The sequence below is a fragment of the Cereibacter sp. Soil_C_27 genome, from assembly GCF_057657095.1.
In genome coordinates this window covers 53,154-233,392 of sequence record NZ_JBDGJD010000006.1, presented here as the reverse complement: position 1 = coordinate 233,392, position 180,239 = coordinate 53,154, and the positions used below count along the sequence as shown (strand labels likewise).

Annotated in this window: 194 protein-coding genes, 1 tRNA gene and 1 pseudogene; 137 read left to right on the top strand and 59 right to left on the bottom strand. The window is 68.0% G+C overall.

The window, feature by feature from the left end; all coding sequences use genetic code 11:
• The 39 genes from AC3A5Z_RS20785 to AC3A5Z_RS20595 all read left to right on the top strand — a co-directional run.
• Positions 1–456, top strand: a 456-nt coding sequence (locus AC3A5Z_RS20785; RefSeq protein ID WP_487521176.1) for an EF-Tu C-terminal domain-related protein, incomplete at its 5' end; no start/stop codon positions are given.
• Positions 457–525: 69 nt separating this feature from the next.
• A complete protein-coding gene (gene rpsJ, locus AC3A5Z_RS20780) occupies positions 526–831 on the top strand; it encodes a 30S ribosomal protein S10 (RefSeq protein WP_107664261.1) in 306 nt (101 codons plus the stop codon).
• Between the two features lie 14 nt (positions 832–845).
• Positions 846–1,682 (top strand): 50S ribosomal protein L3, encoded by an 837-nt coding sequence (rplC, locus tag AC3A5Z_RS20775; RefSeq protein WP_487521175.1) that lies wholly within the window; start codon positions 846–848, stop codon positions 1,680–1,682.
• Complete coding sequence (gene rplD, locus AC3A5Z_RS20770) at positions 1,672–2,292, top strand: 50S ribosomal protein L4 (RefSeq protein ID WP_487521174.1); 621 nt, start codon at positions 1,672–1,674, stop codon at positions 2,290–2,292. Before rplC ends, rplD begins: the two co-directional genes overlap by 11 nt.
• Entirely contained in the window at positions 2,289–2,585 is a 297-nt protein-coding gene (locus AC3A5Z_RS20765) for a 50S ribosomal protein L23 (RefSeq protein WP_107664258.1), read from the top strand. The genes rplD and AC3A5Z_RS20765 overlap by 4 nt, the downstream gene beginning before the upstream one ends.
• A gap of 120 nt (positions 2,586–2,705) precedes the next feature.
• Entirely contained in the window at positions 2,706–3,545 is an 840-nt protein-coding gene (gene rplB / locus AC3A5Z_RS20760) for a 50S ribosomal protein L2 (RefSeq protein WP_487521173.1), read from the top strand.
• Between the two features lie 3 nt (positions 3,546–3,548).
• Positions 3,549–3,827 (top strand): 30S ribosomal protein S19, encoded by a 279-nt coding sequence (rpsS, locus tag AC3A5Z_RS20755; protein ID WP_107664256.1) that lies wholly within the window; start codon positions 3,549–3,551, stop codon positions 3,825–3,827.
• A 3-nt stretch (positions 3,828–3,830) separates the two neighbouring features.
• Complete coding sequence (rplV, locus tag AC3A5Z_RS20750) at positions 3,831–4,211, top strand: 50S ribosomal protein L22 (RefSeq protein WP_107664255.1); 381 nt, start codon at positions 3,831–3,833, stop codon at positions 4,209–4,211.
• Positions 4,211–4,921 (top strand): 30S ribosomal protein S3, encoded by a 711-nt coding sequence (rpsC, locus tag AC3A5Z_RS20745; RefSeq protein WP_487521172.1) that lies wholly within the window; start codon positions 4,211–4,213, stop codon positions 4,919–4,921. Before rplV ends, rpsC begins: the two co-directional genes overlap by 1 nt.
• A gap of 12 nt (positions 4,922–4,933) precedes the next feature.
• Positions 4,934–5,347 (top strand): 50S ribosomal protein L16, encoded by a 414-nt coding sequence (rplP, locus tag AC3A5Z_RS20740; protein ID WP_107664253.1) that lies wholly within the window; start codon positions 4,934–4,936, stop codon positions 5,345–5,347.
• A gap of 250 nt (positions 5,348–5,597) precedes the next feature.
• Positions 5,598–5,801 carry a 50S ribosomal protein L29 gene (gene rpmC, locus AC3A5Z_RS20735; RefSeq protein WP_107664252.1) on the top strand — a complete coding sequence of 68 codons (204 nt, stop codon included), beginning with the start codon at positions 5,598–5,600 and terminating at the stop codon, positions 5,799–5,801.
• An 11-nt stretch (positions 5,802–5,812) separates the two neighbouring features.
• A complete protein-coding gene (gene rpsQ / locus AC3A5Z_RS20730) occupies positions 5,813–6,052 on the top strand; it encodes a 30S ribosomal protein S17 (protein ID WP_107664251.1) in 240 nt (79 codons plus the stop codon).
• Positions 6,053–6,125: 73 nt separating this feature from the next.
• Entirely contained in the window at positions 6,126–6,494 is a 369-nt protein-coding gene (gene rplN / locus AC3A5Z_RS20725) for a 50S ribosomal protein L14 (protein WP_002722508.1), read from the top strand.
• A complete protein-coding gene (rplX, locus tag AC3A5Z_RS20720; RefSeq protein WP_107664250.1) occupies positions 6,494–6,799 on the top strand; it encodes a 50S ribosomal protein L24 in 306 nt (101 codons plus the stop codon). The genes rplN and rplX overlap by 1 nt, the downstream gene beginning before the upstream one ends.
• Positions 6,799–7,359, top strand: coding sequence for a 50S ribosomal protein L5 (rplE, locus tag AC3A5Z_RS20715; protein WP_107664249.1), 561 nt, complete (start codon positions 6,799–6,801; stop codon positions 7,357–7,359). The genes rplX and rplE overlap by 1 nt, the downstream gene beginning before the upstream one ends.
• Positions 7,360–7,378: 19 nt before the next feature.
• Positions 7,379–7,684, top strand: coding sequence for a 30S ribosomal protein S14 (gene rpsN, locus AC3A5Z_RS20710; RefSeq protein WP_107664248.1), 306 nt, complete (start codon positions 7,379–7,381; stop codon positions 7,682–7,684).
• Between the two features lie 12 nt (positions 7,685–7,696).
• The gene (rpsH, locus tag AC3A5Z_RS20705) at positions 7,697–8,095 is read left to right on the top strand and encodes a 30S ribosomal protein S8 (RefSeq protein WP_487521171.1); all 399 of its coding nucleotides are present in this window, start codon (positions 7,697–7,699) and stop codon (positions 8,093–8,095) included.
• 10 nt (positions 8,096–8,105) lie between these two features.
• Positions 8,106–8,639: a 50S ribosomal protein L6 gene (gene rplF / locus AC3A5Z_RS20700; RefSeq protein ID WP_487521170.1), complete on the top strand. Its 534-nt coding sequence runs from the start codon at positions 8,106–8,108 to the stop codon at positions 8,637–8,639.
• An 11-nt stretch (positions 8,640–8,650) separates the two neighbouring features.
• The gene (gene rplR / locus AC3A5Z_RS20695; protein WP_107664245.1) at positions 8,651–9,010 is read left to right on the top strand and encodes a 50S ribosomal protein L18; all 360 of its coding nucleotides are present in this window, start codon (positions 8,651–8,653) and stop codon (positions 9,008–9,010) included.
• A gap of 10 nt (positions 9,011–9,020) precedes the next feature.
• Positions 9,021–9,584, top strand: a complete 564-nt coding sequence (gene rpsE / locus AC3A5Z_RS20690) for a 30S ribosomal protein S5 (RefSeq protein WP_487521169.1) — start codon at positions 9,021–9,023, stop codon at positions 9,582–9,584.
• Positions 9,585–9,586: 2 nt separating this feature from the next.
• A complete protein-coding gene (gene rpmD / locus AC3A5Z_RS20685) occupies positions 9,587–9,781 on the top strand; it encodes a 50S ribosomal protein L30 (protein WP_107664243.1) in 195 nt (64 codons plus the stop codon).
• A gap of 188 nt (positions 9,782–9,969) precedes the next feature.
• Positions 9,970–10,455, top strand: coding sequence for a 50S ribosomal protein L15 (gene rplO / locus AC3A5Z_RS20680; RefSeq protein ID WP_487521168.1), 486 nt, complete (start codon positions 9,970–9,972; stop codon positions 10,453–10,455).
• A 119-nt stretch (positions 10,456–10,574) separates the two neighbouring features.
• Complete coding sequence (gene secY / locus AC3A5Z_RS20675; RefSeq protein ID WP_487521167.1) at positions 10,575–11,933, top strand: preprotein translocase subunit SecY; 1,359 nt, start codon at positions 10,575–10,577, stop codon at positions 11,931–11,933.
• Positions 11,934–11,943: 10 nt separating this feature from the next.
• The gene (locus AC3A5Z_RS20670) at positions 11,944–12,597 is read left to right on the top strand and encodes an adenylate kinase (RefSeq protein ID WP_487521166.1); all 654 of its coding nucleotides are present in this window, start codon (positions 11,944–11,946) and stop codon (positions 12,595–12,597) included.
• 177 nt (positions 12,598–12,774) lie between these two features.
• A complete protein-coding gene (gene rpsM, locus AC3A5Z_RS20665) occupies positions 12,775–13,143 on the top strand; it encodes a 30S ribosomal protein S13 (RefSeq protein WP_107664239.1) in 369 nt (122 codons plus the stop codon).
• 13 nt (positions 13,144–13,156) lie between these two features.
• Positions 13,157–13,546 (top strand): 30S ribosomal protein S11, encoded by a 390-nt coding sequence (gene rpsK, locus AC3A5Z_RS20660; protein WP_107664238.1) that lies wholly within the window; start codon positions 13,157–13,159, stop codon positions 13,544–13,546.
• 116 nt (positions 13,547–13,662) lie between these two features.
• Positions 13,663–14,679, top strand: coding sequence for a DNA-directed RNA polymerase subunit alpha (locus tag AC3A5Z_RS20655; protein WP_487521165.1), 1,017 nt, complete (start codon positions 13,663–13,665; stop codon positions 14,677–14,679).
• Between the two features lie 132 nt (positions 14,680–14,811).
• Complete coding sequence (rplQ, locus tag AC3A5Z_RS20650) at positions 14,812–15,231, top strand: 50S ribosomal protein L17 (RefSeq protein WP_107664236.1); 420 nt, start codon at positions 14,812–14,814, stop codon at positions 15,229–15,231.
• Between the two features lie 231 nt (positions 15,232–15,462).
• On the top strand, positions 15,463–16,074 hold the full coding sequence (locus tag AC3A5Z_RS20645; RefSeq protein ID WP_487521164.1) for an autoinducer binding domain-containing protein: 612 nt from the start codon (positions 15,463–15,465) through the stop codon (positions 16,072–16,074).
• Positions 16,075–16,143: 69 nt separating this feature from the next.
• Positions 16,144–17,532, top strand: coding sequence for a Do family serine endopeptidase (locus AC3A5Z_RS20640; RefSeq protein ID WP_487521163.1), 1,389 nt, complete (start codon positions 16,144–16,146; stop codon positions 17,530–17,532).
• A gap of 39 nt (positions 17,533–17,571) precedes the next feature.
• Complete coding sequence (locus AC3A5Z_RS20635) at positions 17,572–18,882, top strand: replication-associated recombination protein A (RefSeq protein WP_487521162.1); 1,311 nt, start codon at positions 17,572–17,574, stop codon at positions 18,880–18,882.
• A 46-nt stretch (positions 18,883–18,928) separates the two neighbouring features.
• Positions 18,929–19,303, top strand: a complete 375-nt coding sequence (crcB, locus tag AC3A5Z_RS20630) for a fluoride efflux transporter CrcB (RefSeq protein WP_487521161.1) — start codon at positions 18,929–18,931, stop codon at positions 19,301–19,303.
• A complete protein-coding gene (locus AC3A5Z_RS20625) occupies positions 19,300–20,337 on the top strand; it encodes an RluA family pseudouridine synthase (RefSeq protein WP_487521160.1) in 1,038 nt (345 codons plus the stop codon). Before crcB ends, AC3A5Z_RS20625 begins: the two co-directional genes overlap by 4 nt.
• The gene (locus tag AC3A5Z_RS20620) at positions 20,337–21,044 is read left to right on the top strand and encodes an ATP12 family chaperone protein (RefSeq protein WP_487521159.1); all 708 of its coding nucleotides are present in this window, start codon (positions 20,337–20,339) and stop codon (positions 21,042–21,044) included. The genes AC3A5Z_RS20625 and AC3A5Z_RS20620 overlap by 1 nt, the downstream gene beginning before the upstream one ends.
• Positions 21,045–21,278: 234 nt before the next feature.
• The gene (locus tag AC3A5Z_RS20615) at positions 21,279–22,295 is read left to right on the top strand and encodes an amino acid ABC transporter substrate-binding protein (RefSeq protein ID WP_487521158.1); all 1,017 of its coding nucleotides are present in this window, start codon (positions 21,279–21,281) and stop codon (positions 22,293–22,295) included.
• Positions 22,296–22,480: 185 nt separating this feature from the next.
• A complete protein-coding gene (locus AC3A5Z_RS20610) occupies positions 22,481–23,743 on the top strand; it encodes an amino acid ABC transporter permease (RefSeq protein WP_487521157.1) in 1,263 nt (420 codons plus the stop codon).
• A gap of 1 nt (position 23,744) precedes the next feature.
• Positions 23,745–25,067: an amino acid ABC transporter permease gene (locus AC3A5Z_RS20605; protein ID WP_487521156.1), complete on the top strand. Its 1,323-nt coding sequence runs from the start codon at positions 23,745–23,747 to the stop codon at positions 25,065–25,067.
• An 11-nt stretch (positions 25,068–25,078) separates the two neighbouring features.
• On the top strand, positions 25,079–25,867 hold the full coding sequence (locus AC3A5Z_RS20600) for an amino acid ABC transporter ATP-binding protein (RefSeq protein WP_136790781.1): 789 nt from the start codon (positions 25,079–25,081) through the stop codon (positions 25,865–25,867).
• A gap of 231 nt (positions 25,868–26,098) precedes the next feature.
• Positions 26,099–26,467, top strand: a complete 369-nt coding sequence (locus AC3A5Z_RS20595) for a 2Fe-2S iron-sulfur cluster-binding protein (protein WP_136790782.1) — start codon at positions 26,099–26,101, stop codon at positions 26,465–26,467.
• A gap of 81 nt (positions 26,468–26,548) precedes the next feature.
• Here the strand turns inward: AC3A5Z_RS20595 and AC3A5Z_RS20590 are convergent, their stop codons facing one another.
• Genes AC3A5Z_RS20590 through argB form a run of 3 tightly spaced genes read right to left on the bottom strand, consistent with a single transcriptional unit; the run spans position 26,549 to position 28,595 of the window.
• Entirely contained in the window at positions 26,549–27,055 is a 507-nt protein-coding gene (locus AC3A5Z_RS20590; RefSeq protein ID WP_487521155.1) for a SixA phosphatase family protein, read from the bottom strand.
• A complete protein-coding gene (locus tag AC3A5Z_RS20585; protein WP_487521154.1) occupies positions 27,052–27,696 on the bottom strand; it encodes a ferredoxin in 645 nt (214 codons plus the stop codon). Before AC3A5Z_RS20585 ends, AC3A5Z_RS20590 begins: the two co-directional genes overlap by 4 nt.
• The gene (gene argB / locus AC3A5Z_RS20580) at positions 27,696–28,595 is read right to left on the bottom strand and encodes an acetylglutamate kinase (RefSeq protein ID WP_136790785.1); all 900 of its coding nucleotides are present in this window, start codon (positions 28,593–28,595) and stop codon (positions 27,696–27,698) included. The genes AC3A5Z_RS20585 and argB overlap by 1 nt, the downstream gene beginning before the upstream one ends.
• Positions 28,596–28,710: 115 nt before the next feature.
• Here argB and AC3A5Z_RS20575 point away from each other — a divergent pair, with 115 nt between their 5' ends.
• The gene (locus AC3A5Z_RS20575; protein ID WP_487521153.1) at positions 28,711–29,442 is read left to right on the top strand and encodes an SDR family oxidoreductase; all 732 of its coding nucleotides are present in this window, start codon (positions 28,711–28,713) and stop codon (positions 29,440–29,442) included.
• Between the two features lie 54 nt (positions 29,443–29,496).
• Here AC3A5Z_RS20575 and yihA read toward each other — a convergent pair whose 3' ends face one another.
• From yihA to rpmH, 8 genes are all read right to left on the bottom strand, one after another.
• Positions 29,497–30,150 carry a ribosome biogenesis GTP-binding protein YihA/YsxC gene (yihA, locus tag AC3A5Z_RS20570; protein ID WP_487521152.1) on the bottom strand — a complete coding sequence of 218 codons (654 nt, stop codon included), beginning with the start codon at positions 30,148–30,150 and terminating at the stop codon, positions 29,497–29,499.
• Positions 30,147–30,890: an MOSC domain-containing protein gene (locus AC3A5Z_RS20565; protein ID WP_487521151.1), complete on the bottom strand. Its 744-nt coding sequence runs from the start codon at positions 30,888–30,890 to the stop codon at positions 30,147–30,149. The genes yihA and AC3A5Z_RS20565 overlap by 4 nt, the downstream gene beginning before the upstream one ends.
• Positions 30,887–32,782, bottom strand: coding sequence for a membrane protein insertase YidC (yidC, locus tag AC3A5Z_RS20560; protein ID WP_487521150.1), 1,896 nt, complete (start codon positions 32,780–32,782; stop codon positions 30,887–30,889). The genes AC3A5Z_RS20565 and yidC overlap by 4 nt, the downstream gene beginning before the upstream one ends.
• Positions 32,783–32,942: 160 nt before the next feature.
• Positions 32,943–34,475 (bottom strand): putative bifunctional diguanylate cyclase/phosphodiesterase, encoded by a 1,533-nt coding sequence (locus AC3A5Z_RS20555; protein ID WP_487521149.1) that lies wholly within the window; start codon positions 34,473–34,475, stop codon positions 32,943–32,945.
• 68 nt (positions 34,476–34,543) lie between these two features.
• A complete protein-coding gene (ttcA, locus tag AC3A5Z_RS20550) occupies positions 34,544–35,404 on the bottom strand; it encodes a tRNA 2-thiocytidine(32) synthetase TtcA (RefSeq protein ID WP_487521148.1) in 861 nt (286 codons plus the stop codon).
• Positions 35,405–35,460: 56 nt separating this feature from the next.
• Positions 35,461–35,709 carry a membrane protein insertion efficiency factor YidD gene (gene yidD, locus AC3A5Z_RS20545; RefSeq protein ID WP_136790792.1) on the bottom strand — a complete coding sequence of 83 codons (249 nt, stop codon included), beginning with the start codon at positions 35,707–35,709 and terminating at the stop codon, positions 35,461–35,463.
• Complete coding sequence (rnpA, locus tag AC3A5Z_RS20540) at positions 35,706–36,107, bottom strand: ribonuclease P protein component (protein ID WP_487521147.1); 402 nt, start codon at positions 36,105–36,107, stop codon at positions 35,706–35,708. The genes yidD and rnpA overlap by 4 nt, the downstream gene beginning before the upstream one ends.
• A 26-nt stretch (positions 36,108–36,133) precedes the next feature.
• Entirely contained in the window at positions 36,134–36,268 is a 135-nt protein-coding gene (gene rpmH / locus AC3A5Z_RS20535; RefSeq protein WP_008032609.1) for a 50S ribosomal protein L34, read from the bottom strand.
• A gap of 267 nt (positions 36,269–36,535) precedes the next feature.
• Between rpmH and AC3A5Z_RS20530 the strand changes: the two genes are divergently transcribed.
• From AC3A5Z_RS20530 to AC3A5Z_RS20515, 4 genes are all read left to right on the top strand, one after another.
• Positions 36,536–37,258, top strand: coding sequence for a TVP38/TMEM64 family protein (locus tag AC3A5Z_RS20530; RefSeq protein WP_487521186.1), 723 nt, complete (start codon positions 36,536–36,538; stop codon positions 37,256–37,258).
• A gap of 3 nt (positions 37,259–37,261) precedes the next feature.
• Positions 37,262–38,668 carry a dihydrolipoyl dehydrogenase family protein gene (locus AC3A5Z_RS20525; RefSeq protein ID WP_487521146.1) on the top strand — a complete coding sequence of 469 codons (1,407 nt, stop codon included), beginning with the start codon at positions 37,262–37,264 and terminating at the stop codon, positions 38,666–38,668.
• Between the two features lie 110 nt (positions 38,669–38,778).
• Positions 38,779–40,143: a sensor histidine kinase gene (locus tag AC3A5Z_RS20520; RefSeq protein ID WP_487521185.1), complete on the top strand. Its 1,365-nt coding sequence runs from the start codon at positions 38,779–38,781 to the stop codon at positions 40,141–40,143.
• A 57-nt stretch (positions 40,144–40,200) separates the two neighbouring features.
• Positions 40,201–40,277: transfer RNA gene (locus AC3A5Z_RS20515), tRNA-Arg, on the top strand.
• Between the two features lie 57 nt (positions 40,278–40,334).
• Here AC3A5Z_RS20515 and AC3A5Z_RS20510 read toward each other — a convergent pair.
• On the bottom strand, positions 40,335–41,204 hold the full coding sequence (locus AC3A5Z_RS20510; protein WP_487521145.1) for a LysR family transcriptional regulator: 870 nt from the start codon (positions 41,202–41,204) through the stop codon (positions 40,335–40,337).
• Positions 41,205–41,307: 103 nt separating this feature from the next.
• On the opposite strand from AC3A5Z_RS20510, the gene bla reads away from it, so the two are divergent.
• On the top strand, positions 41,308–42,162 hold the full coding sequence (bla, locus tag AC3A5Z_RS20505) for a class A beta-lactamase (RefSeq protein ID WP_487521184.1): 855 nt from the start codon (positions 41,308–41,310) through the stop codon (positions 42,160–42,162).
• A gap of 30 nt (positions 42,163–42,192) precedes the next feature.
• On the opposite strand, the gene AC3A5Z_RS20500 is transcribed toward bla, so the two are convergent.
• Positions 42,193–42,561, bottom strand: coding sequence for a diacylglycerol kinase (locus AC3A5Z_RS20500; protein WP_487521144.1), 369 nt, complete (start codon positions 42,559–42,561; stop codon positions 42,193–42,195).
• Positions 42,558–44,201 carry a phosphoethanolamine transferase gene (locus AC3A5Z_RS20495; protein ID WP_487521143.1) on the bottom strand — a complete coding sequence of 548 codons (1,644 nt, stop codon included), beginning with the start codon at positions 44,199–44,201 and terminating at the stop codon, positions 42,558–42,560. The genes AC3A5Z_RS20500 and AC3A5Z_RS20495 overlap by 4 nt, the downstream gene beginning before the upstream one ends.
• A 150-nt stretch (positions 44,202–44,351) precedes the next feature.
• Between AC3A5Z_RS20495 and AC3A5Z_RS20490 the strand changes: the two genes are divergently transcribed.
• On the top strand, positions 44,352–45,011 hold the full coding sequence (locus AC3A5Z_RS20490; protein WP_487521142.1) for a response regulator: 660 nt from the start codon (positions 44,352–44,354) through the stop codon (positions 45,009–45,011).
• Positions 45,008–46,309: an ATP-binding protein gene (locus AC3A5Z_RS20485; protein WP_487521141.1), complete on the top strand. Its 1,302-nt coding sequence runs from the start codon at positions 45,008–45,010 to the stop codon at positions 46,307–46,309. Before AC3A5Z_RS20490 ends, AC3A5Z_RS20485 begins: the two co-directional genes overlap by 4 nt.
• Here AC3A5Z_RS20485 and AC3A5Z_RS20480 read toward each other — a convergent pair.
• A complete protein-coding gene (locus AC3A5Z_RS20480; protein WP_487521140.1) occupies positions 46,273–47,196 on the bottom strand; it encodes a LysR family transcriptional regulator in 924 nt (307 codons plus the stop codon). The two genes, AC3A5Z_RS20485 and AC3A5Z_RS20480, sit on opposite strands and share 37 nt — an antisense overlap.
• Positions 47,197–47,430: 234 nt before the next feature.
• Here AC3A5Z_RS20480 and AC3A5Z_RS20475 point away from each other — a divergent pair, with 234 nt between their 5' ends.
• From AC3A5Z_RS20475 to AC3A5Z_RS20410, 14 genes are all read left to right on the top strand, one after another.
• A complete protein-coding gene (locus AC3A5Z_RS20475; protein WP_487521139.1) occupies positions 47,431–47,943 on the top strand; it encodes a hypothetical protein in 513 nt (170 codons plus the stop codon).
• A 237-nt stretch (positions 47,944–48,180) separates the two neighbouring features.
• A complete protein-coding gene (gene ffh / locus AC3A5Z_RS20470) occupies positions 48,181–49,692 on the top strand; it encodes a signal recognition particle protein (protein WP_107662107.1) in 1,512 nt (503 codons plus the stop codon).
• Positions 49,689–50,306, top strand: coding sequence for a GNAT family N-acetyltransferase (locus tag AC3A5Z_RS20465; RefSeq protein WP_487521138.1), 618 nt, complete (start codon positions 49,689–49,691; stop codon positions 50,304–50,306). The genes ffh and AC3A5Z_RS20465 overlap by 4 nt, the downstream gene beginning before the upstream one ends.
• On the top strand, positions 50,303–50,833 hold the full coding sequence (locus AC3A5Z_RS20460) for a GNAT family N-acetyltransferase (protein WP_487521137.1): 531 nt from the start codon (positions 50,303–50,305) through the stop codon (positions 50,831–50,833). The genes AC3A5Z_RS20465 and AC3A5Z_RS20460 overlap by 4 nt, the downstream gene beginning before the upstream one ends.
• On the top strand, positions 50,833–51,393 hold the full coding sequence (locus AC3A5Z_RS20455) for a GNAT family N-acetyltransferase (RefSeq protein ID WP_487521183.1): 561 nt from the start codon (positions 50,833–50,835) through the stop codon (positions 51,391–51,393). Before AC3A5Z_RS20460 ends, AC3A5Z_RS20455 begins: the two co-directional genes overlap by 1 nt.
• A gap of 82 nt (positions 51,394–51,475) precedes the next feature.
• Positions 51,476–51,772: a chorismate mutase gene (locus tag AC3A5Z_RS20450; protein ID WP_487521136.1), complete on the top strand. Its 297-nt coding sequence runs from the start codon at positions 51,476–51,478 to the stop codon at positions 51,770–51,772.
• A 40-nt stretch (positions 51,773–51,812) separates the two neighbouring features.
• Entirely contained in the window at positions 51,813–52,166 is a 354-nt protein-coding gene (gene rpsP, locus AC3A5Z_RS20445; RefSeq protein ID WP_107662112.1) for a 30S ribosomal protein S16, read from the top strand.
• 70 nt (positions 52,167–52,236) lie between these two features.
• Positions 52,237–52,746 carry a ribosome maturation factor RimM gene (rimM, locus tag AC3A5Z_RS20440; RefSeq protein ID WP_487521135.1) on the top strand — a complete coding sequence of 170 codons (510 nt, stop codon included), beginning with the start codon at positions 52,237–52,239 and terminating at the stop codon, positions 52,744–52,746.
• Positions 52,747–52,833: 87 nt separating this feature from the next.
• A complete protein-coding gene (locus AC3A5Z_RS20435; RefSeq protein ID WP_487521134.1) occupies positions 52,834–53,409 on the top strand; it encodes a hypothetical protein in 576 nt (191 codons plus the stop codon).
• 40 nt (positions 53,410–53,449) lie between these two features.
• Positions 53,450–54,283 carry a tRNA (guanosine(37)-N1)-methyltransferase TrmD gene (gene trmD, locus AC3A5Z_RS20430; RefSeq protein WP_487521133.1) on the top strand — a complete coding sequence of 278 codons (834 nt, stop codon included), beginning with the start codon at positions 53,450–53,452 and terminating at the stop codon, positions 54,281–54,283.
• A 48-nt stretch (positions 54,284–54,331) separates the two neighbouring features.
• Positions 54,332–54,715, top strand: coding sequence for a 50S ribosomal protein L19 (rplS, locus tag AC3A5Z_RS20425; RefSeq protein WP_136790829.1), 384 nt, complete (start codon positions 54,332–54,334; stop codon positions 54,713–54,715).
• 11 nt (positions 54,716–54,726) lie between these two features.
• Positions 54,727–54,948 (top strand): 50S ribosomal protein L31, encoded by a 222-nt coding sequence (gene rpmE, locus AC3A5Z_RS20420; protein WP_487521132.1) that lies wholly within the window; start codon positions 54,727–54,729, stop codon positions 54,946–54,948.
• A 147-nt stretch (positions 54,949–55,095) separates the two neighbouring features.
• Positions 55,096–55,902: a division plane positioning ATPase MipZ gene (locus AC3A5Z_RS20415; protein WP_487521131.1), complete on the top strand. Its 807-nt coding sequence runs from the start codon at positions 55,096–55,098 to the stop codon at positions 55,900–55,902.
• Positions 55,903–55,983: 81 nt separating this feature from the next.
• Positions 55,984–57,492 carry a malonate--CoA ligase gene (locus AC3A5Z_RS20410; RefSeq protein WP_487521130.1) on the top strand — a complete coding sequence of 503 codons (1,509 nt, stop codon included), beginning with the start codon at positions 55,984–55,986 and terminating at the stop codon, positions 57,490–57,492.
• A 7-nt stretch (positions 57,493–57,499) separates the two neighbouring features.
• On the opposite strand, the gene AC3A5Z_RS20405 is transcribed toward AC3A5Z_RS20410, so the two are convergent.
• The 3 genes and pseudogenes from AC3A5Z_RS20405 to AC3A5Z_RS20395 form a co-directional block, all read right to left on the bottom strand.
• Positions 57,500–59,077, bottom strand: coding sequence for a gamma-glutamyltransferase family protein (locus AC3A5Z_RS20405; RefSeq protein ID WP_487521182.1), 1,578 nt, complete (start codon positions 59,075–59,077; stop codon positions 57,500–57,502).
• Between the two features lie 234 nt (positions 59,078–59,311).
• Positions 59,312–59,719: pseudogene (locus tag AC3A5Z_RS20400) on the bottom strand (ATP-binding protein); the annotation flags it as partial.
• The gene (locus AC3A5Z_RS20395) at positions 59,709–60,041 is read right to left on the bottom strand and encodes an STAS domain-containing protein (RefSeq protein WP_487521129.1); all 333 of its coding nucleotides are present in this window, start codon (positions 60,039–60,041) and stop codon (positions 59,709–59,711) included. The gene AC3A5Z_RS20395 and the pseudogene AC3A5Z_RS20400, both read right to left, overlap by 11 nt.
• A gap of 123 nt (positions 60,042–60,164) precedes the next feature.
• Between AC3A5Z_RS20395 and AC3A5Z_RS20390 the strand changes: the two genes are divergently transcribed.
• Both AC3A5Z_RS20390 and AC3A5Z_RS20385 read left to right on the top strand, forming a co-directional pair.
• A complete protein-coding gene (locus AC3A5Z_RS20390) occupies positions 60,165–60,617 on the top strand; it encodes a GAF domain-containing protein (protein ID WP_487521128.1) in 453 nt (150 codons plus the stop codon).
• Positions 60,617–61,381 carry a GFA family protein gene (locus AC3A5Z_RS20385; protein WP_487521127.1) on the top strand — a complete coding sequence of 255 codons (765 nt, stop codon included), beginning with the start codon at positions 60,617–60,619 and terminating at the stop codon, positions 61,379–61,381. Before AC3A5Z_RS20390 ends, AC3A5Z_RS20385 begins: the two co-directional genes overlap by 1 nt.
• On the opposite strand, the gene AC3A5Z_RS20380 is transcribed toward AC3A5Z_RS20385, so the two are convergent.
• Entirely contained in the window at positions 61,378–61,641 is a 264-nt protein-coding gene (locus AC3A5Z_RS20380; RefSeq protein WP_487521126.1) for a hypothetical protein, read from the bottom strand. The two genes, AC3A5Z_RS20385 and AC3A5Z_RS20380, sit on opposite strands and share 4 nt — an antisense overlap.
• A gap of 115 nt (positions 61,642–61,756) precedes the next feature.
• Here AC3A5Z_RS20380 and AC3A5Z_RS20375 point away from each other — a divergent pair, with 115 nt between their 5' ends.
• Positions 61,757–62,650 (top strand): homocysteine S-methyltransferase family protein, encoded by an 894-nt coding sequence (locus AC3A5Z_RS20375; protein WP_487521125.1) that lies wholly within the window; start codon positions 61,757–61,759, stop codon positions 62,648–62,650.
• Entirely contained in the window at positions 62,650–63,309 is a 660-nt protein-coding gene (locus AC3A5Z_RS20370; RefSeq protein ID WP_487521124.1) for an RluA family pseudouridine synthase, read from the top strand. Before AC3A5Z_RS20375 ends, AC3A5Z_RS20370 begins: the two co-directional genes overlap by 1 nt.
• 394 nt (positions 63,310–63,703) lie before the next feature.
• Here AC3A5Z_RS20370 and AC3A5Z_RS20365 read toward each other — a convergent pair whose 3' ends face one another.
• Positions 63,704–65,161 carry an aldehyde dehydrogenase family protein gene (locus AC3A5Z_RS20365; RefSeq protein ID WP_487521123.1) on the bottom strand — a complete coding sequence of 486 codons (1,458 nt, stop codon included), beginning with the start codon at positions 65,159–65,161 and terminating at the stop codon, positions 63,704–63,706.
• A 230-nt stretch (positions 65,162–65,391) separates the two neighbouring features.
• On the opposite strand from AC3A5Z_RS20365, the gene AC3A5Z_RS20360 reads away from it, so the two are divergent.
• The 3 genes from AC3A5Z_RS20360 to AC3A5Z_RS20350 all read left to right on the top strand — a co-directional run bounded on the left by AC3A5Z_RS20360 (position 65,392) and on the right by AC3A5Z_RS20350 (position 68,121).
• Positions 65,392–66,051 carry a peroxiredoxin gene (locus AC3A5Z_RS20360; protein WP_487521122.1) on the top strand — a complete coding sequence of 220 codons (660 nt, stop codon included), beginning with the start codon at positions 65,392–65,394 and terminating at the stop codon, positions 66,049–66,051.
• A 71-nt stretch (positions 66,052–66,122) separates the two neighbouring features.
• Complete coding sequence (locus tag AC3A5Z_RS20355) at positions 66,123–67,022, top strand: glycosyltransferase family 8 protein (RefSeq protein ID WP_487521121.1); 900 nt, start codon at positions 66,123–66,125, stop codon at positions 67,020–67,022.
• Between the two features lie 73 nt (positions 67,023–67,095).
• Complete coding sequence (locus AC3A5Z_RS20350; RefSeq protein WP_487521120.1) at positions 67,096–68,121, top strand: polysaccharide pyruvyl transferase family protein; 1,026 nt, start codon at positions 67,096–67,098, stop codon at positions 68,119–68,121.
• A gap of 64 nt (positions 68,122–68,185) precedes the next feature.
• Here the strand turns inward: AC3A5Z_RS20350 and pnp are convergent, their stop codons facing one another.
• Positions 68,186–70,327: a polyribonucleotide nucleotidyltransferase gene (gene pnp / locus AC3A5Z_RS20345; protein ID WP_487521119.1), complete on the bottom strand. Its 2,142-nt coding sequence runs from the start codon at positions 70,325–70,327 to the stop codon at positions 68,186–68,188.
• 178 nt (positions 70,328–70,505) lie between these two features.
• On the bottom strand, positions 70,506–70,775 hold the full coding sequence (rpsO, locus tag AC3A5Z_RS20340; protein WP_136793005.1) for a 30S ribosomal protein S15: 270 nt from the start codon (positions 70,773–70,775) through the stop codon (positions 70,506–70,508).
• 293 nt (positions 70,776–71,068) lie between these two features.
• Here rpsO and AC3A5Z_RS20335 point away from each other — a divergent pair, with 293 nt between their 5' ends.
• Positions 71,069–72,163 carry a calcium-binding protein gene (locus AC3A5Z_RS20335; RefSeq protein ID WP_487521118.1) on the top strand — a complete coding sequence of 365 codons (1,095 nt, stop codon included), beginning with the start codon at positions 71,069–71,071 and terminating at the stop codon, positions 72,161–72,163.
• Here AC3A5Z_RS20335 and AC3A5Z_RS20330 read toward each other — a convergent pair.
• The 4 genes from AC3A5Z_RS20330 to AC3A5Z_RS20315 form a co-directional block, all read right to left on the bottom strand.
• Positions 72,160–72,675 (bottom strand): DUF1643 domain-containing protein, encoded by a 516-nt coding sequence (locus AC3A5Z_RS20330; protein ID WP_487521117.1) that lies wholly within the window; start codon positions 72,673–72,675, stop codon positions 72,160–72,162. The genes AC3A5Z_RS20335 and AC3A5Z_RS20330 overlap by 4 nt on opposite strands.
• A gap of 278 nt (positions 72,676–72,953) precedes the next feature.
• On the bottom strand, positions 72,954–73,526 hold the full coding sequence (locus AC3A5Z_RS20325) for a DUF1190 domain-containing protein (RefSeq protein ID WP_107662130.1): 573 nt from the start codon (positions 73,524–73,526) through the stop codon (positions 72,954–72,956).
• An 11-nt stretch (positions 73,527–73,537) separates the two neighbouring features.
• On the bottom strand, positions 73,538–74,761 hold the full coding sequence (locus tag AC3A5Z_RS20320) for a glutathionylspermidine synthase family protein (protein WP_487521116.1): 1,224 nt from the start codon (positions 74,759–74,761) through the stop codon (positions 73,538–73,540).
• 59 nt (positions 74,762–74,820) lie between these two features.
• Positions 74,821–75,897: a PLP-dependent cysteine synthase family protein gene (locus AC3A5Z_RS20315; protein ID WP_487521115.1), complete on the bottom strand. Its 1,077-nt coding sequence runs from the start codon at positions 75,895–75,897 to the stop codon at positions 74,821–74,823.
• 201 nt (positions 75,898–76,098) lie between these two features.
• On the opposite strand from AC3A5Z_RS20315, the gene AC3A5Z_RS20310 reads away from it, so the two are divergent.
• Positions 76,099–76,278: a hypothetical protein gene (locus AC3A5Z_RS20310; RefSeq protein WP_107662133.1), complete on the top strand. Its 180-nt coding sequence runs from the start codon at positions 76,099–76,101 to the stop codon at positions 76,276–76,278.
• A complete protein-coding gene (locus tag AC3A5Z_RS20305; RefSeq protein WP_487521114.1) occupies positions 76,275–76,562 on the top strand; it encodes a type II toxin-antitoxin system RelE/ParE family toxin in 288 nt (95 codons plus the stop codon). The genes AC3A5Z_RS20310 and AC3A5Z_RS20305 overlap by 4 nt, the downstream gene beginning before the upstream one ends.
• A 90-nt stretch (positions 76,563–76,652) precedes the next feature.
• Here the strand turns inward: AC3A5Z_RS20305 and truB are convergent, their stop codons facing one another.
• From truB to rbfA, 3 genes are all read right to left on the bottom strand, one after another.
• The gene (gene truB / locus AC3A5Z_RS20300) at positions 76,653–77,558 is read right to left on the bottom strand and encodes a tRNA pseudouridine(55) synthase TruB (protein WP_487521113.1); all 906 of its coding nucleotides are present in this window, start codon (positions 77,556–77,558) and stop codon (positions 76,653–76,655) included.
• 65 nt (positions 77,559–77,623) lie between these two features.
• Positions 77,624–78,355: a phosphodiester glycosidase family protein gene (locus AC3A5Z_RS20295; protein WP_444667411.1), complete on the bottom strand. Its 732-nt coding sequence runs from the start codon at positions 78,353–78,355 to the stop codon at positions 77,624–77,626.
• Positions 78,345–78,785, bottom strand: coding sequence for a 30S ribosome-binding factor RbfA (gene rbfA / locus AC3A5Z_RS20290; RefSeq protein ID WP_136793572.1), 441 nt, complete (start codon positions 78,783–78,785; stop codon positions 78,345–78,347). The genes AC3A5Z_RS20295 and rbfA overlap by 11 nt, the downstream gene beginning before the upstream one ends.
• Positions 78,786–78,881: 96 nt before the next feature.
• On the opposite strand from rbfA, the gene dapB reads away from it, so the two are divergent.
• The gene (gene dapB / locus AC3A5Z_RS20285; RefSeq protein ID WP_487521112.1) at positions 78,882–79,691 is read left to right on the top strand and encodes a 4-hydroxy-tetrahydrodipicolinate reductase; all 810 of its coding nucleotides are present in this window, start codon (positions 78,882–78,884) and stop codon (positions 79,689–79,691) included.
• Positions 79,692–79,743: 52 nt separating this feature from the next.
• The gene (locus tag AC3A5Z_RS20280) at positions 79,744–80,091 is read left to right on the top strand and encodes a dihydrodipicolinate reductase (protein ID WP_487521111.1); all 348 of its coding nucleotides are present in this window, start codon (positions 79,744–79,746) and stop codon (positions 80,089–80,091) included.
• Between the two features lie 2 nt (positions 80,092–80,093).
• Here the strand turns inward: AC3A5Z_RS20280 and AC3A5Z_RS20275 are convergent, their stop codons facing one another.
• Positions 80,094–80,285 carry a DUF1674 domain-containing protein gene (locus AC3A5Z_RS20275; RefSeq protein ID WP_487521110.1) on the bottom strand — a complete coding sequence of 64 codons (192 nt, stop codon included), beginning with the start codon at positions 80,283–80,285 and terminating at the stop codon, positions 80,094–80,096.
• A gap of 69 nt (positions 80,286–80,354) precedes the next feature.
• Here AC3A5Z_RS20275 and AC3A5Z_RS20270 point away from each other — a divergent pair, with 69 nt between their 5' ends.
• The 10 genes from AC3A5Z_RS20270 to AC3A5Z_RS20225 all read left to right on the top strand — a co-directional run bounded on the left by AC3A5Z_RS20270 (position 80,355) and on the right by AC3A5Z_RS20225 (position 92,560).
• Entirely contained in the window at positions 80,355–81,596 is a 1,242-nt protein-coding gene (locus AC3A5Z_RS20270; protein ID WP_487521109.1) for an RsmB/NOP family class I SAM-dependent RNA methyltransferase, read from the top strand.
• Between the two features lie 191 nt (positions 81,597–81,787).
• Positions 81,788–83,518, top strand: coding sequence for a heparinase II/III family protein (locus AC3A5Z_RS20265; protein ID WP_487521108.1), 1,731 nt, complete (start codon positions 81,788–81,790; stop codon positions 83,516–83,518).
• 14 nt (positions 83,519–83,532) lie between these two features.
• Positions 83,533–85,122, top strand: coding sequence for a bifunctional phosphoribosylaminoimidazolecarboxamide formyltransferase/IMP cyclohydrolase (purH, locus tag AC3A5Z_RS20260; RefSeq protein WP_487521107.1), 1,590 nt, complete (start codon positions 83,533–83,535; stop codon positions 85,120–85,122).
• Position 85,123: 1 nt separating this feature from the next.
• Positions 85,124–85,642 (top strand): signal peptidase II, encoded by a 519-nt coding sequence (gene lspA / locus AC3A5Z_RS20255; protein ID WP_487521106.1) that lies wholly within the window; start codon positions 85,124–85,126, stop codon positions 85,640–85,642.
• Between the two features lie 53 nt (positions 85,643–85,695).
• On the top strand, positions 85,696–86,220 hold the full coding sequence (locus AC3A5Z_RS20250; protein ID WP_487521105.1) for a DUF3035 domain-containing protein: 525 nt from the start codon (positions 85,696–85,698) through the stop codon (positions 86,218–86,220).
• A gap of 103 nt (positions 86,221–86,323) precedes the next feature.
• The gene (locus AC3A5Z_RS20245) at positions 86,324–87,721 is read left to right on the top strand and encodes a M16 family metallopeptidase (protein WP_487521104.1); all 1,398 of its coding nucleotides are present in this window, start codon (positions 86,324–86,326) and stop codon (positions 87,719–87,721) included.
• Entirely contained in the window at positions 87,718–89,025 is a 1,308-nt protein-coding gene (locus AC3A5Z_RS20240) for a M16 family metallopeptidase (RefSeq protein WP_487521103.1), read from the top strand. Before AC3A5Z_RS20245 ends, AC3A5Z_RS20240 begins: the two co-directional genes overlap by 4 nt.
• 42 nt (positions 89,026–89,067) lie before the next feature.
• Complete coding sequence (gene mutL, locus AC3A5Z_RS20235; RefSeq protein WP_487521102.1) at positions 89,068–90,915, top strand: DNA mismatch repair endonuclease MutL; 1,848 nt, start codon at positions 89,068–89,070, stop codon at positions 90,913–90,915.
• Positions 90,912–92,045, top strand: a complete 1,134-nt coding sequence (locus AC3A5Z_RS20230) for a DNA recombination protein RmuC (protein ID WP_487521101.1) — start codon at positions 90,912–90,914, stop codon at positions 92,043–92,045. The genes mutL and AC3A5Z_RS20230 overlap by 4 nt, the downstream gene beginning before the upstream one ends.
• The gene (locus AC3A5Z_RS20225) at positions 92,042–92,560 is read left to right on the top strand and encodes a HutD/Ves family protein (RefSeq protein ID WP_487521100.1); all 519 of its coding nucleotides are present in this window, start codon (positions 92,042–92,044) and stop codon (positions 92,558–92,560) included. Before AC3A5Z_RS20230 ends, AC3A5Z_RS20225 begins: the two co-directional genes overlap by 4 nt.
• A 308-nt stretch (positions 92,561–92,868) precedes the next feature.
• On the opposite strand, the gene AC3A5Z_RS20220 is transcribed toward AC3A5Z_RS20225, so the two are convergent.
• Both AC3A5Z_RS20220 and AC3A5Z_RS20215 read right to left on the bottom strand, forming a co-directional pair.
• The gene (locus tag AC3A5Z_RS20220) at positions 92,869–93,507 is read right to left on the bottom strand and encodes a ChrR family anti-sigma-E factor (protein ID WP_487521099.1); all 639 of its coding nucleotides are present in this window, start codon (positions 93,505–93,507) and stop codon (positions 92,869–92,871) included.
• An 11-nt stretch (positions 93,508–93,518) separates the two neighbouring features.
• Positions 93,519–94,064: a sigma-70 family RNA polymerase sigma factor gene (locus AC3A5Z_RS20215; RefSeq protein WP_487521098.1), complete on the bottom strand. Its 546-nt coding sequence runs from the start codon at positions 94,062–94,064 to the stop codon at positions 93,519–93,521.
• A 219-nt stretch (positions 94,065–94,283) separates the two neighbouring features.
• Here AC3A5Z_RS20215 and AC3A5Z_RS20210 point away from each other — a divergent pair, with 219 nt between their 5' ends.
• Genes AC3A5Z_RS20210 through AC3A5Z_RS20190 form a run of 5 tightly spaced genes read left to right on the top strand, consistent with a single transcriptional unit; the run spans position 94,284 to position 98,825 of the window.
• Positions 94,284–95,576, top strand: coding sequence for an NAD(P)/FAD-dependent oxidoreductase (locus AC3A5Z_RS20210; RefSeq protein ID WP_487521097.1), 1,293 nt, complete (start codon positions 94,284–94,286; stop codon positions 95,574–95,576).
• Complete coding sequence (locus AC3A5Z_RS20205) at positions 95,573–96,325, top strand: DUF1365 domain-containing protein (protein WP_487521096.1); 753 nt, start codon at positions 95,573–95,575, stop codon at positions 96,323–96,325. Before AC3A5Z_RS20210 ends, AC3A5Z_RS20205 begins: the two co-directional genes overlap by 4 nt.
• On the top strand, positions 96,322–97,542 hold the full coding sequence (locus AC3A5Z_RS20200) for an MFS transporter (RefSeq protein ID WP_487521095.1): 1,221 nt from the start codon (positions 96,322–96,324) through the stop codon (positions 97,540–97,542). Before AC3A5Z_RS20205 ends, AC3A5Z_RS20200 begins: the two co-directional genes overlap by 4 nt.
• 3 nt (positions 97,543–97,545) lie before the next feature.
• Positions 97,546–98,097: a DUF3833 family protein gene (locus tag AC3A5Z_RS20195; protein ID WP_487521094.1), complete on the top strand. Its 552-nt coding sequence runs from the start codon at positions 97,546–97,548 to the stop codon at positions 98,095–98,097.
• On the top strand, positions 98,094–98,825 hold the full coding sequence (locus tag AC3A5Z_RS20190) for an SDR family NAD(P)-dependent oxidoreductase (RefSeq protein ID WP_487521093.1): 732 nt from the start codon (positions 98,094–98,096) through the stop codon (positions 98,823–98,825). Before AC3A5Z_RS20195 ends, AC3A5Z_RS20190 begins: the two co-directional genes overlap by 4 nt.
• Here AC3A5Z_RS20190 and AC3A5Z_RS20185 read toward each other — a convergent pair.
• Entirely contained in the window at positions 98,822–99,868 is a 1,047-nt protein-coding gene (locus tag AC3A5Z_RS20185) for a saccharopine dehydrogenase (RefSeq protein ID WP_487521092.1), read from the bottom strand. The genes AC3A5Z_RS20190 and AC3A5Z_RS20185 overlap by 4 nt on opposite strands.
• On the bottom strand, positions 99,865–100,110 hold the full coding sequence (locus AC3A5Z_RS20180; RefSeq protein ID WP_487521091.1) for a WGR domain-containing protein: 246 nt from the start codon (positions 100,108–100,110) through the stop codon (positions 99,865–99,867). The genes AC3A5Z_RS20185 and AC3A5Z_RS20180 overlap by 4 nt, the downstream gene beginning before the upstream one ends.
• A 101-nt stretch (positions 100,111–100,211) precedes the next feature.
• Here AC3A5Z_RS20180 and AC3A5Z_RS20175 point away from each other — a divergent pair, with 101 nt between their 5' ends.
• Positions 100,212–102,698 carry a hypothetical protein gene (locus tag AC3A5Z_RS20175; protein ID WP_487521090.1) on the top strand — a complete coding sequence of 829 codons (2,487 nt, stop codon included), beginning with the start codon at positions 100,212–100,214 and terminating at the stop codon, positions 102,696–102,698.
• The gene (locus AC3A5Z_RS20170) at positions 102,683–103,507 is read left to right on the top strand and encodes a glycosyltransferase family 2 protein (RefSeq protein WP_487521181.1); all 825 of its coding nucleotides are present in this window, start codon (positions 102,683–102,685) and stop codon (positions 103,505–103,507) included. Before AC3A5Z_RS20175 ends, AC3A5Z_RS20170 begins: the two co-directional genes overlap by 16 nt.
• Position 103,508: 1 nt before the next feature.
• Here the strand turns inward: AC3A5Z_RS20170 and AC3A5Z_RS20165 are convergent, their stop codons facing one another.
• A complete protein-coding gene (locus AC3A5Z_RS20165) occupies positions 103,509–103,709 on the bottom strand; it encodes a hypothetical protein (RefSeq protein ID WP_487521089.1) in 201 nt (66 codons plus the stop codon).
• Between the two features lie 379 nt (positions 103,710–104,088).
• On the opposite strand from AC3A5Z_RS20165, the gene AC3A5Z_RS20160 reads away from it, so the two are divergent.
• Positions 104,089–104,283 (top strand): hypothetical protein, encoded by a 195-nt coding sequence (locus AC3A5Z_RS20160; RefSeq protein ID WP_487521088.1) that lies wholly within the window; start codon positions 104,089–104,091, stop codon positions 104,281–104,283.
• A 119-nt stretch (positions 104,284–104,402) separates the two neighbouring features.
• Positions 104,403–105,107 (top strand): winged helix-turn-helix domain-containing protein, encoded by a 705-nt coding sequence (locus tag AC3A5Z_RS20155; protein ID WP_487521087.1) that lies wholly within the window; start codon positions 104,403–104,405, stop codon positions 105,105–105,107.
• Here the strand turns inward: AC3A5Z_RS20155 and AC3A5Z_RS20150 are convergent.
• Both AC3A5Z_RS20150 and AC3A5Z_RS20145 read right to left on the bottom strand, forming a co-directional pair.
• Positions 105,089–105,880, bottom strand: coding sequence for a hypothetical protein (locus tag AC3A5Z_RS20150; RefSeq protein ID WP_487521086.1), 792 nt, complete (start codon positions 105,878–105,880; stop codon positions 105,089–105,091). The two genes, AC3A5Z_RS20155 and AC3A5Z_RS20150, sit on opposite strands and share 19 nt — an antisense overlap.
• Complete coding sequence (locus AC3A5Z_RS20145) at positions 105,877–107,070, bottom strand: glycosyltransferase (protein WP_487521085.1); 1,194 nt, start codon at positions 107,068–107,070, stop codon at positions 105,877–105,879. The genes AC3A5Z_RS20150 and AC3A5Z_RS20145 overlap by 4 nt, the downstream gene beginning before the upstream one ends.
• A 123-nt stretch (positions 107,071–107,193) precedes the next feature.
• Here AC3A5Z_RS20145 and AC3A5Z_RS20140 point away from each other — a divergent pair, with 123 nt between their 5' ends.
• The 3 genes from AC3A5Z_RS20140 to AC3A5Z_RS20130 all read left to right on the top strand — a co-directional run bounded on the left by AC3A5Z_RS20140 (position 107,194) and on the right by AC3A5Z_RS20130 (position 110,142).
• Positions 107,194–108,546 carry an oligosaccharide flippase family protein gene (locus AC3A5Z_RS20140; RefSeq protein WP_487521084.1) on the top strand — a complete coding sequence of 451 codons (1,353 nt, stop codon included), beginning with the start codon at positions 107,194–107,196 and terminating at the stop codon, positions 108,544–108,546.
• Between the two features lie 202 nt (positions 108,547–108,748).
• A complete protein-coding gene (locus AC3A5Z_RS20135; RefSeq protein WP_487521083.1) occupies positions 108,749–108,958 on the top strand; it encodes a hypothetical protein in 210 nt (69 codons plus the stop codon).
• A 470-nt stretch (positions 108,959–109,428) separates the two neighbouring features.
• Complete coding sequence (locus AC3A5Z_RS20130; protein ID WP_487521082.1) at positions 109,429–110,142, top strand: sugar transferase; 714 nt, start codon at positions 109,429–109,431, stop codon at positions 110,140–110,142.
• A gap of 57 nt (positions 110,143–110,199) precedes the next feature.
• On the opposite strand, the gene AC3A5Z_RS20125 is transcribed toward AC3A5Z_RS20130, so the two are convergent.
• Together AC3A5Z_RS20125 and AC3A5Z_RS20120 are read right to left on the bottom strand one after the other, a co-directional pair.
• Entirely contained in the window at positions 110,200–111,498 is a 1,299-nt protein-coding gene (locus tag AC3A5Z_RS20125) for a Wzz/FepE/Etk N-terminal domain-containing protein (protein WP_487521081.1), read from the bottom strand.
• Positions 111,499–111,553: 55 nt separating this feature from the next.
• Positions 111,554–112,480, bottom strand: a complete 927-nt coding sequence (locus tag AC3A5Z_RS20120) for a CpsD/CapB family tyrosine-protein kinase (RefSeq protein WP_487521080.1) — start codon at positions 112,478–112,480, stop codon at positions 111,554–111,556.
• 291 nt (positions 112,481–112,771) lie between these two features.
• Here AC3A5Z_RS20120 and AC3A5Z_RS20115 point away from each other — a divergent pair, with 291 nt between their 5' ends.
• A complete protein-coding gene (locus tag AC3A5Z_RS20115; RefSeq protein ID WP_487521079.1) occupies positions 112,772–113,755 on the top strand; it encodes a glycosyltransferase family 2 protein in 984 nt (327 codons plus the stop codon).
• On the opposite strand, the gene AC3A5Z_RS20110 is transcribed toward AC3A5Z_RS20115, so the two are convergent.
• Positions 113,738–114,487, bottom strand: coding sequence for a WecB/TagA/CpsF family glycosyltransferase (locus AC3A5Z_RS20110; protein ID WP_487521078.1), 750 nt, complete (start codon positions 114,485–114,487; stop codon positions 113,738–113,740). The two genes, AC3A5Z_RS20115 and AC3A5Z_RS20110, sit on opposite strands and share 18 nt — an antisense overlap.
• Before the next feature lie 177 nt (positions 114,488–114,664).
• On the opposite strand from AC3A5Z_RS20110, the gene AC3A5Z_RS20105 reads away from it, so the two are divergent.
• The 7 genes from AC3A5Z_RS20105 to AC3A5Z_RS20075 all read left to right on the top strand — a co-directional run bounded on the left by AC3A5Z_RS20105 (position 114,665) and on the right by AC3A5Z_RS20075 (position 130,567).
• Positions 114,665–115,549, top strand: coding sequence for an acyltransferase family protein (locus AC3A5Z_RS20105; protein ID WP_487521077.1), 885 nt, complete (start codon positions 114,665–114,667; stop codon positions 115,547–115,549).
• 12 nt (positions 115,550–115,561) lie between these two features.
• Positions 115,562–116,962, top strand: coding sequence for a hypothetical protein (locus AC3A5Z_RS20100; protein WP_487521076.1), 1,401 nt, complete (start codon positions 115,562–115,564; stop codon positions 116,960–116,962).
• A complete protein-coding gene (locus AC3A5Z_RS20095) occupies positions 116,959–117,960 on the top strand; it encodes a glycosyltransferase family 2 protein (RefSeq protein WP_487521075.1) in 1,002 nt (333 codons plus the stop codon). Before AC3A5Z_RS20100 ends, AC3A5Z_RS20095 begins: the two co-directional genes overlap by 4 nt.
• 184 nt (positions 117,961–118,144) lie before the next feature.
• Entirely contained in the window at positions 118,145–124,486 is a 6,342-nt protein-coding gene (locus tag AC3A5Z_RS20090) for a type I polyketide synthase (protein WP_487521074.1), read from the top strand.
• The gene (locus tag AC3A5Z_RS20085) at positions 124,483–125,445 is read left to right on the top strand and encodes a glycosyltransferase family 2 protein (RefSeq protein ID WP_487521073.1); all 963 of its coding nucleotides are present in this window, start codon (positions 124,483–124,485) and stop codon (positions 125,443–125,445) included. The genes AC3A5Z_RS20090 and AC3A5Z_RS20085 overlap by 4 nt, the downstream gene beginning before the upstream one ends.
• Before the next feature lie 15 nt (positions 125,446–125,460).
• Positions 125,461–129,951 carry a MupA/Atu3671 family FMN-dependent luciferase-like monooxygenase gene (locus tag AC3A5Z_RS20080; protein ID WP_487521072.1) on the top strand — a complete coding sequence of 1,497 codons (4,491 nt, stop codon included), beginning with the start codon at positions 125,461–125,463 and terminating at the stop codon, positions 129,949–129,951.
• The gene (locus tag AC3A5Z_RS20075) at positions 129,944–130,567 is read left to right on the top strand and encodes a 4'-phosphopantetheinyl transferase family protein (protein WP_487521071.1); all 624 of its coding nucleotides are present in this window, start codon (positions 129,944–129,946) and stop codon (positions 130,565–130,567) included. The genes AC3A5Z_RS20080 and AC3A5Z_RS20075 overlap by 8 nt, the downstream gene beginning before the upstream one ends.
• Here the strand turns inward: AC3A5Z_RS20075 and AC3A5Z_RS20070 are convergent.
• The 6 genes from AC3A5Z_RS20070 to AC3A5Z_RS20045 all read right to left on the bottom strand — a co-directional run bounded on the left by AC3A5Z_RS20070 (position 130,564) and on the right by AC3A5Z_RS20045 (position 137,441).
• Complete coding sequence (locus tag AC3A5Z_RS20070) at positions 130,564–130,785, bottom strand: formate dehydrogenase subunit delta (RefSeq protein WP_444667380.1); 222 nt, start codon at positions 130,783–130,785, stop codon at positions 130,564–130,566. The genes AC3A5Z_RS20075 and AC3A5Z_RS20070 overlap by 4 nt on opposite strands.
• On the bottom strand, positions 130,775–131,593 hold the full coding sequence (gene fdhD, locus AC3A5Z_RS20065) for a formate dehydrogenase accessory sulfurtransferase FdhD (RefSeq protein WP_487521070.1): 819 nt from the start codon (positions 131,591–131,593) through the stop codon (positions 130,775–130,777). Before fdhD ends, AC3A5Z_RS20070 begins: the two co-directional genes overlap by 11 nt.
• Entirely contained in the window at positions 131,590–134,469 is a 2,880-nt protein-coding gene (gene fdhF / locus AC3A5Z_RS20060) for a formate dehydrogenase subunit alpha (protein WP_487521069.1), read from the bottom strand. Before fdhF ends, fdhD begins: the two co-directional genes overlap by 4 nt.
• Positions 134,466–135,995 (bottom strand): formate dehydrogenase beta subunit, encoded by a 1,530-nt coding sequence (locus tag AC3A5Z_RS20055; RefSeq protein WP_487521068.1) that lies wholly within the window; start codon positions 135,993–135,995, stop codon positions 134,466–134,468. The genes fdhF and AC3A5Z_RS20055 overlap by 4 nt, the downstream gene beginning before the upstream one ends.
• Positions 135,992–136,465 carry a formate dehydrogenase subunit gamma gene (locus AC3A5Z_RS20050; RefSeq protein ID WP_107662167.1) on the bottom strand — a complete coding sequence of 158 codons (474 nt, stop codon included), beginning with the start codon at positions 136,463–136,465 and terminating at the stop codon, positions 135,992–135,994. Before AC3A5Z_RS20050 ends, AC3A5Z_RS20055 begins: the two co-directional genes overlap by 4 nt.
• A gap of 88 nt (positions 136,466–136,553) precedes the next feature.
• A complete protein-coding gene (locus tag AC3A5Z_RS20045) occupies positions 136,554–137,441 on the bottom strand; it encodes a LysR family transcriptional regulator (RefSeq protein ID WP_107662168.1) in 888 nt (295 codons plus the stop codon).
• A gap of 97 nt (positions 137,442–137,538) precedes the next feature.
• Here AC3A5Z_RS20045 and AC3A5Z_RS20040 point away from each other — a divergent pair, with 97 nt between their 5' ends.
• From AC3A5Z_RS20040 to AC3A5Z_RS19995, 10 genes are all read left to right on the top strand, one after another.
• Positions 137,539–138,336, top strand: a complete 798-nt coding sequence (locus tag AC3A5Z_RS20040) for a S49 family peptidase (protein WP_136791954.1) — start codon at positions 137,539–137,541, stop codon at positions 138,334–138,336.
• 1 nt (position 138,337) lies between these two features.
• Positions 138,338–138,523: a hypothetical protein gene (locus AC3A5Z_RS20035; protein ID WP_444667374.1), complete on the top strand. Its 186-nt coding sequence runs from the start codon at positions 138,338–138,340 to the stop codon at positions 138,521–138,523.
• Positions 138,524–138,526: 3 nt separating this feature from the next.
• The gene (locus AC3A5Z_RS20030) at positions 138,527–139,309 is read left to right on the top strand and encodes an SDR family oxidoreductase (RefSeq protein ID WP_487521067.1); all 783 of its coding nucleotides are present in this window, start codon (positions 138,527–138,529) and stop codon (positions 139,307–139,309) included.
• 289 nt (positions 139,310–139,598) lie between these two features.
• Complete coding sequence (uvrC, locus tag AC3A5Z_RS20025; protein ID WP_487521066.1) at positions 139,599–141,494, top strand: excinuclease ABC subunit UvrC; 1,896 nt, start codon at positions 139,599–139,601, stop codon at positions 141,492–141,494.
• A gap of 573 nt (positions 141,495–142,067) precedes the next feature.
• Positions 142,068–142,532 (top strand): L-alanine exporter AlaE, encoded by a 465-nt coding sequence (alaE, locus tag AC3A5Z_RS20020; protein WP_487521065.1) that lies wholly within the window; start codon positions 142,068–142,070, stop codon positions 142,530–142,532.
• Positions 142,533–142,768: 236 nt separating this feature from the next.
• Positions 142,769–143,437 carry a CDP-diacylglycerol--glycerol-3-phosphate 3-phosphatidyltransferase gene (pgsA, locus tag AC3A5Z_RS20015; RefSeq protein ID WP_487521064.1) on the top strand — a complete coding sequence of 223 codons (669 nt, stop codon included), beginning with the start codon at positions 142,769–142,771 and terminating at the stop codon, positions 143,435–143,437.
• Complete coding sequence (gene moaD, locus AC3A5Z_RS20010) at positions 143,434–143,682, top strand: molybdopterin converting factor subunit 1 (protein ID WP_136791960.1); 249 nt, start codon at positions 143,434–143,436, stop codon at positions 143,680–143,682. The genes pgsA and moaD overlap by 4 nt, the downstream gene beginning before the upstream one ends.
• Position 143,683: 1 nt before the next feature.
• The gene (locus tag AC3A5Z_RS20005) at positions 143,684–144,124 is read left to right on the top strand and encodes a molybdenum cofactor biosynthesis protein MoaE (protein WP_487521063.1); all 441 of its coding nucleotides are present in this window, start codon (positions 143,684–143,686) and stop codon (positions 144,122–144,124) included.
• A 157-nt stretch (positions 144,125–144,281) separates the two neighbouring features.
• On the top strand, positions 144,282–145,493 hold the full coding sequence (locus AC3A5Z_RS20000) for a M24 family metallopeptidase (protein WP_487521062.1): 1,212 nt from the start codon (positions 144,282–144,284) through the stop codon (positions 145,491–145,493).
• A gap of 141 nt (positions 145,494–145,634) precedes the next feature.
• The gene (locus AC3A5Z_RS19995; protein ID WP_487521061.1) at positions 145,635–146,378 is read left to right on the top strand and encodes a L,D-transpeptidase; all 744 of its coding nucleotides are present in this window, start codon (positions 145,635–145,637) and stop codon (positions 146,376–146,378) included.
• An 87-nt stretch (positions 146,379–146,465) separates the two neighbouring features.
• On the opposite strand, the gene AC3A5Z_RS19990 is transcribed toward AC3A5Z_RS19995, so the two are convergent.
• Positions 146,466–146,807: a cupin domain-containing protein gene (locus AC3A5Z_RS19990; protein ID WP_487521060.1), complete on the bottom strand. Its 342-nt coding sequence runs from the start codon at positions 146,805–146,807 to the stop codon at positions 146,466–146,468.
• Between the two features lie 162 nt (positions 146,808–146,969).
• On the opposite strand from AC3A5Z_RS19990, the gene panB reads away from it, so the two are divergent.
• Together panB and panC are read left to right on the top strand one after the other, a co-directional pair.
• Complete coding sequence (gene panB / locus AC3A5Z_RS19985; RefSeq protein ID WP_487521059.1) at positions 146,970–147,800, top strand: 3-methyl-2-oxobutanoate hydroxymethyltransferase; 831 nt, start codon at positions 146,970–146,972, stop codon at positions 147,798–147,800.
• Positions 147,797–148,639, top strand: coding sequence for a pantoate--beta-alanine ligase (gene panC / locus AC3A5Z_RS19980; protein WP_487521058.1), 843 nt, complete (start codon positions 147,797–147,799; stop codon positions 148,637–148,639). The genes panB and panC overlap by 4 nt, the downstream gene beginning before the upstream one ends.
• A gap of 115 nt (positions 148,640–148,754) precedes the next feature.
• Here panC and AC3A5Z_RS19975 read toward each other — a convergent pair whose 3' ends face one another.
• Positions 148,755–149,708: an L-malyl-CoA/beta-methylmalyl-CoA lyase gene (locus AC3A5Z_RS19975; RefSeq protein WP_487521057.1), complete on the bottom strand. Its 954-nt coding sequence runs from the start codon at positions 149,706–149,708 to the stop codon at positions 148,755–148,757.
• A gap of 281 nt (positions 149,709–149,989) precedes the next feature.
• Between AC3A5Z_RS19975 and dgcN the strand changes: the two genes are divergently transcribed.
• The 3 genes from dgcN to AC3A5Z_RS19960 all read left to right on the top strand — a co-directional run bounded on the left by dgcN (position 149,990) and on the right by AC3A5Z_RS19960 (position 152,892).
• A complete protein-coding gene (gene dgcN, locus AC3A5Z_RS19970; protein WP_487521056.1) occupies positions 149,990–150,991 on the top strand; it encodes an N-acetyltransferase DgcN in 1,002 nt (333 codons plus the stop codon).
• A 72-nt stretch (positions 150,992–151,063) separates the two neighbouring features.
• Entirely contained in the window at positions 151,064–152,026 is a 963-nt protein-coding gene (gene dgcA / locus AC3A5Z_RS19965) for an N-acetyl-D-Glu racemase DgcA (protein WP_487521055.1), read from the top strand.
• 2 nt (positions 152,027–152,028) lie between these two features.
• Entirely contained in the window at positions 152,029–152,892 is an 864-nt protein-coding gene (locus AC3A5Z_RS19960) for a D-amino-acid transaminase (RefSeq protein WP_487521054.1), read from the top strand.
• Positions 152,893–152,910: 18 nt separating this feature from the next.
• Here AC3A5Z_RS19960 and AC3A5Z_RS19955 read toward each other — a convergent pair whose 3' ends face one another.
• Both AC3A5Z_RS19955 and AC3A5Z_RS19950 read right to left on the bottom strand, forming a co-directional pair.
• Positions 152,911–153,222, bottom strand: coding sequence for a DUF1244 domain-containing protein (locus AC3A5Z_RS19955; RefSeq protein WP_487521053.1), 312 nt, complete (start codon positions 153,220–153,222; stop codon positions 152,911–152,913).
• Between the two features lie 9 nt (positions 153,223–153,231).
• Positions 153,232–153,969, bottom strand: coding sequence for an N-formylglutamate amidohydrolase (locus tag AC3A5Z_RS19950; protein ID WP_487521052.1), 738 nt, complete (start codon positions 153,967–153,969; stop codon positions 153,232–153,234).
• A gap of 139 nt (positions 153,970–154,108) precedes the next feature.
• Between AC3A5Z_RS19950 and pyk the strand changes: the two genes are divergently transcribed.
• From pyk to AC3A5Z_RS19915, 7 genes are all read left to right on the top strand, one after another.
• Complete coding sequence (gene pyk, locus AC3A5Z_RS19945; protein WP_487521051.1) at positions 154,109–155,554, top strand: pyruvate kinase; 1,446 nt, start codon at positions 154,109–154,111, stop codon at positions 155,552–155,554.
• Positions 155,555–155,601: 47 nt separating this feature from the next.
• Entirely contained in the window at positions 155,602–155,826 is a 225-nt protein-coding gene (locus AC3A5Z_RS19940) for a hypothetical protein (RefSeq protein WP_487521050.1), read from the top strand.
• A gap of 112 nt (positions 155,827–155,938) precedes the next feature.
• Positions 155,939–156,139, top strand: a complete 201-nt coding sequence (gene rpmI, locus AC3A5Z_RS19935; protein ID WP_107662607.1) for a 50S ribosomal protein L35 — start codon at positions 155,939–155,941, stop codon at positions 156,137–156,139.
• 12 nt (positions 156,140–156,151) lie between these two features.
• Entirely contained in the window at positions 156,152–156,514 is a 363-nt protein-coding gene (rplT, locus tag AC3A5Z_RS19930) for a 50S ribosomal protein L20 (protein ID WP_107662606.1), read from the top strand.
• 289 nt (positions 156,515–156,803) lie between these two features.
• Positions 156,804–158,225, top strand: coding sequence for an alanine/glycine:cation symporter family protein (locus tag AC3A5Z_RS19925; protein ID WP_487521049.1), 1,422 nt, complete (start codon positions 156,804–156,806; stop codon positions 158,223–158,225).
• Between the two features lie 71 nt (positions 158,226–158,296).
• Positions 158,297–159,370 (top strand): phenylalanine--tRNA ligase subunit alpha, encoded by a 1,074-nt coding sequence (pheS, locus tag AC3A5Z_RS19920; protein ID WP_487521180.1) that lies wholly within the window; start codon positions 158,297–158,299, stop codon positions 159,368–159,370.
• Between the two features lie 33 nt (positions 159,371–159,403).
• Complete coding sequence (locus tag AC3A5Z_RS19915; RefSeq protein WP_487521048.1) at positions 159,404–160,039, top strand: hypothetical protein; 636 nt, start codon at positions 159,404–159,406, stop codon at positions 160,037–160,039.
• Positions 160,040–160,111: 72 nt separating this feature from the next.
• Here the strand turns inward: AC3A5Z_RS19915 and AC3A5Z_RS19910 are convergent, their stop codons facing one another.
• Entirely contained in the window at positions 160,112–160,255 is a 144-nt protein-coding gene (locus tag AC3A5Z_RS19910; protein ID WP_487521047.1) for a hypothetical protein, read from the bottom strand.
• A gap of 144 nt (positions 160,256–160,399) precedes the next feature.
• On the opposite strand from AC3A5Z_RS19910, the gene pheT reads away from it, so the two are divergent.
• Positions 160,400–162,817, top strand: a complete 2,418-nt coding sequence (gene pheT / locus AC3A5Z_RS19905; protein WP_487521046.1) for a phenylalanine--tRNA ligase subunit beta — start codon at positions 160,400–160,402, stop codon at positions 162,815–162,817.
• A gap of 56 nt (positions 162,818–162,873) precedes the next feature.
• Here pheT and AC3A5Z_RS19900 read toward each other — a convergent pair whose 3' ends face one another.
• Positions 162,874–163,539 carry a DUF1523 family protein gene (locus AC3A5Z_RS19900; protein ID WP_487521045.1) on the bottom strand — a complete coding sequence of 222 codons (666 nt, stop codon included), beginning with the start codon at positions 163,537–163,539 and terminating at the stop codon, positions 162,874–162,876.
• A 7-nt stretch (positions 163,540–163,546) separates the two neighbouring features.
• A complete protein-coding gene (locus AC3A5Z_RS19895; protein ID WP_487521044.1) occupies positions 163,547–163,816 on the bottom strand; it encodes a hypothetical protein in 270 nt (89 codons plus the stop codon).
• Between the two features lie 120 nt (positions 163,817–163,936).
• Between AC3A5Z_RS19895 and AC3A5Z_RS19890 the strand changes: the two genes are divergently transcribed.
• The 4 genes from AC3A5Z_RS19890 (at position 163,937) to AC3A5Z_RS19875 (ending at position 168,283) form a co-directional block, all read left to right on the top strand.
• Entirely contained in the window at positions 163,937–165,235 is a 1,299-nt protein-coding gene (locus AC3A5Z_RS19890) for an acetylornithine deacetylase/succinyl-diaminopimelate desuccinylase family protein (RefSeq protein ID WP_487521043.1), read from the top strand.
• Positions 165,236–165,304: 69 nt separating this feature from the next.
• Positions 165,305–166,264: an acetyl-CoA carboxylase carboxyltransferase subunit alpha gene (locus AC3A5Z_RS19885; protein ID WP_487521042.1), complete on the top strand. Its 960-nt coding sequence runs from the start codon at positions 165,305–165,307 to the stop codon at positions 166,262–166,264.
• A 106-nt stretch (positions 166,265–166,370) separates the two neighbouring features.
• The gene (locus AC3A5Z_RS19880; protein WP_487521041.1) at positions 166,371–167,018 is read left to right on the top strand and encodes a Hint domain-containing protein; all 648 of its coding nucleotides are present in this window, start codon (positions 166,371–166,373) and stop codon (positions 167,016–167,018) included.
• A 71-nt stretch (positions 167,019–167,089) separates the two neighbouring features.
• Entirely contained in the window at positions 167,090–168,283 is a 1,194-nt protein-coding gene (locus AC3A5Z_RS19875) for a PQQ-dependent sugar dehydrogenase (protein WP_487521040.1), read from the top strand.
• A gap of 3 nt (positions 168,284–168,286) precedes the next feature.
• On the opposite strand, the gene AC3A5Z_RS19870 is transcribed toward AC3A5Z_RS19875, so the two are convergent.
• Together AC3A5Z_RS19870 and greA are read right to left on the bottom strand one after the other, a co-directional pair.
• Positions 168,287–169,291, bottom strand: coding sequence for a hypothetical protein (locus AC3A5Z_RS19870; protein WP_487521039.1), 1,005 nt, complete (start codon positions 169,289–169,291; stop codon positions 168,287–168,289).
• Between the two features lie 18 nt (positions 169,292–169,309).
• On the bottom strand, positions 169,310–169,780 hold the full coding sequence (gene greA, locus AC3A5Z_RS19865) for a transcription elongation factor GreA (RefSeq protein ID WP_487521038.1): 471 nt from the start codon (positions 169,778–169,780) through the stop codon (positions 169,310–169,312).
• Positions 169,781–170,042: 262 nt separating this feature from the next.
• On the opposite strand from greA, the gene AC3A5Z_RS19860 reads away from it, so the two are divergent.
• The 4 genes from AC3A5Z_RS19860 (at position 170,043) to AC3A5Z_RS19845 (ending at position 174,919) form a co-directional block, all read left to right on the top strand.
• Complete coding sequence (locus tag AC3A5Z_RS19860) at positions 170,043–171,698, top strand: electron transfer flavoprotein-ubiquinone oxidoreductase (protein WP_487521037.1); 1,656 nt, start codon at positions 170,043–170,045, stop codon at positions 171,696–171,698.
• Between the two features lie 120 nt (positions 171,699–171,818).
• Positions 171,819–173,537, top strand: a complete 1,719-nt coding sequence (locus AC3A5Z_RS19855) for a tetratricopeptide repeat protein (protein ID WP_487521036.1) — start codon at positions 171,819–171,821, stop codon at positions 173,535–173,537.
• On the top strand, positions 173,527–174,369 hold the full coding sequence (locus tag AC3A5Z_RS19850; RefSeq protein WP_487521035.1) for a 4-(cytidine 5'-diphospho)-2-C-methyl-D-erythritol kinase: 843 nt from the start codon (positions 173,527–173,529) through the stop codon (positions 174,367–174,369). Before AC3A5Z_RS19855 ends, AC3A5Z_RS19850 begins: the two co-directional genes overlap by 11 nt.
• A gap of 58 nt (positions 174,370–174,427) precedes the next feature.
• Positions 174,428–174,919: a hypothetical protein gene (locus AC3A5Z_RS19845; RefSeq protein ID WP_487521034.1), complete on the top strand. Its 492-nt coding sequence runs from the start codon at positions 174,428–174,430 to the stop codon at positions 174,917–174,919.
• On the opposite strand, the gene AC3A5Z_RS19840 is transcribed toward AC3A5Z_RS19845, so the two are convergent.
• Positions 174,916–175,917 carry a polyprenyl synthetase family protein gene (locus AC3A5Z_RS19840; protein WP_487521033.1) on the bottom strand — a complete coding sequence of 334 codons (1,002 nt, stop codon included), beginning with the start codon at positions 175,915–175,917 and terminating at the stop codon, positions 174,916–174,918. The genes AC3A5Z_RS19845 and AC3A5Z_RS19840 overlap by 4 nt on opposite strands.
• Positions 175,918–175,971: 54 nt before the next feature.
• Between AC3A5Z_RS19840 and AC3A5Z_RS19835 the strand changes: the two genes are divergently transcribed.
• From AC3A5Z_RS19835 to AC3A5Z_RS19825, 3 genes are all read left to right on the top strand, one after another.
• Positions 175,972–176,187 carry a putative signal transducing protein gene (locus AC3A5Z_RS19835; RefSeq protein ID WP_487521032.1) on the top strand — a complete coding sequence of 72 codons (216 nt, stop codon included), beginning with the start codon at positions 175,972–175,974 and terminating at the stop codon, positions 176,185–176,187.
• 2 nt (positions 176,188–176,189) lie between these two features.
• Positions 176,190–176,951, top strand: coding sequence for a tRNA1(Val) (adenine(37)-N6)-methyltransferase (locus AC3A5Z_RS19830; RefSeq protein WP_487521031.1), 762 nt, complete (start codon positions 176,190–176,192; stop codon positions 176,949–176,951).
• 99 nt (positions 176,952–177,050) lie between these two features.
• A complete protein-coding gene (locus tag AC3A5Z_RS19825) occupies positions 177,051–177,218 on the top strand; it encodes a YdcH family protein (RefSeq protein ID WP_487521030.1) in 168 nt (55 codons plus the stop codon).
• Between the two features lie 3 nt (positions 177,219–177,221).
• Here the strand turns inward: AC3A5Z_RS19825 and yddG are convergent, their stop codons facing one another.
• From yddG to AC3A5Z_RS19810, 3 genes are all read right to left on the bottom strand, one after another.
• The gene (gene yddG, locus AC3A5Z_RS19820) at positions 177,222–178,079 is read right to left on the bottom strand and encodes an aromatic amino acid exporter YddG (protein WP_487521029.1); all 858 of its coding nucleotides are present in this window, start codon (positions 178,077–178,079) and stop codon (positions 177,222–177,224) included.
• A gap of 105 nt (positions 178,080–178,184) precedes the next feature.
• Entirely contained in the window at positions 178,185–178,910 is a 726-nt protein-coding gene (gene phbB / locus AC3A5Z_RS19815) for an acetoacetyl-CoA reductase (RefSeq protein WP_487521028.1), read from the bottom strand.
• A gap of 96 nt (positions 178,911–179,006) precedes the next feature.
• Positions 179,007–180,182: an acetyl-CoA C-acetyltransferase gene (locus AC3A5Z_RS19810; protein WP_487521027.1), complete on the bottom strand. Its 1,176-nt coding sequence runs from the start codon at positions 180,180–180,182 to the stop codon at positions 179,007–179,009.
• Positions 180,183–180,239: the final 57 nt, after the last annotated feature.

Genomic DNA, 180,239 nt, shown 5'->3' with positions numbered 1-180,239 from the left:
GAGATCGTCGGCATCCGCCCGAACAAGAAGACCGTCTGCACCGGCGTCGAGATGTTCCGCAAGCTGCTCGACCAGGGCGAAGCCGGCGACAACGTCGGCCTCCTGCTGCGCGGTATCGACCGTGAGGGCATCGAGCGCGGCCAGGTGCTGTGCAAGCCGTCTTCGGTCAAGCCGCACACGAAGTTCGAGGCCGAAGCCTACATCCTCACCAAGGAAGAAGGCGGCCGTCACACCCCGTTCTTCGCGAACTACCGTCCTCAGTTCTACTTCCGCACGACCGACGTCACCGGCACCGTGCAGCTGCCGGAAGGCACCGAAATGGTGATGCCGGGCGACAACCTGAAGTTCAACGTCGAACTGATCGCCCCGATCGCCATGGAAGAAAAACTCCGCTTCGCCATCCGCGAAGGCGGCCGCACCGTCGGCGCGGGCGTCGTCTCGAAAATCATCGCTTAATTGCAATTGGAAGAGGGGCGGGCTCGGCACGCTGCCGGTCCCGCTTCCCGCCAAGCCCGAGGGCACCACATGACTCAGACTATCCGCATCAGGCTCAAAGCCTTCGATTACCGCGTTCTGGATGCCAGCACGCTGGAAATCGTCAACACGGCCAAGCGGACCGGCGCGCAAGTGCGCGGCCCGATCCCGCTGCCGAACAAGATCGAGAAGTTCACGGTTCTCCGTGGTCCGCACATCGACAAGAAGTCGCGCGACCAGTGGGAAATCCGGACGCACAAGCGTCTTCTCGATATCGTCGATCCGACCCCGCAGACCGTGGACGCGCTGATGAAGCTCGACCTCGCTGCCGGCGTTGACATCCAGATCAAAGTTTGAGGGAGCACCTGAACATGCGCTCTGGAGTTATCGCAAAGAAGCTGGGCATGACCCGGCTGTTCCTCGAAGACGGCAAGCAGGTTCCTGTGACCGTTCTTCAGCTCGACGCCCTGCAAGTCGTGGCGCAGCGTACGGCCGACCGGGATGGCTACACCGCCGTCCAGCTCGGCGCGGGCGTGGCCAAGGCCAAGCGGACCACCGCGGGCATGCGCGGCCACTTCGCCAAGGCGAATGTCGAGCCGAAGCGCAAGATCGCGGAATTCCGGGTCACTCCGGATTGCCTGATCGGCGTGGGCGAGGAAATCACCGCTGACCACTACTTCGCGGGTCAGTTCGTCGACGTCGCCGGCACCTCGATCGGTAAGGGCTTCCAGGGGGCGATGAAGCGTCACAACTTCGGCGGCCTCCGGGCGTCGCATGGTGTGTCGGTCTCGCACCGCTCGCACGGCTCCACCGGCCAGTGCCAGGATCCGGGCAAGGTCTTCAAGGGCAAGAAGATGGCTGGCCACATGGGCGCCGTCCGCGTCACCACGCAGAACCTGCAGGTTGTGCGCACCGACAGCGACCGTGGCCTTATCATGATCAAGGGCGCCGTCCCCGGATCGAAAGGTGGCTGGGTCACGATCAAGGATGCGGTGAAGAAGCCGGTTCCGGACAACGTGATCATCCCCGCCGCGCTGCGCTCGGCTGCTGCCGCTGCGCATGCCGCTGCTGAAGCCGCTGCCGCCGCTGCCGCCGCCGAGGAAGCCGAACGCGCTGCAGCACTCGCTGCCGAGCAGGCGGCTACCGAAGAAGCGGCACTGACCGCTGCCGACCAACCCTCCACCGGAGGCGAGACCAATGAAAACTGATGTGATCAAGCTGGACGCCAGCAAGGTCGGCTCGATCGATCTCGACGACGCCATCTTCGGGCTGGACCCGCGCGCCGACATCCTGCACCGCGTCGTGCGCTGGCAGCGGGCGAAAGCCCAGGCCGGTACCCACTCGACGCTCGGCAAGTCGGACGTGAGCTACTCGACCAAGAAGATCTATCGCCAGAAGGGCACCGGCGGCGCACGCCACGGTTCCAAGAAGGCGCCGATCTTCCGTCACGGTGGTGTCTACAAGGGCCCGACGCCGCGTAGCCACGCGCATGACCTGACGAAGAAGTTCCGGGCCCTCGGCCTGAAGCATGCTCTGTCGGCGAAGGCGCAGGCTGGCAGCCTGATCGTGCTCGAAGACATCGTCATGGGCGAGGGCAAGACCGCTCTCTTGGCCAAGGCGGTCAAGGAGCTGGGCTGGAAGCGCGTGCTCATCATCGACGGCGCCGAAGTGAACGAAAACTTCGCAATGGCCGCCCGCAACCTCGAGGGCGTCGATGTGCTGCCGTCGATGGGCGCGAACGTGTATGATATCCTCAAGCGTGACACGCTCGTGATCACCAAGGCGGGTATCGAAGCTCTGGAGGCACGTCTGAAATGACCGTGAAACCCGAACATTACGACGTGATCCGCAAGCCGATCATCACCGAGAAAGCGACGATGGCTTCCGAAGCCAACGCCGTTGTCTTCCAGGTGGCGATGGATGCGACCAAGCCCGCGATCAAGGAAGCCGTCGAGGCGATCTTTGGCGTGAAGGTGAAGGCGGTCAACACCACCATCACCAAGGGCAAGGTCAAGAAGTTCAAGGGCCGCCTCGGCGTCCGCTCGGACAAGAAGAAGGCCTATGTGACGCTCGAAGAGGGAAATACCATCGACGTCAGCACCGGCCTTTGATAGAAGGCCACGAATCTCACGGCCCCGGTCCTCCGGGGCCGTGGATTTTTTCAAGACGGGGATCCTCGGAGCCCTAAACCGGACCAGCAATGGTCCTCGAGCTAACGGAAGACAGAGAGCATGGCACTCAAGTCGTATAAGCCGACGACGCCTGGCCAACGCGGGTTGGTTCTGATCGACCGTTCGGAGCTTTGGAAAGGCCGCCCGGTCAAGACCCTCACTGAAGGTCTGACCAAGACGGGTGGACGGAACAATACCGGACGCGTCACGATGTGGCACAAGGGCGGTGGGGCGAAGCGCCTTTACCGCATCGTCGATTTCCGGCGGAACAAACTCGACATGGCGGCAGTCGTCGAGCGGATCGAATATGACCCGAACCGGACCGCCTTCATTGCGCTGGTGAAATACGAGGACGGCGAACTCGCCTATATCCTCGCGCCGCAGCGCCTCGCCGTGGGTGACTCCGTCATCGCCGGCGCCAAGACCGACGTGAAGCCGGGCAACGCGATGCCGTTCTCCGGCATGCCGATCGGCACGATCGTCCACAACGTCGAGCTGAAGCCCGGCAAGGGCGGCCAGATCGCACGCGCTGCGGGCACCTACGCCCAGTTCGTCGGCCGCGACGGCGGTTATGCCCAGATCCGCCTCTCCTCGGGCGAGCTGCGCATGGTGCGCCAGGAGTGCATGGCAACGGTTGGCGCGGTGTCGAACCCCGACAACTCGAACCAGAACTTCGGTAAAGCCGGCCGGATGCGTCACAAGGGCGTTCGCCCGACCGTTCGCGGTGTGGCCATGAACCCGATCGACCACCCGCACGGCGGCGGTGAAGGCCGCACCTCGGGCGGCCGTCACCCGGTCACCCCGTGGGGCAAAGGCACCAAGGGCAACCGCACCCGCAAGAGCAAGGCTTCGGACAACCTCATTGTCCGCTCGCGTCACGCGAAGAAGAAAGGGCGCTAATCCATGTCTCGTTCCGTTTGGAAAGGCCCCTTCGTTGACGGCTACGTCCTGAAAAAGGCCGAAAAGTCGCGCGAGTCGGGCAAGAACGAAGTGATCAAGATCTGGTCGCGTCGCTCCACCATCCTGCCGCAGTTCGTCGGTCTGACGTTCGGCGTCTACAATGGCAAGAAGCACATCCCGGTCGCCGTGACCGAGGAGATGATCGGCCAGAAGTTCGGTGAATATTCGCCGACGCGGACCTACTACGGTCACGCCGCCGACAAGAAAGCGAAGAGGAAGTAATCCATGGGCAAGGAAAAGAACCCGCGCCGCGTGGCCGAAAACGAAGCGATGGCGAAAGCCAAGATGCTTCGCACCTCGCCGCAGAAGCTGAACCTCGTTGCCGGCCTGATCCGCGGCAAGAAGGTGGACAAGGCGATTGCCGACCTCACCTTCTCGAAGAAGCGCATCAGCCAGGACGTGCTGAAGTGCCTGCAGTCGGCCATCGCCAACGCCGAGAACAACCACGGTCTTGACGTGGACGAGCTCGTCGTCGCCGAAGCCTTCTGCGGCAAGAACCTCGTGATGAAGCGCGGCCGTCCGCGGGCGCGTGGTCGTTTCGGCAAGATCATGAAGCCGTTCAGCGAGATCACGATCAAGGTCAAGCAAGTCGGGGAGACTGCGTAATGGGTCAGAAGGTCAATCCGATCGGCATGCGCCTTCAGGTCAACCGGACCTGGGACAGCCGCTGGTTCGCCGAGTCGAAAGACTACGGCAACCTGCTGCTCGAAGATCTCAAGATGCGCGAATTCATCCACGCCTACGCCAAGCAGGCCGGCGTGTCGAAGGTGATCATCGAGCGTCCGCACAAGAAGTGCCGCGTGACGATCCACACGGCGCGTCCGGGCGTGATCATCGGCAAGAAGGGCGCGGACATCGAGACGCTTCGCAAGAAGCTCGCGGCGTTCACCAAGTCCGAACTGCACCTGAACATCGTCGAGATCCGAAAGCCGGAACTGGACGCCCAACTGGTGGCCGAGTCGATCGCCCAGCAGATGGAGCGTCGCGTGTCCTTCCGTCGCGCCATGAAGCGTGGCGTGCAGAACGCGATGCGGATCGGTGCTCTCGGCATCCGCGTGAACGTCGGTGGCCGTCTCGGCGGCGCCGAGATCGCGCGGACCGAATGGTACCGCGAAGGCCGTGTGCCGCTGCACACGCTGCGCGCCGACATCGACTATGCGACCTGCGAGGCCGTGACCCCCTACGGGATCATTGGCGTCAAGGTGTGGATCTTCAAGGGCGAAATCCTTGAGCATGATCCGCAGGCGCATGATCGTCGTCACTCCGAAGCCCAGGAAGGCGCTGCACCGCGCCAGCCGCGCCGCGAACGCGCGTAAGGGAGCAAGAAGATGCTGCAACCGAAACGGACCAAGTTCCGCAAACAGCACAAGGGCCGCATTCACGGCGAAGCCAAGGGCGGCTTCCTGCTGAACTTCGGCACCTTTGGACTGAAAGCCACCGAACCCGAGCGCGTCACCGCGCGGCAGATCGAGGCGGCCCGCCGCGCGATCACCCGCCACATGAAGCGCCAGGGCCGTGTCTGGATCCGGATTTTCCCGGATGTCCCGGTCTCGTCGAAACCCACCGAGGTGCGGATGGGTAAAGGCAAGGGCTCCGTCGACTACTGGGCGGCCAAGGTGAAGCCGGGCCGGATCATGTTCGAGATCGACGGCGTGGCGGAAACCGTCGCGCGTGAGGCCCTGCGCCTCGGCGCGATGAAGCTGCCGGTGCTGACCCGCGTCGTCGTCCGCGAAGACTGGTAAGAACACCGGGGGCAACCCCGGGACAGAAGGCCCCGCCCCTGACGGCGGGGCCTTTTTTCATTGGCCGCAGGCGGGTGGCGAAAGCGCCGAGGAGGGAATCTTTTCCTTGCCCTTCTGGCACCGCTCCGCTAAACGACCGCATCCAGCGACTTCCGGCTCCGGGATTCGCAGGTTCATCATTGATCCACCGGGTTCAGTGTAACCCTGCAGTACGGGCAGGGGCGCTCTGGTGATTGAGAAGGGAATGGCGATGAACGCCTCGGAACTGAAATCGAAGACGCCCGACCAGCTGCGTGATCAGCTCGTCGCGCTGAAGAAGGAGGCGTTCAACCTGCGCTTCCAACAGGCCACCGGCCAGCTTGAGAACACCGCCCGCGTGCGTGCCGTCCGTCGTGACGTTGCCCGCATCAAGACGGTCCTGAACCAGAAAGCCGCTGAAGCGGCGGCGAACTGAGGAGCACGCACATGCCCAAACGCATCCTGCAAGGCACCGTGACGAGCGACAAGAACGAGCAGACCATCACGGTTCTGGTCGAGCGCCGCTTCAAGCATCCGCTGCTGCACAAGACCGTCCGCAAGTCCAAGAAGTACCGGGCCCACGACGAGAACAACACCTACAAGACCGGCGATCAGGTCCGCATCGAAGAGTGCGCCCCGATCTCGAAAACGAAACGCTGGACGGTGGTCACTGAAGCTTCGGCTTGAGTCCGCTTTCCGGTTCTGACGAAACCCTGGGGCTCGGTAATCCGGTCAGTCCCCAAAGGTCGGGAGAAACCAAATGATCCAGATGCAGACCAATCTGGATGTAGCTGACAACTCCGGCGCTCGCCGGGTTCAGTGCATCAAGGTTCTGGGTGGTTCCCACCGCCGCTACGCCAGCGTCGGCGACATCATCGTGGTGTCGGTCAAGGAAGCCATCCCGCGCGGTCGCGTGAAGAAAGGTGACGTCCGCAAGGCCGTCGTCGTGCGCACCGCCAAAGAAGTCCGTCGTGAAGACGGCACCACCATCCGCTTCGACCGCAATGCCGCCGTCATCCTGAACAACCAGGGCGAACCCGTCGGCACCCGTATCTTCGGGCCGGTCGTGCGCGAGCTGCGTGCGAAGAACTTCATGAAAATCATCTCGCTGGCGCCGGAGGTGCTCTGATGGCTGCGAAGCTGAAAAAGGGCGACAAGGTCGTCGTGCTGGCCGGTAAGGACAAGGGCAAGCAGGGGGAAATCACCTCTGTCGCGCCCAAGGACAACAAGGCCATCGTCGAAGGCGTCAACATCGCCATCCGTCACACCAAGCAGAGCCAGGCTTCGCAGGGCGGCCGCATCGCGAAAGCGATGCCGATCGACCTGTCCAACCTCGCGCTGCTGGATGCCAACGGCAAAGCCACCCGCGTCGGTTTCCGCATGGACGGCGACAAGAAGGTGCGTTTCGCCAAGACCACGGGAGATGCAATCTGATGCTCGACCAGGCAACCTATACCCCGCGCCTCAAGTCTTCCTACAAGGAGCGCGTCCGCGCCGCCCTGAAGGAAGAGTTCGGCTACAAGAACGACATGCAGATCCCGCGTCTGGACAAGATCGTGATCAACATGGGCGTCGGCGAAGCTGTCAAGGACACCAAGAAGGTGAAAGCCGCGGCTGAAGAGCTGTCGCTGATCGCCGGCCAGAAGGCTGTCGTCACCCACGCGAAAAAGTCGATCGCCGGCTTCCGCGTGCGTGAAGAGATGCCGCTCGGCTGCAAGGTGACCCTGCGCGGCGACCGGATGTACGAATTCCTCGACCGTCTGATCACCATCGCGCTGCCCCGCGTCCGCGACTTCCGCGGCGTGAAAGGCACCTCGTTCGACGGCCGTGGCAACTATGCCATGGGCCTGAAGGAACAGATCGTCTTCCCGGAAATCGAATTCGACAAAGTCGATGAAGTGCTCGGCATGGACATCATCATCTGCACCACCGCGAAGACCGACGCGGAAGCGAAGGCACTGTTGAAGCAATTCAACATGCCTTTCATCAGCTGATCGCGGGAGGAAAGAGATAATGGCGAAGAAATCCATGATCGAACGCGAAGTGAAGCGCGCCAAGCTGGTGAAGCAGTATGCTTCCAAGCGGCTCGCGCTGAAAGAGATCGCGAAGAACACCGAACTGCCGATGGAGCAGCGCTTCAAGGCGCAGCTCAAACTGGCAAGCCTGCCCCGCAACTCGTCCGCCACGCGGCTGCACAACCGGTGCCAGCTGACGGGCCGTCCGCATGCGTATTATCGCAAGCTCAAACTCTCGCGCATCATGCTGCGGGAACTGGCCTCGTTCGGTCAGATCCCCGGTATGGTCAAGTCGAGCTGGTAAGGAGGTTCAACCATGATGATGAACGATCCTCTCGGCGATATGCTTACCCGTATCCGCAACGCGCAGATGCGTGGCAAGTCCACCGTCAAGACCCCGGCCTCGAAGCTGCGCGCCTGGGTGCTGGATGTGCTGGCCGACGAAGGCTACATCCGGGGCTATGAGAAGGCAGACTCTGACAACGGTCAGGGCGAGCTGACGATCAGCCTGAAGTATTTCGAAGGTGCTCCGGTTATCAAGGAACTGAAGCGCGTCTCGAAGCCCGGTCGTCGGGTCTACATGGCCACCAAGGACCTTCCGAGCGTCCGCAATGGCCTTGGCGTCTCGATCATCTCCACGCCGAAAGGCGTCATGTCCGATGCCGCAGCACGCTCCGCCAACGTTGGCGGCGAAGTGCTCTGCACCGTGTTCTGAGGAGGGTATAATGTCTCGTATCGGCAAGAAGCCCGTTCCGCTGCCCAAGGGCGTGTCGGCCTCGATCTCGGGTCAGTCCGTCGAAGTGAAGGGGCCGAAAGGCACCCGTTCCTTCCGCGCGACCGACGACGTGACGCTGGCCATGGAAGAGAACTCGGTGAAGGTCACGCCGCGCGGCACGTCCAAGCGGGCGCGCCAGCAGTGGGGTATGGTCCGGTCGCAGGTGGAAAACCTGGTGACCGGCGTGACCACCGGCTTCAAGAAAGAGCTGGAAATCCAGGGCGTGGGTTACCGCGCCGCGATGGCCGGCAATGTGCTGAAGCTCTCGCTGGGCTACAGCCACGATGTGAACTTCGACGTTCCGGCAGGCGTGACCGTCACGACTCCGAAGCAGACCGAAATCGTTGTGGAAGGCATCGACCAGCAGCTCGTTGGTCAGGTTGCAGCGAACATCCGCGAGTGGCGCAAGCCTGAGCCCTACAAGGGCAAAGGCATCCGCTACAAAGGCGAGTTCATCTTCCGCAAGGAAGGCAAGAAGAAGTAAGGGGCGCAACAATGGCGAACACGAAAAGAGATCTGTTCCTCAAGCGCCGCCTGCGCGTTCGGAACAAAATCAAGGCGATGGCAAACGGGCGCGCGCGCCTGTCGGTGCATCGCTCGAACAAGAACATCAGCGTGCAACTGATCGACGACCTCAATGGCGTGACGCTTGCTGCGGCCTCGACCCTCGAAAAGGATCTGGGCTTCGTCGGCAAGAACAACGTCGAGGCTTCGGCGGCGGTCGGCAAGGCAATTGCCGAGCGCGCGAAGCAGGCCGGGATCGAAGAGTGCTACTTCGACCGCGGTGGTTTCCTCTTTCACGGCAAGATCAAGGCTTTGGCCGAGGCAGCCCGTGAAGGCGGCCTGAAGTTCTAAGGAGACGATGATGGCAGAGAGAGAGAACCGCCGGGATCGCAGCGACCGTGCGCCGCGCGAGGAAACCCCGGAATTCGCCGATCGTCTCGTGGCGATCAACCGCGTGTCGAAAACCGTGAAAGGCGGCAAGCGCTTCGGCTTTGCTGCTCTCGTGGTGGTCGGCGACCAGCGCGGCCGCGTCGGCTTCGGCAAGGGCAAGGCGAAAGAAGTGCCCGAGGCGATCCGCAAGGCGACCGAGCAGGCCAAGCGGCAGATGATCCGCGTCGCCCTGCGCGACGGCCGGACGCTGCACCACGACATGGAAGGCCGTCATGGCGCCGGCAAGGTGGTCATGCGGACCGCCGTTGCGGGTACCGGCATCATCGCAGGTGGTCCGATGCGCGCAGTGTTCGAGATGCTCGGCATCCAGGACGTCGTCGCCAAGTCGATGGGCTCGCAGAACCCCTACAACATGATCCGCGCCACGATGGACGGTCTGAAGCAGGAATCGAGCCCGCGTCAGGTTGCCCAGCGTCGCGGCAAGAAGGTTGCCGAGATCCTGCGGAAGCCCGAAGCCGAAGTGGTGGAGGCATAATCATGGCCGACAAGAAAACCATCGTCGTGAAGCAGGTGGCCTCGGCCGCCCGCCGTCCCGCGATCCAGACCGCGACCCTCAAGGGTCTCGGCCTGAACAAGATGAACCGCACCCGCGAGCTGGAAGACACGCCTTCCGTCCGCGGCATGGTCAACAAGATCTCGCATCTTGTGAAGATCATCGAAGAGCGCGGCTGAGCCACGCAGGGCGCGCCTCGGCGCGCCCTCGGACATGAGGGCGCGCGGGCTTGATCTGCGCGTCCTTTCCTATTATCAGGCGCGGGTGGAGAGCTCCGGCGAGCCGGTCGCGCCACGAGAATCAACAAGAAATGCCGTGTTTGCCCTGTCCGTCGCAGGTGGGGCAGTTCCGGCCAGGAGAATGCGACATGAAACTTCATGAACTTCACGACAACGAAGGCGCAACCCGCAAGAAGAAGCGTGTTGCGCGTGGTCCGGGTTCGGGCAAGGGCAAGACTGCCGGCCGCGGTATCAAGGGTCAGAAGTCCCGTTCGGGCGTCGCCATCGGCGGCTACGAAGGCGGCCAGATGCCGCTCTACCGGCGTCTGCCGAAGCGCGGCTTCACCAAGCCGAACCGCCGCGACTATGCCGTGATCAACCTCGGCCTGATCCAGAAGTTCGTCGACGCCGGCAAGCTCGATGCGAGCCAGCCGATCGACGAGGCGATGCTGGTTGCCGTGGGCGTCACCGGCCACAAGCGTGACGGTATCCGCATCCTCGCCAAGGGCGAGATCACCTCGGCGCTGACCCTCAACGTGTCGGGCGCTTCGGCTCCGGCAATCGAGGCGATCGAGAAGGCGGGCGGGTCGATCACGGTCCGCGCTCCGAAGGAAGAGGCGGCCAGCGCAGAATAAGGTTGTGAGCGCGTTGCATCGCGCTTACATCACCTGACAAGTTTTCCCGCGCCGCCGAACCGGAGAACGGATCGGCGGCGCTGTCGTGAAAGAGACTTGGTCTCGGAAAGAGTCTGGGCATGGCATCTGCTGCAGAGCAAATGGCGGCGAACCTGAGCTGGGGCGCCTTGGGCAAGGCGACCGACCTTCGCCAGCGAATCTTCTTCACCATCGGCCTGCTGATGGTCTACCGCCTCGGCACCTATATCCCGGTTCCGGGCATCGACGGCTCTGCCCTGCGGCAGTTCATGGACGATGCGGGGGCAGGGATCGGCGGCATCCTGAACATGTTCACCGGCGGCGCGATCAGCCGCATGGGGATCTTCGCGCTCGGAATTATGCCCTATATCTCGGCCTCGATCATCGTGCAGCTCATGTCTTCCATGGTGCCGAAGCTCGAGCAGCTGAAGAAAGAGGGCGAGCAGGGCCGCAAGAAGATCAACCAGTACACCCGCTACGGCACGGTCCTGCTGGCCACCTTCCAGGCCTGGGGCATCGCCGTCAGTCTCGAGGCGGGCGATCTCGCCACCGATCCGGGCCTGTTCTTCCGCCTCGCCTGTCTGGTGACGCTGGTCGGCGGCACGATGTTCCTGATGTGGCTGGGCGAACAGATCACTGCCCGCGGCATCGGCAACGGCATCTCGCTCATCATCTTCGTCGGCATCCTCGCCGAGGTTCCGGCGCATCTGGCGCAGTTCTTCAGCCAGGGCCGGTCGGGCGCGATCAGCCCTGCGGTAATCGTCGGCGTGTTGCTGATGGTGGTGGGGGTGATTGCCTTCGTCGTTTTCATGGAACGCGCGCTGCGCAAGATCCACATCCAGTATCCCCGCCGTCAGGTGGGCATGAAGGTCTATGACGGCGGCTCCAGCCACCTGCCGATCAAGGTGAACCCGGCAGGCGTCATCCCGGCGATCTTCGCTTCGTCTCTGCTTCTGCTGCCGGTAACGATCTCGACCTTCTCCGGCGCACAGACCGGGCCGGTGATGTCGACCATCCTCGCCTATTTCGGGCCGGGCCAGCCTCTTTACCTGCTGTTCTTCACCGCGATGATCGTGTTCTTCGCCTATTTCTACACCGCGAACGTTTCGTTCAAGGTGGATGACGTGGCCGAGAACCTGAAGAACCAGAACGGCTTCGTGCCGGGGATCCGTCCGGGCAAGAAGACCGAGGAATATCTCGAGTATGTGGTGAACCGCATCCTCGTGCTCGGCTCGGCCTATCTCGCAGCGGTCTGCCTTCTGCCCGAGATCCTGCGCGGCCAGCTGGGCATCCCGTTCTACTTCGGCGGGACGTCGGTGCTGATCGTGGTCTCGGTGACGATGGACACGATCAATCAGGTGCAGTCGCATCTTCTGGCGCACCAGTATGAAGGGCTGATCGAAAAATCGCAGCTCCGGGGAAGGAAGCGGACAGGGGCCAAGGCTCCGACCCGCCGCTGAGGGATCTTGTATGGTAAACGTCATTCTTCTGGGGCCGCCCGGCGCCGGCAAAGGCACGCAGGCCAAGCGGCTCGTGGATGAACGCGGCATGGTGCAGCTGTCGACCGGCGACATGCTGCGCGAGGCCAAGACCAGCGGCTCGGAGATGGGCCGCAAGGCCGCCGAGGTGATGGACCGGGGCGAGCTGGTGACCGACGAGATCGTCATCGGCCTGATCCGCGAGAAGCTTTCCACCCCGTCGGCGGGCGGCTTCATCTTCGACGGCTTTCCGCGGACCCTGCCGCAGGCCGATGCCCTGTCCGATCTGCTGGCACAGGTCGGCCAGCAGCTCGACGGCGTGATCGAGATGCAGGTGGATGACGCGGCGCTGGTCGCGCGCATCACCGGGCGCTACACCTGCGGTAACTGCGGCGCGGTTTACCACGACCAGACCCGCCCGACCTCGACCCCCGGCGTCTGCGACGCCTGCGGCTCGACCGACCTGCGCCGCCGGGCCGACGATACCGAAGAGGCGCTGTCGAAGCGGCTCATGGAATACTACAAGAAGACCTCTCCGCTGATCGGCTACTACTACGCCAAGGGGCAGCTCTCGTCTGTCGACGGGCTGGCCGACATGGAGACGGTTTCGGCAGAAGTCGCCAAAGTGCTTGACAGCGGCAAATAAGCCGCCTGCGGCCTTGACGCACAGGTGAAAACCCCATAAGTCACGGCGTCCCGCAAGGGAATCGTCGCGGCTGCGGGGTTTCCGCAATCAGACGACTGACCGGCAAGGCAGAGCCTGCGCCGGAGTTGTGAAAAAAGGTCCTGGCACTACGGGGCCGCAACCAAAAGGAAAACACGTTTGGCACGTATTGCTGGCGTCAACATCCCGACTTCCAAGCGGGTTCCCATCGCCCTGACCTACATCACCGGCATCGGTCCGCACATCGCGGAGCAGATCTGTGAGGCCGTGGGCATCGACCGCGCCCGTCGCGTGAACGAACTCTCCGACGCCGAAGTGCTGGCGATCCGCGAGCACATCGACGCCAACTTCACCGTGGAAGGCGACCTGCGTCGCGAAACCTCGATGAACGTGAAGCGCCTGATGGACCTCGGCTGCTACCGTGGCCTGCGCCACCGTCGCAACCTGCCGGTCCGCGGTCAGCGTACCCATACCAACGCGCGCACGCGCAAGGGCCCGGCGAAAGCTATCGCTGGCAAGAAGAAATAAGGGGCGCTGAGATATGGCACGTGATAAAACCCGTATGAAGCGTAAAGAGCGCAAGAACATCGCCGCCGGCGTTGCTCATGTGAACTCCTCCTTCAACAACACCAAGATCCTGATCTCCGACGTGCAGGGCAACGCGATCTCCTGGTCGTCCGCCGGCACCATGGGCTTCAAGGGCTCGCGGAAATCCACGCCCTACGCCGCCCAGATGGCGGCCGAGGATGCGGCCCGCAAGGCTCAGGAACACGGCATGAAGACCATCGAGGTAGAAGTGCAGGGTCCGGGTTCGGGCCGCGAATCGGCGCTCCGCGCGCTGGCTGCGGTAGGTCTCAACATCACCTCGATCCGTGATGTGACCCCGATGGCGCACAACGGCTGCCGTCCGCCGAAGCGCCGCCGCGTCTGAGGTAAATTCAATAGGGTCGGGCCGTGCCTCGGGCGCGGCCCGATTACGTCATTTCTGATCCTCGGGCGTCACCTGCTTAAGGACATGGGCAGGAGACAGGTATGGAGGTTACACGCATGATCCACAAGAATTGGGCCGAACTGATTAAGCCGACGCAGCTGGTGGTGAAGCCGGGTGCGGATCCGGCGCGCATCGCCACCGTCATCGCGGAACCGCTGGAGCGCGGCTTCGGCCTGACGCTGGGCAACGCGCTGCGTCGCGTGCTGATGTCCTCGCTGCAGGGTGCGGCCATCACCTCCGTGCAGATCGACAACGTCCTGCACGAGTTCTCCAGCGTTGCCGGCGTCCGCGAGGACGTGACCGACATCGTGCTGAACCTCAAGGGCGTCGCGATCAAGATGGAAGTCGAGGGGCCGAAGCGCCTGTCGATCTCCGCCAAGGGCCCGGGCGTCGTCACCGCCGGTGACATCTCCGAGACCAACGGCATCGAGATCCTGAACAAGGATCACGTGATCTGCCACCTCGACGACGGCGCCGACGTCTTCATGGAGCTGACCGTCAGCACCGGCAAGGGCTACGTTGCCGCAGACAAGAACCGCCCCGAAGATGCGCCGATCGGTCTGATCCCGATCGATGCGATCTACTCGCCGGTCAAGAAGGTCAGCTACGAAGTGCAGCCGACGCGCGAAGGTCAGGTGCTTGACTACGACAAGCTGACCATGAAGGTCGAGACCGACGGCGGCCTGACCCCGGATGACGCCGTGGCCTATGCTGCGCGGATCCTGCAGGACCAGCTGTCGATCTTCGTGAACTTCGACGAGCCGGAATCGGCGATGCGCCACGACGTGGAAGACGGGCTGGAGTTCAACCCGCTGCTGCTGAAGAAGGTCGACGAGCTCGAGCTTTCGGTGCGTTCGGCCAACTGCCTGAAGAACGACAACATCGTCTACATCGGCGATCTGATCCAGAAGACCGAAGCCGAGATGCTGCGCACCCCGAACTTCGGCCGCAAGTCGCTGAACGAGATCAAGGAAGTGCTCTCGGGCATGGGCCTGCATCTCGGGATGGACGTCGAGGACTGGCCGCCGGAAAACATCGAGGATCTGGCCAAGCGTTTCGAAGACCAGTTCTGAGAAAGCAGGGTGGGGTGAAACCCCACCCTACGCAAATGCCCCGCTGGACGGGGGAACTCCGGGCATGATGCCCCAAGGTGAGCCGCCCATGCGAGGGCGAGCCGGACAAAGCAAAACTGAAGGAGAAGACCCATGCGTCACGCCCGCGGATACCGCCGCCTGAACCGCACCCACGAACACCGCAAGGCGCTGTTCGCCAACATGGCCGGCTCGCTGATCGAGCACGAGCAGATCAAGACGACCCTGCCGAAGGCCAAGGAACTGCGTCCGATCATCGAGAAGCTGATCACGCTTGCCAAGCGCGGCGACCTGCACGCCCGCCGTCAGGCCGCCTCGCAGCTGAAGCAGGACCAGTATGTCGAGCGTCTGTTCGCCATCCTCGGCCCGCGCTACGCCAACCGTCAGGGTGGTTATGTCCGTGTTCTGAAAGCCGGTTTCCGCTATGGTGACATGGCGCCGATGGCGATCATCGAATTCGTGGATCGCGATCCGGCTGCGAAAGGCGCTGCCGACAAGGCCCGCACCAATTCGGAAGAATTCGTCGACGTTTGAGACGCGGTAAAAATCCAGATCGGAAAAGGCCCGCTATTTTGGCGGGCTTTTTTTATTTAATTGGCTTGTTTCGCATGTTTCCATTTTGCGGACAGTCTGGGCGGACAAGCATTAGCTATTGATTTGTTTTTGCAATTCACCATTACTCGCCGTGAATGATCCGCATTATGCGTTGCGCTAATTGTGAAATGGCCGACGACAGGCCGACAAGCAGAGTTGTCGAGAATACCTATGTCAGTAAAATCGATCCTCGACTTCGAGCTGTCCCAGCTCGTCTATCTTGCGCCTGCGGGCTATCATCTGGGGCTGCATATCCGCTTCACCACCCCGTTGATGGTACGGCAGGCCTACGACAACGACTGGGTCGAACGGTATACGGAGCGCGGCTTTGTCCTCCTCGATCCCACGACGATCTGGGCCTTCGCCCATACTGGCTGGATCCGGTGGAGCGATCCGCAGCTCGTCGATCCGGTGGGGGTGCTGGCCGAGGCGCGGGAATTCGGGCTCGGCTTCGGCATCACCTGCTCCTATGGCCCGGCCCGGTCGCGCAGTCTGGCGAGCTTTGCCCGCAACGACCGCGAGTTCAGCGATGAAGAAGCCGAGAAGCTTTTCGCCATTGCCTGCCGTCTGCATGAGTTGACCGCCCCCGCCGGCGATCTGACCGAGGCTCAGGTCGATGCGCTGCGCTGCATTGCCAATGGCGACCGCCATACCGCGGCGGCTGAAAGGCTCGGCATTTCCGAAAGCGCCTTAAAAGCCCGCATTTCCGGCGCGCGCGTTAAACTCGGCGCCCGCACCACGGCCGAGGCGATCCAGCGCGCCAAGGATTTCCGCCTGCTCTGACACGCAAGCGTGGGTTGCGGCGGCGCCCTGGCTGATTACATATGCCGCGTCGTCGCCTGGAGTCTGCCGATGCGCCTTGTCCCGATCGTCACTGCCTTCTGTCTCGCGGTTCTCCCCCTCAGCCTGCAGGCCGAAACTGCGGTGCCGACCTCCCAAGCCGAGATCAGCCTCGGCTTCGCGCCGGTGGTGCGCAAGGCGGCGCCTGCGGTGGTGAACATCTACGCCAGCCGTGTGGTGCAGCAGCGCGTCAGCCCCTTTGCCGCCGATCCCTTCTTCGACCAGTTCTTCCGCGACTTCGGCGCGCGCCAACCCCGGCTGCAGAATTCGCTCGGCTCCGGTGTGATCGTCTCTGCCGATGGCATCGTGGTGTCGAACTACCACGTTGTCGGGCAGGCGACCGAGATCAAGGTGGTGCTGAACGACCGGCGCGAGTATCGGGCCGAGGTGCTGCTGTCGGATCAGGAAAGCGATCTGGCGATCCTGAAGCTGGAGGATGCGAGCGAACTGCCCGCGCTGCCCCTGCGCGATTCCGACGGGGTGGAGGTGGGCGAGCTGGTGCTGGCGATCGGCAACCCCTTCGGTGTTGGCCAGACGGTTTCCTCCGGCATCGTCTCGGGGCTGGCGCGCTCCGGCTTGTCGGTGGATGGCGGGCGCGGTTATTTCATCCAGACCGATGCGGCGATCAACCCGGGCAACTCCGGCGGGGCGCTGATCGATGTGGCGGGGCGGCTCGTCGGCATCAACACGGCGATCCTGACCCAGTCCGGCGGCTCCAACGGCATCGGCTTCGCCATCCCGGCCAATCTGGTGCAGAGCTTCATCACCCAGGCCAAGGCGGGCGAGACCAGCTTCCAGCGGCCTTGGGCGGGGGTGACCGGGCAGGCCGTCGATGCCGCGCTGGCAGAGGCCATGGGCCTGCCGCGTCCCGAGGGCGTGGTGCTGACCGACCTGCATCCCGCCAGCCCGTTCCGCGAGGCGGGGCTTCTGCCCGGTGACGTGGTGCTGACACTGGACGGCCTGCGCACCGACAGCCCGCAGGAGGTGATCTTCCGCATGTCCTCCATGGGCATCGGTGAGACGCTTCCGGTGATTTACCTGCGCGACGGCGAGGAGCGCGAGGCGGAGCTTGCCCTGATCGCCCCGCCCGACACCCCGGATCGCGAGGCGCGGACGCTGGGCGACGACACGGTGCTCTCCGGCCTCTCCGTCGCGCGGATCAACCCGGCCGTTATCGCCGAGCTGGATCTGCCCTTCGTCGGCGAGGGCGTCGTGGTGACCGCCTCTGAGGGGTTGGCGGCCCGGGCCGGGCTTGCCCCGGGCGACATCCTGCTGGCGATCAACGGGGCTCCCATAGAGCGCACCGCGGATGTGGAGCGTGCCGCCCGCGAGCGCGTCCGCCGCTGGGCCATCGACGTGCAGCGGCAGGGCCAGCCGCTGCGCCTGCGCTTCCGGCTCTGATCCCTTCCCACGGCAGCTCCGGCGGCATAGGCTCCCATCATGTCCGATCTCTTCGACACGCCCCATGCTGCGCCTCCCGAAGCGCCCCGCCCGCTGGCCGACCGGCTGCGGCCGAAGTCGCTCGACGAGGTGATCGGGCAGGAGAAGGTGCTGTCGCGCGAGGGGCCGCTGGGGGCGATGCTGACGGCGCACAGCCTCTCGTCGCTGATCCTCTGGGGGCCGCCGGGGGTGGGTAAGACCACCATCGCCCGGCTGCTGGCCAAGGAGACCGATCTGGCCTTCGTGCAGATCTCGGCGATCTTCACCGGGGTGCCCGACCTGCGCAAGGTGTTCGAATCCGCCAAGCTGCGCCGCGGCAACGGGCAGGGCACGCTGCTCTTCGTCGACGAGATCCACCGCTTCAACAAGGCGCAGCAGGACGGCTTCCTGCCCTACATGGAGGATGGGACCATCCTTCTGGTCGGGGCCACCACCGAGAACCCCAGCTTCGAGCTGAACGCCGCGCTGATGTCGCGGGCGCAGGTCATCGTGCTGGAGCGGCTGACGCTGACCGATCTGGAGCTGCTGGCCCAGCGGGCCGAGCAGGAGCTGCACCGCGCGCTGCCGCTGAAGGGCGAGGCGCGCGAGGCGCTGCTGGAGATGGCCGATGGCGACGGTCGCGCGCTGCTGAACCTGATCGAGCAGGTCATGGCCTGGAAGATCGACGCCGCAATGGACCGCGACCAGCTCGCCAAGCGGCTGATGCGGCGCGCCGCGAAATACGACAAGTCGGGCGAGGAGCATTACAACCTCATCTCCGCCCTGCACAAGTCGGTGCGCGGCTCAGACCCCGACGCGGCGCTCTACTGGTTCGCCCGGATGCTGGAAGGCGGCGAGGACCCGCGCTTCCTCGCCCGCCGCATCACCCGGATGGCGGTGGAGGATATCGGGCTGGCGGATCCGCAGGCGCAGGGCATCTGCCTCGAAAGCTGGAACACCTACGAACGGCTCGGCTCGCCCGAGGGTGAGTTGGCTCTGGCGCAGGCGCTGGTCTACCTCGCGCTCGCGCCGAAATCGAACGCGGTCTACACCGCCTACAAGCAGGCCCGCGCCTCGGCTAGGACCACCGGGTCGGAGCCGCCGCCGAAGCACATCCTGAACGCGCCGACCAAGATGATGAAGGAGATCGGCTACGGCTCGGGCTATCAGTATGACCACGATGCCGAGGACGGGTTCTCGGGGCAGGACTACTTCCCCGAGACGATGAAGCGCCCGGTCTGGTATCTTCCCGAGGAGCGGGGCTTCGAGCGCGAGTTGAAGAAGCGGTCGGAGTATTTCGCCAAGCTCAGGATCAAGCGGCAGGGCGGCTGAGCCTGCACTGGTTGACATTCGGGGGGCGAGGCCACAGAGAAGCGCGATGATCACGATCCTCCCCCAAGTGGCGCTCGGCGGTGCCATCGGCGCCTCGCTGCGCTGTCTGGCCAGTGTCGGCGCCACCCGCGCCTTCGGGCCGGGTTTTCCGGTGGCCACCGTCTTCGTCAACATTCTCGGCTCGTTCCTGATGGGCGTGCTCGTGGTGGTGCTGGCGGAAAAGGGCGGCACGCGCTTTGCCCCCTTCCTGATGACCGGGCTTCTGGGCGGCTTCACCACCTTCTCGGCCTTCTCTCTGGATGCGGTGACGCTCTACGAGCGCGGCCAGACGCTTCTGGCCGGGGGCTATGTGATCGGTTCGGTCGTGCTGTCGCTCGCCGCCTTGGTCGCGGGCATGGCCGTCACACGGGGGATGCTATGAGCGTGCAACTGCTGACCGTTTCCGCGGAAGAGGGCGAACAGCGCCTCGACCGCTGGTTCAAGCGCCGCTTCGCGCATGTGACCCAGGGCGCCGTCGAGAAGATGTGCCGCACCGGCCAGATCCGGGTCGATGGCGCGCGCGCCAAGGCCTCGGACCGCGTGGCGCCGGGGATGGAGATCCGCGTGCCGCCGCTGCCCGACGCCGAAGCGCCGCGTCCGCGCGAATCCCGCGTGTCGAAATCCGACGAGCAGATGATCCAGGACTGCGTGATCTTCCGCGACGAGCACATGATCGTGCTGAACAAGCCCGCCGGCCTGCCCTCGCAGGGCGGTTCGGGGCAGGGCGACCGGCATGTCGACGGTTTGGCCGAGGCGCTGAAGTTCGGCTACAAGGAAAAACCGAAGCTGGTGCACCGGCTCGACAAGGACACCTCGGGTGTACTGATGCTGGCCCGCACCGACCGTGTGGCCCGCGCGCTGTCCGAGGCGCTGCGCCACCGCAACACCCGCAAGATCTACTGGGCCGCCGTCGCCGGGGTGCCGAACCCGCGGCAGGGCTCGATCAAATACGGGCTGATGAAGGCGCCGGGCCACGGACGCGGCGGCGAGGGCGAGAAGATGCTCTGCGTCCATCCCGCCAAGATGGCCGACTACCCCGATGCCAAGCGCGCCCAGACCGATTTCTTCACTCTCTGGTTCCTCGGCAGCCGGCTGTCCTGGATGGCGCTCTCGCCGATCACAGGGCGCACCCACCAGCTGCGCGCCCATATGGCCGAGCTGGGGCATCCGATCATCGGTGACGGCAAGTACGGCGGGTCGGGTCAGGAGAACCTCGGCGACGGCTGGGGCGCGACCCTGGGCGGAGAACTGAGCCGCAAGCTGCACCTGCACGCCCGCAGCCTGACGGTGGAGCATCCGATCACCAAGGCGATCACCACCTTCACTGCCCCGCTGCCGCCGCACATGGCCAAGACCTGGGCGCAGTTCGACTGGAAAGAGGGCGACGTGCCCGAAAACCCCTTCAGGGATCTCTGATGGCTGCCTGGGCTGCGAAGCGTTTCTGGAAACAGGCGACGGTCACCCCCTGTGACGGCGGCTTCACCGTGCTGCTTGACGGGCGTGCGGTGAAGACCCCGGCCAAGACGCCGCTGGTCGTGCCGACCGATGCGCTGGCCCTTGCCATCGCCGCCGAATGGGACGCGCAGACTGGCGTGGTGAACCCGGATTCGATGCCGACCACCCGCATGGCCAATTCGGCGTTGGACAAGGTGGCGCCGCAATTCGCCGAAGTGGCCGAGATGCTGGCCTCCTATGGCGGCACCGACCTGCTCTGCTACCGCGCCGAGGCCCCGCGCGAGCTGGTGGCGCGGCAGGCGGCGGCTTGGGACCCGCTGCTCGACTGGCTGGCCGAGACGCAGGGTGCCCCGCTGCAGGCGACCGCAGGCGTCATGTTCATCCCCCAGCCCGAGCCGAGCCTCGCCCGGCTCTCCGCCCGCGTCCATGCCCTGACCTTCTTCGAACTTGCGGCCTTCCACGACCTCGTCGCCATCTCCGGCTCGCTGGTCCTGGCACTGGCGCTGATCGACGGGCGGCTCGATCCCGAGACCGCCTGGAGCCTGTCGCGGCTCGACGAAGCATGGCAGATCGAGCAGTGGGGCGAGGACGAGTCCGCCGCCGAATCCGAGGCCGCGCGGCACGACGCTTTTGCCCATGCAGCCCGATTCTTCGGATTGTGCCGGTAACAATCCTGGCGGAAATCCACGGGGGTGGAGCAAGCCAATGCCCGATCCGTGCGCAAAGGGATGATAACGCTCAAAAAATCGGCAGCTTTGTCGTTTGTCTTGACGTTTCAAACCGCTTCGGAGGAGACTGGCTTCCACTGAGGGGATGGTTTCCTCCACAAGTGGCGTCTCCACCCTTCTGGGGACACAAAAAGAATCCGCCTGAAATCGGGCGGCAATCAGGAAGAGGTACGCATGAAAAAATCCGCTTTTCTTGGCACGCTGACGCTGGCGGGCCTCGCTGCCGGCATGGTCTCGGCCGCGACGCTCGACGACGTCAAGGCGCGTGGCGAGCTGAACTGTGGTGTCTCCACCGGTCTGACCGGCTTCTCGCTGCCCGACGCGAACGGCGTCTGGTCGGGCTTTGACGTGGCGGTCTGCCGCGCCGTCGCCGCCGCCGTGCTGGGCGATGCGACCAAGGTCAAGTTCGTGCCGACCACCGGCCAGACCCGCTTCACCGCCCTCGCTTCGGGCGAAGTCGACATGCTCGCGCGCAACTCCACCTGGACCTTCTCGCGCGACACCGACCTCAAGCTCGATTTCGTCGGCGTGAACTACTACGACGGTCAGGGCTTCATGGTCCGCAAGGATCTGGGCGTGACCTCGGCCAAGGAGCTGGAAGGGGCGACGATCTGCATCCAGACCGGCACCACGACCGAGCTCAACCTCGCCGACTGGTTCAAGACCAACAACCTGTCCTACACCCCGGTCGCGATCGAGACCAACGCCGAGGGTGAGCAGCAGTATGCCGCCGGCGCCTGCGACGCATACACCACCGACGCCTCGGGCCTCGCCTCGACCCGTGCGTCCTTCGCCGACCCGGAAAACCACATCATCCTGCCCGAGATCATCTCCAAAGAGCCGCTCGGGCCGGCCGTGCGCCATGGCGACAACCAGTGGGCCGATATCGTCCGCTGGACGCTGAACGCGCTGATCGCCGCCGAAGAATACGGCGTGACCTCGGCCAACATGGAAGAGCTTGCCGCCAACTCTCCGAACCCGGAAGTGAAGCGCCTGCTCGGGGCCGAAGGTGATCTCGGCGTGATGACCGGGCTCGACAAGGACTGGGCCAAGCGCGCCATCGGCGTCGCCGGCAACTACGGCGAAATCTTCGCCGCCACCATCGGTGAAGCCACCCCGATCGGCCTCGCCCGTGGCCTGAACGCTCAGTGGACCCAGGGCGGCCTGCTCTACGCTCCGCCGTTCCGGTAATCCGACCATGCAGGGGGCGCGCCGCAAGCCGCGCCCCCTCGCACGATGCCCCCGGGGCATCGACCACAAGACGATGCCGCAGGGCATCGACGACGCAGGGTAACAATTCGGACGCTCGGGGCGCAACGACGCCATAACCACCGGCATGAAGCCGGTCCGGCAGGTCCGTATGATGGGGATACCGCATGGCAAACGTCGCGGACGTGCCGAAGCCCAGCTTTCGGCTCAGCATGTTGCTTTACGATACGCGCTACCGATCGCTGACGATCCAGATCGTCGTCTTCCTCCTCGTGATGGCAGGCGCGGCATGGCTGGTCGACAACACGATCCGCAACCTTCAGGCGCTCGGCAAGGATTTCAACTTCAGCTTCCTCGGGGCGCGCGCCGGGTATGACATCAGCCAGCGGCTGGTCGAATACACCAACGACAGCACCCACGGCCGGGCGCTGCTGATCGGGCTTCTGAACACGCTTTTGGTGGCCTTCCTCGGCTGCATCGCGGCGACGGTCATCGGGGTTCTGGTCGGCGTCCTGCGGCTGTCGAAGAACTGGCTCATCGCCCGGCTGATGACGGTCTACGTCGAGATCTTCCGCAACATCCCGCTGCTCTTGTGGATCCTGCTGATCTACGCCGTCTTCACCGAGGCCGCCCCGGCACCCAACGCCTTCCGCGTCAATGCCGAGACGGGCGAGGCCGCCTCCTCGATGTTCCTCGACGCGGTGGCGGTGACAAACCGCTACACCGCCATTCCGAACCCGGTCTTCGGCCGCGATCTTGGCTGGCTGAACATCGGGCTGTTCTACGTCAGCATCGACTTCCTGCTGCTGGTTGCGGCGATCGTCGTCGGCTTCCTGCTGAACCGGATGGCGCTGCGCCGCGCCACCCGCATCCAGGAAGCCACCGGCGACCGCCCGACGACCTGGTGGCAGTCGCTGCTGCTGCTGGTCGGCATCCCGGTCGCGGCGCTGCTGGCGATGGGTTTCCACTTCGAGTTCCCCGAGCTGAAGGGCTTCAACTTCACCGGCGGGCTGAACGTGTCGAACTCCTTCATGGCGCTCTGGCTCGCGCTCTCGCTCTACACCGGCGCCTTCATCGCCGAGATCGTCCGGGCCGGCGTGCTTGCCATCTCCAAGGGCCAGACCGAAGCCTCCTTCGCTCTCGGCCTGCGTCCGGCGCGCACCATGAACCTGGTGATCCTGCCGCAGGCGCTGCGGGTCATCATCCCGCCGTTGATCTCGCAATACCTCAACCTCACCAAGAACTCCTCGCTCGCCATCGCGGTCGGCTATCTCGACCTGCGCGGCACGCTGGGCGGCATCACGCTGAACCAGACCGGACGCGAGTTGGAATGCGTGCTGTTGATGATGCTGATCTATCTGACGATCAGCCTGATCATCTCGGGGCTGATGAATGTCTACAACTCCTCCGTCAAACTGAAGGAGCGGTGAGATGAGCGATACCCACGCACAGACCGTTCCCTTCGTCCGCGACACCATGCTGCCGCAGGCCAACCCGCCCACCACCGAGGCCGGCGCGGTGCGCTGGCTTCGCGAGAACCTGCTGTCGGGACCGCTCAACGTGATCCTGACCCTGCTCGGCATCGGTGCGATCTACTGGGTGGTGCAGGGCATGCTGCCCTGGCTGCTCGCCTCGGTCTGGAACGCCGGAAGCATCGCCGAGTGCCGCCAGATCATTGCCGACGCCGGTCGCGAAAGCGGCGCCTGCTGGGCGGTGATCCGCGAGCGCTGGCCGCAGTTCCTGTTCGGCTTCTACCCGAACCACCTCTACTGGCGGCCGGTGGCGGCGCTGCTGCTGCTCTTCGTGGCGCTTGCCCCGGTGCTCTTCTCCAAGGCGCCGCGGCAGCTCCTGTGGTTCAGCGCGATCTATCCCGGCCTCGCCTTCTGGCTGCTCTGGGGCGGATCGGTCTTCGTGCCGGTGGTGGCGCTGCTCGGCCTCGTCATCGGCTGGGCTGCCTTCCACTTCGGCCAGCGGATCAGCCCGCTCGCCGGCCTCGTTGCGGCGATCCTGCTGCCGGTGCTCTGGTGGCTGTTCCTCGCCGGCCCTGTCTCGGGTGATCTGGCTCGGCTCCTGCCGCGCAGCCTGCCGTGGTGGATGGAAGAGGTCCGCTCCGACAAGTTCGGCGGCTTCGTCCTTGCCCTCACCATCGGCGTCTCGGGCATCGCCCTGTCGCTGCCGCTGGGCATCGTGCTGGCGCTCGGCCGGCAATCGGACATGTTCCTGATCAAGAGCCTGTCGGTCTGCTTCATCGAGTTCATCCGCGGCGTGCCCTTGATCACGCTGCTCTTCACCGCCTCGCTGCTTTTGAACTACTTCCTGCCGCCGGGCACCACCTTCGACATCATCCTGCGCGTCATCATCATGGTCACGCTGTTCGCCGCGGCCTATATCGCCGAGGTGATCCGGGGCGGTCTCGCCGCCCTGCCGCGCGGCCAGTACGAGGCGGCGGATGCGCTGGGGCTCGACTACTTCCGCGCCCAGCGGCTGATCATCCTGCCGCAGGCGCTGAAGATCTCGATCCCGGGCATCGTCTCGACCTTCATCGGCATGTTCAAGGACACGACGCTGGTGGTCTTCGTCGGCCTGCTCGATCCGTTGAAGGGCATCACCGACGCCGTGCGCGCCTCTCCGGACTGGAAGGGCATCTACTGGGAGCCCTACATCTTCGTCGGCGCCATCTTCTTCATCTTCAACTTCAGCATGTCGCGCTACTCGATGTATCTCGAGCGCAAGCTGAAAACCGACCATCGCTGAGGAGCTGTGACATGACCGAAACCATCGCACGGGCCATCGACCGCAGCCACATGCAGGTCAGCGACGAGGTGGCGATCCAGATCGTCCAGATGAACAAGTGGTACGGCACCTTCCATGTACTGCGCGACATCAACATGACGGTGAACCGGGGCGAGCGCATCGTGATCTGCGGCCCTTCCGGCTCGGGCAAGTCGACCCTGATCCGCTGCATCAACCGGCTGGAGGAACATCAGTCCGGCCAGATCGTGGTGGACGGGACCGAGCTGACCTCCGACCTCAAGAACATCGACAAGGTGCGCTCCGAGGTCGGCATGGTGTTCCAGCACTTCAACCTCTTCCCGCATCTCACCATCCTCGAAAACTGCACCCTCGCGCCGATCTGGGTCCGCAAGACCCCGAAGAAGGAGGCCGAGGAGATCGCCATGCACTATCTGCGCAAGGTGAAGATCCCCGAGCAGGCGAACAAGTATCCGGGCCAGCTCTCGGGCGGGCAGCAGCAGCGCGTGGCCATCGCCCGCTCGCTCTGCATGAAGCCGCGGATCATGCTCTTCGACGAGCCGACCTCGGCGCTCGACCCTGAGATGATCAAGGAAGTGCTCGACACCATGATCGAGCTCGCCGAAGAGGGCATGACCATGCTCTGCGTGACGCATGAGATGGGCTTCGCCCAGGCCGTGGCCAACCGGGTGATCTTCATGGATCAGGGCCAGATCGTCGAACAGAACGAGCCGCGCGAGTTCTTCAACAACCCCAAGAGCGAGCGGACCAAGCTGTTCCTCAGCCAGATCCTCGGCCACTGAGCCGCGCTGCCGCGCACCCGGAGGCGTCGCATGAAAATGCGGCGCCTTTGGCGTTTTCCCGGGCAGTTTTCCTGACCCTGCGGGCCTCGCCCTGCCGGAAACTGCGACCTCCCTGCGCTTTGAGCCCGCAGCCTAGACCCTTACCCTGAGGAAAGGTGTGCGCCGCCGACGATCAAGCAACCGCCGCCCGACCCCGAGGAGGGACGGGCGGGCAGCAAGGGATATCTGCACATGGCAACCGTCACCTTCACCTCACCGATCATGCACGGGCCGAAATCGGTCTATGCGGTCGCGGGCGACACCAAGACCATTCTGGTGCTGGCCGAGGAGAACCACATCCCGATCCCCTTCGACTGCCGGGACGGCAACTGCGCCTCCTGCCTGATCGAGGTGACCTATGCCGAGCCCTCGGTAAAGAAGGGCATCACCCTGACCGAAAAGGAAAAGCTGAAGCTGAAGGAGCTGGGCAAGCTGACGGCGCAGGACATCGAGGATGCCGAGGTGCGCGACCTGCCGCCGCCCTACCGGCTGGCCTGCCAGTTTATCGCCCGCGACGAGGATGTGACGATCAGCTTCACCGGAGCCCCGGGCGGGGCGTGATCGGCGGACGTCGCGCGAGCGGAAAGGGCGGGGGGCTGTCTGCCCCCCGCACCCCCCGAGGATATTTGCGGACAGAAAATTTCAGTCGACCAGTTCGCGCGGTACGATGAAATCGGCCGGCTCGGCCTGGCCGTAGCCAACCTCGGCCCAGTCCAGCTCGCCGAAATCGGCGACCAGCGTCGCGCCGGTCGGATAGCGCTGGAACTCGGTGTTCAGCGGCGCGTGCTTCACCAGCCGATGCGCGAATTCGGCGATGCCGGGATTGTGGCCGAGGATGCAGACGGTCTTCGCCGTGGCATGGCGCAGCACCGCCAGCATCACGTCCGGCCCGGCATGATAGAGCGCGGGCTTCAGCACCGGCGCGGGCGCGCCGGGCAGGGCGGCGGCGATGCCCGCCCAGGTTTGCTGCGTGCGCAGCGCGTCGGAGCAGAGCACCTCCTCCGGCACATAGCCGCGCGAGGCCAGCCATTGCCCCAGGTCGCTGGCGGCGGCGATGCCGCGCGGGTTCAGCGGTCGCTCGTGGTCGGGGACAAGCGGGTCGTCCCAGGCCGATTTCGCGTGGCGGATCAGGATCAGGCGCTTGGTCATCGGTGGAACTGCCCCATGTGATAAGCGGATTGGTCTGCCACTCTTGCATAGGCCTGCGACCGGGGGCAAGCGCGCCTTGCGGCACAGCCTTGGGTGAGACAATCCGCGCCGAGCGCGGTGTCGAGCCAGCCGTGGCAGCGGTCGAGGTCGTAGCCCTCGACTGACAGCGCCCCGGCGGGGCAGGCGGTGAGGCAGGGCCGCGCGCAGCCCTCGCAGGGGACTGGCGGCGGCGGCGGCAGGGGCAACGCCTCACGCAGCGCCAGCGCGCCGCGGTAGGAGACGAAGAGCCCGGCCTCGTCATGCACCAGAAGCCGGATCGGCGAGACATGCGCCCGCCCGCTGCGCAGCGCCCATTGGTAGAAGGGCGCATAGGGCGGGCCGCCGAAGGGAAAGATCGCCTTGGCCCCGAGCGCGCAGGCGATCCGCCCGATCACCCGGCGCGACCAGCGGTCGATCGGGTCGGGGCGGCCGTCCTGCCACTCGGGTTGCGCCGTCAGATGCGCCCAGAAGCCGGGCTCGCGGGGGCCGAGGAGCAGCACCGTTGCGGTGCCTTTCGGCAGGGGGTCGTCAGGGCGTGCCGCGAAACCGCCGAGGATCGACAGCGCCTGAGCCTCGGCCAGCGCTTCGATCCGCGCCAGCATCAGGCGGTGCCGCGCGGCTTCACCCGGGGCGGCAGCGATCGGATCAGCGAGCCCGCGCCATGGTCGGTGAAAAGCTCGAGCAGGCAGGCGTTGGGGATGCGCCCGTCGAGGATGACCACCGCGCGCACGCCCGCTTCCAGCGCCGCCAGCGCGGTTTCCGTCTTGGGGATCATGCCGCCGGCGATCACGCCGCGCTCGGTCAGGTCGCGTACCTGCTCGGGCGAAAGCTGCGTCACCACCGCGCCGGTCTCGTCCTTCACCCCGGCGACATCGGTCAGAAGGATCAGCCGGTCGGCCTGCAGCGCCCCGGCAATCGCGCCGGCCGCAGTGTCGCCGTTCACGTTGAAGGTCTCGTTGTCCTCCATCCCGGTCGCCACCGGCGCCACCACCGGAATGATGCCCGCGCCGTAGAGATCGCGCAGCACCTGCACGTTCATCTCCACCGGCTTGCCGACGAAGCCCAACTCCGGATCGTCGGCAACGCAGACCATCAGGTCGTCATCCTTGCCCGAGATGCCGACGGCGCGCCCGCCCTGATCGTTGATCGCCTGCACGATGCGCTTGTTGACGAGGCCCGAGAGCACCATCTCCACGACCTCGACGGTGGCCTTGTCGGTCACCCGCTTGCCGCGGACGAATTCCGACTTGATGCCGAGGCGGCCGAGCAGATCGTTGATCATCGGCCCGCCGCCATGCACCACCACCGGGTTCACGCCCACCTGACGCATCAGCACGATGTCACGCGCGAATTCGGCCATCGCCTCGTCGTCGCCCATCGCATTGCCGCCGAACTTCACCACCACGACGGCGCCCGCATAGCGCTGCAGGTAGGGTAGGGCCTCGGAGAGCGTTCGGGCGGTGGCGATGGAGTCACGCATGTTGGCTAACTGCTTCTTCATGAGGCGGGATCCTTGGTTGGAGCTTTTGGTAACGTCTTTGCACCCCCCTGCCAAGGTGCCTTGCCTTGCAAATCCCGGCGGCAGGCGTAGGGTCGCCGCGAAGACGGGGGTGATCATGGGCGAACAGAAGACGCTGGTTCTGACAGGGGCGAGTCGGGGAATCGGTCATGCGACGGTCAAGCGCTTCTCGTCGGAGGGCTGGCGGGTGCTGACCTGCTCGCGCCAACCCTTCGATCCGCGCTGCCCCTGGCCGGGTGGCGAGGAAAATCACATCCAGATCGATCTGGCCGACCCGAACAAGACCATCGCCGCGATCGAGACCATCAAGGGCAAGATAGACGGCAGGTTGCATGCACTGGTCAACAATGCGGGCATCTCGCCCAAGGGGCCGGAGGGCAAGCGGCTGAACACGCTTGAGACCGACCTGCGCACCTGGGGCCATGTGTTCCATGTGAACTTCTTCTCCTGCGTCGTGCTGGCGCGCGGGCTGCAGGACGAGCTGGCGGCGGCCAAGGGCTCCATCGTCAACGTGACCTCGATCGCAGGCAGCCGGGTGCATCCTTTCGCCGGGGCGGCCTATGCCACGTCGAAGGCGGCGCTGGCGGCGCTGACCCGCGAAATGGCGCATGACTTCGGTCCGCTCGGGGTGCGGGTCAATGCGATCGCCCCCGGCGAGGTGGAGACGGCGATCCTGTCGCCGGGCACCGACAAGATCGTGGAGAAGCTGCCGATGCAGCGTCTCGGCCAGCCGGCCGAGGTGGCCGATGTCGTCTGGTTCCTCTGCTCGCAGCAGTCGAGCTATATCTCGGGTGCCGAGATCGAGGTGAACGGCGCGCAGCACGTCTGAGGCCGCAAGAGTTTTGCAAAAACTCTTGCCAAAATCCTTCCAAGGATTTTGGCCCTACTCCAGCGTCGCTATGATCGCCCGCAGCGTCTCTATCCCGTCGCCCTTTTCGGAACTGGTCATCACCAGCTCCGGATAGGCCGCCGGATGCTTGGCCATCGCGCCGCGCACCTGATCGAGGATCGCCTCGCGCTCGGGCCGGGTCACCTTGTCGGCCTTGGTCATCACCACCTGGAAGGTGACGGCGGAGCGGTCGAGAAGCTGCATGATCTCGTGATCGACCGACTTCACCCCGTGCCGCGTATCAACCAGCACGAAGGCGCGGCGCAGGGTCTGGCGCCCGGCGAGATAGCTCTTGAGCAGCCGCTGCCATTTCTCGACGATGGCCAGCGGCGCTTCGGCATAGCCATAGCCGGGAAGGTCGACCAGATAACGCTCGGTGCCGAGCGCGAAATAGTTGATCTCCTGCGTCCGGCCCGGCGTGTTCGAGGCACGGGCGAGCGACTTGCGACCGGTCAGTGCGTTGATCAGGCTGGATTTCCCGACGTTGGAGCGGCCGGCAAAGCAGACCTCCAGCCGGTCGGCGGGGGGCAGGCCGGGCATGGCGACCACGCCCTTGACGAAATCGACCGGCCCCGCGAACAGCAGCCGGCCCGCTTCGCGCGCGGCCTCTTCCGGGTCTTCGGCGAGGGGGAAGGGCAGGGGGGTCATCGCAGCTCCACTGTATCATTGAGGGCGATCCGACCGCCATGCAGCACCGTGGCATAGACGCCAAAATCGCGGTGCCCGTAAGTTTCCGCCAGCGCGGTCAGCGTGTCACCGTCGATCCGTCCGGTCTCGGGGTCGGCCATCGTCGCGCGGCAGCGGGTGATCCGCTCCTCCACCCGCAGCACGGCCTCGCCGATCCGGAGCTCCCGGCCGATCAGGCTGAACTCGCCCCAGGCCGGCAGATGCTCGAGCCAGAGATTGCCGCGCCAGCGGTGGATCGACAGATCCTGCCCCATCTTTGCCGAGAGGTCGCGCAGCGAGGCCAGCGACAGCACGGCGACCGACGGAAATTCGCTGTCGGTCATGCCGCGCCCGGCGCTGACGATCCGCATCGGCTGGGCGCGGTCGGGCGGGCAGAGCGGGGCGACCCAGTCGAGAAAGCCGGGCAGATCCGCCGGATCGTCGGGGCGGAACCGCAGGTCGGGCCGGTCGGGGTGGCGCAGCGTGACGGTCAGGCTGTCCTCCTCCAGCGCCGCGGTGATCGCCATCAGCGCCGGGGCCTTGGCGCCGCGGGTGAAATTTGCGCAAGGGTTCCAGCCCGGCGCCAGCTTCGCCGCCTCATGCGCCACAGCCCAATGCCGGTCGAAGGGCAGGCAAGCCCCGGCCGAAAGCAGAACGGACGCGAGATCCTCGCGTCCGTGTGCCTTGATCGGGTGGCGGCAGATATGGGCCAGCCGGATCATTTCTTGCCGGGCGTCTTCTTGACCGGCGGCTTGGCGTCATTGGCCGCCTTGGCGACTGCGGGCTTTTTCTTGAACCCCGCCTTGATGTTGCCGAAGATGTCGGGCTTGGCGCCATGGCTGCGCATGATCAGGTTCTGCTGGGTGAAGGTGATCAGGTTGTTGGTGATCCAGTAGAGCACCAGGCCCGAGGCGAAATGGCCCAGCATGAACATGAACACCCAGGGCATCCAGGCGAAGATCATCGCCTGCGCCTGATCGGTGGGTGCCGGGTTCAGCTTCTGCTGCAGCCACATCGAGATGCCGAGAAGGATCGGCAGCACGCCGATGAAGATCAGCGCCAGGGTGGAGCCGGGCATCGGCGCGTCCCAGGGGGCGAGGCCGAAGAAGTTGAAGATCGACGACGGATCGGGCGCCGAGAGGTCCTTCAGCCAGCCGAAGAACGGGGCGTGCCGCAGCTCGATCGTGACGAAGATCACCTTGTAGAGCGAGAAGAAGATCGGGATCTGGATCAGGATCGGCAGGCAGCCCGCAGCCGGGTTCACCTTCTTTTCCTTGTAGAGCCGCATCATCTCGCGCTGCATCAGCTGCTTGTCGTCGCCGGCACGCTCGCGCAGCGCTTCCATCTCGGGCTGCAACTCCTTCATCCGCGCCATCGAGACGTAGGACTTGTAGGAAAGCGGCAGGACCAGCGCCTTGAGCACCAGCGTCAGGGCGATGATCGCCAGACCCATGTTGCCGAGCTGGGCGTTGAGCCAGTGCAGCACCGCGAAGATCGGCTTGGTGAAGAAGAAGAACCAGCCCCAGTCGATCGAATCGATGAACCCCGGGATCGGCGTCGCCGCGGCATCGGCCGGAGCCCCCTCGATCGCGCCGTCGTTCTGGTAGGCGCGGATCGTGACCCATTCCTTCGCGCCGGCAAAGAGCCGTGACGTGGTCTCCACCTCGGCACCGGGGGCGACGGTCAGCAGCGGCTCGCGCGTCTCGGTCTGGTAGATGTCGGCGCCGGGGACGTATTTCGTCACGCTGGTGAAGGGCTTGCCCTGCGCCGGGATCAGTGTCGTCATCCAGTATTTGTCGGTGAAGCCGATCCAGCCGTCGGTCGCGGCCTCGCGCACCTCGGCCAGGGCGCCTTCGCGGGCAACCTGCGGCAGCTCGGCCACGTCGTCGTATTTCACCTCGGCCAGCTCGCCGTCGGCGCGGCCGACAACGCCTTCGTGCAGCACGAAGAAATTCTGCAGGTTCAACGGTTTGCCGTGACGCGCCACGATCCCGTAGGAGGCGAGGTTCACCGGCGCGCCAGTGGTGTTGCGCACGCCCTGGGTCACGCTGAACATGTAATGGTCATCGACCGAGATGCGGCGGGTGAAGATCAGCCCGTTGCCGTTGTCCCAGCTCAGCGTCACCGGCCTGCCCACGCCCAGCGTCTCGCCTTCGGCCAGCGTCCAGGTGGTGTTGGCGCCCGGCACGTCCTCGAAGGTCAGCGCGCCGCCGGGGGTCCACCCGTAGAGCGCGTAATAGGCATTCGGCTGGCCGACCGGCGAGAGCAGGCGCACGACCTCCGACTCCGGATCGAGCGTTTCGCGGTAGGTCTTCAGCGACAGATCGTCGATCCGGCCGCCGAGCAGCGAGATCGAGCCCTGCAGACGCTCGGTATCGATGGTCACGCGCGGGGTTTCCGGCAGCACCGCGTCCGGCGCCACGGGCGAGAGCGGCGCATCGGGCTGGGCCGAGGGCGTCACCGCCTGTCCGGGCAGCGTCTCGGTTGCCGTGATCGCCGGGGCGTTGGGATCGGTGGCAGGCTCCTCCGGCGGCGGAAAGAGGAAGAACCAGCCCAGGATCACGAGGAAACTGAGAGCAGTTGCAAGGATGAGGTTCTTGTTCTGATCGTCCATCGAAGGCACGCGCTTCCTGTTCAGGGGTGCGGTCGTTCAACAGAAGGGGGCCGGAAAGGTCAAGCGGTTTTCCCCGGATCGCCAAGATGTGGGGCGCAATGCCCCAACGTCCCGCGGTTTCTCGCGCGCCGCGCCTGCCGGGCCTGCGCCGCTTGGGGTTTCACCGCGCGCGGTGGCTGATGCGCAGGGTCTCGGCCTGTTTGGCCCGGTGCCGCGTCATCCACTCCAGCGTGTCGTCGAAGGGCATGGGCCGGGCGATGCCGAAGCCCTGCACGTGGCCGCAGCCGAGCTGCGCCAGCATCGCATGCTCGCTCGGGGTCTCCACCCCTTCGGCCAAGGTCTCCAGCCCCAGCCGTTCGGCCAGTGAGAGGATGGCCGAGATCATGCGCTGCTGGTCGCGGTCATCGTCGACATGGGTGATGAAGCTGCGGTCCACCTTCAGCCGCCGCACCGCGAAGCGGCGGATATTGGTGATGGAGGCATGGCCGGTGCCGAAATCGTCGAGATCGATGCCGCAGCCGAGGTTGGCCAGCGCCGCGATGTTGTGGACGACGATGTCGTTGTCGGTCTCGGCCACCACGGTCTCGAGGATCTCGATCGACAGCCGGTCCGGCGTCAGCTCGAAACGGTCGAGCTCCCAGCGCAGCTTGTCGACGAGCCGCGGGTTGCGCAGCTCCATCGCCGAGAAGTTCACCCCGACCGTCGGCACGGTGAAGCCCGCGCGGTCCCATTGCTTCAGCGCGTTCATCGACTGGTAGAGCATCACCTCGCCCAGCCGCTCGGCCAGCCCGGCCTCGCTGAGTTGGGCGAGGAATTCCGCGGGTTGCAGCAGGCCGCGCTCCGGGTGGTGCCAGCGGGCCAGCGCCTCGAATCCGCTGAGCGCGCCGGTGTCGGTGCAAATCTGCGGTTGGAACCAGGGCCTGATCTGACCCTCGTCCAGTGCCATCTCCAGCTCCTCGCGCAGCGCGTCGCGGTCGGAGCGTTTGCGCGCCATTTCCGGGGCATAGGCCCGGATCGCCCCCGGCCCGCTGCGCCGCGCCTCGTCTGCGGCGACCTGTGCCGCGTCGAGCAGCGCCCGCCCGGTCGGGGCCGGCGCGCGCGCCGCGAGGCAGAAGCCGATCGAGCAGGTCACATAGACCCGGACCGCATCGATGCTGATCGGCGGCGCCACCGCCGCCTGCAGCCGCGCCGCAAGCTGCACCAGCACCTCCAGATCCAGCCGCCGCACCGCATGCAGCGCCACGGCAAAACCGCCGCCTTCCAGCCTTGCCAGCGTGTCGCCCTGTCGCAGCGCCGCGCAGATGCGTTCGATGCTGCGTGCCAGCACTTCGGTCTGCGCCGCGCGGCCGTGCCGGTCCAGCACCACATCCGCATCGTCGAACTGCACCACCAGGCAGGCGGTCGTGAGCCCGGTCACCGGCGCGCCGCGCAGCACCTCGTCCAGGGCCGAGACGATCTGCGGCCGCAGCGCCAGCCCGCTGAGCCCGTCGGGCAAGGGGGGCGGCGCCGCTTCGCGCAGGTGGAAGGCGCCCGCGAGCACCAGAACCATCGGCAGGGCCAGCGCGATCAGCGCCAGAAGCCGCTCGCCGCCGAACCAGAAGGCCGCCAGCGTCATCGCCGGCAGGAAGACCAGAACCTCGGGCCGCCGAAGCTGGAGGCCGATCCAGATCAATCTGTCCCTGAGAATGCCCATTCTGTCCCCCGCTGCCCAGGGGAATGCCCTGTTCCGGGCAAGGCTAGGGGCTCGGCTTGAGCAGGAGGTTAATTTTCGCCCGCAAGTTGCGTCGGATTTTCGTCAACCCCAATGCTCAGCCCGGCGAAATCGAACAGCGACGGGTCCAGCAAATGCGAGGGCCGCGCGTTCATCAGCGCGCGGAACATCACCTGCCGCCGCCCGGGGCTGCGCGCCTCCCAGCCGTCGAGGATCTGCTTGACCTGCTGGCGCTGCAGCCCGTCCTGCGAGCCGCAGAGATCGCAGGGGATGATCGGGTAGTTCATCGCCCTGGCGAATTTCTCGCAATCGGCCTCGGCGACGAAGGCAAGCGGGCGGTAGAGGAAGAGATCGCCCTCCTCGTTCACCAGCTTCGGCGGCATGGTGGCAAGCCGCCCGCCATGGAACAGGTTCATGAAGAAGGTCTCGAGGATATCGTCGCGATGATGGCCGAGCACCACCGCCGAACAGCCCTCTTCCCGTGCGATGCGATAAAGATTGCCACGCCGCAGCCGCGAGCAGAGGCTGCAGAAGGTCCGGCCCTGCGGGATCTTGTCCATCACCACCGAATAGGTGTCCTGATACTCGATCCGGTGCTTCACCCCCATGCGGCTGAGAAATTCCGGCAGCACCGTCGCCGGGAAGTTCGGCTGGCCCTGATCGAGGTTGCAGGCCAGAAGCTCCACCGGCAGCAGCCCGCGCCACTGCAATTCATGCAGCACCGCCAGCAGGGTATAGCTGTCCTTGCCGCCCGACAGGCACACAAGCCAGCGCGCGCCGCGCTCGATCATGCCGTAGGTCTCGATCGCCTCGCGGGTCTCGCGCACGATCCGTTTGCGCAGCTTGCGGAACTCGGTCGAGGAGGGCGCGCCGTGGAACAGCGGGTGGATGTCGTCCTGATCGTCCAGCATGGCGCGCTCCCTGCTTCTCTTGGCCCAGATACTCAAATCGACAGAAACCGCCCGGGTCAACCGTGCCGGTCATGCTCCGGATCGGTCCCCGGCACCGGGTCGTAGCCCGATCCGCCCCAGGGGTGGCAGCGCCCGATCCGCCGCGCCGCGAGCCAGGCGCCCTTCAGCGCGCCATGCCGCTCCAGCGCCTGCATCGCATAGGCCGAACAGGTCGGCTGATAGCGGCAGCCATGTCCGACCCAGGGGCTCAGCAGCAGGCGGTAGGCGCGCACCGGCAGCGCCACCAGATGCGCGAGCGGCGTCATGCGCCGTGGATCTGGCGCAGCGCCCGGTCCATCTCGGCAAGCATCGCGGCGAAATTCCGATCCGCCGTGGCATTGGGGCGGCCGACCAGCACGTAGTCCCAGCCGGGCCGCCCGCCGGAGGGCAGGGTGAAACGCGCGATCTCGCGCAGCCGGCGCTTGGCGCGGTTGCGGGCCACGGCATTGCCGAGCTTCTTCGAGCAGGTGAAACCGACGCGGATCGGCCCGTCCTCGGCGCGCTTGCGCGCCTGCAGCAGGAATCCGGGCGTTCCCTGTCGCCACGCCGAGGCCGCGCGCAGGAAATCCGCTCGCTTCTTCAGCACCTGCAGACATGGCGAAACCGCCGCGACATCGGCAGACGGGGCAGCTGTGCCCGTCTCCGCAATGTCCGGCGGCGTCATCTCACAGCTCCCTTGCGGGAAGCCGATCAGGCCGAGAGCTTCTTCCGGCCCTTGGCGCGACGGGCTGCCAGCACGAGGCGGCCGCCCTTGGTCGCCATGCGGGCGCGGAACCCGTGGCGACGCGCACGGACCAGGTTCGACGGTTGAAAAGTGCGCTTCATCGCGGATCTCCATCAGACGTGCAGCCGAAACCCTCGCGGATTCGCAGGCCACGTTAATTCGAAGCCCGGTCTTTACGGGCGGCGCAGGCCCAAGTCAATTCGCCTGCGCGGGAAATCCTGCAACATTTTGCCCATGCGGCAGGGAATTGCAGGCCCGATCCTCGCGCAGCCCGGCAAAACGATCAAGGCCGCGTGAGGCCACTGGCGCTTATGGCCCGCGACCTCCATCCTCGCGCCACCGATCCAGAGGAGCAGCCGGTGAGCGAGATGAAATCTTCCGACCGCCGGGGCGCCCTGCTGGCGCGACTGCCGATCCTCGTGATCCTCGTGGTGGCGGTGGTCGGCACCTTCCTGCTGCGCGACCAGCTCAGCTTCGAGGCGCTGGCGCGGCACCGCGACACGCTGATCGGCTTTCGCGACGCGCATTATCTCGCCTCGGTCGCGGGCTTCATGCTGGCCTACATGGCGGTCGTCGCCTTCAGCCTGCCGGGGGCGACGGTCTTCACCCTGACGGGCGGCTTTCTCTTCGGGCTGTTTCCCGGCGTGCTCTACAATGTCGTGGCGGCGACGCTCGGCGCCATCGGCATCTTCCTCGCCGCCCGCACCGGCTATGGCGCGCGTTTCGCCAGCCTGCTGCAGAGCCGCGGCGGCCCCGTGGCGCGGCTGCAGGAGGGGTTGCGCGACAACGAATGGTCGGTGCTCTTCCTCATGCGCCTCGCCCCTGTGCTGCCCTTCTTCCTCGCCAACCTGATCCCGGCCTTCCTCAACGTCCGGCTCAGCCGCTTCGCCATCACCACCTTCTTCGGCATCATGCCGGGCGGGCTGGTGCTTACCTCGGTCGGCACCGGCCTCGGCGCGGTGCTGGCGCGGGGCGAGGCGCCGGATCTCAGTATTCTCTTCACCCCGATGGTGCTCTTCCCGATCCTCGGGCTTGCCGCGCTTTCGGCCCTGCCTATCCTCATCAAGTATTTCCGCCGCAGAGAGGTCTGAGCCATGCCGCGCATCGAGACGGACATCTGCGTGATCGGCGGCGGCTCGGGTGGCTTGTCGGTCGCTGCCGGGGCGGTGCAGATGGGCGCGCGCGTCGTGCTGATCGAGGCGGGAGAGATGGGCGGCGATTGCCTGAACGCCGGCTGCGTGCCCTCCAAGGCGCTGATCGCCGCGGCCAAACACGCGCAGGCCATGCGCAGCGGCGCCGGGTTCGGCATCGCTCCCGTGGAGCCCGAGATCGACTTCTCCGCCGTGAAAGACCACGTCTTCCGGGTGATCGAGACCATTGCCCCGATCGACAGCCAGGAGCGGTTCGAGAAGCTCGGCGTCACCGTGCTGCGCGACTGGGCCCGCTTCACCTCTCCCGAAGAGGTGCAGGTGGGCGAAACCACGATCTGCGCCCGCCGCTTCGTCATCGCCACCGGCTCGCGCCCGGCGCTGCCGCCGATCCCGGGCATCGACAGCGTAACCGCCCATACCAACGAGACGATCTTCGCCCTGCGCGAGAGGCCGGAGCATCTGGTGATCATCGGCGGCGGCCCCATCGGCATGGAGATGGCGCAGGCGCATCATAGGCTCGGCTGCCGGGTGACGGTGATCGCCGGCAAGGCCCTGCCGAAGGACGATCCCGAAACCGCGGCCATCGTCCTTACCCGGCTGCGCGATGAGGGGGTGGAGATCATCGAGGGCGTCCATGCGGCCTCGGTCGCCCCGGGGCTCACCGTCACGCTCGACGACGGGCGGCAGGTGACGGGCTCGCACCTGCTGGTTGCCGCCGGGCGCAAGGTGGCGCTCGACCGGCTGAACCTCGAGGCCGCCGGCGTTGCCTTCACCGACAAGGGCGTGACCGTGGGCGACGATCTGCGCAGCACGAACCGCCGGGTCTATGCGGTGGGCGACGCCGCAGGGGGGATGCAGTTCACCCATGTCGCGGGCTATCATGCCGGGGTGGTGATCCGCTCCATCGTCTTCGGCCTGCCGTCGAAGGCCAAGACGTCGCATATCCCCTGGACCACCTATACAGAGCCCGAACTGGCGCAGGTCGGCCTCACCGAGGCCCAGGCGCGCGAGGCGCATGGCGACCGGCTCACCGTGCTGCGCCAGCCCTTCCACGACAACGACCGGGCGCAGACCGAGGGCCAGACCGAGGGGCTGCTGAAGCTCATGGTGGTGGGCGGCAGGCCGGTCGGCGTCTCCATCGTCGGGGCCCATGCGGGCGAGCTGATCGGCCTCTGGGCGCTGGCGATTGCCTCCCGGATGAAGCTTTCCGCCCTCACCGGGGCGGTGCTGCCCTATCCGACCCTGAACGAGGTGTCCAAACGTGCCGCCGGAGCCTATTTTTCCCCTAAACTCTTTGATAATCCTATGGTGAAACACGTTGTCCGGCTGATCCAGCGCATCCTCCCCTGAATGGGCGGTGTCGGGCCAGCGCAAGGCGCGCAAAGAGGCAGGCAGGAAGGAAGTCCGTGGTGACCAGAGGCAGCGGGGCGTTCCTGAATACGCTCTCGGGTCGGTTCCTCATGCTGACCGTCGCCTTCGTCATGCTGGCGGAGGTGCTGATCTTCGTGCCCTCCATCGCCCGCTTCCGCGAGGACTACCTGCTTCTGCGGCTGGAGAAGGCGCAGATCGCCTCGCTGGCGCTGCTGACCACCGACGAGATGATGACGCCGGAGCTGGAGGAAGAGCTTCTGGCCAATGCGCAGGTCTTCAACGTCGTGCTGCGCCGCGACGAGGTGCGCCAGCTGATCCTCTCCTCGCCGATCCCGGCGCCGATCCACGCCACCTACGACCTGCGGCTGATCGGCCCCTTCGGCCTGATCCGCGACGCGCTCCTCGGGCTTGCCGATCCGCAGAACCGGGTGATCCGGGTGATTGCCGACCCGGTGCAGCAGGGCGGCTCGCTCATCGAGGTCACGATGGAGAGTGGACCGCTGCGCAAGGCGATGCTGGAATACGGGCTGCGGGTGCTGGTGCTGTCGGCGTTGATCTCCATCGTGACGGCGGGGATGCTGTTTCTCGCCGTGCGCCGCCTGCTGGTGCTGCCGATCCGCCGCGTGGTGCGCCACATGTCGGCCTATGCCGAGGCGCCCGAGGATGCGCGCCGGGTCATCGCCCCTACCGCCAGTGTGCGTGAGCTGCGCGAGGCGGAAGAGGCGCTGCAGATGATGCAGACCCAGCTCACCACCGCGCTGCGCCAGAAGGAGCGTCTGGCCCAGCTGGGCGGCGCCGTGGCCAAGATCAGCCACGACCTGCGCAACATCCTGACCACGGCGCAGCTCTTTGCCGACCGCATCGGCGATTCGGTCGATCCGGTGGTGGCCCGCGCCGCCCCCAAGCTGGTCGGCTCGATCCGCCGCGCCGTCTCGCTCTGCGAATCAACGCTGACCTTCGGCAAGGCCGAGGAGCCGCCGCCGCAGCTTACCCGCTTCCCGCTGCGCCGTCTGGTGGAGGATGTGGCCGAGGGCGAACAGCTGGGCGACGGTGGCGGCATCTCCTGTCTCGTCGACGTGCCCTCCGGCATGATGATCCGGGCCGACGGCGAGCAGCTGCACCGGGTTCTCGCCAATCTGATGCGCAACGCCCGGCAGGCGATCGACGCCACCGGCCGCCCCGGCACCATCGAGATCGCCGCGGGCGAGGGTGAGGCCGAATGGTGGATCCGCGTCGGCGACACCGGCCCCGGCCTGCCGCCCAAGGCGCGCGAGCATCTCTTCACCGCCTTCCAGGGCGGGGCGCGCAAGGGCGGCTCCGGCCTCGGCCTCGCGATCTCGGCCGAACTGGTCCGCGGCCATGGCGGGCGGCTCGATCTGCTGAAGTCGGATGGCGAGGGCACCGAATTCATGATCCGCCTGCCGAAAAGTGCGGGACTTGCCGAAGAGGCGTGAAGTTTTCGCGATTAGGCCCTTGCATTGCCCGGCAGGCCCCGCTAAATCGCCCCCACTGCACCCGTAGCTCAGCTGGATAGAGCATCAGACTACGAATCTGAGGGCCGGGCGTTCGAATCGCTCCGGGTGCACCACTTCTCCTCTTCCTTGCTACAGACGCCGAAATTGCGCCCCCTGCGCCGATTTCCGGCCTAGTCGACAGCTTCCGCCAGCAGCCAGCGTTGCACCGCCAGCATCGCCGGGGTCGTCTCGCGCGACTTCAGGCGGCACAGCCAATAGGCCCCTGCCTGCACCTCCGCTGCGAAGGGGCGGGTCAGCCGCCCCTCCGCCAGATCCCGTGCGAACATCCGCGCGGGCAGCAGCGCGACGCCCATGCCTGCGGCCGCCGCCATCGCCAGCGCGGGCGACGAATCGAACTGCGGCCCGGTCAGCTTCGGCGCCTCCAACCCCTCGGTGGCAAACCAGCGGTCCCATTCCTGCGCCCGGAACGAGCGCAGCAGCGGCTCGCGCAGCAGATCGGCGGGTGCGCCCAGCCGCGCCGCCGTGGCCGCATCGCAGAGCGGCGTCAGCGGCGCCTCCACCAGCGGCAGGCACTCTTCCCAGCGCCAGTCGCCCTCGCCGAAGCGGATTGCCAGATCGAGGCCTTCGCCCGCCAGATCGACCCGGTTGTGGTTCGTCGACAGCCGCAGGTCGATCTCGGGATGCACCGCGCGAAAGCCGGGCAGGCGCGGCAGCAGCCAGCCGAGGGCAAAGGTCGTCACCGCCCCCAGCGTCACCACCGCGCGGAACCGCCCGTCGAGAAAGCGGTCCAGCACCTCGCTGATCCCGTCGAACGACCGGGTGACCACCGGCAGCAGTGCCGCGCCTTCCTCGGTCAGCGCCAGCCCGCGCGAGGTGCGTCGGAACAGCGTCACCCCCAGCCGGTCTTCCAGCCCCTTCACATGCTGGCTGATCGCCGCCTGCGTCACGCAAAGCTCGATCGCGGCGCGGGTGAAACTGCCTTGCCGGGCCGAAGCCTCGAAGGCGCGCAGGGCGTTGAGGGGAAGCTGCGGTCTGTCCATGTCATCGGTTTTTCTAATGCTCTGCCTCAGTATTCGCCGTTTGTGGCGCTTCCGGAAGCGGTTTATCTCTCCCGGCATCGGAAAAAATCATGACAGGCAAATGATGCGACAGATCTTTCTGGCGGCGCTGACCGCCCCCTTTCTGCTGTCTGCGGCGCAGGCAGACCCCATCCCCGACAGCGCTTATCAGGCGCTGGAAGCGCAGAGCGGCGGGCGGCTCGGCGTGGCGGTGCTTGACACCGAGACCGGCGAAAGCTCGTTCTGGCGCGGCGACGAGCGCTTCGCCATGGCCAGCAGCTTCAAGGCTCCGCTCTGCGGGGCGGTGCTGGCCCGGGTGGATGCGGGGGCAGAGCAGCTCGACCGCGCCATCCCGATCAGCGCCGACGACCTCATCCCCTATGCGCCCACGGTCGAGAAACACGTCGGCGGCGCGCTGACGGTGGCCGAGCTCTGCGAGGCGACGATCACGCTCAGCGACAATGTCGCGGCGAACCTGCTGCTCGAGACGCTGGGCGGTCCGGCGGGGCTGACCGGCTTCCTGCGCGGCATCGGCGACGAGACCACCCGGCTCGACCGACCCGAACCCGGTCTGAACGAGGCCACACCCGGCGATCCGCGCGACACCACCACCCCCCGGGCGATGGCCGAGACGCTGCGCCAGCTCCTTCTGGGCGACGCGCTCTCCGATCCGTCGCGGCAGCAGCTCGCGGACTGGATGCTGGCCAACCAGACCGGTGATGACCGCATTCGCGCGGGGCTGCCCGCCGACTGGCAAGTGGGCGACAAGACCGGCACCTCGGGCACCGGGGTCTTTGCCGATGTGGCGGTCCTCTACCCGCCCGGGCGCGCGCCGATCCTGATGGCGGTCTATATCGCCGAATCCCCCGCCAGCACCGACAGCGCCAATGCGGTGCATGCCGAGGTGGCGCGGCTGGTGGCGGAGTGGGTCGGCCGCTGACCGGGCAGGGGGCCGGGATCTCCGGCCCCCTTACCCCAGCACGGTCACCGCCAGATAGAGCCCGTTTGCCAAGAGCACGCAGAGCACAGCCAGCGACCCCAGATCCTTGGCATTGCGCGCCATCGTGCTCCAACCCGGCGACAGGTGATCGACGATCTCCTCCACCGCGGTGTTCAGCGCCTCCACCTCGATCAGCAGCAGGAACAGCAGGCCAAAGCCCAGAAGCTGCAGCGGCGTGGCCTCCACCCCGACAAGCAACCCCAGCGCCAGCCCGCCGCCCAGCACCTCGTGCCGGAAGGCGGTCTCGGCCCAGAGCCGACGCAGCCCGCCCAGCGAATAGCTGCCCGCCGCCAGCAGATGCTTCGGCCCGGTGATCCGGTTCGGACGCGCGCCGCTCATGCTGCGGGGCTCCGGCAAGCGGAGACCAGATCGGCGCCCGCGCCCTTGGCGCTCGTCTCGATATCCATCAGCCCCAGCACCGAGGCGAACAGGTTGTCATGGCTCACCGGCCCCGCCGCCGCCGCCTGCAGGCAGGACACATCCGTTCCGAAGGCCGCGCGATAGGCATCGGACAGCCAGAGCACCATCGGCACCCGTGTCTGCGTCTCGGGCGCCATGAAATAGGGTGCGCCATGCAGGTACAGCCCGTCCTCGCCCAGGGACTCGCCGTGGTCCGAGACATAGAGCAGCGTCGGGATCACCCGGTCCTCTGCCGCCAGAAGGTCGATCGTCTCGGCCAGCACGTGATCGGTGTAGCGGATGCTGTTGTCATAGGCGTTGACGATCTCCGCATCGGTGCAGCGGGCGAACTCCGCCGAATGGCAAGCCGGGGTGAAGACCTCGCGCGCCTCGGGGTAGCGCAGGTGATAGGCCGGGCCGTGGCTGCCGATCTGGAGCAGCACCAGCACGGTATCCTCGGTCATCGCCGCCATCTCCTGCCGGAGGAGGTCGAGAAACACCTCGTCGGTGCATTCCCCGGCGCACGCCTGCACCAGATCGCGCACCGCCGCCGACCCGACCCGCGCCGCGATGCCCTTGTCGCCGGTGTTGTTGTCCAACCACCTGACCTTCACCCCGGCATGGTGCAGCACGTCGAGCAGATTCTCGTTGCCGATGCCCTTCTCGTAGGAATAGCCCTTCCGCCCCAAGGCCGAGAACATGCAGGGCATCGATACCGCCGTGGCCGTGCCGCAGCTCGTCATGTCCGAGAAATTCACCACCCCGCGCGCCCGCAGCTCCGGCGTCGTGTCACGGGCGTAGCCGTTCAGCCCGAAGTTCTGCGCCCGCGCCGTCTCGCCCACCACCAGCACCGTCAGCACCGGCTTGCCCGCCGCGCGCAACAAGGGCCCCTTCACCGCATCCGTGCCCAGCGGAGCGAGGCTCACCGTCTGGCTCTTCAGCATCATCTTGGCATAGCGCACCGCGCCGCCCAAAGGCGCGCCGGGCTGGTAGCTGCCGATCAGCTCCTTGCGTTCGCGCAGCACGGCCGAAACCGTCTTGAAATCCACCGCGAGCAGCCCGGCGAAGAGCGCGAAGGAGGCAAGCGTCATCCCCGCCCAGCCGAGCGCATTGCGCCAGAACCCGCTCGGCCGCAGCCGCACCGCCAGCACCAGCACCGAGGGGAGCACGCCGAAGAGCAGCACATGCAGCAGGAAATCCGGGGTCAGCAGGTGCTTCGATTCAGCCACCGTCGTCGTCACCGCGTTCTGGATCATGTCGCGGTCGATCATCACCCCCAGCGTGTCCATGAAATACGAGGTCACCGCCGAGAGCATCAGCGCAAAGACCGCCACCGGCTTCTGCAGCCAGCGGAAGCCGAACAGCGTCAGCAGGAACAGCGTCATCGCCCAGACCGCGCCGCCGAACAGCACAAGCGACAGCGAGCTCTCGTCGAAGATCGCCACCCCGCGGCTCCAGAAGGTGCGGTTGTCCGCCGCCATGATGAAGGCTGCCACCGCAAGGTTCAGCGTCGTGGGCGAGAGCCCCGCCCGCGCCGGCATCGGCACGGCATCGGGGCGGGAAAGGAGGGTGTGGGTCATGCGCGGCCTGCCTCGGGTGATTTTTTCGTCCTGCTAGGCCGTCAAGCTGACTTCATGCTGAACTTGGCCCGCCGCGCCGGCGCTTGACGGAAGGCCCCGCCCCCCGCATGCAGAGAGGGCCCGCCGACACGGGCCGGAAGAGGGGAAGCGATGCGTATCCTGCTGGTGGAAGACGATCAGGGCCTCGGCCCCGCCGTGCGCGACCAGATCCGCGCCGAGGGCCACACCCCCGACTGGGTCGAGACGCTGGCCGACGCCCGCGCCTGCGTCGACACGGTCAGCTACAGCCTGATCCTGCTCGACCTCATGCTGCCCGACGGCACCGGCATGTCCTTCCTGCGCAGCTTCCGCGCCAAGGGCGCCACCACCCCCGTCATCATCCTCACCGCGCGCGACCGCATCACCGACCGGATCGAGGGGCTGAACGCCGGGGCCGACGACTATCTGGTGAAGCCCTTCGATCTGGCCGAGCTTTCGGCCCGCATCGGCGCCGTGGCGCGGCGTTATTCCGGCAATCCCAATCCGCAGGTGGTGCTGGGCGATCTGACGGTCGATCTCTCCAGCCGCGCCATCACCGGCCCGCAGGGCGGCATCGACCTCAGCCAGCGCGAATGGGTGATCTTCGAGGCGCTGTTGCAGCGGCCCAACATGATCGTCTCGAAAAGCCAGCTCGAGGAGCGGCTCTATTCCTTCGATGCCGAGGTCGAGAGCAACACCATCGAGGTCTACGTCAGCCGCCTGCGCAAGAAGCTCGGCCATGACTGCATCCAGACCCTGCGCGGTCTGGGCTACCGCCTGGCCGCCAGATGAAGCCGCGCAGCCTGCGGCGCGATCTGGCGCTGGGCCTGTCGCTCGGACTGACGCTGGTCTGGCTGCTGGCGATGGCGGTCGGCGGCAGCATCATGAGCGAGGAGATGGACGAGGTCTTCGACAGCGCCCTTCAGGAAACGGCCGAGCGCATCCTGCCGCTGGCCGTGGTCGACGACCTGAACACGGTCGAGGCGGTCGCGGCGCGGCGGATGACGCGGGTCGGCTCGCACCGGGAATACCTCAGCTACGTCCTGCGCGGCCCCGACGGGGCGATCGTGCTCTATTCCCACGATGCCGAACTCGAGACCTTCGCCGGCACCCCGGTCCTCGGCTTCCGCACCACTGCCAGCCACCGGATCTATGCCAGCACCGCCGTCTCCGGCAGCTACATGATCGAGGTGGCCGAACCGCTCGCCAACCGCCGCGAAGCCATCGTCGAGACGCTCTGGGCGCTCCTGCTGCCGCTCCTGCTGCTCCTGCCGTTCAGCCTGCTTTTCATCGCCTGGCTCACCCGGCGCAGCCTGCGCCCGGTCAAGGCACTCTCTTCCGAGGTGCAGGGCCGCGACGCCTCCGACCTCTCGCCCTTGGTCACCCCCGGCCTGCAGGCCGAGCTGGTGCCGATCCGCGATGCGGTGAACCGGCTGATGGCGCGGCTCAGGCGCACGCTGGAGGCCGAGCGCAGCTTCACCGCCAATGCCGCCCACGAGCTGCGCACCCCGGTCGCGGCCAGCCTCGCCCATGCGCAGCGGCTGATCTCCGAGGCGCCCGAAGGCCCGCTGCGCGATCGGGCGCAGACGGTGGAGGCCGAACTGCACCGGCTGGCGCGTCTGGCGGAAAAACTGCTGCAGCTTTCGCGTGCCGAGGGTGGCGGCATCCTGTCGGAGACCCCGCAGGATCTGGTGCCGATCCTCGTCATGGTGGCGGAAGATTTCGACCCCGCCCGCCTCGATCTGGTGCTGCCCGCCGAGGCGCCGTCGCGGCTTGATGCCGATGCCTTCGCCATCCTCGCCCGCAACCTGATCGAGAATGCGCTGACCCATGGCGACCCTGCCGCCCCGGTCAGCGTCACCCTTTCCGAAGCCGGGGCGCTGCGCGTTGGCAATGCCGGGCCCGTGGTGCCGCCCGACACGCTCGCCCGTCTCACCACCCGGTTCGAGAGGGCAGGCAGCCGGGCCAAGGGGTCTGGCCTCGGTCTCGCCATCGCCAGCAGCATCGCCCAGGGCGCGGGGATGCAGCTCCGCCTGTCCTCCCCGGCGCCCGGTCAGCGCGGCGGGTTCGAGGCCGCGCTGATTCCGTGACCGGTCACGCAGCCGGTCCAGTGCTTCGCCGCCTCCTTCAGATGCTGCAGGAAACTCTGCACTTTCAGCGTCCGGTGCAGGTCGACATGGGTCACGAGCCACAGCATCGTGTCCCAGTTCGGCAGCGCGGGCATCACCTCGACCAGATCGGGGTCCTCCGTCGCGCCGAAGGCGGGCAGGAAGCCGATGCCGATGCCCTGCCGCACCGCATCCTCCATCACGCTCACCTCCGAGGCGCGGTAGACCATCGCCTCGGGCGGCACCTGATCGCGCAGCCAGCGGTGGAACGGCGCGCGCGGCGTATCGGCGCCGACGAAGCGATGCGACGGGTAATCCGCCGGGCTCTCCGGCAGGCCGTGCCGCTCGACATAGCTGCGCGCGGCATAGAGCCCGTTGCGGATCTGGACCAGCGGCTGCACCACATTGTCCGGCTCCTCGGGCGCGGCCCCGGCGCGGATCGCCACATGCGCCTCGCCATAGTCCAGCCGGAACACCCGCATGTCGGTGAGAAACCGCACCACCAGCCCCGGATAACGCTCTTGGAACGAAGCAAGCACCGGCGTCACCAGCGTCGACAGCCCCGCCAATGAGGTGATGACCAACTCCCCCGAGACGGATTCGCCCTGTCCCTTGATCCGGCTCGACAGCTGGCTGAACTGCTCCTCCGTGGTCTGCGCCACCAGCAGCAGATCGCGCCCCGCCTCGGTCGGGGTATAGCCCCGCGCGTGGCGCTGGAACAGCTTCGCCCCCAGCCGCCGCTCCAGCGCATCGATGTGGCGGATCACGGTGGCATGATGCACCCCCAGCACCTCGGCCGCGCCGGAGACAGTGCCCAGCCGCGCGACCTGAAAGGCGGTGCGGATCTCGTCCCAGTTCTCGAAGGTCATCGCGAGTTCCTCACGGGTAAATCGCTTCGATGTGTTGTGCGCTGGTGAACAGTTTACGGCTCAATCTCGAGAATACAACCCCGATGCGCAAAGGCCTAGCTTGGCTTCAGGAGCAGGGGAAGGCCGAAAAAGCCACCCCGCTCCTTCGACAGCTCCCGCAGGCGGGAGTGTGCCGTAACGATGAAACGCTTGGGGTTCGCCGCAAGGCCGGACCCCGGATTTAAGGATACGATCATGTCCATCAAGACAGTCACCGCCGCTCTCGTTCTCGTGGCCGCCACCGGCGCGGCACAGGCTCAAGATGTCAATCCGGGCATCGAGCAACTGGCCGCGCAGGCTGGCGTGAACGCGGCTGACTTCACGGTGTCGCAGCTGATCTCGCTGCAGGACGCCATCGACAGCAACAATGTCGAACGCACCCAGTTCATCCTGTCGCAGGCCCGCACCCAGACCACGCGCGCCACGCTGACCGCCGACACCACCTCGCCCGCCTACCGTCAGCTCGAAGCCGGCCTCGGCGTCGAGCCGGGTCGCTTCTCGCCCGCCGAGCTGTCGCAGCTCGCCGCCGCCCGCCGCTCGGACGAGCCGGCCCGCGCCGCCTACATCCTCTCGGGCGAAAATCGGGCCAATGGGGCGGATGACGCGACCAACGCGGGCAAGTTGCAACTCGCGGCAGCCCTTGGCCTGAACCCCGACGACTACACGCTGGCCGAACTCACCGCCCGCGTGCAGGACCTGAACGACTGACGGTCGTTCCCGGGCGCGCGCCGCTTGCCGCGCGCGCCCACACCTGACCCTCCGAACCTTGACTCTCGCGCCCGAGAGGCGTAAGCGCCCAGACATTCCGGAGATCCGTTACAGGCTCCGGTCCCGAGAATACACGGGATCGCCACCCATCAGCGCGTTGCGCCCATGGGTGACGTTGTCGTTTGAGCGGTCCCGGTCTACATCGGGGCAGGGTGCAACAGGTCGAAGGAGACGGGCATGTTCGAGAATCTTTCGGAACGTCTTGGCGGCGTCTTCGACCGCCTGACCAAGCAGGGCGCGCTGACCGACGCCGATGTGGCCACCGCGCTGCGCGAGGTCCGCGTGGCGCTGCTCGAGGCCGACGTCTCGCTCGGGGTGGCCCGCGACTTCGTGAAGGCGGTGCAGGACAAGGCGACCGGGCAGGGTGTCACCAAATCGGTGACCCCGGGCCAGCAGGTCGTCAAGATCGTGCATGACGAACTCGTCAGCGTGCTGCGCGGCGAGGGCCCCGCCGACGCGCTCAAGATCGACAACCCGCCCGCCACGATGCTGATGGTCGGTCTGCAGGGCTCCGGGAAAACCACCACCACCGCCAAGCTCGCCAAGCGTCTGCATGAAAAGCAGGGCAAGCGCGTGCTCCTGGCCTCCCTCGACACAAACCGCCCCGCCGCGATGGAGCAGCTGGCGATCCTCGGCCTGCAGATCGGCGTCGACAGCCTGCCGATCGTCAAGGGCGAGACGGCGGTGCAGATCGCCAAACGCGCCAAGACGCAGGCCGCGATGGGCGGCTATGACGTGCTGATGCTCGATACCGCGGGCCGCCTGCACATCGACGAAGTGCTGATGGACGAGGTTCAGGCGGTGCGCGACATCGCCCAGCCGCGCGAGACGCTGCTGGTGGTCGATGGCCTGACGGGTCAGGACGCGGTGAACGTCGCCACCGAATTCGACGGCAAGGTCGGCATCACCGGCGTCGTGCTCACCCGGATGGACGGCGACGGCCGCGGCGGCGCCGCGCTCTCGATGCGCGCCGTCACCGGCAAGCCGATCCGCTTCGTCGGTCTGGGCGAGAAGATGGATGCGCTCGAGGCTTTCGAGCCGGAGCGCGTCGCGGGCCGCATCCTCGGCATGGGTGACATCGTCGCCCTGGTGGAAAAGGCGCAGGAGACCTTCGAGGCCGAACAGGCCGAGCGGATGATGAAGCGGTTCCAGAAGGGCCTCTTCAACATGAACGACCTGAAGGGCCAGCTCGACCAGATGCTGAAGATGGGCGGGATGCAGGGCGTCATGGGCATGCTGCCCGGCATGGGCAAGATGCAGAAGGCCGCTGCCGACGCGGGCTTCGACGACAAGATGCTGCGCCGCCAGATCGCCCTCATCAACTCGATGACCAAGAAGGAGCGGTCGAACCCCGACCTCCTGCAGGCCAGCCGCAAGAAGCGCATCGCCGCCGGCGCCGGGATGGAAGTGTCGGAGCTGAACAAGCTTCTGAAGCAGCACCGGCAGATGGCCGACATGATGAAGAAGATGGGCAAGGGCGGCATGATGAAGAATGCGCTCAAGCAGATGATGGGCAAGGGCGGCGGCATGCCCGACCCGTCGCAGCTCTCGCCCGACGAACTTGCCGCCGCGGCCTCCGCGATGAAGGGCAAGATGCCCGCCGGCATGGGCGGCTTTCCCGGCATGGGCGGCGGCATGAAACTGCCGCCGGGCCTCTCCGGCCTTGGGGGCTTCGGCAAGAAGAAATGACCCAGTCGCCGCTCTCCCTCTCCGCCGATGCCACCAGCCCGCTTGCCGGGACGGTCGCGCCTGCGCGGGCGGGGCAGGGCGGGCTGGCCTTCGCCATCCCCACCGTCACCACCCCCCGGCTGATCCTGCGCGAGCCGCGCGAGAGCGATCTCGAGGTGATGGAGCGCGCCTTCCGCAGCGAGAGCAGCCGCTATGTCGGCGGCCCGCTGAACCGGCGCGGCTGCTGGCGCAGCCTGCTCTCCACCATCGGCCACTGGGCGCTGCGCGGCTACGGCCTCTGGTCGGTCGAGACCAGGGCCGGGGCGCTGGTCGGGCGCGTCGGGGTGATCCGTCACGACCGGAGCGAAGAGCCCGAGCTTGGCTGGCACATCTACGAGGGCCACGAGGGTCTCGGCTACGCCCATGAGGCGGCGCTGGCCGCACGCGACTACGCCGGCACCGTCTGGGGCATGGGCCCGCTGGCCTGCATGATCGCCCCCGAGAATGCCCGCTCCATCGCGTTGGCCCTGCGGATGGGGGCGCAGCTGGAAAGCGTGATCTCCGACGAGGACGGCCCGTTGCATCTCTACCGTCACCCGGCGGTCGAGGATGGCGGCATGGAGGCCTACGCATGATCACCGTTTCCGGCACCCCCGCCCTCACCACCGAGCGTCTGACCCTGCGCATGCCCGCCTCGCGCGACTGGGAGGCCTATGCCGCCTTCCTCACCAGTGACCGCGCCGCCATGGTCGGCGGCCCGCTGACCCGCGAGCTCGCCTGGCGTTCCTTCGGCCATGCGGTCGGCCATTGGGTGCTGCGCGGCTACGGCATGTTCTTCATCACTCTGCGCGGCAGCGACACGGCCATCGGCATGACCGGCCCGTGGTTCCCCGAGGGCTGGCCCGAGCCGGAACTCGGCTGGTCGATGTTCGGCAGCGATCACGAGGGCAAGGGCCTCGCCTTCGAGGCTGCCGAGGTCGCGCGCCGATATGCCTTCCAGAAGCTTGGCTGGAAGACTGCCGTCAGCTACATCGACCCGGCCAACCTGCGCTCCATCGCCCTTGCCGAACGGCTGGGCGCCGTGGCCGAGCCCGAGGCGCCCCGCCCCGCCGGGGCCACCTGCCTCGTCTACCGCCACGGCGCCGCCGAGGTGCGCCCGTGATGCCCTGGACAGCGCCGCTCACCTCTGCCGCCGCGATGCAGGCCGCCCGTCTCGGCGGCGAACTGCCCGAGCTTGCCACCGAACGTCTGCGCCTGCGCGCCCCGCGGCTCGAGGATTTCTCCGTCTACGCCGAGATTGCCACCTCGGCCCGCGCCTTCGGCATCGGCGGCCCGATGACCGAGATCGAGGCTTGGGATGACTTCTGCCGCATGGTCGCCACCTGGCTCTTGCGCGGCCACGGCGTCTGGACGGTGGAAGAGCTCGAGGGAGGCGAAACGGTCGGCTTCGTGCTGATCGGCTTCGAGCCGGGCGATGCCGAGCCGGAACTCGGCTACCTGTTCCGCGCCACCGCCGAAGGGCAGGGCTATGCGACCGAGGCGGCCGCCGCCGCGCGCGACCACGGCTTCGCGCGGCTGCGCCTGCCCGCCTTGGTCAGCTACGTCGCGCCCGACAACCTCGGCTCGCGCCGTGTCGCCGCCCGTCTCGGAGCCGTCGCCGACGCGGCCCCGCGCGACGGCAGCCTCGTCTTTCGCCACACCCCGACGGGGGGTCGCGCATGAGTGTCGTAACCAGTGATCTGCATCACCTGTGCATCGTCCGTGCATCGGATGTGCATGGCCAAAATCCCATCCGGAGGTCCGCATGACCGACGCCACCGCGCGCGCGCAGGAATTGTTGCGGGACCACCGTGACAGCATCGACCGGCTCGACGCGATCCTCGTCTACACCCTTGCCGAACGCTTCAAGCAGACGCAGGCGGTGGGGCGCCTGAAGGCCGAACACGATCTCCCTCCCTCCGATCCCGCCCGCGAGGAGCGCCAGATCGAGCGGCTGGAGTGGCTGTCGAAAGAGGCGGATCTCGATCCCGAATTCGCCAAGAAATTCCTGACCTTCATCATCTCCGAAGTCATCAGGCATCACGAAAAGCTCAAGCAATAACCGGGTCTTGCCCGGTCCCACGACAAACAGGAGAATACCCATGTCGATGAAAATCCGTCTCGCCCGCGGCGGCTCCAAGAAGCGCCCGCACTACGCCATCGTCGCCTCCGACAGCCGGATGCCGCGCGATGGCCGCTTCCTCGAGAAGCTGGGCACCTACAACCCGCTGCTCGCCAAGGACAGCGAAGAGCGCATCAAGATGGACGTCGAGCGCGTCAAGCACTGGCTCTCGCAGGGCGCCCAGCCGACCGACCGCGTCGCCCGCTTCCTCGAGGCCGCCGGCCTGATGGCGAAGACCGTCCGCAACAACCCCAAGGCGGCCGTCCCGGGCAAGCGCATGGCCGAGCTGGCCAAGAAGAAAGCCGCCCGCGCCGAAGCGCCGGCTGAAGAATAATCTTTCTTCCCCAAACTCTTGCGGGTGGCCGCCCTGTCGCGGCCACCCTTCTTTCCCCGCAGGATGACCCATGTCCAACCCTGAGCTGATCTGCGTCGGCGCCATCGCCGGGTCCTTCGGCGTCAAGGGCGAGGTGCGGTTGAAATCCTTCTGCGCCGACCCCGAAGCCATCGCCTCCTACGGCCCGCTCTTCACCGAGAACGGCGCGCAGAGCTTCAAGGTCTCGCTGACCCGCCCGGTCGCCAACGGCATCGGCGCACGGCTCTCCGGCGTCACCACCAAGGAGCAGGCCGACGCGCTGAAAGGCACGAGCCTCTACGTCAGCCGGGAAAAGCTGCCCTCGCTGGGCGACGATGAATTTTATCATGCTGATCTCATTGGCCTCGAGGTGCGCGACACCGGCGGGGCGCTGATCGGCAAGGTGGCCGCAGTGCACAACCACGGCGCCACCGATCTGCTGGAGGTCAGCGGCCCCCCGATGAAGGAGCCGCTGCTGATCCCCTTCACCCGCGCCATCGTGCCGACGGTCGATCTGACAGCAGGCCGCGTCATCGCCGATCTGCCCGAGGGCCTTGATTAGCCGTCGAAAAGCGCCCGCCCGGCCACGCTTTCAACAAGATTGCTTGCCACGCCTGCAGCACTCTTCCGACCGCTGAACGGGGATGCCATGCCACTGCGCTACCGCCTGATGACCGCCGCCACCGCGTTGCTCTACCTCGGCCCGCTGCTGGCCGGGCTCGCCGGCCACGGCCGGGCCGAGGCGTCAGTCTTTATCGCGCTCTTCCTGCTCTGGCTGATGATCCTGCGCCCCGACGCCTGGTCCGGCGAGAGCCGCGTGCGGCTGGCAAGTTGGATCGTCGGGCAGGTGCTGCTGGTTTGCGCCTGTTTCGCCATCGGTCGCGGCCTCGGCGGGGTGACGGCGCTGCGGCCGGATCTGCCCACACTTTTGCCCCTCGCGGTCTCCTTTCTCGCCATCCCGCTCTCCAGGCTGATCCGCAGCCGCAGCGGCGCCGACCCGCTGCTCGATGCGGCCCTGCACCGGCTCGCCTCCTCGCCCGCCGAGCACCGCGCCTTGGCCGCGTTGAACCGTGCCGAGGTGGAGGCGCTGGCGACGCGCCTCCTCTCGCTCCCGCCCGACACGCCCGATGCCGTGCTGCGCGACCATCTGCGGCGGCTGCCCGCCGAGGAGCAGGCGTCGCTGCAGCAAGTTCTGGCGCGGCGGATCGCGCCGCAGCCGGCCTGAGGCCCATTTCCCCCGCCGCCGTTCCCGGCTAAAAGCGGCCATGACCGAAGAACCCGCCCCCTCCAAATCGCATGGCCGCCTGTCGATCCGGGCCTCGCTGAAACCCCGCGACCTGATGGCCGCGCCCGAGGTCAAGGGCGCGTGGAAGGCCCGGGTCATCACGCTCTTCCCCGAGGCCTTCCCCGGCACGCTCGACCTGTCGCTGACCGGCAAGGCGCTGGAGTTCGGGCTCTGGGCGCTGGAAACCATCGACCTGCGCCCCTTCGGCGAGGGCAAGCACCGCAATGTCGACGACACGCCAGCGGGCGGCGGCGCCGGCATGGTGCTGCGTGCCGATGTGGTGTCCCGGGCGCTGGATCAGGCCGCCGAGGACACGCCCGACCGGGCGCGCTGGCCGGTGATCTACCTCTCGCCGCGTGGCAGACCCTTCACCCAGGCCATGGCGCAGCGTTGGTCAGAGGCCGACGGCATCACCCTGCTCTGCGGCCGGTTCGAGGGGGTCGACCAGCGGGTGATCGACCACTACGGCATCGAGGAAGTTTCACTGGGAGATTTCGTTCTCACCGGGGGTGAGATCGCGGCTCAGGCCTTGATTGACGCGACGGTGCGGCTTATACCCCGCGTGCTCGGGAATCATGTGTCCACCGAAGAGGAATCCTTTTCGGAGGGACTTCTTGAATTTCCGCAGTTCACGAAGCCGACCGTCTGGCAGGGCCGCGCGATACCGGAGATTCTTCAGTCCGGCCATCACGCGAAGATCGCCCACTGGCGCAAGGCCATGGCCGAAAGGCTGACCAAGGAACGCAGGCCTGACCTCTGGCGGGCTTACTGTGCCAAGCACGGTAGGGACCCGAATGAAGACCGAGAGCTCTGAGGCGGCATCACGTCAGGGAAAAACCCTGAGCTTTTGAAAGGACCAGGCATGAACCTGATCGCCCAACTCGAAGCCGAGCAGATTGCTGCACTCGGCAAGACCATCCCGGATTTCAAGGCCGGCGACACCGTGCGCGTCGGCTACAAGGTGACCGAGGGCACCCGTTCGCGCGTGCAGAACTACGAAGGCGTCGTGATCGGTCGCAAGGGCGGCGCGACCATCTCGGCCTCGTTCACCGTGCGCAAGATCTCGTTCGGCGAAGGCGTGGAGCGCGTGTTCCCGCTCTATTCGACCAACATCGACAACATCGAGGTCGTCCGTCGTGGCCGCGTCCGTCGCGCCAAGCTTTACTACCTCCGCACCCGTCGCGGCAAATCCGCCCGGATTTCCGAGGATACCAACTACAAAGCCAAAGACAGCGCCAGCGCGTAAGGAGCGGACCGATGAGAAAAGACATCCACCCCGATTACCACATGATCGACGTGAAGATGACCGACGGTTCCGTGTTCCAGGTCCGTTCGACCTGGGGCAAGTCCGGCGATCAGATGGCGCTGGAAATCGACCCGCTTGCCCACCCGGCCTGGACCGGCGGCTCGGCGCGTCTGATGGACACCGGCGGCCGCGTGTCGAAGTTCAAGAACAAATACGCCGGCCTCGGTTTCTGAGACCCGCGATCCGATCTGCGAAGGGCGTGCCATCGGCGCGCCCTTTTGCGTTGCAGGGCTGCGTCGGTCGCGCCCGCGCGACGTGTGGCCCCCTTGCGCGGCCTGCCGCCCTCCGTTAGCTCGCAGGCTGACTGCAGGAGAGTGATCGTGGCGCATATCATCGTTGTGGGGAACGAAAAGGGCGGCTCCGGCAAGTCCACCACCTGCATGCATGTGGCGACCGCGCTCGCCCGGCTCGGCTTCCGGGTCGGCGCGCTGGATCTCGACCTGCGCCAGCGCAGCTTCGGCCGCTACATCGAGAACCGCAGCGCCTTCCTCGCCCGTTCCGGCCTTGCCCTGCCGACGCCCGATTACCGCGAACTGCCCGAACCCGCCGCCGATCTCGCCCCCGGCGAGAACAGCTATGACGCGCGGATCTCGGCCGCCGTGGCCGAGCTGGAGCCAGTGTCGGATTTCATCATGATCGACTGTCCCGGCTCGCATACGAGGCTGAGCCAGGTGGCGCATTCGCTTGCCGACACGCTGGTGACGCCGCTGAACGACAGTTTCGTCGATTTCGACCTGCTCGCGCGGATCGACCCCGAGACCGGCAAGGTGAAGGGCCCCTCGATCTATGCCGAGATGGTCTGGAACGCCCGCCAGCTGCGCGCGCAGGCCGGGCTGAAGCCGATCGACTGGATCGTGCTGCGCAACCGTCTGGGCGCCCAGCAGATGCACAACAAGAAGAAGGTCGGCGCGGCGCTGCAGGATCTGTCGCGCCGCATCGGCTTCCGCGTCGCCCCCGGCTTTTCCGAGCGGGTGATCTTCCGCGAGCTCTTCCCGCGCGGGCTGACCCTGCTCGACCTCAAGGACACCGGGGTGGAATCGCTGAACCTCTCGAACATCGCCGCCCGGCAGGAGGTGCGCGACCTGCTGACCGAGCTGCGCCTGCCCGGGGTGACGCCGAACTTCTGACGCCGAACCTCTGACGGCCGCCCTCTGACGGGTTGAGCCGCCCGCGCTCGCCGTGCATGACTGGTCCGGAGGAGACCAGACATGCCAAACCCGCTCTACGACGCCCTTTTCGCCCCGCTCGAGGGCCGCACTTCCGACCTTCTGATCCTGCCCGACGGCAGCCGCCTCAGCGGCGACGCCTTCCTGCGCCTCGTGGCGCGGCAGGCCCATGCGCTGCGCGCGGCGGGGGTGGCGCCGGGCGACCGGATCGCGGTGCAGGTCGGTAAGAGCCCCGAGGCGCTGGCGGTCTATGGCGCCTCGGTGGCGCTGGGGGCGGTCTTCCTGCCGCTGAACACGGCCTATACCGCGGGCGAGATCGACTATTTCCTTGGCAATGCCACGCCGCGGATCTTCCTCTGCGACGGGACGAAGGCCGAGGCTCTGGCCCCGGTCGCCGCAGCCCACGGCGCGCGGCTGATGGTGCTGAACGCCGACGGCTCGGGCGAGCTGAGCGATCTGGCGGAGGGCCAGCCGGAGGCGATCACCGCCGCCGATCGCGCGCCGGAGGATCTGGCGGCGCTGCTCTACACCTCGGGCACCACCGGCCGTTCCAAGGGGGCGATGCTGAGCCATGCGAACCTCCTGTCCAACGCCGCCGTCCTGGCCGATCTCTGGCGCTTCACCGAAGCCGACGTGCTCCTCCACGCGCTGCCGATCTTCCACACCCACGGGCTCTTCGTCGCCTGCAACACGCTGCTCTTGACCGGCGGCGCGATGATCTTCCTGCCGAGCTTCGATCTCGGCGCCGTGCTGCGCCTCCTGCCGCAGGCCACCACGATGATGGGGGTGCCGACCTTCTACACCCGGCTGCTCGACGATCCGCGCTTCACCCGCGAGTTGACGCAGGGCATGCGGCTCTTCATCTCCGGCTCGGCCCCGCTCTTGGCCGAGACCCATCTGGCCTTCGAGGAGCGCACCGGCCACCGCATCCTCGAGCGCTACGGCATGACCGAGACCAACATGAACACCTCCAACCCGCATGACGGCGAGCGCCGGGCGGGGACCGTGGGCTTCCCGCTGCCGGGGGTGGAGCTGCGGATCATGGCCGAGGGTGCCGAGGTCGCGCCGGGCGCGGTGGGGGTGATCGAGGTGCGCGGGCCCAATGTCTTCGGCGGCTACTGGCAGATGCCCGAGAAGACCGCCGAGGAGCTGCGCCCGGACGGCTGGTTCATCACCGGCGATCTGGGGATGCGCGATGCCGAGGGCTATGTGCAGATCGTCGGTCGGCAGAAGGATCTGGTGATCTCGGGCGGCTTCAACGTCTATCCCAAGGAGGTGGAGCTGCTCTTGGACGAGGCGCCGGGGGTGCTGGAAAGCGCCGTCGTCGGCCTGCCGCATCCGGATTTCGGCGAGGCGGTCTTTGCCGTGCTGGTGCCGCGCCCCGGCGTCACGCTGGACGCCGAGGCGGTGCTGGCCTCGATCGCCGACCGGCTGGCGCGCTACAAGCAGCCGAAGGCGGCGGTTGTGCTGGCGGAGCTGCCGCGCAATACCATGGGCAAGGTGCAGAAGGCCCAGCTCCGCGCCGATCACGCGGGCTGGTTCTCGCGCTGACCCCGGTTCAGTAGCCCAGGGCGCAGCCGTCCTTGCGCGGGTCGGAGGCGCCCTGCAGCAGCCCGTCCTCACCGATGAGGATCGCCTGCGCCCCGCCGATCGGCTCTTCCGGCGGGATAACCTTGTGGCCCATCTCGGCAAGCTCGGCCTTCACCGCCTCGGAATAGCCGTTCTCGACCTTCATGCCCTCCGTTGCCGCAAAGCAGCGCGGGGCGTCGATGGCGGCCTGCGGGTGCAGGCCGAAGTCGACCATGTTGGTCACCATCCGCGCATGGCCCGCAGGCTGATAGGCCCCGCCCATCACGCCGAAGGGCATGATCAGCCGCCCGTCCTTGCGCAGCATGCCCGGGATGATCGTGTGCATCGGCCGCTTGCCGCCCGCCGCCTCGTTCGGATGCCCCGCCTCGAGGGTGAAGCCCGCGCCGCGGTTCTGGAAGCCGATGCCGAATTTCGACGAGGCAAGCCCCGCGCCGAAAGCCCAGAACACTGAATAGATCAGCGAGACCGCCATCCGGTCCCGGTCGACCACGGTCAGATAGACCGTGTCGCGATGCACCGCCTCGCTCAAGGGGGCTGCTGCGGGCATCGCCCGCTTCGGGTCGATCAGCGCGGCCAGCTTTTCGGCCGTCTCGGGCGATAGCATGTGGTCGAGCCGCTTGGTGTGGTCGGCATCGGCGAGGAAGCGGTTGCGCGCGTCATAGGCGAGCTTTGCCGCCTCGGCCTCCAGATGCGCACGGGCGGCGCCGAACGGGTCGAGCGAGGCCAGATCGAAATGCGACAGGATGTTCAGCATCAGGATCGCCGTCGCGCCCTGACCGTTCGGCGGATGCTCGACCAGCTCGATGCCCTTGTAGGGGCCCGAGACCGGATCGACGTAATCGCAGGCGGTGTTGGCAAAATCCTCCAGCGTATGGCTGCCCCCCAGCGCGCGGAGCGAGCTCACCATGTCCTCGGCCACCTCGCCCTCGTAGAAGCCGACCCGGCCCTGCGCCGCGACCCTTCGCAGCACCTCGGCCTGACCGGGGGCGCGGAACATCTGCCCGGTGACCGGGGCGCGGCCGTCCAGCAGGAAATGCTGCCGCGCCGCGCCGTGCAGATCGCCCTGCGCCTCGGCCCAGTCGTGGGCGGTGCGCGGCGCCACCGGCACGCCTTCTTCAGCATAGCGGATCGCCGGCGCCAGCGCGCGCGCCATCCCCAGCCGGCCCCAGTCGGAGGAGAGGCGGCAGAAGGCATCCATCGCCCCCGGCACCGTCACCGATTCGATGCCACGCAGCGGCAGCACCGCCATGCCCTTGGCCCGCATCGCCTCGGCGGAGAGCCCGGCAGGCGCGCGTCCCGAACCGTTCAGCGCCACGATCCGCTCTTCCCCCGCGGGTTTTAGCAGCACGAAACAGTCGCCGCCGATGCCGGTCATCTGCGGTTCGCAGATCCCCAGCAGCACCGCGCCGGCAATCGCCGCATCCGCCGCATTGCCGCCCGCCTCGAGCGTGTCGATCATCACCTTCGACGCCAGCGGATGCGAGGTGGCTGCCATCCCGTTGCTGGCAAAGACCGCCGAGCGGCCGGGCATCTGGAAATCGCGCATCTTCTCTCCCCTGTGGTGCCGCAGGAGCCTAGAAGCGGGCGCGGGGATTTCCAAGGGCCCGCGCCTCGGCATCGCGATCCGGGTGGGGGTGTCGCATCGCGGTGCCGAGGGGAGCTGCGAGAGCTGCCCGGGCATCCTGCATTGGCGTTGCGGCGGCTTCACAGCGGAAATCGGGCTGGTTTCGGACCGAGGTGCCGAGCGCGCGGATTGTACCGTGCTCAGCCGGAAACGGAGGTGATTCACTCCGTCGATCCGGGCGTAGCCGAGGTCGGTGGCCAGCGCGCGAATCATGTGCCAGCCAAAGCCGCCCTCCGGCAGATCCTCTCCGGCGAGGCGGCGCAGCGCCCCGTCGGGCAGCCGGTCGCCGGGAAGCGGCAGGCCGCGATCCGCAATTTTGCACTCCAGCGCGCCGGGCAGCAGGCGGAGCCAGAGCTCGATCTTGCCGCGACCGCCGGCATAGGCATGTTCCACCACGTTGTTCAGCGCCTCGGCCAGAACGATCTCGGCAGTGCCGCGCATGTCGTCGCCGAGCAGGCAGAGCGGCGGGCAGGCGGCGAGCCGCCGCAGCGCCTCGCGCACGGCGAGAGGGTCGCTGTCGAAGACGAGCCGGGTCGCCTGTCGATCCTCCGGCTCAGGGAGCATCTTGGAGGTCGTCCGGGACGGACGGGTGGATGGTGAACACGCCGTCCATTCGCGTCAGGCGGAACACCTTCTGCACATTGGGGGTAAGCCCCGCCAGCTCCAGCCGCTTTTCGGGCGCGAGCAGCTTCATCACCGCGACGATCGCGCCGAGCCCGCTGCTGTCGAGAAAGCTTACCCCCGACATGTCGAGGATCACCCGCCGTCCCGGGCCGCAGGCGACCTCGCGCATCCGGTCCTTGAACTGGATCGCCCCCGCCGCGTCGATCCTGTCGACCCGAACGCGCACCAGTTGCCCATCGCTCCGCTCTTCCGCCTCGACCATTCCGGCTGTCCTTCTGCCTGTCTCGCCCGAGCCTAGGCGTCAGGGGTTAGCATCCGGTAAGCGGCTTCCGCTTTTCCGCCGGGGCGATTACTGTCGCGCCAGCCGATGCAACAAGGATCGCCCATGGATTACGATGCCCTCGACGCCAGCCTCGACGCCCTCTGCCATGGCGAGACCGATACGGTCGCGCTGATGGCCACGGTGGCCTGCGAGCTGCATCACGCGCATCCGCTGTCGGACTGGACCGGCTTCTATCGGGTGACGGCGCCGGAGCTTCTGAAGATCGGCCCCTATCAGGGCGGGCATGGCTGCCTCGTCATCCCCTTCGCGCGCGGGGTCTGCGGGGCAGCGGCGCGCAGCGGCAAGACGCTGATCGTGCCGGATGTGGAGGCGTTCAGCGATCATATCGCCTGCTCCTCCACCACCCGCTCCGAGATCGTGCTGCCGGTCCGGAACGGGGAAGGGCGGCTTCTGGGCGTGCTTGATCTCGACAGCAACACCCCCGACGCCTTCACCCAGACCGATGCCGACCGGCTGGAGGCGATCCTCGCCCGGCTGTTCCGCGACGCCGCCTGATGCGCGGCAGCTGCGCCTGCGGGGCCGTGGTCTTCGAGGCGCAGCCGCCGCTTCGCCCGGTGACCGTCTGTCACTGCACGCAATGCCGCAAGGTTTCGGGCCATATCTGGGCGGCGAGCTCGGTGCCGCATGACCGCTTCCGGCTGATCCAGGACGAGGGGCTGAGCTGGTATCGCTCCTCGCCCGCGGCGCAGCGCGGCTTCTGCCGGCATTGCGGCGCCAGCCTGTTCTGGCAGCCCGAGGGCGAGGCGCGGATCAGCTTCACCCCCGCGGCGCTGGAGGGGGCGACGGGGCTCGCGATCGAGGCGCATATCTTCACCGAGGATGCGGGCGACTACTACAGCCCCGAAGGCCCGCCACCCCCGCCGGGCGAGAGCCCGACGGAGCTGCACGGCTCCTGTCTCTGCGGGGCCGCGCGGTTCAGCCTGCCGGGCCCCGCGGGCGACATCACCGCCTGCCATTGCCACACCTGCCGCAAGACCAGCGGCCATGCCGCGGCCTCCTTCGATGCCGAGGAGGCCAGCCTCACATGGCAGGGGCGGGAGACGGTGGCCGAGCATCGCACGGCGGGCGGCGGCACTCGCGGCTTCTGCGCGACTTGCGGCGCCAGCCTGTGGTTCCGCGCGGCGGACGGGGCGTTTTCCATCGAGGCGGGGGTGATCGACGGACCCACCGGCGGGCGGCTGGCCCGCCACATCTTCGTGGCGGAGAAGGGCGACTACGACCCGCTCGACGACGGGCTGCCGCAGTCGCCCGGTGGTTAATCGCGCGAGACGAACTTGTTGAACCGGCTGGTGCCGCCGTCGGCGGTCTTGTCCTGATAGAGGAAATCGAGGTCGTTCTGGTCGAAGATGTCGAAGAACTCTTCCCACTCGATCCTGGTCAGGCTGTCCTCCGGCTCGCCGAAGTCGATCCTCAGGATGCCGCCCTTACCCTTGGTTTCGACCTTGGCCGGGTGGCCGTCGCGGGCTTCGGCCCAGCTGCGGATCGTCTTGTGGTCGCGGGTGGTGAGGGATGAGGTCATGGCGGGTCTCCTGTTCTGCCGGGATCAATGGGCAGGGCGGGGGGAATGTTCCCGGGGTTGATCTTTCCGGGCCGCGCCGCGACTGTGGCGGATGGGCTGCACGAAGGGACAAGGCATGCGGATCACGCTTCTCGACGGGGGCATGGGGCAGGAGTTGCTGGCGCGGACCGGCGACGCGCCGACGCCGCTCTGGGCGACGCAGGTCATGCTCGACCATCCCGACGTGGTGCGGGCGATCCATGCCGACTATTTCGCTGCCGGAGCGACGGTGGCTACCACCAACACCTATGCCATCCATCACGACCGGCTGGAGCGCTTCGGCCTCGACCACCTGTTCCAGCCGCTGCATGCCAAGGCGCTGTCGCAGGCGGTAGAGGCGCGGGCGGCACATGGTTCGGGCCGGATTGCCGGGTCGCTGGGGCCGCTCGTTGCCTCCTACCGGCCCGAGACCTGCCCGCCGGTGGCCGAGGCCGCTACCAGATATGCCGAGATTGCCGCGCTGCTGGCACCGGATGTCGATGTCTTCCTCTGCGAGACCATGGCCTCGGTGCAGCAGGCGGAAGGTGCCCTGCGCGGGGCGCTGACGGCGGGCAAGCCGGTCTGGCTGTCGGTGACGGTGGACGATGCCGACGGCACGCGGCTGCGCTCGGGCGAGCCGGTGGCCGATCTGGGTCCGCTGGTGGCGGAGCTGAAGCCGGCGGCGGTGCTGGTGAACTGCTCGGTCCCCGAGGCGATGGCCGCGGCGCTGTCGGAGGTGAAGGCCTTCAGCGTGCCCTTCGGTGCCTATGCCAATGGATTCACGCATATTTCCGACAGCTTCAAGGCCGACGCCCCGACCGTCGCCGTGCTGGAAAGCCGCCACGACCTGACGCCGGAACGCTACGCAACCTTCGCGATGGGCTGGGTGAAAGAGGGCGCGACGCTTGTCGGCGGCTGCTGCGAGGTGGGGCCGGCGCATATCCGCGCTTTGGCCGAAGCCTTGCGGGCCGCGGGGCATGAGATCGTGTGATGCCTTTGGAATCGCTCGACATCTACAACCCGCCCGATGTGCCGCTGAGCCTGTTGCACCACGATTCGCAGGTCGTGGTGGTGGACAAGCCTGCGGGGCTGCTCTCGGTGCCGGGAAAGGGCGAGGACAAGGCCGACTGCCTGATCGAGCGACTGCGTGGGGTCTTTCCCGAGATCCTGCTGGTGCATCGGCTGGACCGGGATACCTCGGGTGTCATGGTGTTCGCGTTAACCAAATCAGCGCAGGGCAGTCTGGGGCAGCAGTTCGAGAAGCGGCAGACCAAGAAGATCTATGTGGCGCGAATTGCTGGACTTCTTGAGCCGCGCGAGGGGCGGGTGGACCTGCCCCTGACGGTGGATTGGCCCAACCGGCCAAGGCAGCATGTGAACCACGAGACCGGGCGCCCGGCCGTCACCGACTGGCGGGTGGTCAAGTATCTGGCCAAGGAAACAAGGGTGCGGCTGATGCCGCAGACCGGGCGGAGCCATCAGCTGCGCGTCCATATGCAGTCGCTCGGTCATCCGATCCTCGGCGATCCGCTCTATGCCGAGGGGCCGGCGCGGGCGTTTCCGCGGCTGATGCTGCATGCCGAGAGCCTGCGCTTCCGACACCCGGAGACCGGCAAGAGCGCGACCTTCTCGGCGCCCTGTCCGTTCTGAATCGGTGATGCACAACCGATGCACGGGCGATGCACAGCCCGTGTAGATCGTCAGAGCCGGCCCCCGGACAGGGCGCTGGCCCCGTTCGGGCTGTTCCGCGTCTCGGCCATGGCGACCGCGCGGCCAGCCCGCCACGCTGCGCCGGGGTGAGGGTCGGCAGGAACTCGGCCTCCCAATGGGAAGATGGGGTCGGGCGGCGTCACCAGACAGCGTCGCCGCGCAAGGTGGGCCAGCCCTCGGCCATCAGCAGATCGGCGGTGCGCCCTGCCACAAGCGGGCGGAGAGGCAATCGCCGAGGTTCACCACCTGATCGGCGACTGCGTGGTCATGTCCGCCGTCATCGCCAGCAGCGCATCGGCAGTGCGGTGCACATCGGCGATGACGGCGAGGCGGGTCACTCCGCCGCCCAGTCGGCGTCGGAGTCCCAGCCGGAGATCGCCTTGACCTCGAGGAATTCCTCGAGACCCCAATGACCGCCCTCGCGGGCGCGACCCGAGGATTTCACCCCGCCGAAGGGAGCGCCGGCGCCGCGGGATTTGCCGTTCATCTCGACCATGCCCGAGCGGAGCTGACGGGCGAGGCGGTTGCGGCGGGCGCCGTCCTGTGACTGGACGTAGTTGGTCAGGCCGTAGATCGTGTCATTGGCGATCCGCACCGCGTCTTCCTCGGTGTCGAAGGGGATGATCGACAGCACCGGGCCGAAGATCTCCTCGCGCTCGATGCTCATGCCGGGCACCACATCGGCAAAGACCGTGGGACGGACGTAGAAGCCGCGGTTGAGCCCGTCGGGGCGGCCGAGACCGCCGGCGACCAGACGCGCACCCTCGTCGATGCCCTTCTGGATCATCGCCTGGATCTGGTCGTATTGCCGCTGGTTCACCACCGGGCCGATATGGCCGCCGGGCTCATGCGCCGAGCCCACCTTGGTGTTCTCGGCCACCTCGCGGGCGATCTCCACCGCCTGATCGTAGTAGCTGCGCTCGACCAGCATCCGGGTCGGGGCGTTGCAGCTTTGGCCCGAGTTGTTGAAGCAATGCTTCGCGCCGCGCTCCACCGCCTTTTCGTCGGCATCGGCGAAGATCAGGTTGGCACCCTTGCCGCCCAGCTCCAGCGTCACGCGCTTCATCGTCTCGGCGGCGGCAAGCGAGATCGCCCGACCGGCGCGGGTGGAGCCGGTGAAGGAGATCATCTCGACATCCGGGTGCGAGGAAAGCTGCGAGCCGACGCCCGCGCCATCGCCGTTCACGAGGTTGAAGACGCCGGGCGGCAGCCCCGCGTCATGCACGAATTCGGCGAAGAGCAGCGAGGAGAGCGGCGATTCCTCCGACGGTTTCAGCACGCAGGTGCAGCCGGCGAGCAGCGCCGGGATCACCTTCAGCGTGACCTGGTTCATCGGCCAGTTCCACGGGGTGATGAGGCCGACGACGCCGATCGGCTCCAGCGCGATCCGGTCGTTCGGCGCATGGGGGCCGAGCGGGCGGATGAACTGCATCTCCTTGAAGGCGGTGATGAAGTTGGTGAGGTGCCAAGGCAGGCAGGGGGCCTGGCTGTCGCGCGCCATGTCGATGGGGGCGCCCATCTCGAGGCTGATGGCCTTCGCCATCTCTTCCTTGCGTGCCTCGTATTGCGCGAGGATCGCCTCGACATAGGCGAGCCGTTCGGCGGGGGGCGTCGCGGCCCAGCCGGGGAAGGCCGCCTTGGCGGCGGCGACGGCGGCATCGGTGTCGGCGCGGTCGCCGAGGCTGATGGTGGCGCAGGCCTCCTCGGTGGAGGGGTCGATTACGGCGCAGTCGCGCGGGGCGGCGGGAGCGACCCAGCGGCCGTCGATGTAGAAGTCGCGTTTCTCGATCATGGGAACCTCCGTTTGGCCCAAGGTGACACCCGCGGTGCACGGGGGCAAGGGAAGCGGCGGTGCAAAATGCCGTGTCCGGGACGCGGGATTTGCGGGAGGGCGGAATATCTGCTTTATATCGCGCCAATCCTGCGACAGGTGCCGCCGCCGTCCTCGATCTGCCGCAGCGCGGGGAAAGGGCTGGCTGCACAGGTCACGGGGCAACCCTCGCCAGAGACGGAGCCAGACCCATGTCCATTCGCATCAACGACATTGCCCCCGATTTCACCGCCGAGTCGACGGCGGGGACGATCCGCTTCCACGAGTGGATCGGCGAGAGCTATGCCCTGATCTTCTCGCATCCCAAGGATTTCACCCCGGTCTGCACCACCGAGTTCGGCGCGGTCGCCCAGCTTGCCGGCGAGTTTGCCAAGCGCAACACCAAGGTGATCGGCGTTTCGGTCGATACGGTGGACGAGCACCAGAAGTGGAAGCGCGACATCGAGAGCTTCGGCGGCGCCCCGGCGGATTTCCCGATCATCGACGACACCTCGCTCGCCGTGGCCAAGGCCTATGACATGCTGCCCGCCGAGGCCTATCTGCCCGATGGCCGCACGCCCGCCCATACCGCGACGGTGCGCACGGTTTATCTGATCGGGCCGGACAAGAAGGTGCGGCTGACGATCTCCTACCCGATGTCGGTAGGGCGCAACTTCGCCGAGATCCTGCGTGCGCTCGATGCGGTGCAGGCCACCGACGGCGTGCCGATCGCGACCCCCGCCAACTGGGTGCCGGGGCAGGACGTGATCGTGGCGCTGACGGTGAACGACGAAGACGCCCGGGCGCGCTTCGGCGATCTGGACATCAAGCTGCCCTACCTGCGGTTTGCCAAGCAGCCGAAAACGGCCTAAATCGCTGGGGCGCGGCCAAGGCTGGCGCAGATCACGACCCCCGGCTTCGTGCCGGATATCGGGAGGCTTCTGTGCCCGCCACGCCGCGCCCTGTCAAACTCGTCTATGTCACCGACCGGGGCTTCCTGAAGCCCACGCTCGTCTCGGTCTGGAGCCTGCTGCGCCACCTGTCCGGCCCGGCGGAGCTGCATGTCTGGGGGGTTGGGCTCACCCCCGAGGACTGGCGCGACGTGGAGCGGGTGGCGGCAGTGAACCCTGCGGCGACGTTGATCTGCAAGGACATCGGCGCGGGATATCTGGAACAGGCGCAGGGGCCGAAGGACTATATCTCGGCCACCACGATGGGGCGGCTGTTCATCCCGCGGCTGATCGAGGGCCATGCGCTCTACATCGACGGCGACACGCTGGTGGCGGGGGATGTGAGCCCGCTGTTCGCGCTCGATCTGGGCGGGGCACTGGCCGGGGTGGTGCGCGACTATTCGGTGTCGCACTGGCTCTCCGGGGCGGATGCCGCCAGCGATCCGCGCGTGGCGAAGCTCGCGGGGATCATGCAGGGCGCGCCGCAGACCGATTACTTCAACGCCGGCGTGCTGCTGCTGAACTGCGACGCGATCCGGGCGCGGCAGGCGCTTCTGACCGCGGTCGAGGATGTGGTGGCGGCCTCGGCCTGCGAGCATGGCGATCAGGACCATCTGAACGCGCTGTTCCGCAGCGAGGTGGTGCATCTGGATCTGGCGTGGAATGCGTCGTGGGGGCGGCTGCGGCGGCATCGTGGGTATCTGGCGAAGACCGGCGCGCCGACGCACGGGCTTCTGCCGGGGGCGCCGGTGATCCTGCATTACCATGGGCCGGAGAAGCCCTGGCGCAAGCCGCGCTGGGATGTCTGGTCGTCGCGCGGGCGGGCGACGCTGGCCTATCGCCGGGCGTTGCGGGCGTTTCTGGCGGCCTATCCCGACCTGAAGCCGGATTGACGGGCAGCTCCGCCGGGTTGTGGCGAGTCGCCGATCCTGTATCAAGGGCAGCAACCTTCGCCGGGAGTGCCGCATGACCGATCCTGTCCAGACCCCCGCTACGCCACGCGCGCTGCTCGTCGGGCATTTCTCCACCGTGGGGGATGTCGAGGTGCTGCGGCAGACCGAGCGGCAGCTGACCGCACTGGGGATCGGCTATGACGTTTCCCCCTATACCGCGGCGCGGCTGTCGGTCGATCCGACATGGCGGGACAGCCAGACGCTCGACCGCGCGCGCTATTCGCATGTGATCGTGATCTGCGGCCCCTTCACCGCCGAGATGGCGGCGCGCTACGACAGCATCTTCGGTCGCTTCGGCCATTGCGTGCATATCGGCGTGAACCTGACGATGGTGGAGAGCGTCGCCACCTTCAACCCGTTCGAGGTGCTGCTGGAGCGCGACAGCGACCGCATGGTGCGGCCCGACCTGAGCTTTCGCGAGGCGACGCCGCGGGTGCCGGTGGTGGCGCTGTGCCTTGCCAGCGCGCAGCGCGAATATGGCGCGCGGCGGCGGGGCGATCTTGCCGGCGAGAAGCTGCGCCAGCTGATCCGCGAGGCGGGTATTGCCTTCGTCGAGATGGACACCTCGGTGCCGGTTGAGACCAACCGCTTCGGCCTGTCCAATGCCGAGGAGTTCGAGGCGATCTGCAGCCGCTTCGACGCGATGCTGACGACCCGGCTGCACGGCATGGTGCTGGCGCTGAAGAACGGTGTGCCGGTGCTTGCCATCGATCCGGTGGCGGGCGGCGACAAGGTGACCCGGCAGGCCGGGGTGCTGGGCTGGAGCGAGGTCTTCGACGCCGACGGGGTGAGTGCCGCAGATCTGCGGGCGGCGCTGGAGCGCTGTCTTTCGCCCGAGGGCCGTGCCATGGCCGAGGCGGTGCGGGGGCGGGCGGTCGAGGCGCTGGGCGGATTCGACGCGGCCCTCGCCGAGGCGCTGAGGGCGGCGCCGCGGCCGGAGCTGCGCGCGGGTCTGGTGCCGGAGCTGAGCGGCTACCCTGCGCTGCGGCGCCGGTTCAAGCAGTGGAAGCGCAGGCGGCGCGCCGCCCGGCAGGGCTGAAGCGCCGGAAATGAAAAAAGCCCCCGATTCTCGGGGGCTTTTTCCTTGGCATTGGCAGAAGCACTTACGCCTCGGCGTCGGTCTTGGCTTCCGGGGCGATTTCCTGCCCGGTTTCCTGATCGACCATCTTCATGCCGAGCTTGACCTTGCCGCGGTCGTCGAAGCCGAGGAGTTTCACCTTCACTTCCTGACCTTCCTTCAGCACTTCATTCGGGTGCTGCAGGCGCTTGTTGGCGATCTGGGACACGTGCACCAGACCGTCGCGCTTGCCGAAGAAGTTCACGAAGGCGCCGAAGTCGACCAGCTTGACCACGCGACCGGTGTAGATCTTGCCCTCTTCCGGCTCGGCCACGATAGACCAGATCATGTCATAGGCGCGCTTGATCGCGTTCGCGTCGTTCGAGGCGATCTTGATCATGCCGTCGTCGTTGATGTCGACCTTGGCACCCGAGGTTTCCACGATCTCGCGGATCACCTTGCCGCCCGAACCGATCACTTCGCGGATCTTGTCGGTCGGGATGCTCATGGTCTCGATCTTGGGCGCGTATTCGCTGAAGGCCTGAGCCGAGGTCAGCGCCTTGGCCATCTCGCCCAGGATGTGCAGACGACCGTCTTTCGCCTGCGCCAGCGCCTGTTCCATGATCTCGGGCGTGATGCCCGCAACCTTGATGTCCATCTGCAGCGAGGTGATGCCGTTCTCGGTGCCGGCAACCTTGAAGTCCATGTCGCCGAGGTGATCCTCGTCGCCGAGGATGTCGGTCAGCACGGCGTAGCGGCCGTCATCCTCGAGGATCAGGCCCATGGCCACACCGGCGACCGGCGCCTTCAGCGGCACGCCCGCATCCATCATCGACAGCGAGCCGCCGCAGACGGAAGCCATCGAGGAGGACCCGTTCGACTCGGTGATCTCCGACACGACGCGGATCGTGTAGGGGAAATCGGTCGCGGCGGGCAGGACGGCCTGCAGCGCACGCCAGGCGAGCTTGCCATGGCCGATTTCGCGGCGGCCGGGGGGGCCGAAGCGGCCGACTTCACCGACCGAGTAGGGCGGGAAGTTGTAGTGCAGCAGGAAGTTCGAGCGCGAGTTGCCGTGCAGCGCGTCGATGATCTGCTCGTCCTCGCCAGTGCCCAGCGTGGTGATGACCAGGCCTTGCGTCTCGCCGCGGGTGAACAGCGCCGAGCCGTGGGTGCGCGGCAGGATGCCGGTTTCCGAGACGATCGGACGGACGGTCTTGGTGTCGCGGCCGTCGATCCGAGCGCCACCGCTGATGATGTCGCCGCGCAGGATCGAGCTTTCCAGCTTCTTGATGGCGGACCCGAGATTCTCGTCCTTCAGGTCTTCTTCCGACAAGCTCGCCTTGATCGCAGCCGAGGCGGCGGAGATCGCGTTGGTGCGTTCCTGCTTGTCCTTGATGGCGAAGGCGGCGCGCATCTGCGTCTCGCCGGCGGTCTTCACCTTGGCGTAGAGCGCCGAATAATCGGCCGGCTCGAAGTCAAAGGGCTCTTTCGCGGCGTCCTCGGCGAAGTCGAGGATCAGGTCGATCACCGGCTGCATCGCCTCGTGGCCGAACTTCACCGCGCCCAGCATCTCGGCTTCCGACAGCTCGTAGGCTTCGGATTCCACCATCATCACGGCGTCTTTCGTGCCGGCGATGACGAGGTCGAGCCGCTGCTCGGGGTTCTCGCGCAGCTTCTGCATGTCGTCGACATCGGGGTTCAGCTTGTATTCGCCATTGACGAAGCCGACGCGCGCCGCGCCGATCGGGCCCATGAAGGGCACGCCCGAGATGGTGAGAGCCGCGGAGGCCGCGATCATGCCGAGGATGTCGGGCTCGTTCACCAGGTCATGCGACAGCACGGTGACGATCACGAGGACTTCGTTCTTGAAGCCGTCGACGAACAGCGGGCGGATCGGGCGGTCGATGAGGCGCGAGGTCAGCGTCTCTTTCTCCGACGGGCGGGCCTCACGCTTGAAGAAGCCGCCGGGCACCTTGCCGGCCGCGTAGTAGCGTTCCTGGTAGTGCACCGTGAGCGGGAAGAAATCCTGCCCCGGCTTCGCGGCTTTCGCGAAAGTCACGTTGGCCATGACGGAGGTCTCGCCCAGGGTGGCGATCACCGATCCGTCGGCCTGACGGGCGATCTTGCCCGTTTCGAGGGTCAGCGTCTCGCCGCCCCATTCGATCGACTTTTTCGTAACGTTGAACATTCTCTATCCTATCCTGACCGGGGGACCCTCCGCCCGGCCGTGTTGCGAACGGGCCGTATGCCCGTGGCTTCTGCCGTTCATTCCGCCTGTCCCACGAAGCCCGATGGGGAGGACCGTCGTCGCAGACATAGGGCTGCGACCGGAAAGGAAAACGCGCCCCGGAGGGCGCGCTTTGAAGTCAGCGGCGCAGGCCGAGACGCGCGATCAGCGCGGTGTAGCGGCCTTCGTCCTTTTTCTTGAGGTAGTCGAGCAGCTTGCGGCGCTGCGCAACCATCATCAGAAGCCCGCGACGCGAGTGGTTGTCTTTCTTGTGCGACTTGAAGTGCTCGGTCAGCGTGGCGATCCGCGAGGAGAGGATCGCGACCTGCACTTCCGGCGAGCCGGTGTCACCCTCTTTGGTGGCGTATTCGCTGATGAGGCGGGCTTTGTCTTCGACAGTGATCGACATCGGAAACTCCTGTGTCTGGATTGTGACGGCGCAAGCCGGGATGTCGTCCAGCAGGGCCCTTGCATATCCGGCCGAAAGCGGCGGATGCGCGCGTATAGGGGAAAATCGGCCGAAAGGGAAGCGACTTTTCGGGCGGCGGGCCGGGCGGAGCGCGGCGCCGCCGATCGTTCGACTTGTCGCGACTTGCCGCCCCGCCCGCCGTCTTTGTGCCACGATGCCCCGGATAATCCCCGTCATGTCAGAGGGTTGGCGGGGCTTTGGTTAACGCGGCCCGGGTCGGGAGGAAAGATGCCATGTTGGGAATACTGGGCTTGATGGGTGTGGTCTTCGCCGGGCTGGTCGCCGATGTCGCGATCTCCAAGGCCACGGGCGCCGACCCCGGCGACGAGGCGGAGGACGAGACCGACGCGCCGGAGCGACCCGAGCGGGGCAGCCTGCTCGACCCCGGTGGCGAGGCGCTGGCCATGGTCGATGGCGAGGGCAGTTCGGATTCGGGCTTTTCGGATTGGGAGGGCTTCGACGAGGCCGGGGAAGACGCGGGCTCCGGCAACACCGACGGCAGCGTGATCTCCGACGACCTGCCCGACCCGGAGGACGATCCGGTCTGGCTGGAGGGCGATGCGGAGGATGACATCCTCACCGGCGCCGGGGCCGCCGATCGGATCGCCGGCGCGGCGGGCGAGGACCAGCTCGGCGGGCGGGCGGGCGACGATTTTCTCGACGGCGGGGCGGGCGCGGATGCGCTGCTCGGCGGCGAGGGGGCGGACACGCTCGCCGGGGGCGACGGCGACGACGACCTGCAGGGCGAGGACGGGGACGACCGGCTGGAGGGTGGCGCAGGTGCCGACCGGCTGGCGGGCCATGCTGGGACCGATACGCTGGAGGGCGGCGCGGGCGCGGATGCTCTGGCCGGGGGCGAGGGGGGCGACCGGCTGGCGGGCGGCGAGGAGGACGACTGGCTCGCCGGCGGGCTTGGCGACGATGCGCTGGCGGGTGGCGAGGGCGCCGACACGCTGGACGGCAACGAGGGGCAGGACAGCCTCCACGGCGGCGCGGGGGAAGATTTCCTCAACGCGGGCGAGGGGGACGATCTGCTGATGCTCGGCGCGGGCGACACCGGCACCGGCGATGCGGGGGCCGACCGCTTCGCGCTGGACGGGGCCGACACCGGCGTGGCCCGGATCGCCGATTTCGACGCGACGCAGGACGAGATCATGGTGCTCTACGATGCCGAGGCCCATCCCGACCCGCAGGTGACGCTTGAGCCGGTCGCAGGCTCGCAGGACGTGACCCTTCTGCTCGACGGGGTGCCGCTGGCGGTGGTGCAGAACGGGCTCGGGCTCGATCCGGCGATGATCCGGCTCAGCGCCGAACCGTTCGCCGCCTAGCGCTCGGGCCAGGGCTCGGGCTGCTGCTGATAGGCGATGTAGAGCGGGTGGCGCGGCTGGCCGTCGGCGTTCAGCCCCAGATGGAACAGGGGCAGGCCAGTGGCGCGCAGCAAGGCCTCCACCTGCCGCCCGCGCTCGAGAAAGGCGCCATGCGCACCCCAGCCGCAGACGATCTGGTCGGCCCAGGGCGCCGATCCGGCGATGGCCGCGTCATTCTCCGGGTTGCCCACCGGATCGGCTGCCGCGCGCATCTTCTTCGGATCGGTGTCGCGCCAGGCGAAGATGTTGCAGACCCGGAAGGCGCCGAAGCCCAGCGTCCGCGCCCGCCGCTCGCAGCGCTCCACCGTCGGATCGTTCTGGAATTCGGTCGCGGTCGAGGGGTTCAGCATGATGAACAAAGCCTTGCGCCCCGCAGGCTCCCAGGTCCGGGTCAAGAGATAGCGATAGCGCTCGCACTCCGAATAGACCGCGGTCGAGGGCGCATCGCCCTTCACATGCGTCCCCGTTATCACCCCATGTCCTCCGCGAAACCCTGCGGTTTCTTCCTGGTTCAAATACTCATCCCCGGCCCGCTTCGGGCGCCGCGCCGAAGGTCGGTCCCCGGTAGGGCCGGCCGAGGGGGCTCGATGCCCCCGAGGCCGGCGCCTCCGGTCAGGTCCCCGCGCTGCATCCTGCAGCGCCTCCGGTCAGGTCCCCGCGCTGCATCCTGCAGCGCCTCCGGTCAGGTCCCCGCGCTGCATCCTGCAGCGCCTTCGATCAGGTCCCCGCGCTGCATCCTGCAGCGCTACAGTTAGGTCCCCGCGCTGCGGCCCGCGGCGCTGCCACCGAAGCCGCCACGCTGGGCGACGGTGGCGCGGCTCATCGGCGGCTGGCCGATGGTGGCGGCGGGGCGGGTGAACTGGCTCGCGCCCAGCGTGGTGCGGCCCGAATTGCCGGAATAGGTGCTGGTGCCCGCCGCATTGGTGAAGCGGCCATCGGAGGTGCGGTAGAGCGGCTGGGCCGCGCGGCCGCCGCTCAGCATCGACCCGATCAGATAGCCGGTCAGCAGCGGCATGAAGATGCCGCCCATCCCGCCCGACCCGGTCACCTGGCTCTCGTCGCCGCAATTGCCGACGCCATGCTGTTCCTCGCAGACCTGCAGGCTGTCATAGCGCGGCGCCGATTCCACATGGATCTCCTCGGCCTCGGCGAAGGAGGCATCGCAATCGGCGCTGGAGAACTGCCCGCCCCGGTTGGCCTCGGCCTTGCAGGAGGCGAGGTCGGGGAAGGCCTGGGCTTCCACCTCCTCCTCGCGGCAGCCCGCGAGGGCGAAGGCGGCGGCTCCGACGATGGCCAGAGCGACACGGCTCGAGCGTTTGCGCATGGCGGTCTCCTTCAGTCGCGAATGTAATGCGGCTTAAACCGCGACAGGTCTTGGGTGATCCGGCCCCGGTCCTCGCGCAGACCGATGCCGCAGCAGGCTTCGCCGACAATCCACGACCCGATCACCGGGCGGAAGCCGTCGAACTCCGGCAAGGGATGATAGGCCTGCACGATCTTCGGATGGGCCTCGTAATCGGCATTGGGCGAGCGGTCGGTCACCTTGCCCGCTTCCACGATGGAGATGGAGGCCCCCTCGCGCGAGAACAAGGGTTTCAGCACATGACCCCGCGCGAAGGTGTCCTGCGACCGGCCCCAGGCCTCGGCCACCGCCGCCGTGGAAGTGCCGCCCTGCAGCGCGCCTGCCACGTCGTCATGGAAGAAGGCGGGCAGCAGGTTCGGATGCCCCTCGAACATCTGCCAGAGCACCGGCAAGAGCCCCTTGTTCGACACCACCGCCTTCCAGGCCGGTTCCAGCATCAGGCAGCCCGAGGTGGTCAGGTGTTTGGCGAAATCGTCGCGCAGCAGGTCTTCCCAGGGGTAGAGCTTGAACAGCACGCCGATCACGCGGTCCTCGGCATCGGCGAACTGGCCCTCCTTGGTCACGCCGATCTTGTCGAGATCGGTGTAATGCGCCCCCATGCCGGCGGCGCGGGCGGCCCAGCCCATCGCCTCGACGGTGGCGTAATCCTCGGGATTGCCGGCGACGGCGGTGAAATGCAGGTCGGTGTCGGGCGCAAAGAGCGCCTTGAACCGCTCCACCAGCGCCTCGTGGATGCCGTTGAACTGGTCGTCCGCCTCGCGCAGCACCCCGGCTTCGATCTGCGCCTCGAGCCAGCGCCACTGGAAAGAGGCGCTCTCGTAGAGCGAGGTCGGGGTGTCGGCGTTGTATTCCAGCAGTTTCGCCGGCCCCGTGCCGTCATAGGCCAGATCGAAGCGGCCGTAGATCTCCGGCTCGCCGCCCTGCCAGCTGCCGCGCACGAGATCGAAATGTTCGGCCGGGATGCCCAGCTTTTCCAAAAGCTCCTCGCTCTGCACGATCTCGGCCACCGCCTCGCGGCACATGGCATGCAGCGCGGTCGAGGGGTCTTCGATATCCTCCTCGATCTCGCGCAGCGAGAATTCATAGGCCGAGCTCTCGTCCCAATAGGGCTCGCCATGCATGTCGGCAAAGCTGAAGCCGAGCTCTTCGGCCTCCTTGCGCCAGTCCGGGCGTTCGGCGATCTGGATCTTCTGCATGGTCACTGGTCCTCCCGACGGTTGCGGAGGTAGCCCGCATCCGGCGCGAGGTCCAGTCTTCAGGGCAGCTGATAGCCGGGAGTTGACCGCGATAGCGCCAGTTCCTCCTCGTCCATGTCCTCGGCGATGCTCTGGAACAGCGGCGTGGTCATGTAGCGCTCGCCGGTGTCGGGCAGCATGCAGAGGATGACCGAGCCGGGTTCGGCGCTCTCGGCCACCTTCAGCGCCACGGCGAAGGTGGAGCCGCCGGAGATGCCGGTGAGGATGCCCTCGCGCCGCGCCAGATCCTGCGCCGCCTTCACGCCCTCGGCCCCGGCGATGGGAATGAGCTGGTCGTAGAAGGCGCGGTCCAGCGCCTCCTGCAGCACCAGCGGGATGAAATCCGGGGTCCAGCCCTGGATCGGATGCGGCTCGAAGGCGGGATGGGTCGCGCCCACCGTGCCATCCGCCGCCCGCTCCTGCGCCACGCCACTGCCGACGAGCTGGGCATTGGCGGGTTCGGTCAGGATGATCTTCGTCTCGGGCCGCTCGGCCCGCAGCACCCGGCCGACGCCGCTCACCGTGCCGCCAGTGCCATAGCCGGTCACGAAATAGTCGAGCCGCTGGCCGTCGAAATCGGCGAGGATCTCGCGCGCAGTGGTGGATTCGTGGATGTCGGCATTGGCCGAGGTCTCGAACTGGCTGGCGAGGAACCAGCCATTCGCCTCGGCCAGCTCCTGCGCCTTGCGATACATGCCGAGCCCCTTCTGCGCCCGCGGCGTCAGCACGACCTTGGCGCCGAGAAGCCGCATCAGGCGGCGGCGCTCGATGGAAAAGCTGTCGGCCATGGTGATGACCAGCGGGTAGCCCTTCTGGGCGCAGACCATGGCCAGACCGATCCCGGTATTGCCGCTGGTCGCCTCGACCACGGTCTGCCCGGGCGAAAGACGGCCTTCGCGCTCGGCAGCCTCGATGATGTTCAGCGCGAGGCGGTCCTTCACCGATCCGGCGGGGTTGAAGAACTCGGCCTTCACATAGATCGTGACGCCCTCAGGCCCGAGGTTGTTGATGCGGATCACCGGCGTATCACCGACCGTGTCCAGCACGGATGGGTAGAGCCGGCCCCGGCCCTTGGTGGTGCGGATCGCGTTCGTCATGGGAGCCTCCGGATGCAGCCGTCGCGAAACCGCGACGCGGCCCAGCCTAGCCCGGAGCGGAACGACGCGCTTCCCTCATTTCCGCGGGAGGCCGGGAGGATGGGCCGGATTTTCGCAAGCCGGTGGAACGTCTGCCGCCCTCCGGGGTGGCGCTTGCCCGAGGGGCGCAACACGCCTATCTTCGGGGCAGGAGAAACCGACATGCGCATCGTTGCCCAGACCGGAGTGGATCGCTGGCTGAAGCCGGCAGAGCCTGACGAGCGGCCGGAAGACGGTCACGAGGCCTGGCTTCAGGCCGAGATCGCGGAAGGTCTGGCCGAGCTCGATGCGGGCAAGGCCATCCCCGCCGCGCAGCTCTGGAAGGATCTCGGGCTGGAATGAGGCTTGTCGTCGCGCCCTTGGCGGCACGCCGCCTGCGGGAGATCCAAGCCTACATCGCCTTTGCCGCCAGCCTGTCCACCGCGCTTGGGGTCATCCACCGCATCCGGCAGAGCGCCGAGATGCTGACCGACTTTCCCCTGCTCGGGCGGGAGTGGGGCGACGGGGCGACCCGCGTGCTGCAGGTCTCGGGACTGCCCTATCGCATCCACTATCGGCTCAGGGGCGATGTGGTGGAGATCGTCACCATCCACCACGACCGCCAGAAACCCCCGCGCTTCGGCTAGGCCAAAGCCGCGAGATGGCCGCCTTGCGTGCGGGGGTGGGGTTCCACCCCACCCCCGCGCCGGGGCCCGACGCCCCCGCCCGAATCAGCGTTACAGGTTGAACACCCGCGACGGGTGCAACTCGCCCGCCTTGTAGATGCCGACGGCGATGGGCTGGCCCTGGTAGCTGGCCCAGGCCTCGTCGCCGTATTCGCAGTTCGCCGAGATCACCATGCCCGGATTGCCGTTGCGCAGCCGCACCGCGCCCTCGGGGGTGCAGGGCAGTTCGGGCAGGTCGGCGAGGCCCTTTTCCAACGGCAGCAGGTGGGTTTCCAGCTCCTCCGTGCGGGCGAGGCGGTCGATCGTATCGAGGCTGATGCCGTCCTCGGCGTCGAAGGGGCCGGACCAGGTGCGGCGCAGCCACTGCACATGGCCGTGGCAGCCGAGGGCCGCGCCCAGATCGCGGGCGATGGCGCGGACATAGCCGCCCTTGCCGCAGACCATCTCCAGCTCGACATGGTCGGCGTCGGGCCGGGCGATCATCTCGAGGCTTTCGACCCAGAGCTCGCGCGCCGCGATCTCCACCGTCTCGCCGTCGCGGGCCAGATCGTAGGCGCGTTCGCCGTCGATCTTCACCGCCGAGAACTGCGGCGGGATCTGCATGATCTCACCGCGGAAGGCCGCCAGCGCCGCCGCGATCTCGTCATCCGCCGGGCGCAGGTCGGAGGTGGCGATCACCTCGCCCTCGGCATCGTCGGTCCGGGTCGAGATCCCGAGCCGCACGAGGAAACGGTAGCATTTCAGCGCGTCGGTGATGTAGGGCACGGTCTTCGTCGCCTCGCCCAGAGCCACCGCCAGAACGCCGGTCGCGTCGGGGTCGAGCGTGCCGGCATGGCCCGCCTTCTGCGCGTCGAAGGCCCAGCGGACCTTGTTCACCACGGCGGTCGAGGTGATCCCGGCGGGCTTGTCCACCACCAACCAGCCCGAGACGGCGCGGCCCTTGCGCTTGCGTGCCATGTTCATTCCCCTTTGTCGGAAGGCCGCCTGCTATCGAAGCGGGGCGCTGGCGTCAACGGCGCGCGTCAGCCCTTGGGAATGACGCTGCCGACCATCGGCCCCATCGGCCCGCCCCAGTCGAAGCGGTTCCTGCCCGCATCGTAGAGCCGCGAGATCGAGCCGTCGAAATAGAGCGCGTCGGGCAGCTTCAGCCCGTCGCGGAACAGCCGGCCGAACTGGTGGAAGGTGACGCGGCGGTTGGAGATGGCGAAGGTGGCGGTCCGGCCATCCGCCGAGACGCCGACGCCGTTGCGGATGTAGAGCGACGTGCTGTCCACGAGGAACCGCGGGTGCAGCGCGCCGTCGATCACCAGCATGGGTCCCGACTGGCTGGCGAAGCGGCAGGCGGGCGGCGCGGCGGCGAAGGCGCGGGATTCGATCACCGCGAAACGCTCGCCGATGCAGAAGACGCCGTTCGGCAGCAGGCCGAAGTTGCCCGGCCCCTCGGCGGTGACGATGGGCGCGCGCTCGACACCGTCCTCGATCATCAGGCCCACCGGGGCGCGGTCGGCGTGATACATGCCCGCGTTCATCGCGAAGCCGAGCTGCTTGCCCTCGGCGGCCAGCGCCGCGTTCACCCGGTCGAAGCTGCCATAGGGCCGCCCGTCCGCCGCCTGCTGGAACAGGCGGATGTCGTCGGCGATGCCGACCTCGCAGATCGTGTAGGGCAGGCCGTCGAAGTCGATGTCGCGGCAGGCGGCTTCGGCGATGGAGGGCAGCAGCAGCGTCAGGAGGACGCCGAGGATGCTAAGCCTCATCCCGATCGTCCTTGGGCCGATCGTCGTCGGAACCGTCCTGGGCGGCGATGTCGCGCTGCACCTGCTCGTCCGAGAACAGCCGCCGCGTCTCGTCCAGCCGGTCGAAGGTGTCGTCGGGCCGGAAGCGCAGGTCGGGGGCGTATTTCAGCGTCAGCTGTTTCGACACCGCCTTGCGCAGCTCCCACTTGTTGCGGCTGAGCGCGGCGATCGCCTCGTCGACGTTCCTGCCGCCCAGCGGCATGACATGGACCGTGGCGATCTTGAGGTCGTTCGAGCAGCGTACCTCGCCCACGGTGATCGACATGCGGTTCAGGTCGGGATCGTGGATCTCGCCCCGGTTCAGCACGTCGGACAGCGTGCGGCGGATCAGTTCGCCGACGCGAAGCTGACGTTGGTTCGGGCCGGAGCCGGAGGAAGGTCTGTTTGCCATGCGCGTGCATTTAGGCGCTTTCGCCGCGTCCCGCAACGCCGGGCTTTGCGCGGGGCGGCGGAAGCGGCTAGAGAGGCGGAAAAAGAGGGGACTGCCATGACCGATCTGCCGGGTATCGTCATCACCGGGGCCTCGGGCCGCATGGGCCAGATGCTGGTCCGCACCGTGCTCGCCTCGGACAAGGCGCGGCTGGTCGGCTGCGTCGAGCGGGCGGGCAATGCCTGGCTCGGCCGCGACATCGGCGAGGCGATGGGCGGCGCGGCGGTCGGCGTCAGCGTCACCGACGATCCCTTGGAGGCCTTCGCCAAGGCGCAGGCGGTGATCGATTTCACCTCGCCGGCGGCCACGGTCGAGTTTGCGGTGCTGGCGGCGCAGGCCCGGGCGGTGCATGTGATCGGCACCACGGGGCTGGAGCCCGCGCATCTGGAGAAGCTCGAATGGGCGGCGCATCACGCGGTGATCGTGCGGGCCGGCAACATGAGCCTCGGCGTCAACCTTCTGGTGCAGCTGACCAAGAAGGTGGCCGAGGCGCTGGATGCCGACTGGGACATCGAGGTGGTCGAGGCGCATCACCGCATGAAGGTCGACGCGCCCTCGGGCACCGCGCTGATGCTGGGCGAGGCGGCGGCGGAGGGGCGCGGCGTCACGCTGGACGAGGCCAAGGTCGCCGCCCGCGACGGCATCACCGGGGCGCGCGAGCGGGGCAGCATCGGCTTCTCCTCGATCCGCGGCGGCGACATCGTCGGCGAGCATGACGTGATCTTCGCGACCGAGGGCGAGCGCATCGTGCTGCGCCATCTGGCGACCGACCGGACGATCTTCGCCCGCGGCGCGCTGAAGGCGGCGCTCTGGGGGCAGGACCGCACGCCGGGCCAGTATGACATGATCGACGTTCTGGGGCTCTAGACTCATCCAGCCCGGCCCTTGCCGCGTATCACCGGCAAGATGGAGGGCTGCGATGATCCGGGCGATTCTGTTTTGCATCACATTGGCCACTCCGGCGATGGCTCAGGCCTTCGACCGGGTGAGCGAGAAGGACGATTTCGTCGGGCTGGTGGCGGGCAAGGCGCTGACCCGCTTCGGCGTCAGCCTGAATGTCACGCCGGAGGGCAAAATCGTCGGGCGGGCCTTCGGCCAGCCGGTGACGGGGGCGTGGCGCTGGCAGGACGGGCTGTTCTGCCGCGACCTGTTCTTCGGCTCACGCGATCTTGGGCCGAACTGTCAGGTGGTGGCGCGGCGCGGCTCGACCCTGCGCTTCATCGCCGACGAGGGCAGCGGCGATCACGCCGACCTGCGGATCGAATAGCCTCAGAAGTCGATGGCGATGCCCTTCTTCTCCCAGTCGCCGTAGCGGACGGCTTCGGGGCCGTCGCGGCCGCCGAGCTCCTTCGGCAGCTCCAGCGCCTTGGCCTGCCGGCGACGCTCCTCGGCCTCGGCCAGCGCGCGCTGCGCGGCGGGGGGGAGATCGGCGGTTGGCGGGGTCTGATGGTCCTCGGACATGGGTCGGTTCCTTGTGCCTTCTGCAGGCATGATATACCGCGCGTCTGGACCCAAACAAGGAGCGGCGGGATGGCGATGGATGCGCGCGGGGCGGCGGTGGCGCTTCTGGATGCCGTTCTGGGCGAGGGGCAGATGCTGGGGCAGGTGCTCGACGACCCCAAGGGGCCGCTCGCCGGCGTCCCGCCGCAGGAGCGGGCGCGGGCGCAACGGCTGGCCGGTTCGGTGCTGCGGCATCTGGAGCGCGCCGACCGGGTGCTGGCACCCTTCCTGCGCAAAAGCCCGCCGCTGACGGTGAGGAACGTGCTGCGGCTGGCGGTGGTCGAGATTGCGGTCGAGGGCGCCGCACCGCATGGGGTGGTGCATTCGGCGGTGGATCAGGTGCGGCACGGCAACCGGACGGGGCATCTGACCGGGCTGGTGAACGCGGTGCTGCGCAAGGTGGAGCCGGAGGCCTTCGCGGGGCTGCCGCCGCAGCGGATGCCGATGTGGCTGCGAAAGCCGCTGGTGGGGCTCTGGGGGCGTGAGGTCGTGTCGGCGATCGAGGCGGTGCAGGCCGCGGGTGCTCCCTTGGATCTGTCGGTGAAGCCGGGCCGGGAGGCGCCGGGCGAGGCATTGCCGACCGGGAGCTTCCGGGTGACGGGGCCGGGGCAGGTTTCGGCCCTGCCGGGCTATGAGGCGGGCGACTGGTGGGTGCAGGACGCGGCGGCGGCGCTGGCGGCGCGGCTCCTGGAGGTAACGCCGGGGGAGCGGGTTGCCGATCTCTGTGCCGCGCCGGGGGGCAAGACGCTGCAGCTGGCGGCGGCGGGGGCCGAGGTGGTGGCGGCGGATATTTCGGCGCCGCGGCTGGGGCGGCTCAAGGAGAATCTGGCGCGCTGCGGGCTGGAGGCCGAGGTGGTCGCGGCGGATGCGCTGCATTGGGAGGGCGGGCTGTTCGATGCCGTCCTCCTGGACGCGCCCTGTTCGGCGACCGGGACGATCCGCCGGCATCCGGACCTGCCTTTCGTGAAGGATGGCAGCGAGATTGCCGGGCTGGTCGAGCTTCAGGCGGCGCTGATCGACCGGGGGCTCGCCATGCTGAAGCCGGGCGGGAGGCTGGTCTATTGCACCTGTTCGCTGTTGCCCGAGGAGGGCGAGGCGCAGCTGGAGGCGGCGCTGGCGCGGCATCCGGGGCTGGTGGCAGAGCGGGTCGAGATCGCCGGGGTCGAGGCCGGATGGTGGACCGGGGCGGGCGGGCTGCGGCTCAGGCCGGATTACTGGGCCGCGCAGGGCGGGATGGACGGGTTCTTCATGGTGCGGCTGCGGCAGGGCTGATTTTCACGCGTGAAAATCTTCTCAAGCCGCTGTTATCGCATCATTTCCCCATTTGCATTCAGGCTTTCTTAACCTCCCGGCGGTTCCGCGCGGCGGGGGCGGGATTGAGCGGTGACAGGCCGGGATCGCCCGGCTATTGTCGGCGCAGCGACCCGGAACCGGGCAGATGTCGGACGGCAGGGCGGTGAGGCATGGCAGGCGTGGCCCAGAAGGAAGGGTTTTCGGCACGCAGGGTGCGGCTGATGAACCGGCTTGCGGCGGTGCGGGCAGGCTATGCCCGGCCAGCGACGGGCTTCGTCTCGCAACCCGAGCCCCGCAGCATCGGGCTCTTCGCCCGGGGACGGCAGCTGCTGGGCGGCACCTATCTGTTCGCCGGACAGGTGGTCGAGGCGCCTGAGCTGTCGATCTGGGACGTGACCCCGCCGAGCGCCGATTTCACAGCAGAGACGCAGGGCTTCGGCTGGCTCGACGATCTGGCCGCGCTGGGCGATGCGACGGGTCGGCAGCGGGCGCAGGGCTGGACGGCGGAATGGATCGCGCGCTTCGGGCGCGGACGCGGGCCGGGTTGGCTGCCGCAGTTGACCGGGCGGCGGCTGATCCGCTGGGTGAACCACGCGCCGATGCTGCTGCAGGGCCGCGACCAGACCGAGATAGACGCCTGGCTGCGCGTGGTGTCGCGGCAGGTGGTGTTTCTGGCGAAACGCTGGCCCAAGGCCGCGCCGGGCCTGCCACGCTTCGAGGCGCTGACCGGGCTGATCCACGCCGGGCTGGCGCTGGAGGGGATGGAGCGGCATCTGGGCCCGGCGGTGAAGGCGCTGGCGCGCGACTGCACCGATGTGATCGGCGGCGAGGGCGGCATCGCCAGCCGCAACCCCGAGGAACTTCTGGAGATCCTGACGCTGCTGGTCTGGGCCGAGCAGGCCTTGCAGGGCGCGGGGCGCGAGGCGCTGCCCGCGCATCGTTCGGCCATCCAGCGAATCGCCCCCGTGCTGCGGGCGCTGCGCCATGCCGATGGCGGGCTGGCGCGGTTTCATGGCGGCGGGCGCGGGGCGGAGGGCAAGCTGGACCGGGCACTGGCCGCGGTGCGCGGCCGGACAGTGCCGCAGCCGGGGCTGGCGATGGGCTTTGCCCGTCTGGCGGCGGGGCGGACCACGGTGATCGTCGATGCGGCGGCGCCGCCGCCTGGGCCGCTGGGCCATGCCTCGACGCTGGCCTTCGAGCTGACCTCGGGGCGGCGCCCGGTGGTGGTCTGCTGCGGGGCGGGGGCGCCCTTCGGGCCGGCATGGCGCAAGGCGGGGCGGGCGACGCCCTCGCATTCGACGCTGGCGATCGACGGGTTTTCCTCGTCGCGGCTGGGCACCGGCACCGACGAGGAGATGGAGGATTGCGCGCGGGTGCTGCGCGCCGACCAGAGCCAGTCGCCGCAGGGCCAGCATCTGCATCTGGCGCATGACGGCTGGACGGCGACGCATGGGCTGACGCATCGGCGCGACCTCGTGCTTGCGGCGGATGGTCGCCGTCTGAGCGGCACCGACACGCTGGCGGCGCTGACCGGGGCGGAGCGGAAGCGCTTCGAGCAGCTCATGGGCCGCAGCGGCTGGTCGGGGGTGCGGCATGCGCTGCGCTTCCATCTGCACCCGGATGTCGATGCGGCGCTGGACATGGGCGGCTCGGCGGTGTCGCTGGCGCTGAAAAGCGGCGAGATCTGGATCTTCCGCCCGGAAGGCGGGGCGCGGCTGACGCTGGAGCCCTCGGTCTATCTGGAACGCGGCCGGTTGAAGCCGCGTGCAACGAAACAGATCGTTCTGGCAAGCGTGGCGATCGATTTTGAGGACCGGATCGGCTGGACCTTGGCGAAGGCACAGGATACTCCGCTGGCCATCCGTGACCTGGACCGGGAAGACCTGCCGGACCGCCCCTGATCTGGAGAAAGCTGATGACGAACCTCGTGCCCGTTGGCCGCGCCCTGCTCTCTGTCTCTGACAAGACCGGATTGCTGGATCTGGCAAAGGCGCTGGCGGCGCAGGGGGTGGAGCTGATCTCCACCGGCGGCACCGCCTCGGCGCTGCGCACGGCCGGGCTCGCGGTGCGCGACGTGGCCGAGGTGACCGGCTTTCCCGAGATGATGGACGGGCGGGTGAAGACGCTGCACCCGATGGTGCATGGCGGTCTGCTGGCGCTGCGCGACGATGACGAGCATCTCGTGGCCATGGCCGCGCATGGGATCGAGCCGATCGACCTTTTGGTGGTGAACCTCTATCCGTTCGAGGCGGCGGTGGCGCGCGGCGCCTCCTACGACGACTGCATCGAGAACATCGACATCGGCGGGCCGGCGATGATCCGCGCGGCGGCGAAGAACCACCGTTTCGTCAACGTGGTGACCGATATCGCCGATTACGCGCCGCTCCTGGCCGAGATGAAGGCGAATGACGGGGCGACCTCGCTGGCGTTCCGGCAGAAGCTGGCGCTGACGGCCTATTCGCGCACGGCGGCCTATGATGCGGCGGTGTCGGCCTGGATGGCGGGCGCGCTGAAGGAACCCGCGCCGCGGCGGCGGGCCTTTGCCGGGCAGCTGGCTTCGACGCTGCGCTATGGCGAGAACCCGCATCAGTCGGCGGCTTTCTATACCGACGGCACGTGGAGGGCCGGGGTGGCGACGGCGCGGCAGGTGCAGGGCAAGGAGTTGTCCTACAACAACATCAACGATACCGACGCGGCCTTCGAGCTGGTGGCCGAGTTCGATCCGGCGGAGGGTCCGGCCTGCGTGATCGTGAAGCATGCCAACCCCTGCGGCGTGGCGCGCGGGGCGACGCTGGCCGAGGCCTATGCCCGGGCCTTCGACTGCGACCGGACCTCGGCTTTCGGCGGGATCATCGCGCTGAACCAGCCGCTCGACGGGCCGACGGCGGAGAAGATCTCGGAGATCTTCACCGAGGTGGTGATCGCGCCGGGGGCGGATGCGGCGGCGCGCGAGGTGTTCGCGGCGAAGAAGAACCTGCGGCTGCTGACCACGATGGGGCTGCCGGACCCGATGGCCAAGGGGTTGATGTTCAAGCAGGTCGCGGGCGGGTTTCTGGTGCAGGACCGGGATTCGGGCCATGTCGACGCGCTGGACCTGAAGGTGGTGACCGAGCGCAAGCCGACCGAGGCGGAGCTGGAAGACCTGCTGTTTGCCTGGACGGTGGCGAAGCATGTGAAGTCGAATGCGATCATCTATGCCAAGGACGGGGCGACGGTGGGCGTGGGCGCCGGGCAGATGAGCCGGGTGGACAGCACGCGGATCGCCGCGCGCAAGGCGCAGGACATGGCGCAGGCGCTGGGACTGGCGCAGCCCCTGACCGTGGGGTCGGTGGTGGCGTCGGATGCGTTCTTCCCCTTCGCGGACGGGCTTCTTGCCGCCGCGGAGGCGGGGGCGGTCGCGGTGATCCAGCCGGGCGGGTCGATGCGCGACGCCGAGGTGATCGCGGCGGCGGATGCGGCGGGGCTGGCCATGGTCTTCACCGGCCAGCGGCATTTCCGGCACTGAGATGCGGCTGACCGCACTCACCGCACTGATCGTCTTCGCGCTGGACCAGCTGACCAAGGTCGCGGTGGTCTGGGGGCTGAACCTTGCCGAGCGCGGGGCGATCGACGTGATCCCGCCCTTCCTGAGCTTCCGCATGGCGTGGAACCGGGGGGTGAACTTCGGTCTGGGCTCGGGCGACGGGCAGCTGATCCGCTGGGGGCTGATCGCGGTGGCGGTGGCGATCTCGGTCTGGGTGTGGATCTGGGTGTCGCGCAGCCAGCCGTCGCGGCTGGTGCGGATCGCCGGCGGGCTGCTGATCGGCGGGGCGCTGGGCAATGTGGTGGACCGGGTGCTTTACGGCGCGGTGGCGGATTTCCTGAACATGTCCTGCTGCGGGATCGAGAATCCCTATGCGTTCAACGTGGCCGACATCGCGATCTTCGCCGGGGCCATCGGGCTGGTGCTGTTCACCGGCGAGCCGAAGGGCAAGGGCGGCAAGCGCTCGCCCGCGCGGCGCAAACGGGGTGGAAAGACCCCGTGACGGCACCTCAGCTTTGCGCTAAAGACGGTCTGAACGGATTGAGGAGGCAGGGCATGCGGGCAGGACGGGGCGCTTTTGCGGTCGCGGGACTGGCTTTGCTGATGCTGGGCGCCTGCTCGGATGACAACTCGCTGATGAACATCCGCGCGACGGGCAACGGGCCGGACGAGTTCGGCATCCTGCCGTCGAAACCGCTGGAAATGCCGCAATCCCTGGCCGCGCTGCCGGCGCCCACCCTGGGCGGCGCGAACCGCACCGACCAGAACCCCGAGGCCGATGCCATCGCGGCGCTGGGCGGCAACGCTTCGGCGCGCGGCGGCATTCCTTCGGCGGATGCCACGCTGGTCTCGCAGGCCTCGCGCTTCGGTGTCGAGGGCGGGGTGCGGCAGGTGCTGGCGACGGAAGACTATGCCTACCGCCGCGACAACGACGGGCGGCTCCTGGAGCGGCTGTTCAACGTCAACGTCTATTACAGCGCCTACAAGCCGATGTCGCTGGACCAGCAGGCCGAACTGGCGCGCTGGCGCAGCGTCGGCGTGCGCAACGTCTCGGCCCCGCCGCCGCCTGTCCGCGACTGAGCGGCTTCACAAGGCCGTTGGTCGGCAGGGACGGGGCTTGCAGGATCGGCGCCCCGCAGTAGCTTGCTGGCCAGACGGGCTGAGCTTTCTGGAAGGATATCCGATGTTGCTGCGCCGAACGGGCCTTGCCGCCCTCGCGGGTCTTGCGCTTTCTTTCCCCGCCATCGCCGAGACCGTGAGCGATTTCACCCTGCCGAACGGCATGGAGGTGGTGGTGATCGAGGATCACCGCGCCCCGGTGGTGACGCATATGGTCTGGTATCGCGTGGGCGCGGCGGACGAGCCTGCCGGCCATTCCGGCATCGCGCATTTCCTCGAGCATCTGATGTTCAAGGGCACCGACACGATGGCGGCGGGCGAGTTTTCCGACACGGTGGAAGCGCAGGGCGGTGACGACAATGCCTTCACCTCCTGGGATTACACGGCCTATTTCCAGCGGGTTGCGGCGGATCGGCTGGACCTGATGATGCAGATGGAGGCCGACCGGATGCGGAACCTCCAGCTGACCGAGGAGGACGTGACGACCGAGCGGCAGGTGATTCTGGAGGAGCGCAGCCAGCGCACCGACAGCGATCCGGATGCGCTGTTCGGCGAGCAGCGGCGCGCGGCGCAGTATCAGAACCACCGCTACGGCGTGCCGATCATCGGCTGGCGTCACGAGATGGAGCAGCTGGACCGCGACGACGCGCTGGCCTTCTACGAGCGGTATTATGCGCCGAACAACGCGATCCTCGTGGTGGCGGGCGACGTGACGCCCGAGGCGGTGCGCGCGATGGCCGAGGAACATTACGGGCCGCTGCAGCCGACGGAAGGCCTTCAGCCGCGGATGCGCCCGACGGAGCCGCCTCAACTGGCGGAGCGACGGCTGAGCTTCAGCGATCCGCGCGTGGCGCAGCCCTACGTGATCCGTAGCTATCTGGCGCCGGAGCGCAATGCGGGCGACCAGAAACAGGCGGCGGCGCTGACGCTGCTGGCCGAATTGCTGGGCGGCAGCGGCACGACCTCGGTTCTGGCCAAGGCGCTGCAGTTCGGCGATGCCAAGGCGGTCTATACCACGGCCTTCTACGACGGCGGCTCCTTGGACGTGGGCAGTTTCGGCCTCGCCATCGTGCCGGTGCCGGGGGTGTCGTTGCAGGAGGCCGAGGAGGCGATGGACGGGGTGATCGCGCAATTCCTCGAGGACGGGGTGAACCCGGAGGATTTCGAGCGGATCAAGGTGCAGATCCGCGCCGCGGACATCTACGCGCGCGACAACGTGGACGGGCTGGCGCGGCGCTACGGTCAGGCTTTGACCACCGGGCTGACGGTGCAGGACGTGAAGGACTGGCCCGCCGTGCTCGACGCGGTGACGCCGGAGGAGGTGCTGGCGGCGGCGCGCGAGGTGCTGGACCGCAGGCAGGCGGTGACGGGCTGGCTGGTGCAGGACGAACCCGAGCAGGTGGTTCCGGTGCAGGGCGGCGCTGCTGCCGTGCCGGGGCAGGTTGAAGGAGAGACCCAATGATGCTGCGTCTGGCTGCGGCCCTGATCCTGTTCGCCCTGCCGCTGCGGGCGGAAGTCGAGATCAAGGAAGTCACCTCGCCCGGCGGCATCACCGCCTGGCTGGTGGAGGAGCACGAGCTGCCCTTCACCGCGCTGGAGATCCGCTTCAAGGGCGGCACCAGTGTCGATGAACCGGGCAAGCGCGGGGCGGTGAACCTGATGACCGGGCTGATCGAGGAAGGCGCGGGCGATCTGGACGCGCAGGGCTTCGCCACGGCGCGCGATGATCTGGCGGCGACGTTTTCCTTCCGGGCGAACACCGATGCGGTGGGCGTCTCGGCCCGGTTCCTGAGCGAGAACCGGGATCAGGCAGTGGCGCTGTTGCGCTCGGCGCTGGTGGAGCCGCGGTTTGATACCGATGCGCTGGAGCGGGTGCGGGGGCAGGTGCTGTCGGGGCTCGCCTCGGATGCGAAGGACCCCAATGCGCTGGCGGGCCGGGCCTTCGATGCGGCGGCCTTCGGCGATCACCCTTACGGCACGCCGGGCGATGGGACGGTGGAGAGCGTGACCGCGCTGACCCGCGACGACATCGTGGCGGCGCACAAGGGGGCGCTGGCGCGGGACCGGATCTATGTCTCGGCGGTCGGGGATATCACGGCGGAGGATCTGGGAGCGCTGCTCGACAGGCTTCTGGGCGACCTGCCGGCGACCGGGGCGGAGATGCCGGGGCAGGCGGAGTATCGGCTTGACGGCGGGGTGACGGTGGTGGAGTTTCCGACGCCGCAGGCGGTGATCGCCTTCGGTCACGAGGGGATCACCCGCGACGATCCGGATTTCTTCGCGGCCTATATCCTGAACGAGGTTCTGGGCGGCGGGCGGTTCGGCGCGCGGCTGATGACCGAGGTGCGCGAGAAGCGCGGGCTGACCTATGGCATCGGCACCTATCTCGTGCCGATGGATCATGCCGAGCTCTACATGGGCCGCTTCGCCAGCGGCAATGCGGTGGTCGGGCAGGCGATCGACATCGTGAAGGCCGAATGGGCGAAGGCCGCGACCGAGGGCATCACCGCCGAGGAACTGGCGGCGACGAAGACCTATCTGACCGGCTCCTATCCGCTGCGCTTTGACGGCAACGGGCCGATTGCCGACATTCTGGTGGGCATGCAGATGGAAGACCTGCCGATCGACTATCCGGTGACGCGCAACGCCAAGATCGAGGCGGTGACGCTGGAGGACATCAAGCGGGTGGCGGCGCGGGTGCTGAAACCCGAGGCGCTGCATTTCGTGGTGGTGGGCCAGCCGGACGGCATCGCCTCCGACGGTTGAGGCCTGTGGCCGAATCTGGAGGGTCATGCTAACTCTGGTGGCATGACCCTGCAGAGCAACAATATAAGCCCTTCCCGCCCGGTGATCCGTCAGCTCGACGAAGCCGCGATCAACCGGATCGCGGCGGGCGAGGTGGTGGAGCGGCCGGCTTCGGCGGTGAAGGAACTGGTCGAGAACGCGCTGGACGCGGGCGCGCGGCGGATCGCCATCGACTATGCCGACGGCGGCAAGACGCTGATCCGGGTGACCGACGACGGCTGCGGCATGACGGCGGAGGATCTGCCGCTGGCGCTGAGTCGGCATGCGACCTCGAAGATCGACGGGTCGGACCTGTTGAACATCCATTCCTTCGGCTTTCGCGGCGAGGCCTTGCCCTCGCTGGGCGCGGTCGGGCGGCTGACGATCCATTCCCGCGTCGAGGGAGGCGAGGGCGCCTCGCTGGCCGTGGCGGGCGGGCGGATGGAGGGCGTGCGGCCCGCGGCCTTGACCTGCGGCACGGTGGTGGAGCTGCGCGACCTGTTCTACGCCACGCCGGCGCGGCTGAAGTTCATGCGCACCGACCGGGCCGAGGCGCAGGCCATCGGCGAGGTGGTGAAGCGGCTGGCGATGGCCGAGCCCGCGGTGGGCTTCACCCTGCGCGACGTGTCGGGCGGCGAGGCGCGGGTGATGTTCCGCTGCGATCCCGAGCAGGGCGACCTGTTCGACGCGCTGCACGGGCGGCTGGCGCGGGTGCTGGGCGCGGAGTTCGCCGAGAACGCGCTGAGGATCGATGCGGAGCGCGAGGGGATGCAGCTTCTGGGCTATGCCGCGCTGCCGACCTATTCGCGCGGCTCGGGGGCGGCGCAGTTCCTGTTCGTGAACGGGCGTCCCGTGCTGGACCGGATGCTGTTCGGTGCCCTGCGGGCGGCCTACATGGATGTGCTGAGCCGCGACCGGCATCCGGCGGCGGTACTGAACCTGATCTGCGATCCGGAGCGGGTCGATGTGAACGTGCATCCGGCGAAATCGGAGGTGCGGTTCCGCGAGGCGGGGCTGGCGCGCGGGCTGATCGTTTCCGCCTTGCGGCAGGCCTTGGCCGAGGCGGGGCATCGGGCGTCCTCGACCGTGGCGGGGGAGACGCTGCAGGCGTTCCGGCCCGAGCCTCAGCCGATGCCGCCGCGGGTCTATCAGATGGACCGGGCCTCGCAGCCGACGCTGGCGCGGGCCTATGCGTTTCAGGCGCCGATGCAGACCGAAGTCCAGCCGGCGATGCAGGGCTTCGCCGAGGCGCCCTCGGCCCGGGTGGAAGCGCCAAGCGTGGGCGAGGAGGCGCGGCCTCTGGGGGCGGCGCGGGCGCAGGTGCATGAGAATTACATCATCGCCCAGACCGAGACCGGGATGGTGATCGTCGATCAGCATGCGGCGCATGAGCGGCTGGTCTATGAGCGGCTGAAGCGGCAGCGCGACGGGGCGGGGATCGCGGCGCAGGCGCTGCTGATCCCGGAGATCGTCGATCTTTCGCCGGGGGATGCGGGGCGGCTTTTGGACATGGCCGAGGAGCTGGCGCGGCTCGGCCTCGGGATCGAGGCTTTCGGCGGCAGCGCCATCGCGGTGCGCGAGGTGCCCGCCATTCTGGGGCAGGTCGATGCGGCGGGGCTGTTGCGCGACATTCTCGACGATCTCGACGATGTGGGCGGCAGCGACCGGGTGCAGGCGCGGATGGACGCGATCCTGAGCCGGATGGCCTGTCACGGCTCGGTGCGCTCGGGGCGGCAGATGCGCGCCGAGGAGATGAACGCGCTGTTGCGCGAGATGGAGGCGACGCCGCTTTCGGGCCAGTGCAACCACGGGCGGCCGACCTATGTGGAGCTGAAACTGGCCGATATCGAGCGGCTGTTCGGCCGCCGATGATCACGATCAACGGACAGGTCTATGCGTGGGACGACCCGCTGGTGCTGGCCATCGGCGGGGCCGTGCTGTTCCTGTCGATGCTGGTGCTGATCCTCCGGGCGGCGGGGCGGTCGGGGCGGCTGGTGCTGGGCGAGCTCGGCTGGCTGGCGCAGCGGGTGCAATCGCTGGCCGAGGGGCAGGAGCGGCTGGCGGGGGGGCTGCATCATGTGTCGGAGACGCAGGCGGTCAGTCAGGGGGCCATCCTGCAGGTGATGGAGCAGCGGCTGGCCGAGGTGCAGCGGGCGATGGGCGACAGCCTGCAGGGCTCGTCGGTGCGCACGGCGCGGAGCTTGGGTGAGTTGCATCAGCGGCTGGCGACCATCGACAAGGCGCAGGAGAATATCGAGCGGCTGTCGGGCAATGTGCTGAGCCTGCAGGACATCCTGTCGAACAAGCAGACCCGCGGCGCCTTCGGCGAGATCCAGTTGCATGACATCGTGCTGAAGGCGCTGCCCTCGGACAGCTACACGATGCAGGCGACGCTTTCCAACGGGCGGCGGGCCGATTGCCTGATCCACCTGCCCGCGCCGCCCGGGCCGATCGCCATCGACGCGAAATTCCCGCTGGAGGCCTATGAGGCACTGCGCCGGGCCGAGACGCCGCAGCAGGTGCTGGAGGCGCAGCGGGCGCTGCGCGTGTCGGTGCGGGTGCATCTGCGGGCGATTGCCGAGAAGTATATCCTAGAGGGCGAGACGGCGGAGGGGGCGCTGATGTTCCTGCCCTCGGAAGCGGTCTATGCCGAGCTGCATGCCAATTTCCCCGAGGTGGTGCGCGAGGGCTTCGCGCTGAAGGTCTGGATCGTCTCGCCCACCACCTGCATGGCGGTGCTGAACACCATGCGGGCGGTCTTGAAGGACGCGCGGATGCGCGAGCAGGCCGGGGCGATACGGCGCGAGCTGTCGGAGCTTTACCGCGACATCGAGCGGCTGGGGGCGCGGGTGGAGAACCTCGACCGGCATTTCGGCCAAGCGGCGAAGGATATCGAGGAGATCAAGATCTCGTCGGAGAAGGCCGGCAAGCGGGCGCGGCGGCTGGATGCCTTCGACTTCGAGGAGCTGGAGCAGGTGCCCGTGGGGCGGGCCGCGGAATGAGGCTGCTGCGCGCGGCGGATTTCGTGACGATGCCCTGGGCCAACGGCCGCGGGGTGACGGTGGAGATGCTGCGGGTCGAGGGGCCGTCGGGGCTGCTGTTCCGGCTGTCGCGGGCCTCCGTGGTGGAGGACGGGCCGTTCTCGATCTTTCCCGGGGTGGAGCGGGTGCTGACGGTGATCTCCGGCCCCGGCTTCGATTTGCTGGGCGAACGGCGGCTGCGCTGCGACCCGCTGGCGCCGGTGGCCTTCCCGGGCGACGAGGCGCTGGCGGCCTCGGGGGTGAGCGAGCCCTGCGACGACCTGAACGTGATGTGGGCCCGCGGGCTGCCGGCGCCGGAGGTGACGGTGCGCGGGGCGGGGGTGATCGAGGGCGGCACGGTCTGCGTGGTGGCGCTGGGGGATCTGGCGGTGAACGGCGTGGGGCTGGCCCGGGGGGAGCTGGCGGTGGTGGGGGGTGCGGCGCGGATCGCCGGGGAGGCGAGGGCGCTGGTGGTGACGGGGGTTCCCGGAGCGTAGGGTGGGGTTATACCCCACCCGTGCGGGACGGCTGGGGGTGGGGTGGAACCCCACCCTACGGGGTGGAGCACGGGTGCGCGCCACGGTGGGTGATGGATCAGGGCGCCGGTGTAGGGTGGGGTTTTACCCCACCACGGGCGCGGCGACGGGTTTGGTGGTCAAAGGTGGGGTGAAACCCCACCCTACGAGCGCGGTGCGCAATGAATGCGTACCCTACGGGGATGGGGACCATAGGATCGCACGCCACAATGCGGAACATGGGGTGTTCGGGTGGGGTGGAACCCCACCCTGCGCCATCTGGAGGCCGGTCAGATCCGGAAGAACGGTTGCGCGAGGCGGGGGATGAGGCTGCGGAAGCGGAGGGGGGCGTCGGTGGCGGCGAGGCAGATGCAGGGCTGGCCGGGCTCGGCGACGGGGGTGTGCTGCAGGTCTTCGGTCGCGATCTCGATGTCGCCGGGGCCGAAATGGTCGGTGGCATCGGTGAAGGCGCCCTGCAGCACGAGCGTCAGCTCCATGCCGCGGTGGCCGTGGTCGGGCACCGCCTGTCCCGCGGGGATGTAGAGCAGCCGGGCCGAGGCGAGGCGGTCGGTCGGCAGGATCGACTGGCGCACCCCCATACCGAGCGACTGCCATTTCACGATGTTCAGCGTGCCGCCGATGTAATCGGCGAGCGGCGCCGGGGTGGCGGCATCGCCTTGGGTGCGGCGGCGGATCGGGGTGCCCCGGTCGAGCCGGGCCATCACCGCATCGAGGCTGTGATCGGCCATCCGCACAGGCGCCACCTCGGACAGCAGCGCCCCGCCCACCGCGTCATGCGCCCCGGCCCGCGCCCGGCAGTCGTCGCAGAGCGACAGATGCGTGGCCACCACGAGGCCGAAGGCCTCGGGCAGCGTGCCGGCGGCATAGGCCGTCAGCAGCGGGTCGGAGATGTGGTGCCGGATCGTCATCGTGTCAGCCTTCAACTCATGTGGTGGCGCAGGCGGTCCAGCGCCAAACGGATGCGCGACTTGATCGTTCCGAGCGGCAGGCCGGTTTCGGCGGCGATCTCGCGATGCGAAAGGTCGCCGAAATAGGCCCTTTCGATCAGGGCGCGCTGTTTCTCCGGCAGAAGGGCGAGCGCTGCCCCCAGCCGGTCGTTCTCTTGCCGCATCTCGAAGACCTCGGCCTGATCGGGCTCGGCCGCCGGTCCCCAGTCGAGATCCTCCGGCTCGGGCCTGCGCGACTTGCGCAGGGCGTCGATCCGGCGGTTCCGCGCGATGGTGAAGACCCAGGTCGCCACCGATGCCCGCGCGGGGTCGAACAGATGCGCCTTCTGCCACAGCGTCGCCATGACATCCTGCGCACATTCCTCAGCCAGCGCGTCGGACGCGCCGGACTTCATCAGAAAGCCCTTCACCCGTGGGGCGAAGTGCCGGAACAGGGCGGCGAAGGCCTCCCTGTCCTGCCTGTCGCGGACCGAGAGCAGCAGGGCCGCCCAATCCGTCTCGTTGCTTTGCCCCGTCACGTCCGGCCTGACCCCGCATCATCCTGCGGGCCGACCATAGGCATGGCCCGGGCAGGACGCATCCGGTTTCTGCACTCTGCCGTCCAGTTGCTTTCCCCTGTTCTACGCAGGCCAAGCGTCCGTGGATCACCGGAGGGCTGCGACAAACTGTCGTGAAACCCATTCTGATCCGATCAAGGCTTCCCGGCGTATCGTGATGCAAACAGAGCGGAGTTTCGGATGCCTTTTGAAACGGTGAAATCTGCGCCTCGGCGCGTGGCGGTGATTGGTGGCGGCATCTCGGGCATGGCAGCGGCGCATCTTCTGGCGAAGGATCACGCGGTGGTGCTGTTCGAAGCCGAGCCGCGGCTGGGCGGCCATGCCCGCACGGTGATGGCGGGCAAGCGGGGCGATCAGCCGGTGGATACCGGCTTCATCGTCTACAACAAGGTGAACTACCCGCATCTGGTGCGGCTGTTCGACGAGCTGCAGGTGCCGGTGACCGAAAGCGACATGAGCTTCGGCGCCTCCGTGCGCGGCGGGGCGCTGGAATACGGGCTGCGCAATCTGGGGTCGATCTTCGCGCAGAAGCGCAATGCGCTGGATCCGCGCTATCTGGGCATGTTGATGGACATCCTGCGCTTCAACGCCCATGCGGCCGATCACGCCACCGATCCGGTGATGACGATCCGCGACCTGCTGGCCAAGCTCGGCTCGGGCGCTTGGTTCCGCGACTATTACATCCTGCCGATCTCGGGGGCGATCTGGTCGACGCCTTCGGTGGGCATCCTCGATTTTCCGGCGCAGGCGCTGATCCGCTTCTTCCAGAACCATGCGCTCCTGTCCCACACCGGGCAGCATCAGTGGTACACGGTGCTGGGCGGGTCGGTGGAATATGTGCGGCGGCTGCAGGCGGCGATGGTCGGCGCGGGCGTCGATCTGCGGCTCGGCGCGGCGGTGGCCGGGGTGCGACGGCTGGAGGGTGGGGCGCAGGTGCGGGCCGAGGGCGGCGAGTGGGAGGCCTTCGACGAGGTGATCTTCGCCACCCATTCCGACGACACGCTGCGGCTTCTGGCGGATGCCTCGGAGGGGGAGCGCCGGGCGCTGGGCGCGGTGCGCTATCAGCCGAACGAGGCGGTGCTGCATGCCGATGCCTCTGTCATGCCGAAGCGCAAGGCGGCCTGGGCCTCGTGGGTCTATGTCGAGCCGACAGACCCGGAGGCGGAGCGGATCGACCTGACCTACTGGATGAACTCGCTGCAGCCGATCCCGCAGGACGATCCCCTGTTCGTCACGCTGAACTCCAACCGGCCGATCCGCGAGGAGCTGATCCACGATGTCGTGACCTTCCGCCATCCGGTCTACGATCTGGCGGCGCAGCTGGGCGTGGCGGCGGTGAAGATGATGAACGGCGCCAACAGCACCTGGTTCTGCGGCGCCTGGATGCGCAACGGCTTCCACGAGGACGGATTTGCCAGCGCGGTGGATGTGGTGCAGGCGATGCGCAGCCGCATGCTGGCCGCGGCGGCATGAGCCGGGTCGATCATATCGCGGGCGAGACCTTCCACGGGCGGCGCGGAGCGGTGGAGAACAGCTTTCGCTATTCCATCGACTATGTGCTGCTCGATGCCGATGCGGCGGAGGGGCCGGGGCTGTTCGCGCGCAACCGGGGCAATCTGGTCTCGGTGCAGGACCGCGACCACGGCGGGGCGCCGGGGCAGGGACGCGGTGCGGTCTGGGTGCGCGAGGTGCTGGCGGCGCATGGCGCGGCGGGGACGGAGCGGGTGTTGCTGCTGACCCAGCCGCGGGTGCTGGGGCATGTGTTCAACCCGGTGAGCTTCTGGCTCTGCCATGACGAGACCGGGGCGCTGCGCACGGTGATCGCCGAAGTGACCAACACCTTCGGCGACCGGCATTCCTATCTCTGCGCCAAGCAGAACGGCGCCCCGATCGGGCGGGAGGATACGCTGGCGGCGCAGAAGATCATGCATGTCTCGCCGTTCCAGGAGGTGGAGGGCGGCTATACCTTCCGCTTCGACATCCGCGACGACCGGGTGGGGATCTGGATCGACTATTCCAACGGGGCCGACGGGGTCTATGCCACGCTGACCGGGGCGCGGAAGCCCTTGACCAATGCGGCGATCCTGCGGGCCTGCCTGCGCCGGCCCTTCGGGTCGCGCCGGGTGCTGGCGCTGATCCACTGGCAGGCGTTGAAGCTGGCGGTGAAGGGCGCGCGCTACCGGCCGCGGCCCACGCCTCCGGTCGATGACGTGAGCCGGTGAGCGAGGGGCTGGCGCGCTGGGCGCTCTTCGCCGGGCTGATCGCCGCGGCGGGGCTGCCGATCTACATCCATGCGCCGAAGGCCTATGTCGATCAATATGGCGTCGGGCTCGGTGCGCTGGGCGGGGTGCTGGCGCTGCTGCGGCTGGTCGATGTGGTGCAGGACCCGGCTTTGGGCTGGCTGGCCGAGGCGGGGCGGCGCTGGCGGGGGGCCATGGTCGCCGTGGCGGCGGGGCTGATGGCGCTGGCGATGCTGGGGCTGTTTGCCGTGGCGCCGCCCATCGCGCCGCTGTGGTGGTTCGCGGGCACGCTTCTGGTGCTGTTCTCGGCCTTTTCCTTTCTCAGCATCGCCTTCTATGCCGAAGGGGTGGAGAAGGCGCGGCGGCTGGGGCCGGGCGGGCATCTGCGGCTGGCGGGCTGGCGCGAGGGCGGGGCGCTGCTGGGCATCTCGCTCGCTGCTGTCGCGCCGGTGGCGCTGGCGGGGCTGGAGCGGCCGTTTGCGGCCTTCGCGCTGGGCTTTGCCGCGCTGGCGCTGCTGGCGGTCTGGGCGATGCGGCGGGAGTGGAGCGGGGCGGCGGTGGTGGCCGAGGCCCCCGACCTGCGCCGCGCGCTTGCCGATCCGGTGGTGCGGCGGTTGCTCCTGCTGTCCCTGATCAATGCGGCGCCGGTCGCGGTGACCTCGACACTGTTTTTGTTCTTCGTCGAGAGCCGGTTGCAGGCGCCGGGGTCGGAGGGGCCGCTGCTGCTCCTGTTCTTCCTGTCGGCGGCCCTGTCGACTCCGGTCTGGAGCAGGCTCGCGATCCGTTTCGGCGCGCGGCGGGTGCTTCTGGCGGGGATGGTGCTAGCGATCGTCGCCTTCGTCTTCGCCGCGCGGCTGGGGGCGGGCGATACGCTGGCCTTCGCCGCGATCTGCGCGGCCTCGGGGGCGGCGCTGGGGGCGGACATGACGCTGCTGCCGGCAATCTTCGCCGGGCATCTGGCGCGGCAGGGCTCGGGCGAGGCGACGGCCTTCGGGCTCTGGTCCTTTGCTTCGAAACTGTCGCTGGCGCTGGCGGCGGCGGTGCTGTTGCCCGCGCTGCAGGCCGGCGGCTTCACGCCGGGGCGCGACAACCCGACCGAGGCGCTGCGGCTGCTGAGCCTGCTTTATGCCGTGCTGCCCTGCGGGCTGAAGCTTGCAGCCATCGTCCTGTTGATCCGTATCCCCTTGCCGGAGGCCTGAGCCATGCTTCTGCCGTTCCTTCTGGGCCTTATGCTCGCCCTTGCCCTCCTGCTGCTGCGCCGGCGCTTTCTCGGCTTCGATGCGCAGCGGCTGGCCGATTACCCGCAGGGCTTGACGCTTGACCCTGCGGTGCATCTGGCGGGGCCGCTGCTCTGCGAGGGGGTGATCTACGGGCCGACGGGGCGCGTTGCCTCGCGCTTCGTGGCCGAGATGCAGGGCGAGTGGCGGGACGGGCAGGGGGTTCTGACCGAACGCTTCCGCTATGACAGCGGGATGGTGCAGGAGCGGCGCTGGGATTTCCGGCTCGGCGGCGACGGATCGCTGCGGGCCACGGCAGCGGATGTGCCGGGCGAGGCGGTGGGGGCCATGGCCGGATCGGCGATGCGGCTGCGCTACCGCATCCGGCTTCACGATGACGCAGGGGGGCATGTGCTGAGCGTGAACGACTGGATGTATGTGCTGGATAATGGAACGATCATCAACCGGAGCCAATTTCGGAAGTTCGGCGTGACGGTCGCCGAGTTGGTGGCAACAATGCGGCGGATCGGGACATGAGAGATTTCGTAGGGAAACGGTACTGGATGGTCGGCGCGACCGAGGGGCTTGGTCTGGCGCTGGCGAAGAAGCTGAACGCCGCCGGGGCCGAGGTGATTCTGTCGGGGCGCGACGAGACGCGGCTGGCCGAGGCGGTGGCCTCGCTGCCGATCCATGCGCGGGGGGTGCGCTGCGACGTGGCGGACCGCGACTCGGTGAAGGCGGCCGCCCGGGAGGTGGGGGAGATCGACGGGCTGGTGTTCCTCGCCGGGGTCTATTGGCCGATGAAGGCGCAGGAGTGGAACGCCGAACAGGTCGAGGCGATGCTCGACGTGAATCTGATCGGCGCGGCGCGGGTGCTGGGCGAGGTGCTGCCCGCGATGGTGGCGCGCGACCGGGGGCATGTGGTGCTGACCGGCAGCCTGTCGGGCTTTCGCGGTCTGCCGGGGGCGATCGGCTATGCGCCGAGCAAGGCGGGCGTCATGTCGCTGGCGGAATCGATGTATGCCGACCTGCGGGGCAGCGGGGTCGAGGTGCAGCTGGCCAATCCGGGCTTCATCCGCACGCGGCTGACGGCGAAGAACGATTTCAAGATGCCCTTCATCATGGAGCCGGAAGAGGCCGCGCGCGACATGTTCGAGCACATGTGCGGCGACACCTTCCAGCGCAGCTTCCCGACGCTCTTCGCGCTGTTCTTCCGGCTGGCGCGTTTCTTGCCGGACGGGATCTATTACCGGATCTTCGGCTAGACCGCCGCGATGTGGCGGTCGAACTCGGCCTTCGCCCGGCCCCAGACGCCCTGATCCAGCGCGTCGAGCGCGAGGAGCGAGGGGAGGAGCTGGGCCGCGTAATCCTCGCTGCTTTCCACCGGCAGCAGCGAGGGCAGGTTGTCGATGGCAGTCACGTCGAGCGGCGGCGCATCGTGCACCCGGAGCGCCGGTTCCTGCCAGTCGGTCACGCGGTCGTAGACCTTGATCGGCGAGAAGTCGGAGGTCGGATCGCAGGCGATGTCGCCGATTACCCGCAGGGCGCGCGGGTCGGTCTTGGCCGAAGCCGGCACGAAGACCGGGCAGCCGGGGCGGGCGAGGATGCAGTTGAGGAAGACCTCGTGGGCCAGCACCTCGGGGAAGGGGCCGCCGCTGGCGGTCTCGGCCATGTCCCAGCGGGTGACTTCGACGCCGACCGCCTCGCAGAGATCGGAGGCGCCGGTGCCGACGCGGCCGAGCGCGCCGATGACGAGGGCGCGGGGCAGGGGGGCGGAAAGCGCGGCACGCAGTTCGGCCAGCAGCGCCTCCTTGCCGGGGTAGGTGGAGACCGGGCCGCAGATCGTGCCGCGGCTCTGCGCCGCCCAGCATTTCAACGCCACCGCTGCCCCGGCATAGCCCGCCCAATAGCCGAAGGCCGCGACGCGGCGACCGGTCCCGTCGACCAGCGATTCGAGATCGTAGAGCGTGCCGCCGCCGGCCTTGAAGCGTTGCAGCAGGATGCGGCCTGCGGGCTGGCCCTTGTAGGCATGGCCGAAGAGGATGTGGCGGTGCGGCAGCGGCGTGCCGTCCTCGGGCAATTCCTTGATGCCGAAGATGATGGCCTCGGCTGGGGCCTCTGGCCAGGAGTTTTCGGGTGCGATCTCGCAGCCTGCCGCCCCGTAGCCGTCGATCGGTATGGCGCGGACCGAGCTCTGCTCCACCGTGACCCGCACCCCGGCGCGCAGCAGTTCCGCCGCGCCCTCCGGCGTCAGGGCCACACGTTCCTCGTTCGGCCGCTGTTCGGCCCGCACCCAGAGATGAGTCATTCCACGTCCTTGATGGTGTGATAGCCGCGCCGTTGCGCGCGTCTTTGCCAGCGTTCGGCGGCGAGGCAGGCCTCGCGCAGGTTGGAGAACCACGTCACCAGCCGCCGCCCCGCCGTGGCACCGCGATTGCCGTTCAAGCCCCATTCGCGCAGCACGGTGTATTCGCCGAAGAGATTGTAGCCCAGTTCGACCCGGTAGAAGCGGCCCGTGCCCTCGGTGCGCAGGCAGAGATAGGTCAGCATGTCGGCCCTCCGGTTCGATTCAACCCAGAGATACCAGATTTATGGCGTTGTGACAGGGGGACTGCAGCCTGTTGCGCTTGGCGGGGGCGGAAAGTCGTGGAATGATCCGCCGAAATTCCGCCGAGGTCTTCATGTCGATCCTGTCCCTTGCCGCGCAGATCCTGTTCGTCGGCCACAGCCTCGTCGGGCCCGACCTGCCGCAGATGGTGCAGGCGGGGCTCGGCCATCTGGGGCATGAGGTGACAGTGCAGGCGCAGATCATCAACGGCGCGCCGCTGCGGGTGAACTGGGACCAATCCGCGGCGGCGGAAGGGGTGGACGCGCGGGCGGTGCTGGCACGGGGCGCAACGGATGTGCTGGTGCTGACCGAGGCGGTGCCGCTGGCGGCGCAGGTGCAGTGGAACGACACGGCGGGCCATGTCGCAGCCTTCGCGGGGCTGGCGTGGGAGGCCAATCCGGAGACGCGGGTTTATCTTTACGAGACTTGGCACAGCCTGAAGAGCGGGCCGCAGACGGTGATCGAGGGCGATCCCGGCGCGGGGGTGCCGTGGCGCGAGCGGCTGGCGGCGGATCTGCCGTCGTGGCAGGCGCTGGCCGACGAGGCCAGCCGGGGGCGGCCCGGGGGCAGCCCGGCAGTCGGGGTGATCCCGGCGGGGCAGGCGATGGGGCGGCTCGCCGACGAGATCGCGGCGGGCCGGGTGCCGGGGATGACCTCGATCGAGGAGGCGTTCTCGGATGACATCCATCCCAATGCCAAGGGGCTGTATCTCGTGGCGATGGTGCATCTGGCGGTGATCACCGGGGAGTCGCCGCAGGGCCTGCCCGCGCGGCTGACCCGGCAGTGGCAGAGCCGCGAGGCGGTGATGTCGGACACGCTGGCGGCGGTGCTGCAGCGGATCGCCTGGGAGACGGTGCAGGCACAGGGCAGGCGGCAGGCGGCGGTCGTGCCCGAGGCGCCCGCGCTGGGCGGGATCGCCAACCCCAACCTCGGCTTCGGGCTGTCGGGGGTGCATGACTGGTCGGTGCAGCAGCCCTTTCTCGACGTGATGAAGACGGCTCGGGTCTGGACCGGGCATCTGCCGGGGCAATGGGGCGGGATGGACTATCCGGCGCTGGTCGCGGGCGGCTGGCTCGATGCCGAGGGCTGGCCGAAGGCGGTGCCGCCGGAGGTCACGGGGCTGGCGACGCTGATCCTCACCGACCTGCCGCCCGAGGCCGGGGCGGTCGCTGGCACTTACCTTTTGCGCCATGTGGGCAAGGGGGTGCTCCAGGTAGGCGGGCGGGCGCAGAACCTGCGGGCGGCACCGGGGGAGGTGCGCTTCGACTTCACGCCGGGCGAAGGCGGGGTGGTGCTGACCATCGTCGAGACCGATGCCCAGGACCCGATCCGCGACATCTCGGTGGTGCGGGCCGACCGTGCGGCGCTGCTGGGCGGCGGCGCGCTGTTCAACCCTGACTGGCTGGCGCGGCTGCGGGGGGCGCGGCTGCTGCGCTTCATGGACTGGATGGCGGTGAACGATTCGACACTGGCGCGGGTGGAGGACCGGCCGAAGCCTTCGGATTTCACATGGGCCCGGAACGGGGTACCGGTGGAGGTGATGATCGCGCTGGCCAACGAGTTGCAGGCCGAACCCTGGTTCACCCTGCCGCATCTGGCCGAGGACGCGCTGGTGCGGCTCTATGCCGAGGCGGCGCGGGACGGGCTGGCGCCGGGGCTGCGGGCGCATGTGGAGTTTTCCAACGAAGTCTGGAACTGGCAGTTCGCGCAGGCGCGCTGGGCCGAGGCGGAGGGGCTCAAGCGCTGGGGCGAGGAGCAGACCTGGGTGCAGTTCTATGCACTGCGGGCGGCGGAGGTGGCAGATATCTGGGCCGAGGTCTTCCGCGACGATCCCGCACGGCTGGTGCGGGTGATCGCGACACAGACCGGTTGGCTCGGGCTGGAGGAGATGATCCTGGATGCAGCGCTGGTGCAGGCAGAGGGGCGGCCCGCCCCGGCGGAAAGTTTCGATGCCTATGCGGTGACCGGCTATTTCTCGGCGCTGCTCGGCGGCGAGGCGAAGGCGGAGGCCGTGCGCGGCTGGCTGGCCGAAAGCGAGGCGGCGGCGGTCGAAGCAGCGCGGGTGCAGGGGTTGGAGGGAACGGCGGCGGCTGCGCATGTGGCGGCGCATCGGCATGACCTTGCGGTGGCGCGGGCGGCGGCGGAGCTGCGCGACGGCAGCGTGACCGGAGAGGACGAAGATACGCTGGCCGCGCTGATCGGGCAGACATGGCCGCATCAGGCGGCGGCGGCGCGGGCGCATGGGCTGGATCTGGTGATGTACGAGGGCGGGACGCATGTGGTGGGCTACGGGCCCGCGATGGAGGATGCGGCGCTGGGGGCCTTCTTCCAGCATCTGAACTACACGCCCGAGATGGGGCAGCTCTACACCGAGCTGATGCGCGGCTGGCGCGGGGTGTCGGAGGCGCCGTTCAACGCCTTCGTCGATGTCTACCGTCCGGGGAAATGGGGCAGCTGGGGTGCGCTGCGGCACCTGACCGACGACAACCCGCGCTGGCAGGCGCTGGCGGGGGGCTGCGACGGGTGCTGAGCGTCATCCTGCCCGCCAGCAACGAGGAGGCGTGGATCGGCGGCTGTCTCGAGGCGCTGTTCGCCTCTGAGCCGATCGAGGCCGAGGTGATCGTGGTCGCCAATGGTTGCCGCGACCGGACGGCGGAGGTGGCGCGCGGGTTTGCCGGGCGCGCGGCGGCGGCGGGGTGGCGGCTGACGGTGCTGGAGCGGGCCGAGGGCAGCAAGCCCGCTGCGCTGAACACGGGCGATGCCGCGGCGCGGGGCGGGATGCGCTGCTATCTCGATGCCGATGTGCGGGTGAGCCCGGGGCTGATGGCGGAGCTGGTGCGGGTGCTCGGTCGCGAGACGGCCTGCTATGCCAGCGGCACGCCGGTGATCGCCCCGGCACGCAGCGGGATGACCCGGGCCTATGGCCGCTTCTGGGCGCGATTGCCGTTCTTGCAGACGGCGGCGCCCGGGTTCGGGCTCTTTGCGGTGAATGCGGCGGGGCGCGCGCGCTGGGATGCCTTTCCGGGAATCATCTCGGACGACACTTTCGTGCGCTGCCAGTTCCAGCCCGGGGAGCGGGTCGGCTGTGCCGCGCGCTACAGCTGGCCAATGGTCGAGGGCTTCGGGCCGCTCGTCAGGGTGCGGCGGCGGCAGGATGCCGGGGTGGCCGAGATCGCCCGGCTCTACCCGGGTCTTCTGGATCGGGAGGCCAAGCCGCCGCTGGGGTTGGCGCGGCTGGCCGGGTTGGGATTGCGCGATCCCGTCGGTCTGGCCGCCTATGCGGCGGTCTCGCTGGCGGTGCGGCTGAGGCGCGGGTCCGGCTGGACGCGCGGACGCTAGCTCAGCCTTCGGAGGAGCGCCGACCGCCGGGCAGGCCCGGGGTCGCAAGGTCGGCGGAGAACAGGCGCCGCATCTCTTCCTTCGTCAGGGTGCGGGCGGTCGAGGTCTGCGGTGCGGCAGGGCGGGCGGGACGCAGGAAGAACGGCCAGGCGAGGCGGAAGGAAGTCTTCTTCGGAAGGTCCGGGTCGGAGTAGTTGCGCAAAGGTTCGTCTCCCCAAAAAACGAGCATGGACACGAAGGCGGCTTCCGGACCGGAGATGGGTGGCAGCCCCTCCGTCTTTTGGTCTCGATTCGCCGTCTTCGATTACCGCCTTCTGTATTAGGCGGAAATGTGCCGATTATGCGGAAGATGCGCGGGAGCTCGCCCAGAACGAGAATTTTCGTGGAACCGTGCAATCGCGCAACAGTTCTGCGTCAACCAAGAATTCAACGGCTTGCCTTACGTTGGGTCAGTTCAACCCGGAGGTGAAGAATCTTGATTAATTTCCACTTCTGAGACATTTTCATACAGCTGCCGAGCGGTGTCAGGCTCGGAGACGCAACCCAGACGTGCAATCTTATCCCGAGGAATGAGGCGAAATATGAGCAAGATGGAGGTTTTTCTGGCTGAATCCCTGCTCCAACGCGCCCGTCAGGGCCGTTTGAGGGCCTTGCGGCACCTGCACCGGGACGGGCTCGCGCTTCGGAACATTTTCGAAATCGCGCCCGAATCGAAGGAATCGCCGGAGCGGCCGAAACGGGGCGAAATGTTCCAGGGACTGTCGGACCTGCGCTGAACCGCGTCGGATGCGGCCTTTCGGCCCTGCTTCGGGGTCTCCGCGACCTTTATTTTTGGCGTGAACACGCTAAGGTTGTCAGAATGATAAACTGACACGCACTGGCGGAGTGAAGGCCCATGGCTCCCTGTATTCTCGCACTGGATGACGAATTCGCGGTCCTCGCCACCGTTCGCGAAACGCTGGGAGAGCAGGGCTACGACGTCGTCACGGCACGCAGTCTGGCGCAGTTCCGCAAGCTCGATGCCGAGCGGGAGGTGGACATCTATCTGATCGACGTCTCGCTGCCCGACGGCAACGGCTTCTCGCTGGTGCGGGACCTGAGGCGCGTCACCGACCGGGGCATCATCATGCTGACCGGGCGCGGCGGCGAGGCGGAGGACGTGACCGGGCTGGAGAGCGGAGCCGACGATTCACTGGCGAAACCGCTGCGGGCACGGGAGCTGGCGGCGCGGGTGAATGCGCTCTTCCGCCGGATCGGCCAGCGCGCCCTGCAGGCGCCGCGCGTGTCGCAGAAGCGGGGCGACCATGAATTCGACGGCTACCGGATGGACTTGCCGGCGCGGCAGCTCTGGGGGCCGGATGGCGACGAGATTGAGCTGACCACCTCGGAATTCGAGTTGCTGGCGGCGCTGATCTCGCGGCGTGGTCAGGTGCTGAGCCGCGACCAGATCATGAATGCGATCAAGGGGCGGCACTGGGAGAGCTATGACCGGGTGGTGGATGGCATCGTCAGCCGGTTGCGCCGCAAGATCCCGGCGAAGAACCGCAACTCGCATTTCATCCGCACCGTGCATGGCGTGGGCTACGCGTTCACCGCCTGAGCGCTGGCGCTGAGATCGGCCCAGCCGCAGCGGGCGGCGTGGAGCCTCGGGTCGGTCTCGAAGTCGACGGCCATCGCGGCGCGCAGGCCTTCCGAACGGCGGTTGTGCCAGCGGTCGCGCCAGAGCGGCAGACCGCTGTGGCTGATCTTGGTGACCGGCGTGCGCAATGGCAGGACCGCCCGCCATTTGCGCTGCATGAAACGGTAGGCTTCGGTGAACTCCTGCCCCAGCGTGCCGTGGGGGCGGTCGTTGTGCACGCAGGGCAGGGCGGCGACCCAGGCGCCGAGCCCTTTCGCCCGGGCCTGCTGCACGATGTCGGTGCCATACATGTGCCAGCCCGGCGCAGCCTCGTCGAATCGAAGGCCCGAGGCGCGGCGCAGCACGATCAGCATCTCGTCGAAGGACTGCACCCGGGTCGGACGCTGCGGCACCCGCCCGACGATCATCCCCAGCGATGAAGACCAGACCGGCCCGAGCGGCGCGCCATCCTCGGCCATGCCAAAGGCGCCGATCAGCGCCCAGTCGGGGTCGAGGGCCTCGACCTCGGCGATGCGGGCCAGCAGCAGCCTGTCCCAGCCGGGGGGCAGGTAGACATCCTGATGCGCGAAGACGACAAGCGGCGCATGGGTGGCGTCGAGCGCGCGGTTGTAGGCGATGGCGGCGGAGGGCGCGTGCCATTCCACATGCAGCGGCGTGTGGGCCAGGAGCGGCGAGCGCCGCAGGTTGGCGTCGAGGATCGGTGGCGCATTGCTGGCGGCGGCGAGGGCGATCATGCGAGACCGAAGAGCGTGGCGAGCCGCGCGGCCTCGCGGTTGACGTCGTGCCGCTCCAACACCCGGGCGCGGGCGGCGGCGCCCATGGCGACCAGCGTGGCATGCGGCGTGGCGGCCAGCGCCCGGATTGCCTCGGCCAGCGCCGGGGCGTCGCCTGCGGGCACCAGCTGGCCGGTCTCCTCCGGCAGCACCAGCTCCGGCACACCGGCGATCATCGTGCCGATCACCGGACGCCCGGCGGCCATCGCCTCCATCACAACCATCGGCAGGCCCTCGGCGAAGGAGGGCAGGATCAGCGCCTGCGCCTTGGCCAGCTCGGCGCGCACCCGCGCCTCGTCGGCCCAGCCGGTGAGGGTGATGCGGTCGGACAGCCCCTGCGCCGCGATCGCGGTCTCGAGCTGCGGGCGCAGCGGCCCGTCGCCGACCAGCGTCAGGTGCAGATCGGGCAGCGCGGGGGCGGCGAGGGCGATGGCCTCGACCAGCAGGGCGAAGCCCTTCTGCTCGGCCAGCCGCCCGATGGCGACGAGGCGCGGCCCGGTCTCGGGCAGGGGGAGGGCGGTGGGAAAACGCTCGGGCTCGATGCCGCAATGCACGACATGGATGCGCGGCCAGTCCGCCGGATCGGCCCAGCGGTAGAGCTGGCTGCGGCCATAGGAGCTGACCGCCACGGTGAAGGCCGCGCGCTGCATCTTGGTCTTCAGGCTGAGGGCGACGGGCGAGTCGAACTCCTCCGGCCCGTGGACGGTGAAGCTGAAGCGCGGCCCGCCGAGGATCTCGGCCAGCATCGCCACGGTGGTGGAGTTGGTGCCGAAATGCGCGTGCAGATGGCTGATGCCGAGGCTGCGGCAACGGCGGGCGATATGCGCAGCCTCGGTCAGGTAGATCAGATGCTTGATCCGCCCGCCCTGCGTGCCGCAGCTGAGTGCCAGCCGCAGCGCCGCCAGCGCGCGTTTCGGGCGCCCCGCCAGCCAGCCGAGGGCCGAGAGGATCACCCGAGGCGCGCCCAGGGGCAGCACATGCTCGGTCCGTGCATCCTCGGCCAGATCGCCCGGATCGGTGAGGCTGTCGCGGTCGCTGCGCATGGCGAAGCGGTGCACCGGATGTCCGGCCCGCTCCAACGCCAGTATCTCGCGCCGGATGAAACTGTGCGACGCGCGGGGGTAGGTGTTCACCAGATAGGCAAGCGACATCGGCACCCTTGGCAACTTCATCCGCGACAAGGCATAGGCTGCGGCAGGGCGGTTGCCTAGCCCTTAGCGTGATTGACCCCCGCAGGGGGCGCTTCTACCGTCGCGCGCAAAGGGGACCGGGGAATGACAGTGTTACAGCGGCTTGCGGGCAACGGGCTGTTTGCGCGCGCGATGCGCGGCTCGGCCATCACCGCGGCCAGCTACGGTTTCGCGCAGGCGATGCGGCTCGGCTCCAACCTGATCCTGACGCGGCTGCTGTTCCCCGAGGCGTTCGGGATGATGGCGCTGGTCTCGGTCTTTCTGGTCGGGCTCGCGATGTTCTCCGACGTGGGCATCGGCCCGGCGATCTCGCAGAGCCCGCGCGGCGACGAGCGGGCGTTCCTCGACACCGCCTGGACGATCCAGGTGATCCGGGGGGCGGGGCTATGGCTTGCGGCCTGTGCGCTGGCGCTGCCGGTGGCCCGGCTCTACGACGCGCCGGAGCTGGCGCGGCTGCTGCCCGCGGCGGGGCTGACGCTGCTGATCGCCGGTTTCAACCCGACGCGGATCGACACCGCCAACCGGCATCTGCTGCTGGGGCGGGTGACGGCGCTGGATCTGGCGAGCCAGGTGATCGGCATCGTCGCGATGGTGCTCCTGGGGCTTGCGACGCGGTCGGTCTGGGCGCTGGTGCTGGGGGCGATCATCGGCTCCTCGGTGAAGCTCTGGCTGATGCAGCGGCATCTGCCGGGCCCGGCGAACCGCTTTCGCTGGGAGCCCCGCGCGGCGCAGGAGCTGATCCATTTCGGCAAATGGATCTTCCTTTCCACCGCCTGCGGCTTTCTCCTGTGGCAGGGCGACAAGGCGATCCTCGGAGCCTATCTGCCGCTGAAGGGGCTGGGGATCTACAACATCGGCTATTTCCTCGCCTCCTTCCCGCTGCTGCTGGGCGGGGCGGTGGTGGGGCGCATCCTGATCCCGCTCTACCGCGACCGCCCGCCCGCCGCCTCGGCCGAGAATTTCGCCCGGCTCCGGCGGATGCGCTTCGGGCTGACGGCCGTCATCCTCGGGCTGCTGGCGTTGATGGCTTTCGGTGGCGAGGCGTTGGTCGGGCTGCTCTATGATGCGCGCTATGCGGCTGCGGGGAGCATCGTGGTGGCGGTGGCCTGCCTGCAGATGCCGTTGGCGATCGGCATGACCTACGATCAGGCGGCGCTGGCGGCGGGCGATTCGCGCAGTTTCTTCCTGGTGATGGCGGCGCGGGCGGCGATGCAGACGGTGGCGCTGCTGGTGGGGGCGGAATGGGCCGGCCTGCAGGGGGCGCTGCTATTTCAAGGGGTTGCGCTTCTGGCGGCGCATCCGCTGGTGATCTGGCTCGCGCGGCGGCACGGCGCCTGGGACGCGCTGCACGATCTTTTCTTCTTCGCGCTCGGGGGGTTGGCAGTGATTCTTGCGCTGAGCGGCAGGTTTACGACGATTGCATCAATTTCAGGCTAAAATATGCCCGTATTGCAGGCTTTGTCGCGAACGGAGAACCAATCTCGGCGGAAATCTTCTTAATTCTAGCGAAACGCCATGATCCTGCCGCAGCGCTTGCCTCATTTTGAACGTTTTGCAGGGCATTCCATGTAACGTGAATGAAGTTGCACATCGTCGGTCGCAGACCGTGTCGATGCTGCCCGAGGAGGAGACGGCCCGCGTGACATTTGGAATCATGTTCTCCGGTATCCTGTCAGGTCTCAGCCTGTCGATCTGGGTATTGTTTCACGGTTATTCGATTCCGGTCGCCCTCGCGGTCTATCCCTTCGCTGGCACGCTCGGCGCGCTGCTGTTCCTCGCCTTCGCCCTGACCCGCAGCCAGTGGCGGGCGCCGCGCGCGCAGAAGCAGGCGGCGACGCAGGCGCAGTAGGGCTCAACCCAAGGTTTATTCGGCACGAGCGGGCGGGGAAACAGTTCCCCGCCCGCTGCCGTTCCGGGGCAGGGCCGCCCCTACGGGGTGACGGCGCGGCGAAGAGGCGGCCGAGGGGCCCCGCCAGCGCGAATCACCTTAAATCCCCTAAATTGCATTAAATTTTCACCACACAGCCAGCGGTTGACGCGCGGGGAAGGCCGAGGCCGCGCGGGCTGCCGGGGCCGGAAAATTCGTATCCGAGGGCACGGATTTGCCGCCGGGCCGCTGCCTTCGCAGTCGCCAAGCAGGATGGCGGCGGCGTAAAATCGAAAGAGGGAGCTGTTGCTTCCCTCTTGTGAGTATGCCGCGCTCTTGCCTGGCAATTTTCTGGTTCCGCCGGGCGGCAGGCAGGATTTTCCTGCAAGCGATCCGGCGGGGTGGTGCCGCCTGTCCCGTTCATCCGTGTTACTGTTCCGGAGCCTTCAACAATGACGATCCCTCTGCCAAGGCTGGATGCGCTGTCGCGACCGTCTGACGTGTGCGAGCCCGCGCAGATCGTCCAGCCGCTGCGCCGGGTGCTCGTGCCGCGCCGGCGGGGGCTCTACCGCAATGGGGCAAAGCGCTTCCTCGACCTGCTGCTGATCGTGCTGGCGCTGCCGATGGTTCTGCCTCTGGTGCTGGCGCTTGCGATCATGGTGGCCAGCGATGGCGGCAGGCCGTTCTACACCCAGCTGCGCGTCGGCCGGGGCGGGCGGCCCTACCGGATGTGGAAGCTGCGCAGCATGGTAAAGGATGCCGATGCGCAGATGGCCGATTACCTCGCTTCCAACCCCTTGGCGCGCGAGGAATGGGAGCAGACCCAGAAGTTGCAGAATGATCCGCGCATCACGCCGATCGGGCAGTTCCTTCGCAAATCCTCGCTGGACGAGCTGCCGCAGCTCTGGAACGTGCTGATCGGCGACATGAGCCTCGTCGGCCCGCGCCCGATGATGCTGAACCAGCAGAGCCTCTATCCCGGCATGGCCTATTACGCGCTGCGTCCGGGCATCACCGGCTTCTGGCAGACCGCCGGGCGCAACCGCACCAGCTTTGTGGCGCGGGCGGGCTATGACGCGGATTACGAAGAGGCCCTGTCGTTCCGGACCGATGCCGAGGTGCTGCTGCGGACGGTGAACGTGGTGCTGAGCGCGAACGGCTGCTGACGGCCGACCCAGCGCCGATGAAGGCTCGCCTAGGCGGGCCTTTTGCATTCCGGGGGATCAGCCGGCCAACGCGCCTGCGGCAAGGGCCGCCACCGCAAGCACCACTCCGGCACCGAGGAAGCTTGGGCGAGGCAGAAGCGGGCGGCGCGGGCGGCGCAGTTCGGGAATGGTGACCACCGGGCGCAGGTCGAGCGCGCGCTCCATCTGTGCCTGCGTCCGCAGCACCGGGTGCATCAGGTCCAGCAGGAAGGCCAGCCCGAAGGCGAGGCCGAGGCTGGCGACGACGCCGAGCACGGTGATCTTGGTGGCGCGGCTGCTGGAGGGCGCGTCGGGGATGATTGCCCGCTCCAGGAGGCTGAAGCGTTCGGACTGGTCGCGCTCTTCGAGCCGCTGGGTGGTGCGGGCCTCGGCGAGGCGGGTGGTCACCACCTCATACTGGCTCTGCAACTGCTGCAGCTCGCGGTCGAAGGCGGAAAGCTCGCGCTCGATGGCGGGGGTGCGGGCGATGGCGGCCTCGACCTCGGCGCGGCGGGTCTGCAGCGCGGCCTTCTGCGCCTCGATCACCGTTTGCCGCGCCCGGGCGCTTTCCAGCTGGCGCTCCTCGAGGCTGCGGCGGGCACGGTTGTTCTCCAGCACCGCAGTCTCTCCGGCAAGGCCGACGAGCTGCTGGTCGAGCGTGCGGATTTCGGCGTCGAGTTCGGTGATCTCGTCACGCCGCGACTCGTTGGCGGCGGGCAGGCTGTCGCTGTTGCGGTTCTTGAAGTCGGCGATACGGTCCTCCAGCGTGGCGATCTGCCGGCTGACCTGACTTTCCTCCTCGAGGAAGAACCGCGTCGTCTCGCGCGAGCGGGCGGCACGCCCGGCGCTGCCGAGATCGAGCACGCCCTGCGCCAGATCGTTGGCGATCCGCGCCGCCTGTTCGGGTTGCAGCGCACTTGCGTTGATGATCAGCGCCGAGACGCTGGCCCCGCTGCCCATCACCTGCTGTGACGCGGAAGCCACGCTTTCGGTGCGGATCGACGCGCGCAGCGCCGCCACCTTCTGGTCGATGCTGAGGCCCGGCTGGTCGGCGTAGAGCCCGTGCCGCTCGATCATGGCGATCAGGTTCTCGCGCGTGGTCAGGCGCTGCTGGATCAGCTGCAGCGATTGCGCCGCGCGGCTCGGGCCGATGACGCCGGTCTCGTCGGCGATCACCGGGGTTTCCACCTGGATGACGGCGGCGGTCTCGAACAGGCTGGGCTGGGCCCTGCCATAGGCCAGCGCGGCGAGGATGCCGAGCGCGGCGACCGAGGTGATCAGCACCCTGCGCCGGGACAGAAGTCCCAGCAGGTCGTCGAAGGATTGGATCGGACCCATGGCCGTTATTCCTGTCTCTAATCAAGGCGCGCCGGGCAAATGATCCCGGCGGCCGTCACGTCTTGCCGTAGCGGTAGCGGTAGCGGTTCCGGTTGCGGTCCTGCGCCCGGTTCAGCACCACGCCCAGAAGCGGCACGCGGCCCTCGAACAGCCGCTCGCAGGCGCGGATGTCCTCGGCGGTGGTGCGGGTGCCGTCGGAGACGAGCAGCACCGCATCGACCTGCGGCAGCAGCGCCAGCACGTCATCCCCCACCAGCACCGGCGGCAGGTCGAACAGCGCCACCTCGGGGTCGAGTTGCTCCAGCATGGAAGACAGCGCCGCGGCACAGCTGTCTTCCTGCAGAAGCTCGGAGGCGGCGCGCACCGGGGCGCCGTTCAGCGCCAGCGCCAGATTGCGACCGGCGCGCAGCACATGCGCCTCGAGCGGCTGGCGGTCGGTCAGCAGATCCTCCAGCGCGCCGACCTCGGTCAGGCCCAGAAGCGGGGCGAGCCCGGGGGTGCGCAGCTCCAGATCGACGAGCAGCGTGCGGCTGCCCATCCGCCGCGCGAGGCTGAAGGCGAGGTTCGCCGCCACGAAAGACTTGCCGCAGCCATGCGTCGGCGAGGTGACGGCGATCCGGTTCCAGCCGCGCTCCTGCAGCGCCTGCAGGATGCGGGTGCGCAGGATGTCGAAGGCGACCGAGGCCGGATCGTCGCTGCTGCGCGGGAAGAGCCCGTTGCGCGCCAGATGCGCTGCCGAAAGCGTCACGGCGGTGAGCGAATCCCACACCCGGTCGGTGTTCAGCGTCAGGTTGAAGATTGGTCCCGAAAACGGGCCAGTGTCGGCCAGGGGTGCCAGCGCCGCGCCCTCGGCCCCCGCCTGCCGGAACAGCGGCACGCCCGGCGCGCGCGCGGCGCCCTTGGCGCGGCCCGGCTCGGGGCGCAGCGTGCGGCGGGCCAGCGGATCAAGGCTGTGGGGCTCCGGCTTGTGGCGATCCGGCATCCGGGTCAGGCTCCTTGTGCGGCGGTGTCGGCGATCCGCCCTGCTTCTGTCTTGGTCGCCGGGTCGGCGGGAAGCCCGCGCCCGACTGTTCGTCTGCCGGAAACAGAGGGTATCCGCCCCGGTTGCATCTCTCTCGGGGCCCCCGCCCGCATCAGGTCTGGATAGCAGATAAGGCCCTTTCAAGAAAGGGTTTTTGCCCCAAAGCCCCGGCCCTGTGACGGTCTGACGGGACAGCGTGACAAGCCGCCTCCGAGGCGTCAGGATCGCGCTGTCACAGTTCCCGGAGTCGCCGTGTCCGATCCTTCACCGCCCTTCCCGATCGATGCCGTGGTCATCGGCCGCAACGAGGGCGCGCGGCTCGGCATCTGCCTCGCGTCGCTGCGGGGCCGGGTGCGGCGGGTGGTCTATGTCGACAGCGGGTCGAGCGACGGCAGCCCCTATCTGGCGGCGCGGGCGGGGGTGGATGTGGTGGTGCTGGACGCGGACCAGCCCTTCACCGCCGCCCGGGCGCGCAATGCGGGGCTGGCGGCGCTGGCGCAGGACCCGCCCGATCTGGTGCAATTCGTCGATGGCGACTGCGAAATGGCCGAGGCCTGGATCGCCAAGGCGCGCGACTTCCTTGCCGCGACCCCGCAGGCGGTGGTGGTCTGCGGGCGTCGCCGCGAGCGGGAGCCGGGGGCCTCGGTCTACAACCGGCTCTGCGACCGCGAGTGGGATACGCCGGTCGGGCGCGCCACGGCCTGCGGCGGCGATGCGATGATGCGCTTTGCCGCGGTGGAGGCGGCGGGCGGCTATCGCGCCGCACTGATCGCGGGCGAGGAGCCGGAGCTCTGCCTGCGGCTGGCGCGGGCGGGGGGCGAAATCTGGCGGATCGACGCCGAGATGACGCTGCATGACGCCGCGATCCTGCATTTCGGCCAGTGGTGGCGGCGCAGCCGACGGGCGGGGCATGCCTTTGCCGAAGGTGCGGCGCTGCATGGCGCGGGGCCGGAGCGGCACTGGCGGCGCGAAACCCGGCGCGCGCTCGTCTGGGGCCCGGGGGTGCCGCTTGGCGCGCTGCTGGCGGCCCTTTGGCATCCGGCAGGGCTGCTGCTGCTGCTCCTCTGGCCCGCGCAGGTGCTGCGGCTGGGGCTGCGCGATGGCGACTGGCAGGCGGCGGTGTTCTCGGTGCTCGGCAAGCTGGCCGAGGCCCAAGGGGTCATGGGCTATTGGCTCGGGCGGCTCAGGCAGCGGGCGCCGCGGCTCATCGAATACAAGTCAGACCCGCTGCCGTAGCGCCGCCGCCACCTCGGCCGGCAGGATCGCGAGGCAGGCGGCATAGCGCGGCACCAGACGGCGCGGCGAGGACAGCATTCGCCAGACCCATTCCAGCGCCAGCCGCCGCACCCAAAGCGGCGCCCGCTGCTGCGCCCCCGCCAGAAAGTCGAGTCCGGCACCGACCGAGGCGAAGCCGACCCCCGGCGCGATCCGGCGCCCGCGCGCCGCGAACTGCTCCTGCTTCGGCGCGCCGAGCGCCACCAGACAGAGGCCGATGCCTTGGGCCTGCAGGGCGCCGAGGATGCGCCCGGCCGCCTCGCCTTCAGGGTCGAAGCCCATCGGCGGCGCCACCTGCGCGGCGATATCGACCCCCGGCACCTCGCGCCTGAGCCGTTCCGCCGCCCGTTCCAGCGCCTCGGAACGGCTGCCGACCAGCGCCACCGGCACGCAGGCCTCTGCCGCTGCCTGCACCAGCGGGATCACCAGATCCGAGCCCGGCACCAGCGCCACCGGCTTCCCCGCCAGCCGCGACAGCCAGACCACCGGGTTGCCATCGGCCACCACCATGTCCTGCGCGGCATAGGCGGCGCGGAAGTCGGGCGAGCGGCGCAGCTTCACCAGATGGTCGAGGTTCAGCGTCGCCAGCGCGAAGCCCTGCCGAGCCGCCAGCCGTGCGCCCACCGCCGACAGCAGGGCAGCGCGGTCGGGCAGGGTGATGCGCAGCGTGAGGTCGGGATAGCGGAACAGCACGGCAGATCTCCGGTTCGTGGTCTTCCCTAGCACGGGCCGCCGAGCCTTGGCGACGTGCCGCTCCCGCAGGCAGGGCGCGTGGCGGGGAAACACCAGCAACATTCTGTTTCCACATCCGAAGCAACCGCCCGTGCAGATGCGTTGCCCGGCTGCGGCGATTGCACTAGGCCGAAAGACATGACACCGCTTCCGCGCAAGCACCGCCCCTCCATCGACCTTGCCCGGATCGCTGCGGCCTTCGGCATCGTCTGGGCGCATCTGCATGCTCCGGGGCAATACATCGGCTACACCGCGCTGGCGCTGTTTCTGGTGATGACCGGCTTTCTGTCGATGCAGTCGCTGCAACGCTCCGACGGCTCCTTTTCCTGGACGGCGCGGGCACAGCGGATCGTGCTGCCCTGGCTGGTGTGGTCGGCCTTCTTCCTCGTCCTGCGCGTCGCGATGTGGGACGGGCCCGGCCTGCCGCCGCTGCTGACCGATCCGTGGTCGCTGCTGATCGGCTCCAGCATCCATCTGTGGTTCCTGCCCTTCGTGATGCTGGCAGCGCCGACCATTCCGCTCATGGCGGCGTGGCTGAAGAGCCCGCGCGCGCTGACGGTGGCGAGCGTGCTGCTCGTCCTCCTGTCGTTGCCGCTCTATGCGCTGCACGGCTTCGTGCCGATGCCCGAGCCCCTGCCGCAATGGTGCTACGCCTTCCCGCCCTTCCTCTATGGTGCGCTGGCGGCAGTCGGCCATGCGCAGGGCCGCATCCGCGACCCGCTCCTGGCGGCGCTGGCGATCAGCCTCGGCGGCTTTGCCATGACGCAGAGCTTCTGGTCGGTGCAGCTTCTGCTGTCGGCGGGGCTGTTCGAGGCGCTCTGGCGCCTGGACCTGCCGGGGCAGGGGCTGCGCTGGGCGGGCTCGCTCGCCTTCGGCATCTACCTCGTCCACCCGTTCTTCATGCTGGTCGGCTACAAGTTCCTCGCCGGAGCCGGACCAGTCGGCCTCGCGCTCTTCACCTTTGCCGCCTCGCTGGCCGCCGCAGCCCTGCTGCGACGGCTCGCCCCCGGCCGCATCGCCTGACCGAGGAGTCCGATGCCCAACCCCTTCGCCTTCCTGCTGCTGCTCGTCTGGCCCTTCGTGGCGCTGGTGCTGTTCCGGCGGCTGCCGCCCGCGCAGGCGCTGATCTGGACGGTGCTCGGCGGCTATCTGGCGCTGCCGCCGCTGGTGGCGATCAACCTGCCGGTGGTGCCCGATCTCGACAAGTCGAGCATCCCCAACCTTTCAGCCTTCGTGCTGGCGCTGTTCCTCTTGAAGGACCGGGTGTCGATGCTGCCCGAGGGCGCGCTGGGCAAGCTCCTGATCTTGTGCTTCGTGCTCGGGCCCTTCGCCACGGTGCTGACCAATGACGACCCGATCCGGCTGGCCATCGGGGCGCTGCCGGCGATGCGGATCTACGATTCCGTCGCCGCCGTGGTCAATCAGGCCATTGCCCTGCTGCCCTTCTTCCTCGCCCGCCGGTATCTCGCAAGCGCCGAGGCGCTGCGGGCGCTGGCAGTCGCGCTGCTGGTCGCCGGGCTGATCTATTCGATCCCCATGCTGATCGAGGTGCGGCTGAGCCCCCAGATGAACGTCTGGATCTACGGCTTCTTCCAGCACAGCTTCGAGCAGACCATGCGGATGGGCGGCTTCCGCCCCATCGTCTTCCTGCCGCACGGGCTCTGGGTCGCCTTCTTCGCGCTGATGACCGTGCTCGCCACCGCCATGCTCGCCCGCACCGCCGCCCCGGCCGAACGGCCGAAGCTGGTGGCGGCGCTGCTTTATCTCTGCCTGCTCCTGGTGCTGTGCAAGAGCTTGGGGCCGATGGTCTATGCGCTGGGGCTGCTGCCGCTGGTGCTGGTCGCAGGGCGGCGGATGCTCCTGGCGCTCGCCGCGCTGATGGCGCTGGTGGCGGTCTGCTATCCGCTGATGCGCGGCCTGCATCTGGTGCCGCTCGAGGCGCTGCTGGACATCGCACGCGGCATCGACGCCGACCGCGCCGGATCGCTCGGCTTCCGCTTCGCCAACGAGGAGACGCTGCTGGCCCATGCCGGCGACAAGCCGCTGTTCGGCTGGGGCGGCTACGGGCGCAACCATGTCTACGATGCCGAGACGGGGCGGATGCTGACCATTGCCGACGGCGCCTGGATCATCTCGCTCGGGATCTACGGCTGGATCGGCTACATCGCCCAGTTCGGCCTGCTGGCGCTGCCGCTGTTGAAACTGGGGGCCGAGGCGCTGCGCCGCCCGGCCGAGGCCTTCTCGCCCTTCGCGGCGGTGATCGCGGTGATCCTCGGGGTGAATCTGATCGACATGCTGCCCAATGCCACGCTCATCCCCTTCACCTGGCTTATGGCCGGCGCGCTGCTCGGCCATGTCGAAAGCCTCGCCCGCGTGCCCGGTCCGGCGGTCCAGGCCGCAGCCCCCCTGCCGCCCCGGCGCCGGACGGTGCTGTGACCCGGCTCCGCATCGACATCGGCATCTTTGCCCATGACGAGGCGGCGGGCATTGCCGCCATGCTGCGCGGGATCGCCGCGCAGGACATCTTCGCGCGGCATGACGTGCGGGCGCTGCTTCTGGCCAACGGCTGCCGCGACGCCACCGTGCCGCTGGCCCGTGCGGTGGGCGGGCCGGTGGGGGTGGTCGATCTGCCCGAGGGCGGGAAGTCGCGGACGTGGAACGTCTTCGTCCATGAACTCAGCCGCCCCGAGGCCGATCTTCTGATCTTCTGCGACGCCGATATCCGCCTGCCCGCCGCCGACAGCCTGACCCGGCTGGCCGAGGCTCTGGCGGCGCATCCGGCGGCGCTGGCCTTCAACAGCCGCCCGGTGAAGGACATCGCGGAGGCACCCGATGGCGCGCAGGACCGGCTGATCGCCGCGGCGGGCGGCACGCTGGACGACTGGCGCAGCGCGATCTGCGGCCAGCTCTACGCGCTGCGCAGCCCCACCGCCCGCCGCCTGCACCTGCCGATCGGCCTGCCGGTCGAGGACGGCTTCCTGCGCGCCATGCTGCTGACCGACGCGCTGACCGCGCCTGAGGATCTGTCGCGCATCGACGGCGATCCGGCGGTCTTCCACCTCTACGCCTCCGAGCGCACCATTGCCGGGCTGCTCCGTCACCAGACCCGCATCGTCATCGGCTCCGCCATCAACGCAGCCGCCTTCGACCGGCTGAGGGCGCTGCCGCCTGCCGCGCGGCAGCCCGAACTCGCCCGCGCCGCCAAGGACGAGACCTGGCTCGCTGCCACGATCCGTGCCCGCCTGCCGCGCTGGTGGGGATTCGTTCCGCCGCATTTCCTGACCAAACGCACCGCCCGCATCCTGCGCCGCCCGCGCGACCTGCGCCGCCCGGGGCGTTGGGTCGTGCTGCTGGCCGGTGCGGGCTTCGACGCGATTGTCTATGTATCGGCACAGATCCGGATGGCGCGCGGCGCGGGCGCCGGTTTCTGGTAACGCCGGCATCGGCGAAAACCGGGTTTGCCACCCCCGGCGGCGCGCGGATTGTCGCCGGAAAGCGCGATTGTTGCCGCCCCGTGCAAGACGGACTCCATCCTATCACGCGACTGTTATCCTGTTGGTTTCTGAGCTAGTTTGCTAAGGCTTGTAGGGTGAACTCGTATTTCAGATCAGTGATAGGATGACGGTGCAATTTGACGGCCAGCCGGTCAGTGAGACCGACATCGCCATCGTGGGCATGGCAGCACATCTTCCCGGGGCGGGGGATCTTGCAACCTATTGGAGCAACCTGCGCGACGGCGTGGCCTCGATCCGCCGCCTGTCCGAGGCCGAGCTTCTTGCCGCGGGCGAGACGCCGGACCGGCTGCGCCAGCGCAATTACGTCCCCGCCGCCGCCATGCTCGACGGTTTCGCCGATTTCGATGCCGAGTTCTTCGGCTTCTCCCCCAAGGAGGCCGCGATCCTCGACCCCCAGCACCGCCAGTTCATGGAGGTCTGCTGGGAGGCTTTGGAAAACGCCGGCCACCCACCCGAGGCCTTCCCCGGCGCCATCGGCGTCTATGCGGGCTGCGGCATGGGCAGCTATTTCTACTTCAACCTCTGCTCGAACCCCGATCTGGTAGCCAACACCGGCATGTTCCTGCTGCGCCACACCGGCAACGACAAGGATTTCCTTGCGACCCGCGTCAGCCACATCTTCGATCTGAAGGGGCCGTCCATCAACGTGCAGACCGCCTGTTCCACCTCGCTGGTCGCGGTGCATCAGGCGGTGCAGGCGCTGCTGAACGGCGAATGCGACATGGCGCTGGCGGGCGGGGTCACCATCGAACTGCCGCATGGCCGTGGCTATATCTTCCAGGACGGCGAGATCCTGTCACCCGATGGCGCCTGCCACGCCTTCGACCGCCGCGCGCAGGGCACTGTCTTCGGCTCGGGGGCCGGGGCCGTGGTGCTGCGGCGCCTGTCGGACGCGCTGCGCGACGGCGACCACATCTGGGCGGTGGTGAAGGGCACGGCGGTCAACAACGACGGCGCGGCCAAGGCCGGATATCTGGCACCCTCGGTCGATGGGCAGGCCAAGGCCATCGCCGAGGCGCAGGCGGTGGCGGACGTGCCGGCAGAGACGGTGGACTACGTCGAGTGCCACGGCACCGGCACCTGGCTCGGCGATCCGATCGAGGTCGCGGCGCTGACGCAGGCCTTCCGCCAGACCACCGAGGCGCAGGGCTTCTGCCGCATCGGCTCGGTCAAGACCAACATCGGCCATCTGGATACCGCCGCCGGGGTGGCGAGCCTGATCAAGACCAGCCTCGCGCTGCATCACCGCCAGATGCCACCCTCGCTGGGCTATGAGGCGCCGAACCCGGCCATCGACTTCGCCACCAGCCCCTTCCGGGTGAACGACCGGCTGACCGACTGGCCCGCCCGCGCCACGCCCCGCCGCGCCGGGGTGAACTCGCTGGGCGTCGGCGGCACCAATGCCCATGCCGTGCTCGAGGAAGCCCCGCCGCGCCCCGCCAGCGAACCGAGCGACTGGCCCTTCCAGCTGCTCGTCCTCTCGGCCCGGTCGAAACCAGCGCTCGATGCCGCCAGCGCCCGGCTCGCCGCGCATCTGCGAGCGCATCCGGAGCAGCCGCTGGCCGATGTGGCCTTCACCCTGAAGGAAGGCCGCCGCGCCTTCGACAAGCGCCGGGTGATCGTCGCGGAAAGCCATGCCGAGGCCGCAGCGTTGCTTGAAGGCGCCGACCCGCGCCGGATCTTCAGCCATGATGCGCTCGACGCGCCCGAGGTGGTCTTCATGTTCCCCGGCGGCGGCGCGCAATACGCGGGCATGGCCCGCGACCTCTACGAAACCGAACCGGTGTTCCGCGATTGGATCGACCGGGGTCTTGCCGTGCTGCAGCCCCGGCTCGACTATGACGTGAAGGCGCTCTGGCTGCCCGCGCCGGGCACGGAGGCCGCGGCGGCGGAGCGGTTGAAAAAACCATCCGTGCAACTGCCGCTGATCCTCATCGTCGAGATCGCGCTGGCCCGGCTCTATGAGTCATGGGGCGTCACCCCCTCGGCGCTGATCGGTCATTCGATGGGCGAGAACACCGCGGCCTGCCTCGCAGGGGTGATGAGCTTCGAGGAGTGCATCGGCCTCGTCCTGCTGCGCGGCCAGCTCTTCGACGGCGTTGCGCCCGGCGGCATGCTCTCGGTGCCTTTGGCCGAAGCCGAGCTGCGCCCGCATCTGACCGGCGAGCTCGACCTTGCCTCGGTCAACGCGCCCGGGCTCTGCGTCGTCTCCGGCCCCGACGCCGCGCTGGCGGCGCTGGCGGAGCGGCTGGCGGGGCAGGGGATCGAGACCCAGCGCATTGCCATCGACATCGCCGCCCATTCGCGGATGCTGGAGCCGATCCTCGCCCGCTTCGAGACCCACCTGCGCGGGATGCGGCTGAACCCGCCGACGCTGCCGATCCTGTCGAACCGCAGCGGCCAGCCGCTGACTGCTGCCGAGGCGACCGACCCGGCCTATTGGGTCGCGCATCTGCGCCAGACGGTGCGCTTCGCCGACGCCATGGCGGCGCTCACCGCCGTGCCGAACCGCGTCTACATGGAAATGGGGCCGGGCCGCGCGCTGTCCTCTCTGGCGCAGGCCAACGGCGTTCCCGCCGCACGGGTCGTCCCGGCGCTGCGCCACCCCGAGCAGGCGATGGCCGACGATGCCTGGCATATCGCCAGCCTCGGCCGGCTCTGGGCCTGCGGCGTGGCGGTGGATTGGGAGCCGATCTGGGGCGGCGCCCGCCGCCAGCGCGTGCCGCTGCCGGGCTACGCCTTCCAGCGTAAGACCTACTTCATCGAACCGGGCCGCGCCGCCGAGCCCACCCCCGGCCTGCCGATGCGCAGCGACGACATCGCCACTTGGGGCTGGCAGCCGCACTGGCGTCCCGAGGCCGCCGCCTGCGATCTGGATCTGGAGGCAGGCGAGACCGCCGCGCCCGAGACATGGCTGGTGTTTCTCGACGAAACCGGGTTGGGCGCCGCCTGCGTGGAGCGGCTGCGGGCGATGGGCCACCGGGTCACCACCGTCAGGGTCAGCGACATCTTCGCCCGGGTCGAGGGCGGCTATACCCTCTCGCCCGAACGCGGCCGCGAGGGCTACGATCTGCTGATCCGCGACCTGTTGCTGCGCGGCGAGGCGCCGAGCCGCATCGCGCATTTCTGGCTGGTGACACAGGCCGAGGTCTTCCGCCCCGGCTCCAGCTTCTTCCACCGCAACATCGAGCAGGGCTTCTACGCGCTGCTCTTCCTTGCCCAGGCCATCGCCGACGAGAACCTGCCGCGCCCGATCCACCTGACCGCCGTCACTACAGGCGCGGCGCAGCTGCGTGGCGAGGGGCTGGCCTATCCCGAGAAGGCCACGCTTTCCGGCCCCGCCCGGGTGATGCCGCAGGAGCTACCGGGCGTCACCTGCACCACGCTCGACGTGGTGCTGCCCGATCTGCCGCGGCGCGGATGGCCCGTGCTCGACCCGCTGGTGCTGCAGGTGATGGAGGAGCTGCTCGCCATCCCCGGCAACCGCAGCGCCGCCCTGCGTGGCCCGCGCCGCTATGCCCGCGGCCTGCGCGCCGTGGCCCTGCCGCCGGGCGAGGAGATCGCCGAGGGCGCGACCGTGCTCATCACCGGCGGCTTCGGCGGCATCGGCCTGACGCTGGCCGAAGACCTGATGCGCCGCCGCAAGGCCCGCATCCTGCTGATCGCCCGCCAGCCCCTGCCGGATCGCGCCACGTGGCCCCGGCATCTCGCCAATCCGGCCAGCCCCCTTGCCCGGCGCATCGCTGCCCTGCAACGCCTGGAGACGCTGGGGCAGGTGGTGGTGGCCAGCGCCGATGTCTGCAACATCGACGAGATGCGCGCGGCGCTCGCGCTGGCCGAACGCAGCCTCGGCCCGGTGCGCGTGGCGATCCATGCCGCGGGTGTGGTGGGCGACGGCCCCCTGCTGACCAAGACGGCAGCTGCGGTGGAGGAGGTCTTCGCGCCGAAGCTCCTCGGCACGCAGGTGCTGCAGCAGCTCTTCCCCGATGGCGCGCTCGATCTGCTGGTGCTGTTCTCCTCCACCTCGACGGTGACTGCCCCGGCAGGGCAGGTGGATTACGTCGCCGCCAACGACTACCTCAACGCCGTGGCGCAAGCGCGCAGCACAGGGCGTACCCGGGTTCTGGCGCTGAACTGGGGCATCTGGGCCGAGGTCGGCATGGCCGCAGATGCCATCGCCGAGCGGCTGGGCGACCGTCCCGCGCCGCCGGTGACCGCCGCGCGCCTGCCGATGCTGGACGAGGCCACCTTCGATCGCGACGGCCACCGCCGCTTCACCGCGCGCTATGACACCAAGCGCTGGGTGCTCGACGGCCACCGCACCCGGGCGGGGCAGGCGCTGCTGCCCGGCACCGGGATGATCGAACTTGCCGCCGAGGCGCTGCGGCACGAGGGCATCGAGACCTTCGAGATCCGCGACCTGACCTTCTTCCGCCCGCTCGATGTAGCCGACGGCCAGCGGCGCGACATCCGCGCCACGCTGGCCCGTAGCGGCGAGAGCTTCGGCTTCACCTTGCGCAGCGCGGCCGCTGCACAGGGCCGCACGGGCTGGCAGATGAACGCGCAGGCCCGGCTGATCCCGGCGCCCGCCGCCGCCCTGCACATCGACCCCGCCGCCATCGAGGCGCGCTGCCCCGAGGTCGCGGCCAACGACACCGGCCTGCGCTCGCCGCAGGAGGCGCATCTGAGCTTCGGCCCCCGCTGGCGCGTGCTGCGCCGGACCGCGCTGGGCGCGGGCGAAGGCATCGCCCGTCTTGCCCTGCCACCCGCCCATGCGAACGACCCGGCGCAGGGCTGGCTGCTGCATCCGGCGCTGCTCGATCTCGCGACAGGCTGGGCCATGGGGCTGATCGCGGGCTACCAGCCCACGCATCTCTGGGTGCCGGTCTCCTATGCCCGTATCCGCGTCCGCGCCCCGCTGCCCGCCGAGATCGTCAGCTGGGTGCGCAATGCCGCGCCGAACCGGGCCGAGGCACCGAGCGCCCGCTTCGACATCACCCTCGCCACCCCCGATGGCCGGGTCTGCATGGAGGTGGAGGGCTTCACCATCCACCGGCTCGATGGCCCGCTGTCGCTGCAGCCCGACCCGCGCGGGCTGGAATTCGACGACGACGGCCAGCCGCACCCGCTCTCCCCTGCCGAGGAGCGGCTGCGCCAGACGCTTGCCCAGGGCATCCGCCCCGAGGAGGGCGCCGAGGCCTTCCACCGCGCGGTCAGCCTCGGCCTGCCGCAAGTGATCGTCTCCTCGCTCGACCTCCCCGCCCTGGTGGTGCAGGCGCAGACCGTGGAACCCCGCGCCGAGGGCCAGAGCTTCGCCCGCCCGGATCTCGATCAGGTCTATGTCGCGCCGCGCTCCGACATCGAGCGGACGTTGACCGGCTTCTGGCAGGAGCTGCTCGGCGTCGCGCAGGTCGGCGTCGAGGATGACTTCTTCGCGCTCGGAGGCCATTCGCTGATCGCGGTGCGGCTGTTCTCGATGCTGCGCAAGGCGTGGCGGATTGATTTCCCGATCTCGGTGCTGTTCGAGGCCCCGACCATCGCGCGTCTCGCCGCGCTGATTGCCGAGCGCATCGGCCCCCCGGGCGCCGAAGCCGAGCCGCAGCGCCGCTTCACCCATCTGGTGCCGATGCACGCGGGTGCGGGCGGTCCGGGGCGACCCTTCTTCCTCGTCGCGGGCATGTTCGGCAATGTGCTGAACCTGCGGCATCTGGCCCAGCTCCTTGGGCCGGACCGTCCCTTCTACGGCCTGCAGGCCCGCGGCCTGCACGGCGACCAGCCGCCCCACGCCAGCCTCCCCGAGGCGGCGGCGGATTACATCGCCGAGCTGCGCCAGCTGCAGCCGCAGGGCCCCTATCTGATCGGCGGCTTCTCCGGTGGCGGGCTTACCGCGTGGGAGATGGCCCGTCAGCTCGAGGCTTCGGGCGAAGAGGTCGCGGCCCTCGTCCTCCTCGACACGCCTCTGCCGGTGCGGCCCGCGCTGCAACGCAAGGACAAGGCGCTGATCAAGCTTGCCGGCCTGCGCACCGAGGGCCTGACCTTCCTCGTCGACTGGGCCAAGGCGCGCTGGGCCTGGCACATGCGGACCTATGTCGCCCCGCCGCCCGGGGAGAGCGCCTTCCACAGCGCCGACATCGGCGAGGCCTTCCGCGCCGCGCTGCCTGACTTCACGCTTGCCCCGCGCGCCGGGGCCACCACGCTCTTCCGTCCGCCGCTCGACCGCCGATGGAAGGTCACTGGCGGCAACAGCGTTAGCGCCGCCAAGGAATATGTCTTCGCCGACAACGCCCTGACCCCCTTCGCCCCGGCGCTGGAGGTGATCGAGGTGCCGGGCGATCACGATTCCATGGTGCTGGAGCCCAACGTCCGCGTTCTGGCCCAGCGGCTGCGCGCCGTGCTCGATCGCGCGGAAGACCGCCCGCACTACCGCGCCGAGGCCGCCGAATGACCAAGCCCTTGCTGCTGACGGTGATCCTCAACTGGCGCACCGCCGAGATGACACTGAAGGCCGCGGAATTCGCGCTGCGTGAAATGCAGGGCATCGACGGCGCGCTGACCATCGTCGACAACGCCTCGGGCGATGGCTCCTTCGAGCGGATGACGGCAGAGGTCGCCACGCGCGGCTGGGACCGGGTGCGCGTGCTGCAATCGTCGCACAACGGCGGCTTCGGCGCGGGCAACAACGTCGGCATCCGCGCGGGCCTGCCCGGCGGGCGGCAGCCCGATTACCTCTACATCCTGAACTCCGATGCCTTCCCCGGGCCCGGGGCGATCCGCGCACTGGTCGATCACCTCGAGTCGCATCCCGCCACCGGCTTCGCCGGCAGCTTCATCCGCGGCGAGGATGGCGTGCCGCACCGCACCGCCTTCCGCTTCCCGTCCGTCGCCGGCGAGTTCGAGGCCGCGCTGCGCTTCGGCCCGGTCAGCCGCCTCCTGCGCCGCTCCATCGTCGCCATGCCGATCCCCGAGGCCACGGCGCGGGTGGACTGGCTCGCCGGAGCCAGCCTGATGATGCGCCGCAGCGTGCTCGACCGGATCGGCCTCTTCGACGAGACCTTCTTCCTCTATTTCGAGGAGACCGACCTCTGCCGCCGTGCGGCCCTTGCCGGATGGCCCTGCGATTACGTCCGCACCAGCCGCGTGACCCATATCGGCTCGGTGTCCACCGGCATGAAGACATGGGCGCGGATGCCCGGTTACTGGTTCGACAGCCGGCGCCACTACTTCACCAAGAACCACGGCCCGGCCTATGCCACGGCGGCCACGGCGGCGCATCTGCTCGCGGGGCTGCTGTGGCGCGCCCGGCTGATGCTGCAGACAAAGACGCCGGGCGACCCGCCGCATTTTCTGGGTGACCTGCTGCGGCACACGCTGGCGCGACGGCCCCGGGCGCTCCCGGGGGAATGAAGGGACATGGCTGCAATGAACTCCTCTTCCGCGATTCTTGTCGGCAATGAATCCCTGCTGATCCACTGCGCCGAGATCCTGCTGCAGCGCGGTCATGCCATCGCCGCTGTCATCACCCGCAACGCCGAGATCGCCGCCTGGGCACAGAGCCGCGGCCTGCGCTATGAGCCGCAGGAGCCCGGGCTGGCCGAACGCCTCGACCTCACGGTGGACTGGCTCTTCTCCATCGCCAATCTCTCCGTCCTTCCCGACGCGCTGCTGGCCAAGGCACGGGTCGCGGTCAACTTCCACGACGGCCCGCTGCCGCGCCATGCCGGACTCAACGCCCCGGTCTGGGCGCTGTTGGAGGGCGAGCGTCAGCACGGCATCACCTGGCACCTCCTGGAGGGCGGCATCGACGAGGGCGATATCCTCGAGCAACGGCTGTTCGACATCGCCCCCGGCGAGACCGCGCTGACGCTGAACACCCGCTGTTTCGCCGCCGCCATCGACAGCTTCCCGGCGCTGCTCACCGGGCTGGAAAGCGGCACTCCCTCCCGCCGCCCGCAGGACTTGTCGCAGCGCAGCTATCACGCCCGCGCCGACCGCCCGGCCGCGGCGGGGCGGATCGATTTCACCCAACCCGCCGCCCGGATCCTGTTGCTGGTCCGCGCGCTGGATCATGGCAGCTACCTGAACCCGCTGACCTGCGCCAAGATCGCGGTGGGCGACCGCATCCTGCTCGTGGGCTCCGCCGAGCGCGCCGAAGGGCAGGGCGCCCCCGGCACGGTCCTCGAAGCAACGGCCATGGGCCTCGTCGTCGCCTGCGCCGATGGCGCGGTGCGGCTTTCGGCGCTGCGCGAGAGCACGACGCCGCTCTGCCCCGGCAGCATCGACGCCCGCCATCTGCCCTCGCCCGACGCCGCCGAGGCAAAGGCCCTCACCGCCGCCCTTGCCGCCGTCGCCCCGGGCGAGACCTTGCTGCGCCGCGTGCTGGCGGCGCTGGACCCTGCGGAGGTGGCGCAGACCGCCACGATCACCGACGCCCCCTCCCACTGCACCCTGCCGCTGTCCCTGCCGCAAACCGGCGACCGGGCGCTCGCGGCGCTGGCGCTGGCCGCGGCCCGGCTCTCGGGCAAGCCCGCCTGCGACCTGGCCTATGCGGGGGCGGCCCCGGTGGCCCCCGGCATCCTCAGCGCATGGGTTCCGCTGCGCGCCGACACCGCCGGCAGCGCCGAGGCCGCCATCGCCGGGCTGATCGCCGCGCTCGCCAAGGCCCGCCAGACCCCCGCCTTCGCCCTCGATCTCCTGGCCCGCGACCCGGCGCTTTCGGGCGTCATCCCGCCGCCCGTCGCGATCAGCCCCGACCGCGCGCTGCCCGGTGCCACGATCACCCTCACCCCTTCGGCGCTGCATTACGACGGGACCCGCCTCACGCCCGAGGCCGCCGCCGACTACGCCGCGAGCCTCGCCACCTTCGCCGCCGCCTGCGAGGGCGAGGCCGAGGTCGCCACCCTGCCGCTCCTCTGCGACCGCCAGCGCCAGCAGATCGAGATGTGGAATGCCACTGAAACCCCGGTGCCTGCGCTCTGCACCCACCACGCCTTCGAGGCGCAGGTGGCCCGCACGCCCGACGCGGTGGCCTTGGTCTTCGAGACTGAAAGCCTCAGCTACAGTGCGCTCAACGCCCGCGCCAACCGTGTCGCCCATCGGCTGCGGGCGCGTGGTGTGGGGCCGGGTGTGCTCGTCGGCCTCTGCCTGCCGCGCTCGCTCGATCTGGTGGTGGCGGCGCTGGCGATCCAGAAGGCGGGCGGTGCCTATGTGCCGATGGACCCGACCTATCCTGCCGACCGCATCGCGCTCTATCTCGAGGACTCCGCCGCCCCCGTGGTGGTGACGAGCGCCGCTCTCGCGAAGGACCTGCCGACCGCCGCGCAGCGGCTGCTGATCGACGCCAACCCGGATCTGGCCGAGGCGCCCGAAAGCAACCCCGAGAGCGGCGTCACCCCTGATGATCTGGCCTATATGATCTACACCTCCGGCTCCACCGGGCGGCCCAAGGGGGTGATGGTCGAGCATCGCAACGTCGCCAATTTCTTCACCGGCATGGATGCCGAGATCCGCCACGACCCGCCCGGCGTCTGGCTTGCCGTCACCTCGCTCAGCTTCGACATCTCGGTGCTGGAGCTGTTCTGGACGCTGGCGCGCGGCTTCAAGGTGGTGCTGACCAGCGACGAGAGCCGCGCCGTGGTGGCGGGCGGGCGCATCTCCAGCGGCGGCAGGATGGACCTGTCGCTGTTCTACTGGGGCAACGACGATGGCGCGGGGCCCAAGAAATACGAGCTGCTCCTCGAAGGCGCGCGCTTTGCCGACAGCCACGGCTTCTCGGCCGTCTGGACTCCGGAGCGGCATTTCCACGCCTTTGGCGGCCCCTATCCCAATCCGGCGGTGACCGGGGCGGCGGTGGCGGCGGTTACGAAAAACATTTCCGTCCGCGCCGGCTCCTGCGTCCTGCCGCTGCACCACCCGGCGCGGGTGGCCGAGGATTGGGCGGTGATCGACAACCTGACCAACGGTCGCGCCGGCATGGGCATCGCCTCGGGCTGGCACCCGGACGATTTCGTGTTGCGCCCCGAGAACTCCCCGCCCGACAACCGCGCCGCGATGTTCCGCGGCATCGACCAGCTTCGCCGTCTCTGGCGCGGCGAGACGGTCGATTTCCCGACCGCTGACGGCAAGGGTTTCGGCGTCCTCACCCAGCCCCGCCCGGTGTCGAAGGCGCTGCCGCTCTGGATCACCACGGCGGGCAATCCGGCGACATGGCGCGAGGCGGGCGAGATCGGCGCCAATGTGCTGACCCATCTTCTCGGCCAGACCGTTGCCGAGGTGGCCGAGAAGATTGCGATCTACCACGCGGCGCTGCGCAAGGCGGGCCACGACCCCGCCAATTTCACCGTCACGCTGATGCTGCACACCTACATCGCCGCCGACCGCGAGACGGCGCGGGCCACGGCGCGCGGGCCGATGAAGGCCTATCTCGCCTCGGCGGCGGGGCTCGTCCGGCAATATGCCTGGGCCTTCCCCGCCTTCAAGCGCCCACCGGGCGTGGCGGAGCCGATGGACATCGACCTGCAGAGCCTCAGCCCCGAGGAGAACGAGGCGATCCTCGACTTCGCCTTTCAGCGCTATTTCGAGGACTCTGGCCTCTTCGGCACGGTCGAGGACTGCCTCGGTCGCATCGAGGAGGTCCGCCGCATCGGCGTCACCGAGATCGCCTGCCTGATCGATTATGGCATCGCTCCTGATCTTGTGCTGGCCGGGCTGCACCCCTTGGCCGAGGTGCTCCGCCGCGCCAATGTCGAAAGCGGCCCCGCCGCCGCCGATCACTCGCTCGCCGCCCAGATTCTGCGCCATGGCGTGACGCATCTGCAATGCACCCCCTCCATGGCCCGGATGCTCGCCACCAATGACGAGTCGCGCCGCGCCCTGTCGCGGCTGACGCACCTGCTGGTCGGCGGCGAGGCGCTGCCCGGCACGCTGGCCGCCGATCTGCGCCAGGCGACGCAGGCCGAGATCCGCAACATGTATGGCCCGACCGAAACCACGATCTGGTCCTCGACCGAACGGGTCGACGCTACGGAGCCCACCGTCAACATCGGTCGCCCCATCGCCAACACCCGCCTGCATGTGCTGGACGCGGCGATGCAGCCACTGCCCGTTGGCCTGGCGGGCGAGCTCTGGATCGGTGGGGCAGGCGTGGCGCGTGGGTACTGGCAGCGCCCCGACCTCACGGCCGAACGCTTCCGCGAGACCGCCGAGGGGCGGCTCTACCGCACCGGCGATCTGGTGCGCTGGCGGGCCGATGGGCGGCTCGATTTCCTCGGCCGGGCCGACCATCAGGTGAAGCTGCGCGGCTACCGGATCGAGCTGGGCGAGATCGAGGCGGTGATCGAGGCGCAGCCCGGCGTGGCCCAGGCCGTGGTGCTGGCGCGCGAGGATCAGCCGGGCGACCTGCGGCTGGTGGCCTATGTGCAGGGCGAGACGCAGGGCCTGCGCGACCGGCTGGCGGCACTTCTGCCCGCCCATATGCTGCCCGCCCATGTCGTGCCGATGACAGGCTTCCCGCTGACCCCGAACCGCAAGATCGACCGCAAGGCGCTGCCCGCGCCGCAGGCGGCTGAAGCGCCCTCGGCCACTGTGGCGCCGCAGGAGGGGATCGAGGCACAGATCGCCGCGATCTGGTCGCGCGTGCTGGGGGTGGCCTCGGTCGGGGCGAAGGACAATTTCTTCGCGCTCGGCGGCCATTCGCTGCTGGCGGTGCAGGTGCATCGCGAGCTGCGCGAGGCTCTGGCCGCGCCAAGCCTCTCGATCACCGACATCTTCCGCTTCCCGACGCTCGATGCGCTGGCCCACCATCTGGCGCCCGCACCCCCCACCTCCGCCAAGCCGCCGTCGGAGCGGGCCGACGCACGGCTTGACGCCATGGCCCGGCGACGGGCGCTGCGGGCGGGGCGCGTCGATGCCTGACCCTCTGGCAGCGCTCTGCCGGGCCGCCCGTGCCCTGCTGCCCGAGACCGTGGCCGTCGCCGTCACCGATCCGCAGGCCGACCAACCGCCGCTCCTGCCGGGCGAGGCCGTGCGCGGCATCCCCTCCCGCCAGCGCGAATTCGCCGCCGGTCGCGCGGCGGCGCGGCGCTGCATGGCTAACCTCGGCCTTCCGCCCCAGCCGGTGCCCGCGGGCGACGACCGCGCGCCACTCTGGCCCCCCGGCCTCTCCGGCTCGATCACCCATAGTGCGACCGCCTGCCTCGCCGCGCTCACCCGCGCGTCGATGCTGCTCGGGCTCGACATCGAGCCGGACGTGCCGCTTGAAAAATCCCTTCATTCGCTGATCCTGCGCCCCGAGGAGCGCGACAGCCCCGACCCGCTGCTGCTGTTCAGCGCCAAGGAGGCCGCCTACAAGGCGCAATACCCACTCACCCGTCAGCTCTTCGGCTTCGAGGTGCTGCAGATCGCCATTTCCGCTCCCGACCGCTTCACCGCGATCTTCCGCGAGAGCATCGGCCCCTTCGCCGAGGGCAGCCGTCTCGAAGGCCGCTATGCCCGGGCCGGCGGCCATCTGCTGACGGTGGTGACCGGCTAGGCCTCGGCGGGCCGGCGGATCTGCGGCGCGGCTTCCAGCACCAGCGGCTTGAACCCCGCCGTCCCCGCCTCGACCAGCTGGAAGAACTGCCGCCGCATCCGCGGCTCCCAGAAGTCGCTGATATGGTCGGCGATGCCGCGCACGCCCTCGTCATGCGGCTTCGATTCAAAGAAGGTGGCGATCTGGTTCGCCATGTAGATCAGCTTGTCAGGCGACATCTTCGGCCTCGTCAACGGTGATGCGATGGGAATGGGTGAAGACCTCGCAGCGGTCCGGCCGAGCGAGGCCGATCAGGGTGATCCCCGCCGCCTCGGCCATCCGCACCGCATGGGCCGTGGGCGCCGAGACCGCGATCAGCACCGGCGCGCCGATCCGGGCGCATTTCTGCACCATGTCGATCGACACCCGGCTGGTCAGCAGCACCGCGCCGCGCGAGGCATCGACCCCGCCGCGCAGCAGCGCCCCCGCCAGCTTGTCCAGCGCATTGTGCCGCCCGACATCCTCGCGCGCGGCGACGATGCCGGCCTCCGGCGTCCAGAACCCCGCGGCATGCACCGCGCGGGTCACGTCATGCAGCGGCTGATGCGCCGTCAGCGCCGAGATCGCCGCGCCGACGTCGTCCAGCGAGACGCGCAGCGCCGAGGCCGGGACCGCAGGCGCCTCGCGCAGCGCCTCCTCCAGACTGTCGATGCCGCAGAGCCCGCAGCCCACCGGCCCCGCCATCGTTCGCCGCCGCGCCATCAGCCGCGCCCCGGCCTCGGGCTTCAGCCAGATCTGCAGGTCGATGCCGCGCTCCGTCTCCACCGCCTCGACGCTCTCGATCTCCGCCGCCGTGGCGAGGCCCTCGGTCAGTGAGAAACCATAGGCGAAATCCTCCAGCGCCTCGGGGCTGGCCATCATCACCGCCTGCGTCGACCCGTTGTAGCTCAGCGCCACCGCCACCTCCTCCGGCAGCATCCGCTGGCCCGGATCGGCCCGCCCCGCGGTCAGGGCGAGGCGGGGAAGGCTCTGGCGCGTCTCCATCACTCGGCGGCGGGCAGGATGCGGCGGGCGAGGGTGGCCTGCGCCGAGTAATCCTCCTGCCAGTCCGACGGCCCGTTCGAGGGCGAGACCTGCACCGCCGTCACCTTGTATTCCGGGCAGTTGGTCGCCCAGTCCGAGAAATCGGTGGTGATGACATTGGCCTGCGTCGAGGGGTGGTGGAAGGTGGTATAGACCACCCCCGGCGACACCCGGTCGGTCAGTTTCGCCCGCAGCGAGGTATCGCCCGACCGCGAGGCCAGCCGCACCCAGTCGCGGTCCTTCACCCCGCGCACCTCGGCGTCATGCGGGTGGATCTCCAGCACATCCTCCTCGTGCCAGACCGTGTTCGCCGTCCGTCGCGTCTGCGCGCCGACGTTGTACTGGCTGAGGATGCGCCCGGTGGTCAGCAGCAGCGGGAAGCGCGGCCCGGTCTTCTCGTCCGTCGCCACATATTCGGTGCGGATGAACTTGCCCTTGCCGCGCATGAAGCCGTCGACATGCATCAGGGGCGTGCCCAGCGGATGCGCCTCGTTGCAGGGCCATTGCACCGAGCCTTCGGTCTCCAGCTTCTCGTAGCTGACGCCAGCGAAGGAGGGGGTGGTGGCCGCGATCTCGTCCATGATCTGGCTCGGATGGGTGTAGGTCCAGCCCGCGCCCATGGCATTGGCCAGCATCTGCGTCACCTCCCAGTCGCCGAAACCGTTTTTCGGCGCCATCACCTTGCGGACGCGGTTGATGCGGCGCTCGGCGTTTGTGAAGGTGCCGTCCTTCTCGAGGAAGGACGAGCCCGGCAGGAAGACATGGGCGTAATTGGCGGTCTCGTTCAGGAAGAGGTCATGCACGATGACGCAGTCCATCGCCGCCAGCCCCGCCGCGACATGCTTGGTGTCGGGGTCGGATTGCAGGATGTCCTCGCCCTGGCAGTAGAGCCCCTTGAAGGTGCCCTCCACCGCCGCATCCAGCATGTTCGGGATGCGCAGCCCCGGCTCGTGATCCAGGGTCACGCCCCAGAGCTTCTCGAACACCTCGCGGGCGGAATCGTTTTTCACATGGCGATAGCCCGGCAGCTCATGCGGGAAGGAGCCCATGTCGCAGGAGCCCTGCACGTTGTTCTGCCCGCGCAGCGGGTTCACCCCGACGCCCGGCCGGCCGATGTTGCCGGTCAGCATGGCGAGGTTGGCGATGCCGATGACGGTCGTCGAGCCCTGGCTGTGCTCGGTCACGCCCAGCCCGTAATAGATCGCCCCGTTGCCGCCCTTGGCGAACAGCCGCGCCGCCGCGCGCAGCTCCGCCGCCGGCACGCCGGTCAAGAGCTCGGTCGCTTCCGGCGCATGGCGCGGGTCGGCGACGAATTCGGCGTAATCCTGGAACTCGTCCCAATCGCAGCGCTGGCGGATGAAACTCTCATCCGCCAGCCCCTCGGTGACGATCACATGCGCGATCGAGGTCACCACCGCGACGTTGGTCCCCGGCTTCAGCGCCAGATGATGCGCCGCTTCGATATGCGGGCTCTTCACCAGATCGATCCGCCGCGGGTCGATGACGATGAGCTTCGCCCCCTGCCGCAGCCGCTTCTTCAGCCGGCTGGCGAAGACCGGGTGGCCGTCGGTCGGGTTGGCCCCGATCACCACCACCACATCGGTCTCTTCGACCGAGTCGAAGTCCTGCGTTCCCGCCGAAGTGCCGAAGGTCTGGCCCAAACCGTAGCCGGTGGGCGAGTGGCAGACCCGGGCGCAGGTGTCGGTGTTGTTGTTCATGAAGACCGCGCGGGTCAGCTTCTGCACGAGGTAGGTTTCCTCGTTGGTGCAGCGCGACGAGGTGATGACCCCGACCGACTGCCGCCCGTGCTTCGCCTGGATGTCCTTCATCCGCCGCGCGGCAAAGCCCAGCGCTTCTTCCCAGGTCACTTCCTGCCACGGATCGTTGATATTCTCGCGGATCATCGGGTTCAGGATGCGGTCCTTGTGGCTGGCATAGCCATAGGCGAAACGGCCTTTCACGCAGCTGTGGCCGCGGTTGGCCTTGCCATGCTTGTAGGGCACCATCCGCACCAGCTCGTCGCCGCGCATCTCGGCCTTGAAGCTGCAGCCCACGCCGCAATAGGCACAGGTGGTGATCACCGACCGCTCCGGCGTGCCGATGTCGATCACCGATTTCTCCTGCAGCGTCGCCGTCGGGCAGGCCTGCACGCAGGCGCCGCAAGAGACGCAATCGGAGGTGAGGAAGCTGTCGGAGGCCGCCCCCGCCGAAACCCGGCTGTCGAAGCCGCGGCCCTCGATGGTCAGCGCGAAGGTGCCCTGCACCTCTTCGCAGGCCCGCACGCAGCGCGAGCAGACGATGCATTTCGCCGGGTCATAGGTGAAATACGGGTTGGAATCGTCCTTCGGCATCCACTGCCGGTTCAGCTCGCCCGCGGTGTTCTTCGGGGTGAAATGGTTTTCCACCGCCTCGTAGCGCACATCGCGCAGGCCCACCGCCCCGGCCATGTCCTGCAACTCGCAGTCGCCATTGGCCGAGCAGGTCAGGCAATCCAGCGGGTGGTCGGAGATGTAGAGCTCCATCACCCCGCGCCGCAGCTGCTTCAGCTGGCCGGTCTGGGTATGGACCTTCATCCCCGGCGCCACCGGCGTGGTGCAGGAGGCGGGCGTGCCGTTGCGCCCCTCGATCTCCACCAGACAGAGCCGGCACGATCCGAAGGCCGCCATGTTGTCGCTGGCGCAGAGCTTCGGCACCGTGATGCCCGCCTCCGCCGCCGCCCGCATGACAGAGGTGCCCTCGGGCACCGTCACGTCGAAGCCGTCGACGTTCAGCGTGACCATGACCTTCGACTTCGACTCGGGGGTGCCGAAATCGCGGTCGGGGATGATGAAATCTTTCATTCGGCAGCCTCCTTGAGGGGAGCGAAATCGTCGGGAAAATGGGTCAGCGCCGACATCACCGGATAGGGGGTGAAGCCGCCCAGCGCGCAGAGCGAGCCGGCCTTCATCGTGGCGCAGAGATCGGTGAGCAGCGGGATGGCCGCGGCGTCGCCGCGCGCGATCCGGTCCACCGTCTCCATCCCGCGCACCGCGCCGATCCGGCAGGGGGTGCATTTGCCGCAGGATTCGATGGCGCAGAACTCCATGGCGAAGCGCGCCTGTTTCAGCATGTCCGCCGTATCGTCGAAGACTACCAGCCCGGCATGGCCCACCAGCCCGTCCGCCCCGGCGAATTCCTCGTAGCAGAACTGGGTATTGAACAGCGCGCGGGGGAAATAGGCCCCCAGCGGCCCGCCGACCTGCACCGCCTTCACCGGCCGCCCGGTCGCGGTGCCGCCCGCCAGATTGTCGACGATCTCGCCCAGCGTCATGCCGAAGGCCACTTCGAACAACCCGCCATGCTTCACGTTGCCGGCGATCTGCAGCGGGATCGTGCCGCGCGAGCGGCCCAGACCGAAGTCCTTGTAATAGGCCGCGCCCTTCTCGAAGATCACCGGCACCGAGGCCAGCGAGATCACGTTGTTCACCACCGTCGGCTTGCCGAGGAAGCCCTCCAGCGCCGGCAGCGGCGGCTTCGCCCGCACCACCCCGCGCTTGCCTTCCAGCGAATTCAAGAGCGAGGTCTCCTCGCCGCAGACATAGGCCCCCGCGCCGGTCCGGATCTCCATGTCGAAGGCGCGCCCCGAGCCCATCACCGATGGCCCCAGAAGCCCGTGATCCCGCGCGATCAGCACCGCCTGCTGCATCACCCGGATGGCGTCGGGATATTCCGAGCGCATGTAGACATAGCCGCGCGTCGCCCCCACGGCGAGCCCGGCGATGGTCATGCCCTCGATCAGCGTGAAGGGGTCGCCCTCCATGATCATCCGGTCGGCGAAGGTGCCAGAGTCGCCCTCGTCGGCGTTGCAGACGATGTATTTCTGGTTGGCCGCGGCCCCCGCCACCGTCTTCCACTTGATGCCGGTGGGAAAGCCCGCCCCGCCGCGCCCGCGCAGGCCCGAGTCGAGCACCTCCTGCACGATGGCCTCCGGCGTCATGGCGATCGCCTTGTGCAGGCCGACGAAGCCGCCATGCGCCTCGTAATCCTCAAGGCACAGCGGGTCGATCACCCCGCAGCGCGCGAAGGTCAGCCGGGTCTGCATCTTCATCCAGGGCAGGTCTTCGGTCAGCCCCAGCGCCAACTTGTGCTCGCCCCAGCCCGCCTCGAACAGCGAGGCGACATCCGCCGCCTGCACCATGCCGAAGGCCACGCGCCCGATCCCGGTCTGCACCTCCACCAGAGGCTCCAGCCATACCATCCCGCGCGAGCCGTTGCGGATCACCTCGATCGCCACGCCGCGCTTGTCGGCCTCGGCGCGGATCGCCTCGGCCACCTCGTCGGCGCCCAGTGCCTTGGCCGACGCATCGCCCGGAACATAGATCCTCATGCCCGCACCTCCGTCAGCAGCGCCTCGAGCCGCGTCTCGTCCACCCGGCCCACCACGCGGCCATCGACCAGCGCCGCCGGGGCGCAGGCGCAGAGCCCGAGGCAGAACACCGGCTCCAGCGTCACCGCGCCGTCGGGCGTCGTCTGGTGCCAGTCGATCCCCAGCCGGTGCTTCACCCGTTCCGCCAAGGCGTCGCCGCCCATCGACTGGCAGGCCTCGGCCCGGCACAGCTTCAGCACATGCCGGCCCTGCGGCTGTTCGCGGAAATCGTGGTAGAAGCTCATCACCCCGTGAACCTCGGCCCGGCTGAGGTTCAGGTTCGCCGCGATCAGCGGCAGCGCGTCCTGCGGCACATAGCCGAAGCTTTCCTGCACGGCATGGAGGATCGGCAGCAGCGGCCCCTCCAGCCCCTCATGCGCGGCAAGAATATCCTGCAGACGTGCGGTCACCTCGCCTGTTTCCACGCGCATGCGGCTCTCCTCCCCGGTTGGCTGCGACCTTTTTACGCGCGACGATAGAGAATTCAATATGGATATGCCGTCAAACGATAGGCTTTCCCTATCGCTCCACCTCCGCCGAGCGCCGCGCCGCCTCCAGCAGCGCCGCGAGGATCGGCGTATGCGGCTCGCGATGCGCCGCGATCAGCCCCACCAGATGCCGGACCTCCGGCGCCACGATGGGGATCGCCCGCAGCCCATCCGCCACGAACATGTCGGCCAGCTTCTTCGGTAGCACCGAGGCCCAGCGCCCGGTCATCACATGCGAGATCAGCGAGATGGTGGAGTTCGACTCCACCGACGGGCTGGCCCGCACCCCCGACTCCGCCAGATGCTGGTTGACGATCCGGCGGTTCTGCATGTCCTCGGTCAGAAGGCACAGCGGCAGCGTCGCCACCTCGGCCCATGTCAGGCTGTCGCGCTCCGACAGCGGCGTGCCGGGGCGGCAGACCAGCCGGTAATACTCGGCATAGAGCGGCACCTGCGACACCCGGCCCAGCGGCTCGTTGTCGAGATAGGTGATCCCCGCATCGAACTCGAGGCTCTCGATCCCGGCCAATATCTCCGCCGAGGTGCGCGACAGCACCCGCACCCGAACGTTGGGATGCCGCTCGGTGAAGGGCGCCGTCAGATCCGCGACGATGGGCAGCGCGGTCGGGATGACCCCCAGCCGCAGATTGCCCGACAGGCCCGAGCGAACCGCCCGCATCTCGTCCTTCAGCGCGCGCGCATCGCCGACGATGCGCCGCGCCCAGTCCAGCACCCGCAGCCCCTCCGGCGTCAGCTCCTGAAAGCGCGAGCCGCGGAACACCAGCTGCACCCCCAGCTGATCCTCCAGCTGCCGGATCGCCGAGGACAGCGTGGGTTGCGTCACGCCGCAGGCCTCGGCGGCATGGCCGAAGTGCCGCTCGCGCGCCAGGGCGATGAACATTTCCAGCTTGTCGATCATCCCCCCGGTTTCGCAGCAATTCACCGGAGCGGCAAGAAGTGCGAAGACCCCCGGCGAGCGCCTTGTTCCAAGGCGGGGCAGGCTCTACATCGGAGCCATGAAACAGTATATCCCGTTCATCAAGAAGCCGCCGGTGGTCTCGGTCCTCCGCCTGCAGGGCACCATCGCCGCCAGCGCGCGGGGCGGGTTGTCCGATCCGGCGCTGGCCCCGCTGATCGAGCGGGCGTTTTCGCGCGGCAAACCTGCCGCGGTGGCCATCGTCATCAACTCCCCCGGCGGCTCGCCGGTGCAGTCCAGCCTGATCGCCGCCCGCATCCGCCGTCTCTCGGTGGAAAAGGGCGTGCCCGTCCACGCCTTCGTCGAGGATGTGGCGGCCTCGGGCGGCTACTGGCTCGCCTGCGCGGGCGACCAGATCTGGGTCGATGACAGCTCGATCCTCGGCTCCATCGGGGTGATCTTCTCCAGCTTCGGCTTCCCCGAGCTGATGGCCCGGCAGGGGATCGAACGGCGCGTCGTCACCTCCGGCCGCTCGAAATCGCTGGCCGATCCCTTCCTGCCGGAAAAGCCCGAGGATGTGGAACGGCTGAAGGCGCTGCAGGAGCCGATCCATCAGGCCTTCATCGCCCATGTGAAGGCCCGGCGCGGCGCGCGGCTGAAGGAAGAGGCCGATCTCTTCAACGCCGACATCTGGGTGGGGCAGGGGGCCGTCAACGTCGGTCTGGCCGATGGCGTGGCGCATCTGGTGCCCAAGCTGAAAGAGCTCTACGGCGACAAGGTGCGTCTGGTGTCCTACGGTCAGAAACGCTCGCTCCTGCAACGCTTCGGCGCCAGCTTCATGGGCTCGGCGCTGGCCGAGGTGGAGGATCGCGCCGCCTGGGCGCGGTTCGGGCTCTGACATGCTGCTGAAGATCGCCCTCATCTTCCTTGCCGTCATGCTCGGTCTCTCCATGCTGTTCAAGATCCGCCCCAGCCTCGGCGCGCCGCGCAAGAAGGCAAAGCTGACCAAGCCCGTGATCTGCGGCCATTGCGGCCAGTTCATCCTCGGCAAGGGCGGCTGTGACTGTCAGAGCAGGAAAGGCTGAGCCATGACGCCGCGTGCCCTCGTCACCGGAGCCGGCGCCCGTCTGGGCCGGGCCATGGCTCTCTCCCTTGCGCAGCGCGGCCATGATGTCGCCGTGCATTACGCAGGCTCGCACGACGGCGCCGAGGCCACCGTGGCCGAGATCCGCGCCATGGGCCGCAAGGCCGAAGCGCTGCAGGCCAACCTGCTGATCGAGGACGAGACCGAAGCCCTCGTCCCCCGCGCCGTCGCGGCGCTGGGCGGGCCGCTGACCCTTCTGGTCAACAACGCCTCGATCTTCGAATACGACAACCTCGAGACCGCCACCCGCGAAAGCTGGGATCGCCACATCGGCTCCAACCTCCGCGCGCCCTTCGTCCTCACCCAGCACTTCGCGGCGCAGGTCCCCGAGCCGGCGCAGGACGCGGCGGGCGAGCCGTTGGCCCGCGGCCTCATCGTCAACATGATCGACCAGCGCGTGCTCAAGCTCACGCCGGAGTTCATGAGCTACACCATCGCCAAGATGGGCCTCTGGGCGCTGACCCGCACCGCGGCGCAGGCGCTGGCGCCGCGCATCCGGGTGAACGCCATCGGCCCCGGCCCGACCCTGATCGGCGCCCGGCAGAGCGAGGCGCATTTCGCCGCCCAGCGCGCCGCGACCGTGCTGGAGCGCGGCGCGAACCCCGCCGACATCACCGCGGCGCTCGGCTTCTTCCTCGACGCGCCGGCCGTCACCGGGCAGCTTCTCTGCATCGACGGGGGGCAGCATCTGGCCTGGCGGACGCGCGATGTGCTGGGTGTGGAATAGGCCGGCGGCGCGACTTGTCCACCTGAGCGAAACGGGTCATGCGAACGTTACAATTTCCCTAAGATTATCAGTCGTTTGCTGGAGGTTCAAAATTCTTCTCAGCAAAATCAACGCGTTAAATTATCGATGAAGTTTTAGGCAAAGTCTCGAAACACGTCGAAAACAAGGAAAAATCTGCGCTCCCAGAATGTTGTGCGCAGAGTTATCCACAGAAACGGTGGACAGGTTTCCTCTTGTGGCTCCGCCGCTATCATTGCAGCGAGCCGGGGAATCGACATACCTCAAAAGGATGATTGAAGACGTGCAGGGCGAAGCACCAGATCCGATCCCGACCGCAGCCCCCGGACCCACCGGCCATGCGGTCATCCAGGGCTATCTGAAGTCGCTGGACGCCTCTCCCGGCGTCTACCGGATGCTCGATGCGCAAAGCCAGGTGCTCTACGTCGGCAAGGCCCGCAACCTGCGCGCCCGCGTCTCCAACTACGCCCGCCCCTCCGGCCATTCCGCGCGCATCGCCCGGATGATCCGCGAGACCTCCTCGATGATGTTCCTCACCACGCGCACCGAGACCGAGGCGCTGCTCCTGGAACAGAACCTCATCAAGCAGCTGAAGCCGCGCTACAACGTGCTCCTGCGCGACGACAAGTCCTTCCCGAACATCCTCATCGCCAAGGACCATCCCTACCCGATGATCCGCAAGCACCGCGGCAAGCGGTCCGAGCCCGGCAGCTACTTCGGCCCCTTCGCCAGCGCCGGCTCGGTGAACCGCACCCTCGCCCAGCTGCAGCGCGTCTTCCTCTTGCGCACCTGCTCGGATTCGATGTTCGAAAGCCGCACCCGGCCCTGCCTGCTCTACCAGATCAAGCGCTGCGCCGCGCCCTGCGTCGGCAAGGTCTCCTCCGAGGATTACAACCTGCTGATCGGCGATGCCGAGCGCTTCCTGCAGGGCAAGACCACCACGGTGCAGTCGAACCTCGCCAAGCAGATGACCGAAGCCGCCGAGGCGATGGAGTTCGAACGCGCCGCCGCCCTGCGCGACCGGATCAAGGCGCTGACCCAGGTGCAGTCCTCGCAGGGCATCAACCCCAAGGGCGTGGCCGAGGCCGATGTGATCGCTCTGCACATCGAGGGCGGGCTCGCCTGCGTGCAGGTCTTCTTCATCCGCGCCAACCAGAGCTGGGGAAACCGCGACTTCTACCCCAAGACCGGGGCAGGGGCCGAGGCGCCCGAGATCATGGAGGCGTTCCTCTCGCAATTCTACGACGACAAGGAGCCGCCCCGGCTGATCCTGCTGTCCCACGCCGTCGACAACCCCGACCTCGTGACGCAGCTTCTGTCCGAACGCGCGGGGCGCAAGGTGACGATGGGCGTCCCGCAGCGCGGCGAGAAGGCCGAACTGCTGGAGAACGCCGCCCGCAACGCCCGCGAAAGCCTCGCCCGCCGCATGGCCGAGGGCGCGACGCAGAACCGCCTGCTCGCCGGTCTGGCCGAGGCCTTCAACCTCGACGCCCCGCCGCAGCGGATCGAGGTCTACGACAACTCGCATATCCAGGGCACCAATGCCGTCGGCGGCATGATCGTCGCCGGGGCCGAGGGCTTCCTGAAAAGCCAGTATCGCAAGTTCAACATCCGCTCGGCGGCAGGGGCCAACAGCGACGACTTCGGCATGATGAAGGAGGTGCTGACCCGCCGCTTCGAACGCCTGCTGAAGGAAGACCCCGAGCGGACCTCCGACGCCTGGCCCGACCTCCTGTTGATCGACGGCGGCGCCGGGCAGGTCTCGGCGGTCCATGGCATCATGCAGGAACTGGGGGTGGATGACATCGCCATGGTCGGCGTCGCCAAGGGCGTCGACCGCGACGCCGGCAAGGAGGAGTTCCACCGCCCCGGCGAGCCCGCCTTCGCGCTGCGGATGAACGACCCGGTGCTCTACTTCGTCCAGCGCCTGCGCGACGAGGCCCACCGCTGGGCCATCGGCGCCCACCGCGCCAAGCGCGCCAAACAGGTCAGCGCCACCCCGCTCGACGAGATCCCCGGCGTCGGCGCCACCCGCAAACGCGCGCTGCTGGCGCATTTCGGCTCCGCCAAGGCCGTGGCGAGGGCAGGGCTCTCGGATCTGGCGGCGGTGGAGGGGATCTCGGCGACGATGGCGCAGAGCATCCATGATTATTTTCATGGGTCGTGAGGGGGTAGGCCGCATCTGTTCAGCGACCCAGCGGCTATTGCCCTGTGGCCTTGACACTTAGAGGACATAGAATAGAACAGATCAAATTGGTAATGTTGGGGCGGTCCATGGTCATTCTTGCTCTAGTAATTGCTGTGGGAGTGTTCGTGGGCTTTATGTCTCTTGTGGGGTCGCCCTCAGAGACCGAGACTGTGATCGGACTGATAGTCGCCGCAGTTTCATTTCTATTTGTTCTTATCACTGGATGGAAACTTCGGTCTAAAGTCCATGAAGATGACCAGACCCAAAGAATTGCAGCGCTGGAAAAGCAGATAGCAGCTTTGAAGGCCAAGACTTAGGTAAGGATCAGGCATGCAAAGCGGCCCAAACTTGCAGGTTTCTAGGCTGTTGCGGAAGGGGCCTGCAAACGAGCCGCGGCGTTTCTACATCTCGATGTCCTGTAAGCGGGCAGCTTCCAAAAAGAACCATTGCTAAGGCTCTGGCTGACAGAGGGGCGGGGCATCCACTGCGGTTTTAAGCGTCTTTAGCGTAGCACGCCTTCCGCGCTGCTCGCCTTTTCGTGGAGTTCCCCGCATGTCCTCCTCCCCCGACGCGCGCAGCCTGCGCAGGCGGTCCTTCCTCGCCGACACTCTGGCGCTGATCCTGTTCTTCACCACCACCGGCATCCTCAACGAGCGCTTCATTGCGGGCATGACTTGGGAGCAGGTGGTCCATGCCCGGCTTCTCGGGGCCGTGCTGATGGTGCCGGTCGGCCGACCCTATGGGCTGTGGCGCGACTGGCTGATGCAGCGGGCGGGGCCTTCCCGGCTGTCGCAGATCCTGTGGGACAGTCTGGCGCTGGTGAGCTTCCAGGTGCCGATCTATGCCGCCATCATCGCGATCAGCGGCGCTTCCGGCGGCGGTCTGCTGCGAGGAGTCCTCGGTGCCGCGCTGATGATGCTCTGTCTGGGCCGCCCCTATGGGGCCTTTCTCAACTTCGTGCGGGCGCGCTTCGGCCTGCCTCCGGGCGGCGACAAGCCGATGTCGCTGAACGTCTGAAGGACGTCACGCCCCGTTTCCGACGCGCGCTGTCGTGAAGCTCTGTCCCGGACCGCGACAAAATGTCTTAAGACTGTCTTAATGCCGTTAAGAATATCCTGTTCTATCAAACCCTTGTCCTCCTTTTCACGCGTGAAAATCCCCGCTGCCCGCCGCCGCCGCCGATCACCGCTTCTTCACCGCCGAGGCGCTGTCTCCCCTTTCCCCCGCCACCGACTTCGGGCTAGGTATCGCTCATGAGATGGTCGCTGCCGAATATCCTCACTGTCCTGCGTCTGCTGGCCGCGCCCGGCGTGGCGGTGATGTTCCTGTATTTCCACCGCCCCTGGGCCGACTGGTTCGCCCTCACCCTGTTCATCAGCGCCGCGATCACCGACTTCTTCGACGGCTACCTCGCCCGGCTCTGGAAGCAGGAATCGAAGTTCGGCGCCATGCTCGACCCGATCGCCGACAAGGCGATGGTGGTGATCGCCCTCGTGATCATCACCGGCTATTCCGGCATGAACCCCTGGCTGATCCTGCCCGTCACCCTCATCCTGTTCCGCGAGGTCTTCGTCGCCGGGCTGCGCGAATTCCTCGGGGCCAAGGCGGGGCTGCTGAAGGTCACGAAGCTCGCCAAGTGGAAGACCACCGCCCAGATGGTCGCCATCGCCGTCCTCTTCCTCGGCACCGGGCTCGAGCATCTCGAAGGCATCGCCCGCCGCGGCATGACCTGGGCCGAATATGCCCAGGCGGTCAGCGCCGGCGACGCCGACCCGATCCGCAGCTGCGGCATGCGGGGCTGTTCCTCCTACGCGACCTGGGTCGGGCTGACGCTGATCTGGATCGCGGCGGTGCTGACCTTCGTCACCGGGCTCGATTACTTCCTGAAGGCGCTGCCCTTCCTGAAGGACGACAAGAAATGATCGACGTGCTTTACTTCGCCTGGGTCCGCGAGCGGATCGGCCTGCCGCGCGAGCGGATCGAGACCGGGGCCGCCACGGTCAACGATCTGGTGGCCGAGTTGATCGCCCGCGAAGACCGCTACGCCGCCGCCTTCGCCGACACCTCCAGCCTGCGGGTCGCGCTGGATCAGGAGCTGGCCGAGTTCGACGCCCCCCTCGCCGGGGTGCGCGAGGTGGCCTTCTTCCCGCCGATGACCGGGGGCTGAGATGCGCGTCGCGGTGCAGGCCGAGCCCTTCGACTTCGGCGCCGAGGCCGCGGCCTTCGCGCGCGATCTGCCGGGGGCGGGGGCGGTCGTCACCTTCACCGGGCTGGTGCGCGACCTGTCGGGCGATCTGGCGGCGATGCAGATCGAGCATTATCCCGGCATGACCGAACGCGCCATCGCGGCGATCGCCGCGGAAGCCATGACCCGCTGGAGCCTCGTCGATTGCCTCGTGATCCACCGCCACGGCGACCTCGCCCCCGGCGAGACGATCATGATGGTGGCCACCGCCTCGGCCCATCGCGGCGACGCCTTCGCCGCGGCGGAGTTCCTGATGGATTACCTCAAGTCCCGCGCGCCCTTCTGGAAGAAGGAGGTCACCACCTCCGGCGCCGAATGGGTGGCGGCGAAGGACGCGGACGAGGACGCGCTGAAACGCTGGTAGGGCTTGCCAAGCCGCCCGGCCCGCCGCATTCTTTTCCCGAGCCGCGACGATGGCGTCGTCGCAGGGATCTTCCCGCCGCTTGCAGGGCAACCTGCCGTCGTCCTGCACGCCGGGATCTTTCGGGGTCCCGCCGCGGACTCCTCGCATGAGGTCTGACATGACGCTTGACCGTCCCGAACACTACCGCTTCCACAACGGCCACAAGGCCGCGCTGCCCTTCGCCGCCGAGGAATACGAGGCGCGGCTGGAAGGGCTGCGCGACCTCATGGAGATGCACGAGCTCGACGCGGTGGTGCTGACCTCGATGCACAACGTGGCCTATTACTCGGGCTTTCTCTACTGCTCCTTCGGGCGGCCCTATGCCTGCGTGGTGACGGCGAGTGACTGCACCACGATCAGCGCCGGGATCGACGCGGGCCAACCGTGGCGGCGCAGCTTCGGCGACAACATCACCTACACCGACTGGCAACGCGACAATTTCTGGCGCGTGGTCGCCTCGGTCGTGGGCACCGGCAAGGCGGTGGGGGTGGAGGCGGATCACCTGACCATGGTGCAGGCCGAGAAGCTGAACACCTTCCTCAAGCCGAAGCGCGGCATGGATATCGCCCCGGGCACGATGCAGCTCAGGATGATGAAATCGCCCGCCGAGATCGCGCTGATCCGGCAGGGGGCGCAGGTGGCGGATGTGGGCGGCTATGCGATTCGCGAGGCGATCCGGGTCGGCGCGCGCGAGATCGACGTGGCGATGGCCGGGCGCGACGCGATGGAGGCCGAGATCGCCCGGCGCTTTCCGGAGGCGGAATATCGCGACACCTGGGTCTGGTTCCAGTCGGGGATCAACACCGACGGGGCCCACAACCCGGTCACGGCGCGGAAGCTGGCCCGGGGCGATATCCTGTCGCTGAACTGCTTCCCGATGATCTCGGGTTATTACACCGCGCTGGAGCGGACGCTCTTCGTCGGCCAGTGCGATCCGGCCAGCCTGAAGATCTGGGAGGCCAATGTGGCGGCGCATGAATACGGCATGACGCTGCTGAAGCCGGGCAAAAGCTGCGCCGAGATCACCGGCGAGCTGAACGCCTTCCTCGCCGAGCGCGACCTGCTGCAATACCGCACCTTCGGCTATGGCCATTCCTTCGGGGTGCTGTCGCATTTCTATGGCCGCGAGGCGGGGCTGGAGTTGCGCGAGGATATCGACACGGTGCTGGAGCCGGGGATGGTGATCTCGATGGAGCCGATGCTGACGATTCCCGAAGGCCAGCCGGGGGCGGGGGGCTACCGCGAGCACGATATTCTCGTCGTGACCGAGGAGGGCAACGAGAACATCACCGGCTATCCCTACGGCCCATCCTTCAATATCGTCGGCTGAAACGGCTTTTCTGCCACAAAGGTGACCCCCGGATGCCACGTCCGGGGGTTTTTCTTCTTCCTCGGGCGGGGGCAGGGGTTGACGCCACGGGCATGGCGTGACGCTTCTGAGGGAGTATTTTCCAAAACAATCGAGTCAGCCGTGCGCCACAGCATTCTTCGTCTCGCTACTCTCGCGTCCCTGCTGTTTCTTGCAGCCTGCGCCGCCCCCGTTCCCGACCTTCCCAAGGATCACCCGCTTTACCCGGGGATTCAGGATGGCGAATTCTTCATCGAACCCGTGCCGACCCGCTATCTGACGCCCGACGCCGTGCGGGCGGAAGTTGCCTACAACGGCAGCGAAGACCCGGGCACCATCGTCGTCGATACCCATTCGCGGCGGCTCTACTACGTCATGGAGAACGGTCAGGCCATGCGCTATGCCATCGCCGTGGGCCGTCAGGGGCTGGCCTTCCGCGGTCAGGCGACCGTCGGGCGCAAGGCCGAATGGCCGTCGTGGACGCCGACGCAGAACATGATCCGCACCCAGCCGGAGATGTATGCCGATTATGCTGACGGTCTGCCGGGGGGCCTGTCGAACCCGCTCGGGGCGCGCGCGCTCTATCTCTACCGCGGTGGCCGGGACACCTATTTCCGCATTCATGGAACGGTCGACCGGGCCTCTATCGGCCATGCCACCTCGGCGGGCTGTATCCGTCTGTTCAATCAGGACGCCATCGACCTCTACGATCGTGTGGCGCTCGGGACCCGAGTGAAGGTGCGCACCGCCGAGGAGTCGCTGGCGCTGGAAGGCCCGTTCCATGACGATGCCTATGGCCGCGCCGTTCCGGGCCCGGCCCCCGAGACGGCAGCGCTGATGCCCGCGACGGGCACCGTGCTGAACTGAAGCTCGAAACTTCCCGACGCGCCGCAACCCGGCGCGTCGGGTCCGATCCGACTGCGGGAGGCCCGAGGCTTACCCGCGCGCGGGGCCTCAGCTGCGGATGACATAGTCCTTCAGCGTGGTTTCCTTCACCGTCCAGACGCCCTCGAACCCCGGGCGGATGACGTAGCTGTCGCCGGCGCGCAGCGTGACCGACTGGCCTTCGGTGTCGGTCAGCACGGAAACGCCTTCCAGAATATGCACATATTCCCACTCGGCGTAGCTGACCTTCCAGCTGCCCGGCGTCGATTGCCAGAGGCCGCAATAGAGCCCGTCGATGTCCTCGAGGTTCCATGTGGTGTGGACGGGATCGCCCTCCACCACGCGCTCGGCATCGGGGCGTTCGACCTCTGGGGTGATGTCGTCTCGGGTGAGGCGGGCAATCAGGCTCATGCGTCTGTCCTTCGAGTTGCAGCTTGCCGCAGGGGAGCGGGGAGCAGGGCTCCGGTCAAGCGGAAAGCGCGATGCTGCGCTGCAGCGGACATTCCGCTGGTGCGGCATGGGCCTGGCCGATATACCCGGACTGTCCGTTCCTCTTGAGGGAGAGCAAGAGAGATGAGTGCTTCCGCCCCGGTCCGCCAGCTGATGGCCGCCGATATCCAGGCCCGCAAGGGCGGCACGCCTCTGGTCTGCCTGACCGCCTATACCACGCCGATGGCCCGGCTGGTCGATGCGCATTGCGATCTGGCGCTGGTCGGCGACAGTCTGGGGATGGTGCTGCACGGCCTGCCCTCGACCATCGGTGTGACGATGGAGATGATGATCCTGCACGGCAAGGCGGTGGTGCGCGGCACGTCGAAGGCCATCGTGGTGATCGACATGCCCTTCGGCAGCTACGAGGAGAACCTGGCGCAGGCCTTCCGCAACGCGGCGCGGCTGATGGCCGAGACCGGCGCGGGGGCGGTGAAGCTGGAGGGCGGGGTGCAGATGGCCGAGACCATCCGCTTTCTCGTCGGGCGGGGCATTCCGGTGATGGCGCATGTCGGGCTGACGCCGCAGGCGGTGAACACGCTGGGCGGCTACAAGGTGCAGGGCCGCGATGCCGATGCCGAGCGGGTGATGGCCGATGCCAAGGCCGTGGCAGACGCGGGGGCGTTTTCGGTCGTGCTGGAGAAGGTGCCGGACGGGCTGTCGCGCCGGATCACCGAGGCGGTCGCGATCCCCACGGTGGGGATCGGCGCCTCGGCGGGCTGCGACGGGCAGGTGCTGGTGCTCGACGACATGCTGGGGCTGTTCACCGATTTCCGCCCGAAATTCGTCAAGCGCTTCGGCGAGCTGGGCCAGGCGGCCGACGAGGCGATCGCCGCCTATGCCGCCGAGGTCCGGGCGCGCAGCTTTCCGGCGGCCGAGCATGTGTTCCCCGATGTGTTGAAGGCCAAGAAGTGACCGTCGTCATCCTGCGGCGGGTTGCCGATCTGCGGACCATGGTGCGCGGCTGGAAGGCGGCGGGCCAGACGGTCGGCGTGGTGCCGACGATGGGCGCGCTGCACGAGGGGCATCTGAGCATCGCCCGCGCTGCCAAGGCGGGCTGCGACCGGGTGATCGTAACGATCTTCGTCAATCCCAAGCAGTTCAACAACCCAGCCGATCTGGAGAAATACCCCCGCACCGAAGACCGCGACGCGGCGCTGCTGGCGACGGTGGGGGTGGATGTGATCTTCGCGCCCTCGCCGGACGAGGTCTATCCGCCCGGCTTCGCCACGGGGGTCTCGGTCTCGGGTGTGAGCGCGCCGCTGGAAGGCGCGCATCGGCCCGGGCATTTCGACGGGGTGGCGACGGTGGTGGCCAAGCTCTTCGGCATGACCATGGCCGACCGCGCCTATTTCGGCGAGAAGGACTGGCAGCAGTTGCAGGTGGTGCAGCGGCTGGTGGCCGACCTGAACCTTCCGGTGGAGATCGTCGGCTGCGAGACGGTGCGCGAGGCCGATGGGCTGGCCATGTCGTCGCGCAATGCGCGGCTGTCGGAGGGCGGGCGCGCGATCGCCCCGGCGCTCCATCGCGAGATGCAGCGTGCGGCGGAGGCGATGCGCGCAGGCGTGCCGGTGGCGGCAGCGCTGGAGGAAGCGGCGGCGGCGGTGCAGGCGGCGGGGTTCGAGGCGGTCGATTACCTCGATCTGCGCAGCGCCGATCTGCTGGAGCCGATGACGGCGCTGAACGGGCCGGCGCGGCTTCTGGCGGCGGCGACGCTGGACGGGGTGCGGCTGATCGACAATATCGCGGTCTGAGGCGGGATCTCGGGGTGCTGCAAACAGCGACGCCCCGAACCGGAGTTCGGGGCGCGCGTCCTCCCGATCTGCTGCTTCGGGCCTCCCTTCCCTCCGCAGCTCGGTATTCGAATTCTCAGCCTGCAATCATTTCCGACTGCCGCACCACCACTTCTGCCTGTTTGATGGACGCTATGTCAACGAGTCTTCCGTTGTATACCGTGGCGCCTTCGCCCCGCGCCTTGGCGGCCTCCATCGCGGCGAGGATCTCGCGCGCTTCGGCCACGGCGGCCTCCGACGGCGTGAAGACCTCGTTGGCCAGCGCGACCTGCTTGGGGTGGATCGCCCATTTGCCGACCATGCCGAGCGTCGCCGAGCGGCGGGCCTGCGCCCGGAAGCCCTCGTCATCGCTGAAATCGCCGAAGGGCCCGTCCACCGGCAGCACGCCATGGGTGCGGCAGGCGGCGACGATGGCGACCTGCGCCCAGTGCCACGGGTCGGACCAGTGCTTCACGCCCTCGCGGATCATGTAGTAGTTTTCCTGCGTCCCGCCGATGCCGGTGGTCTGCATGCCCATGCTGGCGGCGAAATCGGCAGCGCCGAGGCTCATCGCCTGCAGCCGCGGCGAGGAGGCTGCAATCTCCTCGACATGGGCGATGCCCGCCGCCGATTCGATGATGACCTCGAAGCTGATCGGCTTGCGGCCCTTGGCACGCTCGATCGCCGTCACCAGCGCGTCGACGGCATAGACATCCGCCGCGCAGCCGACCTTGGGGATCATGATCTGGTCGAGCCGATCCCCCGCCTGCTCCAGCAGGTCGACGACATCGCGATACCAGAAGGGGGTGTCGAGCCCGTTGATGCGTACCGAGAGATGCTTGGCATTCCAGTCGAGCGTGTTGATCGCCTCGATGATGTTCGCCCGCGCCTGCGGCTTGTCGGCAGGCGCGACCGAATCCTCGAGATCGAGGTTGATCACATCCGCCGCCGATGCCGCCATCTTCGGAAACAGCGCCGGGCGCGAGCCGGGGCCGAAGAGTTGGCAGCGGTTGAGCCGGGCGGGAGGAGGGGGCTGGATGCGGAAGCTCATGGCGGCGCCTTGGCAAGTAAGTTACGTTTTAAGTTGTTGATTGGTTATATTATTGCTTCGAGACCTGCAAGGCTCATTTGCAGGTGCAGCATGAGATCTGCATCGTTGGGACGTGCCTTGCCGGAGGTTGCGCAAGAGACGGGCTGAGCGGCGGAATCTTCGGCAGATCGACGGCGCGCGCGAAGAATGTTGCTCATATCGCCCGCGCGGCGCCGCAGAATGCGATGCATTCCCGGCATGATTTCCGCATCATGCCTCGACATTTCAAAGGATGCGCCACGATGATCGAGACCCCCTACCTCCTGTTCCTGGGCGATGCGCCCGATCCGCTGGCCGCCAAGGTCGCGCAGGGCATCAAGGACTGGCGCCCGGAATATGCGGTGGGGCAGTTCCGCATGGAGGGCTGCAAAGCCGACATGGGGCTGCCCGACATGAGCCTCGCCGAGGCCAAGGCCGCGGGCTGCAAGACGCTGGTCATCGGGGTGGCGAACCGGGGCGGGGTGATCTCGCCCGCCTGGAAGAAGGTGCTGGTGGCGGCGCTGGAGGAAGGCTTCGATCTGGCCTCGGGGCTGCACAACCTGTTGCGCGACGAGGAGGATCTGGCGGCGGTGGCGCGGGCCTGCGGGCGGCAGCTGCATGATGTGCGGGTGCCGACGGTGGATTATCCGATCGCCAACGGCAAGAAGCGGGCGGGCAAGCGGATGCTGGCGGTTGGCACCGATTGCTCGATCGGCAAGATGTATACCGCGCTCTGCGTCGACAAGGAGATGCGGGCGCGCGGGCTGAAGTCGAGTTTCCGCGCCACGGGTCAGACCGGCATCCTGATCACCGGCGACGGCGTGCCGCTGGATGCGGTGATCGCGGATTTCATGGCGGGCTCCATCGAATACCTGACGCCGGACAACGACGCCGACCATTGGGATCTGATCGAGGGGCAGGGATCCCTGTTCCACGTCTCCTATTCCGGGGTGACGCTGGCCCTGATCCATGGCGGCCAGCCGGATGCGCTGATCATCTGCCACGAGCCGACCCGTGACCACATGCGCGGCCTGCCGGAGTACAAGCTGCCGAGCATCGAGGCGGTGCGCGACATGGCGCTGACGCTGGCGCGGGTGGCGAACCCGTCCTGCGTGGCGGTGGGCTGCTCGATCAACACCCAGCACATGAGCGATGCCGACGCCCTGGCCTATTGCGCCGAGGTCGAGGCCCGCACCGGCCTGCCGACCGTCGATCCGTTCCGTCATGGCGCGGGGCGGCTGGTCGACGCGCTGATCGCGGTCTGAGCCGGGTCGGGCGGCGGGGTTGACCCCGCGCCGCCCGTCCCGCACAAATTCCGGACCCAGCGGAGGCCTGCCATGATTACCGTTACCCGCGACACTTTCCGCCTTGCGGAAGTGTTCACCATCTCGCGCGGTTCGCGCACCGAGGCGAAGGTGCTCACCGTCCGCGTCACCCGCGGCGGGCTGACCGGCATCGGCGAATGCGTGCCCTATGCCCGCTACGGCGAGTCGCTCGACTCGGTGGCCGAGCAGATCGCCGGCCTGCCGGAGAACCTGACGCGGCACGACCTGCAATCGCTGCTGCCCGCCGGGGCGGCGCGCAATGCGGTGGATTGCGCGCTCTGGGATCTGGAGGCCAAGGACAGCGGCAAGCGGGTCTGGCAGCTGGCCGGGCTGCCCGCGCCGCAGCCGCAGATCACCGCCTTCACCCTGTCGCTCGACACGCCCGAGAACATGCGGGCGGCGGCGGCGAAACACGCGCATCGGCCGCTGCTGAAGATCAAGCTCGGCACGCCCGACGATATGCCGCGGCTGGAGGCGGTGCGGGCAGGCGCGCCAGCGACCACGATCATCGTCGATGCCAACGAGGGCTGGACGGCGGAGGTCTATACCGAGCTTGCGCCGCATCTGATCCGGCTGGGCGTGGCGCTGGTGGAGCAGCCCTTGCCTGCCGGGGCCGACGACATGCTGGCCGAGATCGCCCGCCCGCTGCCGGTCTGCGCCGACGAATCCTGCCACGACTGCCACTCGCTGCCCGGGCTGAAGGGCAAGTATGACGTGGTGAACCTGAAGCTCGACAAGACCGGTGGCTTCACCGAGGGGCTGGCGCTGCGCAAGGCGGCGCTTGAGGAGGGCTATGGGCTGATGGTGGGCTGCATGGTCGGCTCCAGCCTCGCCATGGCCCCGGCGACGCTGCTGGCGCAGGGGGCGTCTTACGTCGATCTTGACGGTCCGCTGCTTCTGGCAGAAGACCGCGAGACGCCGCTGGTCTTCGACGAGGCTGGCATCCACCCACCAACCGCCGCACTCTGGGGATAAGCATGAGCCGCACCGTCTATGTGAACGGGGAGTATCTTCCCGAAGCCGAAGCCACCGTCTCGATCTTCGACCGGGGCTTTCTCATGGCCGATGGCGTCTATGAGGTAACCTCCGTCCTCGGCGGCAAGCTCCTGGACTTCGACGGCCATTTCGCCCGGCTGGAGCGCAGCCTGCGCGAGCTGGACATGGCCTGCCCGGTCACCAAGGACGAGCTGCTGGCGATCCACCGCGAGTTGGTGGCGCAGAACGGGATCGACGAGGGCATGGTCTATCTGCAGGTCACCCGCGGCAATCCCGGCGACCGCGATTTCACCTTCCCGGATCCGGCGACCACGCCTTCGACGCTGGTGCTGTTCACCCAGTCGAAGCCGGGTCTGGCCGACAACCCGACCGCGAAGACCGGCATCAAGGTGATCTCGATCGAGGACATCCGCTGGGGCCGGCGCGACATCAAGACGGTGCAGCTGCTCTACCCGTCGATGGGCAAGATGATGGCCAAGAAGGCGGGCTGCGACGACGCCTGGATGGTCGAGGACGGCTTCGTCACCGAGGGCACCTCGAACAACGCCTATATCGTGAAGAAGGGCCGGATCATCACCCGCAACCTCGGCACCGACATCCTGCACGGCATCACCCGGGCGGCGGTGCTGCGGATGGCTCAGGAAGCGCAGATGGAGATCGAGGAGCGGCCCTTCACCGTGGCCGAGGCGCAGGCTGCCGACGAGGCCTTCTTCACCTCGGCCTCGGCCTTCGTGCTGCCGGTGGTGGAAATCGACGGCGCGGCCGTCGGCACGGGCGCGCCGGGCCCCGTCGCGGCGCGGCTGAGGGAAATCTATCTGGACGAAAGCCGCAAGACCGCGGTCTGAGCTGAAGGGGAAGGGCGCTCAGCCCTTCCCGCCCACGTTGCGGGCAAAGGCCACGTCGAAGGCGGCCTTCTGCTGCTCCGAGGCCTCGCGCTGGTTCTCGGCCACCCAGTCGGCATAGGGCATGCCGTAGTAGATCTCGCGCGCCTCGTCCTTGCCCATGTCGATGCCGCGGGCATTGGCTTCCTCCTGATACCAGCGGCTCAGGCAGTTGCGGCAGAAGCCCGCCAGGTTCATCAGGTCGATGTTCTGCACATCGCTGCGCTCGCGCAGGTGGTCGCGCAGGCGGCGGAAGGCGGCAGCCTCGAGCTCGAGGCGGGTCTGGTCGTCCATATGTCCTCCTCAGGCGGGCAGGGCCGCCAAGACTTCGGTCAGGATCGGCGCGAGCCGGTCGGCCCAGGCCTGCTGCTCCGCCTCCGTGCGGATCAGGTCGTGGCGCAGCTCGATCAGCGTGTTCTGCCGGCCGGTCTGCAAGGCGTGCCGGTCGATGGCGTCGCCCGGCAGATGACCGAGATAGGGTTGATTGTCGCCGACGCAAAGGTCCGGCTCGGCCTGCAGCCGCGCGATAAGCGGCAGGCTGAAGCGGGTGTCGAGATGCGAATGCAGCACGCCGATGTGCCAGGGCCGCGGGCTGCGCCCGTTCAGTCGCGGCGTGAAGGAGTGGATGGCGACGATCACCGTATCCGGCCGACGCGCCGCCAGACGCGCGAGCGCGGCGTGGTAGGGGCGGTGCAGGGTGTTCAGCCGACGCTCCACCTCCTGCGCATCGACATGGCGGTTGGCGGGGATGATCGTGCCGTCATAGAGCTTCATCACCAGCGTCGGATCGAGCTCGCCGCGGTTCGGGTCGATCACCAGCCGCGAGAAATCCGACAGGATTGCCGGGGCGTCCAGACGCTCGGCCAGCGCCCTCGTCACGCCTGCCGCACCGAGGTCATAGGCGATGTGCCGGCCCATCTCCTCGGGCGGCAGCCCCAGATCGCCGCCGTTCACATCGTCTGGCACCCGGTTGGTGGCGTGGTCGCAGGTGACGAGCCAGCGCGAGGCGCGGTCCTCGCCGAGGATCTCGTAGGCGGGCATCTTCGACCTTCCGCAAGAGGTTACAATCGCCGGTTTATGATCAAAGCGTGGAAAGCGCCAGTTGCCCCGCCCCCCCTTTTGGGCCATAAAACCCGCGGCCCACCACGATATCATATGTACTACAAGGGAACGAGGCAGCATGAGACGCCTTCGCAACGTAAAGATCGTGGCCACGCTGGGCCCGGCCTCCAACGACTACGCCACCATCCGCGCGCTGTTCGAGGCGGGCGCCGACGTGTTCCGTCTGAACATGAGCCACGGCACCCATGAGGAGCAGCGGGCCCGTCACGCGATCATCCGTCAGGTCGAGGCCGATACCGGCCTGCCGATCTGCATCCTCGCCGACCTTCAGGGGCCGAAGCTGCGCGTCGGTGTCTTCGCCAATGGATCGGAAGATCTGGTTGCCGGGGCCGACTTCCGGCTGGATCTCGATCCGGCGCCGGGCACGCTGATGCGGGTGAACCTGCCGCATCCCGAGATCTTCGCGGCGCTGGAGCCGGGCGCCTCGCTTCTGGTGAACGATGGCAAGATCCGCCTCGAAGTGACCGACTGCGGCGCCGATTTCGCCAACTGCAAGGTGACGGTCGGCGGCACCATCTCCAACCGCAAGGGCGTGAACGTGCCCGACGTGGTGCTGCCGCTGGCGGCGCTGTCGGACAAGGACCGCAAGGATCTGGAATTCGCCTGCGAGATGGGCGTGGACTGGCTGGCGCTGTCCTTCGTGCAGCGGCCCGAGGACGTGCTGGAAGCGCGCGAGCTGGCCAAGGGCCGTGCGGCGATCCTGTCGAAGATCGAGAAACCGGCGGCCGTGAAGGCCTATGACTCGATCCTCGCGGTGTCGGACGGGATCATGGTGGCGCGGGGCGATCTGGGGGTCGAGCTCCCGGTTCAGGCGGTGCCGCCGATCCAGAAGCGTCTGGTGCGCGGTGCGCGGGCAGCGGCCAAGCCGGTGATCGTTGCGACGCAGATGCTGGAATCGATGATCGAATCGCCGATGCCGACCCGCGCCGAGGTGTCGGACGTGGCGACGGCGATCTACGAGGGCGCCGATGCGATCATGCTCTCGGCGGAATCGGCGGCGGGCTCCTACCCGATCGAGGCGGTCACCACGATGAACAACGTGGCGATCTCGGTCGAGGGCGACCCGGTCTACCGCGACATCATCGAGGCGAGCCGCAGCGCGGTGCGTCAGACCGTGGCCGATGCCATCGTCTCCGCCGCGCGCGAGATCGCCGAGACCACCAACATCAAGGCGGTTTGCTGCTTCACCCAGACCGGCACCACGGTGTCGCTGGTGGCGCGCGAGCGTCCGCGGGTGCCGATCATGGCGCTGACCCCGCTGATGGAAACGGCGCGGCGTCTGTCGCTGACCTGGGGCACGCATTGCGTGATCACCGAGCCGCAGGAACGCTTCAAGGGCGCGGTGATCGCCGCTGCCCGCGCGGCGCTCTCCTACGGCTTTGCCCACGAGCACGAGCATATCCTCGTGGTCGCCGGGGTGCCGTTCAACGTGCAGGGGACGACCAACATCCTGCGCGTGGCACCCTGTGACGAACGGTTGATCTACCGCGGCGATCCCGAATAACCTCGCGCGATCCGGGGCGTTCCCGGACTGCGTGGGGAGGGTTCGGGATGGATGCCGATCTGATGCTCGTCGTGGGGGTGGTGCTGCTTGTGCTTGCGCTTCCCCCGCTGTTCTCGGCCTTTTCCGAAGGCAGGCCGCCCCGTGCCGCCGCCATCCTCGTGATGATCGGCGGCACGCTTCTGGTGCTGGCCCTGACCGGCCGGCCCGGCGGCTACCAGATCGCCGAGATCCCCAAGGTGTTTCTCACGGTGATCGGGCGCTATCTGAACTGATTTGCCCTTGCACGACCTGGCGCGCCCGCCTATACGGCGCGCTCTATACCCGCAGGACCGGCCGAGGTGGCATGCCGAGTCGTGCGTAAACCACTCGAAAGAGGAGATGGAAATGCCCAAGATGAAGACCAAGTCTGCGGCCAAGAAGCGTTTCAGCTTCACCGCAACCGGCAAGGTGAAGGCCGGTCCCGCCGGCAAGCGCCACGGCATGATCAAGCGCTCGACGAAATTCATCCGCGACGTGACCGGGACCATGATCCTGAACGCGTCGGATGCGAAGATCGTCAAGAAATACATGCCCTACGACCGGTAAGGAGAGCACCAGATGTCCCGCGTCAAATCCGGTGTGGTCACCCACGCCCGTCACCGCAAGGTGATCAAGGCTGCCAAAGGCTACTATGCCGCGCGCAGCACCAACTTCCGCACCGCCACTCAGGCCGTCGACAAGGCCAACCAGTACGCGACCCGCGACCGCAAGACCCGCAAGCGCAACTTCCGCGCGCTGTGGATCCAGCGGATCAACGCCGCCGTCCGTCTGTTCGACGTCGAGTTCACCTATTCGCGCTTCATCAACGGTCTGGCGAAAGCCGGGATCGAAGTGGACCGCAAGGTTCTGGCCGATCTCGCCGTGCACGAGCCCGAGGCGTTCAACGCCATCGCCGCTCAGGCGAAAGCCGCGCTGGCTTGAGCCCTCGCGCGGCTCTGGCCGCGCCGAGCCGATCTGCAGAAACCCCCGCGCCGCAAGGCGCGGGGGTTTTTCGTTTCGCGCCCAACGCCGGGGGGAGCCGCGCTGGGGGGCATCGAGCCCCCGCGCGCGGCGCTGCCGCAGACCCGAGGCCCGAGCCTTGCGCCTGGGGCGGGTCTGCGCCTCCGGCAGAGTGAGGCGGCAGGCTAAGCCTGTGCGACAGATGCAGGAATAAGAGTTTGGAGTTGCGCCCTGCTTCTGTCACGCTGGCGGGATCGGACAGGGGGAAAGCATGACAGCGATCATCGACTTTCTGAATACCGTCTTCTGGGGCTATGTGCTGATCTACGGGCTGCTGGCGGTCGGGCTCTATTTCTCGATCCGGCTGCGCTTCCAGCAGATCCTGCGCTTCGGCGAGATGTTCCGCGTGGTGACGCAGGCCCCCTCCACCGACAAGGAGGGGATCACCCCGTTCCAGTCGCTCTGCACCAGTCTGGCGAGCCGGGTCGGCACCGGCAATATCGCCGGGGTGGCGGTGGCGCTGAACCTCGGCGGGCCGGGGGCGATCTTCTGGATGTGGATGGTGGCGTTGGTCGGCATGGCGACGGCCTATGCGGAATCGACGCTGGCCCAGCTCTACAAGGTGCACGACCGCAGCGCCGAAGCGGCGGTCTATCGCGGGGGGCCGGCCTTCTACATCGCCCGCGGGCTGGGGCTGCCCTGGCTGGGCGGCGTGTTCTCGGTGTGCCTGATCCTGTCCTTCGGCCTCGTGTTCAACGCGGTGCAGGCCAACTCCATCGCGGATGCCATGGTCGGCGCCTTCGGCCTGCCGAAGCTGGTCACCGGCCTCGTGCTGGCGGGGCTGACGGCGATCGTCATCTTCGGCGGCATCCGCAAGATCGCCACCGTAGCGGAATATGTCGTGCCCTTCATGGCAGGCGGCTATCTTCTGGTCGCGCTCTATGTCGTCGTCACCCACATCACGCTGGTCCCGGGCATGTTCGGCACGATCATCGCCAATGCCTTCGGTCTGACCGAGGCGGCGGGGGGCATCGCGGGCGGGGTGGCCGCGGCGATGCTGAACGGGGTGAAGCGGGGGCTGTTCTCGAACGAGGCGGGGATGGGCTCGGCCCCCAACATCGCCGCCGCCGCGACGCCGAACCCGCATCACCCCTCCAGCCAGGGGCTGGTGCAGGCCCTGGGCGTCTTCATCGACACGCTGGTGATCTGTTCCTGCACGGCGATGATGATCCTTCTGTCGGATGTCTACATCCCCGGCGGCGAGGTCACCGGCACCCAGCTGACGCAGGCGGCGCTCGGCAGCCATATCGGCGCGGTCGGGCCCTATTTCATTGCGGTGGCGATCTTCTTCTTCGCCTTCACCTCGATCATCGGCAATTACGCCTATTCCGAGATGGCGATGTCCTTCCTCGGGGTCGGTGGCCGGACCGGGCTGATGGGGCTGCGGATCGTGGTGCTGGTCATGGTGGTCTGGGGCGCGCTGCAGGCGGTGGCCACGGTGTTCAACCTTGCCGATGCCTCTATGGGGCTGATGGCGACGATCAACCTGATTGCCATCGTCGCGCTCTCGGGCACGGTGGTGGCGCTGACGCGGCACTACTTCGCGCAGCGGGCGCTGGGGCAGGAGCCGACCTTCCATATCGCCGATCATCCGGAACTGGCGCGCGGCGTCGATCGCGACATCTGGAAGTGACCCGGTTTGCATCGTCCGGTCCTTGTGCTAGCTAGACGCCGCACGAGGACCGGAGAGAGACGATGGACGGGTTGGACGCGCTGAAGGGCAAGTATCTGGAAGGCATCGCCTCTGCCGCCGACGAGGCTGCGCTGGAGGATCTGCGTCTGGCGGCGCTGGGCAAGAAGGGCGAGATCAGCCTGAAGATGCGCGAGCTGGGCGGCATGGACCCGGTGCTGCGGCAATCGACGGGTGCGGCGCTGAACGTTCTGAAGGACGAGATCGACGCGGCGCTGCGTGCCAAGAAGGCGGCGCTCGGCGATGCGGCGCTGGACGAGCGGCTGCGCTCGGAATGGCTGGACGTGACGCTGCCGGGGCGGCCGCGGCGTCAGGGCACGATCCATCCGGTGAGCCAGGTGATGGCCGAGCTGACGGCGATCTTCGCCGACATGGGCTTTGCCGTGGCCGAGGGGCCGCAGGTCGAGAGCGACTGGTACAATTTCGATGCGCTGAACATCCCGCCGGAGCATCCGGCGCGGCAGGAGCATGACACCTTCTTCATGAACCGCGCCGAGGGCGACAACCGCCCGCCGCATGTGCTGCGCACCCATACCTCGCCGGTGCAGATCCGCGCCATGACCGAGCAGGGCGCGCCGATCCGTGTCATCGCACCGGGCCGCGTCTACCGGATGGACATGGACCAGACCCACACGCCGATGTTCCATCAGGTCGAAGGGCTGGCGATCGACCGCGACATCTCGATGGCGAACCTGAAATGGGTGCTGGAAGAGTTCTGCCGTGCCTTCTTCGAGGTGCCCTCGGTCGAGCTGCGCTTCCGCGCCTCGCATTTCCCCTTCACCGAGCCTTCGGCCGAAGTCGATATCCGCTGCTCTTGGGAGGACGGACAGCTGAAGATCGGCGAGGGCGACGGCTGGCTGGAGATCCTCGGCTCGGGGATGGTGCACCCGAAGGTGCTGGCGGCGGCGGGGGTGGACCCGACCGAGTGGCAGGGCTTCGCCTTCGGCATGGGCATCGACCGGATCGCCATGCTGAAATACGGCATTCCCGATCTGCGGGCCTTCTTCGAGTCCGATCTGCGCTGGCTGCGTCACTATGGCTTTGCCGCACTGGACATGCCGGACTTGGCGGGGGGCCTGAGCCGCTGATACCCTGACCGAAACTTGGTAAAGGTTTCGGTCATGGTTCCTGTCCAACAGCTCATCACCTTCCAGAACATCCTCGGCGCGACGGCGGTCGTCTGGTACTTCACCGCCGTCTACTATTTGGAGCTGCGCCGCCAGTTCCGCTTTCCCGAATATCCATTCGCCGCGCGCTTCCCTCTCTGGCGGCGACGCATGAAGCTTTACGCCCGGCTGCAGGCGGCGGCGCCCGACAACGTGTCGGATCGTGGGCCGGAGGCGCAGGAGGTGCTGCTCGGCTCGCTGCGCAAGGTGGAGACCCGCACGGCAACGCTGGCGGCGCTCTGGGGCATCGTGCTCGTCGGGCTGGTCGTGCTGTCGCTGGTGCAACGCAACTGGCAGGCCGGGCAGCTTCTGATGGCGGCGCTGGCGGTGTGGAGCGTGCCCTATGCGGCGCGGCTGGTGATCGGCATCTCGCAGATCGACCAGCTCGAGACCCACAAGATGATGACCCGCAGCAGCGACGACACGGCGGCGGCGGGGCTTCTGCAGGATCAGCTGATCCAGGATCTGTTCGACAAGGAGCTGGCCTTCCGCTTCTCGGCCTTCGGCTTCCGGGCGCTGGTGGTGCTGCTGCTGGCGGGCGCGGTGATCTGGTTCGCTTCGCTGGGCTCGCTTCCCGCGCTGCGCTGGTAGGCAGGTCTTTGCAACGAGGGCTGCGCCCGGGCCTGAAGGCTGCGGGCGCTTTCCCATGCGCAGGAGAGGCCGTTAGGGCAGGAGCGCCACGAGCAGCGCGAGGCCACGGCTGGCGCTGTCGGTCATCAGTAGGAGGCCGGTTGCGCCCATGATGAGGCAGAGCCGCAGCGGGCGGGGCGGTTTTCGATCGCGCGGGATCTCGAGATATTTTTCCATCCCGGCTGAATAGAATCAAATACTTAATAAATCGTAACCAAACCTTGCGGCGCGATGTCCCCGCCGCGCGCTCCAAGCCCGGACTTCCCCTTGCCGCGGCTTTGCGCTAAGGCCAAGCCGCAATCTAATCCGAGGGGCACGCGCATGAAATTCACCCTGTCCTGGCTCAAGGATCACCTCGATACCGAGGCCAAGCTGGAAGATCTGCTCTACGCGCTGACCGATCTCGGGCTCGAGGTCGAGGGCGTCGAGAACCCGGAGAAGATTCTGGGGGCCTTCCGTACCTGCCGCGTCATCGAGGCGCAGCCCCATCCGAACGCGGACCGCCTGCGGCTCTGCCGGGTGGAAACCTGGCCGAACGGTCCGGAGGCGGCCTCGGAAGAGGTGCAGGTGGTCTGCGGCGCGCCGAATGCGCGCACGGGGCTCGTCGGCGTCTTCGCCCCTGTCGGCACTCATGTGCCGGGCACCGGGGTGGATCTGAAGCCGGGGGTGATCCGCGGGGTCGAGTCGAACGGCATGCTCTGCTCGGAGCGCGAGCTGATGCTGTCGGACGACCATGACGGCATCATCGATCTGCCCGAGGATACGCCGCTCGGCGTGCGGCTGATCGACCTGCGCGGGCTGAACGACCCGATGATCGACGTTAAGGTCACCCCGAACCGCCCCGACGCGCTGGGAATCCGCGGCATCGCCCGGGATCTGGCGGCGCGCGGGCTCGGCGTGCTGAAACCGCTGGAGATCACGCCGGTCGCGGGAGGCTTCGCCTCGTCGGTCTCGGTGACGATCGATGCGGCGCTGAAGCAGAAGGGCTGCCCGCTCTTCGCCGGGCGGGTGATCCGCGGCGTGAAGAACGGCCCGTCGCCCGACTGGCTGCAGACCCGGCTGCGGGCCATCGGGCTCAGGCCGATCTCGACCCTGGTCGATGTCACCAACTACTTCACCTTCGCGGTGAACCGCCCGCTGCATGTCTTCGACCTGGCCAAGCTGGAAGGCGGGCTGCGCATCCATGCGGCCGAGGGCGGCGAGACGCTGCAGGCGCTGGACGGCAAGACCTACACGTTGCGCACCGGGCAGATGCTGATCTCCGACGACCGGGCGCCGCAGTCGCTGGCCGGGATCATGGGCGGCGAGGCCTCGGGCTGCACCGAGGAGACGACCGATGTCTTCCTCGAATCGGCCTTCTGGGATCCGATCACCATCGCCGCCACCGGGCGGGCGCTGAAGATCAATTCCGATGCGCGCTATCGTTTCGAGCGGGGCGTCGATCCGGCCTTCACCCTGCCGGGGTTGGAGCTGGCGACGCAGATGGTGCTGGACCTCTGCGGCGGCGAGGCCTCCGAGGTGGTGGTGGATGGCGCTGTGCCGGATACGGCGCGGGCCTACCGGCTCGATCCTGCGCGGGTGGTCAGCCTCGTCGGGATGGACATCCCGGAGGACGAGCAGCGCCGCACGCTGGAGGCTCTGGGCTTCACGCTGGACGGCGACATGGCCTCGGTGCCGAGCTGGCGGCCCGATGTGCTGGGCGAGGCGGATCTGATCGAGGAGATCGCCCGCGTCGCCTCGCTGTCGTTGCTGCAGGGCAAGCCGCTGCCGCGTCGCGAGGCGGGGGTGCCGAAGCCGATCCTGACGCCGCTGCAGGTGCGCGAGCAGACGGCGCGGCGCATGTTGGCCTCGCTCGGCTACAATGAATGCGTGACCTACAGCTTCATCGATTCCGAGGCGGCGACGCTGTTCGGCGGCGGGTCGGATGCGGTGCGGATGGAGAACCCGATCTCGTCCGAGATGACCCATCTGCGTCCCGACCTGCTGCCGGGGCTGCTGCGCGCCGCCGCCCGCAATCAGGCGCGCGGCTTCGCCGACATGGCGCTTTGCGAGATCGGCCCGGCCTTCCACGGCGGCGAGCCGGGCGAGCAGCATCTGCAGGCCACCGGCCTGCTGGTCGGCGCCTCGGCGCCGCGCGACGCCTTCGGCTCGCGCCGCCCGGTCGATCTCTACGACGCCAAGGCGGATGTGGAGGCGGTGCTGGCGGCGATCGGCGCGCCGGCGCGGATGCAGATCACCCGCAAGGTCGCCGCGTGGTGGCATCCGGGCCGGTCGGGGGTGATCGGGCTGGGGCCGAATGTGCTCGCCAGCTTCGGCGAGGTGCATCCGCGCATCCTGCAGGCGATGGATGTGAAGGGGCCTGCGGTCGCCTTCACTGTGATGGTGGCCAATGTGCCGCTGCCCAAGGTGAAGACGCCGACCCGCCCGGCGCTGAAGCTGGCCGATCTTCAGGCGGTGGAGCGGGACTTCGCCTTCGTCGTCGACAAGGGCGTGGAGGCGCTGACGCTGGTGAACGCCGCTCAGGGCGCCGACAAGGCGCTGATCGAGAGCGTGCGGGTCTTCGACCAGTTCGGCGGCGAGAAGGCCGAGGCGCAGATGGGCGCGGGCAAGAAGTCGCTGGCGATCACCGTGCGGCTGCAGCCGACCGACAAGACCCTGACCGAGAAGGACATCGAGGCGGTCTCGGCCAAGATCGTCGACAAGGTGGCGAAGGCGACGGGCGGCACGTTGCGCGGCTGAACCGGGCCTACAGCGATGACAGAAGCGGCCTCCGGGCCGCTTCTTTCGTTTGGGTCCTAGCGCCCGAGACTGCGCATCCAGGCGCGGAAGCGGCCCATGTTGGTGCGGGCACCCTTGCGGGCCGCCACGGCCCGGGCTTCCACCCCGTCCCAGGCCTCGCCCATGTCGTCGAGCGCCGGGTCGATGGTCCGCTCGCGGAACTGCATCCACATCTTCACGCCCATGAAGACGATCCCGGCCATCAGCAGGAAGAAGAAGATATTGAACCAGGGGAGGACGGTCGCCTCGGGGCCGTCGACCTGCTTCATCCGCACGACGTTGGGAAAGATGGTGAAGAGCTGGCTGCGCCAGCCGTAATGCGTCACCAGCACCCATTTCGGCGCCGCCTCGGTCGAGGTGAGATCTGCGGCCTGGGCCTGGATATCGAAGCTGTTGACCTTGAGATACGGAGGCCAGCCCCAGCCGGTGTCCTCGTTGCGATAGACCATCGGCTTGCCATTGGGATAGATCGCCGCGACGAACTTCACGTCGCGGTTGCCGTCGATCGTCGTTGCATTGCCGGTATCGGGGGCCGAGAAGAACCATGTGTTCTCGCCCAGATCCATCCGCTGGGTATTGGTGCCGACGATCCGCACGATGTCGTGCTGGGGCAGGGTGTAGTGCAGGAACGCCCCCAGAAAGAGCAGCAGCGCCGCCAGAGCCGACCATTTCACATAGCGCATGACATCCTCACCCAAAATTCAGACCGTAGAACACGGCCACAAAGACGATGGCCGGTATGACATAGACCAGCCAGATCAGCTTCCTGCGCAGGCTCTTCTCGTAGTCGCGCATCCCCGCCTCGATATAGGCATCGCGCGCGCCATCTCCATCCCCGGCATCGAAGCGCTTTTCCAGCTCTTCGCGCTGGACCGACCGCGAATAGACCGACAGCAGCAGATAGACCACGGTCATGCCGATGAAGCCGAACAGCGCGAGCTTGAGGAACCCGATGATCATCCTACTCTCCTCATCCTTGCCTCTGCTGCCCTGCTAACGCATTTCGCCGCAGGGGAACATCTGCCACAGGGTCGCGCATTGCGCGTTGCCTGACGGGCGGCGACGCGGCACTCTGGCGCGATGCAGGATGCCCGCCTCATTGCCGAAATCGACCGCCGTCGCGACGCGCTGATCGCGCTGACGCAAGATCTGATCCGCATCCCGACGCTGAACCCGCCCGGGCTGAACTACCGCGAGATCTGCGATTTCCTCGCCGCGCGGCTGCAGGGCTTCTCGGTGGAGCTGGTCCGGGCCGAGGGCGCGCCCGGCGATTCCGGGGCGCATCCGCGCTGGAACCTGATCGCCCGGCGCGAGGGGGTGGCCCCCGGCGACTGCGTGCATTTCAATTCGCATCATGACGTGGTCGAAGTCGGCCACGGCTGGACGCGCGACCCGTTCGGCGGCGCGCTGGAGGGCGACCGGATCTATGGCCGGGGCGCCTGCGACATGAAGGGCGGGCTCGCCGCCAGCATCATCGGCGCCGAGGCCTTCATCGCGGTCTGTCCCGGCTTTTCCGGCAGCATCGAGATCTCGGCCACCGCCGACGAGGAATCGGGCGGCTTCGGCGGCGTGGCCTATCTGGCGGGGCAGGGCCGCTTCGCCCATGTCCAGCACGTCATCATCCCGGAGCCGTTGCACAAGGACCGCATCTGCCTCGGCCATCGCGGCGTCTGGTGGGCCGAGGTGGAGACGAAGGGCCGCATCGCCCATGGTTCCATGCCCTTCCTCGGTGACAGCGCCATCCGCCACATGGGCGCGGTGCTGGCCGAGATCGAGACGGTGCTCTACCCGCTGCTCGCCTCGCGCCATACCGCGATGCCGGTGACGCCCGAGGGGGCGCGGCAATCGACGCTGAACATCAACTCGATCCACGGCGGCGAGCCGGAGCCGGAGCCCGGCTATACCGGCCTTCCCGCGCCCTGCGTGGCCGACCGCTGCCGCATCATCCTCGACCGCCGCTTCCTGATCGAGGAGGATCTGGCGGCGGTGAAGGGCGAGCTGACGGCGCTTCTGGAGCGGGTGAGGGCTGAGCGCCCGAGTTTCAGCTACGAGATCCGCGATCTCTTCGAGGTGCAGCCGGTGATGACCGACCGCGACGCGCCCATCGTCCGCTCGGTCGCCCATGCCATCGAGCGCGTGCTGGCGCGGCAGGCCGAATATGTCGTCTCGCCCGGCACCTACGACCAGAAGCACATCGACCGGATCGGCAAGCTGAAGAATTGCATCGCCTATGGCCCGGGGCTGCTGCATCTGGCGCATCAGCCCGACGAATGGGTGGGCGTGCAGGACATGCTCGACAGCGCAAAGGTGATGGCGCTGACGCTGGGCGAGCTGCTGCCCGACGCGTCGGGCGACGGATCATCTGGCCGCATCCTCTGACCGGGGCGGCGTTGTTGCAATCGGTCGGCGCAGAGGTCATATACCGGGGCGACCCCACGGGAGTGCCCGATGAACTATCTCGAATTCGAAAAACCGCTGTCCGAAATCGAAGGCAAGGCCGAGGAGCTGCGCGCCATGGCGCGGGGCAACAAGGAAATGGACGTCGAGAAGGAAGCGGCGGCGCTGGACAAGAAGGCCGACGCCCTGCTGCGCGAGCTCTATCGCGATCTCACGCCCTGGCGGAAATGCCTGGTGGCCCGCCATCCCGACCGTCCGCATTGTCGCGACTACATCGAGGCGCTGTTCACCGAATACACGCCCTTGGCCGGTGACCGGAACTTCGCCGATGACCATGCGGTGATGGGCGGGCTGGCCCGGTTCAACGATCATCCGGTGATGGTGATCGGCCAGGAGAAGGGCCACGACACCAAGACCCGGATCGAGCGCAACTTCGGCATGGCGCGGCCCGAGGGCTATCGCAAGGCGATCCGGCTGATGGACATGGCGCATCGCTTCCGCATCCCGGTGGTGACCCTGGTCGACACCCCCGGCGCCTTTCCCGGCAAGGGTGCCGAGGAACGCGGTCAGGCCGAGGCCATCGCCCGCTCGACGCAGAAATGCCTCGAGATCGGCGTGCCGCTGATCTCGGTGGTGATCGGCGAGGGCGGGTCCGGTGGGGCGGTGGCCTTCGCCACGGCCAACCGCATCGCGATGCTCGAACACTCGGTCTATTCGGTGATCTCGCCAGAGGGCTGCGCCTCGATCCTGTGGAAGGATGCCGAGAAGATGCGCGAGGCCGCCGAGGCGCTGCGCCTGACGGCGCAGGACCTGCAGAAGCTCGGCGTGATCGACCGGATCATCAAGGAGCCGCTGGGCGGCGCGCAGCGCGGTCGGCGCGAGACGGTCGAGGCGGTCGGCAAGGCCATCGAGACCATGCTGAAGGAGCTGTCGGGCAAGAAGCCCGAGTGGCTGGTCAAGGACCGCCGCAACAAGTTCCTCGAGATGGGCTCCAAGGGGCTCGCCGCCTGAGACCCTTCGGGCGGTTTCTCTAAAATCCGCCTGACTCTCCCGGGCGGCGGCAAGGGTTTCTTCAGCCTCTGCCGCCACCCTCGCCGGAAAGCGGCAGGGGGTCGGGGTGGAGGCGATACATCAATTCGGCGGGTCCGCCACCACTTCGCCCGGTGCGGCCGATCTCGGCGGGCTGCGCTATGGCTCGATGGTCGATACGCCCGAGGGGCTGCGACCGGCGCAGGATCTGCACAGCGGCGATCTGGTGCTGACCGCAGATCACGGAGCGCAGCCGCTGCTTTGGGCCGGGCACCGGCTGCAGCGTCTCGACGACCTGCGCGACCCCGGCCAATGCCCCGTGCTGATCGAGGCCGATGCCTTCGGTCCCGGCTGGCCGCTGCATCCCGTCACCGTCGCGCCGCAGCAACTCATCGCCGTCACCGGCTGGCGGGTGGAGCTGCATTTCGGCACGCCCGAGGTTCTGGTGCCCGCGGCGGCCCTGATCGACGGGCTGCGCCTGCACCAAGCGGAGGCTGCGGGGCCGGTCGGCTACATCTTCCTGCTGCTGCCCGGCCACCGGCTGCTCAGCTGCGACGGGCTGCGCTGCGCCAGTGTCTTCCCCTCGCCCACCGCCCTCGCCGGGCTGGAGGCGGACACGCGGAGGCGGCTCTTGCGGCTGTTTCCCACCCTCGCCAGCCTGCGCGCCGCCTTTCCCCAGACCGCGCGGCCCGTGCTGTCCGGCGAGGAGGCGCGTCTGCTCTCGCCCGGTCACTGATCGGTGAGGCGCGGGAACACTCGCGGAGGGGGACCGTTTGCCCCGTTGAAACAACGGAGGAAACCAGACGCATGCCCCTTACGACACGCCTGTCCCCGCTCGCCCTCAGCCTGCTGATCCCCTCGCTCGCCGCCGCTCAGGTGGAGCAAGGGCCGGCCAATGCCGATTTCCAGCCCGCCTTCGAAGGCCAGACCCGCGCCGAGGCGCTGAGCGGCGTTGCCGTCCAAGCCGATACCTTCGCCGAGGGGCTGGAGCATCCCTGGGGCATCGCCGCCCTGCCCGATGGCCAGTTCCTCGTGACCGAACGCCCGGGGCGGCTGCGCAGCATTGCCGCCGATGGCAGCCTGTCGGAGCCGATCGAAGGCGTGCCGGAGGTCGATGCGCGCGGGCAGGGTGGCCTTCTCGACGTGGCGGTGGGGCCCGAGTTCGCCAATGACCGCATGATCTACTGGAGCTATGCCAAGCGCGTCGAGGATGGCACCGTCACCGCGGCCGCCCGCGGGGTGCTGTCGGACGATCTCGCCTCGCTGAGCGGGGTCGAGGAGATCTTCGTGCAGGATCCGGTCTCGCAGGCGACCAAGCACTACGGCTCGCGCATCGCCTTCGACGGCGAGGGTCACGTGATCATCACCACGGGCGAGCATTCCGACGCGCCGGAGCGCGAGAAGGCGCAGGATCTCGACGCCACATGGGGCAAGGTGATCCGGCTGAACCTCGACGGCTCGATCCCGGAGGACAACCCCTATGCGCAGGGCGGCGGCGCGCCGTCGGTCTGGAGCTACGGCCACCGCAACATCCAGAGCGCGGCCTACGGCCCTGATGGCACGCTCTGGATCATCGAGCATGGCCCGCTTGGCGGGGACGAGCTGAACGCGATCAAGCCGGGCGCCAACTACGGCTGGCCGGTGGTGAGCTACGGCCTGAACTACGACCAGACGCCGGTCGGCTCGGGCGAGGCGCGGGCCGAGGGGATGGAGGAGCCCACCTACTACTGGGACCCGGTGATCGCGCCCGGCGGGATGATCTTCTACGAGGGCGAGACCTTCAGCGATTGGCAGGGCGATATTCTCGTCGGCTCCCTGCGCCCGGGCGCGCTGGTGCGGCTGACACTCGAGGATGGGCGCGTCACCGGGGAAGAGCGGATGCTGACCGATGTCGGTCGCGTCCGCGATGTCGAGGAGACCGCCGAGGGCGAGCTCCTGATCCTGATCGACGACGAGAACGGATCGGTGATGAAGGTCATCCCCGGCGAGCAGGACAGCTGACCTTCAGTCGAAGGTGCCTGTCACGCGACCGAACAGCATGAAGGCGCGGCTGGTGCGGGTGTTGGCCAGGTCGGCCAGCTCGCTGTCGGTCGCGTTCTTCTCGAAGGTGGCAAAGGTGCGGTCGAAGGTGCGCAGGAAATGGTGGGCCGCGTCGCGGAACACCGGGTCCTCGCGCATCCGACCTGCCGTCAGCGCGAGGCTGGAACGGTCGCGGATGCCACCGAGCCCGGCGATGCTGCGCCCGCGCTCACCCGCTGCGAACTTGCGCCAGACCTCGGGCCGCGCCCGGTCCGGGGTCAGGTCGTCCATGTAGATGCCTTCCTGGCTGAGCAGGGTCAGCACGTCCTGCGCGGCGCGGATCAGCTTGGCCACGGTTCGGTCCTCCAGCGCCAGCCGCAGGGCGCGGAAGCCCGCGGTGTCGTCGGGACTGTCGGGAAAATTCAGCGCGAGGATGAAGTCGGGCACGGAAAGCGGCGGGCGCAGCTCTTCCGCCGGGGTGCCGAGCGCCAGCGCCGGCTGCTCTTCGGCAGGGGCGGGACGCGGCATCGCCAGCGCCGCCTTGCGGTCGGCCGAGGGCACGGTCTGGCCGTGATCACGGCGCGAGGCGAAGGTGCCGGAAGCCTCCAGCCGCGGCGGCGCCTCGGGGGGGCGTTCCGCCGGGCGCATCACCGCCGCCGCCTGCGTCTGTTGGCTCGCGACATAGGCGTTGCGCATCGCATCCACCGCCGCCTGCAGCCGCGTCGCCTCCTCGCGCAGCGAGCGGACGGCGCGCAGCGTGACCACCGCCGCCCAGATCAGCGCGAGGGGCACCGTGACCACCAGAAGCGTCATGACGGTCGACAGCGGGCCCCCCATGCCTTCCGGCGCGGTCAGCACATAGGCGACCACCGCCACAACCCAGACAAGGCTCAGCGCGGCGGCCAGCATCTCGGCGATCGAGAACCGGCCGATCCCGGTATCCCGCCCGTAGATGCCCAGATCGATGGGCTTGTCCTGCAGTTCGGTCATCCCGTCAGTCCCGCGCGGTCAGATGTAGCGCACCGTGACCACTTCATAGCTGCGTTGGCCGCCCGGCGTCTTCACGTCGACGGAATCGCCCTCGTCCTTGCCGATCAGCGCCCGCGCCAGCGGCGAGCGGATGTTCAGCAGGCCACGCTCAAGATCGGCCTCGGCCTCGCCGACGATCTGGTAGGTCCGCTCTTCCGAAGTGTCCTCGTCGACCAGCGTCACCGTGGCGCCGAACTTGATGGAGCCGGAAAGCTTGGCCGGATCGATGACCTCGGCCAGCGACAGCAGCGCCTCGAGTTCCTTGATGCGACCCTCGATGAAGCTCTGCTTCTCGCGGGCGGCGTGATACTCGGCATTCTCCGACAGGTCGCCGTGCTCGCGCGCTTCGGCGATGGAGCGGATCACGGCCGGGCGTTCGACCGACTTCAAATTCTTCAGTTCTTCATCGAGCGCGGTATGGCCCACGCGGGTCATCGGAAATTTTTCCATCTGTCTTCACCCGTAAAAAAACACAGAGCCACGACCCGGATGAGCCGTGACCTGTGTTGGTTCCCTCGCCCTCAACTGATCCGATGGGCGATGCAATTGCAAGCGGAATGCCCCGCTTTGGGCATGAGGCCGCCGGACCACAGGGGCTCCGAGGGACCGGGGGCATGATGTCGCGTCACGATTGACCTTAGGCCATGCATCGGGCAAACCCCATTGACTCTTCAACAGCCGGATGCCCGTCCAAGCCCACAGAGGAACTGCGATGTCGGAACAGATCTCCCGCGAACAGATGGAATACGACGTCGTGATCGTCGGGGCCGGACCATCGGGGCTTTCTGCGGCAATTCGTCTCAAGCAGCTCGATCCCGATCTGTCGGTCGTGCTGCTGGAAAAAGGCTCCGAGGTCGGCGCGCATATCCTGTCGGGGGCGATTCTCGATCCGGTCGGCCTCACCGCGCTGATCCCGGACTGGAAGGAGAAGGGCGCCCCGCTCAACACGCCGGTGAAGGAGGACCACTTCTTCCTGCTCGGGCCGATGGGCAAGCTGAAGCTGCCGAACTGGCCGGTGCCCAAGCTGATGAACAACCACGGCAACTACATCGTCTCGATGGGCAATGTCTGCCGCTGGCTGGCGCAGCAGGCCGAGGAGCTGGGGGCGGAGATCTTCCCCGGCATGTCCTGCTCGGCGCTGGTCTATGGCGACAATGGCGAGGTGCGCGGCGTGGTTGCGGGCGAGTTCGGCCTGAACGCCGACGGCACGCCGGGCCCGAACTACGAGCCGGGGATGGAGCTGCTGGGCAAGTATGTCCTTCTGGCCGAAGGCGTGCGCGGCTCGCTGTCGAAACAGGTCATGGCGAAATACGATCTGCGCAACGGCTATCCGGCGCAGAAATACGGTCTCGGCATGAAGGAGATCTGGGAGATCGATCCCAAGAAGCACCATCCGGGCCGGGTGTCGCACACGATGGGCTGGCCTCTCGGCAGCAACGCGGGCGGTGGGTCGTTCATCTACCACGCCGAGAACAATCAGGTGTTCATCGGTCTGGTGGTCCACCTGAACTACAACAACCCGCACATGTATCCCTACCAGGAATTCCAGCGCTTCAAGCATCACCCGATGGTGGCCGAGCTGCTGCAAGGCGGCAAACGCGTGGCCTATGGCGCGCGGGCGATCAGCGAGGGCGGCTTCCAGTCGCTGCCGAAGATGGTCTTCCCGGGCGGGGCGCTCTTGGGTTGCTCGGCGGGCATGGTCAACGTGCCGCGCATCAAGGGCAACCACAACGCCATGCTTTCGGGCAAGGCTGCCGCCGAGGCCGCCCATGCCGCGATCAAGGCGGGCCGTCAGGGCGACGAGCTGAGCGCCTACGAGACCGAGGTGCGCACCGGCGCCATCGGTCAGGATCTGTGGAAGGTCCGCAACGTGAAGCCGCTCTGGTCGCATTTCGGGCTCGCCGCCTCGATGTTCGCCGGGGGCCTCGACATGTGGACCAACAGCCTGTTCGGCTTCTCGCTCTTCGGGACGATGACGCATCACAAGTCCGACGCCGCCGAGACCGGCAAGGCGAAGGACCACAAGCCGATCGACTATCCCAAGCCCGATGGCGTGCTGTCCTTCGACCGGCTGACCAACGTGGCCTTCTCCTTCACCAACCACGAGGAGAGCCAGCCCGCCCACCTGAAGCTGGTTGATCCGACGGTGCCGATCGCGGTGAACCTGCCGGAATTCGCCGAGCCCGCGCAGCGTTATTGCCCCGCCGGGGTCTACGAGGTGGTGGCCACCGATGCGGCCAATCCGAAGTTCGTCATCAACTTCCAGAACTGTGTCCACTGCAAGACCTGCGACATCAAGGATCCCAGCCAGAACATCGTCTGGACCACGCCGCAGGGCGGAGACGGGCCGAACTATCCCAACATGTGATCGCGCGGCGGTGACAATCGCGCGATCAGCCCGGCGATCCGGCCCCCTCGGAGCAGGGTCGCATTGCCATGGGCCACAGCGGCGACTAGCCTTGAGCGAAACCTGCCGGAGACACGTCGAATGCCAATGATCCTTGCGCGCCCGCTCTGTGCCTTCGCCCTTGCCGCGCTGATGGGGCAGAGCGCCCTTGCGCAGGAGCCGGGCGTCTCGGGCGCCTATCTCGCCGCCCGTGTGGCTGCGGCCGAAAGCGATTACCGCGCCGCCTCCGACTGGTACACCCGCGCGCTGGCCGGAGACGAGGCCAATGCCTCGCTGCTCGAAGGCGGGCTGATCTCGGCCATGGCTCTGGGCAACTTCGACGCGGCGGTGCCTCTGGCCGAGCGTCTGCTGGCAGTCGGGGTCAAGAGCCAGCCTGCCGCCCTGGCGGTGCTGGCTGACAAGGCGCAGCGCGGCGCGTTCGACGCGATCCTTGCCGATGCCGCCGCCGGGGCCAGCGTGAACGAGCTGGTGGACGGGCTGGTGCTGTCCTGGGCTCAGCTGGGCGCGGGCAAGATGTCGGAGGCGCTGGAAGGCTTCGACAAGCTGGCCGCGACGCAGGGGGTGGAGGCCTTCGGTCTCTACCACAAGGCGCTGGCGCTCGCTTCGGTTGGTGACTTCGAGGGGGCCGATGCCATCCTCTCCGGCGAGGCGGGCGGCACGCTGCGGATGATGCGGCGCGGCACTGTGGCCCATGTGCAGATCCTGAGCCAGCTCGAACGCCGCGACGAGGCCATCGCGCTGCTCGACACCACCTTCGGCGTCGGGCAGGACGCGGGCATCGACGCGCTGCGCGCCCGTCTGGTCGCGGGCGAGACGCTGGCCTATGACGTGACGCGCAATGCCACCGACGGCATGGCCGAGGTGTTCTTCACGCTCGCCACCGCGCTCAGCGGCGAGGCGGATGGCGCCTACACCCTGCTCTACACCCGCGCCGCCAGTCATCTGCGCCCCGGCCACACCGAGGCGCTGCTGATGTCGGCGAGCCTGCTGGGCCTGCAGACGCAATACCAGCTCGCCTCCGAGACCTATGCCCGCATCCCGACCACCGATCCGATGTTCTTCGTGGCCGAGATCGGCCGCGCCGACGCCCTCTATGCCGATGGCAAGACCGAGGCCTCGCTCGAGGTGCTGCAGGGCCTGACCCGCAGCCACCCGGAGCTGATGCAGGTGCATCTGGCGCTCGGCGACGCGCTGCGCCGGGCCGAGAAGTTCGATCAGGCGGTGACGGCCTATGACGCTGCCATTGCCCGCATCCCCGAGATCGAGGGTCAGCACTGGCCGCTGTTCTACAGCCGGGGCATGAGCCACGAGCGTCTGGGCCACTGGCCGGAGGCCGAGGCCGACATGCGCCGGGCGCTGGAACTGGACCCCGATCAGCCGCAGGTGCTGAACTATCTGGGCTATTCCTTCGTCGACAAGGGCGAGAACCTCGAAGAGGCGCTGCAGATGATCGAGCGCGCCGTGGCCGCCCGGCCCGACAGCGGCTATATCATCGACAGCCTCGCCTGGGCCTATTTCCGGCTGGGCCGCTATGCCGATGCGGTGGAGCCGATGGAGAAGGCCTCGCTGCTGGAGCCGGTCGATCCCGTGGTGACCGACCATCTGGGCGATGTCTATTGGGCCGTGGGCCGCACGCTGGAGGCGCGCTTCCAGTGGCGCCGCGCCCTGTCCTTCGATCCGGAGGAGAAGGACGCGACCCGCATCCGCCGCAAGCTGGAAGAGGGGCTCGATGCCGTCCTCGTCTCCGAAGGGGCCGAACCGATCAGCGTCGCCGCGACCGAAGGCGATGATGCCAACTGAGGCCTTCGCCGCCGCCAAGATCAACCTGACGCTGCATGTCACCGGGCAGCGGGCCGATGGCTATCACCTGCTCGACAGTCTGGTGGTCTTTGCCGAGACCGGCGACACGATCCGCGCCGAGCCCGCCGAGGCGCTGAGCCTGACCATCACCGGCCCGCAGGCCGCGGCCCTCCCGGTGGGCGACGACAATCTGGTACTGCGCGCGGCAAGGCTGGTGGGGCAGGGCAGGGGCGCTGCGATCACGCTGGAAAAGCGCCTGCCGATCGCTTCGGGCATCGGTGGCGGCTCGGCGGATGCGGCGGCGACGATCCATGCGCTCTGTGGCCTCTGGGGCCTGCCGCTGCCCGGCAAGTCCGATGTGCTGAAGCTGGGCGCCGATGTGCCGGTCTGTCTCGACGGGCGGGCACTCAGGATGACCGGCGTGGGCGAGGTGCTGCTGCCGCTGGCGCATCCGCTACCCGCCGCTTGGCTGGTGCTGGCCAACCCGGGCGTCTCGCAGCCAACCCCCGCCGTCTTCAAGGCGCTGGAGCGGCGCGACCACGCGCCGATGCCGCGCGACCTGCCGCGCCTTGCCGGCGTGGCCGATCTTGCCGCCTTCCTGCAGATGATGCGCAACGATCTGGAACCCCCGGCAATGCGGCTCGCCCCCGAGATCGGCCAGACCCGCACGGCGCTGAGCGCGCTGCCGGGCTGCCTGATGGCGCGGATGTCGGGGTCGGGGGCCACCTGCTTCGGGCTCTTCCCCGATCCGCTCACCGCCACGGCGGCGGCGACGCAGCTTCGGGCGCAGCATCCCGGCTGGTGGGTCGAAGCGGCGCGGATGATCGGCTGAGCTTGGTAGCCCCCGGCGATTCGGCGCACGCTGCCGTAAGCTCGTCCGGAGAACTGCCTTGCGCCTTGTCCTTGCCCTTCTCTGCCTCGCCACCCCCGCCCTCGCGCAGGTCGAGGCGACGCCCGCCACCGACCCCGCCCGCTTCGTCAGGCTCGCGCAGATCGGTCGCAGCGGACCGGAGGTGATGGCCTATGCAAGGGCCGTGCTCGCTGCCGAGATCGCCCCCGCCGAAGCTGCGATGGGCCGTCCGGTCGAGGTCACTGCGCTGATGGTCGGCTTCAACGACGGTCGGCAGATGCTCTACGTGGCGCTTTGCGGTGGCACCTACTTCGGCAACTCCGGCTGCGCGAGCCATTTCCTGCTGGCCGCGCCGGGTGCCACGCAGGTCACGCCGGTGCTCGACATGATTGGGGCGACGACCGTCTGGCTGGATACGCAGCTCGGCGTCGATGGCTGGCCGGATCTGGTCTTTGCGGGCAACCACATGAATTACCCGCCCTATATCCGCTGGCGCTGGACCGGGACGACCTTCGTGAAGATCTGGCCCTAGCTGATGCGCGCCACGACGTAATCGGCCAGATCGTTCAGCATGCCGCGCAGGGGATGGTCCGGCAGCACGGCCAGCGACTGCCGCGCAACCTCGGCCCAGCCGAGCGCATCGGCCCGTGCGGCCTCCATGGCGCCATGCCGCGCCATGATCGCCAGAGCCTGCTCCAGATCGCCATCGCCCTGCTTGCCCTTCTCGATCACCCGGACCCAGAAAGCACGCTCGTCGGCATCTGCCTTGGCAACGGCCTTGATCACCGGCAGCGTGAGCTTGCGCTCGCGGAAATCGTCGCCGGTGTTCTTGCCGATGGCATCCGCCGTCCCGCCGTAGTCCAGCAGGTCATCGACGATCTGGAAGGCGATCCCCAGCGCGTCGCCATAGGCATGCAGCGCCTTCACCTCGGCCTCGGAGGCACCCGCGATCACGCCGCCCACCTCGGTCGCCGCCGAGAACAGCGCCGCCGTCTTGCCGCGCACCACCTGCAGATAGATGTCCTCGGTCGTGCCGAGATCCTGCGCCGCCGTCAGCTGCAGCACCTCGCCCTCGGAAATCGTGGCCGAGGCATTGGCGAGGATGTCCATGACCCGCAGGGAGCCCGTCTCGCACATCAGCTGGAAGCTGCGGGCGAAGAGGTAGTCGCCCACCAGCACCGAAGACTTGTTGTCCCACAACAGGTTGGCCGTCGGCCGTCCGCGCCGCCGCTCGCTCTCGTCCACCACATCGTCATGCAGCAGCGTGGCGGTATGGATGAACTCCACCGTCGCCGCGAGATGGATGTGGTAGGGCCCCTCGTAGCCGCAGAGCCGTGCGCCGGCCAGCGTCAGCAGGGGGCGCAGGCGTTTGCCACCGGCCTCGACCAGATGCGCCGTTACTTCCGGGATGCGCGGCGCGTGTTTCGACGCCATCCGCTCGCGGATCAGCAGGTTCACCTGCGCCATGTCGTCGGCAAGCCATGCGGCAAGCCGGTCATGCGGCTTTTGCGAAACTTCGTCCAATCCCATCCCGACCCTGCAACCTGCTCGACAAACCTGAGGATTGCCGATTATTTCCCTGTCATGAAAGAGCTTCTGCGCACCACCGACCCGACCGTCATCGCCTTTGCCACAGCGCTCTTACAGGGCGAGGATATAGACGCCTTTCCGATGGACGTCCACATGAGCATCCTCGAAGGCTCGATCGGCATATTGCCGCGTCGGCTGATGGTGCGCGATCAGGATCTGTATCGCGCCCGGATCGTGCTGGCCGACAATGGCATTCCGACGGGTCTCTGACGATGTTCACCGCTGACGAGTTGACCGACGACGGCTTTCTCGGCGGGCGACTGCATGTGCTGCAACCCCGGCGCGGCTATCGGGCGGCCACCGATCCGGTGCTGCTGGCGGCGGCCGTACCGGCGCTGGCGGGGCAGAGCGTGCTGGAACTGGGCTGCGGCGTCGGCGTGGCGAGCCTCTGTCTGGGGTTCCGGGTGCCGGGCCTGAGGCTTGCGGGGCTGGAACTGCAGGCGGCCTATGCCGCGCTCGCCCGCGAGAATGCGGCGCGAAACGGGATGGCTTTCGAGGTCAGCGAGGGCGATCTGCAGGCCATGCCGCCCGCGCTGCGCGGGTCCTTCGACCATGTGATCGCCAACCCGCCCTACTACCCGCCCGGCAGCGGCACCGGCGCCGCCGATCCGGGGCGCGAGACCGCGATGCGCGAGGCGACCCCGCTGTCGCTCTGGGTCGAGGCCGGAATTCGCCGGTTGGCGCCTCGCGGCATTTTGACGCTGATCCTAGGCGCCGACCGGCTTCCGGCGACCCTTAGGGCGCTCGACGACCGCATGGGCTCGACCCGTCTGCTGCCGCTGGCGGCGCGGCAGGGAAGGGCGGCCGGGCGTTTTATCATCCAGTCAAAAAAGGGCGGGAGGGGCCCTTTCACGCTGCTCGCCCCCCTCGTCCTGCACGAGGGCGATGCGCATGACGGTGATCGCGACAGCGTTTCAACCCCCGTTGCCCGCATATTGCGCGAGGCGGGCGCGCTCTCGCTGGGGTTGCATTGAATTGTCGGCGATCCATCGCTGTGCGTCCCGACTTTGCGTGACACGACTCGTCTTCTGTGATGGACTGATGACACTCGGACCATTCACAGGAGGTTGAGAATGACTGTCGCTTCGCACCTGCAGGAACTGCGCCGCAAGCACGAGACCCTCTCGGAAACCGTCGAACGGGCACAGCGGAGCCCCGCGACCGACGCCTTGAAGATCTCCGAGATGAAAAAGCAGAAGCTGAAGCTGAAGGAAGAGATTACCCGCCTGAGCCAGGGCTGAGTTTCAGGCGCTGGCGCGTGCCGCCAGCGCCGCCCCCCCGGCAATCAGCACCGCCGCGATCAGGATCGTGACTGTCGGTGCCGCAATCCCCGCCACCACCAGAGCCACCGTCGACAGCAGCGGCGCCGCGTAGGATGCCACACCCAGAAGCTGTATGTCGCCGCGCTTCACCCCGATGTCCCAGGTGAAGAAGGCCAGCCCCACCGGCCCCAGCCCCAGCGCCACGACCGACGCCCAACCCACCGCGCCCACCGGCCAGACCGTCGGCTCCAGCGCCAGATGCGCCAGCGCCGACAGCACCGCCGTGGCGAGGCAGAAGACGGTCACGCTCTCGGTCGGCACGTCGCCCAGACGGCGCGACAGCACCGAATAGCCCGCCCAGGTCAGGGCGCAAAGAAAGGCCAGCGTCAGCCCCGGCGCCGCGGCCCCATCCAGCGCCACCCCGCCGCGCAGCACGATCAGCGCCGCCCCGGCAAAGGCCACCAGCGCCCCCAGCACATGCCGCGCCCGCAGCCGCTCGCCGGGCAGCAGGCCCGAGAACAGCACGATGAACAGCGGCCAGAGATAGGCGATGAGCCCGGTCTCGGCGGTGGGCGCCAGCCGGAAGGCGGTGAAATACAGGAAATGGTAGCCGAAGAGCCCCGCCGTGCCGAAGGCATAGACCTTCCAGCTGACGCCCTTCAGCCGCGCCAGCCCGCCGCCCGCCAGCACCCAGACCAGCCCCAGCGTGCCGCCGATGCCGAAGCAGAGCGCATTCAAGAGCAGCGGCGGCACCGGGGCCGAGCCGATGGTGAACAGCGCAAGCAGCGACCAGAGCAGGATGGCGGAAAAACCGATGACGGTGGCGCGGTTGCGGGACATGGGGCAGGCTCCTGACGGCTCTGCCCGGACTGTCCGCAGTTTCTCCGCGACGGCAAGGGATTTCTGGGACGGGGCGGCCGCGCGGGCCGCCCCTGCCGCCGTCAGTCAGACGAAGAACTGGCCGCCGTTGGCGGTGATCGTCGAGCCGGTGATGAACCCGGCATCGTCGGAGGCGAGGAAGACGACGCAGCGCGCGATTTCTTCCGGTTCGCCCAGACGGCCTACCGGGATCTGCGGCAGGATGCGGTCCTTCAGCACTTTTTCATCGATCGCTCGCACCATCTCGGTGCCGATATAGCCGGGGCAGATCGCATTCACCGTGATCCCGGCGCGTGCCCCCTCCTGCGCCAGCGCCTTGGTGAAGCCCAGATCGCCCGCCTTGGCGGCCGAATAGTTCACTTGGCCCGCCTGACCCTTCTGGCCGTTGATCGAGGAGATGTTGACGATACGCCCGAACTTGCGGTCGCGCATGCCGCTCCACAGCGGATGGGTCATGTTGAACAGGCCAGACAGATTGGTGTCCATCACCTCCTGCCACTGCTCGCGCGTCATCTTGTGGAACATGGCGTCGCGGGTGATGCCCGCATTGTTCACCAGCACGGCGATCGGGCCAAGCTCGGCCTCGACCTGCGCGATCCCGGCGCTGCAGGCGTCGTAATCGGCGACCGACCATTTGTAGGTCTTGATTCCGGTCTCCGCGGTGAACTTGGCTGCGGCCCCGTCATTGCCGGCGTAGTTCGCGGCCACCGTATAGCCTGCGTCTTTCAGCGCGATGGAAATTGCGGCGCCGATGCCGCGCGACCCTCCGGTGACCAGTGCAACTTTCGACATGATTCCTCCTCTGCCTGCAGTATTTGAAATAGTGTTATCCAAATGAAAACGGAGGCGCAATAATATTGCGCCTCCATTTCTGCAGCTGCGAAAGGATCAGGGGCGTTCGAGACACATGGCCACACCCATGCCGCCGCCGATGCAAAGCGTGGCGAGGCCCTTCTTCGCGTCGCGGCGGCCCATCTCGAACAACAGGGTGTTGAGGATGCGCGCGCCCGAGGCGCCGATCGGGTGGCCGATGGCGATGGCGCCGCCGTTCACGTTCACCACCTCGGGGTTCCAGCCCATGTCCTTGTTCACAGCGCAGGCCTGCGCGGCGAAAGCCTCGTTCGCCTCGACCAGATCGAGATCGGCGGCGTTCCAGCCCGCCTTCTGCAGCGCCTTGCGGCTGGCGTGGATCGGGCCGACGCCCATGATCGCCGGGTCGAGCCCCGCCGTGGCATAGGAGGCGATGCGGGCGAGCGGCGTCAGCCCGCGCTTCTCGGCCTCGGCCGCGCTCATCAACAGCACCGCCGCGGCGCCGTCGTTGATGCCCGAGGCATTGCCCGCCGTTACCGAGCCATCCTTGGTGAAGGCCGGGCGCAGCTTGGTCATCGCGTCGAGCGTGGCGCCGTGGCGGATGTATTCGTCCTGATCCACGGTCACGTCGCCCTTGCGGGTCTTGATCGTGAACGGGATGATCTCGTCGGCAAAGCGCCCGGCCTTCTGCGCCGCTTCGGCCTTGTTCTGGCTGGCCACCGCAAATTCGTCCTGCACCGCGCGGCTGATCTGCCACTGGTTCGCCACGTTCTCGGCGGTCTGGCCCATGTGGTAGCCGTTGAAGGCATCCCAGAGCCCGTCGCGGATCATCGAGTCGATGAAGGACAGATCGCCCATCTTCTGCCCCGCGCGCAGATGCGCGACATGGGGTGACAGGCTCATGTTCTCCTGCCCGCCGGCGATGATGATGCCGGCATCGCCGAGCTGGATATGCTGCGCCGCCAGCGCCACCGAGCGCAGGCCCGAGCCGCAGACCTGGTTGATGCTCCAGGCCGCGCTCTCCTGCGGCAGGCCGGCGCGGATATGCGCCTGACGCGCCGGGTTCTGGCCCTGGCCGGCGGTCAGCACCTGACCCAGAATGGTTTCCTCGACCTCGGCCTTGTCGATACCGGCACGGGCGACGACAGCCTCGATCACGGCGGCGCCGAGCTCATGCGCGGGGGTCGCGGCAAAGGCGCCGTTGAAGCTTCCGACGGCCGTGCGTGCCGCCGAGACGATTACGACATTGGTCATGTGAGGGTCCTCTCCCTTGGCAGACTGGCAGAGCGCTCCTCCGCCGCATTGCAGCAT

Coding starts and splice junctions, on each gene's coding strand:
- rpsJ (WP_107664261.1), top strand. CDS start 526: ATGACTCAGACTATCCGCATCAGGCTCAAAGCCTTCGATTACCGCGTT.
- rplC (WP_487521175.1), top strand. CDS start 846: ATGCGCTCTGGAGTTATCGCAAAGAAGCTGGGCATGACCCGGCTGTTC.
- rplD (WP_487521174.1), top strand. CDS start 1,672: ATGAAAACTGATGTGATCAAGCTGGACGCCAGCAAGGTCGGCTCGATC.
- AC3A5Z_RS20765 (WP_107664258.1), top strand. CDS start 2,289: ATGACCGTGAAACCCGAACATTACGACGTGATCCGCAAGCCGATCATC.
- rplB (WP_487521173.1), top strand. CDS start 2,706: ATGGCACTCAAGTCGTATAAGCCGACGACGCCTGGCCAACGCGGGTTG.
- rpsS (WP_107664256.1), top strand. CDS start 3,549: ATGTCTCGTTCCGTTTGGAAAGGCCCCTTCGTTGACGGCTACGTCCTG.
- rplV (WP_107664255.1), top strand. CDS start 3,831: ATGGGCAAGGAAAAGAACCCGCGCCGCGTGGCCGAAAACGAAGCGATG.
- rpsC (WP_487521172.1), top strand. CDS start 4,211: ATGGGTCAGAAGGTCAATCCGATCGGCATGCGCCTTCAGGTCAACCGG.
- rplP (WP_107664253.1), top strand. CDS start 4,934: ATGCTGCAACCGAAACGGACCAAGTTCCGCAAACAGCACAAGGGCCGC.
- rpmC (WP_107664252.1), top strand. CDS start 5,598: ATGAACGCCTCGGAACTGAAATCGAAGACGCCCGACCAGCTGCGTGAT.
- rpsQ (WP_107664251.1), top strand. CDS start 5,813: ATGCCCAAACGCATCCTGCAAGGCACCGTGACGAGCGACAAGAACGAG.
- rplN (WP_002722508.1), top strand. CDS start 6,126: ATGATCCAGATGCAGACCAATCTGGATGTAGCTGACAACTCCGGCGCT.
- rplX (WP_107664250.1), top strand. CDS start 6,494: ATGGCTGCGAAGCTGAAAAAGGGCGACAAGGTCGTCGTGCTGGCCGGT.
- rplE (WP_107664249.1), top strand. CDS start 6,799: ATGCTCGACCAGGCAACCTATACCCCGCGCCTCAAGTCTTCCTACAAG.
- rpsN (WP_107664248.1), top strand. CDS start 7,379: ATGGCGAAGAAATCCATGATCGAACGCGAAGTGAAGCGCGCCAAGCTG.
- rpsH (WP_487521171.1), top strand. CDS start 7,697: ATGATGATGAACGATCCTCTCGGCGATATGCTTACCCGTATCCGCAAC.
- rplF (WP_487521170.1), top strand. CDS start 8,106: ATGTCTCGTATCGGCAAGAAGCCCGTTCCGCTGCCCAAGGGCGTGTCG.
- rplR (WP_107664245.1), top strand. CDS start 8,651: ATGGCGAACACGAAAAGAGATCTGTTCCTCAAGCGCCGCCTGCGCGTT.
- rpsE (WP_487521169.1), top strand. CDS start 9,021: ATGGCAGAGAGAGAGAACCGCCGGGATCGCAGCGACCGTGCGCCGCGC.
- rpmD (WP_107664243.1), top strand. CDS start 9,587: ATGGCCGACAAGAAAACCATCGTCGTGAAGCAGGTGGCCTCGGCCGCC.
- rplO (WP_487521168.1), top strand. CDS start 9,970: ATGAAACTTCATGAACTTCACGACAACGAAGGCGCAACCCGCAAGAAG.
- secY (WP_487521167.1), top strand. CDS start 10,575: ATGGCATCTGCTGCAGAGCAAATGGCGGCGAACCTGAGCTGGGGCGCC.
- AC3A5Z_RS20670 (WP_487521166.1), top strand. CDS start 11,944: ATGGTAAACGTCATTCTTCTGGGGCCGCCCGGCGCCGGCAAAGGCACG.
- rpsK (WP_107664238.1), top strand. CDS start 13,157: ATGGCACGTGATAAAACCCGTATGAAGCGTAAAGAGCGCAAGAACATC.
- AC3A5Z_RS20655 (WP_487521165.1), top strand. CDS start 13,663: ATGATCCACAAGAATTGGGCCGAACTGATTAAGCCGACGCAGCTGGTG.
- rplQ (WP_107664236.1), top strand. CDS start 14,812: ATGCGTCACGCCCGCGGATACCGCCGCCTGAACCGCACCCACGAACAC.
- AC3A5Z_RS20645 (WP_487521164.1), top strand. CDS start 15,463: ATGTCAGTAAAATCGATCCTCGACTTCGAGCTGTCCCAGCTCGTCTAT.
- AC3A5Z_RS20640 (WP_487521163.1), top strand. CDS start 16,144: ATGCGCCTTGTCCCGATCGTCACTGCCTTCTGTCTCGCGGTTCTCCCC.
- AC3A5Z_RS20635 (WP_487521162.1), top strand. CDS start 17,572: ATGTCCGATCTCTTCGACACGCCCCATGCTGCGCCTCCCGAAGCGCCC.
- crcB (WP_487521161.1), top strand. CDS start 18,929: ATGATCACGATCCTCCCCCAAGTGGCGCTCGGCGGTGCCATCGGCGCC.
- AC3A5Z_RS20625 (WP_487521160.1), top strand. CDS start 19,300: ATGAGCGTGCAACTGCTGACCGTTTCCGCGGAAGAGGGCGAACAGCGC.
- AC3A5Z_RS20620 (WP_487521159.1), top strand. CDS start 20,337: ATGGCTGCCTGGGCTGCGAAGCGTTTCTGGAAACAGGCGACGGTCACC.
- AC3A5Z_RS20615 (WP_487521158.1), top strand. CDS start 21,279: ATGAAAAAATCCGCTTTTCTTGGCACGCTGACGCTGGCGGGCCTCGCT.
- AC3A5Z_RS20610 (WP_487521157.1), top strand. CDS start 22,481: ATGGCAAACGTCGCGGACGTGCCGAAGCCCAGCTTTCGGCTCAGCATG.
- AC3A5Z_RS20605 (WP_487521156.1), top strand. CDS start 23,745: ATGAGCGATACCCACGCACAGACCGTTCCCTTCGTCCGCGACACCATG.
- AC3A5Z_RS20600 (WP_136790781.1), top strand. CDS start 25,079: ATGACCGAAACCATCGCACGGGCCATCGACCGCAGCCACATGCAGGTC.
- AC3A5Z_RS20595 (WP_136790782.1), top strand. CDS start 26,099: ATGGCAACCGTCACCTTCACCTCACCGATCATGCACGGGCCGAAATCG.
- AC3A5Z_RS20590 (WP_487521155.1), bottom strand. CDS start 27,055: ATGACCAAGCGCCTGATCCTGATCCGCCACGCGAAATCGGCCTGGGAC.
- AC3A5Z_RS20585 (WP_487521154.1), bottom strand. CDS start 27,696: ATGCTGGCGCGGATCGAAGCGCTGGCCGAGGCTCAGGCGCTGTCGATC.
- argB (WP_136790785.1), bottom strand. CDS start 28,595: ATGAAGAAGCAGTTAGCCAACATGCGTGACTCCATCGCCACCGCCCGA.
- AC3A5Z_RS20575 (WP_487521153.1), top strand. CDS start 28,711: ATGGGCGAACAGAAGACGCTGGTTCTGACAGGGGCGAGTCGGGGAATC.
- yihA (WP_487521152.1), bottom strand. CDS start 30,150: ATGACCCCCCTGCCCTTCCCCCTCGCCGAAGACCCGGAAGAGGCCGCG.
- AC3A5Z_RS20565 (WP_487521151.1), bottom strand. CDS start 30,890: ATGATCCGGCTGGCCCATATCTGCCGCCACCCGATCAAGGCACACGGA.
- yidC (WP_487521150.1), bottom strand. CDS start 32,782: ATGGACGATCAGAACAAGAACCTCATCCTTGCAACTGCTCTCAGTTTC.
- AC3A5Z_RS20555 (WP_487521149.1), bottom strand. CDS start 34,475: ATGGGCATTCTCAGGGACAGATTGATCTGGATCGGCCTCCAGCTTCGG.
- ttcA (WP_487521148.1), bottom strand. CDS start 35,404: ATGCTGGACGATCAGGACGACATCCACCCGCTGTTCCACGGCGCGCCC.
- yidD (WP_136790792.1), bottom strand. CDS start 35,709: ATGACGCCGCTCGCGCATCTGGTGGCGCTGCCGGTGCGCGCCTACCGC.
- rnpA (WP_487521147.1), bottom strand. CDS start 36,107: ATGACGCCGCCGGACATTGCGGAGACGGGCACAGCTGCCCCGTCTGCC.
- rpmH (WP_008032609.1), bottom strand. CDS start 36,268: ATGAAGCGCACTTTTCAACCGTCGAACCTGGTCCGTGCGCGTCGCCAC.
- AC3A5Z_RS20530 (WP_487521186.1), top strand. CDS start 36,536: ATGAAATCTTCCGACCGCCGGGGCGCCCTGCTGGCGCGACTGCCGATC.
- AC3A5Z_RS20525 (WP_487521146.1), top strand. CDS start 37,262: ATGCCGCGCATCGAGACGGACATCTGCGTGATCGGCGGCGGCTCGGGT.
- AC3A5Z_RS20520 (WP_487521185.1), top strand. CDS start 38,779: ATGCTGACCGTCGCCTTCGTCATGCTGGCGGAGGTGCTGATCTTCGTG.
- AC3A5Z_RS20510 (WP_487521145.1), bottom strand. CDS start 41,204: ATGGACAGACCGCAGCTTCCCCTCAACGCCCTGCGCGCCTTCGAGGCT.
- bla (WP_487521184.1), top strand. CDS start 41,308: ATGCGACAGATCTTTCTGGCGGCGCTGACCGCCCCCTTTCTGCTGTCT.
- AC3A5Z_RS20500 (WP_487521144.1), bottom strand. CDS start 42,561: ATGAGCGGCGCGCGTCCGAACCGGATCACCGGGCCGAAGCATCTGCTG.
- AC3A5Z_RS20495 (WP_487521143.1), bottom strand. CDS start 44,201: ATGACCCACACCCTCCTTTCCCGCCCCGATGCCGTGCCGATGCCGGCG.
- AC3A5Z_RS20490 (WP_487521142.1), top strand. CDS start 44,352: ATGCGTATCCTGCTGGTGGAAGACGATCAGGGCCTCGGCCCCGCCGTG.
- AC3A5Z_RS20485 (WP_487521141.1), top strand. CDS start 45,008: ATGAAGCCGCGCAGCCTGCGGCGCGATCTGGCGCTGGGCCTGTCGCTC.
- AC3A5Z_RS20480 (WP_487521140.1), bottom strand. CDS start 47,196: ATGACCTTCGAGAACTGGGACGAGATCCGCACCGCCTTTCAGGTCGCG.
- AC3A5Z_RS20475 (WP_487521139.1), top strand. CDS start 47,431: ATGTCCATCAAGACAGTCACCGCCGCTCTCGTTCTCGTGGCCGCCACC.
- ffh (WP_107662107.1), top strand. CDS start 48,181: ATGTTCGAGAATCTTTCGGAACGTCTTGGCGGCGTCTTCGACCGCCTG.
- AC3A5Z_RS20465 (WP_487521138.1), top strand. CDS start 49,689: ATGACCCAGTCGCCGCTCTCCCTCTCCGCCGATGCCACCAGCCCGCTT.
- AC3A5Z_RS20460 (WP_487521137.1), top strand. CDS start 50,303: ATGATCACCGTTTCCGGCACCCCCGCCCTCACCACCGAGCGTCTGACC.
- AC3A5Z_RS20455 (WP_487521183.1), top strand. CDS start 50,833: ATGCCCTGGACAGCGCCGCTCACCTCTGCCGCCGCGATGCAGGCCGCC.
- AC3A5Z_RS20450 (WP_487521136.1), top strand. CDS start 51,476: ATGACCGACGCCACCGCGCGCGCGCAGGAATTGTTGCGGGACCACCGT.
- rpsP (WP_107662112.1), top strand. CDS start 51,813: ATGTCGATGAAAATCCGTCTCGCCCGCGGCGGCTCCAAGAAGCGCCCG.
- rimM (WP_487521135.1), top strand. CDS start 52,237: ATGTCCAACCCTGAGCTGATCTGCGTCGGCGCCATCGCCGGGTCCTTC.
- AC3A5Z_RS20435 (WP_487521134.1), top strand. CDS start 52,834: ATGCCACTGCGCTACCGCCTGATGACCGCCGCCACCGCGTTGCTCTAC.
- trmD (WP_487521133.1), top strand. CDS start 53,450: ATGACCGAAGAACCCGCCCCCTCCAAATCGCATGGCCGCCTGTCGATC.
- rplS (WP_136790829.1), top strand. CDS start 54,332: ATGAACCTGATCGCCCAACTCGAAGCCGAGCAGATTGCTGCACTCGGC.
- rpmE (WP_487521132.1), top strand. CDS start 54,727: ATGAGAAAAGACATCCACCCCGATTACCACATGATCGACGTGAAGATG.
- AC3A5Z_RS20410 (WP_487521130.1), top strand. CDS start 55,984: ATGCCAAACCCGCTCTACGACGCCCTTTTCGCCCCGCTCGAGGGCCGC.
- AC3A5Z_RS20405 (WP_487521182.1), bottom strand. CDS start 59,077: ATGCGCGATTTCCAGATGCCCGGCCGCTCGGCGGTCTTTGCCAGCAAC.
- AC3A5Z_RS20395 (WP_487521129.1), bottom strand. CDS start 60,041: ATGGTCGAGGCGGAAGAGCGGAGCGATGGGCAACTGGTGCGCGTTCGG.
- AC3A5Z_RS20390 (WP_487521128.1), top strand. CDS start 60,165: ATGGATTACGATGCCCTCGACGCCAGCCTCGACGCCCTCTGCCATGGC.
- AC3A5Z_RS20385 (WP_487521127.1), top strand. CDS start 60,617: ATGCGCGGCAGCTGCGCCTGCGGGGCCGTGGTCTTCGAGGCGCAGCCG.
- AC3A5Z_RS20380 (WP_487521126.1), bottom strand. CDS start 61,641: ATGACCTCATCCCTCACCACCCGCGACCACAAGACGATCCGCAGCTGG.
- AC3A5Z_RS20375 (WP_487521125.1), top strand. CDS start 61,757: ATGCGGATCACGCTTCTCGACGGGGGCATGGGGCAGGAGTTGCTGGCG.
- AC3A5Z_RS20370 (WP_487521124.1), top strand. CDS start 62,650: ATGCCTTTGGAATCGCTCGACATCTACAACCCGCCCGATGTGCCGCTG.
- AC3A5Z_RS20365 (WP_487521123.1), bottom strand. CDS start 65,161: ATGATCGAGAAACGCGACTTCTACATCGACGGCCGCTGGGTCGCTCCC.
- AC3A5Z_RS20360 (WP_487521122.1), top strand. CDS start 65,392: ATGTCCATTCGCATCAACGACATTGCCCCCGATTTCACCGCCGAGTCG.
- AC3A5Z_RS20350 (WP_487521120.1), top strand. CDS start 67,096: ATGACCGATCCTGTCCAGACCCCCGCTACGCCACGCGCGCTGCTCGTC.
- pnp (WP_487521119.1), bottom strand. CDS start 70,327: ATGTTCAACGTTACGAAAAAGTCGATCGAATGGGGCGGCGAGACGCTG.
- rpsO (WP_136793005.1), bottom strand. CDS start 70,775: ATGTCGATCACTGTCGAAGACAAAGCCCGCCTCATCAGCGAATACGCC.
- AC3A5Z_RS20335 (WP_487521118.1), top strand. CDS start 71,069: ATGTTGGGAATACTGGGCTTGATGGGTGTGGTCTTCGCCGGGCTGGTC.
- AC3A5Z_RS20325 (WP_107662130.1), bottom strand. CDS start 73,526: ATGCGCAAACGCTCGAGCCGTGTCGCTCTGGCCATCGTCGGAGCCGCC.
- AC3A5Z_RS20320 (WP_487521116.1), bottom strand. CDS start 74,761: ATGCAGAAGATCCAGATCGCCGAACGCCCGGACTGGCGCAAGGAGGCC.
- AC3A5Z_RS20315 (WP_487521115.1), bottom strand. CDS start 75,897: ATGACGAACGCGATCCGCACCACCAAGGGCCGGGGCCGGCTCTACCCA.
- AC3A5Z_RS20310 (WP_107662133.1), top strand. CDS start 76,099: ATGCGCATCGTTGCCCAGACCGGAGTGGATCGCTGGCTGAAGCCGGCA.
- AC3A5Z_RS20305 (WP_487521114.1), top strand. CDS start 76,275: ATGAGGCTTGTCGTCGCGCCCTTGGCGGCACGCCGCCTGCGGGAGATC.
- truB (WP_487521113.1), bottom strand. CDS start 77,558: ATGGCACGCAAGCGCAAGGGCCGCGCCGTCTCGGGCTGGTTGGTGGTG.
- AC3A5Z_RS20295 (WP_444667411.1), bottom strand. CDS start 78,355: ATGAGGCTTAGCATCCTCGGCGTCCTCCTGACGCTGCTGCTGCCCTCC.
- rbfA (WP_136793572.1), bottom strand. CDS start 78,785: ATGGCAAACAGACCTTCCTCCGGCTCCGGCCCGAACCAACGTCAGCTT.
- dapB (WP_487521112.1), top strand. CDS start 78,882: ATGACCGATCTGCCGGGTATCGTCATCACCGGGGCCTCGGGCCGCATG.
- AC3A5Z_RS20280 (WP_487521111.1), top strand. CDS start 79,744: ATGATCCGGGCGATTCTGTTTTGCATCACATTGGCCACTCCGGCGATG.
- AC3A5Z_RS20275 (WP_487521110.1), bottom strand. CDS start 80,285: ATGTCCGAGGACCATCAGACCCCGCCAACCGCCGATCTCCCCCCCGCC.
- AC3A5Z_RS20270 (WP_487521109.1), top strand. CDS start 80,355: ATGGCGATGGATGCGCGCGGGGCGGCGGTGGCGCTTCTGGATGCCGTT.
- AC3A5Z_RS20265 (WP_487521108.1), top strand. CDS start 81,788: ATGGCAGGCGTGGCCCAGAAGGAAGGGTTTTCGGCACGCAGGGTGCGG.
- purH (WP_487521107.1), top strand. CDS start 83,533: ATGACGAACCTCGTGCCCGTTGGCCGCGCCCTGCTCTCTGTCTCTGAC.
- lspA (WP_487521106.1), top strand. CDS start 85,124: ATGCGGCTGACCGCACTCACCGCACTGATCGTCTTCGCGCTGGACCAG.
- AC3A5Z_RS20250 (WP_487521105.1), top strand. CDS start 85,696: ATGCGGGCAGGACGGGGCGCTTTTGCGGTCGCGGGACTGGCTTTGCTG.
- AC3A5Z_RS20245 (WP_487521104.1), top strand. CDS start 86,324: ATGTTGCTGCGCCGAACGGGCCTTGCCGCCCTCGCGGGTCTTGCGCTT.
- AC3A5Z_RS20240 (WP_487521103.1), top strand. CDS start 87,718: ATGATGCTGCGTCTGGCTGCGGCCCTGATCCTGTTCGCCCTGCCGCTG.
- mutL (WP_487521102.1), top strand. CDS start 89,068: ATGACCCTGCAGAGCAACAATATAAGCCCTTCCCGCCCGGTGATCCGT.
- AC3A5Z_RS20230 (WP_487521101.1), top strand. CDS start 90,912: ATGATCACGATCAACGGACAGGTCTATGCGTGGGACGACCCGCTGGTG.
- AC3A5Z_RS20225 (WP_487521100.1), top strand. CDS start 92,042: ATGAGGCTGCTGCGCGCGGCGGATTTCGTGACGATGCCCTGGGCCAAC.
- AC3A5Z_RS20220 (WP_487521099.1), bottom strand. CDS start 93,507: ATGACGATCCGGCACCACATCTCCGACCCGCTGCTGACGGCCTATGCC.
- AC3A5Z_RS20210 (WP_487521097.1), top strand. CDS start 94,284: ATGCCTTTTGAAACGGTGAAATCTGCGCCTCGGCGCGTGGCGGTGATT.
- AC3A5Z_RS20205 (WP_487521096.1), top strand. CDS start 95,573: ATGAGCCGGGTCGATCATATCGCGGGCGAGACCTTCCACGGGCGGCGC.
- AC3A5Z_RS20195 (WP_487521094.1), top strand. CDS start 97,546: ATGCTTCTGCCGTTCCTTCTGGGCCTTATGCTCGCCCTTGCCCTCCTG.
- AC3A5Z_RS20190 (WP_487521093.1), top strand. CDS start 98,094: ATGAGAGATTTCGTAGGGAAACGGTACTGGATGGTCGGCGCGACCGAG.
- AC3A5Z_RS20185 (WP_487521092.1), bottom strand. CDS start 99,868: ATGACTCATCTCTGGGTGCGGGCCGAACAGCGGCCGAACGAGGAACGT.
- AC3A5Z_RS20180 (WP_487521091.1), bottom strand. CDS start 100,110: ATGCTGACCTATCTCTGCCTGCGCACCGAGGGCACGGGCCGCTTCTAC.
- AC3A5Z_RS20175 (WP_487521090.1), top strand. CDS start 100,212: ATGATCCGCCGAAATTCCGCCGAGGTCTTCATGTCGATCCTGTCCCTT.
- AC3A5Z_RS20160 (WP_487521088.1), top strand. CDS start 104,089: ATGAGCAAGATGGAGGTTTTTCTGGCTGAATCCCTGCTCCAACGCGCC.
- AC3A5Z_RS20155 (WP_487521087.1), top strand. CDS start 104,403: ATGGCTCCCTGTATTCTCGCACTGGATGACGAATTCGCGGTCCTCGCC.
- AC3A5Z_RS20150 (WP_487521086.1), bottom strand. CDS start 105,880: ATGATCGCCCTCGCCGCCGCCAGCAATGCGCCACCGATCCTCGACGCC.
- AC3A5Z_RS20145 (WP_487521085.1), bottom strand. CDS start 107,070: ATGTCGCTTGCCTATCTGGTGAACACCTACCCCCGCGCGTCGCACAGT.
- AC3A5Z_RS20140 (WP_487521084.1), top strand. CDS start 107,194: ATGACAGTGTTACAGCGGCTTGCGGGCAACGGGCTGTTTGCGCGCGCG.
- AC3A5Z_RS20130 (WP_487521082.1), top strand. CDS start 109,429: ATGACGATCCCTCTGCCAAGGCTGGATGCGCTGTCGCGACCGTCTGAC.
- AC3A5Z_RS20125 (WP_487521081.1), bottom strand. CDS start 111,498: ATGGGTCCGATCCAATCCTTCGACGACCTGCTGGGACTTCTGTCCCGG.
- AC3A5Z_RS20120 (WP_487521080.1), bottom strand. CDS start 112,480: ATGCCGGATCGCCACAAGCCGGAGCCCCACAGCCTTGATCCGCTGGCC.
- AC3A5Z_RS20105 (WP_487521077.1), top strand. CDS start 114,665: ATGACACCGCTTCCGCGCAAGCACCGCCCCTCCATCGACCTTGCCCGG.
- AC3A5Z_RS20100 (WP_487521076.1), top strand. CDS start 115,562: ATGCCCAACCCCTTCGCCTTCCTGCTGCTGCTCGTCTGGCCCTTCGTG.
- AC3A5Z_RS20090 (WP_487521074.1), top strand. CDS start 118,145: ATGACGGTGCAATTTGACGGCCAGCCGGTCAGTGAGACCGACATCGCC.
- AC3A5Z_RS20085 (WP_487521073.1), top strand. CDS start 124,483: ATGACCAAGCCCTTGCTGCTGACGGTGATCCTCAACTGGCGCACCGCC.
- AC3A5Z_RS20080 (WP_487521072.1), top strand. CDS start 125,461: ATGAACTCCTCTTCCGCGATTCTTGTCGGCAATGAATCCCTGCTGATC.
- AC3A5Z_RS20075 (WP_487521071.1), top strand. CDS start 129,944: ATGCCTGACCCTCTGGCAGCGCTCTGCCGGGCCGCCCGTGCCCTGCTG.
- AC3A5Z_RS20070 (WP_444667380.1), bottom strand. CDS start 130,785: ATGTCGCCTGACAAGCTGATCTACATGGCGAACCAGATCGCCACCTTC.
- fdhF (WP_487521069.1), bottom strand. CDS start 134,469: ATGAAAGATTTCATCATCCCCGACCGCGATTTCGGCACCCCCGAGTCG.
- AC3A5Z_RS20055 (WP_487521068.1), bottom strand. CDS start 135,995: ATGAGGATCTATGTTCCGGGCGATGCGTCGGCCAAGGCACTGGGCGCC.
- AC3A5Z_RS20050 (WP_107662167.1), bottom strand. CDS start 136,465: ATGCGCGTGGAAACAGGCGAGGTGACCGCACGTCTGCAGGATATTCTT.
- AC3A5Z_RS20045 (WP_107662168.1), bottom strand. CDS start 137,441: ATGATCGACAAGCTGGAAATGTTCATCGCCCTGGCGCGCGAGCGGCAC.
- AC3A5Z_RS20040 (WP_136791954.1), top strand. CDS start 137,539: ATGAAACAGTATATCCCGTTCATCAAGAAGCCGCCGGTGGTCTCGGTC.
- AC3A5Z_RS20035 (WP_444667374.1), top strand. CDS start 138,338: ATGCTGCTGAAGATCGCCCTCATCTTCCTTGCCGTCATGCTCGGTCTC.
- AC3A5Z_RS20030 (WP_487521067.1), top strand. CDS start 138,527: ATGACGCCGCGTGCCCTCGTCACCGGAGCCGGCGCCCGTCTGGGCCGG.
- uvrC (WP_487521066.1), top strand. CDS start 139,599: ATGATTGAAGACGTGCAGGGCGAAGCACCAGATCCGATCCCGACCGCA.
- alaE (WP_487521065.1), top strand. CDS start 142,068: ATGTCCTCCTCCCCCGACGCGCGCAGCCTGCGCAGGCGGTCCTTCCTC.
- pgsA (WP_487521064.1), top strand. CDS start 142,769: ATGAGATGGTCGCTGCCGAATATCCTCACTGTCCTGCGTCTGCTGGCC.
- moaD (WP_136791960.1), top strand. CDS start 143,434: ATGATCGACGTGCTTTACTTCGCCTGGGTCCGCGAGCGGATCGGCCTG.
- AC3A5Z_RS20005 (WP_487521063.1), top strand. CDS start 143,684: ATGCGCGTCGCGGTGCAGGCCGAGCCCTTCGACTTCGGCGCCGAGGCC.
- AC3A5Z_RS20000 (WP_487521062.1), top strand. CDS start 144,282: ATGACGCTTGACCGTCCCGAACACTACCGCTTCCACAACGGCCACAAG.
- AC3A5Z_RS19990 (WP_487521060.1), bottom strand. CDS start 146,807: ATGAGCCTGATTGCCCGCCTCACCCGAGACGACATCACCCCAGAGGTC.
- panB (WP_487521059.1), top strand. CDS start 146,970: ATGAGTGCTTCCGCCCCGGTCCGCCAGCTGATGGCCGCCGATATCCAG.
- AC3A5Z_RS19975 (WP_487521057.1), bottom strand. CDS start 149,708: ATGAGCTTCCGCATCCAGCCCCCTCCTCCCGCCCGGCTCAACCGCTGC.
- dgcN (WP_487521056.1), top strand. CDS start 149,990: ATGATCGAGACCCCCTACCTCCTGTTCCTGGGCGATGCGCCCGATCCG.
- dgcA (WP_487521055.1), top strand. CDS start 151,064: ATGATTACCGTTACCCGCGACACTTTCCGCCTTGCGGAAGTGTTCACC.
- AC3A5Z_RS19960 (WP_487521054.1), top strand. CDS start 152,029: ATGAGCCGCACCGTCTATGTGAACGGGGAGTATCTTCCCGAAGCCGAA.
- AC3A5Z_RS19955 (WP_487521053.1), bottom strand. CDS start 153,222: ATGGACGACCAGACCCGCCTCGAGCTCGAGGCTGCCGCCTTCCGCCGC.
- AC3A5Z_RS19950 (WP_487521052.1), bottom strand. CDS start 153,969: ATGCCCGCCTACGAGATCCTCGGCGAGGACCGCGCCTCGCGCTGGCTC.
- pyk (WP_487521051.1), top strand. CDS start 154,109: ATGAGACGCCTTCGCAACGTAAAGATCGTGGCCACGCTGGGCCCGGCC.
- AC3A5Z_RS19940 (WP_487521050.1), top strand. CDS start 155,602: ATGGATGCCGATCTGATGCTCGTCGTGGGGGTGGTGCTGCTTGTGCTT.
- rpmI (WP_107662607.1), top strand. CDS start 155,939: ATGCCCAAGATGAAGACCAAGTCTGCGGCCAAGAAGCGTTTCAGCTTC.
- rplT (WP_107662606.1), top strand. CDS start 156,152: ATGTCCCGCGTCAAATCCGGTGTGGTCACCCACGCCCGTCACCGCAAG.
- AC3A5Z_RS19925 (WP_487521049.1), top strand. CDS start 156,804: ATGACAGCGATCATCGACTTTCTGAATACCGTCTTCTGGGGCTATGTG.
- AC3A5Z_RS19915 (WP_487521048.1), top strand. CDS start 159,404: ATGGTTCCTGTCCAACAGCTCATCACCTTCCAGAACATCCTCGGCGCG.
- AC3A5Z_RS19910 (WP_487521047.1), bottom strand. CDS start 160,255: ATGGAAAAATATCTCGAGATCCCGCGCGATCGAAAACCGCCCCGCCCG.
- pheT (WP_487521046.1), top strand. CDS start 160,400: ATGAAATTCACCCTGTCCTGGCTCAAGGATCACCTCGATACCGAGGCC.
- AC3A5Z_RS19900 (WP_487521045.1), bottom strand. CDS start 163,539: ATGCGCTATGTGAAATGGTCGGCTCTGGCGGCGCTGCTGCTCTTTCTG.
- AC3A5Z_RS19895 (WP_487521044.1), bottom strand. CDS start 163,816: ATGATCATCGGGTTCCTCAAGCTCGCGCTGTTCGGCTTCATCGGCATG.
- AC3A5Z_RS19890 (WP_487521043.1), top strand. CDS start 163,937: ATGCAGGATGCCCGCCTCATTGCCGAAATCGACCGCCGTCGCGACGCG.
- AC3A5Z_RS19885 (WP_487521042.1), top strand. CDS start 165,305: ATGAACTATCTCGAATTCGAAAAACCGCTGTCCGAAATCGAAGGCAAG.
- AC3A5Z_RS19875 (WP_487521040.1), top strand. CDS start 167,090: ATGCCCCTTACGACACGCCTGTCCCCGCTCGCCCTCAGCCTGCTGATC.
- AC3A5Z_RS19870 (WP_487521039.1), bottom strand. CDS start 169,291: ATGACCGAACTGCAGGACAAGCCCATCGATCTGGGCATCTACGGGCGG.
- greA (WP_487521038.1), bottom strand. CDS start 169,780: ATGGAAAAATTTCCGATGACCCGCGTGGGCCATACCGCGCTCGATGAA.
- AC3A5Z_RS19860 (WP_487521037.1), top strand. CDS start 170,043: ATGTCGGAACAGATCTCCCGCGAACAGATGGAATACGACGTCGTGATC.
- AC3A5Z_RS19855 (WP_487521036.1), top strand. CDS start 171,819: ATGCCAATGATCCTTGCGCGCCCGCTCTGTGCCTTCGCCCTTGCCGCG.
- AC3A5Z_RS19850 (WP_487521035.1), top strand. CDS start 173,527: ATGCCAACTGAGGCCTTCGCCGCCGCCAAGATCAACCTGACGCTGCAT.
- AC3A5Z_RS19840 (WP_487521033.1), bottom strand. CDS start 175,917: ATGGGATTGGACGAAGTTTCGCAAAAGCCGCATGACCGGCTTGCCGCA.
- AC3A5Z_RS19835 (WP_487521032.1), top strand. CDS start 175,972: ATGAAAGAGCTTCTGCGCACCACCGACCCGACCGTCATCGCCTTTGCC.
- AC3A5Z_RS19830 (WP_487521031.1), top strand. CDS start 176,190: ATGTTCACCGCTGACGAGTTGACCGACGACGGCTTTCTCGGCGGGCGA.
- AC3A5Z_RS19825 (WP_487521030.1), top strand. CDS start 177,051: ATGACTGTCGCTTCGCACCTGCAGGAACTGCGCCGCAAGCACGAGACC.
- yddG (WP_487521029.1), bottom strand. CDS start 178,079: ATGTCCCGCAACCGCGCCACCGTCATCGGTTTTTCCGCCATCCTGCTC.
- phbB (WP_487521028.1), bottom strand. CDS start 178,910: ATGTCGAAAGTTGCACTGGTCACCGGAGGGTCGCGCGGCATCGGCGCC.
- AC3A5Z_RS19810 (WP_487521027.1), bottom strand. CDS start 180,182: ATGACCAATGTCGTAATCGTCTCGGCGGCACGCACGGCCGTCGGAAGC.